The sequence below is a fragment of the Caballeronia sp. HLA56 genome (assembly GCF_054655155.1).
On record NZ_BAAHOB010000003.1, the window covers coordinates 455,389 to 684,971 of the forward strand.

Here is a 229,583-nt window from a genome sequence, read left to right on the forward strand (position 1 = left end):
TTGCTATGGAATGGTTTCGCAATCGGATTGAAGCCAAGATCGTGATTGACGACTGGCGACGGCATTACAACGAGGTTCGACCGCATTCGAGCTTGAACTACGACACGCCGCTGGCGTATCGCCAGCGCTTAGAAACCAATTCAACCCAAGCCGTTATTGCTAGAACGCAGTGGTCTTAGAAAAACGGGCAGGTCAGTACCGCTGCGATCGTTAAGCACGCTTGGTGCAAAGGTCCAAGCGTCGTTTAGTCTTTCTCCCAAGACCGCGGCTCTGTTTAATCGATATCAACGGCGCGCTCGAGCCGCCGGACCACTTGAGAAAGCTGTCTCCGATCATCTTTTCCCGCTTTACGTCGCACGTAGTCACCTCTCCAAGCTGACCAACGATTCCGCCGCACGCGCACGTCTGCCTAAGGCAAAACAAATACTTGCAAAGACAAATAACGGCGACTTGGTGCCAAAGCAGGACGAGCAACTACGTCTTATTACCAAAGGCGGTCTTGCGATCAATAGTGCGACGGCGGAAGCAGAGACTAAGAAACTGAATGGGAAGACCTTGACCCTGAGGGAATTGACGTTGGCCCGTGCTTATGAAGACGTGTCTTTAATCATCGGCGAACCAAGCGACGCGCAAGCTGAACTCGATTTTTTTGACTACTTGGTACACGATTCTGTAGCCGGCTTTGGAAACGATTTTTCAAAGCTTCAGAATTGGCGAATGATGTACTTCGGCGACGTTTCCTACATGCCCGAAAACGACTGGAGCATTGCCTCAGCGCGTGAGCGTTCGGATAACACTGAGGCAATTGCATAAATTGGTTCGAAGACAAGTAAAAGGAGCACGAAATGATTGATCTCATCCGTCTTGGCGACGACACCGATCACGGTGGCAAAGTCATTACCGCCTCGAAGACCATGCGCTTCGGCGGTAGCTATGTCGCGCGCAAAGGAGACGAGGTAAGTTGCCCTTTGCACGACATCAAGCCTAACCTCGTCATCGACGGTGACGATGGCACGACCGACGGCGGAGTTCCAGTCGCCCGGCACGGCTTTCGTGCTATGTGCGGCTGTCGCCTTATTTCTAGCTTGCGGTAGACGGATGCCCGTCGTTTTACCCCCGGCAGAGTCATCCGAGACCCGTCCCGAGCCGCCACGGATAATTATTTGGCTGGTGCTTCTTGCTGTTGTCATGGCGGGAGGCGCCGTCTATACCTTCGAGAACGAATCGACGCGCACAGCATGGTTCTGGATCCAGCTGTTAGGCATTCCTTTTCTGCTTTGGGCGCTTGCCTACGGATTGCGCTGGCTCTATCACGAACAGGAATGTGATCGGATCGACGCAGTGAACGAAACACTGCGCGCAGACCGAGAAAAAGCAGTGGAGTTTGCCCGCGATCCGCTCGCGGTGCTCGGCTATGCCTATCTAACTGGCGCCGGCACGTCGAACATGGCGAGGCTCATTGCGGAGCCTGCGAACACCGCCGAACTGCCGACAGGGGAAATCGCAGTCTCGGTTAGCAACTACAAGGAACTGCCGCTGGTCGGTGACGACGATGATCCATCACGCTATCGCGCCTGCTTCGGAGATCTGATCGCGGCGATGGTCGATGTAGTCCGGAAGATTCCCCATGACGCGCCATTTGCCGTTCGTCTGCAGTTGCCCAAGGAGGCGGATCGCGACACCTCGCTTGCGGCATGGCAAGCTTGTTGGACCGCCGCGAAACTTCGACCGACCACTGCCATTCTGATCGAACCCGAACAAGGCGTGATGGCGCTGGATGAATGGCTCGATGTCCGAGGTGGGCCAAAGTTGGAACGGTTCGTCCTTTTTGCTGCTGTACAGCTTCGTGAAGCGCCATTCGACGACAGCACCGAAGCTGCGGTCGCCTTGCTGCTGTCATGGGCGCCGCTCGCCTATCGTTATGAGCTTTGTCCGCTTGCAATACTGCACCGGCCGATCGAAGGTGAGTCGGAGGAGTGCAGGGCTGTACTGACAGCCCCTTTGCGGTTTGGGCACGCGACAGGCGATCAAATTAGTGATCTGTGGGAAGCTGCTCTGGAGTCTGACGAGAAATCAACCATTTCCCGAGACATTTCAAGCTTGGTGGCCGGCGTGTCAAAGACTGAGAAATTGTCCGGTATTCACGACGTTGACAAGACATTCGATCGCCTCGACGGCGCGACCGGATGGCTCACGCTCACGCTCGGTATCGAGCACGCGGCGGATACCAAGCGCCCACAACTAATGGCATGGAGAGAAGGCAGGTTTCGCGTTGCAGTCGCGCAGCCGGGAGGCCAGACATCGACACGCGACGGAATAGAAATTGCCTAAATCTCGTTATTGGATTTTTGTGGGAGCGCTGACCGCGCTCGCTTCACTTTACGCTTGGTCCCATGGCTCGGAACTCGATCCATCTGCTGCCCGAAGGGTGATTTTTGTGTGCATGATGGGCGCGATCGTACTCAGTGCACGGGGCGCGCTGTCAAGCACATGGCGCTTGACAGCGCGTTTTGCCCTGCAGCGCAAGCAGGAGCAATTCGAACGCGATCCGCTCGCCCGGCTGAGTGCGGCCGAGACGGTGCGCAAAGAGTCTGTGCCGATCAAACGGGAAGCACTGAAATTAGCGCTTCGCGACCGCCATGGCAGGTGCTGGCGGTACCGCGATCGCTGGATTCTTGTGAGTGGCGACGAGTCGATCGTCAAACGCCTTGCGCCAGGGCTTGCCAAGAACGGCTATGAGATCACCAGTGGTGCGGTTCTGATTTATGCGGCGCAGACAATTGATTTTATCGATGCCGACTGGCTCGACCAGATCCGTCGGTTCCGTCGCCGACGGCCCGTAGATGCGATCGTAGCCGTGATGTGCAATCGGCATTACAAGGACGCTCCATTTGATTCGGAAGAACTCGCACAGCGGCTCACGCGTCAGGCTCGGACGCTGGGCTGGGCGGCGCCTGTGTATCTTGTGAATGCAACGGATTTCGAGGACAAGCTCCCTGTCTCGGAGGAGGCCATTGGCATTCTTTGGTCCGATAGGCGTCTGAAAGCCGATGCGGTCGAACCCTTGCTCAGCGCGCTTGCTCATCGTCTTGCGGACAGTGGTGTAAGACGCCTCGCTCAAGATGCCCACGATCGGTATGCGGCGCAGGTATCGCAACACATCAGCGAGTTGCATGTCGGGCTGCTCAACCTCGTTTTACAAACCGCTAAGTCTCGCCTCTGGCGTCACCCGGTGCACGGGCTGCTCTTTGCTCCGCTCTTTAAGGAGCGGGAGCTAATCGCATTTCAGCGCGGCGAAACGCAAGACGGCGTGGTGCCGCGACAGCTCGAGCGGCGCCTCATTTGGCAGACCGTTGCAGAACATAGTGGAGCACCCTATGGACGTCGGGTGGGGTTCTACTGGCCCAACGCGCTCGCGGCCCTGGTAATGGTTGGAGCGATAGGCTGGTGCGCGGCGCTGACCGTCTCGTTCATCGGCAATCGCTCCGTCATGGCCGATGTACGGGCCGCGGTCGACACGGCCCTTGCCACGAAGCTAGGCACGCCGGCAGCAATACGCGCTCAACTCGCCCTACAACAACAAATCGACACACTGGAATATCGCCAGCAACATGGCGCACCGTGGTACATGCGTGCAGGCCTGATCACAACGATCGGATACTCGCTGCGCTCTGGCCGACCTATGCAAGCATCGCGGCGCGCAACCTGCGCGATCCGTCCGCCCATCAACTCGAAGCCACGCTCACGCAACTCGCTCAGTCTCGCGCCGACGCACTGCCCAGCACCGAGGAGCAACAGCGCGACTACGACGCGCTCAAGACGTATCTAATGCTGGCGCAGCCTCAACATGCAGACGCTGCCTACCTCGCCAAGCAGTTGCCGACCACGTGGCCCGCAATCGCCGGCATGAGCACGGGCGAATGGCTCGACACCTCGCAACGGCTCGCGTCGTTCTACGCGTCGCACTTGCGCGCGCATCCTGAATGGCGACTCCATGCATCGGATGATCTGACCCAAGCCGCGCGCAACATGCTCGTCAATCAGATCGGCCTGCAGAACTCCGACGACACGCTCTACCAATCCGTGCTGGAGCGGGCGAAGGGCAAATACGCCGATATGTCGCTCGTGACGCTGATCAACGGAGCGGACGCACGCGGCTTATTCAAGACGACGCAAACCGTACCGGGCATCTACACGCGCGCCGCATGGGACGGCATGATCGGCGAGGCATTCGACAAGGCCGCCAAGGAAGGGCGCGTGGCGGCCGACTGGGTGCTCGCCGACGAACGCGCCGCGCGCGTGCCGGGCGCGGCGCTCGAAGCGCATCAGGACATCGAGGAAGTGAGGCAGCGCCTGCGCGCGCGCTATTTCGCAAGCTATACCGCCGCGTGGCAGGCGATGCTGAACAGCCTGCAATGGCAGAATGCGACCAATCTAGGCAGCGCGATCACGCAGCTCACGCGCTTGACCGATGCGCAGACCTCGCCGCTGATTGCGCTGATGAAATCGGTTCAGTATCAGGCACAGGCGGGACGTCCCTCGCAAGCGCTCTCGGACACGCTAGTGCGCAAAGCACAGGACCTGATCGGCAACAAGACAGGCATCGCGAGTGCTCAGGAAGTCGATCCGCTGGACAAATCTTTCGGCCCGCTGCTCGCGTTGATGGGCGATGACGTGGTGACAGGCACGGCCAGCAAGTCGAACGGCAAGCCCACGAAAAGCGTCGCCGACTTCAGCGGCGTGAGCCTCGCGCACTTCCTGACGATGGCCACGACCATGCGCCTGAAGCTGCAGCAAATCGCCACCAGCACCGACGCCCAGGCCATGGCGCGTCAAATGGCGCAAGCGGTGTTTCAGGGCAAGCTCTCGGAACTCACGCAGGCACGCGACGATGCCGCGCTCACTGCCGCAAGCCTTGGCTCGCAATGGTCGGGCTTCGGCGACTGAGCGGGCGCGTACCGGGCGATTATCCGGTGTGCCGCGAGAGCTTCCGTCTGTTCTGCACACCAGTGATCAACCTGTTCGAAGTGGATGTGCTGCCGCTGCGACCTACGGACTGGCATGATCGCGAACATCGCGTTCAACCCGGCGCGGCGGGGCACGTCGAGCCGTATCACGTGCTCGCAGTGACCGCCGCAGATCCGGAGGACAGCGCACGTCACGCATATAGCGCCTTCACGAGCTTTCGCCATCGCGGCTGGACGCTGCAGTACGAGAAGCCAGAGCGCTATTTCCATACCGCGATGCGTTTGGGCGTGACGGGCCGGGAGCTTTGGCTGACGCTATCCGGGCAGTTGTGGGAGCGTCTCCACGCGGACGCTGCGCACGATGAGAACCGTCCGCAACCGGATCGCCATCTGACGGTGAGGGCACTGGCGAACAATGGACGCTTGCCGCGCATGGCGCTTTCCGAAGCGACGATCACTGAGACAGTGTCGGGCTTTACCGGTATCGCGTCGGTGCGCAACCTGAGCGCGCCGACGCTGCCGTTGTATCCGCCGCGCCATCACCCGGAGTACGACTGGCGCTTGCTCGGCCATTTCACGGCGGGCGGCGCGAATGAATTGAACATGATCGGGATGGTGGGCGCACCGGCATTTCGCGAGGCGCTGGAGCTTTACGACTGGTCGCCTGACGACAGTACTCAGCGGCGCATCGATGCTATCGAAGATGTGTGGTTGGCCGAGCATGAGTCGGTGGGCAGAGGACATATGCGACGCGAGGTTCGCGTGTACGTGCGCCTCGACGCTAGGGCATTCGACGGGCCGGGTAACGCAGCGCTGTTCGGTGATGTGCTAAGCCGGTTCGTGGGCCGCTATGCAAGTTTTCATCATGCGATGCGGTTGGTGCTGGACGTCGAGGGTAAGCAGACCGTGTATCCGGTGATGGAGTTCGAGGGGGCGCCATTCTGATTCGCGTGATGGAGCTTGCCCTGCTTGGCCCTGTTTTGAGCTGCCGGGCCGGCTCCTTTACGTTGTGCGTTTCGAAGGCGAAGCATGTCGACGCCAGGTGCGATGAAACTTCAATCTTATCGATAAACCCGTTCGACCGCATACGCTCATGAGACCCGCTCATCGATCGTCACGGGCGTTACCGCAGCGCGTCAATCACTACGGTCGTCGCCCGCGACGTCTGCCGGCGGCTTGCGCAATACCTGTGTTGTCTGGAATTGTGGCGTGGCGCTGCCGGTAGACGACGGCTTCGTCGCACACTGTCCGTACTCGCGTGAGAGACCGCTTCAAGCCGCTCTCCGCACTTCCTTTTCCGCCGCGAACCTGACCACCACAACCAGCCCATGCGGTTCCGCATCCCTTAACACAACCTCCGCGCCGATCCGCGCCGCCACCGTGGCGACGATCGACAAACCAAGACCCGAGCCTTCGGTATCCGTGCCGAGCACGCGATAGAACGGATCGAACACACGCTCCCTTTCTTCCGCCGCAATGCCGGCGCCGGAGTCCTCCACGCGAATGAACGCGCGGCCATCGATCACGCCGGCCGATAAATCCACGCGCCCATCTTCCGGCGTATAGCGGATGGCGTTATCGACGAGGTTCTTCAGCAAGATCGAAAGCTCGGCCTCGGGCACGTCGATCACCACGTCATCCTCCGTACTCGACACGCCGATGTCCAGACGCTTCGCCTCGGCAAGCGGCATTAAATCCTCGAGCACGTTGCGAAAAACTTCCTGTACACGCAGCCTGCTCGGCTTGCCCACGGTCTTGTCCTGCACGCGCGCAAGCGTGAGCAACTGATTGAGCAGCGCACGCGTGCGCGCGAGACCTCGCCGCAACGAGAACAATCGTTCGCGCGCGGCGGCGGGCATCTCCGAGGCGTCGAGGCGCTCGGCTTGCAGCGAAAGCGCCGTTAGCGGCGAGCGCAGTTCATGCGCGGCATCGGCGACGAAGCGGCGTTGCATCGCCAGCGAAATGTCCACGCGGATCAGCAGGCGATTGATCGCCACGACGAACGGCGTGATCTCGGAAGGAACCGTATCTTCCGTGAGCGCCGAGAGATCGTGCTCGGGACGCTGATCGAGATCGCCCGCCAAAAGCGCGAGCGGACGAAACATGCGGCGCACGAGCCAATGAAGCGTGATGAGCAAAACCACCGCGAGCGTGCCGAACGGAATGACGGTGGCAAGCGCACTGTTGCGCGCAATCTCGTCGCGCCCCATGGTCTTCTGTCCGACCACGACACGCACGCCGTCGTCTAGTGTCTTCACGATGATCCGCCAGCGCAGGCCAGCCACGTTCGCATACTGAAGGCCGTCCCGCAGGTCGGCGGAGAGCGCGAGCGGCGCGCGTTCATCGAGTGTCTGAATCACGATCTTCGATGCGAAGTCCACACCCGGCACATCGGCAAGCGTTTCGCGCCGCATGACGGCGAGACTGCGCGGCGTCACGAGCGCGGTGATCTGCTTGAGCTGCCCGTCCTGCAACTCGTTCGCCTCGTGAAAAGCCGTCTTGAACGCGATGAAGCCGCTGATGAGCGCAATCGCCACGATCAGCACCGACAGCCATGCTGACAAACGAAACTGGAGCGAACGGTTCATGTCTGCTTCGAGACCATCCAGCCCACGCCGCGCACATTCTTGATCGCCTGCGCGCCGAGCTTCTTGCGCAGCGAATGAATCAGGAATTCGACGGCGTTGCTTTCGACTTCCTCATTCCAGCCGTAGATGCGGTCTTCGAGTTCCGTGCGCGAGAGAATGGCGCCGGGGCGCAGCATGAGCGCCTGAAGCAACGCAAACTCGCGGCTCGACAGACGCGTGACGTTGCCCGCGGCCGTGACTTCGCGCGTGGCGGGATCGAGCGAGATGATGCCGTTCGACATGACGGGCGCCGCCTGACCGCTGCGCCGCCGCACCACGGCGCGCATCCGCGCGAGCAGTTCGGACATCTCGAAGGGCTTGAGGATGTAATCGTCCGCGCCTGCATCGAGGCCACGAATACGCTCATCCACCGCATCGCGCGCGGTGATGATAAGTAACGGAACCAGATTGCCGCCGGCCCGCACCGCGCGCAACACGTCGATGCCGTCCTTGCCCGGCAAGCCCAGATCGAGCAGGGCAACGTCGTAGCTGTGCGTTTCCAGGCTCGTCAACGCAAGCCGGCCGTCACGCACCCAGTCGACGGCGTAGCTGCCGTCCTTAAGGGTGTCTTGCACAGCTTCGCCGATCATGCGGTCGTCCTCGACCAGCAACACCCTCATGCCATTTCTCCGTGGGCTCACCTTCGCCCCCGCGCGCAAAACATCTGCGAAAAGGGCGGCAAAAGCGACTTTACACCGAGTGAGAAGGGGGATGGGGACATCGGCATGGAGGATGCGTCTTCTTGACTGAGTCTGAAGTCTCGAAGCGTAGACTTAGCTGGTGCTTAGGAATAAAAGACCAGGCGAATCGTTTGCTCGACGGGCCATGCCATCCGCGAAAACCCGCATCGCCGCCAATCCTAAGTTTGAGCTAAGTCTCGGCTGCAACGGTGTCGCTCTGCACGGAATCATCGCCCGCCCGTTCGCCCATAAGACAGACATGACCACCACCGCGCCCACGAAAAAAGCCCCGCGACGGCCGCCGTCCGCCGTTCTCGCCCGCCCGTTGGCGTGGGAACATTACGATCTCTCGCAATCGAATGTCATGTTCGAACGGCTCCCCGCGCCGGGCGAACTCGCGCTCTGGCTCGTGCCTACCGAATTCCGCTTCGTGTCCGCATCGAACGTCGGTCTTTGGCTCACGGTCGCCGAGCGCAAACGCGCGCGCATTCATCCAAACGCGGCGGTGGGACGGCGCTTCGGCGTCGGACGGGCGACGCTTCGGCTGCTGCTTTCCGGGGTGCTCGCGTGCCGGCAACACGAAGTGAAGCTGGAGGAAGGGCCCGAGGAACGCATCGTGGTGGCGAATCTGCGCGATGGCCAGTCGGTCGGCGTCGACATCGCTTATTGCGGTATCTGGATCGTCATTGCGATGGCGGCTGACAGAGTAGGGCTGAAGATAGCGCCGAATCTGTTCGCGCCGCGCGATACGAAAGATTTGTTCGCAGCCGCACGAGCGCGCGCGGAACGCGGTGAGGTGCGATCGCTGCAAGAGCGGGCCGCGCAGGAGACGAAATGGCATACGCTTCCGCTGCTCTTGCCGGGCGAAGCGCGTGGCGCTGTCGTGCTCGAAAGACCGTTCGAACGCGTGCGAGCGTTTGGCTGGGAGCGTCCGTTCGATGCAATCTGATCAACGGCGCTAAGCGTCCGCTAAGGAATCGATTGTTATTCTGCGGAGACTCACGGCTCTCACGGAATACTTCGACATGCAAATCAATACGGAAACGCAGGACCGACACGACCTCAAGGTGCCGGCCGTCACGCTCGGCTTCTGGCTCATCAAGATCGCGGCGACGACGCTCGGCGAGACCGGCGGCGATTGGGTCACGATGTCGCTGAATCTCGGCTATCTGGTGGGCTCCGCGATTTTCGCGATCCTGTTCATCGGCTTCGTCATGGCGCAGGTGCGGGCGAAGGGCTTCCATCCGTCGTTCTACTGGATCACCATCGTCGCGACCACGACGCTCGGAACCACGCTCGCCGACTTTGCCGATCGCTCCGTTGGGCTCGGTTATCCGGGCGGCGTCTCGTTGATCGTCGTGTGCCTGGTGCTGTGCATCTTTCTTTGGTATCGCGTGGAAGGAACGGTCGCGGTGTCGAGCGTGACCACACCGCGCGCCGAATGGTTCTACTGGATCACGATCCTGTTCTCGCAAACGCTGGGCACCGCCGTCGGCGACTGGCTCGCAGGCGACGATCGCGGCGGTCTCGGCCTCGGCTACGAAGTGAGCGCGCTGATTTTCGGCACGCTGCTGCTTGCCGTGTGCCTGATGTACTTCTTTACGCAGATTTCCCACACGCTGCTCTTCTGGCTCGCGTTCGTGCTGACGCGGCCGCTCGGCGCCACGCTGGGCGATTTCTTCGATAAACCCGTCGACCAGGGCGGACTCGCTTTCAGCCGCTTTACGGCTTCGGTCGTCCTCATCGTGGCGATGGTCGCGGCTGTGTGGATCACGGATCGAGTTGATAAGCGCAAGGCAGCGGCGTATCCGTGACCTGAGTCACGCAAAAAAGAATTTTGACGCGCTATCATCCGGGAAAACCCGTATTTGTCCGAGTGCCGGCGATCCCGGCCGACGACGAATCGGCATTGTCCCTTTGCATCGGCGCCGGCCAAAAGCCGTGTCCGATCTCCGACCGGATGTCGACCCATGATTGCGATCGTCTTTCGACGAGCGGCTGACCGCCTGCTCGTAGCAGATCCCGGCCTCGCGCGCTTCGTCACGGCGCTTCGTGCGACGCTCGCCACGTTGATTAGCGCCTTCATCTGCATCGAAGTGGCCGCGCGATTCGGGTCACCGCCGGTGGTCGCCGGACTAGCCGTGCTGTTCTGCATGATCGCCCCGCTGTTCTTGCGCGATCACACGCTGCGCGGCTGGTTAGTCTCCCTCTCTTCCCTCTATCTCGTCGCCGTGTCGAGTTTTGCCACGGCGGCCGCGCTCGATGCCGTGCCGTTCGTCGCCGATGCGGTGTTCGTCGCGCTGCTCTTCGCCGGCATGCTGGTGCAGGCTTGCGGACCTCGAGCGCTTGGCAGCGCGCTGATCGGCATCGTGGCTTTTTACTTTGGCGTGTATCTGCATCCATCGTCGAACGAGGCTGCTTTGATCCTCGCGCTGTCGATGGTGGCGCCGTGCGTGATCGTGTGCGTCGCTCGCGGAATCGTGCCGCAACGCCGGATCGCCGCGATACAACTGGCGATTCGCACCGTCGCCTTGCGCGCAAGAGACGTGCTCCGCGAAACGCACCGCGTGGGGCGCACGCACACGGCGTTGTCCTCGATGAACGAAGCGGCCATCGCCTTCGAAGACCGGCTCGCGCTTCTAGACCCGGACGAAGCCGGCGCGCTGCGCGAAGCGCTCGTGGAACTCGAAGTCGCCGCAGGCCAATATGTCTTCGATGCAACGAGCCGCCCCGCACGCGAAAGCGCCTTCCGCTCGGCGATTGCGAAGCTCGAAGGCATCGAGACGACGGATTCGAAGCGCAAGAACGCGCCGCCGCCGCGCAAGAGAATCGACATGAGCCAGCTACGCACGAGCCTTTCGTGGCTGCCCGCCTTGCGCACGGGCGCGGCAGCGCTGATGGCCATGCTCGCGGGTCACGTGCTCTCGTCGGAGCGCTGGTTCTGGGCCGTCATCACGGTGTTCGTCGTGTTCCTCGGTACGCGTTCGCGCGGCGACACGCTGTATCGCGCCATGCAGCGCATTGCCGGAACACTCGCGGGCGGACTGGTCAGCGCGCTTCTGGTGACGAGTCTGCACGATCAGCCCGCCGCGATTGCAGCCGCCATGCTGCTCTGCGTTTTCGGTTGGGCGTACTTCATCATGAGCGCATACGGGCCGGGCGTGTTCTTCATCACCGTGCTCGTGGGTCTGGTCTATGGCGGTCTCGGCCTTGCCGTGCAACCGCTCGTCGAACTGCGGATCGAAGAAGTGGCCATAGGATGCCTCGCCGCCTTGATCGCCGCGTTCACCGTCAAGCCGCTCGATACCACGAGCCATATCGAGGCGCGCTTCGTCGGCGTGGTCGATGCCTTGATCGAAGGCGTGAGCGCGGCTTCAGCCAATGCGGATGAAAACCAGGGACGTGCCGCCGCCGCGGTCAGAGCGCTGGATCGTCAATGGCACGACTTCCGCGTTGCATTGCGTCCGCAGCGCGTCTTTGTTTGGGAGCCGCGTTACGAGCAGATCGCCGGAGCCTTGCAGTGCTGCGTCCACAACGTGCGCGCCATGCTCAGCGAGCGCTCCGATACGCGACAGGATGCAGGCAGCGAACACAGCTTCGGCTCGGTGATGGCGCGGCTGGAAAGCGTACGCGCGCGTTATGCACGGCCGATACGTAACACGCTGCCTATCGATACCCGCACCAGCGATGCGCTCGTCTCGCTCGATGGCGCCGTCGCGATGCTTGCGTCACGCATTCGCGATGCGCAAGCCAGCCGCGATATCTCCGTCACGTGGCGCACGCTTGCTTCGTTACGGGCGCGAATCGGCTTCCATTGAGGCAGACGGCACGTGCGGTTAATTGTCGAGATAAGGCGCGAGGTCTCGCGTCGCATCCGCGAATTTGGCGCTCAGATAATCGAGCAGCGCACGCACGCGCGGCGCCATGTACTGACGCCGCTGAAACAACGCATGCACGGGCGTGTCGGGGCAACGCCATTCGGGCAGCAGAACCTCGAGCCTGCCAGCCTGCAGATCCGCGCCGATGTCCCATATGGACTTCATCGCCACACCGTGTCCTTCGAGCGCCCATTGCCGCGCGAGTGCGCCATCGTTCGTCTCGCGTGCATGCGTGAGCGGCGCGGTGAAATTCTCGCTGTGGGCGTCGCGCATGAAACGCCATTCGTTCGCCACGCCAGCAGCTGAACTCAGCAAAATGAAGCGATGCCGAGCGAGCGCCGCGACGTTCTCTGGCCTGCCATGCGCCTCGATATAAGCCGGTGACGCGCATAGCGTGCGACGGTTCGGAGCCATGCGCTTGGCGATCATCGTGCTGTCGGCGGGCACGCCGAAACGGATCGCGAGGTCGATATCGTCGAGTAGCAAATGCGACAGCGAGTCCGACAACACCAACGCAATGCTCACCTCGGGATGCATCTCGTTGAAGGCGTCGAGCCATTGCGTGAGGACATGGCGGCCGAAATCCGACGTGGCCGAGACGCGCAACTTGCCGCTCACCACGGCGCGTCCGGCGTGCAGCGCGGCGTGGGCGTCGTCGAGTGTTTGCAGCGCGTGCTGGCAGTGCGACAGGTATGTGCGGCCTTCGTCGGTCAGTCTCAGACTGCGCGTGGTGCGCTCGAAGAGTTGCACGCCGAGCGCGCTTTCGAGTCGCACGAGCCGCGCGCTGGCCGCAGCCGGCGATAGATCGAGCTTGCGCCCGGCCGCCGAAAGACTGCCGAGCGCCGCTGCTTCGACGAAGAGCCGGATATCACCCAGGTTATCCACGCGCTGCCGCTCCAGGTTTGGTAGGTGGGACGATCGCGCCGAGGTGCGCGTGGGTATCATACCCGCGCCCTTATTTGCTCACCACGCCGAGTTGCTGCAGGAAAGCGAGGTTGTCTTCGAGATGCCAATTGTCGGTAATCTTGCCGTCGCGGATACGGTAGATATCGGTCGCGATGAAATCCACCGGTTGTCCGTTGCCCTGCACGCCGTTGAACGTGCCGGTGAAATGCCCCTTGAAGTGCAGATGCGTGACGACGCGGTCGCCCGCGACGATCATCTGTTCGACCGAAGCGTGGACGTCCGGCACGGCTGCATGAAACGTTTTCGATGCAGCCAGCGGCCCGGCAATGCCTTGCGGGCGGCCGGGCGGCAGCGTGCGGTCCGTGAAGTCGTCGGCGAGCGCGGCGCGTGCCTGAGCTTCGTCGCCGGTAGTCCAGAACGTGTCGTAGGTGCGGGCCGCGTGAATCTGCCGCGCCGCCTGCTGCTTCGACAGAGTTTTGTCGACGATAAGCGTCTGCGGCTCGACGAGGCTGTCGGCGGCGGACGCCGGCAGCGCACTTGCAACAAGTGCTGCACCAAGGGCAGCGGACACGATACGTAAGAGCGACATGATGTTCTCCGTGAATGGCTGTTCGTATGAGGTTTAAGCGGCGCAACGCGGACTCGGTTATTGCTTGCAATGCGCCTTGCATGAAAGCCATTTTGCGTTCATCGATGTCGCTTGATAATGGGTCTGCCTCTTGAATGATTCTTCAGCGAAACCAAAAAGTGCCGCGCGTCTTCAAGCCGTCGCGGCCGGCGCATAGAGCGTGATGCCGAAGCGCGACGCGGCCTCGCGCATGCGGGCCTTGTCCGCGTCGGTCGGGTCGTGCGGGACGACCTGGCCGCTTTGCGCATCGGCACAAGCATCGACGAAGCGGTCGAAGCCTGCGGGCGTGCAGATCACGAGATAACGGGCTGTCTGCGCCCCGGAATTGATGAGCTGATGCTGCGAGCCACGCGGCAGCACCACGGTCGAGCCAGCCAGCAAGCGATGCCGCGTACCATCGACGATGGCATCCAGTTCGCCTTCCAGCATCAGCAGCGTCTCTTCCTCATTCTCGTGACGATGCATGGGCGTGGCGCGTCCGGCGGGCGAGAACATTTCCAGCATGCAGTAAGCATCGTCCGTATGATTGCCGGACACGAGCAGGCGAGCGCGGGAACCGCCGAAATCGTATTCGACCGGGTTATCGTTCAACATGAACATGCAAAATTCTCCATATAGTTCGTATGACGTACTAATTAGACATGAGCCGAAATCGCTCTCACCGCGCTACTCTAAGCGAATATCGGCCATGCATTGGAGGCAGCCGTGCCACGTCTTTCACGCTAATCTGTCGCGAATGACGCCATGAAGAATCTCAGCCAGTTCGTTAATTTTTCTGCTGTCGCGCGCCACGGCAGCTTTGCGCAAGCAGCACGTGAACTCGGGCTTGCGCCTTCATCCGTGGCGAAAAGCGTCGCACGCTTAGAAAAGGATCTCGGGGCGCGGCTTTTTCACCGGACCACGCGCGCTGTCACGCTCACCGAAGAAGGACGCGCGCTGTTTGCGAAAAGCGCGCGCTTGCTCGAAGAAATCGAAGCGCTCGATCTGGACTCTGTCAGCGACAACGACGAGCCCGCAGGCGTGCTGCGCATTGGCGCTCCGATAGGCTATGGCGTGCGTGTCGTGTTGCCGGTGCTCGCGCGTCTGCGCGAACGTTATCCGCTACTCGAATTCGATCTGCGTCTTTCCGACGGACGCGTGAGTCTCACCGACGAAGGACTCGATGCGTCGATCCGCTTCGGCGAGCTCGAAGACTCGTCGCTGATTGCGCAAAAGATCGACGAGCAGGCGCTCGTGTTGTGCGCGAGCCCGACGTACCTCTCGCGGCACGCAAGAATTCGCGCGGTGAGGGACCTCGAAGATCACACGTTGATTGCGTTTCGTCTGCCGACGAACGGGCGCGACCGGCCGCTCGAATTCATCGAGAACGGAGAAAAGGTATCGGTGGAACCGCAAGCGCCGTTTCGCATCAGTCACGGCGAGGCGCTGGCGGAGGCGGCGTTGCTCGGTATCGGCCTTGCGCAGATGCCCGAGTTCTTCGCGCGTCAGTATCTCGCGGCGGGCGCGCTCGTCGAAGTGCTGGCGAGTTGCCGCCCCGCGCCGCTTGCCGTGAATCTCGTGCTGCCGGGCTCGCGTGTGCGGCCCGCGCGGGTACGCGCGTTGGTCGAAGCATTCACGGCAAGTGCCTGACGCGCAAAGCCTCAATGGCCCGTTTCGCGCTTGCTCTGCTCGGCGACGGTGAGAATGGCTTCGGGCATGACCTCGAGGCGCGCCTTGGGAATGGGGTCGCCGCTTTCGTCGGAAAGACCGTAGCTGCCTTCCTCGATTTTTTGCAGCGCGCGCTGGATGTCGGCGATACGCAAGTCGTTCACGTTGCGCAGTGCCTGATTCGATATGTATTGCTCGCGTCGCTGTGCGTCGTCTTCGTATTCCTCGGCTTCGGCGCCTTGTTCTTCCTGTAGATTTCGCTCGCTCGCAATCGTGTCTTCTTCGTTGCCGAGCAATTCGCGCTGCAATGCTTCCAGACGTTCGCGCTGCTTTGCGATGAACTCGTCACTCAAGCCGTTTTCGTCGGTGGCCATGATGGTGCCTCGAGTAAGTGTTCATCAAACGTACGCTTCGGCAGTCGGCATTGTCAAGGCAACTTGTTCGTGGCCGTGCTCCTACAAAAGCAGGGCCGCTCAGGTCTCGCTCCACATGCGCAGCAGATTGTGATAGCAGCCGACCAGCGTTCGCTTTGCGGCTTCATCGCCTTGCGTGGCGTTCAGGCGTTGAATGGAGTTGTCGAGATCGAAGAGGAGGGCGCGTTGAGCGTCGTCGCGCACGAGGCTTTGCGCCCAGAAGAAGCTCGACACGCGTGCGCCGCGCGTCACGGGCCGTACTTGATGCAGGCTCGTCGCGGGATAAACGATCGCATGTCCCGCGGGCAATTTCACTTCCTGCACGCCATACGTGTCTTCTATGACGAGTTCGCCGCCATCGTAGTCTTCGGGACGGGACAGGAAGAGCGTGACGGAGACGTCGGTACGCACGCGTGCGCCATGACCCGGCACGATACGGATTGCGCCATCGACATGACTGCCGAAGTGCATGCCGCCTTCGTAGCGATTGAAGAGCGGTGGATACACGCGATTGGGCAGCACCGCGCTGATGAAGAGCGGATGCCGTTCGAGCGCGCCGACGATGGCGTCGCCCATTTCATGCGCAATGGGCGAGCCTTCCGCGATCTGCCGGTTATGTTTGACCGGCGCGCCCTGATAGCCAGCGGTTGCGCGGCCGTCGACCCATGAGTCCGTGGCGGCTTCAAGCCGTGCGCGCATGGCGGCGGCATCTTCGGGCGTGAGAACGCCGGGTATGGAGAGGATCATCGTTCTGACTTTTCAACTGCGCGCGCCGCGCCTTGATTCGGCGTGGCGCGCGCAGGCACATCAACGGAAGCGGTAATTCAACGTCGCGAGGAAGGTGCGGCCGTAGCCCGGCACCGCGCGTCCGCCATCCGACGGGATCAGCGCGTCGTAGTAACGCTTGTCCGTCAGATTCAGCACGTTGAACTGGATATCGTAACGCTTCTGATGATAGGCGGCCATCGCGTCCCAGCGCACGTATCCGCCCACCTGAACGAGATTGTTGTTCGCTGCATAGCGCGAGGACACATACGAAGGCCCGCCGCCGATCTGCCATGCCGGCGTGAAGTCGTAGGTCGTCCAGAAGTTGAGCATGTGATGCGGCGTGTTGGCGAGCGTGTTGCCGGTCGTGCCGTCGAGCGCCTTCTGCACGGTGCCGTCCATGTAGGTGTAGCCGCCGAACATCTGCCACTGCTTCGTGATGTGGCCCGCGACGCCCAACTGATAACCGCGCACGCGGACGTCGCCATCGAGCGTGTATTCGCCGGTCGAAACCTGCGTGCGAGCGTTGGTCTTCTCGATGTTGAAGAGCGACTGCGTCAGCGAAAGGCCGCCGTTCAGCAAGTCCCACTTCGAGCCGACCTCGTAAGAACGGTTCTTTTCAGGCGGCGTGTTCTGCTGATTGTTGGTGAGCGTCAGTGCTTCGAGCGACGGGTTGAACGACGTCCCGTACGACACGTAATACGATTGCCAGTCGGCCGGCTGCCACACCACGCCGGTACGCACGCTCGTGAAGAAGTTGGTCTGCGTGGCGTAACCGGGCGCGTTGATCGAATTGTTGATCGACGCTTCGTAGCGGTCCCAGCGCACACCGCCAATCCACTTCCAGTTCTCGCCGATGGACACCGTATCGTTCAAATAAAGACCAATGCCGTTCGCGCTCGATTCGGCCAGATTCGTCGCGACTTCACGATAATTCGCCGGGCGCGGCACGTATGCCGGATCGACGAGCGGCACGATGGCGAGCGTATTCGAAGGCAGGCCGGGCGTGGTCGCCGTGAAGCTCTGGTTGCTGTAGGTCTCGTGACTCAGATCGACGCCGACGAGCATGTCGTGCTTCAGGAAGCCGGTTGCGAACTTGCCCTGAAGATCGGTCGTGTTATAGACCGAGTGATCGTTGATGTTGCGGTCCTTGCCCTGCAGCCGCACGAATAGCGACGACAGCGGCAGTGCCGTGTAGTTGCCGTTCGCAAGCGCGGTCGAGGTTCCGAGCGGACCCGTCAGCACGGCCGCTGCGTTGGTCGCGCGCGCCTCGGTGCTGTAGTGGCTGAACTGCGTCTGGTTGCGCAGCGTGAACATGTCGTTGAAGCGATGTTCCACACGCGCGTTCACCGTCTGCACGTCCTGGATCGTGCGGTCGTCCGTGAAGCCGTAGAAGGTTTTCCTATCGACCGGCGCGGGATGGCCGTTCAGCGGCGGAATGCCATAGTCGGGCTGATCGTAGTTATGCTGGATCAGCGCGGACAAGGTCACCTGCGTAGGCGTACCGATGCCGAACTTCACTTCCGGGGCCACGCCGTAATCCTTGTTCTTCATCTGATCGCGGGTCGAACCGAGATCCTGTCCGAACGCGTTGATACGGAACGCGGAGGTATCCGTGAGCGGCTGGTTGATGTCGACCGTGCTGCGATAGCGGTCGTGCGTGCCCGCTTGCACGGAAACATCGGCGCGAGGCTTCAGGTTCGGCTGCTTGCTGACCTGATTGATGACGCCGCCCGTGGAACCGCGCCCGAAGTACAGCGACGACGGGCCATACAGCACGTCGATGGATTCGAGATTGAAGGTATCGCGATAGTACTGGCCGCGGTCGCGAAAGCCGTCGAGATAGATGTCGGTGCGCGCCGTGAAGCCGCGCAGGTTGATGTTGTTGCCGATCTGGCCGCCTTCGGCCGCGCCGAGGGTTACGCCCGGCACATTGCGCAAGGCGTCGGAAAACGAACTCACCGCTTGCGATTGCAGCACTGCTTTCGGCACGACCACGACGGCCTGCGGAATGTCGCGCAGCGCCGTCGGAACCTTGGCGCCGACGCTCGAGACTTCCGGCTGGAAGTCGGCTTGCTGATCGGCCTGTCCCGTGACCTTGACCGCCGGCAGCGCGGCGGTTTCCGGTGCGGATGCGTTGCTCACCGGGGCATCGGCCTGGGTCGTCTGCGTCACTTGCGGGGCGGTTTGCGCGTAAAGCGGCGCCGCAATCGGCGCAACGGTAAACGCGGCCAACGCCGCGGCAAGCGGTGTTTTCCTCAACATGTCGTTCCTCAAATTTTTTCGACCGCATGCGTGTCGCTGACGCATGCGCAATTGACTTGTTCTTGGCTCGGCATCCACGAATCAGAAATAAGCCCTTAATTCAGGTGAATGCGAATCACTATCATTACACAAAGGCCGAAATATTTGGAAAGAATTTCACAATTCCAGGGAACTTTTTCCGAAATGGTCAGGCGAATGTAAGGGTGCGTACAGTGCCTGTACTAGATGCGTAAGAAGCAAAACGCCCGCAACGCGCGGCGCTGCGGGCGTGAATGCGGGCCAATCAGCGACGGCATCCTTTTTCGAGAACGATGGTTTCGAACAACTCATAGTCCGCGGTGGGCGTCTGGTCCGCGCCCGGCGCGTGGTAGTAGTTCATCGTGATCGATGTCTTGCCGCCATGCTCGCCCGGATCGAAATCGAAAACGGCGATGCCGTAGCCCGTGCCCGTATCGCGTTGCGCGGACCAGATGGCGTCTTCCACCGCATCCGCTACGGGACGCACGAACGTGCCCGCCGTCGCGCCCGGAATGGGCCGGTTGCGTTTCGTGAAGACCTGCGCTTGCGGATTGCCCGTGCCCGCATCCGTGCCGTAGACGTCGAGCGGCGCGCTGGTGCCGCCGCCGCCGAGAATCAGATGGACCGTGCCGTGCGAAGTATCGATAGGATCGTTCGCGCGCTGCGCTGTCATCACCGGACGCGGTTGCAAGGTGTCGACGCGTTCGCCCGTCGTCGCATCGCGGCCTGCGTGATGATTGCAACCGCGCACGGGATGGCTGCGCTCGTAATCGTGATCGTGGCCGCACAGCACGAGGTTCACGCCGTATCGGTCGAACAAGGGCAGCCATGCTTCGCGAATGCCCTTGTCGGAGCCATTGCCCGTCTTCGACGAACTCAGCGCGTCCTGATGCATCTGCACGATGATCCAGTCGATGTCGTCGTCGCGCGACGCATCGCGCAGCGTCTTTTCGAGCCAGCGCGTCTGCTCCCCCTGACTGTAGCCGCGAATGTAGAACGACGTGCCCGGTTCAATGGCCGGATTGCCCGTGCTCGCGGCAGGCACGAGCGGAGCGGGACCGGCGACGAATGCGGCGGCATCCTGATACACGACGTCGTCGGCATCGAGCGAAACGAACAGCACCGAACTCACGCGGAAGCTATACCAGCGCCCCGGAAACTGCGTGCCGTTGTCGGGCAACGTGTAGCGCGTGAGATAGGAATCGAAGCCCTGGCGGCCGTTGTTGAACTCGACTTCGTGATTGCCCGGACAAGGCATCCACGGACGATTCGCGGCAGAGACCTGCGCGTTATTGCCGAAGTCGCGCCACACTTCAGGCTGATGAGCGGCGTTGAGATTCGCGTAGCAGAGATCGCCGTTGAGCAAGTGAAAGAGCGGGTCGAAACGTTCCACAGCTTGCACCGCGAAACGGCTTTGCGGCGACGACAACACCCAGCCCGTGTTCGGCGTCGCGAGGTCGCCATAACTCGTGAAGCGGAACTTGCGACGGCCGCGCGGCGCCGTGCGAAAGCTCGCGCTGAAAGGCTGGGCCGCGTTGCTGTCGTTATCGGCGGTGACTTCGTAGTGATACGTCGTGTCCGGATGAAGGTCGCCAAGACGCGCATGATACGTGCAGACAATCTCGCCGTTCAGACCATCGGTATAAGTGCGTTGTACGCCGTGAATCACGCTTGCATGACCTTCGTGCGTTCTGATGCGAACACGCGGATGCACGGCCTGCGCAAGCGATGCCCAGCTCACGACGACTTCGCGCGTCGGGTCTTGGCCCCAAGTCAGATGCACTTGTTCGGGCGTGCCATCCGGGCCGGGCGATGCCGCGTTCGCCGTCGCGCTCATGACATTGGCCGCGGTGGCTATGCCGGACGCACCGGCGAGCTTGAGAAAGCCTCTGCGCGATGCAATAGATGCGGAGTCTTGCGGGTTCTTCGTTACCATGGACGGGCCGTCTCCTCGTTTGATCAGGACGCGATGTGTCCGGAGACATTATTACTATCGGTATGACCCGGCTATGACAAACGGCCTGCACGACCGGCTTAGGTGAAAACAGGAGCGAAGAATGGCAAGCAACGAGTACGTGGTGTTCAAGGGAAAGGTAAGGCTTGGCGTTCCCTTTCTGGACGGTTACAAAGGCGACCCGCACTATGTGATCGTAAGCGACGACGAGAAGGGCAACGAGTTTCGCATCGTCACGAACGTGAAGTCGGATAGCTCGCTGACGGGTCCTGCGGGTTACCTCGTGTTGTATGTGCTGAATCAAAACTTCGACAACGCGATCACGGCAGACCTCGCGAAACTGAATGCGGGCGTCACCACATCGAGCTTTCCGAAACTCGACTACGTGCACGAAGAAGGCCTCGTCGATCTAAGCGCCATGCGTCCGATTCCGCTCGACACGGCAAGCGAGCACAACGACATCAACGCGCTCGTCAACGAGATGCTGCAGCTCGATATGTCAGCCGATCCGGTGAACTATGTTTATCCGACGCCGAGCTACAAGGATGAACGGCGCGGCTGGAAACCAACGAAGGACGTCACGGTTTATGGTTTCGGCTTTCTCTTTCAGCCGGGAGAAGACGGGCTTCACGAGACGCATATGAATCAGGGCAATCCAAAGCCCATGAAGGGTAGCCACGTGAAGGATCATTCGAATGAAAACGGTGTGTCGCAGGATGGTGCCGTGATCGTCGAAGTGGATGGCAAGTATCAGGCGCTCTTCGTGGCGTTTCAAACGCAACTCGTGCCGACAGATAATCGCGGCTTTCCGATTCCGGGCGAGTCGCATCCCATACTCGACTGAACTCAGCATGCGAATTCATCCTGCCATACCGATCATCCGCATCTTTGCCGTCGATCGGGCCAAGGAGTTCTATCTCGACTTCCTCGGCTTCACGCTCGAATGGGAGCATACGTTCGGCGAGAACTTTCCCCTCTACGCGCAGATCAGGCGCTCGGACCTCACGTTGCACTTGAGCGAGCATCATGGCGATGCAACACCCGGTTCGACCATCTTCGTGCCGATGGAAGATATCGATACGTTGCATCGCGAGCTGGAAGCGAAGGCGTATCGATATGCGAAGCCCGGCGTCGAAACGGTGGACTGGGGACGCGTGATGGAAGTCGCCGATCCGTTCGGCAATCGCATTCGGTTCTGCGAACTGGCGAAGAACTGACGGCAATCCCAGGCTACACGGCCAACGCCGCCACGATCACTTGCGGCAGTGCGAGCAAACGCTGCGGCGCGAGCAGCAGCTTTGCCTCGCGGATGCCTGCGCCCATCACGATGCGCTCGCGCTCCATCACGGACGCTTCCACGAGCACGGTCATCGACTCAGGCAAGCCAAACGCGGTGATGCCGCCGTACTCCATGCCCGACAACTCCGTGGCCGCTTCGCGCGACGCGAACGAAATACGTTGCGCGCCGAGTTCGCGTTTGACCGCACCGTTCACGTCGAGCCGGCGCGTCGCCAGCGTGACGATAGCGGCGAACTGTTCGCCTCCGTCCTTCTTGAAGCGCACGACGATGGTGTTCGCGCAGTCGTCGAGATCGATACCGAAGCGCGCGCTGCAGGCGGCGGTATCGGAGGCGTCGTCGGGCACGCGAAACACATCGGCGTTTGCGCCGTTCAGCGACGCGAGCACGGATGCGGGCAGGCGCGCGGCCGCTTCGTCGGCGGACATGATGTCGAGATTCAGAGCGTAATCGGCTTGTGGCGTGTTCATGAGCGTTCGATAAAGAGGCTTCAGGCAAAGGCCCGAAGTGCCGAAAAAAAGCCAAGCGTAACCGAATCCAGTGAGCCGCGCAGCGCTGCAACCATGCTGGAAGCATCGACCGGATATACTTGTCCCTCGTGGAATCGAATGCGAACAGGCAAGCAAGCCGCGTTCGCGCTCGAAAAGATATCTTTGTTCAGGGGCTGGAATGAGTCGATCGACGGTCACGTACCGGGGCTATGAGCTGGTTATCAAGAACGCGTCCAACGGTGTGGCGCAATGTTGGGCGTGGAAGGATCAGAAGGCCGCGTTCAAGGAAACCGGAGAGACGCTCGACGACGCCGAACGCACCGTGCGTGCGGCGATCGATGCGGAAATGGGACCGGCGACCGGCGCGGGAGATGCGGCAGTGGACGCCTACATCGCGGCGTTCAAGGCTATCTTGCCCGTCAGCGAAGGGCAGCGGAAGATGCTCGTCGCGCACTATCAGGCGCCCGCGCGCACCATCACCGCCATGCAGTTGGCCAAGGCCGCGGGCTATGCCAGCTATCGCGGCGCCAATGTGCAATACGGCAATCTGGGCAAGCTCATTTACGAGCAGCATCCTGTGGACCTGCCGCGCCGTCCGCGCGACAACTCGCTCATCTTTACGTATGCCATAGCCGATCCCGGCGCGGTGGCGGCTGGCAGCGTGCTCGAAGGCTATACCGAAGAGCACGAAGCCGAATGGAGCTGGCCAATGCGCGCGGCAGTCGCACAAGCGCTGGTCGCATTGGGCATCGTGAAGGCCTGAGGCACATGACCCAAGCATGATCAAACTCTGCCTGCTCGATTTCGACGGAACGTTGTGCGCCACGCATGACGCAATTCGCACCTGCATCGAATTGACCTTCGATCATTACGGTGTGGAGCGGCCCGATGCCGCGCGCGTCGAGCACGTGATCGAAGCGGGCGTGGTCATGTCCGAGGCCATGCGGCAGCTCATGGGCTCGCGTCTGAGCGTGGCTCAAGCGGATGAATGGGCGGCCACGTATCGCGCGTATTACGTCGAACGTGGACTGCAACATACGCAGCTTTTCGCCGATGTCGAACGCGTGCTCACGGAGTTGCAAACCTTGGGCGTTGCCCTGGTGATCACGAGCAACAAGGCGGAAGCGTCGGTGAAGAAGGCAATCGATCATTACGGGATCGCCCACTTCTTCGACATGCTCGTATGCGACCCGCCCGGCTTGCCGAAGAAGCCGGATGCGGCGTGTTACGAGCAACTTATCGCGCCTCGCTATCCGCATGTTCCCCGAGGTGAGATTGCCGTCGTCGGCGACACGCAAGCGGATCTGGGCCTTGCGCGCAACATCGGCGCCATTGCTTGCTGGGCCGCGTATGGCTACGGCGACAAGGCGCGTTGCACGGCGATGGAGCCGGATATCGTATTGCAGGGCTTCGGTGAACTGGTTGAGAAGCTGAAAGCTTAAGCGCGCGATGAACCTCGGGCGAAGCCGCGCGCATCGCCCAAGTTTGCCGATTTTCGATAACTCCCCGGTTTTTGAGCCGCTAGGATTGCCTTCGACGAGGCCTTCCAAGAGCGAGCCGCCCATGAGCTTTACCGAAACGATCGGCGTGCGCACCTACCGCTTCGCCGACCTTAAAACCCTGCTGGCAAAGGCAAGCCCTTTGCGCTCGGGCGACCAACTTGCGGGCGTGGCCGCAACGAGCGAGGAAGAACGTGTCGCCGCTAAACTAGCGCTGGCGAACGTGCCCTTGCAAAGGTTCCTCGAAGAACCGCTCATTCCCTACGAGCAGGACGAAGTCACGCGGCTGATCGTCGATGAACACTCGCGCGAGGCCTTCGCGGACATCGCGCATCTCACCGTCGGCGATTTCCGCAACTGGCTCTTGAGCCACACGACCGATACCGCCGCGCTCGAACGCATCACCTTTGGTCTCACGCCTGAAATGATCGCGGCCGTGTCGAAGCTGATGCGCAATCAGGACCTCATCGCGGTTGCACGCAAGCGGCCGGTCGTGACGCGCTTTCGCAATACCATTGGTTTGCCGGGGCGCATGTCGGTGCGTCTGCAACCGAATCATCCGACCGATGACGTGAAGGGCGTCGCGGCATCCATGCTCGATGGCCTGATGTACGGTTGCGGCGATGCCGTCATCGGCATCAATCCCGCCAGCGACAATCTTGCCGCGATCACGACCCTGCTCGTGATGATCGACGAATTTCGCGAGCGCTTCGGCGTACCGACGCAGTCCTGCGTGCTCACGCATGTGACCAACACGATCACGGCCATCGAGAAGGGCGCGCCTGTTGATCTCGTGTTTCAGTCGATTGCGGGCACCGAAAAGGCCAATACGAGCTTCGGCATTTCGCTCGCGTTGCTGCAAGAATCGTTCGAAGCCGCGCGCTCGCTCAAACGCGGCACCGTGGGCGACAATGTGATGTACTTCGAGACGGGACAAGGCAGCGCGCTGTCGGCGAACGCGCATCATGGCGTCGATCAACAGACCTGCGAAGTGCGCGCGTATGCCGTCGCGCGCAAGTTCGAACCGCTGCTCGTCAACACGGTGGTCGGGTTCATCGGTCCCGAGTATCTTTACGATGGCAAGCAGATCATGCGCGCCGGTCTCGAAGATCACTTTTGCGGCAAGCTGCTCGGCGTGCCGATGGGCTGCGACATTTGCTACACCAATCACGCCGAAGCGGACCAGGACGACATGGACAGCCTGCTCACGTTGCTCGGTGTCGCGGGCATCAACTTCATCATCGGCGTGCCAGGCGCGGACGATGTCATGCTCAACTATCAAAGCACCTCGTTTCACGACGCGCTCTATGCGCGCGAAGTGCTCGGCCTGCGCCGCGCGCCCGAGTTCGAAACCTGGCTCGAAACGATGCAGATAGCCAATGCGCGCGGCGCATTGATCGATTCGGCGACGCGTCAGCCCTTGCTCGAAGTATCGCGCGAATGGATGGGGGCCGCATGAGCGATACGCTCGTCAAGAACCCGTGGCAGTCGTTGCGGCAATTCACGAACGCGCGCATTGCGCTCGGCCGCGCGGGCAGTGGCATGCCGACCGAACCGTTGCTTGCGTTCAATCTCGCGCATGCGCAGGCGCGCGACGCCGTGCATCATCCCCTCGATGTCGACGCACTTCGCGCGCGTCTTGCCGATGCCGGCTTTGCGAACGTCGTCGATGTGCATAGCGCGGCGCCGGATCGCGCGCATTATCTGCGTCGCCCCGACCTTGGCCGCCGTCTCGCCGATGAAAGCCGCGCAATGCTCGACGCAACGTGTGCACGAGACCATGACGTGCTCTTCGTGATCGCGGACGGCTTGTCGGCGTTCGCCGCATCGAAGCAGGCCGTGCCTTTCTTGCAGGCGATTCTTTCGAAACTCGACGACTGGAACATCGGACCTGTCGTGATCGCCCGGCAAGGACGCGTCGCGCTCGCCGACGAGATCGGCGAAGTAATGCGCGCGCGTATCGTCGTGATGTTGATCGGCGAACGGCCGGGCCTGAGCTCGCCGGACAGTCTCGGCATCTACGTGACTTACGCGCCAGCGGTAGGCCGCAGCGACGCCGAGCGCAACTGCATATCCAACGTGCGTCCGGAAGGTTTGAACCACGACGCGGCCGCGTACAAGCTGCATTATCTGCTGACGCATGCGCGTCGTCTGGGCCTTACTGGCGTCGCGCTCAAGGACGACAGCGACGCAGCTATCGCCGCGAAAGAACCACTGACGTCGATTGCGTGCCACGCCTGAACGACATACTTCATTTTGGCGATCTATATTCGTCCCATGAGAAGCGAAGCGAGACCATCCAAGCCGAATGCTGACGCGCCGCGCGGTCCGTGCGTGCATCGGCTCGTCTCGCACGATGCGGACGAGCAGGCGGGCAATCTGCGCGGCTGGCGGCAGGTCTACGATCAGTTGAGCGCCGGACGCTTCGTCGGCACGCTTGCCGAGATCGACTTCGACGACGTGCAGTTGTTTCGCGAGACGACGAGCCAGACCTTGCGCCAAAGCTGCGAAGTGCCGGTCGATGCGTGCTGGTTCGGCATCCCGCTCTTGCGCGATGGCGCCGGGCGCATACAGTCGCGCGCCATCGATGAAAACGCGCTTGCGGTTCGCCCGGGCGGCGTCGAGTTCGAACTGTTGACGCCGTCCGGCTACGAAATTCTCGGCGTGGTTGCAACGCATGATGCGCTGCGCCGTCATGCCGAAGACGTCGAGCATATCGATCTCGAATGCGCCACGTCGCGCGGTGAGATCGTCGTCGTGGGTGCGGGAGAACGTGCGCGACTCGCGGCATCGCTCATGACCATGTTGCGAGGCGAAATCACACCGACCGAGTCGATGCGCTCGTCCTTGTTGTCGTGGCTCTTCGAGTGCGGCGCGCTGCAATGCTGCGAGCCGGTCGCGCTGCCCGTGGCCTCGCGTCGTCATGCGATCGCAACGCAAGCGCGTCACTATGTGCTCGAAAATCACGACCGCGCCGTGAACGTGCCCGAACTGTGCACGCATCTGCATGTGAGCCGCCGCACGCTTCAATACTGTTTTCAGGAAGCATTCGGCATGGCGCCGAATGTCTATTTGCGCGCCATACGCCTCAACGGTGCGCGACGTCAGCTACGACATGCCGGTGCCGCGCAAAAGACGCAAACCGTTCAGGACGCTGCCGCTGCATGGGGTTTCTGGCACCTCAGCCAGTTCGCGCTCGACTATCGCAAGCTTTTCGGCATGCGTCCTTCGGAAACGCTCAACACCGCAACCGCGCGAGCTCACGGCTTTGCCACGATCGACAGATAGCGCGCCGGCATCTTGACGCCATAGCATGCGTGCGGCGTGGCTGCATCGAAATACACGCTGTCGCCTTTTTCGAGCATGAGCGGTGCGTAGTCGCGCATCATGAATATCAACGAGCCATCGGTGACGTAGATGAACTCCTGTCCGTCATGCGCCGAGAGCACATGCTTGCCGGTATCGGCACTGGCTTCGATGAGCGTCGGCTCCATCGACTTCGTCACGAGGTCCGCGCCGAGCCATTCAAAGATACCGGTGGAGGTCGGATGCTTCACGCCATGACCCGCGCGGCTCACTGCCCGACAGCCTTGCGCAAAGGACTTTTCGTTGCCGCCGACCATGTCGGGCCAACGGATATCGAGCGCCTTCGCTAGCCGCGACAACACCGAATAGGTCGGCGATATACGGCCATTCTCGATACGCGAGATGGTCGAGATCGCCACCGACGACAACTCCGACAACGCCGCGAGCGTCATGCCCCGCGCGTGCCGATGATGCGCGATGGTCTCCCCGGGACTCGCTTCGCTTGTTTCTTCAACAGGCGCGGGTGCGGGCGCCGCCTCGGCTTCCGGCTTGCGCTTGGGCTTGCGCACGACCGCCGCCTTTGCCGCAGGGCTCGTTCTCTGCGCCGCCTTCCGCGGGCGATTTTCTGTTTGCATGGTGTCTCTTGTATTCGTTCGATATGCGGGGAGCCGCCACTTCGCCATCACGACATGGTGACATAAGCGCCCGGCGTTTGCATGTTTTTGCGTATATGAAAAAGTTTTTCTTGACCATCAAATTTTAGCTCAATACGATGGTTTTCATGGTTTTGCATATACGCAAAAACCGCCGACGTTACCCGATCAATCCATTCAGGAAGGGCTGACCACCATGTTCGACGATCCTCTCACCCACGCCATCGACGCACTCAAGTCATCCCGGCGAGGCTTTCTCAAGACGGCGGGCTACGGGGTCGTCGCGGGACTCGGCGCAAGCACGCTCGGTCGCGCGGCACTCGCCGCACCGACGCTCGCGCCGATCAAAACCGTGCGTCCCGGCTATCTGACCGCTGCGTGCCTCGGCGACATGCCGATTGCATCCGTGCGCGACGGCAAGCTCGTGGGAACGGACTTCGACATGCTGCAGTTGATCGCCGAGCGTCTGCAACTGAAGATCGACGTGCAGCAGATGACCTTTTCCGCTGTGATCGAAGCGGTAAAGTCGGGCCGCGTGGACTGGTTCGGCGGCAACTTCGCGTGGACGCCGATCCGCGCCAAGCTGTTGTTGCTCACCGATCCCGTTTTCTACACGGGCGCCTACGTCATCATGCGGCAAAACCAGACGCAGAAGAGTTCGCTCGCCATCGCGGACTTGAGCGGGCACACCATCGGCACGGCGACGGGTTATTCGGTCGTGCCCGACATGAAGAAGGTTCCGGGCATCGTCGAAGTGAAACTGTATGACGGTATCGACTCGTGCTTGCGCGATGTCGTCGCGGGGCGTCTCGACTTTGCCGTGCTCGACGCGCCGACCGTGGACTACATGATCCAGCAGAATCCGTCGTGGGGACTGAAACAGATTCCCATCGGTTTCGACGCAGCGTACCCCAGCCTCACGGGCAAGTTCGCGTCGATCTGGGGCGTGAGTCCGGACAAGAAGGATCTGTTCGACGGCATCAACGAAGGCGTGCGCTGGCTCTGGCGCACCAACCAGATCAAGCCGATTCTCGCGAAGTACGGGATCGATAATCCCGACTACTTGCAGCCGTTGCCGACCGACCCGCGCACCGGCGTGGACCGCGACGCGAAGGGCGCGCTGATTGGCCCGTTCGCGCACGATTCGCGGGACTTCAGCAAAGCCTTCGCCTGAAGGCCAGATCATCATGGGACACCGCGATATGTCTGCGACGCTAAGCGCCACTCCTTCGGTCGATACGCGCATGCTCGTGCGTATCGACGGCCTGCACAAGTCCTTCGGCACGCATCATGTGTTGAAGGGCATCGACCTCGATGTGATGCCGGGGCAAAAGGTGTCGCTGATCGGACCGAGCGGCTCGGGCAAGACCACGCTGTTGCGCTGCGTGAACTTTCTCGAGACGCCGAGCGCGGGGCATATCTTCATCGACGGCGCGGCTATCGGCGAGCGTCGTCACGGTAACGGCTGGCAAGCGATGTCGGGCCGCGAACTCGCCGCCATGCGCGCGAATATCGGCATGGTGTTCCAACGCTTCAACCTGTTTCCGCACCTGAGTGTGATCGACAACGTCCTGCTCGGACCGCGCAAGGTGCAGAAGCGCAGCGGCCGCGAGTTGATCGACGAAGCGCGTGCGTTGCTGACGAAAGTGGGCATGGACGAGAAGCGCAACGCGTTTCCCGATCAATTGTCGGGCGGCCAGCAACAACGCGTGGCCATTGCGCGCGCGCTCGCCATGAAGCCGCGGCTCATGCTTTTCGACGAAGCGACTTCCGCGCTCGATCCCGAGCTCGTGGGCGAAGTGCTCGGCGTCATGCGCAAGCTCGCGGACGAAGGCATGACGATGATCATCGTGACGCACGAGATGCGCTTCGCTGAAAGCGTGTCCGACAAGGTCGTGTTCATGGCCGATGGCAAGATCGTCGAGGAAGGACCGCCACGGCAGATCTTTCACGATGCAAAGGTCGAACGCACGCGCGCGTTCTTGCGCGCGGTGCTGGAGCACTGACATGGCGCTTCTCACCGCGTGGGCTCACAGCCTGCATTTTCTGCCGTATTTCGTGCGCGTGTTGTGCGTGAGCGCGGTGACCACCGTGGTGCTGACCGCGAGCGCGTTCTGCGTGGCCTTCTTGCTGGGCTTCGTGATCGCGCTCATGCGGTTGTCGCGCAGTGTCGTGTTGAAGGCGGTGGCGAACGTCTATCTCGAACTGTTCCGCAACGTGCCCTTGCTGACGCAGTTGTTCGTGCTGTACTTCGGGCTCGAACGGATCGGCGTCACGCTGCCCGCATTCGTGGCCGCAACGCTCGGCTTCGGTCTCAACGGCGCGGCGATTCTCTCCGAGGTGTTCCGTTCGTCGATCAACGGCGTCGACCGAGGCCAACGCGAGGCGGCGCTTGCCATCGGCATGACATGGCCAATGGCGCTCGCAACCGTCGTGCTGCCGCAATCGATGCGGCTCGCCTTGCCCGCGCTCGCCAACTTCGCCATCGGGCTATTGAAGGATACGTCGCTCGCTTCCGCCGTCGCGGTGCCGGAACTCGTGTTCCGCGCAAGGATGCTCGTGAGCGAGACATATCAGACCAACCTCATCTACTTCATCGTGGCGATCATCTATCTGCTGCTGAGTCTGGCGTTGTCGCGTCTTTCGACAGCGACCGAGCGCGGACTCGGCAAACCGAGGGCGGCGCTGTCATGAACTATTCCGAACTTTGGTCTTCCATGCACGACGAGCTGTTTCAGGCGGCATGGGCAACGCTGCGTCTGGCGCTTGGCGCCATCGCTATTGGCGTCGTGCTCGGGATGGTGCTCGCCATCGTCAGGATGGGCAGTCGTGGCATGGCCGCGCGTTTAGCACGTGTCTATATCGAAGTGTTTCGCGGCACGCCCGCGCTCGTGCAACTCTTTCTCGTGTACTTCGGCTTCGTTGCCATTGGCATTCGCTTCGATTCGTATCAGGCCGCCGTGCTTGGTCTCGGCATGAACGCCGCCGCGTATTTCGCGGAGATCTTTCGCGCGGGCATCGAAGCGGTGCCACGCGGACAAAGCGAAGCAGCCGCGAGCATCGGCATGACGAGCGGCGCGGCCATGCGCTGGGTCGTGCTGCCGCAAGCCATTCGGCTGGTGCTCGCGCCTTCGGGCAATGTCGCCATCTCGCTTCTGAAGGACACGTCGGTGGCCTCGCTCATCGCCGCGCCCGACCTCATGCTGCGCGCTCAGGACTTGAGCTCGCAGTATTTCATGCCGTTCGAAATCTACGTCACCGTAGGGGCGTTCTATTTCGTGCTGTGTTATCCGCTGTCGCAATTGATGCGTCATATCGAGCGACGTCAGCCTGCTCACGGCTGATACAGCGGTCTTTCCCAACCAGAGTCTCTCAAGACAGAACAGAAGGAGTAAGTGTATGCGCAAGGTCATCGAAACCGGCTTGCCCAACGGAAGCGCGCCGGTCGAATGGGCGACCGTCTCGAACGGCACGCTCTACACGGCGAGCATTCCCATTCGCGCGGACGGTTCGATCGAGGATGGCGACATCGCCACGCAAGCCGAACTGACGTTCGCGAATCTCAAGCAGATCGTCGAGTCGGCGGGCGCGACCATGGACGACGTCACGCAGGTGCAGGTCTTTCTCACGGACAAGAGCTATTTCGAAGGCATGAACGAGGTCTATCGCCGCTTTTTCACGAAGCCGTATCCGAACCGCGCGACCATCATCGCCGATCTCATGGTGCAAGGCGGCAAGATCGAAATCCTGGCTCATGCCGATGTGAGCAAGGTTGCCTGATGAAGCATGTGATCGTCATCGGTGCGGGCATCATCGGGACGACGACCGCGCTCGCGCTTGCGGGCGCGGGCTGCCGCGTCACCGTGATAGACAGCCGCCGTGAAGCAGGCCTGGAAACCAGCTTCGCCAACGGCGGCTTGCTCGCGGCCAACAGCGCGTTGCCGTGGTCTTCACCCGGCACGCCGATGCAATTGCTTAAATGGCTCGGCCGCGAAGATGCGCCGCTTCTGCTGCGGCCTCGCGCAATCCCCGGTCTCGGCATGTGGGGCGTGCGCTTTCTGGCCAACTGCCGCGCGGCCAAGTACCACAAGACGGCTGCGACGCTCACCGCGTTCGGTCAGCAAAGCCTCGCGGCCATGGAGCGTCTGCTCGGCCAGAAGCGCATAGACGCGGGCATCCAGCGTGGCGGCCTGCTTGAACTGATTCGCGGCAAGGACGCCGAGCGGCGCGCGGAATCGTTCGCGCGCATGCTCGAGCGCATGGGCGCAAAGGTCAGGCGACTCGATGCAGCGCAAAGCGTGGCGCTCGAACCATCGCTTGGAGGCATTGCACATAGCATTGGCACGGCGCTCCTGCTCGAATCCGATGCGTGGGGCGACGCGCATGCGTTCAGTGTCGCGACCGCCGCCGCAGCCGAACACGAAGGCGTGACGTTTCGGTGGGGAAGCGCGGTGAGCGGTATCGACCTGCAGCGCGGTTCTGTTGCCGGCGTTCGTCTTGCCGACGATTATCTGAGCGCGGATAGCGTCGTGATATGCGCGGGCGCGATGTCTCCGTCGCTCGTCGGCCCGCTCGGCGTGCGCCTGCCGATGGCGCCCGTCAAAGGCTATTCGCTTACGCTCCGTGCCGACGAACTGGGATTTCTGCCGCAACGGCCTATCGTCGACGATTACGAGCATATCGGCGTAACGCCGCTCAAGGACATGCTGCGCGTGGCGGGCACCGTCGAATTCGATGGCTTCGACAAGACGCTGCGGCCCGGTCGCGTGGAGAACCTGAAACGCGCGCTGACGCGGCTTTTTCCGCAGATCCGGATGCCTGCCGAAGTGCGGCCCTGGTGCGGGCTACGGCCCATGGCGGCAGATGGATTGCCGATCATTTCACCGACGGCGGTGCCGCGTCTTTTCGTTAACACGGGACACGGCGCGCTCGGCTGGACGCTTGCGTGCGGCTCGGCGGATCTCATCACGTCGATGATCACGAGCCGGAGCGATGCGCGCGGCACGCCGTTCAGTCTCACGCGCAGCTTCTGGTGAAACGAAGCGCGATAATCAAGTCAATGCAAGAGGGCAAGTCATGTCGGGTGAGGGAAGACGCGAAGTCATCGTGATCGGTGCGGGCGTGGTCGGCGTTGCGTGCGCGCTGTGGTTGCGAAGAACGGGTCTCGACGTGTTGCTCGTCGATAAGGGCGAGATAGCGGGCGGCGCTTCGTTCGGCAATGCGGCCACCATTGCGGACTACGCATGCACGCCCGTGCCGCAGCCGAAAATCTGGGGCGACATTCCCGGCTTGCTGTTCGGCGCGGACTCGCCGCTTTCCATTCGCTGGTCGCGCCTGGGAAGCTATGCGGGATGGCTCGCTGCGTTTCTCGGGCAATGCAACCGGCGCGCTTATGTCGCCAATAGCGAAGCGCTTGCGTCGTTGCTGCATGGTACGCACGAGGGATATGCGCCGCTTCTCGAAGACAATCCACACGCTGAGTCGTTCATTCGGCGCGATGGTTGTCTCTACTCTTATCGCACGCAAGGAGCGTTCGAGCGCGCCGCGGGCGATATCAAACTGCGTGGCTTGCTGGGCATTCGTCAAGAGGTGATAAGCGCGGCCGAACTCACGCAACTGGAACCCGTCATGCAGCAGCGCACGGTGGGCGGCGTGCTATTTCCTGCCGCGTGCCATCTCGTCGATCCGCAAGGCTTCGTGCAGGCGCTGGCCAAACCGCTGATCGACGAGAAGCGTTACGCACGCATGGAGGTCAGCGATATTTCGAGCAGCACCGCGGGCATCTGCCTGCGTTCCGCTGCCGGCGAAACGCTACACGCCGACAGAGTGGTGATTGCGGGCGGCGCATGGTCCGCGAAACTCGCGGCGCAAATGGGCGATTCCATCCAGCTTGGCGCGGAGCGCGGTTATCACGTCGAGTTCCTGCTGGATAAGCCGATGTTCACGCGGCCGACTTGCGTCGTTGAGTCGAGCTTCTATATGACGCCGTTGCGTGACCTGCGGCTGCGTGCTGCGGGGACTATCGAGTTGAGCGGGATCAAGTCACCGTTGAACCCTTCGCGCACGGCGTTCATCGAACGAAGCATCCGCCGCAACGTGGATATCAAAGCGCCCGTGTCCAGTAGCTGGCTCGGTATCCGGCCGACCATGCCGGACTACTTGCCGGTGATCGGACCATCTTCGGCGGACAAGCGCGTGATCTACGCGTTCGGGCATCAGCATCTCGGCATCACGCTGGCGGGAACCACGGGCGACATGGTCGCGCGATTGATTCACGGCAAGAGTCCCGGCGCAATCGAGCGCTTCTCCGCGGACCGTTTTAAATAATCGATACTGCCGCCGCGCGCGTCTTACTTCGCTCGACGTCTGCGCGTAGTCCCCCACGGCGGCGTCTCGAACGATTGCACCACCCAGTCGATGAACGCACGCGTTTTCGCGGCCGCATGCTTGGAAGACGCGCGCACCACGCTGAGTTGTTCGCCCGCGTCCACCTTCCAGCCGGGCAGCACTTGCACCAGCTCTCCGCTCTGCAATTCGCGGCAGACGAGCCAGTCCGTCCCATACATGATGCCGACGCCTGAGCGCGCCGCATGCAGCACGGCATCGATCTCATCGGTCGTCATTCTCGCGTTGATGCGAATGGCGCGGTGCATGTCGTCGCGTTTCAGATGCCATACCGGATGCGTGGAGAGCCGCGAAAAGCCGATGCATTCATGGCGCATCAGGTCTTCGGGCTTCGTGGGACGTCCGCGCGCGGCGAGATAATCCGGCGATGCGCACAGTAAGCGCCGCATGGTCGCAAGCGGCCGCGCGACAAGCCGGCTGTCTTCCAGTTTGCCGATACGCACGCCTACATCGAAACGTTCTTCGATCAGATCGACATAACGGTCCGTGTACGTGCATTCGACATCGAGCGAGGGATAGCGCGCAAGGAACTCCGGCATGCGCGGCGCAATCCACATGCGCCCGAACCCTGCGGGCAAGCTGATGCGCAAGAGTCCGCGCGGCGTCGCAGCTTGCGAGCGCGCTTCGTCTTCCGCATCGCGCATGATGTCCCACGCTTCGCGCACGCGATCGCGATAACGCGTGCCTGCTTCCGTCGCCGATACGCGGCGTGTGGACCGTTCGAGCAAACGAATGCCAAGACGCGTTTCCAGTTCCGCGATACGTCGGGAAATGACCGAGCCGTCGCGCCCCAACTGGCGGCCTGCCGCCGTAAAACTCCCGGTCGCGAGCACCGCGAGAAACGCCTGAACCTGATCCGTTTCGATGCCGTTCATTGATGCACCCCACGCACGAATGTTATGCCGTATGGGTCGATTATAGAGGCGCGTCTTCGCTAGCATGACCTCTGTGCTTAACGAAAAAGGAGCGCACCGTGAAAGCGTATCGACTGAAGGCAGGCAAGCCCTACGAATTGACGTTGACCGATAACGCACTCGAGCCCGTACCGGAAAGCGACGAAGTGCTCATCCGCATTCGCGCGGCGGGACTCAACTATCTCGATCTCATGGTGGCGAACGCGCGCTTCGGCAACGTGGACGCGAGCTTCGTGCCGGGTGCGGATGGCGCGGGCGAGATCGTCGAGGTCGGATCGCGCGTGAAAGGCTGGAAGGCGGGCGATCGCGTGATCGCCGGAATGATCGTGGATTGGGCCGCAGGACCGCTCACGGTAGCGAACGGCGAGCGTCTTCGCGGCGTCACCATGCCGGGCTCGCTCGCGGAATATGCGGTCGTGCCCGCTACCGCGCTCGTCGCCATTCCCGCTGCCATGCCGTTCGTGCAGGCCGCAAGTTTGCCGGTCGCCGCGACGACCGCATGGAACGCCATCGTCGCGGGCAATGTGCGGCCGGGGTCCACCGTGGCGTTGCTGGGTACGGGCGGTGTGAGTCTGTTTGCGCTGCCGCTTGCCAAGGCGGCGGGCGCGCGCGTGATCATCGCGTCTTCATCGGACGAGAAGCTCGCCCGCGCGCGCAAGCTGGGCGCGGACGTCACCATCAACTACCGGACCACGCCCGCGTGGGACGTCGCGTTGCTCGAAGCCACGGAAGGGCGTGGCGCGGATCTCGTCGTGGAAACCGTCGGCGTGGCGACTTTCGAGCGCTCGGTGAACGCGGCGGCAATCGGTGGAACGATCTTCGTCGTCGGGCTGTTAGGCGGCGAGGAAACGAAGATGCCCTTGCTCAAGGTCATGGTGAAGACCTTGCGCATTGTCGGTAATCAGACTGGCTCGACGGCCAATCTCGCCGATGCGGTCAAGGCGATCGCACAGTCCCGAATCGAACCGGTGATCGATCGCGTCTTTCCCTTCGATGCCGCGCAGGAAGCCTATGCCTATCTCGAATCGGGTGGCCATTTTGGAAAAGTGGTGATAGACGTCACTTGATGCCGGTTGTCGTACAACTAGTCAATCGTAATGCACCTTTTGGCGCTATGTAAGGAAAGCATTCTGTGTGCGAAGGACCGCATGAAACCGGCGGTTCGTAGGGTTTTCACGGACGCGAGGCAAGCAACTGGACTTGTATGATGACGTATCTTTACAGATTCGTCGTCAGGTCTCGCGTGCGCGCATTCCTACGCGCTTCGATAGCACCCAAAGGAGAAGACATGCGATTCCGCTACCGCTGGATAGTCGCCGCGCTGCTGTTCTTTGCCGGCATGCTCAACTATCTGGACCGCGCGGCGCTCTCCGTGGTCGCACCGCTCGTCAAGAGCGAACTGCATATCAACGACGCGCAACTCGGCGTGCTGTTCAGCAGTTTCTTCATCGGATACTGCGTGTTCTGCTTTATCGGCGGATGGGCGGCCGACAAGTTTGGTCCGCGCAAGGTGTTCGCCATTGCTGCCGCGTTCTGGTCACTGTTCTGCGGCGCCACGGCATTCGCGGGCAACTTCGCCACGCTGATGGTGGCGCGCGTCGCGTTCGGTGTCGCCGAAGGCCCAATGGGCACGACGACCAACAAGTCGATCTCGAACTGGTTCCCGCGCAGTGAAGCGGGCCGCGCCGTGGGTCTCACGAACGCCGGTCAGCCGTTGGGCGCCGCCATTGCCGCACCGATCGTCGGGCTGGTCGCTTTGCAGTTCGGCTGGCGCATCTCCTTCGTCGTGATCGCGGTGCTCGGCTTCGTGTGGATTGCGTTCTGGTTGCGGTGCTTTCGCGATCATCCGGAAGATCATCCTGCCGTGACGCGCGAGGAAGCCGCGCATATCGCGAGCGACAGGCTCGTGCCGCATCACGCGGAAGGTTCCGCTGAAGCAGGCTCGCAAGCGGGCGTGATGCACTATTTGCTGTCGTTGCCGGTGCTCGGCGTGGCTGCCGCGTTCTTCGCGTTCAACTACGTGCTGTACTTCTTCTTGTCATGGTTGCCGAGCTACTTCACGGACTATCAGCATCTCGACATCAAGCACATGAGCGTGATCGGCATCCTGCCGTGGCTCGGCGCGACGGCGGGCTTCGTGCTCGGCGGCATCATCTCCGACGCGCTCTACAAGAAGACCGGCAACGTGCTCTTCGCGCGCAAGACGGTCATCATTCTGGGACTTGGCGTGGCGGCAATCTGCGTGTTGCTGGTGTCGCGCGTGAGTTCGCTTGCGCCTGCCGTCGCGTTGATCGCGGTGGCGAGTCTCTTCGCTTTCATGACGCCGCAAGCGTGCTGGTCGCTGTTGCAGGACATCGTGCCGCGTGATCGCATTGGCGCAACGGGCGGCTTCGTACATTTGCTCGCGAATCTCGCGGGCATTCTCTCGCCGAGCATTACCGGCTTTCTGATTCAGTACGGCGCGGGTTACTCGTCGGCTTTCATTCTCGCAAGCGCGTTGTCGGCACTCGGCATGCTGATTTTATGGATCGCCGTGCGTGAAACGCAAGTCATGCGGCTGCGTGGCGCGCCAGTCTGAAGAAGTAACAACGAAGGTAGTAGCCAAGCTGACTGGTAAGCGTCGGGCATCGATCTTGCGCCCGATGCTCGAGGCAAAGGGTCCTGGCGAACGATGTTCGTCACGCGCACCTGCATCGCGGAGCACCGCTTTCGCCATGCCGCCAGTCACGGAGCATCGCCTTGCCTTCACCCAATTCTTCGATACTCGAACGGCTCGCTCGTTCGCCTCTTCCGGTCGTCGTGCTCGTTGCTATCGCTGGCGGCACGGATGCGCTCGTCATGCTTCACAGCAAGGAATGGCTGGCGGTCTATATGACCGGCAATTCCACCAAGCTGAGTCAGTCGCTTGTTCAAGGCGCGTTCGAAAAGACGATTCCGCTCATCTGCGTCATCGCGTGCTTTCTTGCGTTCACGACGCTTGCCGCGTGGCTTGGAACGCGCTTTCCCCGATGGCGCGCCGCCCTGTCCCTCACGCTCACCGCAATCCTTCTTGCTTGCGCCGTGCCGCTCACGGGCGAGCAGTTCTCGCCGCTCACGACGTGCCTCGTCGCGGCAGGCATGGGCGCGATCAATCAGGCGCTCGCCGATCAGCCGGGCGTCACGTTCATTACGGGTACGTTCATCAGCGTCGGCAGGCAACTCGCTAGCCGCAAGTTCGGCGCGGCTGCGCTCGGCATGCTGCGCTGGATATCGTGGATCGTCGGCGCAGCTGCGGGCACGGTGCTGAATATTCTGTTCGGCCCTGGTGCGCTGGCGGCCATTGCGCTTGCCGCACTCGTCTGCGCACTCACTGCGACCGTGTATGGCAGCACCATGCACGCGGAACGGCTCGCGCATTGATTGCTGTTCGATTCGTCCAGCAATCGTTCAACGATGGAGAAACTACTCATGTCTGGCAACGATACGACTCCCTATTCCGTCACCGGCCCCGGCACCGCCGATGGCCCGAAGCTGCCCGCATCCGGCGAATGGCAAGCGCCCGCAGAGATCGACGTGGGCAGCGTCAAGGACGGCAAGGTCGAGTTCCCGAACTGGAAGGGCGATGCGGACAAGCCATCGCCTCCGCCGCCAGCACCGACATCGCCGGACAAACGTGTTGGCTTTGCAATCGTCGGTCTAGGACGTTTGGCGCTCGAACAGATTTTGCCGGCGTTCGTGAACAGTAAGCACGCGCGGGTTGCAGGGCTGGTGTCGGGCAGTCCAGACAAGGCGCGGGCGGTGGCCGCGCAATACGGTGTGAACGAAGCGGCCGTACTTGGCTACGATGACATATCGCGTCTCGCCGACAATCCCGACATTCAAGCGGTATACGTCGTCACGCCTAACGGCTTGCATCTGCCGCACGTCATTGCAGCAGCGAAGGCCGGCAAGCATGTGCTATGCGAAAAGCCGATGGCCAACACCGCCGACGAGGCGCGCCAGATGATCGACGCCTGCGCGAAGGCGGGCGTCAAGCTCATGGTGGCTTACCGTTGCCAATTCGAAGTCTTCAACAGTGCGGCGATGAAGCTCGTGCAATCGGGCGAGCTGGGAAGGGCGCGCATCATCGAGGCGACCAATGCGCAGGTACAAGGTCCCGGCGGTCAATGGCGTTTGAGGTCGGCCCTGGCGGGCGGCGGCGCGTTGCCGGATATCGGCTTGTACTGTTTGAATGGCGTGCGTCATGTGCTCGGCGAGGAACCCGTCGAGGTCTATGCGCAGATCGTGAATCCCGCCGATGACGAACGCTATCGGGAAGTGGAGGAAACCATCGCGTTCACGTTACGCTTTCCCTCGGGCGCGATTGCGCAGTGCGCAAGCAGTTATGGCGCGCATGAATCGAAGGATATGCGTATCCGTATGGAAAGAGGCTGGATCGATATCGAGAACGCGTTTGCGTACAAGGGACAGCGCATGCGCATTGCGCGACGCAAGGACGATTTCGAAGTGGTCGAAGAGCAGCGGCTCGAATTCAAGGATCAGTTCATGCTTGAAATCGACCACTTTGCGCAGTGCGTGCGCGATGATCGCCAGCCCGACACACCGGGTGAAGAAGGTCTGCGCGATCAGGTGTTGATGGAGGCGATTTATCGGTCGGCGCGAGAAGGGCGGCCGATTGCGGTGGCCGAGAGCGCTTGAAGATTCAAAGCGCTCTCGCCGCACATCAAAGCGTAGGCGAGAGCGCCAGGTACGGCGTGATATTGCGCATGGCGCGCGCAACGTAGTCTTCTTTCTCGGCCACAGGGGCCACATAATGCAGCGCGCTTTCGGCTGCTTCCACGCCTTCGAATCGCGCAATAACCCAAGCTGCCAGATACTGCGAAGCAAGACAGCCGCCAGCGGTTGCCACATTGCCGTTGGCGAAAAACGGCTGATTCAACACATCGACGCCGGCTGCCTCGACCCACGGCTTCGTCGTCAGATCGGTACAAGCGGGAACACCCCCAAGCAACCCGAGCTTTGCCAGCACGAGCGTGCCCGAACACTGCGCGCCGAGTAACTGCCGCGCCGGATCGAACCGCATCTGCGCCATGAGCGCTGCATTGGCGACGACTTCGCGCGTCAGCAATCCGCTTCCGACGATGACCGCATCCGCGTCACTCGCCTCGCGCAGGGAAATGTGGCCTTCGATTACCACGCCGTTCATCGACTTCACGCGCGTTTCGGGTGTCGCAATCGACACGCGCCAGTGTGGCTTTTTGATGCGATTGAGAATGCCCAGCGCGATGAACGAATCGAGTTCGTTGAAGCCTTCGAACGTGAGAATGGCGATATGCATGATGGCGCACCGTTGAGCGATTGAATGATCGAATGAGCCGATGCTAAACCCGGAGTCCATTACAATCAAATAATTGTCATGGATACATCTTCGCATGGCCCAGCCCCGCTACAAGACGCTCGTCGATTCCTTGGCCGCCGATATCCGCGCGGGCCGTTTGCGCCCCGGCACGCGCCTGCCCACGCATCGCCAGCTTGCGGCCACGAAGGGCCTCGCGCTCGTCACGGCGTCGCGCGTCTATGCGGAACTGGAAGCCATGGGCCTCGTGCGCGGCGAAACCGGGCGCGGCACTTTCGTGCGGGAAATCTCCCTGCCGCCGGGCCTGGGTGTCGATCAGCACGTGTTGGGATCGGACATGATCGATCTCAACTTCAATTATCCGTCGCTGCCGGGTCAGGCCGAGTTGCTGCGCAACGCCTTGCGCCAGCTCGCCGCTTCGGGCGATCTCGAAAGTCTGCTTCGTTACCAGCCTCACGGTGGCCGTCCGCATGAACGGGCAATCGTGGCGCGACATTTGAAGGCGCGCGGGCTTGCGGTGAGCGCGAACGAAGTGTCCATCGTCAACGGCGCGCAAGCGGGGCTCGCGGCGACCGTCGTGGGCTTGCTTCGTCCCGGCGATGTCGTCGCGGCCGATGCATTGACGTATCCCGGCTTCAAGGTACTGGCCGAGGCGCACGGGCTCGAACTCGCGCCGATTCCAACGGCCGGCTCCGGGCCTGATCTGGATGCGCTGGACCACTTATGCAAAACGCGCCGCGTGCGGGCGGTCTACGCCATGCCCACGCTGCACAATCCGCTTGGCTGGGTGATGAGCGCGCATCGTCGCAAGCAACTCGTGGCGATTGCAAGAAAGCACGGGCTTTTGATCATCGAGGACGCCGCATACGCCTTCCTCGTCGACGATCCTCCCACACCGCTGGCCGCGCTCGCACCCGAGTCGACCGTCTATGTCTCCGGGCTTTCGAAGAGCGTCGCGACGGGCTTGCGCGTGGGTTTCGTGGTGGCATTCGCCGACGCCATGAAAGCGATCGAACGCGCTATAAGAGCGACCACTTGGAACACGCCGGGCGTGATGACGGCAATTGCTTGCGGATGGCTCACCGATGGCACCGTGCGCCGGCTCGAAGCGGAGAAGCGTCGCGACGCGAAGCATCGTCAGGCAATGGCCGCCGACATCCTCGCGGGCATGCGATGCGTCCGTCATCCTGCGTCGTATTTCGTGTGGCTGCCGCTCGCGGAAGAGGTTCGCGCCGATCAGGTTGCAGCGTCACTCATGCGCGAGGGCATTTCGGTGGCGACCGCTGAACCTTATTCGGTTTCGCCGCATGTGCCGCATGCCATTCGGCTGGCGCTGGGTTCCGTCGAGCGCGATGTGCTGCGCGATTCGCTCGAGACAGTGAGGCGGGTGATCGGCGAGTACGCGTATTGAAGATGCACCGGCGCGTCAGGGAAACTGCTTGACGTTGAGATCGAACGGCGGGGCATTGCGACTCTTGAGCAGATGCACGAACCTGTCCTGTGTCGCTCGCGCATGCGCGGGCAGATACTTCACGAGCGCCGCGCGGTCCTTGCGCTTGACGATATCGATGATCTTGTCGTGCTCACGCAAGTTCCTGTCGAACTGCAGGTCCTGCTCTTCGGGCGTCGATTCGGCTTCCATCTTGTAGAGATGCACCAAAAGCCGCCGGACATGGCGGTGCGTCGATTGCGCAAACTCATAGAAAAAGCCATTGCCCACGGCCTGATTCATTCGCATGTGGAACTTCTCGTTGAGCGCGGTGATGTTCAGAAACGCGCGCGCCTGAACTTGCGTGACGTATTGCGTCTGAATCGTCGTCAGGTCTTCCGCCAGTCCCGGTTCGAACCGCATCATCTGCGCGAGGATATTCTCGGCTAGCTGATGCGCGACGAGAATCTCGCCGATCTCCTCGAAGTCGAGCCGGCGCACGAAGGTCCCGCCGCGGTTGGGCACGATATTCACGAAGCCTTCCGCGACCAGCCTGTTGATGGCTTCGCGCGCAGGCGTGCGTCCGAGCATGAAGTCGTTCAGCAGCATGGGTTCGTCTATACGGCTGCCCGGCGAAATCGTCAGATCGATGATGCGCGAGCGAATGGCGTTCACGGCCGAATCGGTTTGGCTCATCGAGCTTTCGGCGGCGACGGGTTCGGCTGCATCGAGTATCGATTGCGATGGATCGTCGGATGACACGAGCGCGGCTTTCGCCGACGTCTTGCGCGACACGGTTCTGCCGGCGGTCTTCGCGGCGGCGGTTTTCAGCTTCGGCATAGTCTCTCGTTTTCCCGCCCTGGCGCAGGCGTTCAATTTCGTATATGCGAAGTATATAGGATGTCGGCTATTACGCCTTCGCCTTGCTCAATAACGCTCTTGCGCGCATGAACAACTATTTTTTTGAAAAGTATACGCGACGTATATTCACATGCTAAGGTTGGGTCGTTGCTCATCGACGAGCAATTCGAAGCACCCGGCTTCTTCACTGACGACCCAGGTTCCAAACACATTCTGGCGCTGACCCGGAAGGACCCTGGCACGCCTGCGAACAGGCCGTTCGTGCACGACACACCAATAAAGGAGAACGAGTTGAGCGACGCAATAGAAGGAATCGAAACGCTCGTCGGCCAGAAAGTACGGCGCGACATCAGCCGTCTGGTCGCCTTCGCGAAGGGCAATCTGGCGCGCGCCGCCGCGAGCATTGCGGGACAACGTGAGCCGCATATCGGCATCGTCTGCGGATTTTTCGTGCGTCATGCCGAGCCGCCTTCGCCCGAAACGGACGGGCTCAACGGCATGGCGCAACTGGCAGCGGGTTTTGTCGAAGCGGGCATGCGCGTGACTGTCATTACCGATGCGCCTTGCGCCAAGGCCGCATGGGCCGTGACGCGCGTGTTGCCGGGCAAGGTCGCGCTCGAAGTGGTCGATGTCGACGACACCGCCGTGCGCGATCTGCGCAAGCGCCTCGAAACGGCGGAGCATCCGATTACGCATCTGATCGCCATCGAACGTTGTTCGCTGGGCTCCGACGGGCGCGCGCATCGCGAGCATGGCTGGGATATCTCCGACGACACCGCCGCGCTCGACTACCTCTTCGCCGACGAAGGATGGCAGGCGCCGTGGAAGACCATCGGGATCGGCGACGGCGGCAACGAGATCGGCATGGGCGTGTTGCCGAAAGAGATCGTCGAAACAGACATCCCGAACGGGCCGCTCATCGCCGCGCGCACGCCGGCCGACTATCTGATCGTGTCTGGCGTCGCCAACTGGGGCGCGTATGGCTTGCTCGGCGCGGTCGCGGAGTTGAAGCCGGAGCTGGCACAGCCGCTTCTCGCGCATTTCAACGGCGCGTTCGAGAAGGAGGTGCTGGCGGCGGCCGTGGAGATCGGTCAGGCCATCGACGACAGCCGCGTGGATCGTCCCGGCAAGCTGCAGATGACCATCGACCGGTTGCCGCTGGAAGACCACGTTGCGATCATTGACGGCATTCAGGCGCTGGTCGCGCGTTCGTCTTCGCCGGGCGTGGCGCGCTAGGGGACACGGGCCATGAGACAGGATCTTTCGATCGTATTGCTGCATGCCACGCCGGTCGCGATGGAGCCTATCCATCGCGCGTTCGCAGCGGACTGGCCCGAAGCGCGCTTGAGCAATCTGCTTGACGACGGTCTCACGGCCGCGCGCGCAGCGGACGAGCAACTCACGCCGGCGCTGATGCAGCGCTTCGTGAATCTCGTGCGCTATGGCTACGAAGCGGGCGCGGACGCGATTTTCGCGACCTGTTCGGCGTTTGGTCCGGCCATAGAGAAAGCGGATCGCGAGTTGCCGGTGCCGGTCTGCAAGCCGAACGACGCGATGTTTCAGGACGCGCTTGCCTGCGGCAGCCGTCTCGCGATGATCGCGACCTTCGCCCCGGCTGTGCCGACGATGGAAGCCGAGTTCGCCGAGGAAGCCGCGCGCATCAATCCGCAAGCGACGCTCGATACGTTCGTGGCCGCCGAAGCCATGACGAAGCTGCGTGCGGGGGATGCATCGGCACACAACGCGCTCGTGGCCCAGGAAGCCGCGAAGCTGCATGGCTACGACGCGATCCTGCTCGCGCATTTCTCCACTTCGCGTGCGCAGGCGCTCGTGACAGAAGCGGTGCGCGTTCCCGTGTTCGCCGCTCCGCAAAGCGCGGTGCGGCGGCTCAAAAGCCGCCTTGGTCTCTGAGAGAAGGAGCTAACCGATGATCCACGAGACAAGGCCGCTTACGCTCATGAGCACGCTGGCCGTGAAAGGCGCGCTCACGGAAAGCGTGCTGCCCGCCTTCGAGAGGCACCACGGCTTTTCCGTGAACGCGACGTTCGATCCCACCAACGTGCTGCTCGAACGCATCGTGCGTGGCGAGCGTGCGAGCGTGATGGTCGCGGTGACCTCCGCCATCGACGATCTCATCGCGCAACGTGTTCTGAGCCCGCGCGGGGCGCGTGCAATCGTGCGTACCGGGATAGGCGTGGCGGTCGCGAGCGATGCGTCTGTGCCGCCGCTTCGCACCGTCGACGAGTTGAAGCGCTGTCTGCTAGCGGCCAAGTCCGTTGCGTATTCGCGCAGCGGCGCGAGCGGCGTCTACTTCGCGACCTTGCTCGGGCGGCTCGGAATCGCGCAGCAGATCGACACGAACGCGACCGTCATCCCCAAGGGATTCACGGGCGAATGCGTGACACGCGGCGATGCGGATGTGGCCATTCAACAACTCAGCGAACTTGCGATGGTGTCGGGCGTAAAGATCGCCGGTCCGCTGCCCGAGGAAGTGCAGTCGTACACGTGCTTCTCCATCGCCGCCTTCGCGGGTGCCGACGAAACGCCTGAAACCGAAGCCTTGCTCTTCGCACTCGATTCGCCCGCCGCACGCGATGCCTACGAGAAGTTCGGCCTCGAGTGTCTCGATTAATTCAGCAGCCACAGCCTTCCGCCGGCCATGAACTATCAATTCGATTTCAGCTTCCTGCAGCAGTACTGGGGCGATCTGCTCTACGGCATCTGGCTGACGATACGCATGACCATCGTCGCGACCGTGCCAGGGTTCGCCTTGGGCGTGGCGCTCGCCGTGGGCCGTCTGCATGGCGGCGCCGGTCTTTCGCGTGCCATTCGCGCGTATGTCGAGGTGATCCGCAACACGCCGCTCGTGCTGCAAGTGTTCTGGATTTTCTTCGGGCTCGCGGCGATCAAGTTGCACGTACCCGCGTTCGAGGCAGCCATTGCAGCGCTCGTGGTCAACGTCAGCGCCTACACGGCGGAGATCATGCGCGCGGGGCTGGAAGCGGTGCCGCAAGGCCAGATCGAAGCGGCGTCGTGTCTCGCGATGTCGCGGCGGCAAGTGTTGTGGCATGTCGAGATTCCGCAGGCGGTGGAGAAGATGTATCCCGCACTCGTGAGCCAGTTCATCCTGATGATGCTCGCCACTTCCATCATGTCGCAGATATCGGCGGAGGAACTCACGGGCATTGCCGATCTGATTCAGTCGATCACGTTTCGTGGTTTCGAGGCGTACATGGTGATCGCGCTCGCTTATCTGGCGCTCGCCAGCGCGTTGCGCTGGGCGTTGCTTGCGGCAGGCGCGTTCATGTTTCCGCGTCTGGGTCTTGCGGGTGCGCGCGGAGGACGTTCATGATCTTCAACCTCACGGACGCCCAGCTCGCCTACATGCTCAAGGGTACGCTCGCCACCGTCGAATTGTCGGTCGCGGGAGCGGTGGGTGGTGCGATCATCGGCTTGCCCGTGGCGCTCTTGCTCGTGTCGGGACGCGGCATTGCGTTGAGGCTCGGCCGCGCCTACGTCACCGTGATGCAGGGCATTCCGCTGCCTGTCGCGATGTTCGTCGTGTACTTCGGCATCGGGCTCTTCGGCTTCGACGTGTTGCCGGTCATTGCCGCATCCGTCGCGCTCGCCGTCAACGCCGGCGCCTATCTCGCCGAGATATGGAAAGGCGCGATTCTCGCCGTGCCCGCCACGCAATGGGAAGCGGGAGAGTCGCTCGCGCTCTCGTATCTGCAGCGCATGGTGCACGTGATCCTCCCGCAAGCGCTGCGCATTTCGGTGCCACCGACAGTTGGCTTCGTCGTCGCGCTCATCAAGAACACGTCGTATGCGGTCGTCATCGGCATGAGCGAGCTGACCTACACGTCGCGCATGGTCAACAACACCACGTTCGAGCCGTTCGTCATCTTCACGCTCGCGGCTGGCGTGTATTTCATTCTCTGTTATCCCGTGGCGCGCATGAGTGTCCGGCTGGAACGCATGGGCCGCTTCGGTGCGAGACTCGGCAAGGATTCGACGCAATGAACAACATCGTCACTTTCAAGGGCGTGCGCAAGGCTTACGGTTCGACCGAAGTGCTGAAGGGTATCGATCTCGATGTGCGCAAGGGCGAAGTCGTCGCGCTCATCGGCCGCTCGGGGTCCGGCAAGAGCACGGCGCTACGCTGCGTGAACGGCCTCGAACGCATCACTGGCGGAACGCTGGAAGTATGCGGGCGCAAGCTCGGCGATACGGAAGTGGACCTGCGCGCATTGCGGCTCGACGTGGGCATCGTGTTCCAGAGCTACAACCTGTTTCCGCATCTGACCGTCAAGCAGAACATCACGCTCGCGCCGCTCAAGGTGCGCCGTCTCGCGCGCGCCGCCGCTGACGAACTCGCGGCACACGTGCTCGATCAGGTGGGACTCGGCGCGCGTGCATCGGCGTATCCGCATGAACTCTCGGGCGGTCAGCAGCAACGCGTGGCGATTGCGCGTTCGCTCGCCATGCAACCTGCCGTGATGCTGTTCGACGAAGTGACATCCGCGCTCGATCCCGAACTCACCGGCGAAGTGCTGCGCGTGATGGAACGGCTTGCGCGCGATGGCATGACCATGCTGATCGTCACGCACGAGATGGCGTTTGCGCGTTCGGTCGCGCAGAAAGTGGTGTTTATGAACGACGGCGTGGTTTGGGAAGCGGGTAGCGGCGCGATGCTCGAAGCGCCCAGAACCGCCGAGCTTCAAATTTTCGTAGGCAACGGGCTGTAACTCTTTTACTCATCAATCTTTGAACCAGAGGCACGCGAAATGAACCTGAAGCGCGGCTGGACCCGATTCCTTGCAATGACCTTGACCTTATGCGCGCTTAGTAGCGCGGCCAGCGCCGACACGCTCGCCGACATCAAGTCGCGCGGCAGCATCAACGTGGGTATCGACTTCACACATCCTCCTTACGGCATGATCGACGCGAACGCCGTGCAGACCGGCACCGACCTCGATATCGCGCGCCTGATTGCGAACGACCTCGGCGTGAAGCTGAATATCGTCCCCGTGAACGGACCCAACCGCATTCCGTTCTTGCTGACGGGCAAGGCGGATATCGTCGTTGCGTCGTTCTCCGTCACCGATGAACGCAAGAAGGTGATCGGCTTCAGCCGCCCGTATGCCACCGAGCCGATCTTCGTCGTCGCGCCGGGCAAGAACACGCTGAAGGATGTCGAGAGTCTTGCCGGCAAGACGGTGGCTACGGCGCGCGGCACCACGGCCGATCTGGATCTCGTTGCGGCGATCAAGGACAAGGGCGTGAAGGACGTGAACATCGTCCGCTATCTGGACGAGGCCACCGAGCGTACGGCGGTGTCGTCGGGTCAGCAGAGCATCTTCGTGGCTGCGCTCGCCGATGCGCTTGCCGTCAAAGAGACGAGCCCCGCATCCAACTTCGAGTATCAGTTCCAAGTGGCCGAAGACCCGCTCGCCATCGGCCTCAAGCGAAACGATGCCGCCATGCAAGGCTGGCTCGATACGTGGGTTGCGAGCAATCTTCAGAACGGCAAGCTCAACGCGGTCTGGAAGAAGTATTTCGGAATCGACATTTCGCGCAGCGTTTATTGAACGGGCGGTGACATGAATTCATCGAATGCTTCCACCCTGCTCACGCCGGTACGGCTATTCGGCAATCTTGCGTTCGTAAGCGGACAGCTTCCGCGCGAGGCGGGCGAACTGAAGTATCGCGGCAAGGTAGGCGAAGAGATTGCGATGCCCGACGCCGAAGCCGCGGCCGCGCTTTGCGCGCATGCGTGTCTCGCGGCGCTGGAGCGCGCGCTCGGCTCGCGCGAGAAGATCGCGGCCGTGCTCAAGTTGACCGGCTTCGTTGCCTGCTCGCCGGACTTCACGGCGCAGGGCAAGGTGATCGACGCGGCCTCGCGCGTACTCATCGACGCGTTGGGCAGCGAAGTCGGCGGCCACGCACGCAGCGCGATCGGCGTGCAGCAGCTTCCGCATGGCGCGCCGGTGGAAGTCGAGCTGATCGTCGGACTGAAGTGATGCAGACATCGAACGGTACTTCGCTCAGGTTCTGCGCAAACCTCAAGTGGCTCTTCACGGAGCTGCCCTTTCTCGAACGCTTCGAGGCGGCCGCAAAGCAGGGCTTTAGCGCGGTCGAGTACGCGTCGCCTTATGAGTTCGAGCCTGCGATTCTCAAGGCGACGCTCGATGCCACGGGGCTTCGGCAAGTGCTGATCAACACGCCCGCCGCGCCGCCTGGAAGTATCGGCGGTAACGGGTTCGGATGCATTCCCGGCGAACGGGCGCGGTATCGCGATGGCGTGTTGCGTGCGCTGCATTACGCGTCGGCGCTGAAGTGCGGGCTCATTCACGTGATGGCTGGACTTGCGCCAGGCGGCGTGCCCGTTGAACAGGCGCGCGATACGTTGCGCGAAAATCTCGCATGGGCTGCGGATGCGGCGCGCGATAGCGGCGTCACGCTGCTGCTCGAATGCCTCAATCAGATCGACGTACCAGGCTACGCTCTGCGCAGCCTCGAAGAGACGCATGCGTTGATGAAGGAGATCGCGCAACCTAAGTTGCGCCTGCTTTTCGATGCCTATCATTGCCGCATGAGCGGCCTCGATGTCGTCGAGCAATTCGCCTTGTACGCGCCCGACGTCGCGCACATTCAATTTGCCGACGCACCCGGCCGCCACGAACCCGGCACCGGCGACATGCCGTGGAACGAGTTGATCGCGAGTATCCGGGCGCAGGGTTACGAAGGCTGGATTGGCTGCGAGTATCGGCCTCGTGAATCGACGGTCGCGGGGCTCGGGTGGCTCAATGCCTTCAAAGAAGCACCCTAGCGCTTGAATATCGCTTCCAAGTCCACTTCCTCCTCGACCACATCCAGATTGAGCGCGCTTTGAATGTGATCGAGGTGATGCAGCATCAACTCCGCTGCCTTGTCGCCGTCGCCCTTGGCGATGGCATCGACGATAGCGGTGTGTTCATCGGCGCGGCAACTCGACGTTATCGGCGCGTTATAGAGCAGGATGACGAGGCACGTCAGTGTCGATAGTTCGCGCACGCTGCGCGTGAACGACGAGTTACCCGCGAGCGTCGCCACGAGATTGTGAAATTCGCCCGAGAGCCGGATGACCGCGCGCTTGTCCGAACGCTCGCGCGCGTCCATTTCGAGCCGCAAGTGCTCGCGCATTTGCGCGAGCTTGTCAGGCGTGATGCTGCGCGTGAGCCGCGCAATGACCGCGGGTTCGATCACCCTGCGCGCTTCGAAAACATCGCGCGCCTGGTCCACCGAAGGCTTCGCGACGAACCAGCCTTTCTTCGGATACACCTCGACGATCTGTTCATAGGCAAGCCGGCTCAACGCGTCGCGCACACGTGCCCGGTTCACGCCGAAGATACTGGCCAGACGTTCTTCGGCGAGCTTCGTGCCGGGCACGAGTCGATGCTCCAGTAGTGCCACGTAGATCTGTTCGTAAATCTCTTCGCTGGTGTTGTCGCCGTCGCCTGTCTTGCGAGGCTTGAGTTTCTGCGTTTCGCCGACGGTTTTTAGCATGTGCCGCGTCTGATGGATTGGCGCATGTCGAAAGAGACATGCCGATGGTCAGGCTCGCTTCGCCCGACCGCTTACCGCACGAACGGATGTTCCTTGATCCAGTGGTTCGCAATGTCGATACGCCGCGTGACCCACACGTCCTCGTGCTTCATCACATGATCGAGGAAACGCTGGAGACCCGCCGCGCGCGCCGGATGACCGATGAGCCGCATATGCAGCCCGACCGACATCATCTTCGGTTGTGTCGCGCCTTCGCTATACAACATGTCGAAGCTGTCGCGCATGAATTCGAACCACTGATTGGCCGTGCCTACCGACCCGGCGAACTGACCGTCGTTCGTGGTCAGCGAGTAGGGTATCACCAAATGCGGCTGGCCCTGAACCACCTTCCAGAAGGGCAATTCATCGCCGTAGTAGTCGGAATCGTAGAGAAAGCCGCCTTCCTCGACGAGCAGCCTTCGCGTGTTTACCGAAGGCGAATAGCGGCAATACCAGCCGTACGGACGCTCGCCCGTCGTGCGCTCAAGCGACTCGATCGCGCGGCGAATATGCTCGCGTTCCTCTTCCTCGCTCAGGTCGTAATGCTTGATCCAGCGCCAGCCGTGACTGCACACGTCGAAGCCTGAATGGCGTATGGCTTCCGCTGCCTGCGGATTGCGTTCGAGCGCCAGCGCGCAGCCATACACGGTGAGCGGCAGGCCGCGCTCCCGAAAGAGCCGCATGAGGCGCCAGAACCCCACGCGGCTGCCGTATTCGAAGAGACCTTCGGCTGCAAGATCGCGGCCGCGCACGCCGGAGTTCAAGCCGTGCGATTCGGTGAACCAGGTCTCGGTGGCGGCTTCGCCATCGCCGATGGAAGGCTCCGAGCCTTCCTCGTAATTCATCACGAAGTTGATGGCGATACGCGCGTTGCCGGGCCATCGCGCGTTGGGTGGATGCGCGCCATAACCGACGAAATCGCGATCGAGATCCATGCTGCACTCCTGTGTCGTGTCGTGGTGTTTCCAAAGGATGAACGGGCTCAGAGCATCACGTCGCCGCCATTGGGCGAGAGCGTCTGACCGATGAAATACGCGCCGCCCGTTTCCGATGCGAGCAAGAGCGCGGTGGGCGCGATCTCGCCGGTTTCACCGAAGCGGCCGGCGGGAAGCTGCGCGAACTTCATCGCGCGCCATTCGTTTGTGAAGCTCGCGAGCATCGCGGTTTCGACGGGGCCCGGCGCAATGGCGTTGACGGTCACGCCGTGCGGCGCGCCTTCGTAGGACAGCGCGCGCGTGAAGCCGACCACGCCCGCCTTCGACGCGCAATAGTGGCTCATGTCGTACGTGCCCTTGTACGCGAGTTGCGAGGCGATGTTGATGACGCGGCCGTACTTCCGCGCGATCATGTCCGCGAAAAACTGCTTGGTGACGAGGAACGTGCCACGCAGATTCACGGCCATCATGCGGTCCCATTCGTCGATGGATAGATCGACGAACGGCGTCTCGCCGCTGATTCCCGCCGCATTCACGAGAATATCGACGGGGCCGAGATGCTCACGGCTCCATGCGTTCAGGCGCGCGACGGCATTGGCATCGGTGACGTCGCATTCGGTCACGGCGGCTTCTGCACCGCTGGCGGCGAGTTCGTCGGCGAGTGCTTGCGCGCCGGCTGCATCGCCGATATGCGAAATGCCGACCTTCGCGCCCTGAGCCGCGAACAGTTGCACGATGGCGCGGCCGATACCCGTGTTGCCGCCGGTCACGAACGCCGTGCGGCCCTTCAGCGAGAACGATTCCATGCTGATGCTCCTCCTTGATTCGATCATGCGGTTTCGGCCGATGTTTCGGCGAGCCATTGCGCGTAAGCGCGAATGCCCGCTTCGAGTTCGAGGCGCGGCCTGTAACCCAAGTCCGTGGCCGCCGCCGAAATGTCGAAGCGTTCCTGATTCTCGTCGAGCGGATCGGGACCGGGCGCGAGTTCGATATCCGCGCCGGGCATCACGCGGCGTACGATATCCGCCACTTCGCCGAGCGTCGCGCGCACGCCACCGGTGATGTTGTAGGTGCGGCGCGGCAGCGACGGCGCATCGAGCGCGGCGACGAGCGCGGCGGCGGCATCGTCGACATGAATGTACTGGCGATGAAAGTCGAGGCCGAACGGCACGCGCGTCGGCTGCTTCGCCATGGCGTCGGTAAGCATGCGGCGGATCATGCAGTCGGTCGTGCGATGCGGGCCGTACACCCACGACAGCCGCAGACTCACGCCATCCACGCCGTATTGCCGCGCGTAGGCGCTGACAAGTTGCTCGCCGCAGACCTTGCTCGCGCCGTAAAGACTGGCGGGCGCGAGCACGACGTCTTCGGGGACGGGACCAGGCGGCGTATCGCCATAAGCGCTCGTCGACGAGCAATACACGAAGCGGCGCGCGCCATGTATGCGCGCTATTTCCAGCATGTTGGCCGTGCCGCCGATGTTCACGTCGAACATGGCGGCGGGGTTATCGCGCGCGACCATCGGCCCGGAAAACGCACCGCAATGAATGACGCCCGACACGCCGCCGCGCGCCAGCGCATGCAGTCCGTGCACGTGGCGCAGATCGCATTCGGCGACGGTGACATCGTCTATGCGCAACCCGCCGCTGCGATCCATCGCGACGACTTCATCGCCACGCGCGTTTAAAAGCCGGACCACCGCGCGGCCCACGAGCCCCGCCGCGCCCGTTACGATGATTCTCTGCGGCACGCTCATTGTCTTTCTCCCGCGACATCGAGATGGTGAACCGTCTTTGCGACTTCCTCTATCGGCAACTCGGCCTTCAGGAGCTTGCGCGTGTACTCTTCGACCGGCCGCTCGAATACGGTTTCAGCCTCGCCAGTTTCGATGATCCTGCCGTTGCGCATGACCGCGACATAGTGCGCGAGCGAGCGCACGGAGTTCAGATCGTGCGTGATGAACAAGGCGGACAAGCCCATCTCTGCCTGCAGATTACGCACGAGGTCGATGATCTGCGCACGCACGCGAATATCGAGCGCGGTCGTGCATTCATCGAAGACGACGAAGTCCGGATTGGCCGCGAGCGCCCGCGCAATGCCGACGCGTTTCTGTTCGCCCGCCGTCAACTCATGCGGATATGCAGTCGCGCGCCGTCGCGACAGATTCACGAGATCGAGCAGATGCAGCACGCGCGCCTCGCGGTCGGCGCGCGTGAGCTTCTCGCCGAGCGCGAACGGCTCTGCAATCAGATCGCGGACCTGCCAGCGCGGATTGAGCGATACATAAGGCTCCTGGAAGACCATCTGCATGCGCCGTCGCACGGCCCGGAATGCGCGTTCCGACAGATCGAGCGTGTTCACGCCATCGAAGCGAATGACGCCGGAGTCCGCATCGAGCAGACGCAACAAGCATTGGCCGGTCGTCGTCTTGCCCGAGCCGCTCTCGCCGACGAGCGCGAGGGTCTCGCCCTTCGCGATGGCGAAGGACACATCGTCGATCGCGCGCACGACGGCATGATTGCGGTCCGAGACGAAGGTCTTCACCAGGTGTTCGACTTCGAGCAAAGGACGGCGCGCGGCGGCCTTGTCGGCGTCCGTGCGCAGATCGGGTTCGCGCGGCGCGGGGCGCGCTTTCGCGGCATCGAGCAACTCGCGGCTGTACGGTTCTTGCGGGCTGCGCAGAAAAGGTCCGACCGAAGCGAGCTCGATCAGCCGGCCGTCTTTCATGATCGCCACGCGGTCGCAATAGTTGGCGACGACGCCGAGATCGTGCGTGACCATCACGACGCCGAGGCCCAGATCACGGCCCTTCTGCGCGAGCAGATCGAGCACCTGCAACTGGATTGTCGCGTCGAGACCGAGCGTGGCGTCGTCGGCGAGCAAGACCTTGGGCTGGGCGATCAACGCCATCGCAATGACCACGCGCTGCGCCATGCCGCCCGATAGTTCGTGCGGATAAGCATGCGCGCGCGCTTCCGGATTCACGATCCCCACTTGCTTAAAGAGTTCGATCGCCTCGCGCCACGCCGCCTGACGTCCAATGCGTTTATGCACGCGCAACACGCGCACGATCTGCGCGCCGACCGTCTCCACCGGATCGAGCAGCATCTTTGCATTGGTGCCGATCAGCGCGACCTCGCCGCCGCGAAAGCGCCGCTTCTCGCGCGCGGGCATGTCGAGCACGGATTGCCCCGCGAGCGTGACCCGCCCGCCGTCGATGTGTCCGCCCTCCGGCAACAGGTCGATGATCGAGCGCGCCAGCACCGACTTGCCCGCGCCGGTTTCGCCGACGATGCCGAGAATCTCGCCCTGGCGCAGCGTGAAGCTCACTTCATCGAGAACGCGGCGGGCGGGAGTATCGCCGAACGAGACGGTGAGCCGTTCGACTTCCAGCAGCACGGGTCGCGAAGACGCGTTCATTGCTCACCTCGCGAGACGGGTTCCGCAATACGTTTGACGGCATCGCCGAGAATGGCGAAGGTCAGCACGGACACGATGATGGCAAGGCCCGGAAAGAGCGCCGCCCACCACACGCCGAGAATCATTTGCTGCGCGCCGTTGGCAACCATCAAGCCCCATTCGGGCGTCGGCATGCGCACGCCCGCGCCGACGAACGAAAGACCCGCGGTCAGAAGAATCGCCATGCCGATGCTGATCGAAACCTGCACGATGGCCGGCGTGATCGCGTTCGGCAGAATGTGGCGGAACATGATGCCCGCGTCCGTCGCGCCGCTGCAACGCGCCGCGCTGATGAACGGGCGGTCGCGCAACGAGAGCACTTCGGCGCGGATCAGGCGCGCGAACATCGGAATGAAAAGCACGGCGAGCACGATCGCCACGTTCCAGATTTCCTGGCCCATGACCGACACCAGCGCCATGCCGATAACGAACACCGGAAACGACTGAATGAAGTCGAACACGCGCATCACGAGTGTGCTCAACATATTCCGGTAGTAGCCGATGAAAAGACCAATCGGCACGCCGATCACGAAGGCAATCGCCACCGCCGTCACGCTGATCAGCAGGTTGATGCGCGTTGCGTAGATCACGCGCGAGAGAATGTCCATGCCCGATACATCGGTGCCGAACCAGTAGTGCCACGAAGGCGCCTTCAGAATGTTGGACGGGTCCGCTTCTATTGGCGAATGCGGTGCGATGAGCGGCGCGAATACGATCAGCACGATCTGCAACACGAGCAGCGCAAGCCCGAAGATCAGCGCTTTGTCGAGACGCTGGCGAAAAGCGGAGAGCGCGTTCATCGGTTTCATATTTCGATCCTCGGATCGGCGAGTCCGTAGAGCACGTCCACCGCCGTGTAGACGAGCAGAATGAAGGCCGCCGCGACGAGCACGAAACCCTGCAACGCGGGATAGTCGCTGTTCATGACGGCCTGCACCGCGTATTGCCCGAGGCCGCCCCACGCGAAGATGGTCTCCACGAGCACGGCCGCGCCAAGCAGGAAGCCAAACAGAAAACCGATCATGGTGATGATGGGCGGCAGGCTGTTGCGCAGCGCGCTTCGCACGAGCATGGGCTCGGAAAGCCCGGACGCGCGCGCATGGCGGATGAACTCGCTGCGATAGATGCCCTCGAAAGTCGAACGCGTGAGCTTCATCAGGCCGCCCATGTTGACGATGGTGAGCGTGAGCACCGGCAGCCACAGATGCGCGACCGCCGAGCGCCACGCTTCCCAGTCCCCGGCAATCACGCTGTCGATGGTGTAGAAGCCGGTGACGGTGGGCGGCGGCGTGACGAATGAATCGACGCGCCCGAATGGCGCGGGCGCAATGCCCGCCATATGAAAGAGCGCGTAGATGAGGAGGAGCCCGACCCAGAAGTCCGGTATCGCGCCGGCGGCAAGTCCGTAGACGCGGCTCGCGCGATCCACCAGTCCGCCCGGTCGCACTGCCGAGGTCACGGCGATTCCAACGCCGAGCACGACGGTGAGGATCATCGAATAGGTGATGAGTTCGAGCGTGGCGGGCACGCGTTGCAGCAGATCCACGGTGACGGGGTTCGAGGTGAACATCGAGGTGCCGAGGTCGCCGTGCATCAACGCGACGAGATAGCCGCCGAATTGCGACCACACCGTGCCGTTGAGATGCAGCTTCTCGCGCAACGATGCAATGGCGTCTGGCGTCGCCATGTTGCCGAGCATGAGCAACGCGGGGTCGCCCGGCAGGAGGCGGATCAGCAGGAAGGTCGCGAACATCACGCCGAACATCTGCGGGATGAGAATGCCGATCCGCGCGACGACGATGCGAAGCGGTCGCGGCGCCGAACGCCACGCGGTGAAGAGGGACATCGCGAACTCCTTCAGGATGATCGCGCCGCGAAGACGCCGCCGGCTTGCGCGGCGGCGTCACGGCGTAAGGACCTCAGTTCTTGGAAAAGTCGTACCAGGTATTGCCGTTGGTCGTGTTCCAGCTATAGCCCTTGATGTTGGCGCGCGTGGCAAGCTGATAACCCGGATTGATGAGGAACACCCACGGTGCTTCGCCCATCACGAGTTGCTGCACGCGCTCCATCGAAGTCTTGCGCTTGGCTTCGTCGGTCATCGAAAGACTGTCGTTGATGAGCTTGTCGACTTCCGCATTCTTGTAATGCGAATAGTTGATGAGCGACGCGCTGTTGAGCCAGAGATTCGTCACGTACGCGGCATCCGGCACGATAGCCATGTCGCGGAAGAAGTACATGGGAATGGTGCCCTTCGAATAACGCTCGACGAGCGTCGATGCAGGCAGCTTCTGCAATTCCACGTCCACGCCGATCTTCGAGAAAGCCGTCTTCAGGATGATCGCCAGTTCTTCCTCGGTCTGGTCGCCGGTGGGATAGCCCAACTGCGTTTTGAAGCCCTTCTCGTAGCCCGCTTCCTTCAGCAAAGCACGCGCTTTGTCGAGGTCCTCGGTGTAGTGGTAGTACTGATCCGTGTACGCGGGATAGATCTCCGATACCGGGCTCTTGGTGGGCCGCGCCGTGCCGTAGAACACGGACTTGAGGATCTGCTCGCGCGGCACCGCGTAGTTCAGCGCCTGACGCACCTTGTCGTTGTTGAAGGGCGCAACGGCGTTGTTCATTTCCACGCGCTGAATGTAGTTGCCGTAGACCTTCCACACTTTCACGCCGGGCATTTTTTCGAGCGTGGCCTGTTCGCGCGGCGCGAGCCATTCGGCCACATCGACGGCGCCCGCCTGCAACGCCGCGAGGCGGTTGGCCGACGTCGGCATCTCGCGGAACACGATACGCGTGAGCTTCGGCGCGCCGCGATAGTAGTTCTTGTTGCTCTCGTAGACCACTTCCTGGCCGGGCGAATACTTCGTGACCTGATACGGCGCGAACGATGCCGAATGGCTCGCGAGCCAGCGCGATCCCCACGGGTCGTCCGGCGTGATGTGCTTCTTGATCTCGACCGAATCGATGATGCCGAGATCGTTGTTCACCCACAGCCGTTCGATCAGCGGCGACGAACCCGGCAGCGTGACCTTCACCGTGTGGTCGTCTATTTTCTTGAAGGCCGTGTCGAAGTCGGTGATCTTCAGCACCTGCGTCATGTACCAGCGGAACGTCGCCTTCAGATTCCAGCCGCGCTGGAAGGTCCACATGACGTCGTCGGCGGTGAGCGTGTTGCCCGCATAGCTCTTGACGCCGGGGCGCAGATGGAAGGTGATCGAAGTCTTGTCGGGCGAAGTCTCCCAGCTTTCAGCGAGCGCACCCTTGAGCTTGCTGAAGTCCTCGACGGTCACGCCGTTTTCACCCGGCTTCATCTCATAGGTGAGCAAGCGTTCGAACACGTTGCGGCGCGCCTCGTGACTGGCTTCGGTCGGCGGATATTCCTGATCCAGCGACTCCGGCGTGCGCGGCCCGGCCACGACCAGAACCGAATTGTTGTTCTGCGCGAAGACGGGCATGGCAAGCGCGCCGATGCCGAGCGCGGCGGCCGCCGCGATAAGCCGCGCAAGCTGGATGGAACCCGCTCGCGTCAATGCGGACGCGGGCTTGGCGTCGTAGGTTTGCGACATGACACGCTCCTTGCGTGAAGATGAGACCGGTGGGATCGGATGGAACCGTTGATGCGAACTCGAAGCAGACGCGTCGCGCTTCATCGCGCCGCGCGGCTGGCAGGTTTGCCCGGAACGATGGTGGGCAGGCCGCGCGGCAAGAAGCGTCCGCGTCCCGGCGTGCCGAAGTAGCGCCTTCCGTCCCACACGACTTCGCCGCCCGCGATGGTGTAGGCCGGCCAGCAATCGAGCGAGCGGCCTTCGTATGGCGTGTAATCGACGGCGTGATGCAGCATGGCGTTGGTCAGGCGCACGGGGTCGTCGGGATGCTCGTCCCAAATCACGAGATCGGCATCCGAACCGATCGCGATGGTGCCTTTGCGCGGATGCAGCCCGTAGGTCTTCGCGGGGTTGGTCGCGGTGAGTTCGACGAAGCGGTTGATCGAGATGCGCCCGGTCATCACGCCTTCGGAATAGAGCAGCGGCAGTCTCGTTTCAATGCCCGGAATGCCATTCGGAATATACGGAAACGCGACTTCCTCGCCGCCCGGCTTCTTGCCCGTGGGACTTTCGAACGAGAAGGGTGCGTGGTCGGACGAGAACACGGTGAACGTGCCGTCCGCGAGCGCGCTCCAGATCGCTTCCTGACTATCGCTGTCGCGCGGCGGCGGACTGCACACACAGCGCGCGCCTTCGTAGCCGTCGTCCATGCCGAGGTCCTCGGCCGTGAGAAACAGATATTGCGGGCAGGTCTCGGACAGCACCTTGAGGCCGCGGCTTCGCGCCCATTGAATCTGCTCGACCGCGTCGCGCGCGGAGACATGCACGAGGAGCATTGGCACGTTGACGAGTTCGGCCAGGCTGATGGCGCGATGCGTGGCTTCGCGCTCCACGAGCATGGGACGCGAGGCGGCGTGATAGCGCGGCGCGGTGAGACCCGCGTCGAGCAGGCTTTCGGTGAGCCACGCAATGCACTCGCTGTTTTCCGCGTGGATCATCGCCATGGCGCCGTGCGCGCGGGCCAGCGCGAGCAGCCGCAGAATCTGGCCGTCGTCGAGCTTCATGTCGTCGTAGGTCATGTAGATCTTGAACGACGTGTAGCCCTCCGCGATGAGCTGCGGCAACTCATTCGCCATGACGTCCGGCGTCGGGTCCGAGACGATCAGATGAAAGCCGTAGTCGATGCTCGCCCGTCCTTCCGCGCGCCGGTGATAGTCGTCTACGGCCGCGCGCAGCGTTTGCCCTTTCTGCTGCGCCGCGAACGGGATGATCGTCGTGGTGCCGCCGCAGGCCGCCGAGCGCGTGCCGGACTCGAAGTCGTCGGTCATGCGGGCGGGCGGCGCGATGGGCTGATCCAGATGGCAATGCGCGTCGATGCCGCCGGGCGTGGTGATGCGGCCTTGCGCGTCCACTTCACGCTTGCCCGCGCCGAGCGACAAACCCATCTGCACGATGCGGCCGTCCTTCACACCGATGTCGGAGAGGAACGTATCGCTTGCGGTGGCGACTTGGGCGTTGCGAATCACGAGGTCGAATTCTGCGTCCATGCATGCTCCGGTGTAGCGGGCGTTGTTGACATGTTCAAGTAAACTACACCGAAAAATAGCGTGTCAAAAATACTTTTGTTGTCAACAACGTTGTTGACTAGATTTCCAGCCGATCAGCGGCAGCGCGCGCCGGGACGTTCAACGGTCCGGGCGCGCGTGGTTTTGTGAAGAAGGAAGGGTTTGAAGCGGAGGGCGTTGAGTCTTACCGGGTCAAAGCGGACTGAATGCCGCGAGTTCCCCGACGTAGCGCTTGGCCAGCGGCCGTGCGAATTCCCCGCGCTTGGCGGTATTGAGCTTCAACGTGACGAGCGCCTCGCACCACTTGAGCGCGGCCGTCACGCCGTCGATGACGGGCACGCCCAGCGTGTCCTGCAACTCCGCGCACAGATCGGCCATGCCCGCGCAGCCCAGCACGATCGCCTCGCTGCCGTCTTCGTCGAGTGCGCGCCGGCATTCTTCGAGGATCGTGGCGCGCGCGGCCGAACCGGGCGTTTCGAGTTCGAGCACGGCGAGTTCGGTCGCGCGCACGTTGCGGCAAAAGCGCTCCATGCCGTAGCGCTGCGCGAGATGCCAGGCAAGTCCGCGCGTGCGTCCGAGCGTCGTCACCACGGAAAAGCCCGGCGCAAGCACGCTCGCGGCATGCATCGCCGCTTCCGCGATGCCTATTACCGGTCCGCGCGCGAGTTCGCGTGCGGCGTAGAGGCCGGGGTCGCCGAAGCAGGCGATCACGTACGCGTCGCAGCCTTCTTGCTCGCCGCGCGCCACTTCCATGAGGAGGCCGGGCGTGGCGAGCGCATCGTCGTAATGGCCTTCGATCGAAGGCGGGCCCATTGTCGGACTGACCGCCACGACTTCCGTGCCGGGCGAAGCGACCGCGCGCGCGCAGCGGGCCATCGCGTCGGTCATGCCTTGCGTCGTGTTGGGATTGATGAGCTTGATGCGCATGACTTCCTTTCGTTCGATTCGTGGCCTGAACTCAAGCGCCGCCCAAAAGCCGGGTCAGCGCGAGCGCGACGGTCTTCGTCGCAATACGCATGTCTTCGAGCTTGACGTGCTCGTCCGCGCGATGTCCGTTCGCTTCCAGCAGCGTGCGCGGCCCCGCGCCATAGATCACGGTCGGCACGCCCGCTTCGCAATAAAGGCGCGCGTCGGTATAGAGCGGCACGCCTTCGGCCGGTATGTCGATGCCCATGATCGTGAGCGCCGCGTCCTGCAACGCGTGCGTGAGACGTTCCGCGCCCGGCAGCGTGCGCATGGGCGTCGCGGCCAGCACTTCGCGCGTGGCGATGGTGATGCCCGGCAGTTCGCGCGCCGCATCGCGCACGACGCTTTCCAGGCGTTCACGCGCGCGCGCCGGATCTTCCTCGGGCACGATGCGCCGGTCGAGCCGCAGCTTCACGCGGTCGGGCACGACATTGGTGTTGATGCCGCCTTCGATCAGCCCGACGACGAGCGTCGGATGCTCGATACCGGGCGTGGCCGAGCGAATCTCCTGCAACTCGCGCCGATGCGCATACAGCGCGTTCAGCACGACTGTCGCGGCTTCGAGCGCGTCGTGTCCGGTATCGGGCCGCGCCGCATGCGCCGACTTGCCGCTCACCGTGACTTCCAGATGCAGGCAGCCGTTGTGCGCAACCGTGATGGCGTAGCTGAAGCCCGCGCAGATGGCGTAATCCGGCTTGACGATGCCTTCGGCAAGCAACCATCCCGGCCCGAGCAGACCGCCGGTTTCCTCGTCGTAGGTGAGATGCAGCTCGATCGTGCCTTTGAGGTCAACGCCGCTTTCGACCAGCGCCTTCAACGCGAACGCATACGTGGCGAAATCCGACTTCGATACCGCCGCGCCGCGCCCGTACAACGCGCCCTCGCGAATCTGCGCGCCGTACGGGTCGCTCGACCACCCCTCGCCGGGCGGCACCACATCGCCATGCGCGTTGAGCGCGATGACAGGTCCAACGCCAAAGCGTTGCCGCACGACGAGATTCGTGACGCTCTGCATGCCCGCCGCCTCGACGAGCGTTTGCGGCACCGCGTGACGTTCGACTTCGAAGCCGAGCGCTTCGAGCAGCCCGGCGGTCATGTGCGCGTGCTGCGCGCAGTCGCCGGGCGGATTGTCGGAAGGCTTGCGCACGAGCGCCGCGAGAAATTCCACTTGCGCTTCGAAGCGCGTATCGATCGATTGTAAAAGCGCCTGCACGTTCGGTCTCCGCATCAGATGCGCGACGACGGCGCGTAAAAAGGCTCGCGCGGCGTCTCGCTTTCGCCGGTCAGATAGCCATCATAGAACGCCTTGACGTGCGGAAACACGGCGCGTCCCAATTCGCGGCGCGCGGTCTCTTCAGGGCTGCGCGGCTGCGAGAGCGTACGCGCGATGTCTTCGAGCACCGCATCGCGATCCATACGCGTGAAGCGGCCTTCGCGATACACCACTTCGCCACCGATCATCACGGCATCGACGGCATTGGTCTTGGCGCGCATCATCAACGCGTCGAGCATGGGAATGTCGTCGTCCTGATACGGCCACGTCGCGGTCTTGTAGTTCATCAGCACGAGATCGGCGAGACGCCCCTCTTCGAGCCTGCCGATACGCGCGCCGAACGGCGTCGTACGCGCGCCGTCCTCGCTTGCCATCTTGAGAATCTGCGGGCATGTCGGCACGTCGTCGTCCATGCCCGGCGTGCGGTGAACGTTGAGCGCAAGACGCATCTCCTGAAGCATGTCGCGATCTTCGTTGATGCCCGCTTCGTCGAGCCCCATGCCGACCGTCACGCCATGCCGCGCAAACGCGTTTAGCGGCGCGACGCCGCTGCGCAGCCGGAAGTTCGAACTGCAGTTATGGCAGATGCAGGTGCCCGTATGCGCGATGGTCTCGATGTCCGCCTCGGTGAGCCAGACACCGTGGCCGAGCGTGAGCGAAGGACCGAGCAGGCCCAGATCGTTCAGGTGACCGACTGCCGTCTTGCCCGAGCGACGCCGCGCATATTCCTTTTGATACGCGGTTTCGACCAGATGCATGTGCATGGGCACGCCGTGCCGTGCCGACTTCTCCTTGAGCGCGAGCAGCGTGTCGTCGCTGCACCAGTGAAGGTTGGCCGGCGCGAGCTGAATGGCCGTTAGCGCATGGCCTTCGTTCTCGCGCGTGAGGGTATCGAAGAGTTGCAGGTAATCCGCGAGCGGAATGCGAAAACGCCGCAGATGCGCCCGCAGCTTATCGCCGGTTTCGGACGGCAGGCGGTTGCAAAAGTCGTCGTCGGCTTCGTAGACGAGCAGGTTCTGATCGCGCACCGCGAAGCTGTACGACGCGCGCATGCCGAGATCGCGATAAGCATCGAGCACGCGCGACGCGGCCCGATGGATGGCATCGAGCGGACCGGGACGCCAGCCGTGAATATGCTGCACGGTCGTGATGCCCGAGGCGATCATCTCGAAGGCGGAGTAGAGCGTGTCCAGATACAAGTCGATATCGCGTGCCCCCATGCGGCTCGCGAACCAGAGTTCGAGCGCATGGTCCGGCGAGCCGAGTTGCACCGGCGTGAGACCGACATGATGGTGGCTGTTGACGAAGCCCGGCATCAGCACCGTGTCGGGCGAACCGAGGCGCAGCGCGTGCGGATACTTCTGCACCATCGCATCGCGCGGGCCGATCTCGACGATCACGCCATCGCGTTGATACAGCGCCGCGTCGCGCACCACCTCGGCCGCATGCCGGTCGGCCGCGCCTTTCACAATCCATCCTGCCACGATCAATGATTCGGACATCGCGTTCTCTGCTCTCTCGAAGTGAATGGGGAAAATTAGAACGACGGCGTGCCGTATAGATCGGTCCGCCGATGCGCGTAATAATTGAGCCGACGCCGCGTGCGCGCGATATCCGCGTGCACGAGCGTCGCGCTCACGATGCCTGCGCCGAGCATGCCGGACCTTCGCGCGAGCACCGCTCCATCGGCCGCGATCACACACGATTCGCCGAAGTTGTCGATACGCGCGTCATCGAGAAACTCGTCGCCGGCCTTGTTCGCGCACAGCACGGCGAGGCCGTTTTCGCGGGCATGCGTGCGCATTTCGCCGACGAAGAAGTCCATGTCGTCGCCGCCGCTGCCCGCCACCGGCACGATCACGAGGTCCGCGCCTTGTGCCCGCAGCGCGCGCCAGCACTCGGGAAAACGCCGGTCGTAGCAAACCAGCACGCCCACGCGCCAGACACCGACGTTCACCACATGCAGACCCGAGCCGGGCGTGAAATGCGCGGGCTCGTCATAGCCGGGCGGGGGATCGTCGCCGACGGGCAAGTGCAGCTTGCGGGCAACCGGGCCTGCATTTGCACGCAACGTTAAGCCTTTGGCATCGAAGCCAAGCACAGCGTTGTGATAGCAACCGCTCGCGGGATCGTGCTCGTAGAACGGCACGATGAGCGCGGCATCGCATTCCTTTGCGAGCGCGGCCCACTTATCTGCGAAAGCGCCTTGCGCGGGATTCGCCCATTCGCGATAACGTCCCGCAGGCGAGCCCGCGAAATACGGCACCGTCGCGAGTTCCGGCAGCGCGATGAGACGCGCGCCTTCGTTTGCGGCGCGGCGTACCGCATTGAAAGCGATGGCCGCGTTGTGCGCGAGATCGGTGGTGCAGGGCGGCGATTGAATCGCGGCTACGCGAAGCACGTCGTCGGTCACTTGATGCGCTCCTGCTCCGCGAACGCGCGGTCAACTTCGTCGCGCAACAGGTCGGTCAATCGATCGGCGAGCGCGTGAAAGGCCGGGCTGCGCGAATCGCGTGGACGCGGCATGTCGACGGGAATGATCGTCTTGATCCGCCCGGGCCGCGCCGTGAACACGACGATACGATCCGCGAGCGCAATGGCTTCGTCGATATGATGCGTGACGAAGACCATCGATACGCCCGCTTGCCGCCACACCTGAATCAGAAAGTCCTGCATGCGGGCGCGCGTTTGCACATCGAGTGCGGCGAAGGGTTCATCGAGCAGCAGGATTTCCGGCTTGAGCGCAAGCGCGCGCGCCACGGCCGCGCGCTGCCGCATGCCGCCCGACAACTGATCCGGCCGCTTGTCGATGGCTTCGGAAAGTCCCACGCGTTCTAGAATCTCCTGCGCGACCTGGCGGCGGCGATCCTTCGGCACATGCTGCATCTTCAAGCCGAACGTGACGTTCTCGCCAACCGTGAGCCATGGATAAAGCGACGCCTCCTGAAACACGAGCCCGCGATCCGTGCCCGGCGCATGCACTTCCGCGCCGCCGCACACAATGCGGCCTTCGGTCGCCTGTTCGAGTCCCGCCATGAGAAAGAGCAGCGTGCTCTTGCCGCATCCGCTCGGACCCAGAAAGACGACGAACTCGCCGCGCGCTACTTCGAGGTCGATGTCGCGTAACGCCACGAACGGTTCGCCGTCCGTCTCCCACGTCTTGCCGACGCCCGTGCAGGTCACGAGCGGCGGCTGGCCGCGGCGCTTCGGTGCAACGTCGGCAAAGGCTTGTTCGGTCATGTCATTTCCTCAGGCCGCTTTCCGGCACCCAAAACAGCACTTTGCGCTGCACGATGCGCAACAGGTAATCGAACGCGAAACCGAGCACGCCGATCAGCGTCATCGTGAAGAACGAAAGGCTCGCGTTGAAGGTATTGCGCGAGAGCATCACCACTTGTCCGAGCCCGCTGCCCACGCCGGTCGCCTCCGCAATCAGCACGACCATCCACGCGCCGAACAGGTTCATGCGCAGCACCATGAAAAGCGACGGCAGAATCGCGGGCAGGATCACATGGCGAAACGTCTGCGCGCGCGTGGCGCCCATTACGGCGGCCACGTTCAGCTGCGTGCGGCTCACGCTGTCTATTTGTCCGATGGTCGATACCGTCATCACGAAAAAGAGCGAGATGAAGACCATGAACACCGCTGGCCCATTGCCGATGCCGAACAGAAAGATCGCGACAGGCAGCCACGCAATGGGCGAGATCGGCGCAAGCAGCGTAATGGTGGGCAGCGTGAGATTGCCGAAGAGACGAAAGTAACGGATGGCCACACCCATCGCCACCGCGCAAACGAAGCCGAGCGTGAGACCGGCGAGCACGCGCAAGGTAGTCGCGACGATGGTCATCGCCAGCGCGCCGAACGCCGTGCCGCTCGACTGCTCGCCGATCACATCGCTCGACAAAAAGTACTGCGCCTGCGAGCCGAAGTTGCGCAAAAAGATATGCGGCGGCGGCAGCAAGAGTGGATCGGCCCAGTGCAGCGCCCAGGCCGCTTCCCACACGGCGATGAAGCACGCAAGCGAAGCGATGCCCCACAGAAGCGGCACGATGCGCGCAAGGAGCGGCGCGCGCCGCGCCCGCGCACGTCCATCGGCGGTCTTGTCGCTCGCGCGCTTCAAGCGGGAAGTGGCGTATCCCATGAGGCTGCTCATGCGGTCTTTCGCTGCAATTGCGCGTACAGGTCGCCGTTTTCCTTGATGACTTCGGTGAGCGGCCCCCAGTCGAACATGTCCTTGCCTGGCAGCTTCTTGATGTAGCGAAGCTCCTTCAGATTTTCCGCGCGGCCGAGGATGAACGCTTCGTTGCCACGCTGATCGATCATCGGCGGCTGCTTGGTGGCGGCGTCGAGCGTGGCGTCGTAGCTCGTCTTGAAGTATTTGCCGACGGTGTCCTTCACGGCGGTCGCGCGATCCTGTTCTTCCTGATGCTGCGCGACCATCATGGCCTTGATGAGCGACTTCACGGCATCGCGATTCTCGTGCAGCAACTTCTCGCGCACCGCGAGCACGCAGTCGGAATAGTTCGCGCCGTACACATCGACGCCATTGGAAAGCATGACCGAACCCGCGCGCGACTTCAGCGCCTGCGTGGCGTACGGCTCGATATGGCACATCGCATCGATATTGCCCGCGATGAACGCCTGCGCCAGTTCCGGCGACGTGCCGAAGTAGCGCACCTTGACGTCCTTGAAGCTCATGCCCGCTTTCTTCAGATAGTCGTAGGGCAGCATTTCGAGCGTATCGGCCTGGAACGTGCCGATGGTCTTGCCGCGCAACTGCTCCGCCGACGTGATGCCCGGCTGCGCGACGATCACGCAGCCCTGCACGCCCGATCCCGCGACGACCTTGATGGGCGCGCCCGCATCGTAGAGCGTCATGAAGTTGGTGTACGGCACGACGCTCACATCCACCACGCCCGCGCCGAAGAGCGCCGCGATGTCGGCATTGGTCGGCGTGGTCACGAAATCGAGCGTCACGCCTTGCGCCAGATTGCGCTCCTTCACGAGAAAGAACGGGCAATTACAGAGGCCCGTGCCGTGCGTCGCCTTGAGCGTGAGACCGCCGGCCGCGCTGGCGTTGGTGAGCCATGCGCCGCCGAGCATCGCGCCGCCCGCCATGCAGGCACTGCGCGCAAGAAAGTCGCGCCGCTCGTGGCTGACCGCGCTAAGACGCAGCGATGCCGCGTTTTTATCGATGAATTTCCTGAACATCGTGATATCCCCGTCAAATTGAACAAAGGCGTTTCATTGGAAAATCGGTCCGGACTTGAGCAAGCCGTCGAGCAGATCGAGGGCGAAGATGTCGCTCAAGCGCGGCGTGATACGCATGCGTCCAAGCGCTTCGAGTGCCGATGCCCGCGCGAGCACGCTGGCGCGTAACGGCCGAATGTCGACATCGGATGGCTGACGCGCCATGCCCGCGAGCAACTCGTCATGCGAAAACTCGGGCCATCGATGCGCACTCGCGCGCAACGCGGCGTGCGGATCGCGCTCGATGAGCGCTTGCGCTTCGAGCATGCCGGCGAGCACTTCGCGCACGATGTCCGGCTGTGCCACGAGAAAACTTTCACGCGCGACGAGCAGTGTGTCGGGATAGTCGCCGCCCCATGCTTCTATGCCGTCGCAGAGCACATCGAAGCCTTGCGCCACGAAGCGCGAGATATACGGTTCCACCAGCGTCAACGCGGCAATGCGGCCGGCGAGCAGATCGCCGGCGGCGGCGGTCAGCGAGCCGAAGTGCACACACTCGACCTCGCGCATGCCGACGCCGTAAATGCGCAAGGCGTCGTAGAGCAGGGCTTCCATGGGGTCGTCGGCGAAGGTGCCCACGCGCTGGCCGCGCAGTGCCTCGACGGTCAAACCGCCTTGCCCGACCAGCGCCATGCCGAGCTTGCCGCTGCCGCCGACGATGCGCAGCGGATCGGGCAACGCGTGATCGACTAACGCTTGCGTGAAGCCCGTGGTGCCGAGTTGCGCCGCACCGGTACGCAACAGCGCGGCCGTCGATTTGAATTCGGCCAGCTCTGGTGCTTCGGCGTGAAGTCCGCGCGCTTCGAGCAAGCCCGCGTCGATGGCGACGAAGAGCGGCAGATTGGAAAGCGCACCGCCGTGCGCCAGCAACAACTTTCGCATCGTGTTCCCAGTGGTCGGGTTCGTTCCGTGAGACGTCGCGCAGCGCTTAGAGGCATCGCCCGAGAGCTTTAGCGAAGACCGTGCCACTTTTGCATACGTAAGTTGACGTTAACCGCGACTGCCTTTGTTTACTAGCGATGCAGATTATTGACTACAAAATCAGCTACGTTTGTATACGAGACTTGCTGCGGTTCAATTGGACCATTTCGCACCATCGGCGTGTAACGCTGCACCTTCGCGATGCTTTTTGGCACCAACAATGCTGCTTTTTGCTTGGTTTGTTCGGCGCTTCACAGTGCTGATACATACAATCCCGATTTGAATCGTATGCAATCTAAGCGGATAATCGCGCCAGGAATACCGCAGGACTCAGGAAGACCTCATGCCCACAGACAAGAAACGAAGCGCATCGAATGAACTCGACGTCAAAGGGTCATTCGATGGCGTTCAACGCAATCCCATCTACGAACGGTTGATGAACGCCATCGCCGAACATCGCCTGCATCCGGGGACGAAGCTCGCGGAAGACCGGCTCGCCGCCATCTTCGGCGTGAGCCGCACGGTGGTGCGCGCGGTGCTGCAACAGCTTTCGCATGAACTGGTGGTGACTATCGTGCCGAACCGGGGCGCGTTTATCGCGAGCCCGACGGTGGAAGAAGCGCGCGAACTTTTCGAGGCGCGGCGGCAGATAGAACTGCCCGTGGTCGAGAAGGTTTGCCGGTCCGCGACGAAGAAGGACATTGCGTCATTGAGGGCGCATGTCGCGCGCGAGGAAGATGCACGCAAGCGCAATGACCGGCGCACCGCTGTACGGCTCTCGGGGGAGTTTCATGTGTTGCTGGCGCAGCTTGGCGGCAATCGCTTCATCGAGCGCACCATGCGCGGCCTGCAGATGCTCACGTGTCTGACCATCCTGCTCTACAACGCGCCGACCTCGGAGGCGTGTCCGCACGACGAGCACGCGCGCTTGATCGATGCGCTCGAAGCCGGCAACGTCAAGCTGGCGCAACAGCTCATGGTCGAGCATCTCGCGCACATCGAAGCTACTCTGCGGCTGCATACGGCGGAAGAAGAGGAGGACGATCTCGAAGCTATCCTGCTGCGTGGCGCGTAGCGTGCGATGTGTGCGATGCGTGCCGGGCGCGCGCTTTTGAACCGCGCGATACCGCACGCTCCACATTAATTTTCCGGCTTTAATGACTTCAGGGCGGCGCAGTATAGTGTGGCTGCAAGCGCCTCGCTTGCGGCGTCCTTCGAGACGCCCCACACGAATCATCACAGCAAAGGACGTCCGATGAGACTCCGCGTTGGCTACGATCTTGCCTATGAGTGTCCGCAGCCGACACCCATGATGCTGATGCTCAACACGCATTACTCGCATGCCAACGATGTGATCGTGGCGGACGTGCTTGCCACCAATCCGCCGGTGCCGATTACTCAGTATCGCGATGGTTTCGGTAATTTGTGCAGCCGGATCGTGGCGCCGCCGGGGCGTTTCGAACTGTCGACTTCCGCATTGCTCAATGTATCGGGCGAGTTCGAAACGCGTCCCGTGGATGGCCGGCAACACGCGGTGGAAGAACTGCCCGACGAGTGCCTCGTCTTTCTCCTCGGCAGCCGGTACTGCGAAACCGATCTGCTATCGGAAGCCGCCTGGCAACTCTTCGGCAATTCCGCGCCGGGCGTGGCCCGCGTGCAGGCAATCTGCGACTTCGCGCATCATCACATCACGTTCGGCTATCACCATGCGCGCCCGACCAAGACGGCCTGGGAGGCTTACCAGGAGCGCGTGGGCGTGTGCCGCGACTTCGCGCATCTCGCGGTGACGCTGTGCCGCGCGCTGAATATTCCGGCACGTTACTGCACCGGCTATATCAGCGATGTCGGCTTGCCGCCGCCTTATGCGCCGATGGATTTCGCGGCGTGGTTCGAGGCCTATGTCGGCGGCACGTGGCAGGTCTTCGACCCGCGCAATAACGCGCCGCGCGTTGGCCGCGTGCTGATGGCGTACGGCCGCGACGCCGCCGATGTCGCGCTCAGCAACACGTTCGGGCAGACCACGCTCGTCAATTTTCATGTGGTTTGCGAGCCCGAGCAGGGCTATTAGAGGCGCGCCGCACGAATAGTCTGCATGGTCGGGAATGCTCAATGCTCGAATAGATGTATTAGCCATTAAAAAAGCGAGCACCATCATGCGCAAGCACCTGCCCCGTCTCCTTGTTGCGGACGACGATGCCGCCATTCGTGCGGCCTGCGCTTCAGCACTATCGCTCGAAGGCTACGATGTCCATACGGCCCAAAACGGTTGCGCCGCGCTGGCCGAGATTCGCCGGTGGCGCCCCGAGATTGCCCTGATCGATGTCGAAATGCCGCTCATGAACGGGCGCGAGGTTGCGCGTCAGTTGCGCCAGGCCGACGAGCACAAACTGACGCTCCTGATCGCCGTGACCGCGTTGTCTTCGATGGCGGAACGCGCGGCATCGATACGCGCCGGTTTCAATTACCACTTCACGAAGCCGCTCAGGTTGAGCGCGCTACTCGAAACGCTGGCGCTTCACGCCAGTTCGCTAAAAAGCGCCCGCTGATTCGAGCGCCGTCGTCAAACCGAATGGCGCGCTAGGTTGATGGTGAAGATACACCCGACGCCCGGTAGGTTCGCCACGCTCAACACGCCGCCATACGTCTCGACGATCTTTTTGGAAATCGACAAGCCCAGGCCCAGACCGCTCTTGTCGGCGGACTGCTGCGTGAAAGGTTCGAACATGGTGAGCGTGGAGTCGGGCGGAAGTCCGCCGCAATGGTCTTTCACGTCCATTAGAATGCGGCCGGCCACGGCATAAGCGTTGAGCGACACTTCGCTTTGCGGGCGCGTGAACTTGAACGCGTTTTGCAGCAGATTGCCAAGTGCCGAATAAAGCGCATCGCGGTCGGCGCTGACGGCAAGCATGCTGTCGACGGGAGACACCGTGAATTTCACGCCTCGCACTTGCGCTGCTAGTTCAGCCGCGTGCGCTACCTCGGTAATGAAGTCGGCCAATGAAAACGTCGCCGCCGACGTCCCGCCGTCCGCCAATTCCTTGACGTCCGCAATGGAGCCGTCGATTAGCGTGCGCAGCGAAGCCAGGCCACGCTGAAGTACCGTTCCCGTGGCGCCCGTCAGGCTCAGACTTCCGGTTCTCGCGGCTTCGAAGGCCGTTGTCGCGATGGACAGCGCGTTTCTCAGTTCGTGGGCAAGTTCGCCCGCCCGTTCCTGAGAGGCGCGCTGTTGTTCCTGATTTGTGCTTTGCGCGCGTTGATAACTGAATTCGGTGACAGCCTTGGCAATGGCGTTATCGAGACAGCGGTTTAACGTTCGATATTCATTGATCTGGAATGGTACATCGCGCTCGTGCGCCAAATCGGTAATGGCCTGACAAAGATCGCCGTAATCGTGCACGACCTGAGCGATCGTATAACCGAGCAAATGCAGCGCGTGACCATGCTGTCCGGCCGTTGCGCCCATCTCCGATTCCGTCATGATGCCGCCGGCCGCACCCGATACCGCGCGACTCGCGAGCGGATCGCTGCCTTGCTCGATGCGCAGCGTCTTGATCAATTGGTCGAGAAACATCGGTACGCCGTTTTCGAGCTGCGCATCGGAGGCTGCGCGCGTCGGGCGGCTCGCAACCTTGGCTCGACACCGCTCCACCAGCTCTGAGCGATTATTGGAGAGGAAGTTGTGCATCATGGCCTATGTCCTTGGCGCCACGCGCGTGACCGGCCGGCCATGTGGAGGAAGCAGCTTTGCCAGTGAGAGTGCAAGTCAAAAGGAGCAATGCTCGAACAAAACCGAGCGATCCGAGCGGAACCGAGGAGCGCCTTGCGCGCTCGCGCTGCAATGCTACGCAGCCGGCTCCCGAGAAAAACTTATTTAATTCCGCGCGTCCAATGTTGCAAATCCGTGAGTGGATTCACCGTGCGCTTTGCGAGATCGATAACCGCAGCCGACTTTTCGTCGGCCGCAGATCGTTTTAGTGCTTTGCAATAAGGTTCATTATCACGCAGCTCGCACGTGAGCCGCGCACCACGTCTGTCGCATCCTTTAAATAAGCGGTAATCACCTGTTATTCAGCACACAGCGTATTTATTCACGGCTTGCACGTTCAAACCCGCTGAATAACGTTTAACGCGCGATGCGCAAACCTTTGCGGTGCATGGCAGCGCAGATCGATCGGCTATTTGCCGCACGGTTATCCGTAAAACTTTGGTACCGCATGAGCGTGCTCTGTCACAATGTCGGGGATGAGGAGGGAAGCCGTGAATAGACCACTTTTACCGGCGGATTCGCGAGAGGCATTGGCGCGCGACATGGGCGCCGTGGCTGGAATCGGCGCGGTGCCGTCGATACTCAAAATGATCTGCGACGAAACCGGAATGGGTTTCGCGGCCGTCGCGCGCGTCACCGACTCGACCTGGACGGCGTGCGCCGTTCAGGACAACATCAATTTCGGACTGGTGCCGGGCGGACAACTCGAACTGCGCACCACGCTCTGCTCGGAATCGCGGGCCTCGCGTGCGCCGATCATCGTCGATCGGTTCAGCAGCGACACCACGTATCGCGATCATCACACACCCGCCATTTACGGTCTCGAAAGCTATATTTCCGTGCCTATCGTTTTGCCGGACGGCGAGTATTTCGGCAACCTCTGCGCAGTCGATCCGCGTCCGGCGAAGGTATCCGAGCCGCGCGTCGTGCGCATGTTCGAGGTGTTCGCAAATCTCATCGGCATGCAGCTCGCCAGCGAAAAGCGGCAATGGTCCACTGAAGCGCAACTGTTCGACGAGCGCGAGACGGCGCATCTTCGGGAGCAGTTCATCGCGGTATTGGGTCACGATTTGCGCAATCCGTTGAGCGCCGTGAGCGCGAATGGCGAATTGTTGAGCCGGCGCAAGAGCGAGCCGGATCTCGTCGGTATCGGCAATCGGCTCAAGGCGACGGCGGCGCGCATGGCGCGGCTGATCGACGACGTGCTCGATCTCGCGCGCGGCCGTCTCGGCTCGGGCATGTCGGTTAGCATCGTCGCGGTGGATGACATCGCGCCTTACCTGCGCGCGGTCGTCGACGAGCTTTGCGTGGCGAACCCGTCGCGCGCGGTGAATCGCGCCATACAGGTTGATTCCGCGGTCAGTTGCGATCTCGTCCGCATTCAGCAGTTGCTTTCAAACCTGCTCGGCAACGCGATGACTCACGGCGGCGCCGATACGCCCGTCACGGTGGAGATTGCGGTAGAGCGCGATCACCTCACGCTGTCGGTGACCAATGGCGGCGAGCCTATCGCGCCGGAGACGCTCTCAAAAGTGTTCGAGCCTTATTGGCGTCCCGCGACGAGCGCGCCGGGCGGCGGGCTCGGACTCGGGCTCTATATCTGCAAGCAGATCGTCTCGGCGCACGGCGGAACGCTCGGAGTGGAATCGAGCGCCGAGATCGGCACGAGATTCACCGCGCGCATTCCGGTTCGCGCACGAGACGCCGGCTTCTAAACGGCTCAATGCGCCGCCGCAAGCTGGTTCGCGTCATCTCCCTGTTGCCAGCCGAGGCCAAGACTCTTTTGTAGCGACACGAAGTCTTTGAGCAATTCGCCCTGCGCCGCAACCACGTCCTGCTGCGCGGCGAACTGCGTGCGCTGCGCATCGAGCAGATCGATCAAGGTCGACACGCCGGCCTTGTAGCGCTGACGCACGAGGATGGCGGCGCGCTCCGACGACGCATTGACCTCTTCGAGCCGCACTAGATGCTCGCGCTGATAGCCGTAGCGCGCGAGCGCCGAATTGGCGTCCTTGAGCGCGGCCAGCACGGTCTTTTCATAACGCGCCTCGGCTTCGTCGCGCGAAGCCTTCGCGGTATCCACGCTCGCCGCCGTGCGGCCGAAGTCCAGCACGTTCCATTGCAGATACGGCACGCCGAGCCACGAGAAATTCTGCTTGCGCAGCAAATGTCCCGGGTCCGACGCCGTGAAGCCGATATCGCCGAGCAACGTCACCTTCGGAAAATAGTCCGCGACATGCTCGCCGATCTGCGCATTGCTCGATGCGAGGCGCCGTTCCGCCGCGCGGATGTCCGGACGCTGTTGCAGCATCGCCGATGGCTCGCCGATAGCCACCGAAGCTGGCAGGTCGGGCAAGGGCGCGGCCTCACCGAGTTGCGCGTCCAGCGCGCCGGGCGCGCGGCCCGTGAGCACGGCGAGTTGATCCAGCGAATCGGTGATCTGCACCTGCAACGGCACGAGCGTCGCGCGCGTGGTATCCACTTGCGTCGTGAGGCGCTCGACATCCACGTCGGCCGCCGTGCCGCGCGCGCGGCGCTGCTCGGTGAGCGTGAGCATTTGCTGCTGATATTCGGCGGTGCTGCGGCCGAGCGCGAGACGTCGTTGCTGGTCGCGCAAGCCGACGTAGGTGGACGCGACTTCCGCCGCGAGCGACACCTGCGTGTCGGCGAGATCCGCTTTGACGGCGTCGGCTTCGTCGGATGCCGCTTCGACCGCGCGACGCGTGCCGCCGAAGAGATCGAGTTCCCACGAGGCGTCGAAGCCGGCGGTGTAGAAGTCGAGCGGACCACGCCCGCTGGATGTCGCCGTGCCCTGATCCGAACCTCCCGCATTGGATGCAGCGAAGCTGCCGAGATCGGGCGAGCGCATACGCAACGCCGCCGCCGATGCCGACGCCTTCGGCATGCCGTTGGCCTCTTGCCCGCGCAATTGCGAGCGCGCTTGCCGCAGTTTCGCCTGCGCGATTTTCACATCGGGATTGCTGGAAAGCGCCGCATCGACAAGATCGTTCAGTTTCGGGTCGTTCAGCGCGAGCCACCACTTGGCGGGTGCATGCGAGACGTCGACGCCCTGCTGCGGCGTACGCACGAACGTCCCGCTTTTGAGCGATTCCGCCGCGATATCCGGCGCGCCACGGTAATCCGGACCCACCGTGCACGCGGAGCAAATGAGCGCAAGCAAGAACGGCATGGCGCGCCGGCGACGGAAGGAGTTGAGAGACATCGTTGAATCAGTCATGACATTAGTGGCCGGCGGATGGCGTTTCGCCAGCCTGATGACGCGGCGTTTTGAGCAGAAGGGCGAGCGGCACGCAGGCCAGCAACGCGATCGCGAGGATGAAGAAGGTTTCGGAGTAGGTCATGACGATGGCTTGCTGGCCGATCTGCACGGACAATTGCCCGAGCGCCTGCATCTTGGCGTGCGCCATGTCGCCGCCTTGCGCGAAAAATCCCGCCGCGTTGGCCGCGAGCCGGTCCTGGCCGAGCACCGAATTGGCCGTGAGCGTCTCGCGGATGGCCTCGCCGTGAAAGTCGTTGCGCCGGTCGATGACCGTCCCGATGATTGCGAGCCCGACCGATCCGCCGAGGTTGCGCGCCATGTTGTAGAGGCCCGCGGCATCGCCGGATTCCTCGCGCGAGACCGCGGCCATGGAGGCTTGATTGAGCGGCATCATTGCGAGCATCTGGCCGAAGCCGCGCAAAATTTGCGAGGCGTAGAAGTCGTGTCCGACGCTTTGCGCCGTCAGCGATATGTCGAGCAGACAGCTCGCCGCGAAGAACAACAAGCCGGTGATGACGAGCACGCGGAAGTCGAACTTGCCGAGCAGACGCGGCAACACGGGCATGATGAGAAACGCCGGCACGCCTGACACCAGCATGATCGAGCCGGATTGCAACGCGTTGTATCCCGCGACGATGCTCAGGAACTGCGGCAGCAGAAACGACACGCAGTAAAGCCCCGCGCCGACCGCGAAGACAATGAGAATCACGCTTGCATAGCGCGGATTGCGCAACAGAGACAGCCGCACGATAGGCCGCTTCGCGAAGACTTGCGACAGCGCGATCAGCAAAAAGCCGAATGCCGTGACGCACGTGAGCAAGACGATCTCGCTCGACTCGAACCACTGATTGCGCTGACCTTCTTCGAGCACGACGGTAAGCGAACTCAGCCCGATGGCGAGTCCCGCGATGCCGAGCCAGTCCGCCTTGAAGAAGGCGTCCCACTGCGGCTTTTCCTGCGGCAGACCGGTGATCAGCAACGCGATCAGCGCGACGCCCACGGGGATGTTGAGAAAGAAGCACCACGACCACGAGATGTTCTCCGCGAGCCAGCCGCCGAGCACGGGACCGAGCAGCGGCCCGAGCAGCACGATCAGCCCGAAGATGGTCATGCCCACGGGCATCTGCTCGCGCGGCAGCCGCGTGCGGATGATGGTCTGCGCCGTGGGGATCATCGCGCCGCCGGTGAAGCCTTGGCCGATGCGGCCAGCGATCATCATGGGCAACGAGTGCGAGAAGCCGCACATCACCGAGAACAAGGTGAAGAGCGTTGCATTGCTCAGGAGGAAGTTGCGCAGGCCGAAGACGCGGGTGAGCCACGCGGCGAGCGGAATCATCACGATTTCGGACATCAGATAGCCCGTCGAGATCCACGTGCCTTCGGTGCCCGTCGCACCGATTTCGCCCTGAATTTGCGGCAACGCCGAGTTGGTGATGGAGATGTCGAGCGTGGCCATCAGCGCGCCGAGCGCGCCTGCCGTGACGGCGATCCAGTCGCCGGCGCTCGCGCGCGCGGCACGGGCCTCAGTCATGACTGTTCTCTTCGGCGATATGGCGGCTGTCGTCGGTGGCGGAGCGCGTGTCGACATCGACGGTGACGGACAGACCCGGCAACAGCACCTTGCGCGTTTGCGGACCCGTATCCACGCGAATACGCACCGGCACGCGCTGCACGATCTTCGTGAAGTTGCCGGTGGCATTTTCCGGCGGCAAGAGCGCGAACTGCGCGCCAGTGCCCGGCGAGAAACTCTCGACCACGCCATGCAGATCGGCGCCCTTGATGGCGTCGACATGCAGCGTGGCCGGCTGGCCTACGCGCATGCGGCCCACTTGAGTTTCCTTGAAGTTCGCTTCGAGATAGAGCGCTTCGACCGGGACGATGGTCATGAGCCGCGTGCCCGGCTGCACATACTGACCGACGCGCACGCTGCGGTCGCCTACGCGCCCCGCGAGCGGGCTATAAAGCGTGGTGTCGTGCACGTCGAGGCTGGACTGATCCAGTTGCGCCTGTGCGGCTTCCATCTGTGCCTTCGCCTGCACGATTTGCGCTTCGGTCGCACCGATCTGCGTGCTGGCCGAACGCGCCGCCGCGAGATTCGCGGCGAGCGTGGCGCGCGCCTGATCGCGCGTGCTGACGAGATTGGCAAGACGTTCGGCGGTTTCCGCGCCGCTCGCGGCAAGTGGCTCGTAGCGGCGCACGTCGGCTTCGGCTTGCCGCAAACTCACGCGCGATACCTCCGCTTGCGCCTTCGCCTGTTCTGCGTTGGCCTGCTGCTGTTTGACTTCGGCCTCGGCACGGAGGATGTCGGCGGCGCGGGCGTCGAGCGTGGCCTTGGCCTGATCGAGTTGCGCCTGATACTGCCGCGTGTCCAACCGCGCGACCGGCGCGCCGGCGGCGACCGTCTGATTGTCCGCGACGAGCACTTCGGTGACGTAGCCGCTCACCTTCGGCGCGACGGTCACGCTGTCGGCCTTGAGATAGGCGTCGTCGGTGGTTTCGATAAAGCGGCCGACCGTCCACCAGCGCACGCCCCATGCGATGCCGACTACCACCGCGACGATACCGACGACGATAAGCACGCCCTTGCGCGAAGGCTTGCGCGTGGTGGTGTCGTTGATCTTGCCGCTATCGGCGGGCGCTTCTGCTGCCATGTTTCTCTCCAACGTTTAACGCGACCGCGAGATAATTACGCGTGTAAGGCACGCAATCGGGGCCGCTGATACTAGACGATATCGTCTAGTATGACGCAGACTAGACGGACGCGTCCAGTTTCATCATGGAGAGGATTGACAATGAAGAAGCCATCGTCGCCACGGGAAGAAGCCACGACAGCGAGCGATCGCGGCAGCAGCGCGCGTGCGCCATTGCAGGCGCGTGGCCGCGCGCGCATCGAGACGGTGCTCGATGCGGCGGCTGAACTGATCGTCGAAAAGGGGCTGACTGGCGTGACCATGCACGGCGTCGCGCGGCAGGCACGCACGCCGATCGGCTCGATGTATCACTTCTTTCCGGACCGCGACAGTCTCTTGAACGCGCTGTGGGACCGCCACATGGCGGCGACCGACGAGATCGAAGCCGAGCTAGTCGGACTCGATACGGATTACTGGCGCGGTATTTCGGCGGAAGCGGTGATCGACCGCTTCATGACGCCGTATATCACGTACCTTGAGCAGCATCCCGACTGCCTGATTCTCATGTCGATCATGCCGCACGACGACGATCACAAGAACAAGCGCAAGGCGGGCACGTTGCGCAAGGTCCTCGACGCGCGCATTCCTGGCGTGAAAGCGTCCGAGCGCGCGTTGTATGTGGACATGCTGCATGCGCTCGCGACGGGCGCGCTTGCCATCAAGCTGCGTCCCGCCATGGGCGATGTGCAGCTTGCCGGCCGTTATCTGCGTGAAGTGAGGCGCGCTTTGTCGGCGTATCTCGCGGCGGTGGAGGCGTCGATTGCGGGGTGAGGTCGTTCGTTATTCGTCGATGTTGTCTTCGCGGGAGTAGAAGGGCGCGACGAAGAGCTGAACGAAACGCCGGAAGCCTTGCGATTGAGGAGGGCGTCGTCGAGTGTGGCCGGCGGCCGATGGGATGGCTTACACGAGTTAGATTGAGGTTCGTGAACCGACACTAAGCACCTCGAAACGCAAATTTTCGCGCATCTTTAGCGCATTTTACGCACCTCAATCGCCCACTCCAGCACCCGAACAGTGAACTTCGATCAATAACTAAAGTTCAATAACCTCCGGCCGTTAGCGCGTGATATCGGTCCGGCTCATCGAGTGCCGGCGCGCCAACCATTGCACGAGGTTCACTTGATCCCGCTGAGTCGCGCGAAGCGAAGCGCTCCATGAAGCGCAATCCTTTCTTCCGGCTGCTCGCGCGCCTGCGGGTCGGGCACAAGCTGCTGCTCATCTATCTGCTCGACCTGAGCGCGGTGATCTACATCAGCGGCATCCTGATCCACGAGAAGTATCTCGCCATCGATTTCTCGAACAAGGAGATCGTCGGCAACGCCTATGTGCATGTGGTGAAAGACGCGCTCGTCGAAGTCGCATTCGCGGGCGCGGGGCAACGTCTGCCATCGGGTGCATGGCGCAAGTCCATCGACGATCTCGCGAACGCGGAAGCGCAATACGGCGAGCACATGAAGAGCGCCGAGCTCAACGGGACCTTGCGCGAAGCGCTCGACGCGCTCTCTCACGAAACGCCGCCGAAGCCCGCGACGACCAGCGCCGCGCTCGATGCCTGCCGCGAACTCATCACACGCATCGGCAATCAATCGAACCTTATTCTCGATCCCGACCTCGACAGCTACTACGCAATGTCGCAATCGATTCTGCGCTATCCGGCGCTGATCGATGCAGTCGATGGCATCGGCAAACATCTGCACGAAGGGCTCGATCCGGCACGCTCGCGCGAGGAAGTACGCACGCGCTATCTCGTGCTCGAAGGACAACTCGATGGCGTCATGCAAGGTCTGCGCTCCGACTTCGCTGAAGCAGGCGCCGCGAATCACGAACTCGATGCAACGCTCACGCCTTCGTTTGCACGCATGCGTACCTCGGTCGAAGCGTTTCGTCACGCGGCGCGCATCGTCGTGGATGGCAACGCCGCGCCCGATCCCGCTGTCGTATCCATCGTCGATACCGCGCAGCAAGCGCTCGTCGCAAGCGCAAGCACGAGCTGGCGCGTGACAGGCACGCAACTCGACGAGCTGCTGCATGTGCGTGTACATATGCTGTTCTCACGCATGTGGCTGCATCTGGGCACCGCGCTCTTTCTCTTATGCGGCATTCTGGCGATGGTGTATTGCGTCGCGCAGCAGATCTCGTCGCCCTTGCGCAAGCTCGCGCGCGTGATGGATATCGTGCGGCGAACGGGCGACCATTCGCAACGTGCAAGCTGGCATAGTCAGGACGAAATCGGTCAACTGGTGCGTGGCTTCAACGAGATGCTTGCGCAACTCGACCACGAACGCGACGTGCAGAAGGAACTCGCGGCCACGACGCGCGCATCCGCCGCGCAATACGCACTCGTCGAAGCCACGCCCGTGCCGATGGTCGTCACCGCCGTTCCCGGACACGAAGTGCTGCACGCGAATACGCCCGGCCTCTTCTGGCTCAACGGTTGCGCAACAGACCCGTGGGCCTTCGGTCTCGATTCATCGACGCGTGCACGCTTTTTCCAGCAACTGTCCGACCGCGAGGCTATCGACGAATTCGAGGTTCACTGGAAAGCCACGGCGCAACCCACGTGGGCGATGCTCTCCGCGCGCCGCCTCAATTTCCAGGGCCGCGACGCCATTCTCACGGCCTTTACGCCGATCAACCAGATCAAGCTGATGGAGCAACGTCTTGAGCTTTGGGGCAGGGTGTTCGAGGCATCGTCGGAGGCAATCGTCATTCTCGATGCCGACGCGCGGCTCGTCACCGCGAATCCCTCGTTCTATCGTGCAACCGGATATCGCAGCGATGACGTGGTCGGCAAGCCGCCCGCGTTTATCGCGGCACACGACGCAAGCGATGAGCGCGGCATCATCGCGCGGCTTGCGAATCGAATCGAACGCAGCGGTACGTGGAACGGCGAAGCGCAGGTGCGACGCAGGCAAGGCGGCGATTATCCAGCGTGGCTCATGGTCAGCACCGTGCGCGACAAGCATAGCAGCGTGTCGCACTATATCTGCACGTTGATCGACATCACGGACCGCAAGAAGAGTGAGGCGCGCATCCAGTTTCTGGCGGAGCATGACGTGCTCACGGAACTGCCGAATCGCGCGTTGTTCGGCACGCGTCTCGAAGTGGCGATCGCGCAAGCGCAACGCACGCGGCAACGCGTAGCGGTGCTGTTCATCGATCTCGACCGCTTCAAGAATATCAACGATTCGCTGGGTCATCATATCGGCGATGGTCTGCTGCGTTCGGTGTCGCGGCGTCTCCTCAAGGCCGTGCGCAGCAACGATACGGTCAGCCGTCTTGGCGGCGACGAGTTCACCGTCATTCTCAACGGAGTGACCAACGCAGCCGATGTGCTGCGTACCGTCGAAGAGCGTTTCTTCGCGCTCTTGCGTGAGCCGCATGAAGTGAGCGGCGTGACGTTGCAGGTATCGTGCAGCGTGGGCGTCGCGCTGTATCCGGAAGATGGCGCGGACATCGACACGCTCATGCAAAACGCCGACTCCGCAATGTATCAGGCCAAATCGGCGGGGCGCAATCTCGTGAAGTTCTTTTCGGCCGACATGGCAGAGCACGTGCGTTATCGGCTCTCGCTCGAAGCATGTCTGCGTACCGCGATAGAACGCAACGAATTGCGCATTGCGTGGCAGCCTTGTCTCGATGCGCGCACCGGAATGCTGACGAGCGTCGAAGGCCTGTTACGCTGGGATAGTCCGACGCTTGGCTCCGTCATGCCTTCGCAGTTCATTCCCGTGGCCGAAGAGACGCGGCTCATCATTCCGATGGGTGCGTGGGTCATCGACGAAGCATGTCGTCAGATTGCAACGTGGCGCGAGCGCGATGGTCTGGAAATAAGCGCTTCCGTGAACGTATCGGCGATTCAATTGCGCGATCCCGAACTCGTGGGCGTGCTCGCGCGCAGTCTCACGAAGTATCGCGTGTTGCCGCAGTTCCTCGAACTCGAGATCACCGAAACGGTGCTCATGGATAACGCCGAGAGCTACGTCGCGGCCATCCGCGCGATTCGTGCGCTCGGCGTGAAGCTCTCGCTCGATGACTTCGGCACCGGTTATTCGAGCCTCAGTTACCTCAATCGCTTTCCGCTTGACCGTCTCAAGATAGATCGAGCGTTCGTGCACGACATGCTCGATGCGCCAGCCGATCTCGCTATCGTGAAGGCGATCATCGATCTCGGGCACGAATTGGGCTTGCGTGTGGTTGCGGAAGGTGTGGAGAGCGAACATCAGGCGGATACGCTGCGCGGCATCGGTTGCGATGAACTGCAAGGCTTTCTCTTCTCGCAAGCATTGCCAGCGAACGAGTTGCTTGCATGGGCCAGCGCGCTGGACGCAACGCCTGTACTTTCGATGGAGCCCTGAAAGCGCGTCCGGGCGACTTGTCGTCGAGTTGGTAGACGGTTGCCATGATGATCGACCATCGGAAGCCGGCGTATTGCCGGCCTCACTGTCAGGCGGTGAGGAAGCTTCGCGAAAACTTCATCGCAACGCGATCCGCTATACACCTCCACCGCTTGATACAGCGATTCCAAAAAGCCGCGAACGTGCCATTCATTTACCGAACTCCAAGCCCTGCGAGCAACGCGCCATCGATCTTGTGATCCGAGCCGCTGATGAAAAGCGCGCGATCCGACACGAGGAACGCGACCAGTTCGGCCACTTCTTCGGGTTCGCCGATCCGCCCGAGCGGATGCGCTGCGCCGAATCGCGCGAAGGCTTCCTCGACGTTCGCGTCCGGTCCGTCGAAGGTTCGCGCGGCGAGTTCGAGAATCGGCGTGCGTACCGATGCGGGGCTCACCGACGTGACGCGAATCTTGTCGGGTGCGAAGTCGATTGCCATCGCTCGCGTCATTGCATGGATCGCGCCTTTAGATGCCACGTAGGCCGCAACGCCTGCCTGACAACTAAAGCCCTGAACGCTCGATATATTGACGATCGCGCCACCGCCGCGCTTGCGCATTTCGGGCACGCCGAAGTGCGCGGTCAAATGAATCGAGCCTACGTTCACGTTCATGCAGCGCGCAAACGTCTCGTGCGATGTCTCGACGAGATCGCCATAAGGATGAATGGCCGCCGAATTGACGATGATATCGAGCCCGCCAAATAGTTCGACCGTCTCGCGCATCGCCGCTTCGACTTGCGCCGGGTCCGACACATCCGCCTTGAGCACGGTCACTTTCAGCCCCGCATCCTCGGCGCGTCGACGCAAGGCGGCGTTCAACGTTTCATCGATGCCCAACGCCGCGACGTGCGCGCCTCCCGCAGCCATTCGCAAGACGACAGACGCACCTATTCCCGATGTTCCCGTGACGAGGGCGATTTTGTTGTCGAGATCATGGCTCATTGCGTGGACTCCGTCGTCGTTATCAAGGTCGCGCGTATCGCGCACCAAAGATCTTACGTTAGAGCGTGGTCCCATCGAGCGTCAAATTGTCGTTCGGGAGCGATTCGTGCATCCACGGCACGCGTAGCGAATAGATGGAAAGCACGTAGAGCATCGCATGCTCGTCGTACGAATAATCAAAATCAAACATACGAGGCGTCAATGGCTGCACAAAGCCCAAGGAGAAGAGACGAATGCGACTTCGTACGATGGGGAATGACACCCTCAGCACGATACATCTGAAGGAACGAGCGCAAAGCGGATCGAAGATTCGAGCGCTTGTCTTCGTCACGCTGACGTGTTGGCTCAATGCCGCATTCCCGGCGGCGCAGGAAAAAACGCAAACGCAAACGCACACACACGCGCATAAGCGCGCGCAGAAGCATGCGAGTCATAGCCAGGCAAACGTGAATGCGACAGCAAAAGCGGCAGCCGCGGAACCCGTGAATCTCGACCGCTCCGGCAAGGAACGCAAGGGCAAGGCTTCGTATTACGGCCGAAACTTCTACAAGAAGAAAATGGCCGACGGTACGCCGATGAATCCGCAGTCCAATTCGGCGGCAAGCAAGACGCTTCCGCTCGGTACGAAAGCGCGCGTGACGAATCTGGAGAACGGCAATAGCGACGTAGTCGAGATCAGGGATCGCGGTCCTTACGTGAAAGACCGGATCGTGGATGTATCGCCGAAAACCGCCGATAAGCTCGGCTTGAAGGAAAACGGCACCGCGCCCGTCGAAGTCAAACCCGTGGAAGTTCCACAGGCCGATGGTACGGTGAAGCCGGGCGCAGGCGCGACTTCCTCTAACTGAACCGGCGCGCGATTATCGGCGTAATGAAGATCGCGCGCGCGGCATCAAAAGTCCGCAGTCACCGACATCAGCAACGTACGCGGTTTTCCCATTGTCAGATAGGCGCCCGTCGTCGACGACCAGTACGATTTGTTCGTCACGTTTTCAACCGTGGCGCGCAGCGTCGTTACGTGCTTGAACACGGTCGTCGTATAGCGCGCGCCGAGATCGAAGCGGTCCCACGCGGGTATCGATAAATGGTTGGCCGCGTCCAGATACTGATTGCTCGTGTGGATCCACGCCGCGTTGAACGTCAGGCCGGGCACCCAAGGCAGATCGTATTCGCCGCCCAAATTGAAGAGATAACTCGGCACACCAATGGGCCGATAACCATCGGTTGCGCCGCCGTTCGTGTCGAGTTGCTTCGCGTTCAGCAACGTCGCGCCCGCGAGCACGCGCACGCCCTTGAGCGGTTCGCCATACACCGACATTTCGATTCCGCGATGCCGTTGCGTTCCGTTCGTGGCGAAGATGTTGTTCGTGCTGTCCGTGTACGCCGTGGGCTGCTCGATCTGGAACAGCGCGAGCTCCGCGCCAAACCGATTCGTGTCGTACTTCGTGCCCACTTCGTATTGCTTCGTGCGGTTCGGCGAGAGCGTCTGCCCGACATTGGCGGCACCGAACGGCGCCGTCTGTCCTGCCGCGAGCGACTCGGCGCGATTCGCGAAGAGAGAGATCGTGTTGGTCGGCTTCACGACGAGACCGAAGATCGGCGTGTTGATCGACTGATCATAGGTGTTCGAGATCGCGTCCGTGCCGACCGTATAGTTGTTCTGATGCAGTTGCTGATGACGCGCGCCGATGGTGAAGAGCACGCGGTCGTTGAGAAAGCCGAGCGTATCGGATACTGCGAAACTGCGCGTGAGGATGCGGTCCGCGAGACCCGGATCGGAGAAACTGCCCGCGACGAAGCTCGTCGCCGCCGGTTCCGGCACGACGCCGCCGCCATAGAGCGTCGTCGGGAAGGGCCCGCTGAAGGCGAATGCCTCGCGGTCTTCGACGCTCGTGATGGCAAAACCCGCCGAGACGAGATGCGAGACCGGACCCGTCACGAAGCGGCCGCGCACGCCGGCTTCGCCGGACAGCGCGTCGGTGGTGCGCAATACGTCGCCGCGCGTGCTCGTGGTGCCCGTGAGCGCGTTGAAGGTCGGTGACGAATACGTGCCGTCCTCGTGTGTGCGCCGGATGCCGCCACTGGCGTATGCGGTCCATCCAGGCAAGAAGTCGTATTCCGCGCGCGCGATGCCTACCGTGTCTTCCAGCGTGCTATGCGTCCACGGCTGCGCGAAGTTGTGCGTGGCGGACAGCGGCTCGGGCACCACGTCGCCCGTGACGGAAACCGTCGAGCGGCCCTGGTCGATGTTCTTGCGCTGGTAAAGGAAATCGCCATACAAACGCAGCTTGTCGCCGCGCCAGTCGAGCGAAACGGCGGTGGTCTGGTTATGGCGGAACTCGTCGTCGATGCTGGTTTCGCCGCCGTCTATCGAGCCATTCACGCGAACGCCGAATTGTCCTTCGCTGCCGAAGCGCCGGCCCACGTCGACGTGCGTGCCGATCTGACCGGACGCGCTGCCATCGACGGTGACGCGCGTGAGCGGTTTATCGTCGGCGCGCTTGAGTTCCAGATTGATGCCGCCGCCGATTGCCGAGCCAGTCGGCGACGCGCCGTTCAGAAACGCGTTGGCGCCTTTGAATACGTCGACGCGTTCCAATACATCAGGCGAGACGAGCTGACGCGGCGTGATGCCGTACAGGCCGTTGAGCGAGATGTCGTCGCCATTGAGCTGGAAGCCGCGAATCACGAATACTTCAGAGAAGTTGCCGAAGCCATATGCGGGACGAACGGCGGGATCGTGCGCCAGCAGATCGCCGATGGTGCGCGCTTGCGAATCCTCGATCGCTTTCGCCGTATAACTCGTCATGCTGAACGGAACATCGATGAGCTTCTGACTGCCCAGCACGCCGAACTGGGCGCCGCGCGCAACCTGTCCGCCCGCGTATGCGGGTTCGAAATCGCCGGGAAGCGTTTCGGCGACGCCGCGCACGTTCACGGCGGGCAGCGCGGTGTCTGCATTGGCCGGCGATGCCTGCGGCTCCGTTTGCGCTCGTGCGGTGATACTCAAAGAGGCGGGCAACACGGCGCAGACAAAAAGTCGAAGAACCGCCGCATAAACTTTGCGAACGCGCGGGCGCGACAGAGCAGTTGCTGACATAGCGAAGAAAATCCGAAGGAGAACCGCTGTTAGAGGTGCTATGCGTTGCCACGTGTGGTGCTGAGAAGATGCGATGCGGTCGTCGCGAGAGGACGGATGCATGCGTGCTGCGATTTTAGTGAAATGCGAACGATTCGCATATACGTTTTTTCAAGCGCGTCGAGCGGTGTTGCAGGTCGACAACCGAAAGCGTTTGCGTCGATCGATCGGCAGATAGACGGTGTTTCAATCAACAGAGGATTGGTTCAGTCGCTCCATGCGCCATGCGACGAGCGCCTCGGCATTGCATGCAAGCTTCGTCATGCGCAGGCCGCACGTCCATGCGAGACGCGAGAGAACGAAGGCATCCGCGTATGTCGTCAGACCGGCAAGGGGTACGCCGAGCGATGCATCCGGAAGCAAGCGTTCGTGCCATAGCAAGCCGGCATCGCTTCGCCATGCAACGACGCGCGCACCGTTCAAGCTTGCGCGATGCGCAAAAGCGCGGCTATCCGAGCAACGTTCATCGCATACGACGAGGAGACGCATGCGTGCCGCCTTCGTATCGCCGATGCTTTCGACGGCCCACGCATACGCCGCCGCCAGGGATACGCCAGTCAAGAATTCGCGGCGGGCGCGTCTCATCGAGCATCCTTCGACCAAGCGGCAGGCCAGATACCCTGCTTGCCGGGCGACAGAATGCCATTCGGATCGAGCGCGGTTTTCAGCGTGCTCGTGAGCCGCATCAACGCGTGGTCGTTGAAGTCGTATTGCGAAGCCGCAAGGTCCATATACGCGAGATGCGTGCGATATTGGCCATAGCCGGCCTGGCCCGCATCCTCGATCAGCGTGCGCACCAGCGTGCCCGCAGCGTTTGTTCGAGCGCTGTCGTCGCGGTCGAAAATGGCCGCGAAGATGTGATGCATGTGACGCCGTTCCGCCGTGAAGCCGCCATAGTAATCGAAGCCGAACTGTGCGGCGCGGTCACGCACCATCATGTATTGCTTGGTTGCATCGGCGCCGGTTGGCGGGCATATCGGCGAGAAGTCGACATGCGCGCCCGAACCGCCACGCCAGTTCAGCATGTTGAACGCATCGAGTCCGGGAATGCCGACCTGACTGCGATCGCCGCCGCCTGTCGGTTCATCGGATGCGTCGCGATAGGGCATGTCGAAGAGGCGTGCATCGGCAATCGATGCAAAGCGCCGATGGATGATGTCGCGCCGCACGTTGACCAGTTCGCGCGGTCCATAAAGACAGAAGCGCAGGTTCCAGCGGCCGATGTCGATGTCGCGCGCCATTGCGTCGATGGCCGCTTCGGGCATCGCACCGGGGCCGTCGTACCACCGCTTGCGTGTCGATACGCCCGCCGCCCAGCGCACCGCGCTTTCGATGACAGCGCTGCTCTGTATCGTGTCGTCCAGCTTCAATGGCCGCAGCGTTTCGACGATCCGTTCGAGGTCGGTATCGCGTTTGAAGGCATAGCGCGCGATCATGTAGCCCTCGGGCTCGGGCATGAGCCACACGCCGAGCTTGGTCACGATGCCGAGATTCGACTGCGCGAACATGGCGTCATAAGAAGGACCGAAACCGGGCTTGAACACTTGCCAGTCGCGGCTCGCGTTCATGGCGCCCATGCCGGTGCGCACGACATCGCCGTTTGCAAGCACCACTTCCATGCCGCATTGCATCGCGGCATGGTCGCCATACGGCGTCGTGCCGTAACCGCGCTCGAGCGTATTGCCGATGACGCTGCCCCAGCCCGCCGCTGGCGGATCGAGCCATAAACGCGTGCCACGCGCCTTCAATTCACGATACAGGTCGTAGTAACTCACGCCGGGTTCGACGAGCGCATAAGCCAGCTTTTCGTCGATCTCGAGTATGCGGTTCATGCGTTGCAGATCGAGCACGACGCTGCCCGCAAGCCTTGGCGCCGCGCCGCCGTAAGCGAAGTTGCGTCCCGTCGATACGCTCCACAGCGGCACTTTGAATCGGTTCGCCACTTGCAGGACCGCGCGGATCTGCTCCACGCTCGATGGCATGACGACCGCTGACGCTTGCCACATGCGGGCATCGCCGGGGGCGAAAGGATCGAGATAAGCAGGCTGCGCCTCATTCGACGAAAGCACGGCGGCGCGGCCAACTATGTCGATGAACGCAGTCAGCGCGCTTTCAAAGTCGCGCGGAGGCGGCGTCGCCACCGCGCGGGTCAATAGCCGCCGCTGCTGCCGCTGCTCGATGACGTGCCCGACGAGCTTGCACCGGCGCCGTCGGTCTGACAGCCAGCGAGGGATAGGGCAAGCACGGCAAGCAATAGCGAAAACGCACGAACGAGTTTCATGGGTCACTCCAGGTCGAATAGCTACGAGGCGGCCGCAAAACACGGCATCCTCCATCTAAACGAACCGGGCGCGCGGAATATTCCCTTGGTTCTGCTCTCGCTTATTCGAGTACGGTGTTAGGCGTCGCGCTGAACGACATGAAGCGGGCGATGGACCATTGACCGTCCGGTTGCCGCTGGAAAATGTCCATGCCGGCTTCTTCGGTCACGCTCTCTTTGTCACCCATGCGGGCGGTGAGCGTCCAGAACAATCGCACGATGGCGATATCGCCGGAAACGATGATCTCGCGAATGTCGGGGCTGTCGTATTGCAAGCTTAGTCCGGGCTTCGCGAACAGCATCGCGAGCTTCTTGCAGATCGTGTCGCGATTGCCATCGAGCGCTTCCGGGACGGTCGAGACCAGGTCGGGCGCGAAGATATCGCAGACGCCTTTGGCATCGCGCGCGTTGAAAGCCTTTGACCATGCTTGCAGCCTTTGCGCGATCGCGGCCTTGTCGGCGATTGCATCGGCGTGAGCGGGCGTCGCCACGACAATACTCGCGAGCATTGCACCGGTCGTCAGCACTCTCTTGATCATGAAAACGCTCCAAGTCGACAAGACCCGATGGCGATTCTAAGTGAGATGCATGGTGTTGAGCGGCATCCGCGGTGCTCTGCTTTCCTCCCTTACGTCCACGATTCGCGCTGTCCGGCGCTTTGCCAAGGCATCGAATTCGATCCCGGCGTGATCGAGTGCCGATCATGTTGAGCGAATTATCAATCCATACGATCGCACCTAAGATGCTCTTTCGTCACTAAACCCAAGGAGCATCGCCATGAACATCGAAACACGCGGCGCGAGGATTCACGTCAAGGAACAAGGAAGCAGCGAGCCGGCACTCGTGTTTCTCCACTACTGGGGCGGGTCGTCACGGACATGGGACGGCGTTATCGGCGCATTGTCGAACGCTCGACACACCATCGCGCTCGATCATCGTGGATGGGGCGAATCCAGCGCGACCGAGCAAGCCTACGCAATAGCCGATCTTGCAAACGACGCAGCAGACGTCGTCGAAGCACTGCACTTGCATCGCTACATCCTGATCGGCCATTCGATGGGCGGCAAGGTCGCGCAATTGCTCGCATCGCGCAGGCCTCGCGGATTGCAGGGCGTCGTGCTTATCGCGCCCTCGCCGCCCTCGCCGATGCAGCTTCCCGATGCCCAGCGAGCCGCGATGGCCGCAGCCTACGACTCGCGCGAATCGGTCGAATGGGTCATGGATAACGTGCTCACCGCAAGTCCGCTTGCGCCCGAGTTGCGCGAGCAAGTGATTGCCGACAGCTTGCGTGGCGCGCCGCAAGCCAAGGCGGCGTGGCCGAACGCCGCCATGCTCGAAGACATCACGAATGAAGTCGGGTCGATCAGTGTTCCCGTCACGGTGATCTCAGGCGAACTCGACCAGGTGGACCGCGTCGAGACCTTGCGGAAGGAACTGTTGCCTCGCATAGCGGACGCGCGCCTTCATGTCTTGCCCGGCGTCGGGCACTTATCGCCACTTGAAGCGCCAGCAGCGGTCGCTGCGCTTATCGAAAAGTTCATCGACGAACTGCAAGCGCGTTGAACGGAATCAGCGTGACGTGCGGTCCCAAGGCGGCTCGTCGCCGAACGCGGCGACCAAACTATCGAGCAGAAGCCGCACTTTCAGCGGCATATGTCGTGCGCTCGGATAAACCGCCTGAATCGCCAACTCCGGCGTCCGATAGTCCGGCAGCAGCGCGACGAGATTCCCCCGCGCGATGTGTTCGCCGAACACGAAGGTCGGCCCATACGCGATACCCGCGCCCGCAAGCGCCGCAGCCAACAGCATCTGCGTGTTGTTCGCGGCCATGCGGCATGGCCCGTCGATGACATGCGCGCGGCCTTTCGTATCGGCGAGCGTCCAGTCTCCCACCGACACCGCTTCGCTGAACGCGAGTCGCGGCGCTTGCCGCAAGTCGTTGGGGTTGCGCGGCGTGCCGTGTCGTTCGACATAGCCGGGCGACGCGCAGATGACCATTCGACACGGCGCGAGCCTGCGCGCGACGAGGCCGGAGTCGTTGAGGCGACCGATACGTATCGCCACGTCCACGCCGGCTTCGAGCAGATCGACATAGCGGTCGTTCAACGACACTTCTATCGTGACATGCGGATGCTGCTCAAGATATGCAGCGAGGACGTCGCCGAGATGCATCGCTCCGAACGTGACGGGCGCCGCGATTCGCAACACGCCACGCGGCGTGTCCTGTGCGTCGCTCGCCTCGCGATTGGCCTCTTCGTAGGCTTCGAGGATGCGTTTGCATCGCTCGTAATAGTGTTGGCCGACCTCGGTCAGACTCAGCTTGCGCGTCGTGCGATGCAGAAGCCGCGCGTTCAGTTCGGCTTCGATTGCGCTCACGTACTTGCCGGCCATCGCGGGCGATAACCCGAAACGTCGCGCGGCAGCGGCGAAACTGCCGCCATCGACGGTCGCGACGAATACTTCGATGCCGGTCAGGCGGTCCATGCGTTCCTCGGCTTTCGTGGCGGGATTGACCTGGTGCCGCGTGATCTTCTCACGCTTCGCTTACGTCTAACCTTACTCGACAACGAGACCTCGCGGGGTGTAGGGCTCATTCGCTTCGTCGGCACCGGAAAAGTCGGCGCAATGTTCCAGATAATGCGCGAGACGCCCGGCGATTGCCGTGCTGTCGTCCTCCGCCGCGAGTCTTTCCAGCGCATACGCACGCATCGATTCCGATAACCGGTAGCGCACGACGGGGCCGTCATATTCGACGATCAACAGCGATTTCGCGGCGAGTTCGCTAGCGGCGTCGATCACGGTTTCGAACGCAAGTCCGTCATCGCATGCGACAGCGCACAGGGCTTCGAACGAAAACGAGTCTTCGAAAACGGCCATCCTGCGCAGCAAGGTCTTCTCCTGCGCGGCGAGCAGCCCGTAGCTCCAGTCGAAATTCGCACGCAACGTCTGATGACGCGGCAGCGCGGTGCGGTATCCGCCAGCGAGCATGGACATACGGTCGTCCAGCCGCCGATGAATATCTTCGAGGCCGAGCGCGGCAAGACGCGCCGTCGCCAGTTCGATGGCAAGCGGATTGCCGTCGAGCCGCCGGCATATCGTCCCTATGCGGCCGATCTGCGCGCTGTCGTCGCCGAGATTGCGCTGCACGGCGCGGCCACGGCGGAGAAAGAGCCGCACGGAAGCATGTTCGAGCGTTTGCGCATCCGTCGATCCGGCGCGCGGCACGTCGAGCGGATCGACGCGATAGAGCGTCTCGGACATGATGCGCAATGGCTCGCGGCTCGTAACCAGAACGCGGATGCCGTCATTGGCGGCGGCGAGCGCATCGACTATTTGCGCGGCATGCGCGATCACATGCTCGGCATTGTCGATGAACACGAGTCCACGCTCGGGCAGCGACGAGAAGTGGAGCGGCTCGTGTTCCGGCAAACCGCATGCGCGCGCGATGGCTTCTTGCACCGAGCGCGGGTGGTCGAGTCGCGCGAGATCGGCGAAGAAGATCGGCTCTGCGCGCGCCGCTGTCCATTGACGCGCCGCTTCGAGCGCGAGCGCCGATTTGCCGATGCCGCCCGCGCCCACGAGCGTGAGCACTTGCGTCGCGGCGAGCATCGTGGAAATACGGGCAAGCGCGTCTTCTCGCCCGATGAGTTCCGGTCGAGCGAAACGCGCCTCGGCATGCGGACACGAAGGTCTGACAGTTCGCCTTGTCAGTCTGTACCCACGGCCCGGCACGGTCACGATAATGTCGCGATCGCTGCCCAGGTTTTTACGCAGGCTGGATAAGTGAACCTGGATATTGTTTTCTTCGACGACGGTGCGCGGCCAGACTGCGCTCATCAATTCGTCCTTGGTGACGAGGCGCCCTTCCGCTTTAGCCAGCACGACGAGAATATCGAATGCGCGCGAGCCCACGGACATGATCTCGCCTTGACGGTGCAAGGTACGCGCTTCGAGGTCGATCCGTATGCCGCCCAGATCGATAATGCCGCTGTGCGATCCGGGTAAGGGCAACTCGGCAATGGCGTTCATGGTGTCGTTCCGTTTGCGATGGATGTCCGATCACATAACCGATCCTATGCTTCCCAGCCTTTGCGCCCGATGAGAAAATCATTAAGCTTAGTTAACTCCGCGCCTTCATTTGTAATTCGTGAATGCCTTGCCATTTTCCGCGCGCACGTTAACTTAATTTAATAATGACCGGATTTATGCGCGGACCATGCGGGCGCATAATGCACGGCGGGAAGCCCTGTACTCGAAAATCAGAGTGCGCTTCGAGCCTGTTACGAGCCATAAAATGAAAATCCTGGTCATCGAAGACAACGAGCAAGTCGCCGGATTCTTGCGCAAGGGTTTGGCCGAAATGGGCCATGTCATCGATTGCGCGGACAATGGCCGCGACGGCATGTTTCTCGCGGCCGGCGAGACCTACGATTCGATCATCTTGGACCGCATGCTGCCGGGCGGTATCGACGGCCTCGGCATCATCTCGGCGTTGCGCGCGACCGGCAACAAGGTGCCTATCCTCATTCTGAGCGCGCTTGGCGAAGTGGATGAACGCATTCGCGGCCTCAAGGCCGGCGGTGACGATTACGTCGTCAAGCCCTTTGCGCTGGGCGAAGTCGCGGCGAGGCTCGACGCATTGACGCGACGCTCGCAAGAAAACCTCGTGGACACGGCGTTGAAGGTAGGCGATCTGAGCATCGACCTGCTTTCGCGCAAGGTCGTGCGCGCGGGCAAGGCTATCGTGCTCAAGCCGCGCGAATTCAAGCTGCTCGAATATCTCATGCGCCACGCGGAACAAGTCGTGACGCGCACCATGCTGCTGGAAAACATCTGGGAATATCACTTCGATCCGCAGACCAACGTGATCGATGTGCACGTGAGCAAGCTGCGTCAGAAGATCGATACCGGCTTCGACAAGTCGCTGCTCCTGACCGTCCGCAATGCCGGCTATATGCTGACCGCAGAAGCGTAGCGGGAGGGCGCGAGCATGCTGGAACTACGGAACTTCGAGCGGCGAACCCTGTGCGATGACGGCGAGTTCGTCCTGTCGCGGCTGTGGCGTCGCGAAGACGCGCAGACCTGGCTTGCCGTGGCGCTGCCTGTGGCGCACGTGGCGCAAGTCGTGGAGAGTCAGGCGCGGCTCACGCGTGCGTTCGAACTGCGCGCGCTACTCGACAGCCCGGTTCTCACGCGGCCGCATGCGCTGGTGGAGTTGCGTGGCGCGGCCACGCTTCTGCTCGAAGATCGCGGCGGTGTTTCGCTTGCATCGATATCTGCGGGAACACTCGGCGTGCATGAGAGCTTGCGCATCGCGGTGAATCTTGCAGCGGCGCTCAAGGTGCTGCATGCGCGCGGCATCATGCACAAGGACTTGCGACCGGCCAACATACTCGTCGATGTAGCGAGCGGCGAAGTGGCGCTCACGGGTTTCGGACGCGCATCGAGAGCAACGCGCGAACGTCCCGCAACGGAACTCGCGCCCGTGACCATGGACGCGCTCGCTTACCTTTCGCCCGAGCAAACGGGGCTCACGAATCGCGGTGTGGACTCGCGCTGTGACTTGTATTCGCTTGGCGTCGTGTTCTACGAGATGCTCGCGGGCAAGCTGCCGTATCGCGCCGCGTCGCCCGCCGAATGGCTGCATTGTCATATCGCGCGTCAGCCGATTCCGCTTGCCGAACAAGCGCCTCACGTGCCGCGACAGTTGGCCGCCATCGTCGCGCGGCTCCTCGCGAAAGCCGCCGAGGAACGCTATCAGACCGCGCTCGGGCTCGAACACGATTTGCGGCGCTGTCTCGATTCATGGCAACGCAGCGAGCGTATCGAAGCGTTCACGCCGGGCGAGCACGACGCGCCCGAACATTTGCTCATTCCCGAACGCCTTTACGGACGCGAAGTCGAAAGCGCGGCGCTCGCGAACGCATTTCAGCGCGTGGCGCAGCAAGGTCGCTCGGAATTCGTGCTGGTGTCGGGCTACTCGGGTATCGGCAAATCGGCGCTCGTTGGCGACCTGCAAAAGAGGCTCGTGGCCGGTAACGGGCGCTTCGCATCAGGCAAGTTTGATCAATACAAGCGCGACATTCCCTACGCCACCCTCGCGCAATCTTTTCAGCAATTGATCCGCCAACTGCTCGACGATAAAGCCTTCGACCTGCCGTCATGGCAGGCGCGTCTTGCCGATGCGCTTGGCGCGCATGCGCAACTCATCGTCGATCTCGTGCCGGAACTGGAACGTGTGATCGGTCCGCAACCCGCTGTGCCGGCGCTCGGGCCACGCGAGGCGCATGTGCGTCTACAAGCGGTGCTCGCGCGTTTCATCGGCACGTTCTGTGGTCCAGGCGAGACGCTCGTGCTCTTTCTCGACGATCTCCAATGGCTCGATTCCGGCACGAGCAGCTGGATCGAATATATGGCGGCGTCCGCGGATACGCGTCACGTGCTCTTCATCGGCGCGTATCGGGACAACGAAGTGGGCCCCACGCACACGCTCTCACGCGTGCTCGCGACGGTGCGCGAGACCAGCACGCCGCTGCATCTCATTCTGCTGGCGCCCCTTGCGCCCGGCGATGTATCGAATCTGCTGACCGACACGCTGCATGCCGACGCCGCTGAAGCAGAACCGCTCGCCAGCCTGCTATTCGACAAGACCGGTGGCAATCCTTTTTTCGTGGTGCAGTTCCTGCGCATTCTCGAAGAAGAACGGCTGTTGCATTTCGACCGCGATACACGCGTCTGGCGCTGGGACATCGACCGCATTCGTGCGGCGCGTTTTGCGGAAAGCGTCGTCGATCTAATGGTGGAGCGCATTGCGCGCGCGCCGCAAGCGACGCAAGACATGCTGAAGTGGTTCGCGTGTCTCGGCAACGCGGCAACGGATGCGACGCTCGCGCAAGTGTGTGCCGATGCCGTAGGCGACATCGACGCCGCGCTCGGCAATGCGGTCGAAGCAGGTCTCGTGTATAGGCGCGAGAACGGTTATGCATTCGTTCACGACCGCGTGCAGGAAGCAGCCTACGCGATGATTCCGCCGGGCGAGCGCGCGCTCGCGCACTTGCGAATCGCGCGAATGTTCGATGCGACCGAAGCGCATGACGCCGAGGCCGACATCTTCGAGATCGTCAACCAGTACGATCGCGCGGTCGCATTGGTCGATAACGCGGCGGAACGCGAGCGAATCGTCGAGCTCAATTTGCAGGCGGGCAAGCGCGCGAAGGCTTCGTCGGCGTTCGGTTCCGCCTTGACGTACTTCTCGACGGGAAGCGATCTTCTCGATACCGCTCGATGGCACGACGACTATGCGCGCAAGTTCGCGCTGGAAAGCAACCGCGCCGAGTGCGAGTTCCTGACAGGCGATACCCAAGCCGCGTGCAAGCGATTGACCGAACTCGCCGAGCGGGCAAGCACGCTGCCGGATCGCGCCATTGTCACGTTCCTGCGCGTCACGCTCTACACCGCGCTCGATCAGATGCAGCTTGCCGTGCAAACGTGTCTGGAGTATTTGCGGCACGTCGGTATCGAGTGGCAGCCGCATCCGGGACGCGTCGCCGCGCGCCTCGAATACGACGCGCTGCTTCGGCAGATCGGCTCGAAGCCGATCGAACGCCTGATCGACCTGCCCTTGCTCGAAGCGTCCGATCTCGCCGCCACGCTCGATGTGCTCACGGCCGTGCTGCCGCCCGCGTTCTTCAGCGACGAAGACCTCGTCTGCCTGGTGCTGTGCCGCATGGCGAATCTGAGCGTGGCGCACGGCAACAGCGATGCATCGTCGCTCGGCTATGCCTATCTCGGCATGGTGACGGGTCCTATCTTCGGCGACTATCAGGCTGGGTTCGGCTTTGGGCGCCTGGGACTTGCGCTCGTCGACGAACGCGCGCTAGACCGCTTCAAGGCGCGCGTCTACATGTGCTTCGCCTATCACGTCACGCCGTGGACGCGGCACATTCGCACGAATCTGCCCTTGTTGCGCCGCGCGTTCGATGCCGCGACGGAGAGCGGCGATCTGACCTATACGGGCTTCAGCAGTTGCACGTTGATCACGAGTCTGCTGGCTGCGGGCGAACCGCTTGCAGACGTGGAGCGCGAGGCACAAGAGCGGCTGTCGGTCGTGAAGAGCGCGAAGTTCGGGCTTATCGTCGATATCATTACTTCGCAGTTGCGGCTGATCGGTCACTTGCGTGGCGACAGCGTGCTTCTCGCGGGATTCGACGAAGCCGAGTTCGAGCGCCGCCTCGAAGCCGATGCCAGTCTCGCGATTGCCGCATGCTGGTACTGGATTCGCAAGCAGCAATGGCTCCATTTCGCCGATGACATAGCGGGCGCCGCCGCCGCGGGCGATAAAGCCAGGCCGCTCTTGTGGACCTCCGCCGGCCACTTCGAAATGGCCGAATACTATTTTCATGCGGCGCTGGTGCTTGCACGCATGCACGATCCGCGCAAACACGATGTGTCGTCAACACTTGCGGAGTATCACGGCAAGTTGCAGGTCTGGGCCTATCACGGTCCGGCGAATTTCGGCTGCCGGGCGGCGCTCGTGGAAGGCGAAGTCGCGCGCATCGAGAACCGGCCGTTCGACGCGATGCGTCATTACGAAGACGCTATCGCGCTCGCACGCGAACATCGCTTTGTGCAGATCGAAGCGCTGGCCCATGAAACGGCCGCGCGCTTTTACATCGAACGCGAATTCACGACTATCGCTCATGTCTATCTGGGCCATGCACGGCGCGCGTATCTGCGCTGGGGCGCGATGGCGAAGGTTCACGCGCTGGAGCGGCTTTATCCGGAACTCGTCGAAAGCCCTGAGGAAAGCCTGACGGCAAGGAATGTCGTGGCGGAACGCTTCGATGTGGAAACCGTCGTGCAGGCGTCGCAAGCAATCTCAGGCGAGATCGTGCTCGAACGGCTCTTGCGCACGCTCATGACCATCGTGCTCGAACATGCGGGCGCGCGTCGCGCGGTGCTCGTCTTGCCGCGCGAAGAGAAACTGTGGATCGAGGCGCAGGCCGTATCTGGCAGGGACGGTGTGCAGGTCCGCATGGAAAGCGCTCCGATGACGCCGCGTGAATTGCCGGTATCCATCGTGCACTTCGCCATGCGCATGCGGGAGCGCGTGCATATCGACGACGCCACGTTGCCCAATGAATTCTCCGCCGACGAGTATCTGCGTTCGAGCGGCGCGCGCTCGGTGCTCGTCGTGCCCATCATCAAGCAGGCCAAGCTCAAGGGCGTGCTGTATCTCGAGAACGATCTCGCGCCCGGCGTGTTCACGGCAGCGCGTATCACGGTGCTGACACTGCTTGCGTCGCAGGCGGCTATTTCGCTCGAGAACGCATCGCTCGAACAGAAGGAGGCCATGCTCGAAGAGAAGGAAGCGTTGCTTCACGAAGTGCATCATCGCGTGAAGAACAATCTGCAACTCATCAGCAGCCTGCTCAATCTGCAGGCTTCGCGTGTAGAAGACAAGGCGGTAGCCGAACTTTTCGCCGAAAGCCGCAACCGTGTGCGATCGATGGCGATGGTGCACGAAAACCTTTATCGTGCTGGCAATTTCGCTCGCATCATGATGGCGCCGCACGTGAGGAACCTGTGCAAGCATCTCGCGCAGGCTTACGACATGCGGCGCCTCGGCGTGGACATGGACGTGGTCGTCGACGATATCCAGCTCGACATGAATCGCGCGGTGTCGTGCGGGCTCATCATCAACGAGCTCGTGTCCAATGCGCTCAAACATGCGTTTCCGGAGGGACGCGGCGGACTGTTGCGTATAGAGCTTCGTATCACGGACAAGGACCGTTGCCGCCTCGTGATCGCCGACGATGGCGTGGGACTGTCGCCCGCGTTTTCGCTCGATCAGGCCGACACGCTCGGGCTGCAACTCGTGCATGATCTCGCGCATCAATTGCACGGCAATGTCGATGTGAACCGCGCAGGCGGCACGGTCTTCACCATAGCCTTCGAAGCCGAAGCAAGCTGACCTCAACGAACGATGGCACCTGCACGCATCCTGATTGTGGAAGACGACCGAGTGGTCGCCCGCGATATCGCCCAGCAAATGATCCGCAACGGTCATACGGTGGTCGGCTCGACCGCGCGCGGCGAAGATGCGCTCCTGCTGGCGAAGGAAGTGCGTCCCGATCTTGTGCTCATGGATGTGCGGCTCGAAGGCGAGCTCGACGGTATCGACGCGGCGCGGCTTCTGCGCGAGCAATTCAGGCTGCCAGTCGTGTTCCTGACCGCTTATGCCGACGAGGAAACCGTGCAGCGCGCCACCACGGCCGAGCCGTTCGGTTATGTGCTCAAGCCATTCGACGACACGCAATTGCGCACCGTGGTCGAAATGGCGCTCTACAAATACGCGGCCGAGCGGCGCATGCGCGAAAGCGACGAGCGCTATGCGGTGACGCTGTCGAGTATCGGCGATGGCGTGATCGCCACGGACCCGGAAGGGCGCATCGACTTCATGAACGCGGTGGCCGAACGGTTGACGGGCTGGCCACGCAATGAAGCACGCGGCCGCTTGCTGGGCGAGGTCTTTTGCGTCGTCGATGAAATCACGCGCGAGCCGGTGTCGTCGTTCTTGCGCGCGGATGAAGACATCGGCTTGCCGAGCCGCAATCTGCTGATCGCGCGTCACGGCCAGGAAGTGCCGGTGGAAGCGAGCGGTTCGCCTATCGTCGATGAACGCGGCGAAGGGCTCGGCATCGTGTTCGTGTTCCGCGATGTCACGCAACGGCGGCGCGCGGAAGAAGCGGAGATTTTGCGTGAGACCAATGCACGATTCGAAGCGGCGATGTGCGGATCGAATGTCGGCGTATGGGAAATCGACATGCCCGATGGCGATTTCCGCCACGGCAAGGCACGCTTCTCGAACATCTGGGAATGGCTCGGCTATGGCGGCAAGGAGCCATTGCTCGACTACGAGTCGTACATGAGCGTGGTGCATCCGCAGGAACGGGCCGCGACCGAAGCGGCCGTCGAGCGTTACCTCGAACATGCGGATGGCGTGTTCGAGATGGAGAACCGCCTCTTGCATAGCGATGGCAGCGATCGCAAGGTGCTGGTACGCGGCATGGCAAGGCGCGATGCGAGCGGTAAGCCCGTGCGCTTCGTCGGGAGTCTAGTGGACATCACCGAGCTCAAGCACGCCGAGAACGAACTACGCGCGAGCGAGGAACGCTTTCGCGGCACCTTCGAGAACGCGGCCGTGGGTATTGCGCATTGCGACCTCGAAGGCCGCTTTTTGCGCGTGAATCAGCGTGCTTGCGAGATCGTCGGATACGAACGCGATGCGTTGCTCGGCAAGCGCCTGCGCGATGTCACCGACGACGACTTCGTGACCGGAAGCCTGCAACGCTATTTCATGTTGACCGAGGGCGGCGTTTCGCATTACTCGGAAGAGAAACCGCTCGTGAGACGCGACGGTCAGCGCGTGTGGGTCAATTTATCGGTGGCGCTGCAATACGACTCTGCTGGGCACACGAGTCACACCATCGCCATCATTCAGGACATCTCGGCGCGCAAGGCACTGGAAGATGCGGTGCGCGTGGCGCGCGACGCCGCCGAAGCGGCCAACAAGGCGAAGGATCAGTTTCTCGCGAATATCAGCCACGAATTGCGCACACCGCTCAACGGCATTCTCGGCTATGCGCAAATCTTGCGACGCGATGAAACGTTGAGCCGCAGACAGTTGTCTAGTCTTGGCGTGATCGAACAGAGTGGCGAGCATCTGCTCATGCTCATCAACGATTTGCTGGACTTCGCGCGCATCGGTGCGGGCAAGCTCGAAATGCAGGTGCGCGATGTGCCACTCGGTCCGTTTCTCGATGTCATCGCGGAGATCGTCGGCGTGCGCGCCCAGCAAAAGGGCCTGCAACTCCACTATCATGCGGCGCCGAATCTGCCGCGCGCGATCAGCGTCGATGAAAAGCGCTTGCGTCAGGTGTTGCTCAATCTGCTCGTCAATGCAGTGAAGTTCACGGATCAGGGCGAAGTCAGTCTCGCGGTTTCGGAAATATGGCCCGGACGTCTGCGCTTCGAAGTGAAGGACACGGGAATAGGTATCAGCCCCGACCGGCTCGATGTGATCTTTCAGCCCTTCGAGCAGGCGGGCGAACTCACGCGTCGGAGCGGCGGCGCGGGACTCGGTCTTGCCATCAGTCGGCAACTCGTGCGCATGATGGGAAGCGATATTCACGTCGCGAGTTCGCTTGGCCGAGGCAGCGCGTTCTGGTTCGAACTCGACGCGCCCGGCGCCACGGCGCAACCCGTGCCCGCGATTCTGCCGGTGGGTGTCACGCGCTATGAAGGCCGCGAGCGTCACATACTCGTGCTCGACGATGTCGCGGCCAATCGCATCCTGCTCGTCGATACCTTGCAACGTAGCGGCTTTCGCGTATCGCAAGGAGAGAACGGCCGCGAGGGACTTGCGATGGCGAGCGAGGACCGGCCCGATCTGATCGTCGTCGATACGCTCATGCCGGTGATGGGTGGCATCGAGATGCTGGAGCGTCTGCGCGCGCTGGAAGCGTTGCGCGACGTGCCGGTGATCGCCGTATCGGCCGATGCATCGCGCGGCAATGCGCAGGCCAATCTCGCGGCGGGCGCCAATGTGTTCATCGAAAAGCCGCTGAATCTGCATGTGCTGCTCAAGGAGATCACCGGCCTTCTGGCGTTGCAATGGGCGCCGCGCACGGGAAGACATGCTCGGGCCGACGAAGCGCTCGTCGTGCCGCCGCCCGAGGAAATGGCGCTGCTGCATCGCTTTGCGCTGCTCGGTTCGATGCGCGACATCATTGAGCGGGCCGAGCATCTGACGGTACTCGACAAGCGCTATGAAATTTTCGCAACGCGTCTGCGATGTCTTGCCGCCGGGTACGAATCGCAAGCGCTGTTGTCCCTGATCGAAGAACATCTGGACCCAAGCTCGTGAGTACGCAAGACTTACCCGATACCGCCACGCCAGTCGTTCTCGTTGTCGACGATACCGCAACGAATCTCGGCCTCGTGGTCGATGCGCTCGAAGGAAACAACCTGCGCGTGACCGTTGCGCGCGATGGCCGCGAGGCGCTGGGCCGCGCCGAACTCGTGCAGCCCGATCTGATTCTGCTCGACGTGATGATGCCCGGTCTCGACGGTTTTGAGACCTGCCGTCAGCTCAAGGCCAACCCGAACACGCGCGACATTCCGGTCATCTTCATGACCTCGCTCACGCAGACCGAGGACAAGATCACGGGCTTCAGCGCTGGCGCCGTGGACTTCGTCACCAAGCCACTGCACATGGAGGAAGTCGCCGCGAGAGTGCATACGCATCTCAAGTTGCGGGCTTTGCAGAAGTTGCAGCGCGAGCAGAATGTGCGGCTCCAGGAAGAGGTCAACACGCGCAAGCAGGCGCAGGAAGCGCTGATCGAAGTCATCAACGGCGTGCGCAACGTGTCGAATGCCATCGCGCATGATTTGCGTACGCCGCTTGCCGAACTGCGTTCGCGTCTCGAAGTGCTGATGATCGGCTTGCGCAAGGAAGGGAATGAAGCCACGCTCGCGCAACTGGAGCCCGCGCTTGCGGATGTCGATCGCGTGATCGGCATCTTCAATGCGCTCTTGCGGCTCGCCGAAATCGATGCGGGCGTGCGTCGCTCGGGTTTCGAGTCCAGCGATTTGCTCGCCATTGTCTCGGATGCAGTCGAGTTCTATCAGCCCGTGGCGGAACTGCGTGGCGTGACGCTTTCCATGACGCAGGCGGACGAACTGTACGCTGTGGTCGATCCCTTGCTGCTGGCGCAGGCTATCGGCAATCTGATCGATAACGCTATCAAGTTCGCGCGTGAAAATGGCGAGGTTGAAGTGTCGCTCCTGGCGCGCGATGACGGCATAGAGTTATCCGTATCCGACGATGGCCCCGGTATTCCCGACGCGGAAAAGCACAAGGTCACCGAGCGGTTCTATCGCGGCGACGCGAGCCGTGGCACGCCCGGTGTAGGACTTGGGCTCGCGCTCGTCAAGGCGGTGGCGACGTTGCATCACGGCAAACTCGAATTCGCCGATAAGCATCCGGGATTAAGCGCGGTACTGACTATTCGGTCGGCTGACATGCTCGCTTCGTAGCGAGCATGTCACGTGCAGCATCAGCTTTGCAAGAACGCCAGCAGATCCGCATTCACGCGATCGGCTTCCGTCGTGCACATGCCGTGCGGCGCGCCAGCATAAACCTTTAGCGTCGCGTTCTTCACGATCTCCGCCGTACGTCGCCCCGACGCTTCCATCGGCACGATTTGATCGTCGTCGCCATGCAAAACGAGCGTGGGAATGTCGATTTTCTTCAGATCATCGGTGTAGTTCACTTCCGAGAATTGCTTGATGCACTCGTACTGGCCTTTGATCGAACCCATCATGCCCTGCCGCCAGAACTCGTCGATGTTGCCTTGTATGACCTTCGCGCCGTCACGGTTGTAGCCCAGAAACGGTACGGCCAGATCCTTGAAGAATTGCGAGCGATTCGAAGCCGTATTGTCGCGGATGCCGTCGAACACCGACATCGGCAAGCCGAGCGGATTACTCTCGGACTTGAGCATCATCGGCGGCACGGCTCCGATCAGCACGGCCTTCGAGACGCGCGCGCTGCCATGACGTCCGATGTAATGCGCAACCTCGCCGCCGCCCGTCGAATGGCCGACGAGCATGGCGTCCTTCAGATCGAGCGCGTCGAGCACGGCGGCGAGATCGTCCGCATACGTGTCCATGTCGTTGCCTTCCGAAGTCTGGTCGGAGCGGCCATGACCGCGACGGTCATGCGCAATGACGCGGTATCCCTTCTGCGCCAGAAACAGCATTTGCGGGTCCCATGCATCCGCGCAAAGCGGCCAGCCATGCGAGAAGACCACCGGCTTGCCGCTGCCCCAGTCCTTATAAAAAATATTCGTGCCGTCCTTGGTCTTTACGGTGCTCATGACGTGTCCTTTAGCGATGTTGGTCGAGCGCGTGCGCTAAGAATCATTCCTTGAGCGCGACGCGTGGACCGAATCTTAGCCGCGTGGAAGACGCCTGAACTTGAGAAAAGATTAATTGTTCTTAAGGCGGTTTAATCGCGGTGCATGCTCCTGCCAGCGAAAGGCGAAGTCCTGAAATTCATTTCCTGAAAATCCCACGCGCTAAAAATCGAAGTGCATTTTCTTAGCGAATATTCGTTAAGAACAATTAAGGGATTTTTCAAGGACTCGGCGAAGACGCGTGGCTATCATCCATCTCAATCCTTCCAGCCGCTCACCCGAGCACGGCATGTTCGTCCTGACTGCCGCATCTTTTCCAACGGAGCCTGCAAATGCCGCAAGAACTATTGACCCCGGATACCTGCGCGGTTGCGCTGATCGACTATCAGCCGCAGATGTTTTTTGGCACGACCTCGCATGAACGCACCACCATCCTGCATAACGTGCAGGCTATCGCCAAGGCGGCGAAGTTGTTCAAGGTGCCGACCATTCTCACTACCGTTGCCGCCAAAACCTTTAGCGGCGACATGGTGCCCGAAGTGCAAGACGTGTTTCCGGAGCAGCAGCCGGTCGACCGTACCTCGATGAACTCGTGGGAAGACGCGGGCTTTCGCCGAGCAATCGAAGCGACGGGCCGCAAGAAGATCGTGCTCGCGGGTCTTTGGACGGAAGTATGCGTGACGTTTCCGACCGTGCAGATGATCGCGGAAGGCTATCAAATCTACGTCCCGACCGATGCCTGTGGCGACATCACGCACGAAGCGCACGAACGCGCCGTGCAGCGAATCATCCAGGCCGGCGCGGTGCCGATGACGTCGCTTCAGTTCATGTTCGAACTGCAACGCGACTGGGGCCGCACCGAGACTTACGAAGGTTGCATGGACATTCTCAAGTCGCATAGCGCGTATGGCATCGGCGTGCGTTATGCGAAATCGATTCTCGGGGAACACGCAAGCGAAGCGGGTTGATTCAGCTCGCAGTCGTATCGAAAAGGCTGGCGCGAAGTTCATCGCGCCGGCTTCCAGCAAGCGCCGCGTCGCGGCACGCCTCACACGAGAACGCCCATGAATTCAAGCACGAGCTCAGGCACGGGTTCAGGCACGCCCGCGCGCGCCGATACCGTATTCTTCAACGGCAAGATTGCCACGCAGGACGACAAGCGTTCGTTCGCGGATGCACTCGCGGTTGCCGATGGCAAGGTAATCGACGCAGGATCGCGTGAAGTCGTGATGCGTCATGCGAACGACGCGACGCGCCTCATCGATCTCAACGGGCGCACCGTGATTCCCGGCCTCAACGATTCGCATCTGCATGTCATACGCGGCGGCCTCAACTTCAACATGGAGTTGCGTTGGGATGGCGTTCCGTCGCTTGCGGACGCGCTCGACATGCTGAGGAAGCAGGTTGCACGCACGCCCGCCCCGCAATGGGTGCGCGTGGTCGGCGGCTGGAACGAATTTCAGTTTGCGGAGCGCCGTGGTCCGACGCTCGAAGAGATCAACGCGATTGCACCGGACACGCCGGTGTTCATCCTGCATCTGTATGACAGCGCATTGCTCAACGCGGCGGCCTTGCGCGCGGTCGGCTATACGAAGGAAACAGCCGATCCGCCCGGCGGCGAAATTCAGCGCGACAAGCGCGGCAATCCGACCGGCATGCTGATTGCGCGGCCCAACGCGGGCCTTCTTTACGCGACGCTCGCCAAGGGTCCGAAGCTGCCGCGCGACGAGCAGCGCAATTCCACGCGCCACTTCATGCGGGAGTTGAATCGTCTTGGCGTGACGAGCGCGATCGATGCAGGCGGCGGATATCAGGCTTATCCCGACGATTACGCTGTCATCATGGACTTGGCGAAGCACAACGAATTGACCGTGCGTATCGCATACAACCTCTTCACGCAGAACGCAAAGAAGGAGATTGAAGACTTCGCAAAGTGGGTGAAGATGACGAAGCCCGGCGAAGGCGACGACTTCCTGCGCGTGAACGGCGCAGGCGAAATGCTGGTGTTCTCGGCGGCTGATTTCGAAGACTTTCTGGAACCGCGCCCCGACTTGCCCGACACGCTGGAAACCGAACTCGAAGCGGTAGTGCGTCTGCTCGTTGCAAACCGCTGGCCGTTCCGTCTGCATGCCACTTATAACGAATCGATCGAACGCTTCCTCAATGTGTTCGAACGTGTGAATGCCGACATTCCCTTCGATGGCTTGCGCTGGTTTTTCGATCATTGCGAGACCATCACGCAGAAAAATATCGACCGTGTAAAGGCGCTTGGCGGCGGTATCGCAATCCAGCATCGCATGGCGTATCAAGGCGAGTATTTCATCGCACGATACGGCGAGGAAGCCGTGAAGCGCACGCCGCCTATCCGCCACATGCTCGATGCCGGTCTGCCCGTGGGCGCGGGCACCGATGCCACGCGCGTGGCGAGCTTCAACCCGTTCGTCTCGCTTTATTGGATGGTGTCGGGCAAGACGGTCGGCGGCACGGCCATGTACGACGGCGCGAACAAACTCGACCGCATGGAAGCATTGCGCCGTTATACCGTTGGCAGCGCGTGGTTTTCAAGCGAGGACGATCGCAAGGGCGCGCTCGTCGCGGGGCAGTTCGCGGACTTCGCGGTGCTATCGGAAGACTTCTTCACCGTCGATGAAAGCCGCATCAAGTTTCTCGATTCGGTCATGACCGTGGTGGGCGGCAAGGTCGTCTATGCGAGCGACGATTTCACCCCATACGGTCCCCCGGACTTGCCGGTGAGTCCGTCATGGTCGCCGGTGGCGGAGTTCGGCGGTTATAGCCGTTACAAGCCGACCGCGGTTGCCTGCGTGGACGGTTGCGCGAATCTTTGCAACGTGCATGCGCATGCGCACGGTTTCGCGTGGCGCAAGAACATACCTGTCAGCGACTCGAACGGCTTCTGGGGCGCGCTGGGATGCAGTTGTTTCGCGTTTTGAACAAGGGCGAGTGACGCGATGCCGACCCTGACCGACGGCCTGCTCTTCGGCATCGCGATACTCGTCGTAGACTTCCTCGCGTGGCGCTTCATGGACCGAAGAAGCGAGCCCATGCGGCTTGCGTTTCGTGCGTCCATGTTCGCGTTATCGACGTGGGTGTTGTTCGCGCACGGCATGAATCCGCTCTTTGCGGCGCCCTGGCCCAACGAACCGCTGCGGCATCTTCTTGCGCAAGTGCTGGAGTTGATGTGGTGGCTGCAAGGCGCGCGGCTCGTCACGATCATGCTCGACCGCATCGTGCTGCCCGAGGCGTGGCACAAGGAGCGGCTCTTTCAGGACGTGCTCGGTGCGCTCGTCTATCTGGCTGCCGCGGTCGCGGCCGTCGCGTTCGTGTTGCAGTTGCCCGTGCGCGGGTTGCTGGCGACCTCGGGCGCGGTGGCCATTGTCATCGGCCTTGCAATTCAGAGCACGCTCAACGATGTGTTCTCGGGCATCGTGCTCAACGCCACGCAGCCGTTTCGTCTGGGCGACTGGATCACTATCGGCGATGCCGAAGGCAAGGTCGTCGAGAGCAACTGGCGCGCGACGAGCCTGCTCAACGGGCAGGGCAACATCGTCGTGATCCCGAACAGCGTCGCGGCGCGCACGAACATCGTTAATTCGAATCAGCCGTTCGATACGAACGGCATCAGCGTCGTGCTCTCGGTGGATCCATCGGTGCGTCCCGCTGTCGTGCTCGATGCGCTCGGCGATGCCGCAGCGAGTTGCATCGACGTTATCGGCCGTCCCGCGCCGGTCGTAAGTGTGCGGCGCGCGACCGAAGACGCCATCGAATACGAGATTCTTTGTTACGTCGATTCGCTCGACAAGAAAGTTTCGGTGCGCAGCGATCTCTTCGATCTGGCGCATCGGCATCTAGGTTCGCGTGCGGTCGTGTTGCGTCCGTTGTCGGCGCCACGGCAAACGACGCAAGCCATCGACGAGAAGCTCGTGTTGTTGCGCGACGTGACAATCTTTCATACGCTCGATGCGGACGAACTGAACGAGCTCTCCAAACGCCTCACACGTCATGTTTTCGAAGTGGGCGAAACGGTGTTTGCAGCGGGCAGCGACGAAGGTCAGGCGTTGCACATCATTGCGCGTGGCGTGGCAAGCGTGACGGTGCCGAAAGCATCGCACGATCTCGAAGTGCGAAGACTTGCACCCGGCGATTCCATCGGTCAATCCGGCATTCTCGCGGGCGTGCAAAGCGATGTGACCGTGCGTGCGACGACGCGCGTCGTCGTGTACCGGCTCGACAAGGAGGCGCTCACGCCCATCCTCGCGCGACGTCCCGAGGTCACGAGCGAGATGTGCAGGCTGCTTTCCGAGCATCGTGCGAGCGACCAGATGTTGCGCGCGGTGCCTGCCGGGCAGGCATCGGAACATAGCAGTCTTTTCGGATGGATTCGCGAGGGCGTGAAGCGTTTTCATCAATTGACCTTTTGAGGTCTTAAGGTTTTTTAAGCTTTATCCAAGGCCAATTATCAATCGGCTTGCTAGGCTTTCCCTTAAGGGAGAGACAGCGTTTCTTGTTTAGGAAAGGATGGAACAGAGAACATGGGCTACGTCATTTCACTCGGTGTGGGCTTCGCGGTCGGCCTGCTCTATTGGCTCTTGCGCGTGCAGTCACCCGCGCCGCCTTTGATCGCGCTAGCGGGACTGCTCGGCATGGTACTCGGCGAACACGCAATACCGGTCGTGAAGTCGCAGTTCTTCGCGCAAACCGAAAGCGTGAACGTCGTATCGAAGGACAAGGCTGGCACGTCGCGTGAAGGCGGCTGAGGTTTCACCGGAGAAGTCCCTTGAAAGAGCATGAAGAGACGGTGCTCGCGTTCATAGCGGGATACGTCGATACGCTGGGATTCGTCGCGTTGTTCGGTCTCTTCACGGCACATGTGACGGGCAACTTCGTGCTGATCGGCGCGGAGGTCGCGGGCGTGGGGCAAGGCGTGCTGCTCAAGCTGCTGGCGTTTCCGGCGTTCATCGTCGGCGTGGGATCGGCGAGCGTGGCGGCAAAGATCATGAAGGCACGTGGCGACGCCTACATCGCCGCAGCATTGCATCTGTGGCAAGCGTTGCTGTTGTTCGCGTTCTTCGGCACAGGACTGCTCGCGTTGCCTATCGATGACGCATCATCGGGCATGGTGCTGCTCTGCGGCGTGTTGGGCGCCACCGCAATGGGCGTGCAGAACGCGCGCCCGAAAGTCTTGCAGAAGCCCGGGCTGCCCAACACAGTGATGACCGGCAATGTCACGCAGATCGTGCTCGATCTGGTCGATCTCGCGCATCGCGGTTCGCATCATGCAGAAGGGCCGCAAGTGCTCACGCGTTTGCGCGCCACGCTCACGGCCATGCTTGCCTTTGCCATCGGCGCGGTGGGCGGCGCGCTCGCCTTCGTGCATCTCTCGTTCTACGGCCTGATCTTGCCCATCGCGCTGCTTCTGTTGCTCGCATGGCCGCCGCGCGTTGCCCGGGCGGCGTGACTTACGGTTCGCTCACTTCAAACATCAATGAGTATCGACATGATCAAGCTCGTTCGCTCAAGCGCCATCGCGGCGGCATTTCTCATCGGCATTGCGCCTCTCGCATCGTTCGCGGATGCCGGTCCGCATGACGCTACCGCCGCGTCCGCCATCAAGGGTCGAGTCGCGGTCGGTCCGCAATACGATACGACCCACGTCTACGTCGCATCCGCCGATGTCGATACCTTCGTGCAGAGCTTTCTCGCGACCTTCGGCGGCAAGGCATCGCAGAAGGCGGTTTTCACCGTGACGCCCACGCCGAGCAAGACGGCTTCGCAATACGTGCAGACGCCCGTGGGCATGCTGTCCGTGTTCGGCTTCGAAACGCCCGTGCCTTATCCGTTCGGCAACGAGCGCACGGGCTATCTCGTGACCGATATCGACGACGCCGTGAAGGCCGCGCGCGCGGCGGGCGCGGACGTGATCGTCGAACCGTTCGACGACCCCATCGGCAAGGACGCGATCATCCAGTGGCCGGGCGGCCTCGTCATGCAGCTCTATTGGCATACCAAGGCGCCGAACTACGCGCCGCTGCAAAGCGTGCCCGACAACCGCGTTTATGTCTCGCGTTACGAAGCGAATAACTTCGTGCGCCGCTGGCTGCGCTTTTCTCACGGCAAGGTGGTCTCGGACAATGCGCGTGCCGATGCGGGCGTGATCGGCAAACCGGGCGAGACGTTCCGGCAGATTCGCATCGACTCGAACTTTGGGCGCATGGTCGTCTTCGTAACCGATGGCAAGCTGCCGTTTCCGTTCGGCAAGGAAACGACCGGCTATGGTGTCGATGACCTCGCCGCGACCCTGCAACGTGCGCAAGCGGCAGGCGCGAAGGTGCTGGTCCCGGCTTATGCGAGCGCAAGCTACAAGACGGCGATGGTCGAGTTCCCGGGCGGATATATCGCCGAAATCCACGATGGCCGCTGACCGTTACAGACGCTGCCGTGCGCTGCGTTCGCTGCGTATGTTATTGATCGGCACGGGGATCGCGGCGGCGCTGCCCGTATCCGCGGCGGATACGGCGCTCGGCAGCGCAGGCGACGATACCAACGCCGGCTCCGCGCCGGGGGCATCGTGCGCGCGCCCGGCGATCAAGTTCAATCGCTGGCAGGAAGACTGGTCCGTGCTCGGTCTGCCTTGCGTGCCGAAACGCCCGCTCGACGCGCTCAAGTACATTCCGCTGTTCGGCAATCCGGATGCGTATGTGTCGCTCGGCGCGGTGCTGCGAGAACGCGTCGAGATGAACGACGCGCCGCTCTTCGGCTTAGGCTCCGGCCGCGACGATACCTACGTGCTGCAACGTCTCGAAGTCCACGCCGATGTGCATCTCGGCCCCTATGTGCAAGTGTTTACGCAACTGGAAGACGCGCGTCCGTATGGCAAGGACAACGTGACCTCCGTCGACAAGAATCCGCTCGATCTGCGTCAGGCGTTCATTGCGTTCACGCATCCGCTCGCGGGCGGGCTCGTCAAGTTTCGCGCGGGGCGGCAGGAGATGGCGTTCGACTTGCAGCGCTTCGTATCGGTGCGCGACGGCCCGAACGTGCGGCAGGCTTTCGACGGTTTCTGGGGCGACTACGAGACCGGTCCGTGGCGCTGGATCGCCTATGCAACGCAGCCGGTGCAGTATCGCTTCAACACGGATTTCGACGATGTCTCCAATCGTCATCTCACCTTCAGCGGCGCGCGCGTCGAACGTCAGGGCGTGGGGCCGGGTGATCTGTCCGCATATTACTCGCGCTATAACCGCAGCAATGCGCGCTTTCTCGATGCCAGCGGCGACGAGCATCGCGATGTCTTCGACATGCGATACGCGGGCAATGTCTCGCATATCGACTGGGACGTGGAAGGCATGTATCAAAGCGGTCATGTCGGCGAGAAGACGATCAGCGCATGGGCCGTGGGTTCGCTCGCCGGTTACACGTTGGCGGCGGCGCCCTGGACCCCGCGTCTGGGCATTCAGATCGATGCCGCCTCGGGCGATCGTCATCCGGGCGATGGGCGCGTCGGCACGTTCAATCCGCTCTTTCCGAACGGCTATTACTTCACGCTCGCGGGCTACACGGGATACACCAACCTGATTCATATCAAGCCGTCGCTCACGCTCAAGCCCAACAGCAAGCTCTCGCTGCTCGCGGGCGTCGGCTTGCAATGGCGTGAGACCACCGCGGACGCCGTCTATGGACAAGGCTCGGCGGTCGTGCCGGGAACAGCCGGGCGCGGCTCGCGCTGGACCGGCTTCTATACGCAAGTGCGCGCGGACTATAACGTCGCGGCGAATCTCGTGGCCTCGGTCGAGGCCGTGCATTTTCAAGTCGGCTCGTCCTTGCGCGATCTCGGCGCGAGCAATGCCGACTACGTGGGCGCCGAACTCAAGTTCGGCTGGTAAAGCATTCGATGGAGCCTGAGTCATGAGCGATTCCGATCTACCGAGGCCGTTCGGGCGTGCCGCGACGCCATCCGAACTCGAAGTGCCTTTTTCCTCGCTTGAATTTCGTCAGCATCAAATGTTTCCGCGTCTCTCGGATACCGAGATCGAAAGCGTGCGGCGTTTCGCGCGACCCATGTCGTTCAAAAAAGGCGACATGATCTTCGAAACGGGCAAGGTGGCGCTCGGTCTTTTCGTGTTGCTGAAGGGGCGCGTGCGCATCTCTTCGCGCGACAGCTTCGGGCGCTCCACGCTCGTCACCGAACACGACGACGGGCATTTCATGGCCGAGATGGCGCAACTCTCGGGCAAGCCCGCGCTGATCGACGGCGTCGCGCTCACCGACGCCGAAACGCTCGTCATCGAACCCGACAAGCTGCGCGCGCTGATCGTCGCCGACGCGCAACTCGGCGAGCACATCATGCGTGCGCTGATCCTGCGGCGGCTCGGATTGATCGAGCAGGGGCTCGGGCCGATCATCGTCGGCAATGGAGACGATGCGCGGCTGATCCGTCTGCAAGGCTTCCTGCGCCGCAACGCGCACCCGGCAACCGTGGTCGATGCCCGCACCGATCCCGAAGCGGTGACGCTGCTCTCCGGCATGACGACCGGTCCGGACGACTTCCCGCTCGTCTTCTGCCCGAACGGCTACGTGTTGCGCGCGCCGGACGAGGCGCAACTCGCGTCGTGCCTGGGACTCGTGCCGGCGTTCGAGCCTTCGCATATCTACGATGTCGCCATCGTCGGCGCGGGACCGGCCGGGCTCGCGGCGTCGGTGTATGCGGCCACCGAAGGGCTTTCGGTGGCCGTGTTCGATCAGCGCGCGCCGGGCGGTCAGGCGGGCGCGAGCGCGCGGATCGAAAACTATCTCGGCTTTCCCACCGGCATCTCGGGCCAGGCGTTGGCGGCCCGCGCGTTTCAGCAGGCGCTCAAGTTCGGCGCGCACCTCGCCATTCCGGGCAAGGTGACGTGCGTCACGCCCGAGAACGACGTCTTCGTCGTCACGCTCACCGATGGCCAGCGCGTGAGCGCACGCACGATCGTGGCGGCGAGCGGCGCGGCGTATCGCAAGCCGGACGTCGAGGACTTCGACCGCTTCGAAGGGCGCGGCACGTACTACTGGGCGTCGACCATCGAGGCGCGGCTCGTCAAGGGGCAGGACATCGTGTTGATCGGCGGCGGCAATTCGGCCGGTCAGGCGATCGTCTTTCTTGCCAACTTCGCGCGCAGCGTGCGGGTGCTCGTGCGCGGCGAAAGCCTGAGCGCGAGCATGTCGCGGTATCTGATCGACCGCATTGCTTCCCTGCCGAACGTGATGCTCTGCACGCGCTGCACGTTGAGCGGCCTCGAAGGCGACGAGGCGGGCCTCACGCACGTTCGCGTCCATCATGCGGACGAGGCGCGTGACGAGGCCATCGCGACGCGGCATCTGTTCCTCTTCATCGGCGCGGACCCGGAGACGCGCTGGCTCGCGGCGAGCGGCGTCGCGCTCGACAACCGCGGCTTCGTGATGACGGGATCGGGTCGCACGGAACACGGCACGCGGCTGCGCTTCGCGCTGGAGACGAGCGTGCCGGGCATCTTCGCGGTTGGCGACGTGCGCTCGGAATCGGCCAAGCGCGTGGCTTCCGCGGTCGGCGACGGCGCGGCGGTGGTCAGTCAGATTCATGCGTACCTGAGCTTGTCGGTCACCGCCGATTAATAACATTTAAGGACGATTAGCGCGTCTGCCGATTTATGCGTGGCTATGCTTCGTGAAAACCGGTGCGTGCAAGGGAACGCTCATGTCGAAGTGGAGAAGTCTCGGATGCCTCGTGCTTTGCGTCAGCGCCTTCATGACGACGGACGCGGCATTCGCCCGCGCGCCGATGGTCGGCACGCAAGGGCCGGGCTTTTATCGCCTGATGCTCGGGCGATTCGAAGTCACGGCGCTGTCCGACGGCACGCATCCGTTTCCCATCGATACGGTGGTGGAGGGTGTATCGAAGAAGGAAATCGCCGAGGACTTGCGGCGCGATTTCCTCGATGCGCCGGTTCAAGGCTCGATCAACGCGTTCCTCGTCAACACGGGCGCGAAGCTGATTCTGATCGACTCCGGCGCGGGCGTGTTGTACGGCGCGTGCTGCGGCCGGATGATGGCGAACCTGCGGGCGGCGGGGTATCGGCCGGAAGACGTAGATGAGATTCTGCTCACGCATCTGCATAAGGATCACGTGGGCGGCGTCATCGTCGATGGCGCGATGGCGTTTCCAAACGCCGTGCTGCGCGTGAACCGGACCGAGGCGGACTACTGGCTCGATGCCGCGAACAAGCCGAAGGCGCCTGCGTTCCTCTCGACTTTCTTCGATGCCGCGAGCGCATCCGTCGCGCCTTACGTGGCGGCGGGCCGTTTCGTGCCGTTCTCGGGCGATGTCGAACTCGAACCCGGCATTCGCGCCATCGCGACGCCGGGTCATACGCCGGGACACACGACGTATCGCATCGAAAGCGGCGGCAAGACGATGCTCGCGTGGGGCGACGTGATCCACGTGGCGAGCATTCAGTTGCGCAATCCGCAGGCGTCCGTCGAGTACGACACCGATGCACCGGCCGCGCGCCGTTCGCGTCGCGCCGCGCTCGATCTCGTGGCGCGCGAGGGCGATCTCGTGGCGGCGGCGCACATCGCGTTTCCGGGTTTGGGACATGTGAGAAAGGAGGGCGCCCGCTACGAGTGGGTGCCCGTCAACTACGAAGGCGATCCGGGCCATTGACGCGCCCGGCGCCTGACCACGCGGAGATGCGCGATGCCAGAAGCCCTCGTAGCAGAACGTAGAACCCTGCCGCCGCGCGCCGCAAGGGGGGCGGAGGTGATCGCGAATCTCACGCGCGGCGCGGTCTGGACGCATGTGATCGATGCGCTGCAAGGCGGCAACGACATGGCGCATCGTGCGGCGCTGGAAGCTTTGAAGCGCATGCGCGGACGCGAGACGCAGCCGTTTGCGGACCATGCGCGCATCGAGGTGCTGGAGCGGCTGTCGTCGAGAACCATCGCGATTCTCTGGCAGGACGCGACGCGTTGCCGCTATGCGGATCAGGTCTGGGTGCGTTGCCAGGCGCGCAAGATTGGCCGTTGCGCGCTCACGGGCGCGGGGATCGTGCGTGGCGATATCGTCTACAAGCCGCAACGGCGCAGCGCTTCGTTGGGCAATGCACGCGCCATGATCTTGGCTTCCGCGTTGCCCGACTAGGTTCGACGCCGCGCCGCATGTACAAAACGCATGTGCAAAATTATTGAACGATAAGCCCGGTTTTTTCCAAACATGGGAGAAGGCGGGTGCTCTATGCTTCGGGGGCACTTTCCGGGCGCCAGAATTTTGGGTGCGGCGCCGGGGCTACGTTCAAACCTTCATATGCTGGACCATTGCGCATGATTCGCATCGGACCGCTTCAGGTGGATCTCGAGCGTCGGCAATTGCTGCTCGATGACGAACCTGTTCGACTCGGAAGCCGTGCGTTAGATATTCTCGCCGTGCTCGTGGCCGCCGACGGCGCGCTCGTCTCGAAGAACGACCTGCTCGCGGCGGTATGGCCGGATACGCTCGTCGAAGAGAACAATCTGCAGGTGCACATGTCGGCGCTGCGCAAGGTGCTGGGCGCGAACCGCGTGCTGATCCAGACCGTCTCGGGACGCGGTTACCGGCTCGTCAGGACGAGGCAACCGGCCGATGCGCCCACGAGCGTCGCCAACGCCGGCGTTGCACACAACCTGCCTTCGAATACGTCTCCGCTCGTCGGACGCGATACCGCCATCGCCGATATCCTGCTCGCGCTCGAAGCGGCGCGGCATGTGACGCTGATCGGCGCGGGCGGGATCGGCAAGACGCGGCTCGCGATCGAAGCCGGACGGCGCTCGCTCGACCGCTTCCCCGACGGCGTGTACCTCGTTTCGCTTTCGCCCGCGCAAGATTTGCCAAGCGTGCTGGCGGCGTTCACCGGCACGCTCGGCATCAATCCGGCGGCGGGGTCGCGCTCGCTTGCCGTCATCGCGCAGGAATTGCGCGAGCGCCGCATGCTCGTCCTGCTCGATAACTGCGAACACGTTCTCACGCCTGCGGCGAGTCTCGCCGATGCGCTTTGCACGGTGAGCGATTCCATTCGCGTGCTGGCCACGAGCCGCGAACCGCTCAAGGTGGTGAGCGAGCATCTTTACTGGGTCGCGCCACTCAGCGTGCCCGCGCCAAGCGCTTCGGGCGTCGACATAAAGCGATGCAGCGCCGTGCAACTGTTTCTGGCTCGCGCGCGCGCCATCGACCTGCGCTTTTCGTGCGATGAACGCAGTATGGAACTCATCGGCACCGTTTGCCGGCGGCTGGACGGCATACCGCTCGCCATCGAACTGGCTGCATCGCGCGCCACGATACTCGGTGTCGAAACCCTTGCGGCGCATCTCGATGACCGCTTTCGCATGCTCACGGGCGGCAATCGCACGGCGCTGCCACGGCATCAGACCTTGCGCGCGACGCTCGACTGGAGCCACGCCTTACTCGATGACGCCGAACGCACGACCCTGCGCCGTCTCGGCATTTTCGTGGCGGACTTTTCGATGGAAGCGGCGGTCGCCATCGTCGGCGACGATGCATTGCGCGAGTTCGATGTGATCGCGGCGGTATCGGGACTCGTGGAGAAATCGCTCGTCGCACGGCAGACGGGGAATGGCCGCGCGGCGTATCGTCTGCTGGAATCGACGCGCGCCTACGCCTTGCAAAAACTCGATGACAACGGCGAGCGGCAACGCGTATCGCTCGGTCACGCCAATCATTTCGCGAGTCTTCTGAACGACGACGCGCAGCATGGCGGCGGACATCACTCCGAAGGCTGGCAGCGGCGCATGCGCGACATGCTCGGCGACCTGCGCGCCGCGCTGACATGGACGCTTTCGCCCAAAGGCGATGCCATTTTGGCGGAAACGCTGTGCGTGAAATTCGTCTCGCTGCTGTTCGAACTTTCGCTCGTCGAGGAGTGCTGCGTGTGGGCGCGGCGCTCGCTTGCCGCGCTGCAAACCGGACGCGAGGCGGAAGCTTTCTCGCATCGCTGCATGCGCGTGCGGATGCGTCTGCAGGCGGCGCTTGCTGCCGCGCTCGTCTATGTGCATGGTCCGGACAAGGAGACTCGCGCGTTGTGGTCGGAGGTGCTGGCGTTGTCGCTGGCGCTGGCGGATCGCGTCTTCGAGGCACGCGCGCTCTGGGGCATGTGGAACGCGAGCCAAAGCGCGGGCGAAGTGCGCAGCGCGTTGTCGTTCGCCCGGCGCTTCGCGGCACTCGCCGCCGATTCGCAGACCACCGACGCCGAGCCGGAATCGACCGATGTGCTGCTCGGCTACCGGCTGCTCGGCATTGCTTCCCACTATGCGGGCGAACAGGCGAAGGCGCGGGCATCGCTCGAACACTTTCTGCAGCATGCGGCGCGCTTGCAGACGCGTATGCCGCTTGGGAGATCGGTCGATCAGCGGATCGTCGGGGAGGCCACGCTTGCGCGCGTGCTATGGCTGCAAGGCGCGCGCGACGAGGCGCGGCGGTTGGCCGAAGCGTGCGTCGTGGATGCATGCGCCGCCGAGCAGGCTATCGTGACCGCTTATGTGCTGATCGAAGCGCGCATCCCGCTGGCGTTGCTCTCGCGCGAACGGGAGGCGGCGCGGCAGGCTATCGACATGCTGCTTGGGATTTCGATGCGCACGGGTTTGAACGTTGCGCAGGCGTGCGGCGCGGCATTCGACGCGTACCTGATTTCGCTCGATGACATCACGCCCGACGTCCTTCAAGCGTTCGACGCGGCGTTGAAGGAACTCGATACGCTCGGCTTCAACGCGCCGCGCTCCATGCTTGCCGCGCAATATGCGCGTGCGCTCGGGCAGGCGGGACGGCACGGCGAAGCCATCGACACGACCGTGCGCGCGCTCAAGCGTTGCAACGACAATGGCGACGCGTGGTATGCGAGCGAACTCTTGCGCACGCAGGGCGAACTTCTGCTGATGGGGCCGCCGGGCGAGGCCGTGTCGCTCGATGCGGAAGTCTGCTTTGCGTCCGCGCTGGAAACGGCGTCGATGCAGGGTAGCGATTCGTTCTATCTGACCGCGGCCACGAGCTACGCGCGTCACTTGCATGCGAGCGGCCGCAACGCGCAGGCGATGACGGTGCTGGAAACGGCGTGCGCGCGCTTTCCGCAATGGCGCGAGTGGGACGATTTTCGCGCGGCGTTGCGCCTTTTGAACACGCTCAAGACCGCGTGCGATTCAGCGGATTCGGCGGATTCCGCGGATTCAAGGGAAGCGCGGCGCTGAGTCATTTGCTTGCTCTGGCGCGCGAGTTGGACAAACTTGTGCGCGGCTCCGTGCCCTCTGAATACGCTAAGAACGCGTTCGATTCGGCGCATTCGATGGAAGGCGGCGTTGAGCCGGTCTCACGCGAGCGCCATGCGGCGATGCGTCCGCCGCACGCCTTTCAGAACCGCATCGCCATCACGCGGCCGCGATGCGTTGATGCGCGGCTTCATCGATCAGATTCGGGCGGTCGAGCTGATCGACCCACCATTGCAGCGCGCGTCCGACGCGATCGCTGCGCCACGCGAGATAGAAGTACGTGATATCTCGCATGCCGATGACTTCCTTGCTGATGAGCGTGCCGCGCCGGAGATGTTCATCGGCGAGACATTCGGGAATGGTGCCGGCCGCGATGCCTTGCAACTGCGCGTGCAGTTTGGCTTCGAGCGACGGCACGGTGAGCACTTCCTGATTCGGCCCGATGGCGATGGTGCGCGGCGCGAGTTCACGCGAGGTATCGCCGATGGCAACGGCGCGGTGCTGCGCGACGGTATCGGCGGAAAGCGGCGCTTTTGCCGACGCGAGCGGATGATTAGGCGCGACCACGAACACATGCTTGAGCGAGCCGATTGGCTTGGCGATGAGATCGGGAATGAGCGGCGGCTCGCCTGCCGCGCCGACGACGAGATCCGCGCGGCGCGTGAGCAGCGCGTCCCACGAACCGCCGAGCACTTCCTTGGAGAGCACGAGGCGCGTGTCGAGCTTGAGACTGTAGAAGGCGCTGACGGGCTTCCACAACATGTCGAACGGAATGATTTCGTCGATGCCGAGCCGCAGTTCCGTTTCCCAGCCGTGCTGCACGCGTTTGGCTTTGCGTTCGAGATCGGCGGCGGCTTCGAGCAAACGGCGGCCTTCATCGACGACGAGGCGTCCTGCCTGCGTGAGCGTCGCGCGCCGCCCGGTGCGGTCAAAGAGCGTCACACCGAGATCGAGTTCCAGCTTCTGAACAAGATACGTCAGCGACGAGGGGACTTTGTGAAGCGCTTCCGCCGCTTTTGCGAAGGTTCCGGTGCGGTCGATGGCGTCGAGGGCCTGGAGGACTTCGAAGGAGAGGTTCATGGGGAGCGTCGGTATCGAAAGGAAAATCCCCTTAAAACGTCTCCACCCAAGGCCGAACCTCGATCTCCCAAGACCACGCACTGCGATGCTGTCGCAGCAAATCCATATAAGTTTGCGCGATGGCATCCGGATCGAGCGTGCTGTCGGGCTTGTCCAAGGGATCAGGCCGATGCTCCGCCCGCACGCCGCCATCGACGACGATATGCGCGACATGAATGCCCTTCGGCGCCAGCTCGCGCGCCGCGCTCTGCGCAAGACCGCGTAGCGCGAACTTGCCCATCGCGAAAGGCGCGGAGAGCGCAAAGCCCTTGATGCCCGCTGTCGCGCCCGTCAGCAGAATGGCGCCTTTGCCCGCCGGCGTCATGCGCTTCGCCGCTGCCTGCACCGCGTAGAACGCGCCCAACGCCGTGACGCCGAGCGCTTTCCCGACCTCCGCCGGATCGAGTTCCGCGATGGGACCGCGCACTCGCCCGCTCGCGTTGTACACGACGATCTCCGGCGCGCCGATGCGCGCTTCGGTTTCCGCAAAGAGCCGCTCGACCTGAGCGGGATCGGCGGCATCGACGGTCAGGGCGATGGCGCCGGTTTCATCGACGAGCGGCTTCAGCTTGTCGATGTTGCGCGCGGCAATCACGACCGGCAGACCGGCGTCGCGCAAAAGCCGGGTGAGCGATCCGCTGATGCCGGAGCCCGCTCCGATGATCAACGCGTTGCGGTAGGGCATCTCGGTCATGGTTTCTTCGCCTAAGGGAGCATGGTTCGGTTCGGTTCGGCTCTGGCGTCGAGGCGCCAGAGCCATGACGAGCATCATAAATGTTGATCGCGAATCGCGCCCGCCCGCGCCGAGGCATCACGGCAAGTGATTGCCGCCTGTCACACCATAGACTTCTCCGGTCACGAAACTAGACTCTTGCGATGCAAGCAGCACGTAAATGGGCGCGAGTTCGGCGGGCTGGCCGGGCCGCTTCATCGGCACTTCGGAACCGAATACCTCGATCTTGTCCTGCGGCTGGCCGCCGCTCGATTGCAACGGCGTCCACACCGGGCCCGGCGCCACGGCATTCACGCGCACGCCCTTCGATGCGACCTGCTTGGCGAGCGCATGCGTGAACGCAGTGATCGCGGCCTTCGAAGGCGCATAATCGAGCAAGGACGGGCTCGGCTGATAGCTCTGGATGGACGTCGTATTGATGATGGTCCCGCCCGGCGGCATATGCGGGAGCGTCGCCTTGCACAGCCAAAACATCGCGAAGACGTTCGTGCGGAAAGTGGCTTCGAATTGCTCCGTCGTCAGTTCAGCGATGGTTTCCACCGACGTTTGCTTGCCCGCGACGTTGACGAGAATATCCAGTCCACCCAGTTCGGCAACCGTGCGGCTGACGAGATCGCCGCAGAAGGCTTCGCTGCCGATGTCGCCTGGCAGCGCCACGGCCTTCACGCCTGCGGCTTGCACGAGTTCAAGCACTTCGCGCGCGTCCGGCTCCTCGGACGGCAAATAATTGAGGACGAGGTCCGCGCCCTCACGCGCAAAGGCAATCGCCACGGCGCGGCCAATGCCGCTGTCGGCGCCCGTGATCAATGCGCGGCGGCCCTTGAGACGGCCGAACCCTTGATAGCTTTCCTCGCCGTGATCGGGACGCGGCTTCATGTCCCGAGCGAGGCCGGGCGCGGACTGCGGCTGGCGCTCGAAGTCGGGACCGGGGTACTGCTTGAGCGGGTCCTGCATCGTGTACTGGTTCTTCGTTGCGGTCATCGTTTCGTTCCTTACTTGCAAAAAGGGATGAGTGTTCGCGGCGTCATTTCAGGGCGCTGATTCTGGATTTAGCGTACGCGACGGTTACGGCTCGGCTCTGCAATGGCCATGCCTACCGACAGCGGTAGTCGCTCGCAGCCCGATCCACAGTCTTCCGATGCATGTGAAACGCACTGCGGCCGTGCGCTTGCGCACAGTCGTCGGAGAGAAAGTCCGTCCCGGCACGCCGCCTGCTTGTCGTAACTCAAATGCTGCAACGGAGAGAGCCATGAGATTCGCATTTCTTCAGAACGTGGACTTCGAACGCGTGTCCTTCGACATGGGTCGCCAGTTTTCCCAGTTTCTGAAGGGAAAAGGTCTGGTCGATGAGGACAGCGCTGCCCAAAGAAACATCGATTCCGCCGACGTATTCGGCGCGGTCGACGACAGCTTTTCCGAAGCGGTCAACTTTCGCTTCAATGTGCGTGGCGTGGAACACCGCGGGGCCGTCACGCACGACGCCTTGCGCGATCGTCACGGCGTGCCAGGTGTATCCGAGCCCGAACTCGCTCTGTTCATCAGGCATGCGCCGGCAATCGGCCGGGCGGCGATGATCAAGCAGGCGCGCAGCCGATCCGGCTTCGTCGTGCTGGAAAGTGGCGATCTATGACAAGACCTCGTTGGTCGGACTGGTATCGCGGCAATAAGCGTTGTTGAGGGTAATCACAATTGCCGGGGCTTCGACTTTAGGTAGCGCGTCGGCGCCGGTTCGTAGCCAATCATGGAGAAGACATGGAAGATCATAAGGAACAGGACCGCATTCGCCGCCGCGCCTATGAACTATGGGAGCGAGAAGGCAGCCCCGATGGACGTGCCGAAGAATTCTGGGAGCAGGCACGCACTCAACTGGAAGCCGAGGACCCAGATAGTTCCACGACCGAAGAACCTGCCACGGCCAGCGCCACGCAAGGCAAATAACGTCTCTTCGCAGGCAAGGCATCCGATGCGTCACGCGGCGCATCGGAGTTCGATTGACTAGAATACGGGCGCATCGCGTACTCTCAATCGAATCACACAGACTCCATGCTCGCAGCGCTAGCCACCTTGCTCGTCTTCCAGTGTCTGGGCGAAGGCGTCTCCTATTTGTTCAGCATTCCCGTTCCTGGACCTGTCGTCGGCATGCTCATGCTGCTCGGCTTTCTCGCGATACGTCCGCAGGCAGCCAACGCGCTCGAACCCACCGCGCTCGAAATACTCCGTCATCTTTCGCTACTGTTCGTGCCTGCAGGCGTCGGCATCATGGTGTCGGCGAAAGCGCTGAGTGGCGACCTCGTCGCGGTCGTCGTGGCCATCGCGGTTAGCACGACGCTGGCGATTGCGGTCACCGCGCTCGTCATGCGCGCGATGCTGCGCCGACAGCGCCGCCTCTCCAACGATACGAAAGGCGCCGCATGACCGCGATCCCACGCCTCGGAGGTATTTGGGTCTATCTGGCGGCCACGCCGCTGCTCGGGCTCACGATCACGCTGCTCGCTTACCTCATTGCGCAGCGCATCTACGCAGCCTTCAAATTCAATCCGCTGGCAAACCCGGTGTTGATCGCGGTGGCGATCGTCGTCGTCGTGCTAAAGACCAGCAACACGCCGTACGACACGTACTTCGATGGCGCGCAGTTCGTGCATTTTCTGCTCGGACCCGCGACCGTCGCGCTCGCGTTGCCGCTTTACCGGCAGCTCGCGAATCTGCGGCGGCTCGCGTTGCCGATCATCGTGAGCCTTGCGGCGGGCTCGTTGACGGCGATCGTCTCGGCGGTGTCGGTGGGCGCGCTCATGGGCGCATCGCGCCAGACGGTGGCATCGCTTGCGCCGAAGTCGGCTACGACGCCTATCGCCATGGCGGTTGCCAAACAGGTCGGCGGTGTGCCGTCGCTCACGGCGGTGCTGGTGATATCGACGGGCGTCTTCGGTGCGGTTGCCGCGCGGGGCATCCTCAACCTTCTCCGTGTGAACGAAGTCGAAGCGCGCGGGTTTGCGCTTGGCGTGGCGTCGCACGGCATCGGAACGGCGCGCGCGTTTCAGGTGAGCGAGGAGATGGGCGCGTTTGCCGGGCTTGGAATGGGGCTGAACGGTGTGTTCACGGCGTTCGTCGTGCCGGTGTTGTTGCCGATGCTGGCGCGGTTTGTTTGATGCGGTATCGACGGACTAAGGCCCGGTTCTGACCGCATGACCCGGCGCCGCAATCGCGCGCTGTGCGAAGTCTATGAACGCATGCACCTTTCGCGAATGACGCCGGTTAGGCAGGTAAGTCGCATAGACGAAAGCGTCGCCGCCTTCCGGCGTGACCTGCGCGTCGTCGAACAAGGCAGTCAACGATCCGTCGCGTACCGACGCCCCGATGAGCCATTGCGGCAGCAGAGCGATGCCCAGCCCGCCGAGCGCCGCGCCCGCGAGCATGTCGAGATTGTTCGTCAACAATTGACCGCCGACATCGACGGATTCGCTTCTGTCAGGGTAGCGGAATACCCACTTCTGCCGGTTGCCGGGCTTATACGCAAACCGCAGACAGTCGTGTGCAACGAGTTCCGAAGCTGCGTGTGGATGGCCTCGCCTCTGCAAGTACGCCGGACTTGCCACGACGCATCGCGCACTGTGGCCGAGCCGCTTCACGATGAGACGAGGGTCGGCGGTCGGCACGCCAACGCGCAAGGCCAGATCGATCTTCTCGCTGACCAGATCCATGTGACTGTCAGACACGACCAGTTCCAGATTCACGCGCGGATGCTGCCGTAGAAACGTCGCGATATGCGGGGCGATATGCAGCCGGCTATAAGTTGCCGATACGCTCACGCGCAGCGAGCCCATAGGATCGATACCGGTGTCGATGACGCTATCGTCGGCGCCCGCCAGATCGGCCAGCACCTGGCGCACTTGCTCGACGTAGGTCACACCGGCGTCGGTGAGCGTGACGCTGCGCGTCGTGCGTGTCAGAAGCGACGTGCCGAGCGACGCTTCGAGTCCGTCCATCAGTCGCATGACGGAAGACGTCGTCTTGCCGAGTTCATGCGCGGCTGCCGTGAAGCCGCCGGATTCCGCTACCGCCAGCAAGGTTCTCAATGCCAACAGCTTGTCCATGTGCTCTCTATGAGTTCGACGCCGCGACCTTCGAGCGTCGCTGACAGTGTACTCATCCAGAAAGAGGAGGGCAGACTCGGTGCATCGAATGATCGCGTTCAGAACTTGTGACGAATGCCGAGCGTCACCACGAGCTGACGCTTGCTGCTCGACGGTCCGTAGCCGAGCACGGTGGCGTGCGTGGCATCGCCCGCAGCTTGCTGGGCGAAGGCGAGCATGGCGATATCCGTGCGCTTCGAAAGAATGTAATCGACCGTGACGTTCAGCTCGTGCCACATCGGCGACTGGTCGGGATTGTCGTATTTTCCGCGCGTGAAAACGTAGGCGGTGCCGATCAGCAAGTCGGGCCGAATGTTGTAGTTGACGCTCACGTTGAAGTTTTTCAGATTCAGGTGACTCTGGTCGAGATAGCTGTAATCCACGTTCGTGAACATTGCGCCTAAGCGAAGCGGGCCTGCTACATAGAAGCCGCCGGTGCCGAGAATTCTTTGTTTGCTGGCATAGGCCTTCGAAGGCAACGCGCTGTGCGTGAATAGCAGGTACGTGGGCGAGTAATCGTTGTCGACGGCGCCCGTTTGGTTGGTGTTGCTGTAGGGCGAGTCGTACTCCGCATACGCAACGTTCCAGTTGAAGGAGCCGTGGTCGTATCGGAGGCCGAGGCTGAAGGCACGATTGTCCGCAAAGCCGCCGGATGAGTTGCTGAAGCCATACAAGGCAGTCGCTTTGATACCGTGGAAGTCCGGGCTCGCATACTTCAACGAATTCTGAATGCGAATATTGTTGAAGGTGTTGTCGCTATCGCCAATACTCCCGAGCCAGCTCCATGCCGTATTGGGTCCCAGATAGTCGACGACGGCATCGTACTGACGGCCAGCGGTAAGCGTACCCCACGCGTCGCTCGAAAGGCCGAAAAAAGCCTGTCTGCCGAACTCGCGGCCGTTGTTGCTCAATGCGCCGTTCAACGCATTGAAGCCGTTTTCGAGCGTGAATACCGCCTTCAGGCCCGAGCCGAGATCTTCGATCCCACGCAGTCCCCAGCGCGGGCTCTGATTTTGTCCGGTGATGGCCTGATACGTATGATGACCGGATTGATTCGGCGAATAAGCGACGCCCACCGATATCAACCCGTACAACGTAACGCTGCTTTGCGCATGCGCAATCGGGACTTGCAGGCCAGTCAAAAGTCCTGCCGCAACAGCGAGGTGCTTGAACTTCACGTGATACTCCATGATTTTGGCGCGACAAACGGGCTCGTCATGGTCGCGACGATCGATATCGGCAATACGAAATGGGTCGATGCGGTTGTCCCACCCGTCACGGTGAGACGGACGTGGGCGTCGGGCTAAAGGCCGGTCACTGCCTTTGCGCCGTTTGCGATGTCGGGAAGCTCAAAGCTGCACGGACGCGCGGCGGATCTCCCGTTCTCCGTCGCTCGTTCTCACGCCGAGCGCATAGAGTCCCGAGGTCTTGCCGTTGTAACGAATCTCGAACGGGAAATCGGAAGGTCGTGCAATCTCGCCGAGCCACTTGGCCAGCGCGCTTTCGTCTTCGCCGATCTCGATCCAGTCGAGACCTTCGCCGCGTACGCTTCCAGTTCCCGGTTCCACGGGCAGACTCGCGGTATGCGGAGCGTTACCGGGCTTGAAGTACAAATTTGGCTTGCCAATAGGCCACGCTGTCATCGCGCTGGGCGTTTGCAGCGCAAAGCCGCGATTGCCGTTCATCATCTGGCGCCCGGCATCCTTGCCGGTCGTGCTTTCATCGATCACTGTTCCGTGATGCCGGGCGAACGCTTTCAGTTCATCGAGCGAATCGGTCCGCAGGCACCAGCCGACGAAACAGTCGCCATTTCGTGTTTGTTGCTCGAAAAACCTTGGCAGAGGTTGATCGCGCTGGAGAACGGTGTGATCGACGATTCCTTCCACTTCGATATAGATATCCGGCGCGAGCGGTACGACTTTATGGCCGATGCCGTAGAGTGGAAAGAAGCCGCCGTCGTAGTTGCCGAAGCCGGTTTCACGGCTGAGCCGGAACGTGGCTTCATAGACGTTGAGCGCTGCAAGGCAGACATGGTCGAAGTGGATCATTGCGTCATTCCTGATGAAGTAATACGTACTCGTTATGTGACTGCTCAATCGGTCGAGGTCAGTCCGAAGTTCTCTTGCCGGTGCGCGTCGCCAGCGGTGCCGTCGTAACGTGGCAGCAAGAGGAAAGTGAAGGCGGCGCCAGCGGCCAGCGCGGCGCACAGCACGAGCGCCGGTTGATAGCTGCCGAGACGATCCGCGAGCCAGCCGATACCAAGCGGGCCCACACCGGCCGCGATGCACAGCGAGCCGTACTGCCATGCATAAGCGCGTGGAAACATGCGCAACCCGAAGTAGCGAGTGCACATATAAGCGACCAAATCGATCTCTCCGCCGAATGCCCAGCCGACCGTGAAGGCATAGAGCGGTGCAAAGGCGAGGCCGCCCAGTTTGAGCGACAGGACGCCGCCCATCCCGACGAGGCAGGAGAACGCCATGAGGCGCGGCGCATGCACGTGGTCGGAGAGCCAACCGACGATCAGGCGCACGCAGATCGTGCCCACGCCGATCAGGCTCATATACTTCGCCGCCGAGGTCGGTGTCGCACCGAGTTCACGAAGCATCGGCGCCATGTGCTGCGCGCTGCCTGCAACGAATAGCGTCGACAACGTGAAGGCCACGAACATGAGCCAAAAAGTCCGGCTTCGCTTGACCGCGGCAAACTCCTTCGCCAGCGCTTTCGGATCGGCGACTTCGGGATTGTTTGAAGCGTTCGAGATGTCTTGCTGATTGTCCCGAAGGATCAGGAGCGAGACGGGTGCACCAATAGCCGCGATCGCCGCGAGCATCAGATAACCGGCATGCCAGCCGGATCGGGCGATCGTCATGGCGATGATCGGCGGCAGAATGGCTCCGCACAGTCCCAGCCCGACTTGTGTCAGACCCAGCGCGAATCCGCGACTGCGGTCGAACCAGCCGCTGATTACCCGTGTGAACGTGAGGCCGCTCGTGCCGCCGCCGAAGAATCCGGCCAGGCCCACGAGCACGATATACGCGATGGGCGTGGAGATGAACGCCGCCATCCCTGCAAAGCACGCAGCCAGAGCGAGGGCGCTGCCTGCTGCGGTGCGGGCGGCGCCGAAACGCGAAAGCAGCCGTCCCCACATTTGCAGGCCAATGGCGAGTCCGAGCGTGAACGCCAGATAGCCCGCGCCGTATTGCGTCTTCGTCAGGCCGACCGCACTTTGCAGGTCTTTGGCAAACAGGCCGAGATTGTAGGAGCCCAGGCCGATTACGCCAATTCCAAGGCCGACGGTCGAGCCGATCAACTGCGCCCATCCGCGTCTGAATTCGCCTGGTGTGTTCGTTGAAACATTCATGGAAGCAATCGCCAATTATCGGTTGATCAATAGAAGTTCGGCACGACGCGTAAATGTGCGCAGCGTTGAGCGTTCAGCAAGGCAGACAGCTCAAGATGGAACAGAACTCACGATTCCACTTGAACCGGAGGACACCGGTGTATCTCCACTTGTTATGTAGCTTATTGATGCCAAAAAAATTGATAAACGGGGCTTCAAGGCAACGCAGCATTGCATTCGCTGCCATGCAGAGGGGTTGAAGCGGCGCGGAAGCAGGCGCGCCAATGCCGGCAGAATATGGACGTGAAGAAGAAAGACGGAGTCGCGGCGGCAACTCAAGCATCGCCCACTCATCCATTCTTTGCAAAACTGTTCCGAAAACGCACGGCAGCGTCGCCGACTATACGAAGGTCTATAGAAATCCACCTCGGTCGTGATCCGGCAATCCCCACGGATAGCTTTTTACGCAGCGCCATCCGGCCTATCCTCCTCTACACGACGACCGCTGCGGCAGGGCGGTTCACCCACATCGGAGGAAACAAGCCGGCCATGACCACCTCGCTTTCTCACGCGGCACCCATCGTTCAGATTGGCACGAGCGCGCCGGACTTCACCTTGCAGGCCACGCCGGATCAGAAAATCTCGCTCTCCGAATTGCGCGGCACGCCGGTCGTCATCGCGTTCTATCCGGCGGACTGGAGTCCAGTTTGCGGCGATGAACTCGGTCTCTTCAACGCCGCGCTATCGTCGATCCATCGGCTGCGTGCGCAGCTCGTCGGCATCTCCGTGGATAGCGCGTGGTCGCACGCGGCGTTCGCATCGCAACGCAAGCTGCACTTTCCGCTGCTCGCCGACTTCGAGCCGAAAGGCGAAGTGGCGCGACGCTACGGCGTGTATCGCGTGGCCGAAGGCGTCGCCGAGCGCGCGTTGTTCGTGCTCGATGCCAACGGCGTGGTGCGCTGGGCCTACGTTTCTCCGATCACCGTGAATCCGGGCGTCGATGGAATTCTCGACGCGCTCGAGCAATTGAACTCATCCACGAAACAGGACGCGCAATGAGCCATCTCTCTCCGCCGGTCGGCCCGCTCGATCACATTCAGGGCGACGCCGAAGCACCCGTGACGCTCGTCGAATACGGCGATTTCGAATGCCCCTATTGCGGCGCCGAGTACGGCGTAATCAAGGCCGTGCAGGCGGCCATGGGCGCGCAATTGCGGTTCGTCTTCCGGCATTTTCCGTTGACCGACATGCACGCACATGCGCTTCATGCGGCCGAGTTCGCGGAAGCCGCGGCGAGCATCGGCAAGTTCTGGGAAGCGCACGACGTGCTGTATGAGCATCAGGCGTCGCTTGGCGATCGCGCGCTCGCGCAATACGCGGCGCAACTCGGCGTGCCCGCGCACGCGCTTTCGAATGCGTTCGATGGCGCCTTCGACGCGCGCATCCAGCAAGACTTCGATGGCGGCTTGCGAAGCGGCGTGAATGGCACGCCGACGTTGTTCATCAACGGGCATCGCTATGACGGCGAGCGCGATGCGGCGAGCTTGCTCGAAGCGTTGCGGGCGGTGCTCGATCGCGTGCAATAACCCAAGCACGAGCGCCTCAAGTCTCCAGGGGGCGCTGCCTCGCGTGAGTTCTCGTCAGTCAGCGGCTTGCGTTCCAACCCGCTGCATTCGTACGCGGCGGCTAGTCCAACCGCCGCCGCAGCCCGTCGCCCGCTAGCGGCATGTCACGCAGCCTCTTCCCCGTGGCGTCGAAGAGCGCGTTGCCGAGCGCGCCCGCGGTCGGTCCCATCGACGCTTCCGCTGCACCGAGAAACGGCGCGCCCGGTCTATCGATCAGATGCACGTTGACCGCGCGGGGCACGGCGGAAAATCGCAGGATCGGGTAACTGCTCCAGTCGAAGCTGCGGATGCGCTTCGTATCGAACTGCAATTCCTCGTACAGCGTCCAGCTCGCCGACTGCAGCACGCCGCCCTCGATCTGATTGCGAATACCGTCGGGATTCACGATCTGCCCGGAATCCACCGCGACCTCGGCATGTTCCAGCACCACCTGACCGGTTTCGGGAACCACGTACACTTCGACCGCTATCGCCACATAAGCCATCAGATTCTTGTATTTGGCGAATGCGAAGCCGACGCCGTGATTGCGCTTGCGCGGCGCACGTGGCCAGCCGAACTTCTCCGCCGCAAGCGCGATGACATCGCGGGCGCGCGGGTCGTGCATATGCTTCAGCCGGAACGCGACGGGGTCCGCGTTCGCGGCGGCCGCCAGTTCGTCCATGAACATCTCGATGGTGAAAACGTTCATATGCGCGCCGAGCGAACGCATGGCTGACGTATGCAGCGGCATCGTCGGCGAGAAGTTGTTCATCACGTGAAGATTGGGGAACGTGTAGAGCGGAATGGCGTTGCGGTCGCCGCCGCCTTCAGGCTGCACCATCGGCGTCGAAGGCGCGGGCGCGAACGGATGTTCCAGCATCTGCGCCGGAATCAACCGGCCCGCGTTCACGATCCGTTCGTTATGCGAGCTGCTCCAAAGCGCATAATTCCAGTCGACGATATTCCCGCCAGCGTCGAGCGACGCGCTCACTTCAGTGACCATCGCGGGCGTGTAGTGGTCCCACGTGTGCTCCTGTTCGCGCATCCATTGCACGCGCACGGGCTGGCCTTCCAGTTCCCGTGCGATGAGCGCGGCGTGCGCGGCTACATCGTCCGCGCCGTTGTGACCGTAGCAGCCCGATCCTTCGACATGGATGCAACGTACCTTTTCCTTCGGCATGGACAGCATCTCGGCGAGGCCGTCGCGTAACGGATACACGCCTTGCGAATGCGTCCATACAGTCATCGCGCCGTGCTCGAACATAGCGACGGCGCAGGATGGTCCGATCGAGCCGTGCATCATGTAGCGGCGCGTGTAGCGAGCGTCGAGCGTCTTTGCCGGCGCGCCGGCCGCGCCGTGTGTATCGGCGATCTCGATATGCTGCGTCGAGATCGTCTTCAAATCGCGATGCACGGTGGCCGGATCAGGTAACGCACGCCCCGCGCTCCACTGGCTTCCCGCAGCGAGCGCGCGTTGCGCCTGCACCGCTTGCCATTCGCCTTTGGCCACCACGGCAAGCATGCTGCCGTTTCTGATGACCTTGATGACGCCCGGCATCTTCATGATGGCGGGCGTGTCGGTTTCCATGAGCCGCGCCTCGTACACGGGCGGCATCACCACGCGGGCGTGGACCATGCCGGGCATCGTCATGTCCTGAACATAGCTCACGCCGCCCGTGACCTTGCGCGGAATATCCACGCGCGGCAACGACGTGCCGATCATGTCGAAGCTCGCGGGATTCTTGAGCGGCGAGACCGCCGACGCCACGCGATGCAGATCGATCATGCCGACCGCTTCGCCGTACGTCATGCTTCGTCCGTCTGGCGCTTCGATGACCGCATCGTGCGTGCGGAGCACATTGCTGGCGACGCCGAAATGACGAGCGGCCGCATCGACGAGAAGCCCGCGCACTTGTGCCGATGCGTTCAGCAACGCGCTGCCGCTATCGGCAATGGTGTGACTGCCCGCGGTGAGGCCTTCGTCCGGCGAGGCGCCCGTATCGGCGGTGAGGAAGTCGATGAGCGCGGGCGCCATGTCCAGTTCCTCGGCGGCGATCTGCAGGAGCGCGGTTCGCACGCCCGTGCCTAGCTCGACCTTGCCGGTGTAGACGGTGACCTTGCCCGTACGGTCGATCTTGATCCACGAATCGAGATACGGATTGGTCTTGAGGCTGCCCGCCAAGGCCTGCGTCGCCCGGCCGATGTGCACTTCGGCGCCTTCGTCGGCGATCACTTCCTGAGCCATGGCGCTCACGCCGGGAAGCATGCTGAAGCTCACGACGAGCGCGCCGGACATGAGAAAGCGCCGCCGTTTCTCGTCGATCCTGTCTTCCGCGACGCTCATTGCGCGCCTCCGTTCGGTGCGCTCAGATGCGCGACTTCGCGGATCGCGGCGAGAATCCGCATGTGCGTGCCGCACCGGCAAAGGTTCGGCTCCATGTGTTCGAGCAGTTCGCTCTCGGTCGGATGCGGATTGCGGTCGATGAGCGCCTGCGCGCGCATGATCATGCCGGCGATGCAGTAGCCGCACTGCGCGGCCTGATGATCGATGAACGCTTTTTGCAGCGCGCCGGGATGCTGGATCGTGCCGAGACTCTCGATGGTCCGCACAGGCCGCTTGCCGATGGCCGCGACAGGAATCAGGCATGAGAACACGGCTTCGCCATCCACGATCACGGTGCAAGCGCCGCATTGCCCGAGGCCGCAGCCGAACTTCGCGCCATGCAGTTGCAGGTTCTCGCGCAGGGCATAGAGCAGCGGTGTCGAAGGATCGATGTCGAGCGCGTGCTGCGCGCCGTTGACGGTGAGGTTGATCATCGCGCGTGATTCTCCTTTCTGATGCTGGCCGCCATGGCGTCGATGCCGGTCCACGGATCGCGTTGCGAGTACGTCGCCCGAATGTAGGACGCGAGATCGGCGATCTGCCGGTCGTCGTAGATCTGGCCGAAGCCGGGCATGTAGTTCGTGCTGTCTTCGCCATGCCAGCCGTTGCCGCTCAACATCATCTGGATTGCGTTGCGCGGCGTCGCGGCATTGGCGGCGCTGCTGAACGCGAGCGTGGGGCGCTCGCCGATAGACTGCATCGGCGCGGCCGGGCCGTGGCATTGCGCGCACGATGCGGCGAAGAGCGTCGCGCCACGTTGTATCGCGGGCGATGTGTCTTCCGGCGCGACGCCATTGGCGATGGCGGGCCGTGCTTTCTGTATGGACATGAGATACGCGGCGATTGCCTGCACGTCTTCTTCGGGCACGGTTGCGAGATCGCGCGTGACGGGCAGCATGGGGCCGGCGGCCGCGCCGTGTTCGCTCGCGCGACCGGTACGCAGATACGTCACGAGTTGCTCGCGCGTCCACGGCTTCGGCGCTGCATACAGTGCGTTGAGCGCGGGCGCTTCCCAGCCGTCGACGATGCCGCCATCGAACGCATGTCCGGCCTTTTCTCCGCCGATCGGATTGAGCGGCGAATGACATGATGCACAGTGACCGAGGCCATCCACGAGCAGCTTGCCGCGATTCCATTCGGCATCTTTGGATGCATCCGGGTGCTCCGGGCCCGGCCGCAGAAAGAGCACGTTCCAGAAGGCGAGCAAGGGCCGGAAGTTCAACGGAAAGATGAGTCGATTGGCGGGCGCGCTCGCTTTCACGGGTTCGCGCGTCATCAGGTAGGCATAGGCTGCCGCGATATCGCTGTCAGGCATACGCGTGAAGTGGATATACGGAAACGCGGGATACAGCAGGTGCCCGTCGCGCGCGATTCCATGGCGCAACGCGCGCGTGAAGGCTTCGAGCGACCAGTCGCCGATGCCTGTCGCAACGTCCGGCGTGATGTTGGTCGCGTAGATCGTGCCGAAGGGCGTGGCGAGCGGCAGGCCGCCCGCGAACGGCTTGCCGCCCTTGGCCGTGTGACACACGATGCAGTCGCCCAACGCGACGACGCGCGCGCCGGCGAGCCGCGTGTTTGCGTCGAACGATGCCGGCGCGGGTGGCGTAACCGGTGCGATGGCCGGTTGCCACATCAGCCATGCGGCGATCATCAGCGCGGCGGCGACCACCACGCTTACGCCCGCCAGCAATCGGGACTTGCGAGTCATTCACGCACCTTTGGAAGTGGTCATGCAACTACCGGTCAAAGTATCGACCGCCCGCGAAAATGTCCTGAAGCGGCGCTGAAATCTTGTTAAGGCAAACGAGCTTTCATTAAGCGTGACGAGCCGCATGTCCCCGTCCGATGGCGAGATAGTGCGTGAGCGCGATCAACGGAAACGCCGTTGCCACCGTTGCCACCAGCGGCCAGCCGCCATGCTCGTAAAGCGGACTCGCCAGCGCCGATCCGACCGCGCCGCCCACGAAGATGCTCGTCATGTAAAGCGCGTTGAGACGATTGCGGCTCGCCGCGTGCAGCGCATAGATCTCGCGCTGGCCGAGCACCATGTTCATCTGCACGCCGAAGTCGAGCACGATGCCTGTCGCCACCAATCCGATCACGCCCCACGCCGGATGAATCAACGCCGGCGCGTATGCCAGCGCGCCCACCACCAGCGCGATGAGCGTCGCGCGCACCGTGTGGCCCGCATCCGCGAGCCGTCCCGCTACCGGTGCCGACGTCGCGCCTATCGCGCCGACCAGCGCGAAGATGCCGATCTGCGTTTGCGACAGTCCGAAGTGACGCGTCAACTCGACGGGAATCGCGGTCCAGAAAAGGCTGAACGAAGCGAACATCAGCGCCTGATAAAACGAACGATGCCGCAAGACGGGCATCGTGCGAATCAAGTGTCCAAGCGAGCCGATGAGTTCGAAATACGTGGCCTTGTGATCCGGCTGGCGACGCGGAATGGTCAACGCGAGCACGCTCGTGACGACCGCCATCAACACGGCCGCGCAGCCGAATACCGCGCGCCAGCCGAAGTGACCGGCGACCACGCTCGATATGGGGCGCGACAGCAAAATGCCGAGCAAGAGTCCGCTCATGATGGTGCCGACCACCTTGCCGCGCGACTCGTCGGGCGCGAGATGCGCGGCAAGCGGAATCAGAATCTGCACGGCAACCGAACTGAAGCCGACCAGGAGCGAGACGCCGAGAAACAAGCCCGCCTGATGCGTGAACGCCGCGGCGGCAAGGCTCGCGATCGACACCAGCGCGGTGATAATCATCAACTTGCGGTTTTCCAGCAGGTCGCCGAGCGGTACGAGAAAGAACAGGCCGATTGCGTAGCCGATCTGCGTGAGCGACACGATCATGCTCGCCGCGCCGCCCGACATATGGATGTCCGGTGCAATCAGCTCGGTAATCGGCTGCGCATAGTAGAGATTCGCGACGATAGCGCCGCAACAGAACGCGAACAACGCAATGAGCCCGCGTGTCAGCTTGACGGGGCTGCTACTGCCCGTCGTGGTGGATGCCTGGGTCGACATGACGACTCCTCGAATCAAAAAGAAGAAAGCGGCGCGCTCAATGCCCGACCTTCATCAGGCGGTTGCCGAGCGAAATTCCTAGATCGGTCATGCGCCGGCCGAGTTGCAATTGCTGATGCTCCCAGCGTCGCAAAGCGGTATCGATGGTCTCGCCGCCATCCGCCACCGCCGACAACGCCAGCGCCAGCGCATGTGCGTTGGCCGCCGCCTTGGCGGTGCTGCCCGCCGTATGCGGCCGTGGCACGGACGCCGCATCGCCCAGCAGCAGCGCACGGCCGAACACCATTTGCGGCGAGCGCAGATCGACGATCGGCTGCATGAACGGATCGTCCGTGGATTCGACGAGTGCGCGGAAAGTCGGGCCAAGCATGGTCCGCGCTTCGTCGCGCAACTGAACGATGTCGGCGTTCTTGGTCGAACCCGGCGGCAACGAAAACGCGCGCTTCTCGCCATGACGATCGACGAGCAGTTCACCGAGCCGTTCGGCGCCGTACTTGCGATACCAGACCCAGTTCCAGCGACGCTCGCCGGGCACGGTCGAATCGTCATCGCCGGGGATGAGGTATGAAAGCCCCGAATGCCCGTCGCCGTCCTGAAACGCGAAGCGGTCGCGCAGCATGTTCGCGGCGAAAATCGGCAGGTCGGGTTCCTCGACAAGTCCGCGCCACGCCACGTAACCCGCATAGACCGGCACGATCTCGGGCAAAAGCCGCCGCCTGAGTGTCGAGCGGATACCGTCGGCGCCAATCAGCAGATCGGCCTCGACGCTGCGGCCGCTTTCGAAGCGCGCGACGACGCGCTCGCCGTCCTGATCGAAATCGACGAAGGTCTCGCCCGCATGAAGCGCCTGCGCGGGCAAGGCGTTTTTCATCGCGCGATAGAGCAGGCTCCACGACGTCTGCATCTGCGGCATGTGGAACTGTTCGAGCACGCGGTCTTCGCGATCCAGATAGATGCGATCGCCCGAATTCACGCCCGGCGGATTCGGCACCGCGACGCCCGCAAATGCGAGCGCTTCCAGCACATCCGGCTGCAACACGACTCCGCCACCCCGGCTTTCGAGCTGGTTCGGCGAAGTTTCGAAAACATCGGCATGCCAGCCTGCCGCGCGCAGGGCGTTGGCCGTGAGCAAGCCGCCAAGCGATCCGCCGATGACGACGGCACGCGGTTTATCGAACGCGTTCATGCTGCTTTCCTTTGCGCCGCTAAACGCCGCGCGGTGATGAACCCTTCTGGAGCCGATGCACGCAGCTTATGCGTTGCGTCGCGATTGTTGAATATGGATAGAATGCAAGTTCGCGTTGCGTCGGGCGCAACGAAATGTGGATTGAGGGCGAACATGGACAAGCTCCTCGCGGTCAGGACGCTGCTGGAAGTCGCGGACGCTGGCGGCTTCTCGAAGGCAGCGCAACGTCTGGGCGTAGCCACGTCATCGGTCACGCGTCTCATGGATTCGCTCGAAGACTCGCTCGGCGCCGCGCTGCTCACGCGCACGCCGCGCAAAGTCAGCCTCACGGATGCCGGAATCGCGTATGTCGAGCAGGTTTCGAAAGTGCTCGACGACCTCGCCGAAGCCGACGAAAGCGTATTCGACAGCGGCGCGGCGCCCGTGGGCACGCTCAGGATCTCGGCGCCATCCACGTACAGCCGCCTGTGCCTCGCGCCGCATCTTGCGACGTTCCTCGCGGAGCATCCGCGCGTGTTTCTCGATGTCGTCATCGCCGATCACTTCACGGACCTCGCGCTCGATCGAATCGATGTTGCGATCCGCATCGGCCGCGCCGACCGCGACGCCAATCTCATCGTCAAAAAGCTCGCGGACAATCCGCGCCATGTCGTGGCAAGCCACGCGTATCTCGCCCGCAACGGCACGCCGCAGACACCGCAGGACCTCGACGCGCACGAGTGCCTGCGCTTCGCGTACGGCGGCGGCTATCGCACGCGCCAGGTCTGGACCTTCCGGCGCGATGGCGACGAACAGCGTGTCGATGTGCGCGGTCATCTGCTGTCGAATAATCTCGACATCCTTCTCGAAAGCGTCGTATCCGGACGAGGCATTGCGTTGCTGCCCGAATGGCAAGTCGCGCCCGACATTCGCACGGGCCGCGTGGTGCGTCTCTTCGAACAGTTCGACGCCAGTCCTCACTCGGGCGATGCCGTGGTCTACGCCGCGTATCTGTCCAATCGCCGGCAATCCAGCAAGGTGCGCGCGCTCGTGCAGTTTCTCGAAACGCGTCTGCGCGCTTCGGGCGAAGACCGAGGCTCTTGAACTGAGTGCAGTGTAGGAACGCCGCGCGGCTAAAGTCCTGCAAAAAACGTGAAATGTTCTGAGGCGGCGCGTGGGCGCGGGAAAGACGCTTGAACGACATGCTTCGCCGCGCATCGGATTAAGAAGTTTTAAGGACCGTCGCGCTTAGTTGGCGCTTAGTTGGCGCGTGGTTCGGGCGTGGTGCGTTGAGACTGCCTGGCATCTCGCGTATTCACCGTCGTTCACGGTTCTTGGCGCCAATCCGCATCGCAGCGCTTAAGGCTTTTTTAGAACCCGCCAAAGCCTTTAAAGATTCGTTTCGCTACCCTCTGACAAAGAACGCGGACTGCGAACGGTCCTCGACGTCATGCGAATGCAGCGCGTCGTGACGGACCGCTCGCCATGTCTCGACACACAGGAGCGGGCATGAAGCTGACGATTGCAGGCGTGGCGATTCCCGATACCGCGATGGCGCAGGCCGCCACGAATCTGATCAGCGCCACGCAATCCGTCCTGATGTTTCATCACGCGCTTCGCTCGTTCCTGTTCGGCGCACTGACCGGCCACCGCGAGAACAGGCCCTTCGATGCCGAACTGCTCTACCTCGGCGCGCTGTTTCACGATGTCGGACTGAACACGCGCTTCCAGCACTCGCCGAACCGTTTCGAAGTGGACAGCGCCGATGCCGCGCGCGACTTCATGCGTCAGCACGGCGTGGCCGAGCGTCAGATCGAAGAGGTGTGGCTCGGCATCGCGCTGCATACGACGCCCGGCATTCCGGAACATCTTTCGACGCTGGTCGCGCTCATCGCCGCCGGCGTGCAGATGGACGTGACGGGCGCGCGTTACGACCAGTTCAGCGAGCCTGAGCGCGATGAGATCGTGCAGGCGTATCCGCGGGAAACCGGCTTCAAGAAGAAGTTGATCGAAGCGTATGCGCGCGGCATGGAGCATCGGCCGGATACGACCTTCGGCACGGTGAACGCCGACGTGCTCGATCGCTGGGACCCGAATTACCGGCGACTGAATTTCTGCGGGCTGGTGTTGGGATCGGACTGGCCGAACTGAAATCGAAGGCTATTGCACATGGCCGAAGGAGAGATGAATTGAGCACCGAGGCATTCATCGACGGGACGCGCAAGGCGTCGTCTGGCTCCGGCATCGCCGTGCATTTCGATCAGCTCTGGTTCGATCAGCTCGTACTCGAAGCGCTGCTCGTGGATGGCGAGATCGTGCGGCATCGCGCGAGAACGCAAGACGGCGCGCGGTCCTGGCTCGTCGCGGCGCCTGCCGGTCCTTCTTCCGATGCCGTGTTGCGGCGTCTCAGGCAAGAGTTTGCGCCGGCCGGGAAGCTCGATTCCGCGTGGGCCGTGCGGCCGCTCGCGCTCTTGAGGCTCGAACGCGGACCGGTGCTCGTCTATGAAGACCAGGGTGGCGCGCCGATTCTTCCACGCGCCGACGGCACGATTGCACTCGGCCGCTTTCTGCGCATTGCCGTGGGCGCGGCGCAGTCGCTCGCGCTCGCGCACGAACGCGGCGTTCTGCACGGCGACATCAAGCCTTCGAACCTGCTGGAAGGCGCCGATGGCACGGTGCGCTTGCTCGGCTTTCGCGCTTCGACGAGCGAAGCTGCAGAGTCTATCGACCACGCCGATACCTTGAGCGGCACGCTGGCGTATATGTCGCCGGAGCAGGCGAGACGCGCGGAAGAACAGGCCGACGAGCGCAGCGATCTCTATTCTCTCGGCGTGACCCTGTACGAGCTATTGACCGGCCACTTGCCGTTCGAAGCGGCGGATGCGGTCGAATGGATCTTCAATCACGTCGCGCGGCAGCCCGCCGATCCGCGCCGCTACCGCGCGTCATTGCCCGATGTGCTGGGTTCAATCGTACTCAAGTTGCTTGCCAAGAGTCCTGCGGAACGCTATCAAAGTGCGTCGAGTCTCGAAGCCGATCTGCGGCACTGTCTTGCCGACTGGAACGAGATGCAGCATATCGTCCCGTTCGAACCGGCCGCGAAAGACAACGTCAAGAATCTCGCCTTTACGCATCGTCTGTTCGGACGTTTGCATGAATATCAGGCGCTGCGGGACGCCTTCGATCGCAACGCGCGGCAGGGCGCCGCCGAACTCATCCTCGTGTCCGGCTATTCGGGCGCGGGCAAGTCGGAACTCGTGCGCAGCGTGCATCGCGCGACCGCGCAGAGTGCCGCGCTCTTCGCTTCCGGCAAGCTCGAACAGTACGGTCAGAACGCGCCTTATGCGCCGTTGATGCAGGCCATCCGTTCGCTCTTTCAGCGCATTCTCGGTGAGAGCGACAGCGAACTCGACCGCTGGCGCGCGGTGCTGTGCGAGGCGGTCGGTTTGCAGGGAAAACTCATCGTGAACTTCATTCCCGAGCTGGAACTCGTGCTCGGCGAGCCGCCCGACGTAGCGGAGTTGCCGCCCGTGGAAGCGCAGTTGCGCTTTCAGGCGCTGATCTCGCGGCTTTTGTCCGTGTTCGCGACAGAAGCGCATCCGCTGATTCTCTTCTTCGACGACGTTCACTGGTTCGACGAGGCCACGCTGAACTTCATCGCTGCTTTCGTGGCGCATGCCGATATGCGTCATGTGCTCCTGATCTGCGCGTATCGCGATAACGAAGTGGATCGCTCGCCACGGTTCAAGGCGTTCCTCGATTCGTTGCCCGATGCCGGCGCGCGCGTGAGTTCGCTGGCTGTCGGGCCGCTCGATCCGGCGAATGTCGTGGCCTTGCTCGCCGACGCACTTCATTCCGATGCCGCGCATGTCTTTCCGCTCGCGGCGGTGGTGCACGAAAAAACCGGCGGCAACCCGTTCTTCATCAAGCAACTGCTGCTCGTGCTGGCGGAACATCGGATGATCGTCTACGACGGCGAGGCGCGTCGCTGGACGTGGGACCTGGAACGTATCGGCGAGTACGAATCGTCGGATAACGTCGTCGATCTGATGGTGACGCGGCTTTCGCGCCTGCCGCCAGCGGCGCAGGCGGTGCTCAGGCTGCTCGCGTTCATGGGACGACGGCTCGACCGTTCGACACTCATGCTGATCGATCCCGGCGATGGCGTCGAGTCGGCGCGGCGTCTGCAACCCGCGCTCGAAGCAGGGCTCGTCGTATCCGACCGCACGGGCTTTGCCTTCGCTCACGACCGCGTGCAAGAGGCGGCGTATGCGTTGACGCCCGAGCACGAGCGCGGTGTCGAACACGCCCGCATCGCGCGCATTTTGCTGCGAGACTTCAATGCGCGGACGCTGCAATCGGCGTTCGACGTGGCGCACCATATCGAACGCGCTCAGGCGGCGGGCGCGCTTCTCGAACTCGATGCAGACGAGACCGCCGTGTTTGCCACGGTCTGTTTGCAAGCGGCGCGTCAGGCGAAAGAAGCGATCGCTATCCGTTCCGCGCTGAATTATCTGGACGTCGTGCAGGCGCTGCTGCACGCGAACGGCGCGGCGCAGGCCCACGCCGCAACCTATGAAATGGGCGTGTTGCGCGTGCAGTGTCACATCCTGAACGCCGATTTCGACGCTGCCGGTAAAGAGATCGCCACGCTCTTGCGCGAGGACCTGTCTGTCGTCGCGCGCGCGTCGGTCTACAAGCTCAAGGTCGACATGCAGCAGCATCTGTCGGACTATGAAGCCGCCGTCGAAACCGCGCTCGAAGGCGTTCGGCTGTTCGGCACGGTTCTGCCGCGCTTTCCGCAAGCCGCCGATGTCGAAGCCGCGTATGGCAAGCTCAACGCGTCGCTTGCATCGCGAAGCATCGCCTCGCTCGCGAACCTGCCGACGTTGCGCGACGAGAAGATCGAGTCCGAGATGAACCTGCTCGCGAGCGTCTACGCGCCCGCATCGTTCGTCGACGAACGGCTCGGTTTTCTGCATCTGTGCCACATGGTGCAGATGACCATCGACCACGGCATCACGGCAGCATCGGCGCACTGTCTGTCGTGGTTCGGCGTTTATGTCGCCGAGTTCTTCGGGCGCTACGAGGAAGGCTTCGAGTTCTCGCGGCTGGCGCGCACGCTGGTCGAATCGCGCGGCTTCAACACGGTCGCCACGAGCACGCTGGTGGCGCTCGATACGGTCGCCGTCTGGACCCAGCCGCTGCCCTACGTGCTGGCCTGCGCGCGCGATGCGTTCGAATCCGCCAGGCCGAGCGGCGACCTCACGATGAGTTGTTACGCATGCAATCACATCGTCTCCGATCTGCTGACAATGGGCGCACCGCTCGAACAGGTCGATCGCGAAATCGACCTGGGTTTGTCGTTCGCGCGACGCGTGAGATTCCGGGATGTCGAGGACATCCTGGAACTGCAAAAGCGATACGTACACAGCCTGACGGGCGGGCCGGGACTGCCGGGCAATTTCGGCTCGGTGGTGGACGGACGCATGACCTTCGACGCCGATCTGCTCGACACGCAGATGACGACGCTGCGTTTCTGGATCTGGCTGCTAAAGGGCATGTCCTGCTACTTTCATGGCGATTACCGCAACGCGTCGTATTGCCTCGCTGAAGCCGGCGAGCTGACGTGGGCGACGCCCGCGCACGTGCATCAACTGGACTATCACTTCTATTCGGCGCTCAATCTCGCGCAAATGTACGAAGCGGACGAAGCCATTGCGCGCATCGAACCGCATCTCGCGAAGCTTACGGTCTGGGCGAAACTCAATCCGGCGACGTTTCTCGACAAGCTGTTGCTGGTCGAAGCCGAAATCGCTCGTCTGCTCGCCAAGCCGCTCGAAGCGCTGGCGCGTTATGAGGAAGCGGCAGCCGCAGCGTCCGAAAGCGGCTTCAGTCATATCGATGCACTCGCGCATCGGCTGGCGTGCGCGTGCTGCGAAGCGAACGGGCTCTTTACGGCCGCGCGGGAACATCGGCGGCGCGCGATCGACGGTTATGCGCGCTGGGGCGCGCATGCGCTCGTCGGCCGACTCGAACGCGATGCGGGTCCGGCACGCGCGACGGCCGTGCGTCAAGCGCTCCCCGAGGTTCCGGTGGCGTCCCGTCCATCGGTCGAAATCGAGGATGCGCAGCATCGCTTCGATTTGCTGTCGGCGCTGAAGTCGTCGCAGGCGCTCTCCGAGGAGATCGTGCTCGACAAGCTGATCCGCACGCTCGTCACGCTCGCCATCGTTCACGCCGGCGCGCGCAGCGGCATCCTGATTCTCATGCAAGGCAACGTGCCCGTGGCCGAAGCGCGCGGACAGGAGACGCCCGAGGGCGTACAGGTTCAGCTGGCCGGCGAAGCGCCCGTGCGCGAGGATTTGCCCGCTTCGGTCCTGTACACGGCGCTGCGCACGCGTAAGCCCGTGGTGGTGGAAGACGCGCAGCACGATCCGCGATTTTCCTTCGATGCAGCCTTGTCCAGCAGGCCGGTTCGTTCCGTATGCTGTCTGCCGCTCGTGAAGCAAGGGCATGCCGTCGGCGCGCTTTACCTGGAAAACGATCTGACGACGGGCGTGTTCACGGAGAGCCGCACGTCGGTGCTCGAATTGCTCGCGTCGCAGGCGGCCATATCGCTCGAAACGGCGCGTCTTTATGCCGAGTTGCTCGAAGAAAACAAGCGTCGCAAGGAAACGGAAGCGGCCCTGCGCATGAGCGAGGAAGCGCTCGCGCTCGGGCAGCGGATAGGCCGCTCGGGAAGCTATATCTGGAACACGCTGACGGGCGAACGCTATTGGTCGAAAGAACTCTACAACGTGTTTTGCTTGCCAATAGAAGCGAGCGGTCCCGCGACACGCGCGATCATGGAGCGCATTCATCCCGAGGACGTCGCGTTTTATCGGGAGATGGTCGAGCGTGCCGCGCACAAGCGCGTGCCCTTCCGGCAGAAGTTTCGCGTGGTCGCGCCGGACGGCGCCATCAAGCATCTCGAAGTGCTGGGCGAACCGTCCGGCGTGAGCAGCTTCGTCGGCGTGGTCACCGACCTGACCGAAAGGCACATGACCGAACTCGCCTTGCAGAACGCGAAGAGCGAACTGGCGAAGGCATCGCGCGCATCGACGATGGGCGAACTCGCCGCTTCGATCGCGCACGAGATCAATCAGCCGCTGGCTTCCATCGTGTCGAACGCGAGTGCGTCCGTGCGCTGGCTCAACCGGCCCGAGCCGGATCTGGCCGAGGCATCGAGCGGCCTGCGCGAGATCGTCAAGGACGGCAAGCGGGCGGGCGATATCATCCGCGCATTGCAGACGCTTGCGAAGGAAACCAAGCCTATTTTCGCGCCGGTCTATATCGATTACGTCGTGCGCGAAGTGTTCGAACTGGCGGCGGCGGAAATAGAACAACGCGGTGTCCTCGTGCGGCTCGATCTGGCTGCGCGTTGTTCGGTAACGGCTGATCGCGTGCAGCTGCAACAGGTGCTGTTCAATCTCGTCATGAACGCCGCCGATGCCATGAGCCATCTCGATGCGCGTCAGCGCCTGCTCGCCGTCACGTCCTGCATCGACGACAGGGGCACCGTGATCGTGTCCGTGCAGGACAACGGCGATGGCATTCGCGAAGACATTGCCGAGCGCATCTTCGACGCGTTCTTCACCACGAAGGACACCGGCATGGGCATGGGGCTCGCCATTTGCAGGTCGATCATCGAGGCGCATGGCGGGACGCTCACCGCGGGACCGGCGTATCCGCGTGGGACGGTGTTCGTCTTCACGCTGTCGGCGGTCGCTTGAAGTCGTTGCGTGAAGCTATCGTGCAAATCCACAAAAGCCGGGCGATAACCAAGCGTGCCGTGCCACGAATCGCGAATACTCCCTTCACGCATGACACACCGGCACGGGCCGGTCAATCAATCGAGAAGGAGTAGCGGACATGGCTTACATCACGACCAAGGACGGCACGGAAATCTATTACAAGGACTGGGGCACGGGCCCGGCGATCACGTTTTCTCACGGCTGGCCGCTCGATGCCGACGCGTGGGACGCGCAGATGATGTTCCTCGCCGAACGCGGTTATCGCGTGATCGCGCATGACCGTCGCGGCCACGGCCGTTCATCGCAACCGTGGAACGGCAACGAGATGAACACTTATGCCGACGATCTTGCCGAGCTGATCGAAGCGCTCGATCTGCAAGACATCATGATGGTCGGCCATTCGACCGGCGGCGGAGAAGTGGTGCGCTATATCGCGCGTCATGGCGCAAAGCGCGTGTCGAAGGTCGTGCTGGTTTCGGCCGTGCCGCCGATCATGCTCAAGACCGAAGCGAACCCGGGCGGCCTGCCGCTATCCGTGTTCGACGACATTCGCAAAGGCGTGCACGATAACCGCGCGCAGTTCTTCAAGGACCTCGCGATGCCGTTCTACGGCTTCAACAAGCCCGGCGCGAAAGTGTCGCAAGGCACGATCGATTCGTTCTGGCTGCTCGGCATGCTGGGTTCGATCAAAGGCATGTACGACTGCATCAAGGCGTTCTCGGAGACGGACTTCACCGAAGACCTGAAGCAGGTCACGGTGCCCGCGCTCGTGCTGCAAGGCGACGCCGATCAGATCGTTCCGCTCGACGATTCCGGCAAGCTCTCGTCGAAGCTCATGCCGAACGCGAAGCTGAAGATTTACGAAGGCGCGCCGCATGGCATGTGCACCACGCACGCGGATCGCGTCAACGCGGACCTGCTGGAGTTCATCCAGTCGTAAGCGGCGTGGCGGTCAGCGCAGGCTTGTGCAAGCGCCTGGAAAGCGGCCAGCGGGCAGGTCGCGCAGGAAGCGGAGCCGTCTCGTGGACCACGGGCGCCGCCGCTGTCAATGCCGCGCGCAGCCGCTTCTCGATCGCTGCGTCTGCCGTTCCCGCCGGCAGCTTCGCGATGGCATCGACGGCGAGCGCGGCGCGCATGCGGCACTCGTCGAACAGATGCGCGTCGCTTAGTGCGCCGACGAGATGCGACGCCAGTTCGATACCCACGCGGACATCGCCGTCCACGGACATCGCCCAGTCGAGCGCGACGCGCGCATCGTCCAGCGTGTGCTGGAAGGCGGCCGGATGGTCGTCGAGGCCGCAGGCTGTGGCCGCGATCTGTCGTGCAACATGACGCGCATTGCGGCGGATGATCTCGCGCAATTCGCCGTTGGCGCGCAGCTTTTCCAGCGCATAGGCGCGCGTCGATTCCGACAGACGATAGCGCGCGGTGGCGCGCTCGAATTCGACGCTCACGAGCGACTTCGCGACCAGTTCGGTGATGCCGCCGATGGCGTCCGCTGTCGTGTGCTCTTCGTCGCAGACTGCCGCGCACATCGACTCGAAAGAGAACCTGCCGCTAAAAAGCGCGAGCCGCCAGAACACGGATTGCGTGTCGCGGTCCAGCAGCGCGAAGCTCCAGTCGAAAGTGGCGCGCAAGGTTTGATGACGCGGCAGCGCGGTGCGGTAACCGCCCGCGAGAATCGCCATGCGGTCGTCCAGCCTGCGGCAGACGCCTTCCACGCCGAGCGCGGCGACGCGCGCGGCGGCCAGTTCGATGGCAAGCGGGAGGCCGTCCAGACGCCGGCAGATTTCACCGACGAGCCGGATCTCCGCGCTGTCGGTCGCCACGCTTTCCTGCAACGAATCGGCGCGCAGGATGAAGAGGCTCACGGCGGAGCATCGGAGAATATCGGCGTCCGCGGCATCGGCGGGAGGCACGTCGAGCGGCTCCACTCGGAAGATGCTCTCTGCCATCACGCGCAACGGCTCACGGCTCGTCACCAGCACGCGCAGCTTTTCGTTGCCGGCGACGAGTGCATCGACGATCTGCGCCACGGCGCCGACCACATGTTCGGCGTTATCGAGCAGCAGGAGTTTCGACTGGCCGGCGAGTGTCGCGGCCACGCGCGCTACATCGATATGCGTATCGGGCAAGGCAATGCCGCAACTCTCCGCGATGGCGCACAGCACGCCCTCGCGCGTCGTCAACGCGGCGAGTTCGACGAAGCACACCGGTTCTGGAAAGTCTTCGGCACTATGACGGGCCGCCTCGATAGCGAGCCGCGTCTTGCCGATGCCGCCCGCGCCCGTCACCGTCAACACGTGCGAGTTGCGCAGCATGGCGCGGATCGTGGCGATTTCCGTATCGCGTCCGAGCAACGCGGATTTTTGCGGCGGAAGACGGCGGCCGCAAGCGGGCTTGAGCCGCGCTTCATCGGATGGCGTGCTCGGCTTGCGTTGCAGGAGTTGATAGCCACGGCCGGGCACGGTGAGAATCAGGTCGCGGTCCGCGCCGAGCACCTTGCGCAACGCCGAGAGATGAACATGAATATTGTTCTCCTCGACGACGGTGTCGGGCCATACGGCGTTCATCACCTCGTCCTTCGAGACGAGACGGCCGCCAGCCGCCGCGACCACGGCGAGGATATCGAAAGCGCGCGAGCCGAGACGCACGAGTTCGCCGTTTCGCCATAAGGCGCGCATCTCCAGATCGATCTGAAATCCGCCTATTTGCATCGTGACGTTTCCAGGTTGGGGAAAGGGAGCGAAACGCGAGGGAGAAGCTAAGGTCGGCGCGGGATAAGAAAGTGACGTGCGCAGCCTCGGCACGATCAAGTTAGCGCAGCGCCGTTCATGCGTATTGCACGTAAGTGCGATGCTTTGTATGAAAGTCTATGGATGTGGCGACGCGAGGTATCGACTGAAGAAAGGCTGTGTCAATTACCCGCTTGCCTGCGCCAGTTTCCGGGCGGCGTGCCGACCAGTTGCGAGAACGTGCGGCTGAAGTGGCTTTGATCGGAGAAGCCGCATGCAATGGCGATCTCCGCAAGCGACCACGTCGATTTGCGAAGCAGCATGCGCGCATGTTCGATGCGTTGCTCCAGCACCCATTGATGCGGCGTGCGCTGCGTGGTCTCGCGAAACGCGCGGATGAAGTAGCTGCGCGACAAGTTGCATGCACTCGCGATGGCTTCGAGCGATACGTTGTCATCGGTTTTGGCGAGCAGCATCTCCTTGGCGCGCGCTTCCTGAATACTCGAAAGACGCGGCCCCGGCTTGAGCGCTTTCACGGTCGCGTCGCCGTATCGATCCACGAGATGCGTGCCGATGGTGACGCCGAGTTGTTCGAGGAAAAGCGCACTGGTCTCGGACGAACGATCCAGCGTCAGCGCGAGCACCTGCGCGAGCTGGCCGAAGATGGCGTCCTCGCGTCCGGGCGGCGCCGAGAAGCCGGAAATGGTCGTGCCGTTTCGCTCATAGCCCGTGCTCACGATGAACGACCGCGAAAATTCCATCAGCACGAAGTCGAACGCGCCATGCAGATCGGCGCGGTAGTCGTCCTCGAAATTGCGGATGTAGACCGAGTCCTTCCTGAACTCGTGCAGCGCCGAACGGCTACCCGTGATGATGCGCCGGCGATGTCCCGCCGCGAGCGAGACGCCGATGAGAAAGCCGCGATCGGACGCGGGCGTGACGACTTCGCTCGTCTTTTCCTCGCGCCTGCATTTGCGATAGAACGTGAAGTCGCCCGCGCGCAGTTCGAGGTCCTTGTGCAGCTGCGTCGAAAGACAGCCGAGCGAGTCTTTCTGACGCGGCGCCGTGGTGCTGGAAATATCTGTCTGGTTGAACATGGTCCGTCACCCTTGCTCGTCACGCTGCACTCACGCATGCGGCGTTTGCGTTGCCATAATCAAGCGATGGTCATAACCGGCGGAATCCGTGGATTATCTTAGAAATTGTCCGCGACAAATATTAATTTTCGTTCAGTCGCCGGGCGCCAATCTCATATCTTGAGCAATTGCGCCGCGTTGCCGCCGAGGATCAGGTTCTTCTGCTCGGGCGGCAGCTCGAGGCGGTCCAGAAACGTGACCGGCTGTTCATAACCCATATCGAAGCAGTAGTCGCTGCCGAGCACGAGCCTGTCTATTCCAATGTTCTTTATCAGGAAATCGAGCACCGGCCCGGAATGCGACACCGTGTCGTAATTGAAGCGGCGCAGGTAGCTGCTTGGCTTCTGCGCAAGCCTCCGCGTTTCGGGCCGCACGTTCCAGCCTGCATCGATACGGCCCATGAGGATAGGCAACGCGCCGCCCGCGTGCGGCAAGGTGACGTTGAGTCGCGGATGCCTGTCCATGACGCCACCGAGAATCAAATGCGATCCGGCAATGGCGGTATCGAATGGATTGCCGAGCAGATTGCTCAGGTAGAAGTCGGTGAGCCGCGCGCCGCCTACCGTCTGTTGCGGATGCAGGAACACCGGCAAATCGAGTTGTTCGATGCGCGCGAAGACCGGCTCGAACAACGGATCGTCGAGATCGCGGTTGTTGATGTTCGTGCCCATATAGACGCCGCGTACGCCCGGCAATTCGGACGCACGTTCGAGTTCGTCGATGGCGTCGTGCGCGTTCAGCATCGGCAGCGTCGCGAGGACGACGAAGCGCGTCGGATGCTGCACGTGCACCGCGGATGCTGCCGTGTTCCATGTCGTTGCCAGCTTCGCGTTGAAGGCGCGGTCGGCCCAATAGGCCATCGGCACGCTGAGCGAGAGCGCCTGTACGTCGACGCCGGACGCGTCCATATCGGCAAGCCGTTCGTCGATACGGATGAATTTGAGCGGCAGCGGACCGAGGCCGCCAGCAGGCGTCTGAAAGCTGAAGGTACTCGCATCGCAGGTGAACTTGCCGCCGAATTTATCGCCGTCGCTGCCGACGAGTTCGCAATAGCTTTCGGGGTAATAGTGCGCGTGAATGTCGATCGATTCGCCTTTGACTGTCGCATTGGCTCGGGCGGATGCGTTCGGAAGGCCCGAAGCGAAGCCGCCCGCGAGCGCGGCCATGGTTCCAAGCAGACGACGGCGCTTCGGCGAGATGCAGCAAGTGCAATCCATGAGTCATGTCTCCGTGATGGATTTCGATCGGCTTGTCTCAGCCGTTTTTGATCATGCCGAGCTCGCAGTCCACGAGCTGATTGCCATAGAGCGCACGTTCGCGAACGGCGCGCGCCGAGTGATCGGTGATCGAGAAGAAGACCACGCTCACGAAGGCGACGAGCATGGAAAAGAGCGCGGGATATTCGTACGGATAGATGGCGTGCGCGTGACCAAGCACCTGGACCCAGACGGTCGGGCTCAGGATGGTGAGCGTGACGGCCGAGATCAGACCGAGCGAACCGCCTATCACCGCGCCGCGCGTGGTGAGGCCGCGCCAGTAGATCGACAGCAACAGCACCGGAAAATTGGAGCTTGCCGCGATCGAGAACGTGAGACTCACGATAAACGCGATGTTCTGCTTCTCGAACGCAATGCCAAGCAAGATGGCCAGCACGCCGAGCACGAGCGTGGTGAGCCGCGACACGCGCATTTCCTCGCGATCCGTCGCGCGTCCGCGGCGCAGCACGTTCGCATACAGGTCGTGCGATACCGCCGAGGAACCGGCGAGCGTCAGGCCCGCGACCACGGCCAGGATCGTCGAGAACGCGACCGCGCACATGAAGCCGAGGAACACGTTGCCGCCCACCGCATGCGCCAGATGCAGGGCCACCATGTTCACGCCGCCGATCACGCCGCCGGATGCGCTGTGATAGAGCGGATCGGTCGCTACGAGCGCAATCGTGCCGAAGCCGATGACGATGATGAGCGCATAGCCGATTCCCACGATGCCCGTCGCGTACAGAATGCTCTTGCGCGCGGCGCGGGCGTCGCCGACCGTGAAGAAGCGCATCAGAATATGCGGCAGTCCGGCCGTGCCGAAGATCAGCGCGAGGCCGAGCGAAACGGCGGAGACGGGATCGGATACCAAACCGCCAGGGCTCATGATCGCGGCGTGTTTCGGATGCGCGAGGATCGCCTGTGCAAAGAGCGCGTTCATGCTGAAGCCGAAGCGGCTCAACACCATGAACGCCATGAAAGCCGCGCCCGCCAGCAGAAGCGCTGCCTTGATGATCTGAATCCATGTGGTGGCGAGCATGCCGCCGAAGAACACGTACACCACCATCAGCACGCCGACCAGCACGACCGCCGCCGTGTAGTCGAAGCCGAACAGCAATTCGACGAGTTTGCCCGCGCCGACCATCTGCGAGACGAGGTATAGCAGCACGATCACGATGGAGCTCGACGCGGCGAACGCACGAATCGGCCGTTGTTGCAGGCGATAGGACACCACGTCGGCGAGCGTATAACGGCCGAGGTTGCGCAACGGTTCGGCGATCAGAAAGAGGATGATCGGCCAGCTCGCGAGAAAGCCGATGGAATAGATGAGGCCGTCGTAGCCGCTCGTGAAGACCAGCGCGGAGATGCCTAGCAGCGACGCGGCCGACATGTAATCGCCCGCTATCGCCCAGCCATTCTGGAACGCGGTGATCTTGCCGCCCGCAGCGTAGTGATCGGACACGCTGTGGTTCTTCCTTGCCGCCCAGCGCGTGATGAACAATGTCGATGCGACGAAAACGAGGAACATGCCGATCGCTATCGGATTATGCGAGCGCGACGCCGACGCGACTTCGGCGGCATCGGCAGAGATCGAAGTGACAGCGCAGATCAACGCGCCGAGCGAAAGAGAGATACGTTTCATTGCCGTGCTCCTTGTCGGATTTCGTTCACGGCGCGGTCATGGAAAGTGTTGGCTCGCGCGACATACACCGCCACGATGCCGAACGTGAAGACGAACATGCCGAAGCCGACTTGAATGCCCCACGTCGCGGGATAACCGGCGACAATCGGCCGGCCGAGCAACGCGGGCGCGAATGCCAGCGTGAGGATGAAGGCGAAGTACACCGTGAGCATGAGGAGCGTGAGCATCCACGAGAAGGCGCGGCGTTTTTGCACGAGCGCCTGGAAGCGCGGGTCGTCGAGCAACGGGTTCGCCATGTGCGGCGGCGGTTCTTCGGCGATGACGTGCGCGTTCATCGCATAGGTTGGGGCGCTGTGGTCCACGTCGTCTCCTTTGTCATCAGAACCGCGCGGGAACGGCGGTCTCGCGCATGACGGCATCGGGCGTGCGGTAGCGCTCGGCCATCTCGCGATCGACTTCCGTCTTCAACTGCGCCTGCATGTATGCGCCGAGATGGCGCGCGTGCTGCACGATGGCCGCGCCCACTTGCGTGCGTTCGAGGCTGTAGCCGGCAAGCGCGTCTTGCACATCGCCATGCGTCTTCAGTGCCTTGACGAGCGTCATGGCGTCGCTGGCTGCCTTGGTCACGCCCATTCCGCAATGCGGACGCGCAACGAACGCGGCATCGCCCAGCAGCGCGATGCGGCCGATCGCCATGCGCGGCACTTCGAGATCGAAGATAGGCTGAAAGAGCGGTTGCGTCGCGCGCGTCACGACTTCGCCGAATTGCGGTGCGAGCAGCGTGAGCGCGGCGTCTTCCATGTCGGCGAGCACGTCGGCGCGAATGAGCGTCGGCGGAATGCCGCCGGTCCAGCGCTTGCCCGATGCATCGGTCAGCAGATCGGGAAGCTGGACATCTTCGCTCGTTGCGCGATACCACACGAAGTTGTAGCGGCGCTCGCCGGGCGTCGTGCTATTGCCCTGGCCGGCCACGGGATAGCCGAGAATTTGCTCGCGCGGTGGCAGGCAAAACGCGAACTTGTCGAAGAGCGCGTCGCGGGTTTCACGCGACAGCGAGGCTTCATCGACAAGACCGCGCCACGCAATATAACCGGCATATTGCAGCTTCACTTCGGGCATCAAGCGCTCGCGAATAGCCGATTTGAAGCCATCCGCCGCGATGACGAGATCGGCATGCAATACCGCCCCGTCGCCGAGCGTGACGGTTGCACGATCGCCGTCATCTTCCACCGATGCCACCGTTACTCCAGCGTGATAGTGCACGTCGGGAAGCGCAGCGCGCAGCACGTGATACATCTTGCCCCACGCGGTCAGCGTTTGCGGCAGATCGCGTTCGGACAGCACCGCGCCGTCCTGCGCGAAGGTCACGCGTGAACGCACCTTCACGCCGATGCCATCGTCGATTTGAATGCCGGCTGCGCCGAGTGCATCGAAAAGTTCGGGATGGGTTACGATGCCCGCGCCGCGTCCGGCGAGTTCATCCGGCACGCGCTCGAACACGTCTACATCCCAGCCGTTACGCACCAGCAGGTTCGCTGCGAAAAGCCCGCCGAGCGAACCGCCGACGATGATCGCTCTGGATCGTTTGGAACTCTGGACCATGCTCATTCTCCTTCGCTGACGGGGTTTTGCTTGCTCGACGGTCGTGCGTGCGTGAGGCGGCTCAGTTCTTCGGCGGGGAAGTTGAGTTCGATAGTCACGCCCGACGGATCTTCGATGAACACTTGATGCAAGCCGAGGCTTGGCACCGTGCGATCGCGCCACGCGATGCCTTCGCTCGTCAGCGTCTGCCACATCTCTTCGACGCCCGTCGCGAGAAACGCAATGTGATCGACCGTGCCCGTTCCGCTCGCGGGCAAGGCCTTGTCGCCGAGATATGCGGTGAGTCCTTCGGGATTGTTCGGATCCACGCCAATGATATGAACCGTGCCGAAGTCCACTTCGTCGCCGCCTTTGTAGAGCCACGCGCCGGGAAAGTCGAAGGGCGGACGATAGCCGCGCTTGAAGCCGAGGATGCGTTCATAGAAGTGGCACGACTGTTCGAGATCGGTCGTGCGGATCGAGTAGTGGGCAAGTTTCGTAACAGGCATCTTCGGCTCCTGACAAATTATTTATCGATCGATTAGTGATCGTTTGATAAATTGTAGGTGAAGCGGGGAGCGGGATAAAGCGGCGCATCGCCGGTGTTTACCCTGAAAAACCACGAGGCGGGAGTGATGCGATGGGAATAAGACGAACGGCCGGCGCGTTTGCCGGCCTGGAAGCGGACTCAGGCTTTGGCGCCCGGTTTGATGCGCGCGGGCTGCTTGGTTGCGTGTTTGAGCGCGGCGGGCACGCCGTTCAAGAAGGCGTCGACCTGACGCGCGATGTGATCTTCGACGTCGTCGGTGACAGGCAGACCGTAGATCCACTTGCGCACGCCGAGATAGAAAATGCTGGCGTGCAGGCTCCAGATCAGTTCGAGGTCGATCTCCCGCTGACGCGCGCTGGCGGGCGCGGGCAGTCCATAGGCAAGACGAATCTCCGCCATCACCGGAAGAAACACGCGCTCACGCAGACGCGTCAGATATTTCGAGTTGATGCCTTCGCGCGTCAGTCCCGCGAAGATGAAGATGCGAATCCACTCGCGCCGCAGGATCACCACCGAATACGCCGAATAGAAACGCACCATGCGTTCCTGAATGGGCAGGTCGCGGTCCTTGATGAGGTTCTCCCAGCTCGTGTCCCACTGATAGACCTCTTCATACACGCGGTCGATCAACGCTTCCTTGCTCGGAAAGTAGCGGTACAGAAGCGGCTGCGTGATGTCGAGTTGACGCGCGAGTTCACGCGTGCTGCCGGAGAATCCATGCGTGGCGAAATGATCGACGGCCTTGAGCACGATCTGCCGTTCGCGAACCTCCGGCGCCAAGCGGCGCGTGACGAGCTTTTCCTGTTCGACGTCTTCGATCTTCGGCGGGGTTTCGCTGTTCCGCGCTTTTCTCGGCATGGCTGGCTGGTACCTGTTGTGTTGGGACGCATCATACAAAGATTAGCCGGACCTGACTACGCGAGCACGTCTCAAAGCCGGTCATTTCATGCAGCGCATGCGCAAAAAGCGTGCGATTGTGCAATTGCCTGGTCCGCGTTCGCAGCAGACTCCATACCACGCGAATATCCGCACGAACAAGCGACGAGCGCCCCATGACCCTGCAAGCCGATGCCGGCAGCGCGGCCCTGCCTCGATGGCGGGAAGAGCTGAAGACATACTGGAACGACGACGGACCCCGCTTCAGGCATATCGCGAAAGTGGCGCTTGCCATGTCGCTTGCAATGGGCGTGTGCATGCGGCTCGAACTGCGCACGCCGGCCACCGCCATGGTCTCGTGCATCATCGTGATGATGCATCAGCAAAGCGGCATGGTGATCGCGCGTGGCTTCTATCGCGGGCTCGGCATGGTGTGCGGCAGCTTTGCGGGGCTCGTGCTCATCGCGCTGTTTCCGCAGCAGCCGTGGCTTTTTTTGATCGCGCTCGCGGTGTGGATCGGCGTGTGTGTGTTCGGCGCGTCCTACTACCGCAATTTTCAGTCGTATGGCTTCGTGCTGACAGGATACGGCACCGCCATCACGGCCATACCGGCGTGGTCCAATCCTTATGGCGTGTACGACAACGTCGTATTCACCGTGAGCGAGGTGGTGATCGGCGTGGTCTGCGCGAGCGTGGTCAGCGCGGTGATCTTTCCGCGCTCTGTCACGCCCGCGCTCTATGCGGCCAGCCGCAAGAACTTCACGGACTTGCTCAACGCCATGCACGCGATGCTCGACCGCACCGCGACGCTTACCGGTTTCGACACCTTCCTCTCGCTGATTCGCGAGCGTGTGGAAGTGGAAAGCCTGCGCAGCGGCGCCGTGTTCGAAGACCCGGCTATCCGTCTTCACAACCATGTCTATCTCGATCTCGACCGCGGTTTTCTCGATACCGTCGCGTGGATTCACGCGCTGCATCAACTGAAGGTACGGGTCGCCGCCGAAGCTGACCCGCGCGCGCTTGCGGCCGTCTACGATCTCATCGACGCGCTGCTCGCCGTCGTGCCGAACGAGGCAGACGCGCAACTCGTCACGCTCGAAGCGGTGGAAACGCTGATGCGCGATCTCGACGCCTTCGAGGATGCCTTGCCCACGCGCCTCGGCAAGCTGTTGCAGGCGCTCGCGGATCTGTCGGCGCATCAGCGTCAGTTCGTATCGACGACGGGCGCGGCACTGTTCTTTTCGATGGCCGATCTGCGCCTGATGTGTCGAAGCTATATCGACGCGCGCACCATCGGCCGCTTGCCGTGGTCGCAGTCGGTGCTGCAGGCAATCGGCCGCATCGGCAGGACGCGGGCCACGGCTAATCGCACGGCCGCGACCATCGCCGGTGCGCGCGCCGCCGTCGCCGTGCTCGCGGTCGGCGCGGCGTGGATCGCCTCGGGCTGGGTCGGAGGCGCAACCGCCATCGTCGCGGTGGCGATCACGAGCGCGTTGTTCGCGCTTGCACCGAACCCGACGGTCGCGAGCTGGCAAATTTTCGGCGGCTGTCTTGGAGGATGGCTTGCAGGCTTCGCGTTTAATTTCTTCGTGCTGCCGCGCATCGAGACGTTCGAGTTGCTGGCGGCGTCGATGGCGATCGTGGTGATGATCGGCAGCTATCTGAACACGTTCCCGAAGACGGCGATTCTCGGGCTCGGCTTCAGCTTGTACTTCTGCTTCATCGTCGGCATTACGAACCCGACGGTCTATAACCCGAGCGCTTATCTCGACACCGGCTTCGCGCTGCTAGGCGGAATCGCGGTGGCGGCGGTCGCGTTCTCGGTGCTCGTTCCGCGCGCGGGCGACTGGATCTCCGCGCGGTACATGAAGCAGATTCGCGGGTTGATCGTGCATGACGCGCGCAATGGCGACCTCGCCGACCTGCTCTATACATTCGAACTGAGCTTGCGCGATTTCATCTTGCAGATTGCATCCGCGCCGGTAGATGCCCGCGTGAATCGTGACCGTCTGATCGGCTGGGCGTTCGCGGCGCTCGAGATCGGCCGCTCGATGATTCAGATTCGTCTCGACACCGCGCAACTCGGCGCGACCTTGCCGGAAGGCTGGGCGGCGGAACAGGACGCATGGCTTGCGGCGCTGGCGAGCGTGTTCTCGAACACGACACCCGAAGCCGCGCAGAACGCGCTCATAGCGACGCGCCGGGCGCTCGACATGCTGCCGCTCGGAGACAACATCGCGACCGATACGACGACGCTCAAGCGGTATCGCATGCGCGCGTTGCTGCATTTCACCGAGCTGACCTTGCGCGATGACAGCCTCGCGTTATGGCAAACGAAGGAGACGCCGGCATGAACACGCGCCGCCTGTCGTGGTTCTTGTCGTCGAGCGGCTGCGCGCTGCTTCTTTCCGCCTGCATCACGAGCGGCGGCATCCACCCACACGAGTCGATGATCGACCCCGCCACGCTCGATGCCGGTGCCGCTCTGCGCGCGACCCAAGCCGATGCGAAATGGCCCGCCGACGCGTGGTGGCGTCAATGGAACGACCCGCAGTTGGATACGCTGGTGCAGGACGCGACCGCAGGCAATCCCGGGCTGCGCGCGGTGCAAGAGCGAATCGACGCGGCGCGTTTTCAGGCGCAGATCGCAGGCGCGGCCGAGCTGCCGCAAGTCAGCGCGAACGGCAGCTTCGAGCGCAGACGTTATGCCCGCTACACCACGCCCGCGCCGCCTGGCGGCACGACCGTGTGGAGCAACAACGTCGAGGCTGACCTTTCATACGATCTCGATCTGTGGGGCAAGAATCGCGCGATCCGCGAAGCCGCGCTCGACAACGTGCAAGCGGTGGCGGCCGACGCGCGCTTCGCCGAAGTCGAGCTGCAGACGGCCGTGGTGCGCAGCTATGTGCAGTGGTCGCTGCAATACGCATTGCTCGATGTCTATCGCGACGTGCAAAACGAACAGCAGCGCACGCTCGATATCGCCACGCGCCGCTGGCATGCGGGCGTCGGTAGCGGTCTCGAGGTCAGTCAGGCGCAGACGCAACTTGCCATGAGCACGACACGCGTGCAGGAAGCGCAGCAACAACTCGCGCTTTCGCGCATCGGCATTGCGGGGCTGGCGGGCAAGGGGCCGGGTTATGCCGATGCCTTGCGCCGTCCCGGCCTCGCGCTGAGCGTGCCGGTCGATCTGCCGGCGACGCTGCCGGCCGAGCTCGTCGGGCATCGCGCGGACGTGGTGGCCGGGCGCTGGCGCGTGTTGCAAGCGGACAAGGGCATCGACGCGGCGCATGCGGATTTCTATCCGGACATCAACTTGCTGGCGACGGCATCGCTGGGATCGGCGGCGACTTTCGGCGGCTTCTTCAACTTCGTCGATAGCAACGGCATGGGCCACGGCGTGGGCGCGGCGGTCTCGCTGCCGATCTTCGACGGCGGACGGCGGCGCGGCAACTACGGCGTCGCGGTGTCGTCGCGCGATGCCGCCGTCGACGCCTACAACCAGAGCGTGATCGGCGCGATGCAGGGCGTTGCCACGCAAGTCGTAACCTTGCGTTCGCTCGGCGAGCAGCAGGCGTCGATCGAGGACACGCTCGATTCGGCGCGCAAGTCGTTTCAGCTTGCCGACACGGGGTATCGCAGCGGCATCACCGAGTTTTTGAACGTGCTGGCCGCGCAGGATGCGCAGTTGCAGCAGGAACAAAGCCTCGCGACGATTCGGGCGAAACGTCTCGATGCCTGGGCGCTATTGATGAAGGAACTGGGCGGCGGCTTTGCATCGTCCATGGCCCGGGAAGCAACCCAAGGAGTCGCCGATGCCACGCGAGATTGACGTCTTCTCGCTTCTCATGCCCGGCTTGCTGCCGATACTTGCTGGCTGCGTGCTGCTGTTCGTCGTTCTCGATCTCGTGCTGGCGCGGCTCGGGTTTTATCGCTTTACGTGGCACGCGAGCCTCTTTCGCGTCGCGCTCTTCGCTGCGATGTTCAGCGGCGCTTCGCTGCTCTCATGGCGATGAAACCACCCAATGACATCAAGATGAAAACGCAATCCATCCTGCGCGCGGGGTTCACGCTCACGATACTGGTCGTGGCGATCGTGCTGGTTCGCATGCTGTGGCTCGACTACATGTACTCGCCGTGGACGCGCGACGGGCGCGTGCGCGCGCAGGTCGTGCAAGTCGCGACGGATGTTTCCGGCCTCGTCAGCGACGTACGCGTGAAGGACAACCAGCTCGTGCGCAAGGGCGACATTCTGTTCGTGCTCGATCCGGCTCGCTTCCATTACGCCGTGGCGCAGGCCGATGCCGATCTCGCGCGTGCGCAGGCGCAAATGGCGCAGGCGAAGGCGCGCATGGCCGCGAGCGAATCCGGTTTTGCGATGAAACGCGCTCAGGCGGCGCGCCGCGCCAATCTTGCGGGCGACGTGATATCGGACGAAAGCCGGCTGGATTCGGCATCGCTCGCCAGGCAATCGGCGTCGGATCATGCCGCCGATGTCGCCGCCTACAACGCGGCCGAGGCGGCCGTGAAGGCAGCGGTAGTGGCGCAGGAGACGGCCGCGCTGAACCTGACGCGCAGCGAGGTGCGCGCGCCGTCCGATGGTTTCATCACGAACCTGAACCTTTATCCGGGCGATTTCGCCACGGCCGGGACCGCGCGCATGGCGCTGATCGACTCGCACTCGTTCTGGGTCTACGGCTACTTCGAGGAAACGAAGCTGCCGCACGTGCAAGTTGGCGATCGGGCGACGATCAGACTGCTATCGGGCGGTGAAGACATTCAAGGTCACGTGGATAGTCTCGCAAGCGGGATCGCCGACCGTGACAATCCGACGAGCGGCGATTTGCTCGCCGACGTCAACCCGATTTTTATGTGGGTGCGGCTCGCGCAGCGAGTGCCGGTGCGGATTCATATCGATCGTGTTCCCGAGGGAATGAGGCTCGCGATGGGGATGACTTGCACGGTGACATTGCAGCCGCATGGGAGCGGTCGTGGGTGAGCGTCGCGGCGCCGCCTTTTGAACGATTAAGGAAAAATAAGTACCGTCGCGTGGATGGCCTCGCGCATCATCGCTTGGGAAGCACGCTTTTCCTGGAGCGCGTCACTTCGACCGCTCCTTCCAGCGCGCTTTCGGCGATGTAAAAGGCCGCGCGCCTTTGCATCTTCTTCTGTCCGCTCACGAAGGGAGATGTGATGAGCAGTCATCCGCGCAGCGATGCGAGCGCTGACGCCAGCAACAACACCGCGAGCGCCATGGTGTACGTGGTGGACGACGACGAATCGATGCGCCAAGCCGTCAGCAATCTCCTGCGTTCGGTGGGCCTCAAGGTCGAAACCTTCGGCTCCGCGCAGGAGTTTCTGGCGTTCGACATGCCGGATGTGCCGAGTTGCCTGATCCTCGACGTGCGTCTCAAGGGACAAAGCGGACTTGCGGTGCAGGAGCAGATTGCATCGAGCGAACTGAGTCTGCCGATCATCTTCATGACGGGGCATGGCGATATCGCGATGACGGTCAAGGCGATGAAGGCCGGCGCGCAGGACTTCCTGGCCAAGCCGTTCCGCGATCAGGACATGCTCGATGCAGTGGAACAGGCGCTGGCCAACGATGCGCAGCGTCGCGCGACGAACCGTTCGGTAGCGGATTTGCGGCATTGCTACGACACGTTGACGGCACGTGAGCGTGAGGTCATGGCATTCGTCGCCTCGGGCCTCATGAACAAGCAGATCGCGGCGGAGATGGGCCTGAGCGAGATCACCGTGAAAATCTATCGTGGGCAGGCCATGCGGAAGATGGGGGCGCGCTCCCTTGCTGATTTCGTGAGGAAGGCGGAGGCGTTGGGAGTCGCATTGCCGGTGAGGCGCGCGCGGGGTGGGGTTTGAGATGGTTGGCCTTGGGCGAGGGCGATTGGCACTGCGCAGCGTGCTTATTGAATCACGCGACGACGAACCGCTCACACCCTATACCCACGTATAACTCACCTGCCGCCTCCGTCTGAACAACCGCACCGCGTTAGACCTCGCGCTAGTCAACCCGCCCGCGCCGCATCGAACCCCGACTAAACCTCCGTATGATCTGAACCAACCATCGGTCATTCAAGCCACCCCAACGTACGACTGGCTGTACGAATTGCCGTGCGATACCGTGGAGTCCATGCAAAGTCGCTCAAACAACTTCACTGGATGACCGGTCATGACCATTTCGTCGATGTCGTATCCCGACCCCGTAATCGAGGTCGCGCAGAAGAGCCGGGCGAACGGAATCGGAATGGAACATGCATGGCGCACACCTCCCGACGACGCTGCCAGCAGCCGTCCGCGCGGCGGCATTCTCCTCTCGCGATGGACCTGCAACGACAAGTCGCCGGTGGAAGTCGCAAGTGTCGAGAGCGCGACGCATCATTGCATTGCACTGAGTCTCAAGTGCACGTCACTCACGTTTTCTCATGCAGGCAAGACGCTCGTGCGCGGACGCGTCGCCGCCGGAGCCGTGCAGATCACGGCGCCCGACGTGCGCTGCAGCGCAGTGTTCGAGTCGCCTGCCGACGTGCTGCATCTTTTCGTCGGGCAACAGGTCTTGAGCGAATGCTTCGAGGACATGTTCGGGCGGCCGCATGCAGGCGATATTCGTATCGACGATCCCAAGCTCGTGCGCGACCCCGCGCTGGAACGGCTCGGACAGGCGCTCGCGGTATCGCAATCGGAGGACGCGGCGGTGGGCAAGGTGTTCACCGATAGCGTCAGCTTCGCCATCGTGTCGCGCCTGGTTGCACGGCACTTCACGCTGGCCGACCGGCAAAAGCGCGAGGCCAGCGCCTTGCCCGCGTGGCGGCTCAATCGCGCGATCGAATTTATCGATGCCCATCTCGCCGATTCGATCGGCCTCGCGGATATCGCCGGCAGCACAGGGCTCACGCGCATGCATTTCGCCTCGCAGTTTCGCCGCGCGACGGGCATGCCGCCGCACGAGTTTCTCCTGCGCCGCCGCGTGGAATACGCGCAGCGCCTGCTGCGCGAGTCGAAGCAAAACATGCTCGATGTCGCCCTGAGTTGCGGCTTCCGCTCGCAGGCTCACTTCACGACCGTATTCAAGCGAATGGTCGGCGATACCCCGTACTGCTGGAAGACGAAGACGAACGTCGCCGGGTAATGCGTGTTGTTCGATAAAGGCCGCGTCGTTACGCGCGGAAGTCCGCCAAGGAACCACTGTCATGCGCTTTCTCGACGATCCAGTCTCCTCACGACGAGCCAGTTCTGCCGATACGTTCTTGAGCGGCCGCATCGCGCTTGGGGCGTGGACGCGCCGCTTGATTCTCGCGACCGGTCTATGGGCGCTCGTCGAGTTGCCGTTCGAGTTATGGATCAGTCTCTCGGCGCGCGATGCGCTTGCATGCATCGTCGGCAAACTCTTGTGGCTGGCGCTCGTCGGGTTCGTGCTGACCGGCAGCCGCGTCGCGCGCATCGTCTATGCGTTGCTCTGCACGATCGGTCTGATGGCAATGTCATTCGGGCTGCCGGTCGAGTTCCGCGTGTCGCCGCTGCTGTTTTTGCTGTCTTCGGTGGAATGCGTGCTGAAGGCGAGCGCCTTCGTGTGTCTCGTATCCGCGGATGCTCGTCCGTACGAGGACTGATTGCGCATGCGCGCAACGTGGCGGTTCCGTTAATCAACCAGGCGTGAGTGCGGCATGATCAAGATCGGTCGAATCGTATTGTCGCTGGAAATGCGCGAGGCGCGTCTGGATGGGCGACTGCTCGAGGTCGGCTCGCGCGCGTTCGACATCCTCGAATTGCTGATTCGCGCAAATGGCAAAACGGTCACGAAGGATGAGATTCTGCGCCACGTGTGGCCGAAATCGGTGGTCGGCGAGAACAACATCCATGTGCAGCTTTCGACGCTCAGGCGTGTCCTCGGCGCGGACGGTCAGGCTATCCATACCGTGTCCGGTCGAGGTTATCGGCTCGCGAATGCGGTCGACGTGTCCGCGCCTGCCGATTCAATGGATCCGAAAGCGACGCATCTCGACGCCCTGCCGCATCATCGCGCGGCTTTGATCGGACGCGAGAGCGCGCTTGCAGAGATCGTCGGTGCCTTGCAGGAAGCGCATCTCGTCACGTTGCTGGGCTCGGGCGGTATTGGCAAGACGCAGCTTGGCATCGCGGCGGCGCGTTCGATTGCGGCTAACGCAAAGATCGATGTGTGCTTCGTTTCGCTCGCGGCCGTGAACGATGCGCGCATGGTCGCGGACACCATCGCCGAAGCACTTGGCATCGACCGTTCCATGAGCGATGGTTCGATCAAAGCGCTCATCACGGTTCTTCAGAGCCGCAAGATACTGCTGTTGCTGGACAATTGCGAGCATGTAATCGAGGCAGCTGCGTCGCTCGCCCAACAGCTCGTGGAAGCATGCGCGGCGCTGCGAATTTTGGCGACGAGCCGTGAGCCACTGCGCACGCACGACGAAAAGTGCTACCGGGTCGCGCCGCTCGACATGCCCGATGTCGAGGCCACCTCGCAAGCGATTCTCGCCAGCGCCTCGGTGCGGATGTTTCTCGCGCAGATGAGCGCGTTGAATGTGTCGGTCGAACGGGACCGCGGCAGTCTCGACATGCTCGCGACGATCTGCCGCCGGCTCGACGGCATTCCGTTGGCACTCGAACTCGCCGCAGCGCGGGCGGCTGTGTTCGGCATACGCAGGCTGGCCGCGGAACTCGATGATCGGTTCCAGTCGCTGACGGGCGGGCGCAGGACTGCGCCGCCTCGGCAGCAGACCTTGGCCGCTTCGCTCGACTGGAGCTACAAACTGCTCGGCGCGGCCGAGCGCGTAGTGCTGCAACGGCTCGCCGTATTCCCCGACCGCTTTTCGCTGGATGAGGTTTGCACGGTCGCCGCGTGCGAATGGTTATCGCGAAACGAGGTCATGGAGGCGATCGTCGGCCTCGCCTCGAAGTGTCTTCTGATGACTTCGTTCGACAGCACGACTCGTGACTATTTCCTGCTGGAGACGACGCGCGACTATGCGTTGCTCAAGTCGGGCGAGTCCGACGATGCTGGCGTCTTGATGTCTGCACGCACTGAGCCGCGCATGCGAACGCTAGGTGCTGCGGCGCGCGGCGGCAGGCTCGTGTTGGTATCGGCCGCTTCCCGATGAATCTGCCGCGACGCGAGCCACGGGAGCATTGGCATACATGAGCTTTGTCTGCATCGTCGATGACGACGCCTCGGTAAGACGCGGCGTCGGCAATTTGCTCAAGGCCGTTGGCTACGCGACCGCGATGTTCTCGTCGGGCGAGGAGTTCCTTGCTTCGTCGGCCGTCGACGATGCCATGTGCGTTCTGCTCGATATCAAAATGCGAGGGATGCAGGGGCTTGATGTGCAACGTCGATTGAACGCCGAGCATCGGGACATTCCGGTGGTGTTCATGTCCGCGCACGGTGACGACGATACGGTTCAGCGAGCCATGCAGCGTGGCGCGGTGGGTTTTCTGCGCAAGCCTTTCGATGAAGAGGGGTTGCTGGTTTCGATCGAGCTTGCGATTGCTGCGGGAAGAAGGGGGGCGGCAGGGGCTTAAGCCTTTCGGTCGAAGGCGGGTCAGTTTCTTGAATCTGGCTCGCACGCGACTCTTGCATGCAGTCGACCGTATGCATTTGCGTGGTATTCAATCGACCAAATGCGATTTTGTTCAAACCTGATGGCGTCTGATGGCTTGGCGAAATTCGGGTTCCCTGGAGCTTCGTTTGGCCGGTGGCATTGCATGCAGTCGACCGCATACATTCGTCTGGTATTCGATCTACCCGCCTCGCGCTGCCCCAGTCTCCATCGCCACTCCATTCCACAGATGTACTGCGGCATAAGCGCGCCAAGGCCGCCAACGCTCAATATGCGCCCGTTGCTGCGCGGGCTTGAGCAGGGCCGGATTGCGCCGCGCGATGGCCTGCATCAACACGAGATCGGCATCGGGCCATGCGTCTGGATCGCGTAGGGCGCGCATCGCGACATAACCGACTGTCCACGGACCGATACCCGGCAGCGCCAGCAGATCGCGCTTCAACGCATCGGCATCAGCGTCCGGTTCGTCGAGTGGCAACGCGCCTGTTGACACCGCATTCGCAAACCGCTGCACGGCTTCGACACGTTTCGTGGGCATGCCGATCTTATCCAGGTCTGCGGCGGCAAGCTCGGCGGGCGTCGGGAACCGCCAGGCAGTGGCCTCATGCGAATGCCCATCGATCATTCGTCCCGCGCGCTGCACGATTCGTCCCATGATCGTCGAAGCGCCTTTCACGCTCACTTGCTGGCCCACGATGGTTCTGACCACCAACTCGAACCCGGACCAGGCGCCCGGCACGCGTAGTCCCGGCGAGGCATCGATTAGCGGCGCCAACAACGGGTCGCGCGACAACACGCTTGCAATCCGGCGGGGATCGGCATGCAGATCGAACATACGAGCAAGCGGTTCGGCAAGTTGATCGGCATGCCGCTGCGCATCGCCGTCGACGGTCACGACAAGGCGATGTTTGTGCTCATGTGGCCTGACTTCGACGGTGCCTTCATCGCCATGCCATTCGATCGCGCGTCGATAAACGCCGCCTTCCACCGACTCGACGCCCGCCGCCGTCCGGCCGCCTATGAAGGCGAGCAGGCGAGTCCAGTCGAAGGGCCGCTTGAAGGGCAACTCGATCGTCGTCGAATTGCCGTGAGATGTAGATTGCATTCTGAATGCTGAATGATGCATGCGATTGCCGCGCAATGGATGCCGATGTTACTCCATCGCCTGGCGCCTATGTCGTTCGACCAACGTCGTGCTTCGAGAAGGCGATGTCAGGGTCGCTGTGCAATGCGCATCGTGCTTTCGCTGAGCATGCGCCGGAACTCGGTATCGTAGGCGAGAGTTTGACGCGCGCTTGCGACGAGTTGCGAGCGCCGGTCCCACTGATCGGCGCGTAGTACGCAGCGCGACAGAACATCGGTGTAGACGCGACGCATGTTCGCGTTATCGTGATCGACGGTCAGGCGGGCAATGCTGACCTTCTCATCATGCGTGAGCTGCTGCGTGAGGCAATCGACCGTTGCGCGGTCCGTATCGGCTTGCGCGACGCTCACGTCCTGATCGTCGTAATAGAGCGTTAAGCCGCCAACGACGAGCGCCGCCCCAAGCGCCAGGCATGTACCTCTTATTGTGTTCAACATGTCCCCCGATGTCAGGCTCTTCGGCCATTGGCGCGAATCGTAGCGAAGCTTGCGAGGATTCGGCCGATCGAACTGTGCGCGGGGGAACGCAGCGTTCGATGCGCTTGAGTATGGCGTTTTCAGCCAGCGTCGCCGGTGTGCGTCCGCTTCCTGGCAACCGGCGCCTTCACCGTGGTCAGCGTGCGCTCGGCGAGAACGGCATCGCGTTTGCCGAGCAGGTGATGACGAAGAATGGTCGACATGCGCCTGCCATCGCGCGTTTCCAGCGCTTCGATCATCTCTTCATGCTCTCGTATCGCGCTATCCCACTTGGGCGTCTGGAAGTTCGATCGAAAGCGCATGGCCTGCAAGCGCCGGTTGATCGACACGTAGGTTTGCCGTAGCGCCGTGTTGCGCGCGGCTTCATTGATCTTGTCGTGAATAGCCTGATTCCGGCTGTAATAGCCCGACAAATCATTGCGCGCGCGGCATTCCAGCATGACCGCGTGAAGCGCCTTGATGTCCGCGATCTCCTGCGGCGTGATTCGCTCGCAAGCCAGTTCGCCGGAGAACGCCTCCAGTCCGCTCATCAGTTCGAACATCTCGCGGATTTCGAGTTCGCTCATCTGCGAGACCGATGCACCCCTGTTCGGCGATATCTCGATCAACCCTTCCGCGGCCAGCACCTTCAGCGCTTCACGCAAGGGCGTGCGCGAAATGCCGAGCGTCTCGCAAAGCTTGCGCTCGTTTAGCTTCACGCCCGGCGCAAGCAGGCCTTCCACGATGAATTCACGCAAGTGATCCACCACCGTGTCGTGCAAACGCATGCGCTCGACCTTCTGTAGGAGCGGCGAAAGACTGGCGTCGGGCAAGTCGCGATTTTGCATTCAATACCTCGAATTCGTTTGCGGCAATTTTAACCCTAGCTCGCCGGAAAAAACGTCCAGCGGGTTATCCCTAGGCCATTTGGCCTATTTAAGCCTTTCCGCGGCCGCATCGCTGCGCTACAGTATTTTGCATGCAAAATTCAATTTAAGAGGATGCGCATCCATGCTGAAACTCGATTACCACCCCGCTGGCCGTCACTTCCTGCAGATTCCGGGACCCAGCCCGGTGCCCGATCGCATTTTGCGTGCGATGAGTTATCCGACCATCGACCATCGCGGGCCGGAGTTCGGTGCACTCGGCCTGAAGGTGCTCGATGGCATCAAGAAAATCTTTAAGACGAGCCAGCCGGTGGTGATTTATCCGGCTTCCGGCACCGGTGCATGGGAAGCGGCGCTCGCCAATACGCTCAGCCCCGGCGACACGGTCCTCATGTACGAAACCGGCCACTTCGCGACCCTATGGCAAAAGATGGCGGTCAACCTTGGACTGAAGCCGGAGTTTCTGGGCTTGCCCGGCATCGAGGGCTGGCGCCGCGGCGTGCAGGCCGACATGATCGAAGCGCGCCTTGCCGAAGACAAGCAGCGCACGATCAAGGCGGTATGCGTCGTTCACAACGAGACGTCCACGGGCGTGACCTCGGACATCGCGGCGGTGCGGCGCGCCATCGACGCGACTGGCCACCCGGCGCTTCTGATGGTCGACACGATCTCCGGTCTCGCATCCGCCGACTATCGTCATGACGAATGGGGCGTGGACGTGACCGTGTCCGGCTCGCAGAAGGGCTTGATGCTGCCGCCGGGAATCAGCTTCAACGCGGTGTCGCAGAAGGCGATCGAGGCATCGAAAGAGGCGAAGCTGCCGCGTGCTTTCTGGGACTGGAAAGAGATCATCGAAATGAACAAGCAGGGCTACTGGCCCTACACGCCGAACACCAACTTGTTGTACGGCCTGTCCGAAGCGCTCGACATGATTCTCGGCGAAGGGCTCGACAACGTGTTCGCGCGCCATCAGCGGCTCGCGGCCGCCTGCCGTGCGGCAGTCACCGCGTGGGGGCTCGAAATCCAGTGCGCGGATTCGTCCGTGTATTCGCCGGTGCTGACCGGTGTGATGACGCCCGAAGGTGTCGATGCGGATGCGGTACGCAAGCTCATCTACGAGCACTTCGATATGTCGCTGGGCACGGGTCTCGGCAAGGTGAAGGGCCGCATGTTCCGCATCGGGCATCTGGGCGATTGCAACGATCTCACGTTGATGGCCGCGCTCACCGGCTGCGAGATGGGACTGAAGCTCGCGGGCATCAAACTCGAAGGGAGCGGCGTGGCCGCGGCGATGGACTATCTGACGAGCCACGTCGCGAAACCCGAACTCAAGGAGGCGGCATGAGCGCGGCCTTCGACGCCGACGCGCTCGCGCGGCTCTTCGTGGAAGCGCGTGCGCATCGCGCGAAGCTCGAAGCATTGCCGGAAGACGCGCGGCCATCGAACGCGGAAGAAGCCTACGCCGCGCAAAAGGCGACTTTGCATGCACTCGGCGCGAGCGTCGGCGGGTGGAAGGTCGGCGCGAAGACGCCCGATGGTCCGATCCAGGCGGCGTTGCTCCCGGCCGATGGCGTGCATGCCTCGGGCGCGCGGCTATCGATGTCGGCTTTCGGACGAGCAGGGCTCGAACTCGAAGTGGCTTTTGTATTCAATCGCGCATTCGAGGCAGGCAGCGGACCGTATAGCGATACCGACATCATCGACGCGATCGGTTCCGTGCATGCGGCGATCGAAGTGGTGGCGAGTCGCTTCGCTGCGTGGCCAGAGGTCGAGAAGCCGTGGCAACTCGCGGATCTGCAGAATCACGGCGCGCTACTCGTCGGCGCGGGCGTGCCTTACGACGAAGCGTTCCCGTTCGTCGCCCCGGCGATGAGCTTCGAATTCGACGGCAAGCCGCTCTTTGAAGGCCCACCGGCGAACCCGGCGGGCGATCCGCGTCGTCTGCTTGCGTGGACGGTCAATCACGCGGTCTCGCATGGCGTCGCGTTCGCCGCGGGCACGGTGATCACGGCGGGCTCTTACACCGGACTTGCCTTCCCGGATGGGGCGGGCCACGCCGTGGGCTGGATCGACGGCCTGCCTACCGTCGAATTGCATTTCGAATAATGCATGCGGTGTGCCGGCATAAAGCATTCAGCATGTAAAAGCCCATGCAGGCCTCCCGCACTAACCGATAGCGACGATGCTCAATACACCCACAGACCGACTCGTCAAGCCGATCCATCTGATGCCAGCGTCCGCGCGCGCCGATCGCGCAGCGGCGCCGACCCCTTTGCAGATGCGTCTGCAACGCGAGCTGAAGGGTGATGTGCTGTTCGATCGCGCGTCGCGCGGACGCTATGCAACCGACGCGTCGATCTATCAGATCATGCCGCAAGGTGTGGTCGTGCCGAGGGATCAGGAAGACTTGCGGCTTGCTTTGGAGATCGCGTGCGAGGCAAAGGCAAGCCTGCTCGCGCGCGGCGCCGGGACGAGTCAGTGCGGTCAGACGATAGGCGAGGCGCTCGTCATCGACACGAGCAAGTGGCTCAACAACATCGTGCACTTCGACAAGGACGCTCGAACGGTGACAGTCGAGCCGGGCGTCGTGCTCGATCACCTGAATGCATGGCTCAAGCCGCATGGCTTGTGGTTTCCTGTCGATGTCTCGACGAGCGCGCAATGCACGATCGGTGGCATGGCGGGCAATAACTCGTGCGGTTCGCGCTCCATGGCATACGGCATCATGGTGCATAACGTGCTCGCCATCGACGCGATTCTTGCTGACGGATACGAGGGCAGCTTCGGTAAGCTCTCGGCAATGAAGTTCGATGCACGCATGCGTGAGCTCGTAGAAGGCGTGCGCGACGTTGCATTGCGCGAACGCGATGAAATGCGTGAACGCATACCCAAGGTTCTGCGCCGCGTGGCTGGTTATAACCTCGATCTGTTCGATTGCCAAAGCCCGTTGCCCTTCAGCGAAGACGGCGAGCCGAATCTGGCGAACCTGCTGGTGGGATCGGAAGGCACGCTTGCCTTTAGCCGGCAACTTACGTTGAAGCTCGCGCCTTTGCCCGAGCACAAGACGCTTGGCGTGGTGAACTTTCCGAGCTTCTACGATGCAATGGAGATGACGCAACACATCGTCAAGCTCGGACCTGTTGCCGTGGAACTGGTCGATCGCACCATGATCGATCTAGCAATGTCGAATCAGGCGTTTCGCCCTGTCATCGAAAAGGCGCTGGTGGGTGAGCCGGAAGCAGTCTTGCTGGTCGAGTTCGCGGGCGCCGATCGCGCTGAACAAGTGACGAAACTTGCAAGCCTTGTCGATCTGATGAGCGATCTCGGCCTGCCCGATTCGGTCGTGCAGATGCCCGACGCCGGCCCGCAGAAAGCGCTGTGGGAAGTGCGTAAGGCCGGCCTCAACATCATGATGAGCATGAAGGGCGATGGCAAGCCCGTGTCCTTTATCGAAGACTGCGCGGTGCCGCTCGAACATCTGGCGCAATACACGAGCCGTCTTACCGATGTCTTCAGAAAGCATGGCACCGAAGGCACTTGGTATGCCCACGCGAGCGTCGGCACGTTGCATGTGCGTCCGATCCTCGATATGCGTCGCGATGGCGGATCAAAGATGCGAGCTATCGCCGAAGAAGCCGCTGCGATGGTGCGCGAATACAAAGGCGCATTCTCGGGCGAGCACGGCGATGGACTATGCCGTGGTGAATGGGTTGCGTGGCAATATGGGCCGCGCATCAACGAGGCGTTTCGCGAGATCAAGCAGCTCTTCGATCGGGACAATCGCCTGAGCCCGGACCGAATCGTGGCGCCCCCGAAAATGGACGATACGGTGAATTTCCGCTTTCCGCCGTCGTATCGTGAACGTGCATTCGATCCGCAACTCGACTGGTCGGCTTGGAACGTGACGCGTGATCCGTTGACAGGCCTGGAAGGTGCGCCGGGCTCTGGCAATGATCTTTCGAACGGATTGGCCAAGGCAGTCGAGATGTGCAACAACAATGGCCATTGCCGCAAGTTCGATGCGGGAACCATGTGCCCGAGCTATCGCATTACGAAAGACGAGCAACATGTCACGCGTGGACGTGCCAACACTTTGCGTCTCGCGCTCTCGGGACAATTGGGTGAAGAGGGTCTTGCGAGTCAGGACGTGAAGGACGTGCTCGATCTGTGCGTGTCGTGCAAGGGCTGCAAACGCGATTGTCCGACAGGCGTCGATATGGCGCGCATCAAGATCGAAGCGCGTGCTGCGCGCACCGCACGTCACGGTGTGAGCGTGCGTGAACGTCTTGTCGCTTATCTGCCGCGTTATGCGCCCTATGCGAGCCGCTGGCCGTTCATGAGCGGCGCTATCGAAGCGCGTATGCCGGTCTTGGCGCGCTGGCTAAAGACAAAACTCGGCCTGGCGCCGCAACGCGCATTTCCCCGTTTTGAAAAAGCCTTTCTGTCGGATGCGTCGACGACAATAGTTGCAAATGCAACTAAGGAGGTTTTGCTCTTCGTCGATACCTTCAACAACTACATGGAGCCGGCCAATGCGCGTGCCGCACAGCGCGTGCTCGAGGCGGCGGGCTACACGGTTCATCTCAATACGAAAGCGGGAGAACGGCCGTTGTGTTGCGGACGGACGTTTCTCTCCGCCGGGCTCGTCGACGAAGCCAAGACTGAAGCACGGCGCACGCTCGATACGCTTCTGCCATATGTCGAACGCGGCGTGGCAATTGTCGGCCTCGAGCCTTCGTGTCTTCTGTCGCTGCGCGACGAGTTCCTCGGCTACGGCTACGGCGATGCCGCGCGCAAGCTCGCGGGGGCATCCTTTCTCTTCGAGGAATTTTTGGTTCGCGAGCGCGTTGCGGGACGACTCGATATCGACCTCAAGCCGCTAGATCACAGTCGCGCGTTGCTGCATGGCCATTGCCATCAAAAGGCATTCGATGCCGTGCGTCCGGTCGAAACCGTGCTCAAGTGGATTCCCGGTCTGGAAGTGAAGACGATCGAATCGTCATGCTGCGGCATGGCGGGCAGCTTCGGTTACGAAGCGGAGCATTACGAAGCCTCGCAGGCGATGGCGGAACTGTCGCTGCTGCCGGCGGTACGCAAGGCAAGAGATGCACGCGATGCCGTGATCGTCGCGGATGGCACGAGCTGCCGTCATCAGATCGCGGATGGTGCACAGACCGAAGCGTTGCACGTGGCGCGGGTGCTTGCCAATGCGCTTGCATGAGGTCGCCTGAGCCCGCAAAACGACGTGCATATGAGTTGAACCATCGACAACATGACAACGGGCCATCGACGACCCGCGAAAGGAGACACGCAATGACAACGCCGCGCAAGCCACGCATCCGACGGTTCCATGACCGCACGGAATAACACGCTCATGGCGTATCCGTTCGCCATCGATCGAAGCAGTTCATAGACGTACCGAGATCAGATTTGCAGGCCACGTTCAAGGGCATCTGGCATCGTGCCACACGCCTCGGACACGCTCGCCACTACTCAAGGAGACGATGATGTTCCGTCGAGCCACCACACGCGTGCTGTTGCTGCTATGCGCGATGTATTTCATCACCTATATCGACCGTGTCAATGTAAGCACCGCGGCAAGCCAGTTCGGCGCCGAACTGGGCTTGTCGCACACGCAGGTAGGCTTCGTGTTTTCGGCATTCGCCTATCCGTATCTCGTGTTTCAGATCATCGGCGGATGGGTGGGCGACCGCTTCGGTCCGCGCCGCACGCTCACGCTCTGCGCGATCATCTGGGCGGGAGCGACAGTGCTCACCGGCTTGTCCGGCGGCTTTCTTTCGCTGATCGTCGCGCGCGTGCTGCTCGGCCTCGGCGAAGGCGCGACCTTTCCCACCGCAACGCGTGCCATGTCCAACTGGATGCCGGCCGATCAGCGCGGGTTTGCACAAGGTATTACGCATGCAGCATCACGCATTGGTAATGCAGTCGCGCCGCCGTTGATCGTGTGGCTCATGGTCGCGACCAGCTGGCGCGGCGCGTTCATCATCACGGGGATCATCAGCTTCATCTGGGCGCTCGTGTGGGTCTTCTACTTCCGCGATAATCCGCGCGATCATCCGCGTATCACCGAAGGGGAGTGTGCGACGCTTTCGAGCTATTCCGGCGTGAAACAGCGCTCGCCGGTGCCGTGGCGCATTCTGCTCGGCCGCATGGCACCCGTGACCGCCGTCTACTTTTGCTATGGCTGGGTGCTCTGGCTCTTCCTTGGCTGGATTCCGCAATACTTCCTGCACAGCTATCACATGCAACTCGGCAAGTCGGCGCTATTCGCGTCAGGCGTGTTCTTCGCGGGCGTGCTGGGCGACTGGCTCGGCGGCTCTCTCACGGACCGTATCCTTCGCAAGAGCGGCAACGTGCGCATGGCTCGTAACGTGATGGTCGGCGTCTGCATGCTGCTCACGCTTCTTTCGCTTGCGCCGATCATGCTTGTGTCCGACATCTCTATCACGCTTGCCGCGGTCTGCCTCTCGGCCGGCTTCTTCTTCAATGAGATGACGATCGGTCCAATGTGGTCCGTGCCAATGGACATCGCGCCGAAGCACTCGGGAACGGCATCCGGCATTATGAATTCAGGTTCGGCGCTCGCGGCGATCATCAGTCCGGTGGTGGGTGGCTGGCTGATCGACCGCACCGGCAACTGGAATCTGCCGTTCACCGTGTCGATGATTCTGATGGCGGCGGGCATCATCCTCTCGTTCACGATGCGTCCGGACCGAGCGCTCGAAGTCGACGAGGAGAAGCCGGACACAACACCGGCGCGAAAGTACGTTTGAGCGCGCCGGGCCGACCTTGTAAGTGAAACCTGGTGCCGTGCGCATTCACGGTGGCCGGGTTTCGCGTTTGCATGTTTCGAAGCGGCAGAAGGCGGGTGCCTACTGCTTGCATGCAATATGCAAAGCACCGTCGGGCGCTATCATGCATTTTGTCTACCAATCCGACCGATCACCGCATGACGTTCGCTCCTCCTCCCGCTGCCCGTCCGGGCGATACACTCGACGCCGTTGCCACGCCGTCGTTGCTTCTCGACCTGGATGCTTTCGACGTCAATCTCGCCGCCATGGCGGCGTTTGCGAAACAGAAGGGTGTCGCGCTCCGACCGCATGCGAAGGCGCATAAATCGAGCGTCATTGCCCGCAAGCAGATCGAGGCGGGTGCCGTTGGCGTATGCTGCCAGAAGCTCTCCGAGGCTTATCCCTTCGCGGCGGCGGGCGTTCGAAGCATTCATATCAGCAACGAATTCGTGGGCGCCGACAAACTGGCGATGGCAGTGGAACTCGCCGCGCATGTACGGCTTTCCGTTTGCGTCGACGCGTTGCCGCAAGTCGCAACGCTCGGCGATGCCGCCGCACGCGCGGGCGTCGAGATCGACGTGCTGCCGGAAGTCGATGCAGGCCAGCATCGGTGCGGCGTCACCAATGAAGATGCCCTTCTCGCGCTCATCGACGTGATTCATGCGCAAGCCGCGCTGTGCTTCACTGGCATTCAGGCATACCACGGCGGCGCTCAGCACATTGTGCAGTGGAGCGCCCGCAAGGAAGAAGCGCAGCGCGCCGCCGAGCGCACGGCAGCCTATGTTCATGCCATCGAAGCGCGCGGAATCGCATGCGGCATCGTGACCGGCGGAGGCACCGGTACAGTCGAGTTCGACGCGGCCAGCGGCGTCTATACCGAAGTGCAGCCCGGTTCCTACCTCTTCATCGACGGAGATTATGGGCGCCTCGATTGGGACGGCGCACTTCGCTGGCGGCATGCATTATTCATTTTGTCGACCATCATGAGCGCGACGCGGCCCGGCATGGCTGTCTGCGATGTCGGCCTGAAGGGGCTGGCGGTCGATTCCGGCTTACCGCGCAGCGTGCGTTGGTTGCATGCATCGGACGATGCACCCGCTTTGGCATACACATCGGCCAACGACGAGCACGGCATGCTGGAAGCCGGCACGACTGTGAACATAAGCGATGCTATCGGCGCGCGTCTGCTTCTGCCGCCCGGCCATTGCGATCCCACCGTGAACCTCTACGATCAATACGTGTGCTATCGCGGTGATCGCGTCGTCGACCTGTGGCCGGTGGATGCCCGCGGTCTTTCGCGCTAAGCCGGCGCGGACGGCGCGGCGGGATAGATGGCCGAGATCAACGCATCGACATCCGACACGATCAGCTTGATGACGAATTGCGCGACATCGTGCGAGCCTTCGCTTCTCATGCACGCGTCCTTCAGCGATTCCAACGTTGCACGCACGTGGTCGAGTTCGGCGTCATCCCGATGCACGTTGCCGAGCACTTGCGCGAGCTTGTCGAAGAGGGTCTGCAGCGCGGCAGCGCTTTCTTGCAGATGATCGCTTCGTGCCGCTTGCGGGTCACGCGAGACTGCCTTGGCGAGAAAGAGGGTGTCGCTGTGCAGTCGCCGCAGAAAGGGCGCGGCCTTGTCGATGGCATCCGCGCGGCGGCTTTGCAGGGGCACGATGATGTGCTCGCGCTCCGCTTCCTCGAGGGCATCGTCGAGCGCTTGCTGCGCCTGAGCGCTCTTCTTTTCGAGCTGCGCCGCTCGGGCTTCATGGTCGTCTGCGTCGTCGGAGAGATGCAAGGCGACTAACTGGCCAAGACACTTCAGCGTGTCGGCCACGCAGCGATGCGCGGTCGTAAGCGAGCGGTTCGGCAAGATAGCCGCGACGATGAACGCGGACGCCGCGCCGATGAGAATCTCCAGCACGCGATGCAGCGGCCGCTGAAACAAGGGCCCGCCGCCTGTCGGAATCAGCACGACAATGACAAGCGTGATGCATGCAAGCCGCAACGCGGGCCGCGCCGCAGCAAGCGCGGCGAGCGGCACGAGTTCGATCGCGAATACGGCGAGCGGCGCGGCGCCATACTGGATGGCGATGAGCCCGATCACCCCCGCCACCGCGCCGATGCAAGCGCCGACGATCTGATCGCGCGCGGCTCCCAGCGCCTGCGTGAGGCTGGGCTGAGTGACCACGACGAGCGTGGTGATGAGCGCCCAATAACCTTCGGGAAGCGCGATAAGTTTTGCGGCGCCGTAACTTATCGCGCAGCCCAGGAGCGTACGTGCAAGCCGGCGCCCCTCGGGGACGCTGAACATGCCGCGAGGTCCGCGACGGATGAAGGTCAACGCGTTCATGCGGTCCCTGGACGACGATATTTTGTATGCATTATGCCAATGGAGCGCGACTGGTCGATTGATCTCGAGAGACGATTCGAGGGCGTCAGCCGCCGCCCGCTGCGCTATTTTCGTGGACAGCCCGGTTCCGGCCTGCGCGCTTCGCACGGTAGAGCGCCGCATCCGCGTTGTTCAGCAACTTGAGCGCGTCATCGCTATGGCGCGGATGGGCCGTCGCGCAGCCAATGCTCACGGTAAGGAAGCCTCTCGGCGAACCGCTGTTCGGAATCTCGAGCGCTTCGACCATCATCCGCAGACGTTCAGCAAAGGTCACCGCGCCTTCCTCCGCTGCTGAAGGCAGCACGATCACGAATTCCTCACCGCCGTAGCGCGCGACGATATCGCCCGGTCGCTTGACTGAATGCTGTATGCAATCCGCCACGGCGACGAGCGCATCGTCGCCCATCGCATGACCGTAGGTGTCGTTGTAGAGCTTGAAGTGGTCGACATCGACGAACAATGCCGAAAGCGGCTGATCCGCGCGCCGCGCACGTCGCCATTCCTCGTCGAGACGGCGATCCAGCGCACGCCGGTTAGCGAGACCGGTGAGTGAATCGGTCCCTGCGAGCCTTTGCAACTTTTCCTGAGCGATGGCCCGCGAACGCAGCGAGATTGCAAGCAGCCACGAAAGAACGATGAAGCCAGCGCCGAACATGAGAGTCAGGCCGCCGATCATCGTGCTGCGTTCGCGCCAGCCTTGAAGTACATCATCTTCCGCAGGCGCGACCGCTGCGATGAGTTGCGTGCCCGGCACATGCGCAAAGGTATAGATGCGGCGCACGCCGTCTAGGGGCGAAGTCGAAATATAAGAGCCGTTGAGTTGATCCGTCATCGACGAAAAGGTAGGCGAGCGAACCACGGTGCTGGAGGCGCCAGCGGGCAAGGGAGGCTTGCGGGCAAGCATCAGGCCGTCTGGCTGCACGATGAAAACGGAGCCCGCTCGGCCGACATTGACGCGCGAGAGTAATGCCTTGAGATAGTCGATATTGAGCGCGATCACCGCCACGCCCGCAAACGAGCCATCCGGTGCGTTAATGCGGCGGCTTAGCGCGAGCGAATATGCGCCGTTGCGCAAGCGCGATTGATACGGCTTTGAAATATAGAGCCCGACGTCGGCTCTTGCTGCGTGCGCCGTGAAATAGTCGCGGTCTTTAAAGCGCAATTCGTTAGGAACGGATGCATCGCGCTCGACTACGATACGTCCTTGCCCGTCCATCACGAATGCGCCGCCTATGTAATTCGTTGCGGTTGCGCCATCGAATAGGACGAGCTTGCGCAAGTCGTCGGACAAGGCCATCACGGCCGGATTTTCCATTCCACTTACGATGGTGCGCAACGAAAGATCGATGGATTCGATGTTGCGTGAAATATCGGCAGTGAGCGTCGCGACAACATTGGCGGACGCCTCATGTGCGTTCTGCAACGCCTGCGCACGGCCTTGCCAAAGCGCGGCAAAGGAAAGCACCGCCATAGAAATAGCGATAGCCGTGCCGATCAGGCCGGCAAGCAATGGAAAGCGCGAGAAGGCATCTGCCACGCGCATCGTGGCGCTGCTATTGCGTCGGACTAGCCGACGCCGGACCACACGGCCCGTTTTGCGCACGACGTCGAATCTCGGGGACATTCATCTCTCCGCGTGAGACACGCTTCGCTCAGGCGACGCCATTAGCACGACGCTGCAAGCGTGAAACTTTCGAAAACCCCACAAAAACAGGGTTCAAATACGCGCTTGGAGAGCGGCGCGCTCGTCAACAGGATTGTAATCGGAAGAAGAAATTCGCTTAAGCTTTACCGCCGCGCTTAATGACGCGCTTGCGAATCTCTGAATCGAGTATGAGCCTGCCGCGAATTTTGCCCTTCATGCGTTTGACGTAGCGCGGCGCTTCCGTCATGTGTATCACCATCAGTTCGCGTACTTTTTCAGCGTCGCGCGCACGTGCTGCTTCGGTGATGGCCTTGTGAATCTTGACGTTTGCACGGCCGAAACGTTCGTGCTCCGCTTGCGGTGTATCGTTTCGAAATTCGATCAGTTGCCGGATCATCTCGTTGATCAGCTCGCAGCTAAACCGCAAGAACGGATTGGGATTGGCCGCAGCGAGAATGTCGTGGAAATTCACGTCTTCCTGACGTTGCCTGACAATATCCCGGCTCTCGTGCGCGCAAGCGGGTTCGTCGCAACTCGCTATATTTTCTTCGAGCGCGGCCAAATCCTCTTCCGTCAAATGCGGCACTGCCCCTGCAGCAAGTTCGGGTTCGAGTAACTGACGCACCGTATAGATGTCGTCGATGCTTACGTCCTTAAAGAACAAATAATTTTGCAAGAGCTGAAGGGTTCTATCTAGCGGCACTTCAACGATGGTGCCGCCGCCCGAAGGACCGGTCGTGACCTTGATAAGCCCTTGCACTTCCAGAGACTTGAGCGCTTCGCGAATCGTGCTCTTGCTAACGGAAAACAACTGCTGCAACTCGACTTCGCGCGGCAGCTTGTCGCCCGGCTTGAGATCTTTTTCCGTAATGAGCCGTTTGATTTCCTCAGCGACGAGGTCTGCGCGCTTGGGCTGCTTGATGGGCTTGGCAAGCGGCTGCCTTGAGACTTCCTGTTGAGTCGGGTCGACTCCGGCCGCCGCGCTGGCGCGCTTAGCACGGTCCATCACCATATCGATGCTCCTTTACACACCCCGGAATATTGCCTTATTGACACCCGAATTTATTGTACCTAGCATCGGATTCGTTCTATTTATCATGATAAATAGGATGAAGCTAAACCGACGCATGAACGTACCACAAAAAAAACGCAAGGTGGCCGCGCAGGTCTTCTTCTCAAGGAGCGTCAATTTTGAATCGCCGAAATATGTTGAAGCTGGCCGCGCTGTCGGCCGTTCCCGGATCGTTTGAGGCGCTCATGTCGCGCAGCGCGCTCGCTCAAGGTTCGCCGATTCAGTTTGCCTGCCCGGTGCCGATGTCCGGACCCTTTGCGGCAAACGGCAAATACGCCGATCTCGGCATGAAGCTCGCGATCGAACAGTATGGCAAGGTGCTCGGTCAGCCGCTCGCATATACCACGCTCGATACCGAAGGCAAGCCCGCGACCGCGGTGCGTCGCGTTCAGGAAATAGCCCAACAGAAAAACGCGCGCTATTTTGCAGGCGGCATTCTTTCGTCCGAAGCGCTTGCAATGGGTAAGGAAGTGGAGAAGGCCGGCGGCGTTTTCATCACTACGGCGGGCGCCGACGAGCTCACGGGGAAAGACTGCAATAGCGCGACGTTTCGGTGGTCGGTGCCGACCTTCGGCGCAATAGAGCAGACGGTTCGACCGCTCATTCAGACGTTCCCCAAGGCCAAGCGTTGGTACACCATCACGCCACAATACGTCTTTGGCGATGGTCTTTTATCCGCTGCTAAAGCCATCTTCAAGGAAAAGGGCATCGAGCATGTGGGCAACAGCTATCACTCGCTAAACGAAAAAGAATTCAGCGGATATCTGACCAACGCTGTCGCGGCCAAGCCGGACGTCCTGCTTATTCTGAACTTTGGCTCACAGTCGTCGGATACGTTGCGACAAGCCGTGAGCTTCGGCATGAAGAACAACTGCACGATTCTCATGGCCTGGGCGTCCGGTCTGGAGCAGTTCGAAGCGCTGGGTCCGGACATCTGCGAAGGGGTGTATTTCGGCGCGCAGTACTGGCACGCAATTGATTCCCCGCTCAATCAGGATCTCGTCAAGCGCGCCAATGCGGCCTTCAAGGCGAACCCGAACTACAGTCTTGCGGGATCGTATATCTGTACCAAGATTTTGCTGGACGGCATCGTGAAGGCAGGTACGGCAGACCCCAAGAAAGTCATCGCGACGCTGGAAGGAATGAAGTATTCAGGTCTGACGGGCCCTGAGGAAATCCGCGCAGGCGACCATCAGGTGCTCAAGAATTATTATTTGCTCAAGGGTAAGCCAAAGAGCAAGATGAAAGACAAGGACGACTACGCCGATATCGTCAGTTCAGGACAATCGTTCCTTCCGCTCGACAAGACGCAATGCAAGATGGCTTGACAATGCTTAGGCACAAGCTGGAAGCGAATGCGCCTGAAGCGCGTTCGCGCCGTTTCTCTTTTGAGCCAAGGCCATGAACGTTTATCTGTTGCAGGTCGTGAACGGCATCGGCGTGGGGATGCTGTATTTTCTGCTTGCGGTCGGCTTGTCGATCGTATTCGGGCTCCTGCGCTTCGTGAATTTCGCGCACGGCGCGTTCTACCTTCTTGGTGCGTATTTTTGCTATCAGGCGATGCAGTGGTCAATGAGCTTCTGGATGGCGCTCATCGTCGTGCCGGTTGTAGTAGGCGTGCTTGCGTGGATAGTAGAAAAGATCGTATTGCGGCACGTCTATGCGCAGCAGCACGAGTTTCATATTCTCGCGACAGTGGGCCTCGCACTCGTGCTGCAGGAGTGCGCAATCATCCTATGGGGACCGCTCGGCGACAACGTAGCGGTGCCGGATGTGCTGAATGGCGTCGTGATCTGGGGCAGCTTCGTCTATCCGAAATACCGCCTGTTCGTGATCGGATTCACGGCTGTGCTCGCGGCCATTCTCTGGTGGGTACTCGAAGGCACGCGGCTCGGTAGCGCCGTTCGCGCGGGCAGTGAATCCAGCGAGATGGTGTCCTTGCTCGGTATCAATGTGACGCGCGTCTTCAGTCTCGTGTTCGCGCTCGGCGCGGGCACGGCAGCGCTTGCAGGCGTCCTCGCCGCACCCATACGCGGCGTCGATCCATTCATGGGTATCGAAGCTTTGGGCGTGGCCTTCGTGGTTGTCGTGGTGGGCGGCATGGGTAATTTCCTTGGCGCGCTTGTTGGCGGCTTGTTGGTCGGTATTGTCCAAAGCGTGATGAGCACGTTATGGCCCGAAGGCGCGCGGCTCATGATCTATGTCGCGATGGCCGCTGTCCTATTGCTGCGTCCGAATGGATTGCTCGGGAGGGCAGTGTGATTTCCAAACAGGATTCGAACGCGCTGGACGTCGACGCGCCGCAAAGCTCGTCGCCCCGGCAAGCGCTTCATCGCTATCGCTTCTTGCTCCTTGCCTTATTGGTCGTTTGCATATTGCCCATGACGATACGTTCGGGTTCGCTTGCGACCGAAGTACTTGTCTACGCGCTTGCGGCCTTGGGGTGCAATCTGCTCCTGGGACACACAGGGTTGCTCTCTTTTGGACAAGGCATTTTCTTTGGACTAGGCAGCTATAGCGCGGGTCTCATCCTGACGAAATTCGGTCTACAGGCTCCCGTCGCCTTATTAGGGGCGGTGCTTGCCGGAGCGGTTGCCGCAGCCATCGTCGGATGGTTTTCCATCCGTCAGCGCGGTGCCTATTTCGTGATGTTGACGCTCGCATTCGGCCAGATGTTTTACTTTCTCGCCTACACGACGCCCGATCTAACTGGCGGTGACAACGGTCTTCTCGATATCCCCCGTCCCGCTTTGTCCATCTTCGGCAAGACGCTCTTTTCGATAACCTCACCCTGGCAGTATTACGCGTTCGTGGCGGTGCTTTTCTTGCTCGCATTCTGGCTGATGATGCGTGTCTCGCATTCGATATTCGGTCGCACATTGCTGGCTATTCGCGACAATGAAGCCCGAGCGGCCGCGGTCGGGTACGACGTCAGGCGCTTCAAGCTCGCGGCCTTTGTCATCTCCGGTGCGGTCACGGGTTTGGCGGGCGCGTTGCACGCCATGATGACCGGTATCGCGCCGCTGTCTAACATCGACTATCACACGAGCGAGATGATTCTCGTGATGACGGTGATTGGCGGTACGGGAAATCTGTTTTCATCGGTCCTCGGTGCGGCCTTCTATGTGCTGTTCGCTGATTGGTTGAGCACGCTTTGGCCGCGCTGGCTGCTCCTGCTTGGGCTCGTGTTGATCGCTGTAAGTCTTTTCATGCAGCGTGGCTTGTGGGGCCTTGGCGAACGCGTCTGGCGCGCCGTCAGGCGCAATCAGGGAGAGGCAACATGAGCACGGCCCTTCTCGAAGCGAGGAATGTCGTCAAGCGCTATGGGAAATTCGCCGCCTTGACCGAGGTGAACTTGCGTATAGCGAGCCATACGGTCCATTCGGTCATCGGTCCGAATGGCGCGGGCAAGACAACGCTGTTCCACGTGCTCACGGGCACCGTGCCCATCACGGCGGGCAATATCACGTTCGACGGACACGATGTCACACATGAGCCCGATCATCGGCGCGTGAAGCGTGGCATCGCGCGATCGTTCCAGGTAACGAGTCTCTTCGCCAATCTGACCGTGCGCGAGAATCTTCGCCTCGCGGCGCAAGGCGTGGACGCAAAGCGCGCGCTCAATGCGTGGACGCCGCCGCGTGGTGCGCTTGAGCATCGCGAGACAGTGGATGCCGTGCTTGAACGCCTTTCTTTGCAACGTTTCGCGTCGACGTTCGCAAGCGCGCTTTCGCATGGTCAGCAGCGGCGACTTGAAGTAGGCATGGCGCTCGCGGCTCGTCCCAAGGCAATTTTTCTCGATGAGCCGACTTCCGGGATGGGAATCGACGATCTCGACGACATGAAGCAACTGATCCGCAGTTTGCGCGACGACTATACCGTCGTTCTCATCGAGCACAACATGGATATCGTGATGGATATCTCCGACACGATCACGGTCATGCAGCAGGGGCGTGTCCTGGTTGAAGGCAAGCCTGCCGATATTCGCGGCGACGAGCGCGTGCGTACCGCATATCTCGGCAACATGATTACCGGAGGCCGTGCCTGATGCTCGAAGCACAGAATATCCACGGATACTATGGGAAAAGTCACGTCTTGCAAGGCGTGACGCTTAGTGTTCGGGACGGTGAGACTGTCACTTTGCTTGGCCGCAATGGCGCGGGAAAGTCGACGACGTTAAAGAGTATTGCCGGCGTCGTAACCCCGCAACAGGGCAGTGTGAAATTCAAAGGCATTGATGTAGCGAAAATGCAGCCGCACAAGATTGCCGCGCGCGGGATATGTTTTGTTCCGGAGCATCGCGGTATCTTCAAGCTGCTTTCAGTGGAAGAGAATCTTCGTCTTGGCGCCCGTAAGCAATCGCCTTGGCAGTTGACGGACATCTATCGCATCTTTCCTCGTCTGAAGGAACGCCGCACGAATGGCGGTGGTCAACTGTCGGGTGGTGAGCAGCAGATGCTGGCGATCGGCCGTGCGCTCATGAATCATCCGCGGCTTCTGATGCTCGATGAACCCGTGGAAGGCCTTGCCCCCGTGATCGTCGAAGAGATCGTGGCGCAACTCAAGCTGATTCGGGAAGCGGGCGTGGCAATCCTGCTGGTCGAACAGAATCTCGAGGTCTGTACTCAGCTTGCGGATCGACATTACATCATCGAGCAAGGCCATATCGTGTACGAAGCCAGCAACGACGTCTTCATTACCGACGACTCCGTTAAGGACCGCTATCTAGGAGTAGGCGTCGTTTGAGTGCATCGAAGGCTGACAATTTTCATCTGCAACTATCGAAGGAATTCCGATGCAAGTGCTCGATCTGCCAGCGCATGCTGGCTTGCGCGTCGACGGCGCGCGACTTTGGAACAGCCTGATGGAACTCGCGCGCATCGGCGCGACGCATAAAGGTGGCGTGTGTCGCCTGGCGCTAACCGAACTCGACAAGAAAGGGCGCGATCTCTTCGTCGCTTGGGCGAAGGGAGTTGGATGTACGGTGCGCATCGATGCAATCGGCAACATCTTCGCGCGTCGTGCGGGCTTGCGTGACGACCTGCCTCCTGTTATGACCGGCAGTCATATCGACACACAACCGACAGGCGGAAAGTTCGATGGCAACTATGGCGTACTCGCCGGCCTCGAAGTCCTGCGCACCTTGAACGACAACGATGTACGCACTGTCGCGCCGCTCGAAGTCGCGGTCTGGACCAATGAGGAAGGGTCGCGCTTCGTTCCAGTCATGATGGGTTCAGGCGTCTTTGCTGGCGCGTTCACGCTCGATTACGCGCTGATGCAAAAGGATCGCGAGGGCATCTCCGTGCGCGATGCGCTCGCGTCGATCGGTTATGAGGGTGAACACGTCGCGGCGCATCGCGTCGGTGCTTATTTCGAAGCGCATATCGAGCAAGGGCCAGTGCTCGAAGCGAATGACAAAGTGATTGGCGTGGTGCAGGGAGCGCTCGGTCAACGATGGTACGACGTGACCATTGAGGGGATGGAGGCGCATGCAGGACCTACGCCGATGGAACTGCGCCGTGACGCGTTGCTCGTGGCAGCCGATCTTATCCGCGAGGTCAATCGCATTGCGATCTCGCATGCTCCGCATGGACGCGGTACGGTCGGTTGGGTGGACGTGCATCCGAATTCGCGCAATGTGATCCCGGGCCGTGTGAAGCTAACCGTCGACTTCCGCGCTGCCGACGACGCCACGCTCGATGAGATGGATGCCGCCCTGCGTGACATGTGCGCCAAGTCGTCGTTGCCTGTGGCAGTAGACGAAGTGGTCTACTTTGCACCGCAACCGTTCGATGCATCGCTGGTCGATTCGGTGCGTGACAGCGCCAATGCACTAGCTTATACGTCGATGGATGCGGTAAGCGGCGCGGGTCACGATGCGGTGTACCTTGCGCGCGTCGCGCCCGCTGCCATGATCTTCGTGCCGTGCAAGGCTGGCATCAGCCACAATGAAATAGAGGATGCGCAGGCCGATCATCTCGAAGCAGGCTGTAACGTGCTGCTTCAAGTCATGCTGCGTGCCGCAAATGCACCGGCTAAAGACGGAGCGCAAGCATGAAAATTCTGATCGCCCGGATGAATCACGAGACCAATACTTTCTCGCCTGTGGCGACACCGCTCGAAGCATTCGGGCGCGACGGCCCTTGCTATAACGAAGCCGCATATCAGGAAAACGCGGGTATGCGCACCGCGATGTCTGCTTTCATCGACGCCGCCGAACGCGTAAAGGCGGAGATCGTCACGCCTATCTCCGCATCGGCGAATCCTAGCGGTTCGGTCGCCGCAGCAGCTTACGACGCGATATGCGCATCTATCGTCCAAGCCGCGCAAGGATGCGACGCAGTGATGCTCGACCTGCACGGCGCCATGGTTGCGGAAAATTCGCCGGACGGCGAAGGCGATTTGCTCGAACGTGTACGCAAGGCGGTGCCGCACGCGCCCATTGCGGTCTCGCTCGATCTGCACGCGAACGTCACGCAGAAGATCATCGACAATGCAAATGTGATCGTGAGCTTCAAGACCTATCCGCACGTGGATATGTATGAAAGCGGCGAGCACGCGGCCCGCCTGCTTTTCAATCTCATCGATGAAAAGGTGACCCCGGTCATCGCGTGGGCTCAACCGCCGCTCCTCACGCATACGTTGAGAAGCGCGACGGCAAGCGGTGCGATGAAGCGCGCCATCGAAGCGGCACGCGCAGCGGAGGGAGAGGAAGGAGTGCTCGCAGTCTCGGTGCTGTCGGGCTTTTCTCTCGCGGATATCGCGTCGCCTTGCATTAGCGTAGTCGTGGTTGCAAATGGCGACAACGACAAAGCGCAAAAAGTCGCGAACCAGATCGCGCAGCAGATCTGGAATGAACGCGAAGCCTTCGTTTATCGCAGCGCACCGCTTGCAGCATCTATCACGGAAGGCGTGAAGCTGGCGCAAGAAGCAGACAAGCCCGTCTTGCTGCTCGATCACGGCGACAACTGCATGTCGGGCGGCACGTGCGACACCACCGACGCATTCGAAGAAGCCCTTGTACAAGGGCTCGATGGCATCGTCGTCGGCCCGCTATGCGACCCGCAAGCAGTGGCAACGTTATTCGATGCTGGCATCGGCGCGACGGTCACAGTCGGCATAGGCAACAAGCTCCCGAGCGTCGCATCGCGCGGCAAGCCTCCGCTCGAGGTGACAGGCGTGGTGCGTGCCCTGACGAATGGCGAGTACATCATCAGCGGTCCGACTTATACCGGCCAGCGCGCTTATATGGGCCGCGCCGCCGTCATCGAGACACCGGCCGCGCGGATTCTTGTCACCGAACGCACGCATGAGCCTTGGGATCTCGGTGTATTCGAGAGCGTCGGTATCGATCCGCGCGGTGCGCGCTTTCTTATCCTCAAGTCGCGCATGTATTGCCGGCCGGTGTTCGTGCCGATTGCCGGTGGTCTGGTGGAGTGCGACAGCCGGGGCGTCACGAGCTCGGACTATGAGCTCTTCTCGTTCAGCAATCTCAAGCGGCCGGTTTTTCCATTGGATTCGAACGCGACGTTCGACGCTTGAGCGTTATTTCACGAGATTGAGCCGCTTGGTGACGATGGTTCCCGTCTTGCGATCGATGAGCCAGACGGCATCGACGCGACCATGCAGCGTGGATGTCCTACGCGTGATGTCGGTCGGCTCTTCATCCGTGGGGTCGTTATGTTCGACGCGGTCGATGAGATATGGCGGCTCTAGCGTGCAGATCAGCAGAATCGCAAAGTCGCCGTCGCCGTGCGTCTTATCGAAGTCGGCCAGGATTGCACCGCCGCGCACGTTCGTTCTTGCGCGGCCTTCAACGCCAAGCTGTATCACGTCGAAAGTCTGGACGAAGCCCTTGGCCTTGGCCTCGGGCGCCACGACCAGTTTGCGACCGCTCTGGCCCTTCACCGTCTCCTTGAGCAGGATGGCGTCCGGTTGCGTGGGCGCGGCAAGGGAGACGTTCACACTAAGCAGCTTCTTTTTCGTCTGATATCGGACGCCGTAAGACGCTGGAATAACGAATGCAAAAGTGGGATCGGCTTGCGCATTTGCCTGTGCTTGCGCCGCTGTCTGCGTCGCGGATGCGGATTGCGTGGACTTGCGCAAGCGTTGCAGCGGACGGTCCAGAAAGCCGCGCAGGCGGCTAGTAATGGAAGGCGGCTGGCTGGGCGACGGCTTGCCGCTAAGCGCGTCTCTGACGTGTTGAGGATCGTCGCCGGTGAAGTCGGCAGGGAGTGCGTCCGCCGACAAAATGCCCGCGCCGCTCGCAACGCCTGCATCGGCCGAAGCACTCCACGCGCAAGGTGCATGCAAAATAATGAATACACTTAGCAGCATGCCAGCCGCGCCGATAGCCGTCTTACTCTTTCTCTTCGATAAAAGCACTTCGCTTCCTCTGGCGCACGCGCTGAGTCTGATGAAGCGGCTATCTTAAAATAAAAGCCGCGCAGCTTCACATTCGCGCGGCCGCCGCATGCTCCCGCTCGCTCTTCGCCTTGCGGCTCAACATCAGCGTGATGACCGCCGACATGGCGAGCGTCGCGCCCACGACGTACAGGCCCGCGGCATAGCTACCGGTTGAATTCTTTAGCCAGCCGATGGCGAACGGTCCCACGAAGCCACCCAGGTTGCCGATGGAGTTGATCATCGCAATGCCTGCCGCCGCGCCTGCACCGGAAAGGAACATGCTCGGCATGGCCCAGAGCGGAGCCTTGGCGGCGCTGATGCCCACGTTGACCACGATGAGCGCGAGTACGATAAAGAGCGCCGTCCTCGCCTGACCTGCAAAGAAGAAGCCGACGCAAGCCAACGCACATGGAATGACCACGTGCCACGTGCGTTCCTGCGTGCGGTCCGAATGCCGGGCCCACAGGATCATCGCGATGACGGCGATCACGCTCGGAATGCCGTTGATGAGCCCCGTCTCCAGCGCGCTGAAACCGTACTGACGGATGATGAGCGGCGCCCACAATCCGAGCGTATAAAGACCCGCCGACGTGCCGAAATAAATGAGCGCTAGCGCCAGCACACGCGGATCGCGTAATGCATTCAAAGCGCCTTCCGTATGCCCCGCATTCGCTTGCTTCGCGTCGGCTTCGCTTTTCAGCCTTGCAATGAGCCATTCGCGCTCTTCGCTCGCGAGCCAATGTGCCTGGGCGGGCGTGTCGGTCAGATATTTGAGGACGACGAAGCCGAGCACGATAGCCGGAATCGCTTCGATGATGTAGAGCAACTGCCAGTCTGCGAGCCCGAAGATCGGCGGCATCTGCATGATCGCGCCAGACAACGGCGAGCCGATGGCGGTCGAGATCGGCGCGGCTGCCATGAACCATGCGGCGGCCACGGCGCGCTGCTTGGCCGGAAACCAGAGGCTGAGATAAAGAATCACGCCGGGGAAGAATCCGGCCTCCGCGACGCCGAGCAGGAAGCGCAGGACGTAGAAGCTCGTCGGACCTGCCACGAATGCGGATGCAACGGAGACGATGCCCCACGTGACCATCACGCGTGCAATCCAGATGCGCGCGCCGACTTTATGCAAAATTAGATTCGACGGAACTTCGAACAGAAAGTAGCCGATGAAAAACAATCCGCCGCCCAGTCCGAAGGCGGTGGGCGAGAGGCCGATGGCCTTGTTCATCGTCATGGCGGCAAAACCGACGTTGACGCGGTCGAGAAAGCTGATGAAGTAAAGCAGCATCACGAACGGAATGATGCGCAATGCCAGCTTGCGATTGACGCGGGCTTCCACGCCGGACTCGGATGGGGTATGCATGTGTCTCCTCCTTGGGAGGCGAGCGGTGCTCTAAGGAACGGTGCGGAAAGACTCAGGAGTTAGGCGCGAGCGTCCTGTTGCCGCGATGTGCGTTGCATCGCGGTCAAGCGCCCCGGCACGCTGCCGGGGTCCATTGCATACAAAATGCGGAATCAGGCCGCTGCGGCTTCCACGCGTTCGACAAACGCGCACACGGCAGCCGTCACTTGCGCTGTCGTCGCCTTGCCGCCGAGATCGCCGGTATGCAGCGATTCATCGGCTGTCACGGCTTCGACGGCATCCATCACACGCTTGGCGGCTTCCGTTTCGCCCAGATGTTCGAGCAACATGACGAGCGACCAGAAAGTGCCGATCGGGTTGGCAAGCCCCTTGCCCATGATGTCGAAAGCGGAACCGTGGATCGGCTCGAACATCGACGGATAACGGCGTTCTGGGTCGATGTTGCCCGTCGGCGCAATGCCGAGGCTGCCCGCGAGCGCGGCGGCCAGGTCGCTCAGGATGTCGGCATGCAGATTGGTCGCGACGATCGTATCGAGCGTGGCGGGACGGTTGACCATGCGCGCGGTGGCGGCATCGACCAGTTCCTTGTCCCACTTCACGTCCGGGAATTCTTTTGAAATCTGCAGCGCGATTTCGTCCCACATCACCATGGCATGGCGCTGCGCATTGCTCTTGGTGATGACCGTAAGCAGTTTGCGCGGACGCGACTGCGCGAGTTTGAATGCAAAACGCATAATGCGTTCGACACCGGCACGCGTGAGGATGGAGACGTCGGTTGCCGCCTCGATCGGATGACCCTGATGCACGCGGCCACCCACACCCGCATATTCGCCCTCGGAATTCTCGCGCACGATCACCCAATTGAGGTCCTCGGGCTTGCAACGCTTGAGCGGCCCGTCAATGCCGGGAAGAATGCGCGTCGGGCGCACGTTGGCGTATTGATCGAAGCCCTGGCAGATCTTCAGGCGCAGGCCCCACAGCGTGATGTGATCGGGCACGCCGGGGTCGCCTGCCGAACCGAAGAGAATTGCGTCCTTGTCGCGGATGGCATCGAGGCCATCGGCGGGCATCATCGAACCGTGCTGACGGTAATAGTCCGCGCCCCAGTCGAAGCTCTCGAATTCGAATGCAAAATTACGCGACGTCTTGGCAAGCGCTTCGAGCACTTGCTGGCCAGCGGGGATGACTTCCTTGCCGATGCCGTCGCCGGGGATGGTTGCGATGCGATAAGTTTTCATGTCTCCGTTCCTCGATGTGGGTGTGTGAGCTCACTCTACCCAACTTAAGGATAAGAAACCGGTGCTAAACTCAAAGCATCTTTAACTTTGATTCAAAAGTGAGGGCGCATGGCCGAGACCGTTCAGCCGGCCGATCTGAGCTTTTTCTCGACGCTCGCGACATCGGGCAGCCTGAGCGCAGCGGCGCGGGAACTGGGCCTCACGGCAGCGGCAGTAAGCAAGCGCCTGACACAAATGGAGGCGCGGGCAGGCGTGCCACTCGTCAATCGCACGACGCGCCGCATGATGCTCACGCCAGAGGGCGAGCTTTATCTGGAGCGTGCGCGGCGCATTCTCGACGAAATCGACGAACTTGCGGAGCTGCTTGGCAGCGCGAAGAAGAGTCCAAAGGGTCTGCTTCGCGTGAATGCGACGCTCGGCTTCGGGCGCAGTCATGTGGCGCCCGCCATTTCTCGATTCGTTGCGCGGCACCGCCAAGTGTCGGTGCAATTGCAGTTGTCGGTCGCGCCGCCGCCGCTCACGGACGACACATTCGACGTTTGCATTCGCTTTGGCGAGCCACCGGATACGCGTGTAGTCGCGCGGCGTCTCGCGTCGAATCGTCGGCTGCTATGCGCGGCGCCGGGCTATATCGCCACGCACGGTTTGCCTGCGACGCCGCACGATCTCACGCGGCATAACTGCATCGGCATCCGGCAGGGCGACGAAGCGTACGGCGTTTGGCGGCTGACGAGCGTGCGGGGTGCTGCGCAGAAGACGGAGGCGGTGCGCATCAAGGGCAATCTCACGACCAACGATGGCGAAATCGCCGTCAAATGGGCGCTCGAAGGACACGGCATTCTGATGCGAGCTGAATGGGACATTGCAGACTATCTGGCGGATGGCCGGCTCGTCGCCGTATTGCCCGATTACGAGACGCCCAATGCGGACATCTACGCCGTGTACTCCGGACGGCATCAGATGTCCGCGCGCATAAGGGCTTTCGTCGATTTCATTGCGCTCGATCTCAAGCATGCGCGCGGCACTTGAATTTCCGACTATCGTTAAATGCATGGCATTTTGTAGTCGGCATACCGCATGCAAAATTCCGTCGACCCAGTAAAGGCAATGAAAGCGGGCGGCCTGTGGGCGCTATACTGGTTGCCTGTCCATTGCATGACGACCCACGACCGGATAGCCGTCCTCAAGCGGCTCCAAGGTCACCCGCGGCGCGACTCCAGATAAATTGGCTGAACACGATTTAGACAAACTCAAGATCGACCGCAGTTCCGCTGCCGTCGTCCCGCGACGCAGGCGTCCGTGGCTTCGCTATGTGCTCGTCGCAGCGATCATTCTCGTACTCGTGGGCATCGGCTTGCGTTTTGCCGGGCCGCAAACGGTAGAGACCGCTACGGTCACGTCGGTTTATCCATCGCAAAGCTATACGCTTCTCAACGCGACCGGCTACGTCGTGCCGCAACGCAAGGCGGCGGTCGCATCGAAGGGACAGGGCCGCGTGGAATGGCTTGGTGTACTCGAAGGTACGCCTGTAAAGGAAGGCCAGGTGATTGCGCGGCTCGAACGCGATGATGTGTCCGCTTCGCTTGCACAAGCCGAGGCGCAAGTTAAAGTTGCTCAAGCCAACCTCGAGTTGCAACGCGCCGAGTTGAGGGACGCAGAGATCAGTCTCAAGCGCTCCGATATCCTCGCTCCCCAAGGCGCGATTCCCGCGTCTCAGCACGACAGCGACCGCGCCCGCTTCGACAAAGCCAAGGCAGCCGTGAATAGCGACGCAGCCACGATCGTGTCGGCACAAGCCAATGCGCTCGCGGCGCGCGTAGCCGTCGACCAGACCATCATTCGTGCGCCTTTCGATGGCGTCGTGCTCGAAAAGCATGCGAACGTGGGCGATAACATCACGCCGTTCTCGTCGGCATCGGACAGCAAGGGTGCGGTCGTGACGATTGCGGACATGAAGACGCTCGAAGTCGAGGCGGATGTCGCGGAGTCGAACATTGGCAAGATCATGGTCGATCAACCATGCGAAATGCAGCTCGACGCGCTGCCCGATGTTCGCTTCTCGGGACGTGTATCGCGCATCGTGCCAACGGTCGATCGTTCGAAGGCCACGGTCCTCGTGAAAGTGCGCTTCGTCGAACACGATCCACGCGTGCTGCCCGACATGAGCGCGAAGGTCGCGTTCCTTTCGAAGCCCGTACCGCCCGAACAGAAGAAGGCGCTGGTGGCCGTTCAGCCCGCAGCAGTGGTCACGCGCGATGGCAAGCAGGTCGTGTTCATCGTCGAGAACGACAAGGCGCTTCAGAGGCCCGTGACAACGGGCGAACATATCGGCGACCTGCTCGCGGTGCAAGGCGTCAAGCCAGGCGATACGCTGGTACTCGCGCCAAACGACAAGATCAAAGACGGCACCAGCGTTACGCTGGCGAAGAAGTAACGTGAGCACTGCACCTCTGGTCCAGATCAGTCACGTCGTGAAGTCATACCGGCGCGGCGTGCAGACGGTGCCCGTGCTGACCGACATCTCGTTGTCCATCGCCGAAGGGGACTTCGTCGCGTTGATGGGACCGTCCGGCTCGGGCAAGAGCACGTTGCTCAATCTGATCGCGGGCATCGACCGGCCGGACAGCGGCGAGCTTCTTGTCGGCGGGCTCGATATCACGCGTTTGCCGGAGTCCGCGCTTGCCGACTGGCGCGCGGCTCACGTTGGCTTCATCTTCCAGTTCTATAACCTGATGCCGGTGCTCACCGCATTCGAGAACGTCGAATTGCCGCTGATGCTCACGCGCCTCTCGCGCGCCGAACGGCGTGAACGTGTCGCGATGGTGCTGGACATGGTCAACATGAGCGAGCGCACGACTCACTATCCGTCGGAGCTATCCGGCGGCCAGCAGCAGCGCGTGGCGATTGCACGCGCCTTGATTACCGACCCGAAGCTGATCGTCGCCGATGAACCCACGGGCGATCTCGACCGCACCTCTGCGGCCGAAGTCCTAACGATGCTGCAACGCCTGAATGAACGCGTTGGCAAGACCATCATCATGGTCACGCACGACGCGCATGCCGCCAATGCCGCGAAGGCGCTGGTGCATCTTGAGAAGGGCGAGTTGATCGACGGCGCGGTGCGCTGAATCATGTTCGTCTTCAAGCTCATTCTGCGCAATGCCACGCGTCACAAGCTCCGCACGGCGCTGACCGTGCTGGGCCTCACGATTGCGGTGCTTGCATACGGCCTGCTGCATACGGTCGTGGATGCGTGGTACGCGGGCGCGGCTGCGGCATCCAACGCGCGCCTGGTCACTCGCAATGCGATCTCGCTGGTGTTTCCGCTGCCTCTTGCATACGAGAATCGCATTCGCGGCGTGGATGGTGTGACGCTGGTTGCACGCTCGAACTGGTTCGGCGGCATCTATCGCGACCCCAAGAATTTTTTCGCGCAATTCGCGGTATCGGACAACTATCTGGATCTCTATCCCGAGTACATCGTCACGCCGCAAGCGCGCTCCGATTACCAGCGCGATCGCAAGGGCGTGCTCATCGGGCGACAGCTTGCGACGCAATACGGCTTCAAAGTGGGCGACGTCATTCCTCTCAAGGGGACGATCTATCCAGGAACGTGGGACTTCGTGGTGCGCGGCATCATGGAAGGGCGCGACGAATCGACCATCACGCGGCAACTCATCTTTCACTGGGAGTATCTCAACGAGACGATTCGCAAGACCACCAAGCGTCAAGTGGATCAGGTCGGCGTGTATGTCGTGGGCATCGGAAATCCGGATCAGGCGGCCACCGTATCGCGCAATGTCGATAACGTCTTCAAGAACTCGCTTGCGGAGACGCTTACCGAAACCGAGCAAGCGTTTCAGCTGGGCTTCGTCGCGATGTCTAATCAGATCATTGCGGCCATACGTGTCGTCTCTTACGTGGTGATTCTCATCATCATGGCCGTGATGGCCAATGCAATGGCCATGAGCGCACGCGAACGCACCGTCGAATACGCCACGCTCAAGGCGCTTGGATTCGGACCCACGTTTCTTAGCGTGCTCGTCTTCGGCGAGTCGCTGGCGATATGCACGATGGGCGGTGCAATCGGTATACTCGCGACACCGCCGGTCGCCGATTTCTTCAAGAATGCGACAGGCGGCGTGTTTCCGGTCTTTCGCGTCTCGCACGAAACGATGATGCTGCAAGCTGCCTGCGCGTTCGTCATCGCGCTGGCGGCGGCGATCGTACCGGCGGTGCAGGCGAGCCGCGTGAGGATCGTCGAAGGCTTGCGAGCGATCGGATAAGGCGAGCATATGGCCATTCCCGTTTCATACATCGCGCGCAACCTATGGGCTCGCCGTCTCACGACGATGTTGACCGCAGGCGGTCTCGCGCTCGTCGTCTTCGTGTTCTCGACCGTGCTCATGCTCGATGCGGGACTCAAGAAAACGCTCGTGTCCACGGGCGAACGCGATAACGTCGTGGTCATTCGCAAAGGCGCGGAAACGGAGATTCAAAGCTCGATCGACCGCAGTCAGGCGAACGTGATGGAGATGCATCCGTCTGTCGCGATGAATGGCGAGGGTGAGCCCTTCGCATCCAAAGAGACCGTGGTGCTCATCTCGCTCTATAAGCTCGGTTCGAATACGCCAGCGAATGTGGTGATACGCGGCGTATCGCCGACTGGCGTCGAACTGCGGCCGCAAGTGAAGCTTACGGCGGGGCGCATGTTCAGTCACGGGTCATCGGAGATCATCGTCGGCAGCAGTATCGCCAAGGGCTTTGCGGGCACGCGCATTGGCGATCATCTGCGCTTCGCTCAGCGCGATTGGACCGTGGTGGGCCACTTCGATGCAGGCGGCAGCGGCTTCGATTCGGAGATTTGGGGCGATGTCGATCAACTCATGCAGTCGTTTCGCCGCACGAGTTATTCGTCGATGGTCGTGAGGCTTGCCCGCAGCGATGCCTTCGACCGCTTTCGCGCGGATATCGACGTCGATCCTCGTCTTGCCGATGAAGCCAAGCGCGAGCAAGTGTTCTACGGCGATCAGTCGAAGGCGCTATCCACGTTCATCAATATTCTCGGCATCACGCTTTCGATTATCTTTTCGATAGCAGCGATGATCGGCGCGATGATCACCATGTATGCCTCGGTCGCGAACCGGGTCGCGGAGATTGGAACGCTTCGCGCGTTAGGTTTCAAGCGCTTCGATGTGTTGATTGCGTTTCTGCTCGAAGCGCTGCTTTTGGGACTCGCCGGTGGACTCGTCGGCCTCGGCTGCGCGGCACTCATGCAGTTCGCTTCGTTTTCGACGACCAATTTCCAGACGTTCGCGGACCTGTCGTTCCGGTTCGTGCTCACGCCATCGGTCGTTATTCAAACGGTTTTATTCTCGATGATCATGGGGTTCGTCGGTGGCTTTCTGCCTGCCGTACGTGCTGCGAGGCTGAGTATCGTAGATGCGTTGCGAGCCCGATAATCGCGAGACTGCTCAACCGCGATACACCGCACCTTTCGATCCATTGACCGCGAACACATCGCCTTCGGGCGCCGCGCGAACATGTGCGCTTCGCGCAACGAGCGGCACGCGACGCGGAACGCCGGGCGCAAGATGGAACCAGTCGATGCTCGCGTAATAGTCCGGATCGACCACGTGCACCCATCGTGCAAGCTGTGTCGTTGCAATGTCGAGGAACCAGCCTTTGTCATCCTGACCGATGGTCGCGTTCAATCCGACATCACGTCGCTCGCCGATGGAAGGATCGGGAAAATGGAAAGCTTCTGACAATACCGCGCCGGTACCCTGATCGCGCAGAAGCACATGCGTGACATCGTGCGCGCGAGGACCGAAGCGATATGCATAGGCGATGTCGAAGAACGCGCCCAGCAGCGAAGCCGATTTGATACGCTGCACGCTGCGCGGAAATAGCACGACATCGCTCGCACCGCCTGCGACCTTCACCGCGCCATCGCGCAAGCACGACAGTTCGACGCGTGCGCGTATCTCGCGAGCCGTCTCGTTGACGAGATGCACATCGAGGCCGTCGAGGCCTTCATCGGTAATCAGCGCCTGAATAGGCTGAAGCACGCGCGCAAGCCCATGCAGCGCGCTTTTGGGCTTGTGACGCGCATCGATCACACCCCAGCCCGCGCCCGGACGCAGATCCAGCAGATTCCATACGATGCCGCCCGCGCAGGTCGAACCTTCGCGACGCCATTCGGAAAACACAGCGCCGATCACATCGGCGACGACGGCGCGAGACAGTTCGAGATAGCGCTCGGGGTCTTCATAACGCAGACGCGCCACGTCGACGCGATACAGTTCGCGCAGATAGTGCTCGCGCACATCGTCGAAGTCCCATGCGGAACCGGGATCGCGCGGCACGCTTGTCTTCCAGCGTGGCTCATGCGCGCGCGCCGCATTCGGTACAGAACGCAGCGTGACATCGTCGGGGACATTCGCGAACGCAAGGCATTCGGAAGCGAAACGTACTTGCGCACGACGCGCGTCGTCGAAGGGGCGCTGATATGCGCCGACGCCGTAGTAATGCGTGATGCCGCCGCGCGTGCCGAAGGGCATCGAGACGCTGTCGCCGGGCGCGGCGCTCGGTGAGTTCACGACATACGCCACATCGGCGCGATGCTTGGCGATGACTTCCGGAAGCAGTTGCGTGAAAAGGCCTTGTTGATAGGCATCGAATGGCAGACCCAGCATGGCCGCTTGCTGATGCACTTCGCTGCCGCCGCATAGCACTGCAAGCGATGCAAAACGCCGCGTGCGCGCAAGAAACTGTTCTGCTTCGAGTTGCACGCTTCGGTTGAATGCCTCGTCCGAGGGATAGTCGAAGTTGGCAAACGCAAAGTCTTGCCAGATCAGAATGCCGAATTCGTCCGCGAGTTCGTAAAAGGTATCGGATTCATAAAGCGTGATGCCGCTCACGCGAATGATGTTGAGCCCCGCATCGCGGCACAGGGTGAAGATGGCCGCGAGCTTGTCGCGCGATGCGTCGAGCGCGACGATATCGGCGGAAGTCCAGCATGCGCCGCGCGCGAACACCGGCACGCCGTTGACGATCAACTGAAAGCCCGTCTTGTCCGCACCGCGATCCACTTCGATATGTCGAAAACCGATCTGCCCAAGCGCGATACGACCAAGCGTTTCGCTCGTCAAGGTCACGGCATAAAGCGATGGCGCGCCATGCGTATGCGGCCACCAGAGCCGCGCTTGCGGCACGCGCACTTGTCCCGTGAGCGTATGCGCGTCACGCCATTGCAGCGGCGCCGTGGCCTCGCCATCGCCACATTCGACGTGCATTTCCTCCGGCTCTTGCGGATGATAGAAATGTACAGTGACGTCGAGCAGACCATCGGCACGATCGATTGAAGGCGCAAGCTCGATACGCTCGATGCCATTGCGCGCTTCGCCGATCAGTTCCACTGCGCGCCACGGACCGACTGGCTGAATCGGCGGGCACCATCCGGGCATGTGTCCAAGCAAGGTCGTGCGTACGTTGCGCAGCGTCGCTGGCTGCGCGAGCTTCGGACGCCAGCGCGCACGGCCGCGTTTTGCGGCAAGTGCAGGCTGAATGGAACGAAAGCACAGATAAAGCGTCGCGTCGCCTTGCAGATTCAGATCGACATCGTGCGCGACGAACATAGAATCGGAGTCGAGCAGCTTGTCGTTATCGAGCCACACTTCGGCAATTGTCGCGAGGCCATTGAAGCGCACGCGCCGCTTGCCTTCACCCTGCAAGCGCACGCGATACCAGTGATCCGACATCGCGTAGGGCTGCGCGAGCGCATCTTCGCCAACGCCGTTTGCACGTTGCGCCGATGCAATCGTGCCGGGCACGGGCGCATCGATCCAATGCGCGCTTTCATCGAGCGATGCAGGCGTCGCACAAGCGCCCGCAGCCGTGCTCGTGCACGTCCACCCTTCGGAGAGGCGTTGCGGCAGGCAAGCGTTGGACATATCGGACATGGAATGCATGTTCCTTCCTTCTATGGGCGAAGATGAACATGATGAACGAAGCACGGGCCACGCGAGCAGCGTGGCCCCGGTGCTTCAAAGAAAACGCGCGGCGAGCGGTTCGATGACCTTCTCGTAAGATGCTTCGAGCGAATCGAGGCAGTCGGTACACGGGTCGAGCCGTGAACGCATGCGCGCCCGCGCAAGGCGGAACTGCATGACCATCGCTTCGTTCGCCATGGATTGCGCGCTCGTCTGGATTGCGTCAGGCACTTCGACGCCGTGCGCATTGAGCCACACCAGATACTTCGACAGCAACTCGAAGTTCGAACCGAGCTGGCGCATCACGTTGAACGTGTAGAGATGGTAGTAAGACACATCCCGTTCGAGCAATGCACGTAGATGCTCGGGAAACTCCGCGCGCCACTGCGAGACGGGGTTCGATGTCGGACGATCGAGCAAGCGCAGCTTGAGCAGATCGACCGAACGTTGCACCAGCGCCTGACCTTCGAGCGGCGCACGCGCGCGCTTGACGAACTCCACGTACGGAAAGAGCGCATGCACGTCGCTTGCAAGGTCTGGCATCAGGCGAAACACGCCGTCATAGTCCTCGCCCGATAACGCGAAATAGCCCGCGTTATGGAAGTACGTGATGCGCTTTGCCGCTGCATCGATGGAGTCGACTGCAATGGTCGTCTTCGAATGCGACTGCTTGTACGCGGTTGCACGCGTGTCGGGCAGATAGAACGCATCCACTTCGGCGACCACTACGTGACCGCGTTTGGTCTGCTCGCGCACGTGAGCTTCGAGCGTGTCGAAAATCGCAAGCTCCTGGGCCTGCAAGCCGTAGAGCCGCGAGATGTCGTCGAGCGAGAACTTGGGGAACGTGAACTGATCGCCTTCGAACGCCTGCGTCACGGTGAAGCTCAATGCGGCGTGCGGATCGCAGCCGTAGTGGTGCAAGAGCTCGATCCACAGATCGACGTAACAGTTGGTCTCCAGCCAGACGCGCTCGCCGCGATGCAACGCATGGCGGCTCGCTTCGTCTTGAGCGGCAGACTGTTCGTTGGACGCGCCAGTCACGGCGTGCTCGGGCGAGCGTGCGTTCATGCGTCTTTGCCCAGTGTGCCGAGGCCATCGGCGACGAGCGGCGCCGCATTGCCCCACAGCAGTTCACGCACTGCGGCAGGCCACGCGTTCACGTCGAGACCGTGATGACGGAAGAGCGCAAGCGTCGTACGTTCCATGCCGAAGCCCACGCATGCGGTATGCGCCACTTCGCCATTGCCCTGACGGATGTTCCACAACTCGCCGAAGTGGTCCATGTGATAGTTGAACGACAAACATGCGGTCGGACGGTCGGGCGTTGCAACCGGCACGAGCAGTTCGAACTTGAGTTCTTGCGCACGCTGGCTGTCGGCCACGATCTTGCCGCCGCGTCCGAAGAACGGGTCGTTAGCCAGATCGATTTCGAACGGCAGTTGCAGCAGATTCACGAGCAGCGAGCCACGCTCGATCCACTTCTGACGGAACGCCATTACTTGCTCGGGGCTGCCCACGCGAATGTACTCGCGCATGCGGAACATCTGCATGCGGCCCGGATCGATGGACGGTTCGTGACGGAAGCAATACGAGAACGCATCGAAGATCGCGCCGTCTTCGGCGAGGTTGCCGCGCTTGGCAACGAGCGGATAGATCGGATAACAGGCCGCGGGCGTGAGCACGAGACGCGTCGGCTTTTGCTGATCCATCCAGTCATCGGAACGCTCTTCTTCTTCGCCGATATGCACGATCTTGTCGAGCGCTTCGAGCAGACGATGATGTCCGCGATCATTGCCCTGGAACGAGTGAATCGTGCCGGCAAGGTTCGGGAAGCTCTTCAGGTACTCACTGTCTTCGAAGTCGCGGCGGCGCATGGCCGGCGGAAAGCGCAACGATTCCGCGTGCTGGTCGGCGCCGAGCAACGTGATCGCGTTGTTGAGACGGTCCACCACATCCTCGAACACCGCGCTGCGGCCATAGAGGCCGTCTTCGCCCGTATCGATGAGAATGCCGGCGGCCATCAGCCGGTCGCGCAAGGTCAAATCCGATTTATCGTAGGGCACTTGACTGGTCTCGTTATGTGCTTGTTCTTCGGCCTGCATGAGCGCGGCCTGTTCGTTCGGCATGTTCATAATCGTTATAGGGTCCCGGTTGCGGAACGCTGCGCGAGCAGCAGATTCGCGGTGTTCAGTTCGATGCGGTCATTGCTGATCATGAGCGGCGCCGAGTGCAGATCGCGCAAGTGCCGCCCCACGCTGAAGGGCGTATCGTTCTTGTAACCCGCCATGCCGCAGATCATCAGCGTCTCTTGCACGACGTGCACGGCCGATTGCGAAATGGCGAGCTTCAGCATGTTCAGATCGGAGGCAATGCCGATGGACGCGGTCAACGGTGCGTCGCTGTCGTCGGTCTGCAATGCCTGCCTTGCGAGCCGTTCCGCTTGCGCAGCCTCGACCGAGGCGAGCGATTCGCGCAGACGCGCCTGCATCATGCGCACGAGGGTGACGGCTTGCGAAAGACGCGCGGCCGAAGGCGGCAATGCGCCCGGCTTGCCACGCGCCTGATTACGGAAGAACTGATGCGCGCGATTCACGGCATCCGACGCAATACCGATCCACACCGCGGACCACAAGGTATGCGAAACCGGCAGCATGCTTTCATCGGCGATCTTCGAGAAAGGCGAGGGCAGAATCTGTTCGGCCTTGCCGCTTGCAGTGAGACGATGCCCCTGACTGCACGTGCCACGCATGCCGAGCGTGTCCCACGTACCACGCGATTCGAGCGTGCACGTCGAACGAGGCGCGACGATCAGCACCTGATCGGACGGCGGCGCGTCGGGATGACGGCGTGCGGTTACGAGAATGCAATCGGCATACGTGCCATACGAAATCGTCGGCGCGAGCTTTTCGATGTTGAAGGCGTCATCGGCAAGATCGACCGCACATGCGCTCGTGCGCATGTTGCCGCCGATATTTTCTTCCGATGTCGCCGATGCCAACAGCAGTTGCTCGTTCACCATGCGCGTGAGAAACGCGCGCTGCCAGGGCACATTCGCGCCGTGATCGACGATGCAGACGACCTGACTCTGATGCATGGCGTAGATCATCGCGGCGGATGCGCAGCCTTGCGCGAGCGTTTCGCACAAGCGGGCCACGCCCGTGAGCGAGAGCCCGTCGCCGCCGAAGCTTGCCGGCACCATTGCAGAGAAGAGACGCTCCGTACGCATTGCGGCCACGGCTTCAGCGGGGAAGCGTGCATCCTTGTCGACCGCTGCCGCATGCTTGCCGGCGATGGCCGAGACGCGACGCGCGGCTTCGAGCAGCTCGCTTTCGCTGCGCGGCGCGATCACGCCGTCGCCTTCAACGTGTCCTGCTGCTTCGAGTTCTTGCGTGGCGGCGTTCATGCGTCCGCCTGCGAACCTTGCAGCTCCTTGACGGCGGCCGCGAGCGAATCGACGCTCGAGAACAGACGTCGCGTAAGCATTTGATCCGGAATTTCGATGCCGAACTCGTCTTCGATCGCGAGCATGACGTGCACGGTTGCAAGCGAGGAGAGGCCGGCTGCGTACAGGTCGTCGCTGTCGGAGAGAGTGTCGATCGACACGTCGAGGCGTGCGGACTCGGCAAGGATGCGGCGCAATTCAGTTTTCATTTTCTCTGGTTTCCCTTGAACCATGGCCAACGGTGCAAACGGACTGAAGCGGGTATCAAACGAATATTCGATTTTTTGGACCGTGCTCAGTCCCGTTGCTAACGGGCGGTGGTGCACTCGGTGAATCGCTGGTCAAACGACTCAAGAGCACTCGCAACACCGTCGAATCTTGTTTGATCGTATTTAACGAATTACGGGGGGTGATCGTCCGTGCGATGGCGCACGGTGAGGCCCGGAAGACAACGCGTTGCGTGTGCGATATCGACCACGCTTGATGTCACGCAAATCGTTCAGACTGATACTTGTCGCGGCGTTACGACGGTATTCGTACTGCATAGCCTCGCCTTGCAAGTTTCATGCGCATGATGCAAGGTATTTGAAACCTTAAAACGACGGGAAACGTAATTGGATCTACTCTGCCTGCTGCTTGTCTTCGTCGCCTTGTTCATCGTGTGGCGCAAACGCCGCCTCGTGATCTTCCTCGTGGCCGGAACCGTGTTCTGGCTCTTCGGTAGCTGGCTTGCAGGGCCGATGATAAGCCTCGCGCAGATCGGCTATGGGTCGAAGCAGGCGCCCCGGCTCGCGGACCGTACGGCGATCATCGTGCTGGGCGGTGGGACCGAATACGATCGCAACAAACATCTCGTTCCACTGGCCGATTCCATCTATCGCGTCGACCTTGCTGCCGCCCTGTACAAAACCTGTGTCGAAACGGACAAGCAGTGTCAGGTCATCATGAGCGGCGGAAATCCGCAGCATCACGAACAAACCGAAGCGCAACTATACGGCGGTCTGCTCGTGGATCGTGGCGTGAAGCCTGCGGATCTCATCCTCGAAGATCAGAGTCTCGACACTTACGAGAACGCGCGCAATACGTACAAAATCCTACGCTCGCGTCAATACGACACGACCATCCTCATCACGTCCTCACTGCATATGCGCCGCGCGTTGCTCGCATTCGATGCTTTCGACCTACACCCGCAGCCTGCGGTTGCATTCGTGCGCAATCCAAAGTCATGGCTCGTGCCGCACCCGGAAGGATGGATCGATTCCGACAGCGGATTGCACGAGATGCTCGGCACGTTGAAGTTTCACGTGTGGCGCTGGCTAGGCTTGTATTGATTGCTCAGGTCAATGCGTCTTGTAGATAAGGCGCCGTGCGGCTTGCGGCCAGCGTCGCCACACTCGCAGGCACGCCGGCCGCGACTATCTTGCCGCCATCTTCTCCCGCGCCCGGACCGATATCGATGACCCAGTCGCTCTGGGCCGCGACGCGCATGTCGTGTTCGACGACCACGACCGTATTGCCTGCGTCGACGAGTCCTTGAAGTTGCGCCATTAGACGATCGACATCGGCGGGATGTAGTCCGGTTGTGGGCTCGTCGAGGATATAGAGCGTGTCGCCGCGATGCGCGCGCTGCAGTTCGGTTGCCAGCTTGATGCGCTGCGCTTCGCCGCCCGAGAGTTCGGTGGCAGGCTGACCGAGCCGCAGATAACCGAGGCCGATATCGCGCAGCACGGCAAGCGCGCGCATCACATTGGGCTCATCCGCGAAGAAGAGACAGGCGTCATCGACGCTCATCGCCAGCACCTCGGCGATGTTTTTGCCATTCCACGTGACTTCGAGTGTCTCGGCGTTATAACGCGAACCGTGACACGTCGAACATGACGTGTACACGCTCGGCAAAAATAACAGTTCGACGCTCACGAAGCCTTCGCCTTCGCAAGTCGGGCAACGCCCCTGCGCGACGTTGAAGGAAAATCGGCCGGCACTGTAATGGCGTTTGCGCGCGAGCGGCGTATCGGCGTAGTGCTTGCGCACGTGATCGAAAAGTCCCGTGTAAGTCGCAAGATTCGAACGTGGGGTGCGGCCAATCGGCTTCTGATCGACGCGCACTAGGCGCCGTATGGTGTCCATGCCTTCGACGATGGAGCCTTCCGCAGGCGCTTCGACGACCGTGAAGAGCGGATCGGCTTCGTCTTCGTCGGGCTCATCGAGCGCTCTTCCCAGATGCTGCGCCACGAGTTCGGGCAATGCCTGACTGACGAGACTCGACTTGCCCGAGCCCGATATACCCGTCACCGCCGTGAAGCAACCGAGCGGAAACGCAGCGTCGATCTCATGCAGATTGTTTCGCGTGATGCCCGCGAGCTTCAGCCAGCCGCGCGGCGTGCGTGGCGCGCGGTCGGTGTTCGAATGGGACGCGAACAGATGCAGACGCGTTTGTGACGCCTCCACCGATGCGAGACCCGCGGGCGGGCCGCTATAAAGCACATGTCCACCGGCTTCGCCCGCAGCGGGACCGACATCGACGAGCCAGTCTGCGCGACGCATCGTCTCCATGTCATGCTCGATCACGAAAAGCGAGTTGCCGGCAGCCTTGAGCCGTTGCAGCGCGGCAAAGAGCGCTTCGTTGTCAGCGGGATGCAAACCGGCGGAGGGTTCATCGAGCACATACACCACGCCAAAGAGTTGCGAGGCTAGTTGCGTGGCTAGCCGCAAGCGCTGCAATTCGCCTGACGACAAGGTGGGCGTCGCGCGATCCAAAGCAAGATAGCCGAGGCCGAGATCGATCAACGTGGCAAGACGTTCTTCGAGATCGGCTGCTATGCGCTCGGCGGCGGCGCGCTTCTCATTGGACAAGTTGGGCGTGCGCCGTACATCGGGCGATGCTTTATGCGCCGATCCACCCGCCGCGACACGCTTCGCAATTGCCGCCTGCCGCACGTCCCTGGCAAGCACGTCTTGCTCGCGTGCTTCTTCATGATCGGGCCATTCGCCGCGCGCAATGGGCGCGAGCATCTGCGCAAGCCGCGTAAGCGGCAGACGCGAGAACTCCGCGATATCCAGTCCCGTGAAGGTCACCGATAACGCTTCCTGCTTCAGTCGCTTGCCGTGACACGACGAACAGTCGCTCCCGACCATATAGCGCGACACGCGCTTCTTCATGAGCGCGCTTTGCGTGTGGGCGAAGGTATGAAGCACATAACGGCGCGCGCCCGTAAAGGTGCCTTGATAACTCGGCTCCGCGCGACGCTTGAGTGCGGCACGTGTCTCGGCGGGTGTGAGGCCCGCATAGACCGGCACGGTGGGCGTATCGTCGGTGAAGAGAATCCAGTCGCGGTCTTTCTTCGGCAGATCGCGCCAGGGCGTGTCGACGTCGTAGCCCAGCGTGACGAGTATGTCGCGCAGATTCTGACCGTGCCACGCTGGCGGCCATGCGGCGATGGCGCGTTCGCGGATGGTGAGTGAGTCGTCGGGGACCATCGACTTCTCGGTCACTTCGTAGACGCGGCCGAGACCATGGCAGACGGGGCACGCGCCCTGAACCGTGTTGGGAGAAAAGTCTTCCGCGTAGAGCATGGGCTGCTTCGGCGGATAGCTACCCGTGCGTGAATACAGCATGCGAACGAGACTGGAAAGCGTGGTCACGCTTCCCACCGACGAACGTGCGTTGGGCGTGCCACGCTGCTGCTGCAAGGCGACGGCGGGCGGCAATCCTTCGATGGAATCGACTTCCGGTACGCCGACCTGCTCGATCAGGCGCCGCGCGTAGGGCGCAACGGATTCAAAATACCGCCGCTGCGCTTCTGCATACAAAGTTCCGAATGCAAGTGACGACTTTCCCGATCCGGACACGCCTGTGAACACGACCAGCGCATCGCGCGGGACGTCTACATCGACATTTTTGAGGTTATGCTCCCGCGCGCCGCGAACGCGCACGAAACCTGCTGGAGAGACAGTTGGCGTTTCGGCTTTATTGCGCCGAGGCGGCTTGGCTGGGCTTTTGACTTTGGGCGCATCCATCTTATGGCTTTTGGCTTTTTGCAGGCGAATACGTCTGGCGAGCAGGTCTCATGCCAAGCCGCTCGCCGATTGTATTCGGCATTCAAAAGCCTGCACGGTGAATACACACTCGACTGACTCTACGCAAAAAGGAACGACATGAAGACGAATGGATTGGCAGCACTTATCGCCCTCACTGCGGGTTTGATGCTGGGCGCGTCGGGCGCGGCGATGGCGCAAGGTGGCAACGGTAATGGCGGCGCTGGCGGCGGCAACGCGCACGGCGCAGCGACGGCCGCGCCGACGGCAGGCGGTGACAATACTTCGGCTGCCACTGGTACGAGCAAGGGTTTTCACTTCAAGCACAAGAAGAAAGCGAAGCCCGTGACCGCACCAGCGCAATAATCAAGCAAACGTTTATTGCATACAAACGATTGAATGCAATCGCGGCGGGTCAGGCCGCCGCGACTTCCGCGTCGATATCATCAGTGCCCAGGCGCGAGAAGATATCGCATACGGCGCGCATTTCGGCTTCGTCGCGAATGCTGACGAATACTCGGGTTATACCGTATGCAGCGGATTCATCGTTATCGAAGCCAGGTAGGATGTCGTCGCTGCCGGTCGATGCAATCCCATACCCGCCGTCGGTGGCGGCTAGATCGGCATAGCCTGCAAATTCGGCGGTGATCCACTGGGTCGGTGAACTGGTGCTCAGTTCCATGCTGGCGGTGAAATCGGCGAACCCGGACATGCTCGCGACGCGAACGCGGTCGCTCGTGATGCCCTCTGCCTTGAGGTCTTCCAGTGCTTCGTCCAACTTGCGGGAGCCAAAAAAAGCTCCGGTCACTTCACGCATCATTGTTTGTCTCCTTGCTGCCCACGTGGTGCCGCGCTCCACGAAGGCGTTCGCACGAACGCAACTTGGAGGCTCTAAGCACACCGGTTTGCCGCGTAATCGGAGAGTGAGAGGCGCGACGCGGTAAGCCGGTGAACCGCTTCAGGGAGGCTCGCGAGTGCGCGAGGTGATGGCGAATCCAACGGATGCGGACGAGGATTCGCGAGCCTTCGATCGGAAGTCGACCTCTTGAAAGCGAGGCGCGCGCCTTGAATGCTTACATGCCTTGCAAAACATGACACACGCGCTTTGACTTCAAGCGGTACTTCAACTTTACGCTCGGCGAAATGGTTGATCAACAGTTTGTTACATTTTTAGTTGCCTGAACCATAACGGTTTTTTGTGTTTTGAATTGAGAGCTTAAGGCATTTTGTATTCGATCAGGCATCAGTCGTCGTACAAGCAAGTCTGCGCCCCTATAATGGCTCGTCTACCTTTTTCAATCGCCCTATGTCACCAGCTCTCGCAGCCGGCGGTCTTCGCCGCTCTCGCAATCTGACCGAGGAAGTTGTCGCCGAACTTTCGGAACGGATTCGCAGCGGCGCGCTTCAGCCTGGCGACAAGCTTCCGACCGAATCGGAGATCATGGCGCAACTGGGCGTTAGCCGTACGGTCGTACGAGAATCGATATCGCGCCTTCAAGCGGGGCGCCTCGTTCAAACGCGTCATGGCATTGGCACTTTTGTACTCGAAGCGACCGATCACGATCGCTTCCAGATCGAAGCTGCGGGCGATCTCACCGTGCGCGACGTCATGGCCATCCTCGAACTACGCATCAGTCTCGAAGCCGAGGCCGCAGGTCTCGCGGCAATGCGGCGAAGCGAAGAGAATCTGAAGCACATGCGTCATGCTCTGGACGAGTTCGAGCGGCACATTGCAGAAGGCACGGGCAACGCGGTTGCCGCAGACGTCGCATTTCACCTCGAGCTTGCCAAGGCTACGGGCAACCGTTATTTCCACAGCATCCTTAGCCAGTTGGGCAACACGATCATTCCACGCACGCGTGTAAATTCCGCTGCGCTTGCGCATAACGATCCCGGCAGTTACCTCGATCGCGTGAACCGCGAACACGAGGATATCTACGACGCCATCGAGCGGCGTGATCCGGAAGCTGCCCGCGCAGCCATGCGCATGCATTTGTCGAACAGCCGCGAACGCTTGCGGCGGTCACAAGAAACAGCGGTTAAGCCTGCGGAGGCTTGAGCCGCATTCGTCCTTCGGGCGAATGGTTTGTTTAAGCAGTCAGCCCCTAAGGGTTCGCTCGCTCGAGACGAACAACGTCGATTTGACCGCAATAAAAGATGCATTGGACCGACTGCGATCATCTGCCCAAACGCGCGGCACGGTCACTTAATCGCCGTTCGGGCTTGCGCGATGGCATCATGGCGCAGACGGCCTGTCGGTTGATCGCTCGGCTTCACGGCAGAGACGAGCGGGTAACGAAATCTGCAATTGCATCATTGACCGCCTGAGTGGCATCCCTATGCGGTGAATGTCCGCAAGCCGCTAGCTTGACGAGATGAGTGTGATTCACGGACGCCTTGATCTTGTCGATCTGAAGCATCGACGCGTATTCATCGTCGTGGCCTTGTATTGCGAGCAATGGCCGTTTGATCGAGCGAATTTCGTCTGTAATGTCCCAACGCAGAAATTCCGGATTGAGCCATGCGTCGTTCCAGCCATAAAAGGCGGAATCTGCGTCCTCATGGTAGCCAGCGAGTTTCGCTCGCAACGCACCGTGCTCATAGGCGCTTCGCACTTCCTTTATGGCTTTGACTGTGATCGCTTCCACGAACACATGTGGTGCAAGCACGATCAGTCCGGCAAGCGCTTCGGGAAAAGTGCTTGCGTAAAGCAGTGCGATTGTCCCGCCATCGCTATGGCCTACGAGCCACATGCGAGAACGTTCGAACGCATTTACCTTGAGCGCATCTAGAAGCGCAGGCAATATCTTCGTCGCCTGACGATGCATGAAGGTCACAGGCCACTTTTCATGCGGAGGGCGCGGCGTCGACCGTCCATAGCCAGGACGCGAATAGACGAGACCACGGCAGTTCAATCGGTCGCATAGCCGCTGCGGCCAGTCTTTCCACAATGCAACTGAACCCAGCCCCTCATGCAGAAATACCGCGATTGGAGCATCGATGCGCGAAGGATTGATCCACTTATATTCGATGCGCAACGGATAGGGTCCGCAGTTCAGTTCGACGAAGGCTTCGTTCATGCGTTTGGTAGCAGGATTGATCTGCGTGGAAGATTAACAGACGATCCACGCATCAATGCGATGACACGTAGCCCGAACCCGGTCCGGGATCTGGCAGCGCGAAACTGTCTTTGAGACGCTGGGCTTCATCGACGGGACTGCGCCCAAATAAACGCTTGAATTCGCGGCTGAATTGCGAAGCACTTTCGTAGCCCACTTGCGCCGATGCGACGGCTGCCGTGACATCGTTCCGCACCATGAGCAGCCGCGCCTGATGCAGCCGGGTTGACTTCAAATATTGCATTGGTGACGTGTTGGTCACGGTCTTAAAATGCAAATGGAACGCGGGCACGCTCATGTTGGCTTCGCTTGCAAGCAGCGCAACATCGAGCGGCTCATCGAAACTTTGATGGATCTTGCGCAATGCTCGCGCGACTTTCCCGAACTGACCTTGCCGTGTCAAAGCCGCGCGCACCGAAGGACCTTGTTCGCCCGTCAACACTCGAAAATAAATCTCGCGCACGAGAGCCGGCCCAAGAACCGGACCTTCGAGCGGGTCACTCATGGTTTCGAGAAAGCGCAGAACCGTCGCGCCGAGTTGTTTGTCCAGCGGCGTTGAGATCATGCCGTGAGGTTCGGACGTTACGGTTGCGCCGTGTTCATCGAGTTGCATGATCAACTCTGCTGCAACGTTGAGATCGAGCCGGAAATAGATGGCAAGCAAAGGTTTTTGCGCACTGGCATCCGTCTCCATGGAAAAGGGTACGGGCACCGACACGGCCAGGTAATGCTGCTCATCGTATAGATAAACTTGCTCGCCGAAATAGCCACGCTTGCGGCCCTGACAGACGATAACGATGCCCGGGTCATAAAGTACCGGCGTGCGACGCAGTGGTCTGTTCGAACGCAGAAAACGCACGTCTGGCAATGCTGTAAGGTTATAGCCTTCCAAAGGTGCAAGCCGCATCAGCAGCTCGATCATGCGGCGTCTAGTTTCGGTGGCTAGCGTTCGGCGGGTGATCACGGTGGCTCCGCAAGATGTGGCGACAGCCCTTAATTTGCCAGCTTTGCAGCCGTGAATCCATACGCCAATAGCTTTAGGCAAACATGCGAGAAGAACCGGCGTATCAAGAACGATGCGCGCTCTCTAATATTGGACAGGTGTTGCGGCATGGTGCGCGCGACGAGTCGGATAGGAGAGTTCACATGGAAAACACAAACGGCAAGACGTTTATCATCACCGGCGTGAGTTCGGGTTTTGGACGCGCTTTCGCGCAAAGCGCGCTCGATGCAGGACATACGGTTATCGGCACGGTTCGCAATGGTGACGCCCTCAAGGAATTCGAGGATATCAAACCCCGATCGGCACATGGAGTCGTGCTCGACGTGACGGCGTTTGACCGCATAGGCCCTGTTGTCGAGGAAGTAATGCGCACATACGGCCCGATCGATGTGCTCGTCAATAACGCTGGCTATGGCCACGAAGGCACACTTGAAGAATCGCCGCTGGAGGAAATGCGCCGGCAGTTCGATGTCAACGTATTCGGTGCGGTCGCCATGATCAAAGCCGTATTGCCTTCCATGCGGGAGCGCCGTGCCGGCCACATCATCAACATCACGTCCATGGGCGGCTTCATCACGATGCCGGGCATTGCATACTATTGCGGCAGCAAATTCGCGCTGGAAGGCATTTCAGAGACGTTGGCCAAAGAGGTCAAGGACTTCAACGTAAGAGTAACGGCCGTTGCGCCCGGATCGTTTCGTACCGATTGGGCTGGCCGCTCGATGATCAGAACGGAGCGCAGCATCGCAGACTATGACGCGCTGTTCGACCCGATCCGCGCGGCGCGTGAGGCCAAGAGCGGCAAGCAATTGGGCGATCCAGCCAAGGCCGGCCAAGCCTTGCTAAGCCTCATCGAAGCCCATGATGCACCTGCGCATCTTCTTCTTGGGAGCGATGCAATCTCTCTTGTCAAAACGAAGCTAGTGGCGCTCAACGAAGAAATCGACAAGTGGGAGCATTTGTCGCGCTCGACCGATTTTTCTTGAGCGTGTGTTAGCGTCGTCCAAGGAAAATCTCAAGAGAAATAAATAGCGAGGCGAATTATTTTCTCTTGGACGGCGCTGAACTTTCTCGGCGAAAGTGATTCGTAAGGATTCGCTGCACTGCAACGCGGGTGCAATCCATCGAATGCTCGTCATGAGAACGCCATGAATCGACCGAAACGCATGCTTCTGGAAAACATTGCCTGGGCTCGCGAAACCGCGCAGGCGGACACGCAATTTTTCCCACGCCTTGCAGAGGGGCAAAGCCCCAAGGTGTTGTGGATCGGGTGTTCTGATAGTCGCGTGCCTGCCGAAACGATCACGAACGCTAACCCCGGCGATCTTTTCGTTCATCGCAACATCGCGAACTTGTTCTCGCCGTCGGACGACAACACCATGAGCGTCCTTGAATATGCGGTGCGAGTGCTGAAGGTCGATCATGTGATCGTATGCGGGCATTATGGATGCGGCGGTGTGCGAGCATCGTTGTTGCCGCTCTCGAATGAAATACCGCACGTCAACCGCCGTATTGCCCCGGTGTGCGCTTTAGGCGAGCGGCATCGACGTGAACTCGACGACTTGGAAGAGTTCGATGCGCGCGCTGATCGCCTTGCGAAACTCAATGTGCTCGAACAAGTGCGGCTTCTGCGTCAGACGCGGATCGTAATCGATCGCGATGAGCCTCCGCTCGTGCACGGCTGGATTTTCGGCCTGCACGACGGGCTTATCAAAGTGCTTGCTTCCGGCTATGACGCGCCCCGTATGGTGCCGTTGTACGCGGAACTCGTCGAAGCCGCCGGACGCTGATTCGATCGTCGCTCATTTCATGCTGCGTGAATTCGTTAAACGTAGCAGGCACCCACATGGCTAAATCCTTATGAACCTTAGCAATCGTCTAAGCCAGTTCCCGCGCGACCTGTTTGCCGGCACAGTCGTATTTCTCGTAGCGATGCCTCTGTGTCTTGGCATTGCCAATGCATCGGGCGTGGAGCCTTTTGCGGGGCTTTTGTCCGGAATCATAGGCGGCATTGTCGTGGCATTGCTTAGCGGCTCGCAATTGAGCGTAAGCGGACCGGCAGCGGGGCTTATCGTCATCGTGGTCGATGGCATCGCGGGACTAGGCAGTTTTTCTGCATTTCTACTAGCGGTGCTTTTGTCGGGCGCAATTCAATTCGGCTTTGGCTTGCTTAAGGCGGGACGTTTTGCAGCGTATGTGCCGTCGTCGGTGATCAAGGGCATGCTTGCGGCCATTGGCCTATTGCTCGTCATCAAGCAGATACCCCTGGCCGCGGGCTTCGCCAATGCAGGCGCACCAGCCGCGAGCGGACCGGGCTTGCTCGATACGCCTTTCGGTCCGGTATCTTTCGCTGCTTGTGCCGTAGCCGTGATGTCCCTTGCCATGCTCGCTGGCTGGGAAACGCGCGCCATGCGACGTTTTGCCGTGGTGCGCGCCGTGCCCGCGCCGCTTGCCGTGGTGACGTTCGGTATTGGCGTAACGCTTTTACTCGACATGTTCGCGCCGGGCTTGGCGCCGCCCGCGCAACATCGCGTGGCATTGCCTTCGCTTGAAACGTTCGCAGCATTCACGAATGCGCTTGAATTGCCCAACTTCTCGCAATTCGTCAACCCGGATGTCTGGCGTCTCGCATTCACGCTTGCCATCGTCGCGAGCCTTGAAACTTTGTTGAGCCTGGAGGCGGTCGAGCAACTCGATCCCAAGAGACGTAGTGCACATCCCGATCGCGAATTGAAAGCGCAAGGCATTGGCAACATGATGGCGGGCGCTATCGGCGCATTGCCAATTACATCGGTCATCGTGCGTAGCTCGGCAAACGTTCACGCGGGCGCGCAAAGTCGCTGGTCTTCATTCGTACATGGTGTCTTGCTGCTTGCAAGCGTCTTTGCGTTGACGAGCGTGATCAACCTCATCCCGCTTGCATGTCTGGCTGCGATATTGATTTTCACCGGGCTCAAGCTTGCCAAGCCGTCGCTGTTTGTCACCATCGCCCGACAAGGCTTCGAGCGATTTGCACCCTTCGTCGTGACAATTGCTGGCGTGTTGCTGACCGATCTGCTCATGGGTATTGTGCTTGGCATCGCATGTAGTCTCGTGCTTGCCGTGCGCGCTAATCTCAAGCGGCCGATCACGATGACGCAGCACGACGATCATTACCTGCTCTCGTTTCGAAAGGACGTGTCGTTTCTCGGCAAGGTCACGCTAAAGCATCTTCTGCGCACCATTCCTGACAACGCGACTGTCATTCTCGATGCTTCGCGTGCGGACCATATCGACCCGGACGTACGCGAGATCATCGATGACTTCGTGAGCGAAGCACCCGCCAGAGGCATGCATGTCGAGTGCAGGCAAATGCCGCTTGCAGAAGCGCGGCTTGCCATGCCGCGCATGCGTTCACGCTGGCAGCAGTGGAGAAGGCGCCCGGCTTGAGCTTCTAATCACGCTTGCTAGCTCGTTACGATGGACAGCGAGAATCCGTCCCATCCCTTGCTGCCCACCGTTTGCACGGCGGTGGAGGAGAGCCGTGGATCGGTTGCGAGCATGTCGAAATAGGCGCGCAATCCGATCACATCGGGCTCGGTGCTGTCAGCATCGGCGATACGGCCACGACGGATGATGTTGTCGCCAACGATCGCCGTGCCCGGCTTGCTAAGGCTCAACGCGAGACGCAGATATTCGGGATAGCTTTTCTTGTCGGCATCGATGAATATGAAGTCGAAAGGGCGCATGCCTTTTCGCACGAACCCTTCAAGCGATGCGGCCGCCGCGCCGACCACGACTGTTGCAACCGAAGCAAGTCCCGCGCGTTCGAGATTCTTGCGCGCCACCTCGGCGTAGTCGGGATTGGCCTCAAGCGAAAGCAGCGTGCCGTCAGGCGGCAGGGCGCGTGCGAGCCATATGGTGCTGTAGCCGCCTAGCGTGCCTATTTCAAGGATATGGCGTGCGCCACGCAGGCGTGCGAGCAGGTTCAGCAGCTTGCCCTGATTCGGTGCGACATTGATGGGAGGCAGTCCCGACGCATTGCTCGCCGCGAGCGCTGCTTCGAGTACCTCGTCGTGTGCCTGGGTTTGCTGGCACAGGTAGGCGTCCATCGCATCCCATTGCTGCTGGTCCATCCGAAATCCTCGTCTTGAGCGAACTGCCACGATACTCCGCCCGCCGACATGCATGCAAAAAACCACGCGGTGGCATTCAAAATTTTAAACACGATGCGTCGTGCCGGTCTCTTTCCGCGCCGTTTCACGCCGCAATGTATGGCCGACCTCGTCCACCGTCAGCCGAATGGCGTCGATCAGCGCTCGGGCAGCTGGCGAGGGAGTGCTACCGGCGCGCAAGGTCAGACCGATATCGCGTTTTGTATTTTGCATCGCTATGTCGAGCACCATGAGCTGGCCCGACTCGCATTCATAATGCAATTGCTGCGCTGAGACCGCTGCGAGCATATCGGTGTTCATCAGCAAACCGCGAATGACCGCGAGGTCGGCGGTTTCGACGGTCGGCATGGGCGGCTTCATTTTCCATCGCTTGAACTGCGCCTCGAACATGCCACGCGCGGGGGCGTGGCTGCGCGGCAAAATCCATTGTGCCGAGACGAGTTCCTTAAGAGTGAGTCCGTCGATTTCGGCAAGCGGATGACCACGCCGCCCGATCACGACCATGTCCTCCGACATGAAACGTTCGTTGGTCAAACCGCTCGATGCATCGTTCTGCCGAAGCGCGCCGAGCACGAAATCGATATCGCCCGCCCGCAGGCCGGCAACGAGCGTCTCATAGGCGCTTTCGTCGGTGATGATGCGCACGCCCGGATATTGCGCGGCCACTCTCGCTATCGCGCCCGGCAGGATCAACGTACGCCCGAGCGGCAGCGAACCGACCGTGACGAAGCCCTGAATCGTCCCGCGCAATGCGGCGATATCGTCGGGAATATGGCGCAGTTCGTTAAGCGCGCGACGCACGTGCAAGACAAAAGTTTCGCCTTCGCTCGTGAGCAGCAAGCCGCGCGGGCTGCGATAAAAAAGCTGCATGCCCGCGCCCGTTTCCATGATGCGAATGGCGCTAGACACCGCGGGCTGACTAAGTCCGAGCGTCTGCGCCGCGCTCGGCATATGTCGATGACGCGCCAGCGCGGAAAACAACTGGAGGCGCCGCGTGTTCAGCAGAAACGCCGGCAGGCCGTCGCCGCTGCTGGCGCGGCGCCGTGACTGGCGCGCTGCACACCACTGTGCAAGGGTTTCCAGCTCCGTGAAGATGCGTTCGCAACGCAGAATAACGGCGCGGCCGGCCGGCGTAGGAAGCATGCCCGATGACCGGCGTTCGAGTAGCGTCTCGCCAACGGCGGCTTCGAGTTCCTGTAGCGAGCGCGTTACTGCCGACTGAGCGCGGAACAAAGCGACGGCGGCGCGCGTGGCGCTGCCCGTCTGCGCAACGAGCCGGAAAGCGCGCAGATAGGCGAGATTGAGCAGTTCGCGATGGTCCATTCGAGCCGCAATGAGGGTAGAAGCCTATCAGTTTAATTTATCGCCCCGACGTGGTGCATGCAGAATGCAATTTCCTCACTGTTTGCTAATTCTTGACGACGATGATGACGACATGCACCAACCAACAAACGTATCGACAGGAGCTAGCGCCATGTACCAACATATTCTCGTCGCCGTGGGTCCTGGCTTCAGCGAAGCCGCGTTGTCCGTCGCGATCGCGCGTTCACGTGAAAGCAATGCCCGGCTGACCATGCTGCATGTCATCGACAGCGCTCCGTGGTGGACGGCATCGCAAGCAGATGTGATTTGCTGCGATACGGTCGATCTCGTCAACCAGCTTGCGCTCGTCGTCTATCGCAGTAGCACCAAGATGCTGGAGGAGGCAGGGGTCGAAGCTCACTGGGAGACGCGCAGAACGCCTGCCGATGGTCACAACGTCGGACGTATCATCGCAGAGGCTGCAGACGAGCTCGACGCGGATCTCATCGTGCTCGGTGGCGGCAAGCGCAGTCTCTTTGGCATCGGCGTGCGACGCGTAAGCCATGTGGTGTGCCGTCATACCGACCGTGAAGTGCTGATTGCGTCGGAGCGCGCGAATGAGCGGGCTTGCACTGAAACTCTGTCACGCACGGTGTGGGAAGCAAGTCACGCGTAATCGGTCTCACACGTCGAGAATCCGGTAGCGTTGCAGGGCTTCGATCTGCGTTTGAAGGCTCCGTGCGCGATGTTCACAGCAAAGCATTTCGGCGTTCGTGGCATCGCCATTTCGCAACGCGGTGATGACATCGCGCAGGACGCTGGTGCTTGCGTCGTCGAGCTTGATGAGCTTTAGCGTGAGTTCGCGCACGCGGCGCACTTGATCGGCACATTCACCGACTATTTGCGCCAGCCTCGGGTTGTCGCTCATTTCGACGAGGTGCGCATAGAAAAGCTCGCATGCCGCCGCCCACGCATCGCGATCGTCTTTAGCAAAAGCGCGCTCCATATCCGCGCAAGATTTTTCGAGTGGTTTGATATCACGCGCGCTTGGTCTGCGCGAAGCGACTGCTGCCACCGCAGTTGCTTCGAGACTTGTCTGCACCTGGAAAACTTCTTCGAGATCCGCCATCGACACATTGCGCACGCGCACACCGTGACGTGGAATGATCTGTACGAGATGTTCGTTTTGCAGTCTGATGAGCGCCTCGCGAACGGGTGTGCGGCTTACGCCGAACATCTGCACCAGTTCTTGCTCGAGCAATTGCGTACCCGGGCGCAGCTCGTTGCGCAGGATCATCTCGCGAATTCTCTGATAGACCGTAGCGGTCGATTTTTCTCGCGGCTTGCTGATCGCTTCGGCGGTCCGGGCTTCAGCCATGATGGGCATTCCAGATGCGTTATCGCCCGGGCATGGACGAAAATCCGCCTAGGAAGACGGACGGAATGCCTTGCATTATAAGAGAAGAAGCGTCTTGTATCGCTCAACGTATACGTTATGCCGCAGCGAAAAGGCGGATGATTTGCTTAACATCAGACTAAAAAAAGCCGCCCTAGGCGGGCGGCTGAATGGGCCTGCTCGCTTCCGTCTTGGCCTGAAATTATCTGTCCCAGACTTCGTCCGGCAAAGGCAGGCCCCCGAGGTCGTCCGCGCTCAAGGGTCGGTCCACAGTGACTCCTTCGCTTTCAAGCATGAGCATTACCTGCCGGGTGTGTTGCGCGCTATGCCATGCAGTGCGTTCAAGCACTTCGTGCATTGAGCGGCGGCCGTAGTAAGTCGGCACGTCATAGGCAAGCGTGCGATCGGTTTCCTGTTCCCACCACTTTAGTAGTTCGACGCGCACGCTTTCTCCCCAACGCGCGATGTCTTCTGCGGTCCAATTGTCAGGCGGCACATCGTCAAAGCCCTCGAAGCGCAATTCAATCTGATGTGCGGCTTGCACACCCATTTCGGCGACGCGAAAGACGTGAAACGTCAAACCAGCCGGCGTGCGGTTGCGATTACGAAACGGCTGTCGAAAATGCTCAAGACCGAACTGCCTCGCATAACGCGCGTTCGACTCGAGTACGTGCGCGAGCTTTGCGACGAGCTGTTCGGGAGGCAACGGCGGCGCTGCCGTGGTCTTGAGATCGAGAAAACGGATGACGTCGTTGATGGATTGGCAAAACGTGTATCTCTGCCCGAGCGCGACCACCGGAACGCTGCGTGCACCAAGCGCCAAGAGCGCCGCGCGGCCTTCCGGATCGTTATGCACGTCAATCGATTCGTATTCGATGCCTTGACGCGTGAGAAATTCCTTGGTCCGCAGACACGACGAACATCCCGGTTGCCAGAACACGCGGATACGCGTGGCTTGAGCGACTTCGGCTTCCATTTTCATGCTCCTAAGGTCAAGGCCTTCAACGACGTCCTGGAGCTAATTCTGTTTGATGCGGTGAGTGTCGCAAAGCAACGCTTCGTCATGCCGCCATCGCGATATGCGATGACGAGTCAATTTTCAGTACACTGCGATTGCCGCTCTTAACGATCATCAACGGCCTGAACAAGCCCTATGCATTCGATCGATCCGCTTTCGCTGAGACTCTTCGTCGCGGTTGCCGAGGCGGGCACCATTGCCGCCGCGGCTGAACGTGAACACATTGCGGCTGCCGCGGTAAGTCGACGTATCAGCGAGATTGAAGCCATGTTCGGTGTGCCTTTATTGCATCGCACGAATAAAGGCGTAGTGCCGACCGAAGCGGGGGAACGGCTCGTCGCTTTGGCGCTTAGCGTGCTGCATCATTTCGACGATATTGCCCTGCAAATGCGCGACTTCACCAATGGCCTTAGCGGTATGGTGCGCATCGCGGCGAACAACTCGTCCATCGTGCAATTCCTGCCTCAAGATATTCAGTCTTTCGCGGCCAGTCATCCCAATGTTCGCTTGCAAGTGGACGAAAAGCCCAGCACGCAAGTCGTGCGCGCGATCGCCGATAACGCGGCCGACATAGGCGTCTTTACAGCCGTGCCGCATGGTCGTGCTATTCAGACGCTTCCCTATCGTACCGACAATCTCGTGCTCGTCACGCCGCCGGGTCACGCGCATTCGCTAAGAAACTCGATAGCTTTCGCCGAAGCACTAGACTTCGAATTCGTCGTCTTGCCGGCCGATACCGCTATAAGCCAATGTCTTACGCGAGCCGCAAACGAAGATGGCCGCGCCGTCAACGTGCGCATTCAGGTGACAGGCTACGATGCCCAATGTCTGATGATCGGTGCAGGCCTTGGTCTTGGTGTCATGCCCGATGCAGTCGCACGCCAACATGCAAGGTCTTCGGGGCTCTGCGTCGTCGCTTTAACGGATAAATGGGCCGCGCGTGAACTCCTGATAGGAATGCGCTCGCTCGATGCCCTGCCCGAAGCCTGCAGAAAACTCGTCGCGCATCTGGCAGCCGTATAACGTCATTGCCGGTGCTAACATCGGCTAAGGAGATGCAAACCATGAGCGCCACGCGCGTAAAGATCGTGCAGGACGAGCCACCGGTCGCAACTGCTAACGGAACGAAACCCGTCAAGCGCAACACGACCGAGCTTGCATATGCCGAATTACGCCGCAGAATCATCGAAAGCGAATTGACGCCTGGTTCCTACATGCTCGAACAGGAACTCGGTTTGATGCTGGGCTTCAGCCGCACGCCGATTCGCGAAGCCGCAATTCGTCTGCAGGGCGAGGGACTCGTGCAGATCGTGCCTAGGCATGGCATTCGTATCGTGCCAACTTCCATCTCCGACATCAGGAACATCTACCAGGTCCTCATCAGCCTGGAATCGACGGCTGCCAGCCTTATTGCGTCGAACAAGGGCGTGGACATCACACCCCTTGTCACCGCGTGCGAGGCGATGAGCGCGGCATACGAACGCGGCGACATGTTGGCTTGGGCTGCCGCCGACGAAGTCTTTCACGAAACGCTTGTCGCGCTTAGCGGGAATGCCCGATTGCAAAGCGTGGTCATGAATTGTCGCGATCAAGTGCATCGCGTGCGACGCTTTACGCAAATGGTCAAACCGCATCCGCAACCCGTGAAATCCGTGCAAGAGCATTACGGCATCATCGACGCGATTCAATGCGGCGATGCGGCAAAGGCAAGCGCGCTATATCGTGCACATCGAGAGCGCGGCTGGCGCGACCAAACTAGCGTACTGCAACAATTCGGCATTCAACAGGCCTGAAGCAGCGCCTTCCTAAGGCACGCGACAAGAGTCGAGCCAGCTCGAACACGGGTATGTCCGCCCCCGGCATTTCTGGACTTTAAAGAATTTAATGCATACATTAACTTGCACGGTTAAGGCAGACGTGCGTGCTCGATTTCGCGCGCGGCTGAATAGTCCGCTTAGTCAAGAAGCTTAAAAACATAGTGCGGCGGCATGCGACAAGCACGATGCGAGACCGCCCAACATGGATGGAGACGCCTACATGTCTGGAATACGGAAAATTGCCCGTAGTGTTCTTTCAATGTCTCTCGCTGCCGCGTCCATTTGCGCGACGCATGTGCAGGCCGCGCCGCTTACCGTGACGCATTGGGGTGACGGCATGTATGGCGTGCCTTTTGCGGTCGCCATGGAAAAAGGCTTCTTCAAGGAAGCCAACGTGGACGTAACGGGCTTCATTACATCGGAAGGCGGCGGCACCACCGTGCGCAATGCGATGGCTTCCGAAATTCCTTATGGCGAGGTCGCCCTGCCGGCCGCTATTTCCGCAGTCAAACAAGGTGTCGACCTGACAATTGTGCATGGCGGCGTGCAGAGTCTCGCCGACCTTGTCTGGGTGGAACTAAAGAACGGCACCATCACCAACATCAAACAAATGAAGGGCAAGACTATCGGCTATAGCAGCCCGAAGTCGACTACGGATACGGTCGTGACGATTGCGTTAGACCGTGCAGGTCTCGCGGGCCAAGTGCAGCGCAAGCCGGTCGGTAGTTCTAGCGGTATGCTGACTTCGCTGCAACAAGGCGCTGTCGATGTCGCTTACATGACGGAGCCTTCCTATAGCGGGAAAAAAGATCAGTTGCGCATAGCTTTTCGCTCTTCCGATATCGTGCCTAACGAGACACAGACCGTGGGCATCGTGCGCACCGACTATCTCAAGTCGCATCCCGAGGTGATACGCGGAATTATCAATGCACGTCGCAAGGCGGTGCAGTACATTGCCGCGCACCGCGAAGAATCGGCGCAGATTCTGGCGAAGCAATACAAGATGGACCCCGCTGTCGCGACGTCGGCGGTCAATAACGTGCTCGAGTCCGATCCGAAATACTGGAGCGAAGGAAGCTTCGATCGCAAAGGCATGGAAGAAGTGCTCAAGGGCCTGATACTCGTCAAGGCCATTCCGGAAAGCCCGTTCGATTGGTCGAAGATCGTCGACGAGTCTCTGCTTCCCGCCGATCTGCAAACGAAAAAGTGAGGCACGCGATGAGCGTATTGTCACGTCGCACGCGAATTTCCGTTGTTTCCACAGACGCTGCGACACAGGCGGGGGATCGTGTGCAAGCGCGCGTGACCGATGTCACGCGCATTTATCCCGGCATTGCAGGCAAGCCTCCTTTTCATGCGCTCGGCCCCGTAAGTTTGGAATTGCGCGCGGGTGAATTCTTTTCGGTTGTCGGCCCTTCCGGTTGCGGTAAGTCCACTTTGCTGGATGTGCTCGCAGGCCTTAATCCCGCAAGCGGCGGCACTGTCGAATTCGAAGGGCATGCAGTGGGACGCGAGGTTCCGGATGGCGTGGCCGTCGTGTTTCAGGAAGACGCGAGCTTTCCATGGCTCAACGTTTTTGACAACGCAGCCTTTGCCGCGCGTCGCGCAGGCGTGGCAGAGAACGAAGTAAAGGCGCGCGTCGATCATGCATTGTCTTTCATGGGTCTCAAGTCTTTCGCGCGTGTTTATCCCGCGCAACTCTCGGGCGGAATGCGGCAACGCGTTTGCATCGCGCGCGCCATGGTCGTGCGTCCGCGTCTCATGTTGCTCGACGAACCATTCGGCGCATTAGATCAGCAGACACGTCTCCTCATGGGCGATGAAATGCTCAAGCTTTGGCGCGATACGGGCGCGACCATCATGCTCATTACGCATTCGATCGACGAAGCGGTGCTGCTGTCCGATCGCATTGGTGTGATGTCGGCGTGTCCGGGACGCTTCATATCGACCATTGAAACCTGCTGGCCGCGTCTTCGCGACAGCAAGATCGCACTCGATGCGCGCTTCGGCGAACTGACCGCGCAAGTGTGGGGGCTGTTGCGCGAAGAGGCCATGAAAGCGCTAGGGAGCCAGTCATGAGCGTTGCCGCACGCTGGCGCGTGGGAATAGTCATCGGCTTCATTTTGTTGCTGGAGATAGCGACTCGTTTTGCATGGATCAATCCTGTCTCGTTCATTCCGCCTTCGCGTATGGCGGTGAGTGCCTGGGACATTCTCGCGTCAGGGCAATACACCGTGGATATCGTGCAGACGCTTAGCAGCGCATTGCTGGCGGTTGCGCTTGCGGTGGTAGTGGGCTTTATCGGCGGCGTGTTGCTGTTCAGATTGCCGCGCGCAAGGCGTGTGCTGGACCCCTTGCTGCTTTCCTACTATGCGGTGCCCGTCTTCGTGCTGTATCCGATCTTGATCGTGATCTTCGGCTTGAACCGCTGGCCTCTGGTTGGCATCGGGTTTCTCTTTGCGGTCGTCGCCATGGCCGTAAATACTTTGAATGGTCTTGAACGTGTGCCTCGTGTGCTGTTGCGCACGGCGCGCGTATGCCGCTTAAATACGCTGGACGAGGTGCGCCTCATCACCTTGCCCGCGAGTCTTCCGTTCGTATTTACAGGCATCAAGCTCACCGTGGTCTACGCGTTCATCGCGGTGGTAGCGGGTGAATTCGTGTTGTCCGGGTCGGGCTTCGGTTATCAAATCGCATTCGCCTACAACGCGTTCGACAATTCGACGATGTACGGCCTCATGCTCCTGATGCTGATCTTCGTTGCCACGCTCAACGCCCTTTTACGCACAGCGGAAACGCGTCTCTATCGGCGCATCAGAAGGGAGGCCGCATGAGCACTGTCGTCGTCACGCATACGGCAAGGCCGCGACACACGCGGCGATGGATGGACGCGCTCGTGCTCGTCGTGGTGCTGGTCGGGCTTTGGCAAGGCGCAAGCGGGTGGCTTGGCCCCGATGTGCTGACCACGCCGCTGCATACCGTCCAACGTGCAATGCATATAGTCAGCGACCCGGATTTTCCGGAAAGCCTCTATGTCACATCGCTTGCCTTTGCTTCAGCGTTCGCCATCTCTGCCGTAGCAGGCGTTTTTCTCGGTCTGCTTCTTGGCGTGCGACGCTTGGCCGGTGAGGTGATGGAGCCGCTAATGATGGGCTTTTATTCCATTCCCAAGGTCACGCTTTATCCGGTCGTGCTGCTCGCTTGCGGTCTCGGGTTATGGGCCAAGATCGTATTCGGTGTGATACACGGGATCGTTCCGATTACGCTCTTCACCATGAACGCGGTAAAGAATATGCCGCCTATATACGCACGCGCGGCCCGCACTTACCGCATGAACCCGATGGATTTCGCGCGTCATGTGTTGCTGCCCGCATGCGTGCCTGAAGTCGTAGCGGGACTGCGCATCGGCTTTTCGCTTACCTTGCTTGGCACGCTTATCGGCGAGATGTTCGCGTCGCAAAGCGGTATCGGCCGCATGTTGATGATCGCCATGAACCGCAACGAAACGAGCACGATCATGGCGCTTGCGCTCATGCTTTTCGTGTTCGCCACACTGGTGAATCTCATGTTCCTTAAATGGCAGCGTCATCTCACGCATAGCGATTGATCATGCATACGCTCTTCGACAAGTTGTGGGACAGCCATACCATTTCCCATCTCGCAGGAGGCGCCGATCTGCTGCACGTGGATCGTCATCTGATGCACGAGCTCACCGGCGTGGAAGCGGTCCGCGTGCTTGAAAAGCGCGGCCTTGGCGTGGATAGTCCCGCGCTTACCTTTGCCACCGTCGATCATGTGATTTCGACGGCCCCAGGACGCCGCGCAGGCGATGCCGACTGGAGCACCGAGATGGTCGAATCGATGCGCACGCAGATGACGCATCACGCGATTCCCATCTTTGACATAGGCCAGGCAGGCCTTCAGGGCATCGTGCATGTGATAGGACCGGAGCTCGGCCTTTCTTTGCCAGGAACGTCCATCGTTTGCGCGGATAGTCATACATGCACGCATGGTGCAATGGGCGCGCTTGCCTTCGGTATCGGTTCGACGGAGGTCGTGCATGTGCTTGCGACGCAAACCATTCGACAGAAGCGCCCAAAGACGATGCGTGTGCGCTTCAATGGCAAGCTGCGCGAAGGCGTGACCGCGAAGGACATGATTCTGTATCTCATCGGAAAGATCGGCGCGGCTGGCGGCACGGGCTATGCCGTCGAATACGCGGGCGATGCGGTCGAAGCATTGAGCATGGAAGGCCGCCTCACACTGTGCAATCTAAGCATCGAGCTGGGGTCCAAGTTTGGCCTCGTCGCGCCCGATGAAACCACGTTCGCTTATCTGCGCGACAAGCCTTATGCACCGCAAGGCGAGCAGTTCGACCAGGCTGTCGCCGACTGGAAGATGCTTGCAAGCGATTCGGAGGCACAGTTCGATCGCGAGATCGGTATCGATGCGTCGTCCATCGGCGTACAGGTCACGTGGGGCACGAGTCCCGAACACGTGATTGCGCTGGACGATGTCATACCCGACCCCGCATCGCTCGATGATGAATCGCGCCGTCATGCCGCCGAAAATGCGATCGACTACATGGGCGTGCATGCCGGACAGCATCTGGATGAACTAAGCGTGGACCGCGTATTCATAGGCTCGTGTACGAATAGCCGCATCGAAGACTTGCGTGCGGCAGCACATGTGGTCGATGGTCAGCATGTCGCCAGCAACGTGAAGGCTTGGGTCGTGCCGGGATCGCTCACGGTGGCGCGTCAAGCCGAGCAGGAAGGGCTCGATGCGATCTTCCGTGCCGCTGGCTTCGAATGGCGCGAGCCGGGCTGTTCGATGTGCGTGGGCGCAAATGGCGACGTGGTTGGGCGTGGCGAACGTTGCGTATCGACCTCGAATCGCAATTTCATTGGCAGGCAAGGTCCCGGTGCGCGTACGCATCTGGCTAGCCCTGCAGTTGCCGCAGCTAGCGCCATTGCGGGGCATATCGCCGCGCCACGTGTGCGTCAAACGGAAGGGGCGTCGCGATGAAAGCGGTGACGATCATCTCCGGAGCAGCGGCTCCGCTCATGCGAGATAACGTCGATACGGATCTCATCATCCGCATCGAAAGAATTTCGCAACTCGTGCGCGGACAGTTGGGACCTTATCTGCTCGAGACCTTGCGTTATCGCGGCGACGGTCCGCAAAGTGGTGAACGTGAGGACTTCGTTCTCAATCAGCCCGCATTCAGAAGTGCATGCACAGTCCTCGGTGGTAGCAACTTCGGTTGTGGCAGCTCGCGCGAAATGGCGGTGTGGGCGCTTGAGGAAGCGGGCATTCGATGCGTCATCGCTTCATCGTTCGGCGACATCTTCTATAACAACTGTCTTCAGAACGGACTGCTTCCTGTGCGACTCGACGCCGCCGAGATCGAGCGCATAGCGGTTGCTGCTAGCGATGGAACGCCCATCGAGGTCGATCTCGGTGCGCTCGAAATTCGCGCCCATGGGTTGGAAACGATTCACTTCGAATTCGATCCGGCACAGCAGCGAGCGCTTCTGGAAGGACTCGACGAGATCGATCAGACGCGCCTTCTTAAAGACGATATTGCGCGCTTTCTTTTGAGGGATCGAAAAGCGCGCAGTTGGGCTTACTTCGCTTGACACATCGACATCATTCAACTTGCCGGAGAATCATCTTGACCCGTTCAGCCCGTTTTCGCGAATTATTTAAAGAGGGCCCATTCGTCTGCATGGGCGCGCACGATGCGTTGACCGCGATGCTGGCGGAACAGGCCGGCGCCAAGTCGCTATACGTTAGCGGTTTCGTTGCATCCGGCGTGATTGCAGGGCAGGCGGATATCGGCGTACTCTCGCAGACGGAAATGTTCGAGCATATCCGCCGCATTTGTCGCGTGACGACAGTGCCCATATTCGCGGATGCCGATACGGGCTACGGCGGCATCCTCGACGTGCAGCGCACGATCCGTCTATGGGAAGAAGCGGGCGCATCGGTGCTGCATCTCGAAGATCAAGCATTGCCCAAGAAATGTGGACACTATGCGGGCAAGCAGCTCGTATCGAAAGACGAGATGGTGCTCAAGTTGCGCGCAATGATCGAGGCGCGCACCGATCCGGACTTCTTCATCGTGGCCCGTACGGATGCGATTGCAGTAACCGGAATCGACGATGCGATCGCGCGGCTCGAAGCTTACGCGGAAGCGGGCGCGGATGGCCTCTATGCCGATGCGCCCGAAAGCCTCGAACACATGCGCGAGCTCACGCGTCGTCTCAAGCCGCTAGGCAAGCCGATTCTTTTCAATCAGGCGCGAACGGGAAAGAGTCCGTTCGTCTCGATGAAAGAGGCCTACGAAATAGGCTTCGATTACACCCTCGCCCCAATCGAGTCGATGCTTGCCATGCATAAAGCTGTCAAGGAAGTCATGATCGACTTCATGCGCGAAGGCACGACAGATGCCATTGCGGACCGGCTCACGACCTTCGAGGAATACAACCGCTTTGTCGGGCTCGACAAAGCGATGGAAGTCGAGAAGCACTTTGCGACCTCGTAACGATTAAAGACATCGCTAGTTGAGCAGCGTCCACAAGGCGAGGGTCAGCACGAGTCCGACGACCGACACGATGGTCTGCAAGACCGACCAAACGGCTACGGTGCGCTTGAGCGTTAAGCCGAAATATTCGCGGACCATCCAGAAGCCCGCGTCGTTGACGTGACAAAAGAACACGGACCCGGCGCCGATGGCAAGCGCCATCAACGAGTTGTGCGTGGCAGACAAGCCGCTGACCACGGGCGCCACGATACCGGCTGTCGTCGTCGTGGCGACTGTTGCCGATCCGGTGGCTTGCCTGAGCGCCACTGCGATCAGCCACGCAAGCAAGACCAGCGGCAGATGCGCGCCCACGGCGATCTTGCCGATGGTCGTGCTGATGCCTGCGGCGACGAGTGTCTGCTTGAGTCCACCGCCTGCGCCGATGGTGAGCAGAAGCGCCGCGATTGGCGGCAGGCTCTTGCGCAAGATGCCGCCTACGCGATCGCGCGCCATGCCGCGCGACCAACCGAGCATCACGATGGCGAAGAGTACCGTTAGAGCAAGCGCAATCAACGGTTCGCCTACGAAGTCGAGCGTGTCGTAAAGCAGCGTGTCCTTGGTAAGCGCGAGCTTGGCGATCGTGCGGCCGAGCATCATCACGACGGGTAGGAGTATCGTGATAAGCGAGATTGCGAAGCCCGGTGTCGCTGCGCCATCCGCATGCTCGGTAAAGAGTTTGCCCATCTCTTCTGGCTCTTCGACATGCATGCGCTTCGAAAGCCAGATGCCGTAGAGCGGACCCGCCAGAATCACGGCCGGCAGCGCAACGATCAAACCGAGCCCGAGCGTCAGTCCAAGATCTGCATGCAATGCGCTCACGGCAATGAGCGGCCCTGGATGCGGCGGTAATAATGCATGCAAAGTCGTCATGCCGGCGAGCGCTGGGATCGCGATGCGCAGGATCGGCTGCTTGGAGCGCCGTGCCATCACGAAGATGATCGGCACCATCATTACAAGGCCCACTTCGAAGAAGAGCGGCAGGCCCACGATGATCGCGACGAGCGCCATCATCCACGGCAGACTGCGGGGCGTGGAAAGATCGAGCAGGGTCGTCACCAACCGATCCGCTGCCCCCGACTCGGCCATCAGCGCACCGAGCATGGCGCCGAGCGCGATGATGATGCCGACATCGCCGAGCAACGCTCCCGCACCCTTGCTAAAGGCCTGCGCAATGGCTTCCAACGGTTGATGCGCAGCGAAACCGGCAACGAATGTACCCACTAGGATAGACAGGAACGGCGCGAGCTTGAGAACGCCGATTGAGAGGATGATGACCGCAAGGCCGAGCGCGCAGGCGATCAGAAGCTGAGTATCGTGGGCTGACCACGAAGCAAGAGTTGTCGTTGGGTTCACAGTGACTTTGTGCTGGCGCGCGGCGGCGGCATGCCGGAGCGCTTACGGTTTGCTTTCGTCCGCTCTTGAGCAGACGCGAGGCCTCGTCGTAATAGCATTTTTTTTCGCGATGGTCAAAATATGGCGTCGTCACGTTTTGCATTCGGTGTCTTGCATGATGCATGCAATCGACAAAATGCAGTGTCACAGTGTCATTTAACGCGCTTTGGCCATACTGCGAACAGTCTTACGCGGTAGAACCAAGCGCAGGGAGCTGTGGCCTTGCTAGACTAGCTTTGAGAATTGAAGCCAACGGAGAAGTCTCGTGACCCAGCCCTTAGTAAAGGCTTTCGTATTCGACGTTTTCGGTACCGTGGTGGACTGGCGCGGCGGCATAGCGCGGGAAGCTGCGTCGTTTCTAAACGCTCTCGGTCAAGCGAACGCATCGCCGGAAGCGTTTGCCGATGCATGGCGCAGTCGCTATGCGCCCGCAATGCAGAAAGTCCGCAGTGGCGAAAGACCGTTCGTAAGGCTGGATGTCTTGCATCGAGAAAATCTGGACGACGTGTTGCCCGAATTCGGCATCAACAAAGATGCCGTTCCAACGCATGTGCTCGATGAGTTGAATCTCGCGTGGCATCGTCTGGACCCTTGGCCCGATTCCGTAAAAGGACTTGCGCGCCTCAAGACGCGCTACATCATTGCGCCGTTATCGAACGGCAATATCAAGTTAATGGTGGACATGGCGAAACACGGTGGTCTGCCATGGGATGCGATTCTCGGCGCGGAAACAGCGCAGGCTTATAAGCCAACGCCGCAGGCTTATCTGCGTGCGGTCGATGCGCTCATGCTCAAGCCTGAAGAGGTGTGCATGGCGGCGGCCCATAATAGCGATCTCGTCGCGGCAAGAGCGTGCGGCCTGAAGACTGCGTTTATCGCTCGGCCTTATGAGCACGGTGCGGGACAAACCACAGACCTCAAAGCAGAAAGCGATTGGGACTTCATCGTGAACGACTTGAACGAACTGGCTGATGCAGCCGGCGCTTGAATGGCGACTCAAGGCGATGACGAGGGAACGTCATCGCCTTTCGAACAAAGCGCAGGACGTTATTCAACGCCTTCGACAATGCGGAAATCACGCTCCACTGAATCGCCTAACGTAACGAGCGCGTCCTGATAGGTCTTGCTGTCGTAAGCGGCTTTAGCAGCATCGAGTGAGTCGAACTCGATGATTACCGTGCGTTCCTTAACGCCATCGCCCTGAATGAACGACGCCACGCCGCGCGCGAGAGGGCGTCCGCCGCCTTCCTTGATCGCAACCGTCGCCTGCTTCGCGTACTCCGCGGCCTGATCAGCGTTGATGATCTTGCGGTATGCGCTGACCCAATATCCCTTTGCCATCTCTATCTCCGTTTTGTTACCTGAGTGATTGAGCGCCGGACTTCGTCACGTGCGACTCGTCCGGTTCGAAGGCAGCATAGCAAACTCTCGCTTGAGGCATGCGAGCGCTAAGAGCAGCCTTTAATCGGCTGCGTATTTGCGGTCCAGCTCGTCATACAGCGGCTTGTTCACGAGCCGCTGACGTTCCGAAAAAGGTGCAACTACGCCTGGATCTTCATCGAGACGGCCTTGTGTCTTTAGTGCCGACAACGCCGTCTGCATACCACGCACGGCGCCTTGCAGCGCGGCGTTGGCATAAAGGACGAGGCTAAAGCCAAGGCGCTCGAGGTCCTCTCGCGCTGTTACCGGCGTCTTTCCGCCGATGACGAGATTGATGAGTTGCGGCGCTTCGACGAGTTCGGTTAGCGAGGCAATTTGCTCTGGCGTCTCGATGGCCTCGATGAAAAGAATGTCGGCCCCGGCTTCGACAAATGCGCGCGCCCGCTCTATGGCGCGGTCGAAGCCTTCCACCGCGCAGGCATCCGTGCGTGCAATGATCTGGAAATTCGCGTCCTCGCGTGCGTCGACCGCGGCGTGGATCTTGCCGACCATTTCGCTGGTCGAGACCACGTTCTTACCCGCGAAATGGCCGCATTTCTTAGGCATCACCTGATCTTCGAGTTGAATGGCGTCCGCGCCAGCGCGCTCGAGCGTGCGTACGGTGTGGCGCACATTGAGTGCATTGCCGAAGCCGGTATCCGCATCGACGATGAGCGGAACATCGACGGCATCGCGAATACGAGAGGTATGTTCCGCGACTTCCGCGAGGCTGATGAAACCAAGATCGGGCAGTCCTAGCGACATATTCGTAACGCCTGCGCCGGTTATATAAATTGCTTCGAAGCCGAGGTCGACGGCCACGCGTGCGCTCATCGCGTTGAAAGCGCCCGGTAACAGCAGTGCGCGGCGCGCGTTGACCAGTTCGCGAAAGGCGGCGCGGCGGCGAGAAGATGACGTGGTCATGGCTTGATTCCGTAAGTAAGAGATTTTTGCGTTTCGTTCATGTTAAAGCGTGCAGCGGTTTGGCGCTTGGCGTCAAGCGCGTCGTCGCTTAACCGGGGACACGCGCATCGGGAATGGCGCGGCCTAGGCGCTGCGCATTCTTATAGACTGCCTGCATGAATAGAACCGCGTTGCGCGATGGCGGCGCAAAGCGCGAATAAACGAAGCTTGCCGTCAAATGTATGTGTTCGCGTAGCGGGCGTATGGTGAGAGCTGTGCCTGCCGTGGCGAAATCATCGACGATGGTCACGCCTAGCCCGCCTTCGACGAGCGCTAGTGCCTGATCGGCGCGCATCACGTCGATTGTCGACTTGAGTTCGACGCCCGCTTGCTGGCACGTCTGTGCGATCACGGTTCCAAACGGAATGTCTCGCTTGAACAGCACCACGGGTTCGCTTACCAGATCGGCAAGCGACACGACCGATGCCGCTTCAAGTCTGTGCCCCCTTGGCAAGGCGCAAACCATGCTGCCGTACATGAACGAAACGTTTTCCAGATGTTCGTGCGTGACCGGCATTGCGGCAACGGCGACCTCTGCTTCCTTGCTCAAGATTTCCATCGGCATGTCCGCCATTAGTGTGGTCTGCCAGCCTACGGTCAGTGCAGGCAGCTTGGCCTTGATATCGACGAGCGCGGGAGCCACGACGCTCATTGCGAGCGATGCACTGCAAGTGACGCGCAACAGGCTCGACGGCCCTAGCGAAAGCGCGCGCGCGAATTCATCCACGCGCACGGCAGCCTGATAAACCTGCTCGATTTCCCTGAATAACGCATGTGCCTCGGCCGTGGGAACGAGGCGGCTCTTGGAGCGCTCGAACAGGCGCAGGTCCAGTGTCGTCTCGATGTGAGACACGAGCTTGCTCACTGCAGGCTGCGATACGTAGAGCAACTTGGCTGCCGCGTTGATGGAGCCTGTGAGCATGACCGCGCGAAAGACTTCCATATGGCGGAGTTTGAAGCGCATCGGTTCGCCGTACAGCTTAACTAAAAGTTATAGCTTAAAGGAAATTCAGCATACGACAAAGCCAGCGTTTGTCCTTAGTATCGGTTCGAGTGATTTCTATCGCAAAGGGACCATGAACAAACTGGATTTGCAGGACCGTGTATGTGTCATCACCGGCGGCTCTGGTGGTATCGGATATGCGATTGCTGAGCGCTTCGTTGCGTCGGGTGCGAAGGTCGTGCTTTGGGATATCGACAGCGAGGCTGCCTTTTCCAAGGCCGAGCAGGCTCACGCGGCGTTCGCTTCTCATGTAGATGTGACGAATGCCGCCAGTGTAGCCAACGCGGCGCAGGAAGCCCACAAGCGCTTCGCATCGATCGATGTGTTGATCAACGCTGCGGGTATCAATGGAGATATCGGTCCAGTAGAGACATATTCGATCGACGCATGGCGGCGCGTACTCGACATCAATCTCACGGGCGTTTTTATTTGTTGCCGCGAAGTGCTTCCTTACCTGCGTCGCGCGCGGCATGGACGTATCGTGAGCCTGTCGTCGGTCGGGGGCAAGGAGGGCAACCCGAACCAGGGTGCTTATGGCGCGTCGAAGGCAGGCGTGATCGCATTGACGAAGTCGCTTGGCAAGGAGCTCGCGGATACCGAGATTCGCGTCAACT

General features: G+C 61.5%; 208 protein-coding genes (2 of these 208 only partly in view). 115 read left to right on the forward strand and 93 right to left on the reverse strand.

Annotated features, from left to right (window positions below; all coding sequences use genetic code 11):
- The 4 genes from ACYQ47_RS14015 to ACYQ47_RS14030 all read left to right on the forward strand — a co-directional run.
- Positions 1–179 (forward strand): IS3 family transposase gene (locus ACYQ47_RS14015; protein ID WP_459904298.1); it begins 942 nt to the left of the window's first position. Within the gene, positions 1–179 belong to an annotated coding region that runs on past the window's edge; the region does not span the whole gene.
- Positions 157–813: a hypothetical protein gene (locus ACYQ47_RS14020; protein WP_459905714.1), complete on the forward strand. Its 657-nt coding sequence runs from the start codon at positions 157–159 to the stop codon at positions 811–813. Before ACYQ47_RS14015 ends, ACYQ47_RS14020 begins: the two co-directional genes overlap by 23 nt.
- 32 nt (positions 814–845) lie before the next feature.
- Positions 846–1,094 carry a PAAR domain-containing protein gene (locus tag ACYQ47_RS14025; protein WP_250527146.1) on the forward strand — a complete coding sequence of 83 codons (249 nt, stop codon included), beginning with the start codon at positions 846–848 and terminating at the stop codon, positions 1,092–1,094.
- Positions 1,095–1,098: 4 nt separating this feature from the next.
- Positions 1,099–2,331, forward strand: coding sequence for a hypothetical protein (locus ACYQ47_RS14030; RefSeq protein WP_459905715.1), 1,233 nt, complete (start codon positions 1,099–1,101; stop codon positions 2,329–2,331).
- A gap of 289 nt (positions 2,332–2,620) precedes the next feature.
- Here ACYQ47_RS14030 and ACYQ47_RS14035 read toward each other — a convergent pair whose 3' ends face one another.
- Positions 2,621–3,175 (reverse strand): hypothetical protein, encoded by a 555-nt coding sequence (locus ACYQ47_RS14035; protein ID WP_459905716.1) that lies wholly within the window; start codon positions 3,173–3,175, stop codon positions 2,621–2,623.
- A 446-nt stretch (positions 3,176–3,621) separates the two neighbouring features.
- Here ACYQ47_RS14035 and ACYQ47_RS14040 point away from each other — a divergent pair, with 446 nt between their 5' ends.
- Entirely contained in the window at positions 3,622–4,947 is a 1,326-nt protein-coding gene (locus tag ACYQ47_RS14040; protein WP_459905717.1) for an ImcF-related family protein, read from the forward strand.
- Positions 4,926–5,912: a type VI secretion system baseplate subunit TssF gene (locus ACYQ47_RS14045; protein WP_459905718.1), complete on the forward strand. Its 987-nt coding sequence runs from the start codon at positions 4,926–4,928 to the stop codon at positions 5,910–5,912. The genes ACYQ47_RS14040 and ACYQ47_RS14045 overlap by 22 nt, the downstream gene beginning before the upstream one ends.
- A 326-nt stretch (positions 5,913–6,238) precedes the next feature.
- On the opposite strand, the gene ACYQ47_RS14050 is transcribed toward ACYQ47_RS14045, so the two are convergent.
- Positions 6,239–7,555, reverse strand: coding sequence for an ATP-binding protein (locus tag ACYQ47_RS14050; protein ID WP_459905719.1), 1,317 nt, complete (start codon positions 7,553–7,555; stop codon positions 6,239–6,241).
- Complete coding sequence (locus ACYQ47_RS14055) at positions 7,552–8,214, reverse strand: response regulator (RefSeq protein ID WP_459905720.1); 663 nt, start codon at positions 8,212–8,214, stop codon at positions 7,552–7,554. Before ACYQ47_RS14055 ends, ACYQ47_RS14050 begins: the two co-directional genes overlap by 4 nt.
- A 424-nt stretch (positions 8,215–8,638) precedes the next feature.
- Here ACYQ47_RS14055 and ACYQ47_RS14060 point away from each other — a divergent pair, with 424 nt between their 5' ends.
- The 3 genes from ACYQ47_RS14060 to ACYQ47_RS14070 all read left to right on the forward strand — a co-directional run bounded on the left by ACYQ47_RS14060 (position 8,639) and on the right by ACYQ47_RS14070 (position 12,092).
- Positions 8,639–9,223, forward strand: coding sequence for a 4'-phosphopantetheinyl transferase family protein (locus ACYQ47_RS14060; protein WP_459905721.1), 585 nt, complete (start codon positions 8,639–8,641; stop codon positions 9,221–9,223).
- Between the two features lie 76 nt (positions 9,224–9,299).
- Positions 9,300–10,088: a COG4705 family protein gene (locus ACYQ47_RS14065; protein ID WP_459905722.1), complete on the forward strand. Its 789-nt coding sequence runs from the start codon at positions 9,300–9,302 to the stop codon at positions 10,086–10,088.
- Positions 10,089–10,244: 156 nt separating this feature from the next.
- Entirely contained in the window at positions 10,245–12,092 is a 1,848-nt protein-coding gene (locus ACYQ47_RS14070; protein WP_459905723.1) for an FUSC family protein, read from the forward strand.
- 18 nt (positions 12,093–12,110) lie between these two features.
- Here the strand turns inward: ACYQ47_RS14070 and ACYQ47_RS14075 are convergent, their stop codons facing one another.
- The 3 genes from ACYQ47_RS14075 to ACYQ47_RS14085 form a co-directional block, all read right to left on the reverse strand.
- Positions 12,111–13,037 carry a LysR family transcriptional regulator gene (locus ACYQ47_RS14075; protein ID WP_244831127.1) on the reverse strand — a complete coding sequence of 309 codons (927 nt, stop codon included), beginning with the start codon at positions 13,035–13,037 and terminating at the stop codon, positions 12,111–12,113.
- A 70-nt stretch (positions 13,038–13,107) separates the two neighbouring features.
- Entirely contained in the window at positions 13,108–13,647 is a 540-nt protein-coding gene (locus ACYQ47_RS14080) for an ester cyclase (RefSeq protein WP_459905724.1), read from the reverse strand.
- A gap of 171 nt (positions 13,648–13,818) precedes the next feature.
- A complete protein-coding gene (locus ACYQ47_RS14085) occupies positions 13,819–14,286 on the reverse strand; it encodes a cupin domain-containing protein (protein ID WP_459905725.1) in 468 nt (155 codons plus the stop codon).
- 144 nt (positions 14,287–14,430) lie between these two features.
- On the opposite strand from ACYQ47_RS14085, the gene ACYQ47_RS14090 reads away from it, so the two are divergent.
- Positions 14,431–15,315 carry a LysR family transcriptional regulator gene (locus ACYQ47_RS14090; RefSeq protein ID WP_459905726.1) on the forward strand — a complete coding sequence of 295 codons (885 nt, stop codon included), beginning with the start codon at positions 14,431–14,433 and terminating at the stop codon, positions 15,313–15,315.
- An 11-nt stretch (positions 15,316–15,326) separates the two neighbouring features.
- Here ACYQ47_RS14090 and ACYQ47_RS14095 read toward each other — a convergent pair whose 3' ends face one another.
- The 4 genes from ACYQ47_RS14095 to ACYQ47_RS14110 form a co-directional block, all read right to left on the reverse strand.
- The gene (locus ACYQ47_RS14095) at positions 15,327–15,707 is read right to left on the reverse strand and encodes a TraR/DksA family transcriptional regulator (RefSeq protein WP_250493875.1); all 381 of its coding nucleotides are present in this window, start codon (positions 15,705–15,707) and stop codon (positions 15,327–15,329) included.
- A gap of 99 nt (positions 15,708–15,806) precedes the next feature.
- On the reverse strand, positions 15,807–16,493 hold the full coding sequence (locus ACYQ47_RS14100; RefSeq protein WP_244831132.1) for a Fe2+-dependent dioxygenase: 687 nt from the start codon (positions 16,491–16,493) through the stop codon (positions 15,807–15,809).
- 60 nt (positions 16,494–16,553) lie between these two features.
- Positions 16,554–18,776, reverse strand: coding sequence for a TonB-dependent receptor (locus tag ACYQ47_RS14105; RefSeq protein ID WP_459905728.1), 2,223 nt, complete (start codon positions 18,774–18,776; stop codon positions 16,554–16,556).
- 283 nt (positions 18,777–19,059) lie between these two features.
- A complete protein-coding gene (locus tag ACYQ47_RS14110) occupies positions 19,060–20,730 on the reverse strand; it encodes a purple acid phosphatase family protein (protein ID WP_459905729.1) in 1,671 nt (556 codons plus the stop codon).
- Positions 20,731–20,851: 121 nt separating this feature from the next.
- Between ACYQ47_RS14110 and ACYQ47_RS14115 the strand changes: the two genes are divergently transcribed.
- Positions 20,852–21,592: a DUF2278 family protein gene (locus ACYQ47_RS14115; protein WP_250493880.1), complete on the forward strand. Its 741-nt coding sequence runs from the start codon at positions 20,852–20,854 to the stop codon at positions 21,590–21,592.
- Between the two features lie 7 nt (positions 21,593–21,599).
- Positions 21,600–21,965, forward strand: coding sequence for a glyoxalase superfamily protein (locus ACYQ47_RS14120; RefSeq protein ID WP_250493881.1), 366 nt, complete (start codon positions 21,600–21,602; stop codon positions 21,963–21,965).
- A 13-nt stretch (positions 21,966–21,978) separates the two neighbouring features.
- On the opposite strand, the gene ACYQ47_RS14125 is transcribed toward ACYQ47_RS14120, so the two are convergent.
- Positions 21,979–22,515, reverse strand: a complete 537-nt coding sequence (locus ACYQ47_RS14125; RefSeq protein ID WP_459905730.1) for a YbaK/EbsC family protein — start codon at positions 22,513–22,515, stop codon at positions 21,979–21,981.
- A gap of 199 nt (positions 22,516–22,714) precedes the next feature.
- Between ACYQ47_RS14125 and ACYQ47_RS14130 the strand changes: the two genes are divergently transcribed.
- The 5 genes from ACYQ47_RS14130 (at position 22,715) to ACYQ47_RS14150 (ending at position 27,323) form a co-directional block, all read left to right on the forward strand.
- Positions 22,715–23,299 carry a hypothetical protein gene (locus tag ACYQ47_RS14130; protein ID WP_244831137.1) on the forward strand — a complete coding sequence of 195 codons (585 nt, stop codon included), beginning with the start codon at positions 22,715–22,717 and terminating at the stop codon, positions 23,297–23,299.
- 16 nt (positions 23,300–23,315) lie between these two features.
- Complete coding sequence (locus tag ACYQ47_RS14135) at positions 23,316–23,978, forward strand: HAD family hydrolase (protein WP_309964631.1); 663 nt, start codon at positions 23,316–23,318, stop codon at positions 23,976–23,978.
- A 121-nt stretch (positions 23,979–24,099) separates the two neighbouring features.
- A complete protein-coding gene (locus ACYQ47_RS14140) occupies positions 24,100–25,494 on the forward strand; it encodes an ethanolamine ammonia-lyase subunit EutB (RefSeq protein ID WP_459905731.1) in 1,395 nt (464 codons plus the stop codon).
- Positions 25,491–26,276, forward strand: coding sequence for an ethanolamine ammonia-lyase subunit EutC (gene eutC / locus ACYQ47_RS14145; protein ID WP_250493888.1), 786 nt, complete (start codon positions 25,491–25,493; stop codon positions 26,274–26,276). Before ACYQ47_RS14140 ends, eutC begins: the two co-directional genes overlap by 4 nt.
- A 36-nt stretch (positions 26,277–26,312) precedes the next feature.
- The gene (locus tag ACYQ47_RS14150; protein WP_310391158.1) at positions 26,313–27,323 is read left to right on the forward strand and encodes a helix-turn-helix domain-containing protein; all 1,011 of its coding nucleotides are present in this window, start codon (positions 26,313–26,315) and stop codon (positions 27,321–27,323) included.
- On the opposite strand, the gene ACYQ47_RS14155 is transcribed toward ACYQ47_RS14150, so the two are convergent.
- On the reverse strand, positions 27,296–27,910 hold the full coding sequence (locus ACYQ47_RS14155; RefSeq protein WP_244831142.1) for a helix-turn-helix domain-containing protein: 615 nt from the start codon (positions 27,908–27,910) through the stop codon (positions 27,296–27,298). The genes ACYQ47_RS14150 and ACYQ47_RS14155 overlap by 28 nt on opposite strands.
- A gap of 280 nt (positions 27,911–28,190) precedes the next feature.
- Between ACYQ47_RS14155 and ACYQ47_RS14160 the strand changes: the two genes are divergently transcribed.
- The 7 genes from ACYQ47_RS14160 to ACYQ47_RS14190 are packed head-to-tail and all read left to right on the forward strand — an operon-like array spanning position 28,191 to position 34,321.
- Positions 28,191–29,168 (forward strand): ABC transporter substrate-binding protein, encoded by a 978-nt coding sequence (locus tag ACYQ47_RS14160; protein WP_244831143.1) that lies wholly within the window; start codon positions 28,191–28,193, stop codon positions 29,166–29,168.
- A gap of 13 nt (positions 29,169–29,181) precedes the next feature.
- The gene (locus ACYQ47_RS14165; RefSeq protein WP_459905732.1) at positions 29,182–30,000 is read left to right on the forward strand and encodes an amino acid ABC transporter ATP-binding protein; all 819 of its coding nucleotides are present in this window, start codon (positions 29,182–29,184) and stop codon (positions 29,998–30,000) included.
- A 1-nt stretch (position 30,001) separates the two neighbouring features.
- Positions 30,002–30,688 (forward strand): amino acid ABC transporter permease, encoded by a 687-nt coding sequence (locus tag ACYQ47_RS14170; RefSeq protein WP_244831144.1) that lies wholly within the window; start codon positions 30,002–30,004, stop codon positions 30,686–30,688.
- Entirely contained in the window at positions 30,685–31,338 is a 654-nt protein-coding gene (locus ACYQ47_RS14175; RefSeq protein ID WP_309964645.1) for an amino acid ABC transporter permease, read from the forward strand. The genes ACYQ47_RS14170 and ACYQ47_RS14175 overlap by 4 nt, the downstream gene beginning before the upstream one ends.
- Positions 31,339–31,393: 55 nt before the next feature.
- Entirely contained in the window at positions 31,394–31,774 is a 381-nt protein-coding gene (locus tag ACYQ47_RS14180; protein WP_244831146.1) for a RidA family protein, read from the forward strand.
- Positions 31,774–33,030 (forward strand): FAD-dependent oxidoreductase, encoded by a 1,257-nt coding sequence (locus ACYQ47_RS14185; RefSeq protein WP_310391164.1) that lies wholly within the window; start codon positions 31,774–31,776, stop codon positions 33,028–33,030. Before ACYQ47_RS14180 ends, ACYQ47_RS14185 begins: the two co-directional genes overlap by 1 nt.
- Positions 33,031–33,070: 40 nt before the next feature.
- Positions 33,071–34,321 carry an NAD(P)/FAD-dependent oxidoreductase gene (locus ACYQ47_RS14190; protein ID WP_250511722.1) on the forward strand — a complete coding sequence of 417 codons (1,251 nt, stop codon included), beginning with the start codon at positions 33,071–33,073 and terminating at the stop codon, positions 34,319–34,321.
- A gap of 23 nt (positions 34,322–34,344) precedes the next feature.
- On the opposite strand, the gene ACYQ47_RS14195 is transcribed toward ACYQ47_RS14190, so the two are convergent.
- Positions 34,345–35,274 carry a LysR family transcriptional regulator gene (locus ACYQ47_RS14195; protein WP_250511720.1) on the reverse strand — a complete coding sequence of 310 codons (930 nt, stop codon included), beginning with the start codon at positions 35,272–35,274 and terminating at the stop codon, positions 34,345–34,347.
- 98 nt (positions 35,275–35,372) lie between these two features.
- Between ACYQ47_RS14195 and ACYQ47_RS14200 the strand changes: the two genes are divergently transcribed.
- From ACYQ47_RS14200 to ACYQ47_RS14215, 4 genes are all read left to right on the forward strand, one after another.
- Positions 35,373–36,380 carry a zinc-dependent alcohol dehydrogenase family protein gene (locus tag ACYQ47_RS14200; RefSeq protein ID WP_459905733.1) on the forward strand — a complete coding sequence of 336 codons (1,008 nt, stop codon included), beginning with the start codon at positions 35,373–35,375 and terminating at the stop codon, positions 36,378–36,380.
- A gap of 221 nt (positions 36,381–36,601) precedes the next feature.
- Positions 36,602–37,891: an MFS transporter gene (locus ACYQ47_RS14205; RefSeq protein WP_250511717.1), complete on the forward strand. Its 1,290-nt coding sequence runs from the start codon at positions 36,602–36,604 to the stop codon at positions 37,889–37,891.
- A 161-nt stretch (positions 37,892–38,052) separates the two neighbouring features.
- Positions 38,053–38,712 carry a DUF1275 family protein gene (locus ACYQ47_RS14210; RefSeq protein ID WP_459905734.1) on the forward strand — a complete coding sequence of 220 codons (660 nt, stop codon included), beginning with the start codon at positions 38,053–38,055 and terminating at the stop codon, positions 38,710–38,712.
- A gap of 48 nt (positions 38,713–38,760) precedes the next feature.
- Positions 38,761–39,990: a Gfo/Idh/MocA family protein gene (locus tag ACYQ47_RS14215; RefSeq protein WP_459905735.1), complete on the forward strand. Its 1,230-nt coding sequence runs from the start codon at positions 38,761–38,763 to the stop codon at positions 39,988–39,990.
- A gap of 25 nt (positions 39,991–40,015) precedes the next feature.
- Here ACYQ47_RS14215 and ACYQ47_RS14220 read toward each other — a convergent pair whose 3' ends face one another.
- The gene (locus tag ACYQ47_RS14220) at positions 40,016–40,630 is read right to left on the reverse strand and encodes a DJ-1/PfpI family protein (protein WP_244831154.1); all 615 of its coding nucleotides are present in this window, start codon (positions 40,628–40,630) and stop codon (positions 40,016–40,018) included.
- A 94-nt stretch (positions 40,631–40,724) separates the two neighbouring features.
- Between ACYQ47_RS14220 and ACYQ47_RS14225 the strand changes: the two genes are divergently transcribed.
- Positions 40,725–42,059 carry an aminotransferase-like domain-containing protein gene (locus ACYQ47_RS14225; RefSeq protein ID WP_459905737.1) on the forward strand — a complete coding sequence of 445 codons (1,335 nt, stop codon included), beginning with the start codon at positions 40,725–40,727 and terminating at the stop codon, positions 42,057–42,059.
- A 15-nt stretch (positions 42,060–42,074) separates the two neighbouring features.
- Here ACYQ47_RS14225 and ACYQ47_RS14230 read toward each other — a convergent pair whose 3' ends face one another.
- Positions 42,075–42,917, reverse strand: coding sequence for a GntR family transcriptional regulator (locus ACYQ47_RS14230; protein ID WP_244831156.1), 843 nt, complete (start codon positions 42,915–42,917; stop codon positions 42,075–42,077).
- Positions 42,918–43,229: 312 nt separating this feature from the next.
- Between ACYQ47_RS14230 and ACYQ47_RS14235 the strand changes: the two genes are divergently transcribed.
- The 9 genes from ACYQ47_RS14235 (at position 43,230) to ACYQ47_RS14275 (ending at position 49,770) form a co-directional block, all read left to right on the forward strand.
- Positions 43,230–44,174, forward strand: coding sequence for a glutamate cyclase domain-containing protein (locus tag ACYQ47_RS14235; protein WP_250511713.1), 945 nt, complete (start codon positions 43,230–43,232; stop codon positions 44,172–44,174).
- A gap of 12 nt (positions 44,175–44,186) precedes the next feature.
- A complete protein-coding gene (locus ACYQ47_RS14240) occupies positions 44,187–44,849 on the forward strand; it encodes an aspartate/glutamate racemase family protein (RefSeq protein WP_459905740.1) in 663 nt (220 codons plus the stop codon).
- A 16-nt stretch (positions 44,850–44,865) separates the two neighbouring features.
- Entirely contained in the window at positions 44,866–45,570 is a 705-nt protein-coding gene (locus ACYQ47_RS14245) for a substrate-binding domain-containing protein (protein WP_250493902.1), read from the forward strand.
- Positions 45,571–45,597: 27 nt separating this feature from the next.
- Positions 45,598–46,290: an amino acid ABC transporter permease gene (locus ACYQ47_RS14250; protein ID WP_244831160.1), complete on the forward strand. Its 693-nt coding sequence runs from the start codon at positions 45,598–45,600 to the stop codon at positions 46,288–46,290.
- Positions 46,287–46,961, forward strand: a complete 675-nt coding sequence (locus ACYQ47_RS14255) for an amino acid ABC transporter permease (protein ID WP_244831161.1) — start codon at positions 46,287–46,289, stop codon at positions 46,959–46,961. Before ACYQ47_RS14250 ends, ACYQ47_RS14255 begins: the two co-directional genes overlap by 4 nt.
- The gene (locus ACYQ47_RS14260; RefSeq protein ID WP_459905742.1) at positions 46,958–47,686 is read left to right on the forward strand and encodes an amino acid ABC transporter ATP-binding protein; all 729 of its coding nucleotides are present in this window, start codon (positions 46,958–46,960) and stop codon (positions 47,684–47,686) included. Before ACYQ47_RS14255 ends, ACYQ47_RS14260 begins: the two co-directional genes overlap by 4 nt.
- A 75-nt stretch (positions 47,687–47,761) precedes the next feature.
- Entirely contained in the window at positions 47,762–48,529 is a 768-nt protein-coding gene (locus ACYQ47_RS14265) for a transporter substrate-binding domain-containing protein (protein ID WP_250527169.1), read from the forward strand.
- A 12-nt stretch (positions 48,530–48,541) separates the two neighbouring features.
- A complete protein-coding gene (locus tag ACYQ47_RS14270) occupies positions 48,542–48,961 on the forward strand; it encodes a RidA family protein (protein ID WP_244831164.1) in 420 nt (139 codons plus the stop codon).
- Positions 48,961–49,770 (forward strand): hydroxypyruvate isomerase family protein, encoded by an 810-nt coding sequence (locus ACYQ47_RS14275; RefSeq protein WP_459905743.1) that lies wholly within the window; start codon positions 48,961–48,963, stop codon positions 49,768–49,770. Before ACYQ47_RS14270 ends, ACYQ47_RS14275 begins: the two co-directional genes overlap by 1 nt.
- Here the strand turns inward: ACYQ47_RS14275 and ACYQ47_RS14280 are convergent.
- The 17 genes from ACYQ47_RS14280 to ACYQ47_RS14360 all read right to left on the reverse strand — a co-directional run bounded on the left by ACYQ47_RS14280 (position 49,767) and on the right by ACYQ47_RS14360 (position 68,394).
- Entirely contained in the window at positions 49,767–50,486 is a 720-nt protein-coding gene (locus ACYQ47_RS14280) for a GntR family transcriptional regulator (protein ID WP_244831166.1), read from the reverse strand. The two genes, ACYQ47_RS14275 and ACYQ47_RS14280, sit on opposite strands and share 4 nt — an antisense overlap.
- A gap of 71 nt (positions 50,487–50,557) precedes the next feature.
- A complete protein-coding gene (locus tag ACYQ47_RS14285) occupies positions 50,558–51,460 on the reverse strand; it encodes a polysaccharide deacetylase family protein (protein ID WP_459905746.1) in 903 nt (300 codons plus the stop codon).
- A gap of 47 nt (positions 51,461–51,507) precedes the next feature.
- Positions 51,508–52,266: an SDR family NAD(P)-dependent oxidoreductase gene (locus ACYQ47_RS14290; protein ID WP_244831168.1), complete on the reverse strand. Its 759-nt coding sequence runs from the start codon at positions 52,264–52,266 to the stop codon at positions 51,508–51,510.
- Between the two features lie 23 nt (positions 52,267–52,289).
- A complete protein-coding gene (locus tag ACYQ47_RS14295) occupies positions 52,290–53,216 on the reverse strand; it encodes an NAD-dependent epimerase/dehydratase family protein (protein WP_459905747.1) in 927 nt (308 codons plus the stop codon).
- Positions 53,213–54,880, reverse strand: a complete 1,668-nt coding sequence (locus tag ACYQ47_RS14300) for an ATP-binding cassette domain-containing protein (protein WP_459905748.1) — start codon at positions 54,878–54,880, stop codon at positions 53,213–53,215. The genes ACYQ47_RS14295 and ACYQ47_RS14300 overlap by 4 nt, the downstream gene beginning before the upstream one ends.
- Positions 54,877–55,728, reverse strand: coding sequence for an ABC transporter permease (locus ACYQ47_RS14305; RefSeq protein WP_250511705.1), 852 nt, complete (start codon positions 55,726–55,728; stop codon positions 54,877–54,879). Before ACYQ47_RS14305 ends, ACYQ47_RS14300 begins: the two co-directional genes overlap by 4 nt.
- Positions 55,725–56,765, reverse strand: coding sequence for an ABC transporter permease (locus tag ACYQ47_RS14310; protein WP_244831172.1), 1,041 nt, complete (start codon positions 56,763–56,765; stop codon positions 55,725–55,727). Before ACYQ47_RS14310 ends, ACYQ47_RS14305 begins: the two co-directional genes overlap by 4 nt.
- Before the next feature lie 73 nt (positions 56,766–56,838).
- Positions 56,839–58,479 (reverse strand): ABC transporter substrate-binding protein, encoded by a 1,641-nt coding sequence (locus ACYQ47_RS14315; protein ID WP_250467864.1) that lies wholly within the window; start codon positions 58,477–58,479, stop codon positions 56,839–56,841.
- 80 nt (positions 58,480–58,559) lie between these two features.
- Positions 58,560–60,005, reverse strand: coding sequence for a dihydropyrimidinase (gene hydA, locus ACYQ47_RS14320; RefSeq protein ID WP_459905749.1), 1,446 nt, complete (start codon positions 60,003–60,005; stop codon positions 58,560–58,562).
- A 210-nt stretch (positions 60,006–60,215) separates the two neighbouring features.
- The gene (locus ACYQ47_RS14325; protein WP_244831175.1) at positions 60,216–60,950 is read right to left on the reverse strand and encodes an aspartate/glutamate racemase family protein; all 735 of its coding nucleotides are present in this window, start codon (positions 60,948–60,950) and stop codon (positions 60,216–60,218) included.
- A gap of 31 nt (positions 60,951–60,981) precedes the next feature.
- Positions 60,982–62,217: an ArgE/DapE family deacylase gene (locus ACYQ47_RS14330; RefSeq protein ID WP_459905751.1), complete on the reverse strand. Its 1,236-nt coding sequence runs from the start codon at positions 62,215–62,217 to the stop codon at positions 60,982–60,984.
- Positions 62,217–63,764 carry an amidohydrolase family protein gene (locus ACYQ47_RS14335; protein WP_244831177.1) on the reverse strand — a complete coding sequence of 516 codons (1,548 nt, stop codon included), beginning with the start codon at positions 63,762–63,764 and terminating at the stop codon, positions 62,217–62,219. The genes ACYQ47_RS14330 and ACYQ47_RS14335 overlap by 1 nt, the downstream gene beginning before the upstream one ends.
- Positions 63,765–63,799: 35 nt before the next feature.
- Positions 63,800–64,675: a carbon-nitrogen hydrolase family protein gene (locus ACYQ47_RS14340; RefSeq protein ID WP_459905752.1), complete on the reverse strand. Its 876-nt coding sequence runs from the start codon at positions 64,673–64,675 to the stop codon at positions 63,800–63,802.
- On the reverse strand, positions 64,672–65,502 hold the full coding sequence (locus ACYQ47_RS14345) for an ABC transporter ATP-binding protein (protein WP_244831179.1): 831 nt from the start codon (positions 65,500–65,502) through the stop codon (positions 64,672–64,674). The genes ACYQ47_RS14340 and ACYQ47_RS14345 overlap by 4 nt, the downstream gene beginning before the upstream one ends.
- 1 nt (position 65,503) lies before the next feature.
- On the reverse strand, positions 65,504–66,415 hold the full coding sequence (locus tag ACYQ47_RS14350; protein ID WP_250467868.1) for an ABC transporter permease: 912 nt from the start codon (positions 66,413–66,415) through the stop codon (positions 65,504–65,506).
- Positions 66,412–67,473: an ABC transporter substrate-binding protein gene (locus ACYQ47_RS14355; RefSeq protein ID WP_250511699.1), complete on the reverse strand. Its 1,062-nt coding sequence runs from the start codon at positions 67,471–67,473 to the stop codon at positions 66,412–66,414. The genes ACYQ47_RS14350 and ACYQ47_RS14355 overlap by 4 nt, the downstream gene beginning before the upstream one ends.
- Positions 67,474–67,506: 33 nt before the next feature.
- A complete protein-coding gene (locus tag ACYQ47_RS14360; RefSeq protein WP_459905755.1) occupies positions 67,507–68,394 on the reverse strand; it encodes an ABC transporter substrate-binding protein in 888 nt (295 codons plus the stop codon).
- Between the two features lie 382 nt (positions 68,395–68,776).
- Between ACYQ47_RS14360 and ACYQ47_RS14365 the strand changes: the two genes are divergently transcribed.
- The 3 genes from ACYQ47_RS14365 (at position 68,777) to ACYQ47_RS14375 (ending at position 70,979) form a co-directional block, all read left to right on the forward strand.
- Positions 68,777–69,508, forward strand: coding sequence for a GntR family transcriptional regulator (locus ACYQ47_RS14365; protein ID WP_459905756.1), 732 nt, complete (start codon positions 68,777–68,779; stop codon positions 69,506–69,508).
- Positions 69,509–69,688: 180 nt separating this feature from the next.
- Positions 69,689–70,501 (forward strand): transglutaminase-like domain-containing protein, encoded by an 813-nt coding sequence (locus ACYQ47_RS14370; protein ID WP_459905757.1) that lies wholly within the window; start codon positions 69,689–69,691, stop codon positions 70,499–70,501.
- Between the two features lie 85 nt (positions 70,502–70,586).
- Positions 70,587–70,979 carry a response regulator gene (locus tag ACYQ47_RS14375; protein WP_459905759.1) on the forward strand — a complete coding sequence of 131 codons (393 nt, stop codon included), beginning with the start codon at positions 70,587–70,589 and terminating at the stop codon, positions 70,977–70,979.
- A 14-nt stretch (positions 70,980–70,993) separates the two neighbouring features.
- On the opposite strand, the gene ACYQ47_RS14380 is transcribed toward ACYQ47_RS14375, so the two are convergent.
- Positions 70,994–72,121 (reverse strand): sensor histidine kinase, encoded by a 1,128-nt coding sequence (locus ACYQ47_RS14380; RefSeq protein WP_459905761.1) that lies wholly within the window; start codon positions 72,119–72,121, stop codon positions 70,994–70,996.
- A gap of 569 nt (positions 72,122–72,690) precedes the next feature.
- Here ACYQ47_RS14380 and ACYQ47_RS14385 point away from each other — a divergent pair.
- Positions 72,691–73,914, forward strand: a complete 1,224-nt coding sequence (locus tag ACYQ47_RS14385; RefSeq protein ID WP_309847486.1) for a GAF domain-containing sensor histidine kinase — start codon at positions 72,691–72,693, stop codon at positions 73,912–73,914.
- 5 nt (positions 73,915–73,919) lie between these two features.
- Here the strand turns inward: ACYQ47_RS14385 and ACYQ47_RS14390 are convergent, their stop codons facing one another.
- From ACYQ47_RS14390 to ACYQ47_RS14400, 3 genes are read right to left on the reverse strand one after another with little or no spacing between them, the layout of a single operon-like run.
- A complete protein-coding gene (locus ACYQ47_RS14390; RefSeq protein ID WP_459905763.1) occupies positions 73,920–75,422 on the reverse strand; it encodes an efflux transporter outer membrane subunit in 1,503 nt (500 codons plus the stop codon).
- A 19-nt stretch (positions 75,423–75,441) separates the two neighbouring features.
- Entirely contained in the window at positions 75,442–77,010 is a 1,569-nt protein-coding gene (locus ACYQ47_RS14395; protein WP_250493920.1) for an MDR family MFS transporter, read from the reverse strand.
- Positions 77,003–78,130 (reverse strand): HlyD family secretion protein, encoded by a 1,128-nt coding sequence (locus tag ACYQ47_RS14400; RefSeq protein ID WP_244831190.1) that lies wholly within the window; start codon positions 78,128–78,130, stop codon positions 77,003–77,005. Before ACYQ47_RS14400 ends, ACYQ47_RS14395 begins: the two co-directional genes overlap by 8 nt.
- A gap of 141 nt (positions 78,131–78,271) precedes the next feature.
- On the opposite strand from ACYQ47_RS14400, the gene ACYQ47_RS14405 reads away from it, so the two are divergent.
- Both ACYQ47_RS14405 and ACYQ47_RS14410 read left to right on the forward strand, forming a co-directional pair.
- Positions 78,272–78,940 (forward strand): TetR/AcrR family transcriptional regulator, encoded by a 669-nt coding sequence (locus tag ACYQ47_RS14405; RefSeq protein ID WP_244831191.1) that lies wholly within the window; start codon positions 78,272–78,274, stop codon positions 78,938–78,940.
- A gap of 383 nt (positions 78,941–79,323) precedes the next feature.
- Complete coding sequence (locus tag ACYQ47_RS14410; RefSeq protein ID WP_459905764.1) at positions 79,324–82,527, forward strand: bifunctional diguanylate cyclase/phosphodiesterase; 3,204 nt, start codon at positions 79,324–79,326, stop codon at positions 82,525–82,527.
- Positions 82,528–82,720: 193 nt separating this feature from the next.
- Here the strand turns inward: ACYQ47_RS14410 and ACYQ47_RS14415 are convergent, their stop codons facing one another.
- Entirely contained in the window at positions 82,721–83,509 is a 789-nt protein-coding gene (locus tag ACYQ47_RS14415) for an SDR family NAD(P)-dependent oxidoreductase (protein ID WP_250467879.1), read from the reverse strand.
- Positions 83,510–83,567: 58 nt separating this feature from the next.
- A complete protein-coding gene (locus tag ACYQ47_RS14420) occupies positions 83,568–83,699 on the reverse strand; it encodes a hypothetical protein (protein WP_459905766.1) in 132 nt (43 codons plus the stop codon).
- A gap of 43 nt (positions 83,700–83,742) precedes the next feature.
- On the opposite strand from ACYQ47_RS14420, the gene ACYQ47_RS14425 reads away from it, so the two are divergent.
- Positions 83,743–84,357, forward strand: coding sequence for a septal ring lytic transglycosylase RlpA family protein (locus ACYQ47_RS14425; RefSeq protein ID WP_459905768.1), 615 nt, complete (start codon positions 83,743–83,745; stop codon positions 84,355–84,357).
- A gap of 44 nt (positions 84,358–84,401) precedes the next feature.
- Here the strand turns inward: ACYQ47_RS14425 and ACYQ47_RS14430 are convergent, their stop codons facing one another.
- The 5 genes from ACYQ47_RS14430 to ACYQ47_RS14450 form a co-directional block, all read right to left on the reverse strand.
- The gene (locus ACYQ47_RS14430) at positions 84,402–86,609 is read right to left on the reverse strand and encodes a TonB-dependent receptor (RefSeq protein WP_250467881.1); all 2,208 of its coding nucleotides are present in this window, start codon (positions 86,607–86,609) and stop codon (positions 84,402–84,404) included.
- Positions 86,610–86,834: 225 nt separating this feature from the next.
- The gene (locus ACYQ47_RS14435; RefSeq protein ID WP_459905769.1) at positions 86,835–87,233 is read right to left on the reverse strand and encodes a hypothetical protein; all 399 of its coding nucleotides are present in this window, start codon (positions 87,231–87,233) and stop codon (positions 86,835–86,837) included.
- Positions 87,230–88,789 (reverse strand): FAD-binding oxidoreductase, encoded by a 1,560-nt coding sequence (locus ACYQ47_RS14440; RefSeq protein WP_459905770.1) that lies wholly within the window; start codon positions 88,787–88,789, stop codon positions 87,230–87,232. The genes ACYQ47_RS14435 and ACYQ47_RS14440 overlap by 4 nt, the downstream gene beginning before the upstream one ends.
- A gap of 8 nt (positions 88,790–88,797) precedes the next feature.
- On the reverse strand, positions 88,798–88,929 hold the full coding sequence (locus ACYQ47_RS14445) for a hypothetical protein (protein ID WP_255784980.1): 132 nt from the start codon (positions 88,927–88,929) through the stop codon (positions 88,798–88,800).
- Between the two features lie 101 nt (positions 88,930–89,030).
- Positions 89,031–89,507: a YybH family protein gene (locus ACYQ47_RS14450; protein WP_459905771.1), complete on the reverse strand. Its 477-nt coding sequence runs from the start codon at positions 89,505–89,507 to the stop codon at positions 89,031–89,033.
- Positions 89,508–89,745: 238 nt separating this feature from the next.
- Here ACYQ47_RS14450 and ACYQ47_RS14455 point away from each other — a divergent pair, with 238 nt between their 5' ends.
- Positions 89,746–90,531, forward strand: coding sequence for an alpha/beta fold hydrolase (locus tag ACYQ47_RS14455; protein WP_459905773.1), 786 nt, complete (start codon positions 89,746–89,748; stop codon positions 90,529–90,531).
- Positions 90,532–90,537: 6 nt separating this feature from the next.
- On the opposite strand, the gene ACYQ47_RS14460 is transcribed toward ACYQ47_RS14455, so the two are convergent.
- Together ACYQ47_RS14460 and ACYQ47_RS14465 are read right to left on the reverse strand one after the other, a co-directional pair.
- Positions 90,538–91,452, reverse strand: a complete 915-nt coding sequence (locus ACYQ47_RS14460; protein WP_459905774.1) for a LysR family transcriptional regulator — start codon at positions 91,450–91,452, stop codon at positions 90,538–90,540.
- 72 nt (positions 91,453–91,524) lie between these two features.
- Positions 91,525–92,997, reverse strand: coding sequence for a winged helix-turn-helix domain-containing protein (locus ACYQ47_RS14465; protein ID WP_459905775.1), 1,473 nt, complete (start codon positions 92,995–92,997; stop codon positions 91,525–91,527).
- 265 nt (positions 92,998–93,262) lie between these two features.
- On the opposite strand from ACYQ47_RS14465, the gene ACYQ47_RS14470 reads away from it, so the two are divergent.
- Genes ACYQ47_RS14470 through ACYQ47_RS14485 form a run of 4 tightly spaced genes read left to right on the forward strand, consistent with a single transcriptional unit; the run spans position 93,263 to position 103,068 of the window.
- On the forward strand, positions 93,263–93,943 hold the full coding sequence (locus ACYQ47_RS14470) for a response regulator transcription factor (protein WP_244831202.1): 681 nt from the start codon (positions 93,263–93,265) through the stop codon (positions 93,941–93,943).
- A gap of 15 nt (positions 93,944–93,958) precedes the next feature.
- Positions 93,959–98,941, forward strand: coding sequence for an AAA family ATPase (locus ACYQ47_RS14475; protein WP_459905776.1), 4,983 nt, complete (start codon positions 93,959–93,961; stop codon positions 98,939–98,941).
- A 12-nt stretch (positions 98,942–98,953) separates the two neighbouring features.
- Entirely contained in the window at positions 98,954–101,896 is a 2,943-nt protein-coding gene (locus ACYQ47_RS14480) for a hybrid sensor histidine kinase/response regulator (RefSeq protein ID WP_459905777.1), read from the forward strand.
- Positions 101,893–103,068, forward strand: coding sequence for a hybrid sensor histidine kinase/response regulator (locus tag ACYQ47_RS14485; RefSeq protein WP_244831205.1), 1,176 nt, complete (start codon positions 101,893–101,895; stop codon positions 103,066–103,068). Before ACYQ47_RS14480 ends, ACYQ47_RS14485 begins: the two co-directional genes overlap by 4 nt.
- Positions 103,069–103,088: 20 nt before the next feature.
- On the opposite strand, the gene ACYQ47_RS14490 is transcribed toward ACYQ47_RS14485, so the two are convergent.
- Positions 103,089–103,910 carry an alpha/beta fold hydrolase gene (locus ACYQ47_RS14490; protein ID WP_459905778.1) on the reverse strand — a complete coding sequence of 274 codons (822 nt, stop codon included), beginning with the start codon at positions 103,908–103,910 and terminating at the stop codon, positions 103,089–103,091.
- A 371-nt stretch (positions 103,911–104,281) separates the two neighbouring features.
- Between ACYQ47_RS14490 and ACYQ47_RS14495 the strand changes: the two genes are divergently transcribed.
- The 11 genes from ACYQ47_RS14495 (at position 104,282) to ACYQ47_RS14545 (ending at position 118,205) form a co-directional block, all read left to right on the forward strand.
- Entirely contained in the window at positions 104,282–104,917 is a 636-nt protein-coding gene (locus tag ACYQ47_RS14495; protein ID WP_309964722.1) for a hydrolase, read from the forward strand.
- A gap of 96 nt (positions 104,918–105,013) precedes the next feature.
- A complete protein-coding gene (locus ACYQ47_RS14500; protein ID WP_459905779.1) occupies positions 105,014–106,900 on the forward strand; it encodes an amidohydrolase in 1,887 nt (628 codons plus the stop codon).
- Between the two features lie 18 nt (positions 106,901–106,918).
- Entirely contained in the window at positions 106,919–108,388 is a 1,470-nt protein-coding gene (locus ACYQ47_RS14505; protein ID WP_250511680.1) for a mechanosensitive ion channel family protein, read from the forward strand.
- A gap of 111 nt (positions 108,389–108,499) precedes the next feature.
- Entirely contained in the window at positions 108,500–108,724 is a 225-nt protein-coding gene (locus tag ACYQ47_RS14510) for a DUF1427 family protein (protein WP_244831210.1), read from the forward strand.
- Positions 108,725–108,744: 20 nt separating this feature from the next.
- Positions 108,745–109,425 carry a YoaK family protein gene (locus ACYQ47_RS14515; protein WP_250467892.1) on the forward strand — a complete coding sequence of 227 codons (681 nt, stop codon included), beginning with the start codon at positions 108,745–108,747 and terminating at the stop codon, positions 109,423–109,425.
- Positions 109,426–109,452: 27 nt separating this feature from the next.
- Positions 109,453–110,388 carry a VOC family protein gene (locus ACYQ47_RS14520; protein ID WP_370652272.1) on the forward strand — a complete coding sequence of 312 codons (936 nt, stop codon included), beginning with the start codon at positions 109,453–109,455 and terminating at the stop codon, positions 110,386–110,388.
- 37 nt (positions 110,389–110,425) lie between these two features.
- On the forward strand, positions 110,426–111,850 hold the full coding sequence (locus ACYQ47_RS14525; protein WP_459905926.1) for an alginate export family protein: 1,425 nt from the start codon (positions 110,426–110,428) through the stop codon (positions 111,848–111,850).
- A 22-nt stretch (positions 111,851–111,872) separates the two neighbouring features.
- Complete coding sequence (locus tag ACYQ47_RS14530; protein ID WP_244831214.1) at positions 111,873–113,591, forward strand: FAD-dependent oxidoreductase; 1,719 nt, start codon at positions 111,873–111,875, stop codon at positions 113,589–113,591.
- 133 nt (positions 113,592–113,724) lie between these two features.
- Positions 113,725–114,639 (forward strand): MBL fold metallo-hydrolase, encoded by a 915-nt coding sequence (locus ACYQ47_RS14535; RefSeq protein WP_250494057.1) that lies wholly within the window; start codon positions 113,725–113,727, stop codon positions 114,637–114,639.
- Positions 114,640–114,672: 33 nt separating this feature from the next.
- Positions 114,673–115,116: a DUF3331 domain-containing protein gene (locus tag ACYQ47_RS14540; protein WP_244831215.1), complete on the forward strand. Its 444-nt coding sequence runs from the start codon at positions 114,673–114,675 to the stop codon at positions 115,114–115,116.
- A 179-nt stretch (positions 115,117–115,295) separates the two neighbouring features.
- A complete protein-coding gene (locus tag ACYQ47_RS14545; RefSeq protein ID WP_459905781.1) occupies positions 115,296–118,205 on the forward strand; it encodes an ATP-binding protein in 2,910 nt (969 codons plus the stop codon).
- A gap of 177 nt (positions 118,206–118,382) precedes the next feature.
- On the opposite strand, the gene ACYQ47_RS14550 is transcribed toward ACYQ47_RS14545, so the two are convergent.
- From ACYQ47_RS14550 to ACYQ47_RS14560, 3 genes are all read right to left on the reverse strand, one after another.
- Positions 118,383–119,303 (reverse strand): LysR family transcriptional regulator, encoded by a 921-nt coding sequence (locus ACYQ47_RS14550; protein ID WP_459905782.1) that lies wholly within the window; start codon positions 119,301–119,303, stop codon positions 118,383–118,385.
- A 31-nt stretch (positions 119,304–119,334) separates the two neighbouring features.
- Entirely contained in the window at positions 119,335–120,036 is a 702-nt protein-coding gene (locus tag ACYQ47_RS14555) for an SDR family NAD(P)-dependent oxidoreductase (protein ID WP_459905783.1), read from the reverse strand.
- A 117-nt stretch (positions 120,037–120,153) separates the two neighbouring features.
- Positions 120,154–121,056, reverse strand: a complete 903-nt coding sequence (locus ACYQ47_RS14560) for an SDR family oxidoreductase (protein WP_459905784.1) — start codon at positions 121,054–121,056, stop codon at positions 120,154–120,156.
- A 307-nt stretch (positions 121,057–121,363) separates the two neighbouring features.
- Here ACYQ47_RS14560 and ACYQ47_RS14565 point away from each other — a divergent pair, with 307 nt between their 5' ends.
- The 4 genes from ACYQ47_RS14565 to ACYQ47_RS14580 all read left to right on the forward strand — a co-directional run bounded on the left by ACYQ47_RS14565 (position 121,364) and on the right by ACYQ47_RS14580 (position 123,221).
- Positions 121,364–121,705 carry a hypothetical protein gene (locus ACYQ47_RS14565; protein WP_310391254.1) on the forward strand — a complete coding sequence of 114 codons (342 nt, stop codon included), beginning with the start codon at positions 121,364–121,366 and terminating at the stop codon, positions 121,703–121,705.
- Between the two features lie 122 nt (positions 121,706–121,827).
- The gene (locus tag ACYQ47_RS14570; RefSeq protein ID WP_459905785.1) at positions 121,828–122,013 is read left to right on the forward strand and encodes a DUF2934 domain-containing protein; all 186 of its coding nucleotides are present in this window, start codon (positions 121,828–121,830) and stop codon (positions 122,011–122,013) included.
- Between the two features lie 105 nt (positions 122,014–122,118).
- Complete coding sequence (locus ACYQ47_RS14575; RefSeq protein WP_250467901.1) at positions 122,119–122,490, forward strand: CidA/LrgA family protein; 372 nt, start codon at positions 122,119–122,121, stop codon at positions 122,488–122,490.
- Positions 122,487–123,221: an LrgB family protein gene (locus tag ACYQ47_RS14580; protein WP_244831223.1), complete on the forward strand. Its 735-nt coding sequence runs from the start codon at positions 122,487–122,489 to the stop codon at positions 123,219–123,221. Before ACYQ47_RS14575 ends, ACYQ47_RS14580 begins: the two co-directional genes overlap by 4 nt.
- A 15-nt stretch (positions 123,222–123,236) precedes the next feature.
- On the opposite strand, the gene ACYQ47_RS14585 is transcribed toward ACYQ47_RS14580, so the two are convergent.
- The 4 genes from ACYQ47_RS14585 to ACYQ47_RS14600 form a co-directional block, all read right to left on the reverse strand.
- Entirely contained in the window at positions 123,237–124,166 is a 930-nt protein-coding gene (locus tag ACYQ47_RS14585) for a LysR family transcriptional regulator (protein ID WP_309847554.1), read from the reverse strand.
- Positions 124,167–124,264: 98 nt separating this feature from the next.
- Positions 124,265–125,383, reverse strand: coding sequence for a porin (locus ACYQ47_RS14590; RefSeq protein WP_459905787.1), 1,119 nt, complete (start codon positions 125,381–125,383; stop codon positions 124,265–124,267).
- A gap of 171 nt (positions 125,384–125,554) precedes the next feature.
- Complete coding sequence (locus ACYQ47_RS14595) at positions 125,555–126,253, reverse strand: VOC family protein (RefSeq protein WP_459905788.1); 699 nt, start codon at positions 126,251–126,253, stop codon at positions 125,555–125,557.
- 44 nt (positions 126,254–126,297) lie between these two features.
- Positions 126,298–127,569 carry an MFS transporter gene (locus ACYQ47_RS14600; RefSeq protein WP_459905789.1) on the reverse strand — a complete coding sequence of 424 codons (1,272 nt, stop codon included), beginning with the start codon at positions 127,567–127,569 and terminating at the stop codon, positions 126,298–126,300.
- A gap of 528 nt (positions 127,570–128,097) precedes the next feature.
- Between ACYQ47_RS14600 and ACYQ47_RS14605 the strand changes: the two genes are divergently transcribed.
- Complete coding sequence (locus tag ACYQ47_RS14605; RefSeq protein ID WP_459905790.1) at positions 128,098–128,607, forward strand: redoxin domain-containing protein; 510 nt, start codon at positions 128,098–128,100, stop codon at positions 128,605–128,607.
- Positions 128,604–129,134: a DsbA family protein gene (locus tag ACYQ47_RS14610; protein ID WP_244831229.1), complete on the forward strand. Its 531-nt coding sequence runs from the start codon at positions 128,604–128,606 to the stop codon at positions 129,132–129,134. Before ACYQ47_RS14605 ends, ACYQ47_RS14610 begins: the two co-directional genes overlap by 4 nt.
- A gap of 100 nt (positions 129,135–129,234) precedes the next feature.
- Here the strand turns inward: ACYQ47_RS14610 and ACYQ47_RS14615 are convergent, their stop codons facing one another.
- From ACYQ47_RS14615 to ACYQ47_RS14640, 6 genes are all read right to left on the reverse strand, one after another.
- The gene (locus ACYQ47_RS14615) at positions 129,235–131,496 is read right to left on the reverse strand and encodes a xanthine dehydrogenase family protein molybdopterin-binding subunit (protein WP_459905791.1); all 2,262 of its coding nucleotides are present in this window, start codon (positions 131,494–131,496) and stop codon (positions 129,235–129,237) included.
- A complete protein-coding gene (locus tag ACYQ47_RS14620) occupies positions 131,493–131,969 on the reverse strand; it encodes a (2Fe-2S)-binding protein (protein WP_244831231.1) in 477 nt (158 codons plus the stop codon). Before ACYQ47_RS14620 ends, ACYQ47_RS14615 begins: the two co-directional genes overlap by 4 nt.
- Positions 131,966–133,186 (reverse strand): c-type cytochrome, encoded by a 1,221-nt coding sequence (locus ACYQ47_RS14625; RefSeq protein WP_459905927.1) that lies wholly within the window; start codon positions 133,184–133,186, stop codon positions 131,966–131,968. Before ACYQ47_RS14625 ends, ACYQ47_RS14620 begins: the two co-directional genes overlap by 4 nt.
- Positions 133,187–133,349: 163 nt before the next feature.
- A complete protein-coding gene (locus ACYQ47_RS14630) occupies positions 133,350–134,564 on the reverse strand; it encodes an MFS transporter (protein WP_250527207.1) in 1,215 nt (404 codons plus the stop codon).
- A 37-nt stretch (positions 134,565–134,601) separates the two neighbouring features.
- On the reverse strand, positions 134,602–135,750 hold the full coding sequence (locus ACYQ47_RS14635) for an FAD binding domain-containing protein (RefSeq protein WP_244831234.1): 1,149 nt from the start codon (positions 135,748–135,750) through the stop codon (positions 134,602–134,604).
- Positions 135,747–135,905 (reverse strand): hypothetical protein, encoded by a 159-nt coding sequence (locus tag ACYQ47_RS14640; protein WP_250467912.1) that lies wholly within the window; start codon positions 135,903–135,905, stop codon positions 135,747–135,749. The genes ACYQ47_RS14635 and ACYQ47_RS14640 overlap by 4 nt, the downstream gene beginning before the upstream one ends.
- Between ACYQ47_RS14640 and ACYQ47_RS14645 the strand changes: the two genes are divergently transcribed.
- The 4 genes from ACYQ47_RS14645 (at position 135,904) to ACYQ47_RS14660 (ending at position 144,465) form a co-directional block, all read left to right on the forward strand.
- Positions 135,904–136,833 (forward strand): LysR family transcriptional regulator, encoded by a 930-nt coding sequence (locus tag ACYQ47_RS14645; RefSeq protein WP_250467913.1) that lies wholly within the window; start codon positions 135,904–135,906, stop codon positions 136,831–136,833. The genes ACYQ47_RS14640 and ACYQ47_RS14645 overlap by 2 nt on opposite strands.
- 405 nt (positions 136,834–137,238) lie before the next feature.
- On the forward strand, positions 137,239–137,880 hold the full coding sequence (locus ACYQ47_RS14650) for an HD domain-containing protein (RefSeq protein WP_244831936.1): 642 nt from the start codon (positions 137,239–137,241) through the stop codon (positions 137,878–137,880).
- 38 nt (positions 137,881–137,918) lie between these two features.
- Complete coding sequence (locus ACYQ47_RS14655) at positions 137,919–143,504, forward strand: AAA family ATPase (protein ID WP_459905792.1); 5,586 nt, start codon at positions 137,919–137,921, stop codon at positions 143,502–143,504.
- Between the two features lie 139 nt (positions 143,505–143,643).
- Positions 143,644–144,465, forward strand: coding sequence for an alpha/beta fold hydrolase (locus tag ACYQ47_RS14660; RefSeq protein ID WP_244831237.1), 822 nt, complete (start codon positions 143,644–143,646; stop codon positions 144,463–144,465).
- Here ACYQ47_RS14660 and ACYQ47_RS14665 read toward each other — a convergent pair.
- The 8 genes from ACYQ47_RS14665 to ACYQ47_RS14700 form a co-directional block, all read right to left on the reverse strand.
- A complete protein-coding gene (locus ACYQ47_RS14665) occupies positions 144,452–146,242 on the reverse strand; it encodes an ATP-binding protein (protein ID WP_459905793.1) in 1,791 nt (596 codons plus the stop codon). The genes ACYQ47_RS14660 and ACYQ47_RS14665 overlap by 14 nt on opposite strands.
- Positions 146,243–146,442: 200 nt before the next feature.
- Entirely contained in the window at positions 146,443–147,357 is a 915-nt protein-coding gene (locus ACYQ47_RS14670; protein WP_459905794.1) for a helix-turn-helix transcriptional regulator, read from the reverse strand.
- A 152-nt stretch (positions 147,358–147,509) separates the two neighbouring features.
- Positions 147,510–148,613, reverse strand: a complete 1,104-nt coding sequence (locus ACYQ47_RS14675; protein ID WP_459905795.1) for an amidohydrolase family protein — start codon at positions 148,611–148,613, stop codon at positions 147,510–147,512.
- Positions 148,614–148,650: 37 nt separating this feature from the next.
- Entirely contained in the window at positions 148,651–150,294 is a 1,644-nt protein-coding gene (actP, locus tag ACYQ47_RS14680; RefSeq protein WP_459905796.1) for a cation/acetate symporter ActP, read from the reverse strand.
- Positions 150,291–150,656 carry a DUF485 domain-containing protein gene (locus ACYQ47_RS14685; protein ID WP_459905797.1) on the reverse strand — a complete coding sequence of 122 codons (366 nt, stop codon included), beginning with the start codon at positions 150,654–150,656 and terminating at the stop codon, positions 150,291–150,293. Before ACYQ47_RS14685 ends, actP begins: the two co-directional genes overlap by 4 nt.
- Before the next feature lie 16 nt (positions 150,657–150,672).
- Complete coding sequence (locus tag ACYQ47_RS14690; protein WP_459905798.1) at positions 150,673–151,902, reverse strand: FAD binding domain-containing protein; 1,230 nt, start codon at positions 151,900–151,902, stop codon at positions 150,673–150,675.
- A complete protein-coding gene (locus tag ACYQ47_RS14695) occupies positions 151,899–152,384 on the reverse strand; it encodes a VOC family protein (protein WP_244831244.1) in 486 nt (161 codons plus the stop codon). Before ACYQ47_RS14695 ends, ACYQ47_RS14690 begins: the two co-directional genes overlap by 4 nt.
- A gap of 179 nt (positions 152,385–152,563) precedes the next feature.
- Positions 152,564–153,283: a TetR/AcrR family transcriptional regulator gene (locus ACYQ47_RS14700; RefSeq protein WP_250467922.1), complete on the reverse strand. Its 720-nt coding sequence runs from the start codon at positions 153,281–153,283 to the stop codon at positions 152,564–152,566.
- Between the two features lie 194 nt (positions 153,284–153,477).
- Here ACYQ47_RS14700 and ACYQ47_RS14705 point away from each other — a divergent pair, with 194 nt between their 5' ends.
- The 9 genes from ACYQ47_RS14705 to ACYQ47_RS14745 all read left to right on the forward strand — a co-directional run bounded on the left by ACYQ47_RS14705 (position 153,478) and on the right by ACYQ47_RS14745 (position 162,868).
- Complete coding sequence (locus ACYQ47_RS14705; RefSeq protein ID WP_459905799.1) at positions 153,478–155,655, forward strand: FUSC family protein; 2,178 nt, start codon at positions 153,478–153,480, stop codon at positions 155,653–155,655.
- The gene (locus ACYQ47_RS14710) at positions 155,652–157,133 is read left to right on the forward strand and encodes an efflux transporter outer membrane subunit (RefSeq protein WP_459905800.1); all 1,482 of its coding nucleotides are present in this window, start codon (positions 155,652–155,654) and stop codon (positions 157,131–157,133) included. The genes ACYQ47_RS14705 and ACYQ47_RS14710 overlap by 4 nt, the downstream gene beginning before the upstream one ends.
- On the forward strand, positions 157,117–157,317 hold the full coding sequence (locus tag ACYQ47_RS14715; protein ID WP_244831248.1) for a DUF1656 domain-containing protein: 201 nt from the start codon (positions 157,117–157,119) through the stop codon (positions 157,315–157,317). Before ACYQ47_RS14710 ends, ACYQ47_RS14715 begins: the two co-directional genes overlap by 17 nt.
- Before the next feature lie 20 nt (positions 157,318–157,337).
- Positions 157,338–158,300: an HlyD family efflux transporter periplasmic adaptor subunit gene (locus tag ACYQ47_RS14720; RefSeq protein WP_459905801.1), complete on the forward strand. Its 963-nt coding sequence runs from the start codon at positions 157,338–157,340 to the stop codon at positions 158,298–158,300.
- Between the two features lie 194 nt (positions 158,301–158,494).
- Positions 158,495–159,181: a response regulator transcription factor gene (locus ACYQ47_RS14725; protein WP_244831250.1), complete on the forward strand. Its 687-nt coding sequence runs from the start codon at positions 158,495–158,497 to the stop codon at positions 159,179–159,181.
- 310 nt (positions 159,182–159,491) lie between these two features.
- On the forward strand, positions 159,492–160,448 hold the full coding sequence (locus tag ACYQ47_RS14730) for an AraC family transcriptional regulator (protein ID WP_309847612.1): 957 nt from the start codon (positions 159,492–159,494) through the stop codon (positions 160,446–160,448).
- Positions 160,449–160,509: 61 nt separating this feature from the next.
- Positions 160,510–160,929 (forward strand): hypothetical protein, encoded by a 420-nt coding sequence (locus ACYQ47_RS14735; protein ID WP_250493972.1) that lies wholly within the window; start codon positions 160,510–160,512, stop codon positions 160,927–160,929.
- 54 nt (positions 160,930–160,983) lie between these two features.
- On the forward strand, positions 160,984–162,447 hold the full coding sequence (locus ACYQ47_RS14740; protein WP_459905803.1) for an ATP-binding protein: 1,464 nt from the start codon (positions 160,984–160,986) through the stop codon (positions 162,445–162,447).
- A gap of 37 nt (positions 162,448–162,484) precedes the next feature.
- Positions 162,485–162,868: a response regulator transcription factor gene (locus ACYQ47_RS14745; RefSeq protein ID WP_250493974.1), complete on the forward strand. Its 384-nt coding sequence runs from the start codon at positions 162,485–162,487 to the stop codon at positions 162,866–162,868.
- A 219-nt stretch (positions 162,869–163,087) separates the two neighbouring features.
- Here ACYQ47_RS14745 and ACYQ47_RS14750 read toward each other — a convergent pair whose 3' ends face one another.
- The 3 genes from ACYQ47_RS14750 to ACYQ47_RS14760 all read right to left on the reverse strand — a co-directional run bounded on the left by ACYQ47_RS14750 (position 163,088) and on the right by ACYQ47_RS14760 (position 165,353).
- Positions 163,088–164,011, reverse strand: a complete 924-nt coding sequence (locus tag ACYQ47_RS14750; RefSeq protein WP_459905804.1) for a DNA-3-methyladenine glycosylase family protein — start codon at positions 164,009–164,011, stop codon at positions 163,088–163,090.
- Positions 164,012–164,118: 107 nt separating this feature from the next.
- Positions 164,119–164,487, reverse strand: coding sequence for a hypothetical protein (locus tag ACYQ47_RS14755; RefSeq protein WP_459905805.1), 369 nt, complete (start codon positions 164,485–164,487; stop codon positions 164,119–164,121).
- A gap of 119 nt (positions 164,488–164,606) precedes the next feature.
- Entirely contained in the window at positions 164,607–165,353 is a 747-nt protein-coding gene (locus ACYQ47_RS14760) for a GntR family transcriptional regulator (RefSeq protein WP_244831257.1), read from the reverse strand.
- A 163-nt stretch (positions 165,354–165,516) separates the two neighbouring features.
- On the opposite strand from ACYQ47_RS14760, the gene ACYQ47_RS14765 reads away from it, so the two are divergent.
- From ACYQ47_RS14765 to ACYQ47_RS14785, 5 genes are all read left to right on the forward strand, one after another.
- Positions 165,517–166,737, forward strand: coding sequence for a pyridoxal-phosphate-dependent aminotransferase family protein (locus tag ACYQ47_RS14765; RefSeq protein WP_459905806.1), 1,221 nt, complete (start codon positions 165,517–165,519; stop codon positions 166,735–166,737).
- Positions 166,734–167,498 carry a 2-keto-4-pentenoate hydratase gene (locus ACYQ47_RS14770; RefSeq protein ID WP_459905807.1) on the forward strand — a complete coding sequence of 255 codons (765 nt, stop codon included), beginning with the start codon at positions 166,734–166,736 and terminating at the stop codon, positions 167,496–167,498. The genes ACYQ47_RS14765 and ACYQ47_RS14770 overlap by 4 nt, the downstream gene beginning before the upstream one ends.
- Before the next feature lie 76 nt (positions 167,499–167,574).
- The gene (locus ACYQ47_RS14775; RefSeq protein WP_459905808.1) at positions 167,575–170,613 is read left to right on the forward strand and encodes an FAD-binding and (Fe-S)-binding domain-containing protein; all 3,039 of its coding nucleotides are present in this window, start codon (positions 167,575–167,577) and stop codon (positions 170,611–170,613) included.
- A 283-nt stretch (positions 170,614–170,896) separates the two neighbouring features.
- Positions 170,897–172,186 (forward strand): MFS transporter, encoded by a 1,290-nt coding sequence (locus ACYQ47_RS14780; RefSeq protein ID WP_250493979.1) that lies wholly within the window; start codon positions 170,897–170,899, stop codon positions 172,184–172,186.
- A 176-nt stretch (positions 172,187–172,362) separates the two neighbouring features.
- A complete protein-coding gene (locus tag ACYQ47_RS14785; protein WP_459905809.1) occupies positions 172,363–173,508 on the forward strand; it encodes a DSD1 family PLP-dependent enzyme in 1,146 nt (381 codons plus the stop codon).
- Here ACYQ47_RS14785 and ACYQ47_RS14790 read toward each other — a convergent pair.
- The 3 genes from ACYQ47_RS14790 to ACYQ47_RS14800 form a co-directional block, all read right to left on the reverse strand.
- On the reverse strand, positions 173,505–174,515 hold the full coding sequence (locus ACYQ47_RS14790) for an FUSC family protein (protein WP_459905810.1): 1,011 nt from the start codon (positions 174,513–174,515) through the stop codon (positions 173,505–173,507). The two genes, ACYQ47_RS14785 and ACYQ47_RS14790, sit on opposite strands and share 4 nt — an antisense overlap.
- Positions 174,516–174,639: 124 nt before the next feature.
- Positions 174,640–176,217 carry a sensor domain-containing diguanylate cyclase gene (locus ACYQ47_RS14795; RefSeq protein WP_309964789.1) on the reverse strand — a complete coding sequence of 526 codons (1,578 nt, stop codon included), beginning with the start codon at positions 176,215–176,217 and terminating at the stop codon, positions 174,640–174,642.
- Between the two features lie 157 nt (positions 176,218–176,374).
- Complete coding sequence (locus ACYQ47_RS14800; protein WP_250467937.1) at positions 176,375–177,250, reverse strand: FadR/GntR family transcriptional regulator; 876 nt, start codon at positions 177,248–177,250, stop codon at positions 176,375–176,377.
- A gap of 179 nt (positions 177,251–177,429) precedes the next feature.
- On the opposite strand from ACYQ47_RS14800, the gene ACYQ47_RS14805 reads away from it, so the two are divergent.
- From ACYQ47_RS14805 to ACYQ47_RS14835, 7 genes are all read left to right on the forward strand, one after another.
- Entirely contained in the window at positions 177,430–178,638 is a 1,209-nt protein-coding gene (locus ACYQ47_RS14805) for an ABC transporter substrate-binding protein (protein ID WP_250493982.1), read from the forward strand.
- A gap of 73 nt (positions 178,639–178,711) precedes the next feature.
- Complete coding sequence (locus ACYQ47_RS14810) at positions 178,712–179,572, forward strand: branched-chain amino acid ABC transporter permease (RefSeq protein WP_244831266.1); 861 nt, start codon at positions 178,712–178,714, stop codon at positions 179,570–179,572.
- Between the two features lie 23 nt (positions 179,573–179,595).
- Positions 179,596–180,594: a branched-chain amino acid ABC transporter permease gene (locus ACYQ47_RS14815; RefSeq protein WP_250510613.1), complete on the forward strand. Its 999-nt coding sequence runs from the start codon at positions 179,596–179,598 to the stop codon at positions 180,592–180,594.
- Positions 180,591–181,358, forward strand: a complete 768-nt coding sequence (locus ACYQ47_RS14820) for an ABC transporter ATP-binding protein (RefSeq protein ID WP_250527228.1) — start codon at positions 180,591–180,593, stop codon at positions 181,356–181,358. Before ACYQ47_RS14815 ends, ACYQ47_RS14820 begins: the two co-directional genes overlap by 4 nt.
- On the forward strand, positions 181,358–182,056 hold the full coding sequence (locus ACYQ47_RS14825) for an ABC transporter ATP-binding protein (protein WP_459905812.1): 699 nt from the start codon (positions 181,358–181,360) through the stop codon (positions 182,054–182,056). The genes ACYQ47_RS14820 and ACYQ47_RS14825 overlap by 1 nt, the downstream gene beginning before the upstream one ends.
- A 49-nt stretch (positions 182,057–182,105) precedes the next feature.
- Positions 182,106–183,371 (forward strand): Zn-dependent hydrolase, encoded by a 1,266-nt coding sequence (locus ACYQ47_RS14830; protein ID WP_459905813.1) that lies wholly within the window; start codon positions 182,106–182,108, stop codon positions 183,369–183,371.
- Positions 183,368–184,855 (forward strand): M81 family metallopeptidase, encoded by a 1,488-nt coding sequence (locus tag ACYQ47_RS14835; RefSeq protein WP_459905814.1) that lies wholly within the window; start codon positions 183,368–183,370, stop codon positions 184,853–184,855. The genes ACYQ47_RS14830 and ACYQ47_RS14835 overlap by 4 nt, the downstream gene beginning before the upstream one ends.
- A 3-nt stretch (positions 184,856–184,858) precedes the next feature.
- Here the strand turns inward: ACYQ47_RS14835 and ACYQ47_RS14840 are convergent, their stop codons facing one another.
- The 3 genes from ACYQ47_RS14840 to ACYQ47_RS14850 all read right to left on the reverse strand — a co-directional run bounded on the left by ACYQ47_RS14840 (position 184,859) and on the right by ACYQ47_RS14850 (position 188,323).
- A complete protein-coding gene (locus ACYQ47_RS14840; RefSeq protein ID WP_250510526.1) occupies positions 184,859–185,650 on the reverse strand; it encodes a hypothetical protein in 792 nt (263 codons plus the stop codon).
- A gap of 115 nt (positions 185,651–185,765) precedes the next feature.
- Positions 185,766–187,085, reverse strand: coding sequence for an MFS transporter (locus ACYQ47_RS14845; protein WP_459905815.1), 1,320 nt, complete (start codon positions 187,083–187,085; stop codon positions 185,766–185,768).
- A gap of 152 nt (positions 187,086–187,237) precedes the next feature.
- The gene (locus ACYQ47_RS14850) at positions 187,238–188,323 is read right to left on the reverse strand and encodes a tartrate dehydrogenase (protein WP_244831272.1); all 1,086 of its coding nucleotides are present in this window, start codon (positions 188,321–188,323) and stop codon (positions 187,238–187,240) included.
- Positions 188,324–188,431: 108 nt separating this feature from the next.
- Between ACYQ47_RS14850 and ACYQ47_RS14855 the strand changes: the two genes are divergently transcribed.
- From ACYQ47_RS14855 to ACYQ47_RS14875, 5 genes are all read left to right on the forward strand, one after another.
- Entirely contained in the window at positions 188,432–189,352 is a 921-nt protein-coding gene (locus tag ACYQ47_RS14855; RefSeq protein ID WP_309847654.1) for a LysR family transcriptional regulator, read from the forward strand.
- A 196-nt stretch (positions 189,353–189,548) separates the two neighbouring features.
- A complete protein-coding gene (locus tag ACYQ47_RS14860) occupies positions 189,549–190,757 on the forward strand; it encodes an efflux RND transporter periplasmic adaptor subunit (protein WP_309847657.1) in 1,209 nt (402 codons plus the stop codon).
- A gap of 1 nt (position 190,758) precedes the next feature.
- A complete protein-coding gene (locus ACYQ47_RS14865; RefSeq protein ID WP_244831275.1) occupies positions 190,759–191,451 on the forward strand; it encodes an ABC transporter ATP-binding protein in 693 nt (230 codons plus the stop codon).
- A 3-nt stretch (positions 191,452–191,454) separates the two neighbouring features.
- Positions 191,455–192,609 (forward strand): ABC transporter permease, encoded by a 1,155-nt coding sequence (locus ACYQ47_RS14870; RefSeq protein ID WP_244831276.1) that lies wholly within the window; start codon positions 191,455–191,457, stop codon positions 192,607–192,609.
- A gap of 9 nt (positions 192,610–192,618) precedes the next feature.
- Positions 192,619–193,785, forward strand: coding sequence for an ABC transporter permease (locus ACYQ47_RS14875; RefSeq protein ID WP_250493990.1), 1,167 nt, complete (start codon positions 192,619–192,621; stop codon positions 193,783–193,785).
- Positions 193,786–193,797: 12 nt separating this feature from the next.
- Here the strand turns inward: ACYQ47_RS14875 and ACYQ47_RS14880 are convergent, their stop codons facing one another.
- The 5 genes from ACYQ47_RS14880 to ACYQ47_RS14900 form a co-directional block, all read right to left on the reverse strand.
- Positions 193,798–196,296, reverse strand: coding sequence for a glycosyl hydrolase 2 galactose-binding domain-containing protein (locus tag ACYQ47_RS14880; RefSeq protein ID WP_459905816.1), 2,499 nt, complete (start codon positions 196,294–196,296; stop codon positions 193,798–193,800).
- 75 nt (positions 196,297–196,371) lie between these two features.
- On the reverse strand, positions 196,372–197,385 hold the full coding sequence (locus ACYQ47_RS14885; RefSeq protein ID WP_250467948.1) for a DUF1839 family protein: 1,014 nt from the start codon (positions 197,383–197,385) through the stop codon (positions 196,372–196,374).
- Positions 197,382–198,449: an amino acid--[acyl-carrier-protein] ligase gene (locus ACYQ47_RS14890; protein ID WP_370652278.1), complete on the reverse strand. Its 1,068-nt coding sequence runs from the start codon at positions 198,447–198,449 to the stop codon at positions 197,382–197,384. The genes ACYQ47_RS14885 and ACYQ47_RS14890 overlap by 4 nt, the downstream gene beginning before the upstream one ends.
- A 5-nt stretch (positions 198,450–198,454) precedes the next feature.
- Positions 198,455–199,720 carry an acyl-CoA dehydrogenase family protein gene (locus tag ACYQ47_RS14895; RefSeq protein ID WP_250493992.1) on the reverse strand — a complete coding sequence of 422 codons (1,266 nt, stop codon included), beginning with the start codon at positions 199,718–199,720 and terminating at the stop codon, positions 198,455–198,457.
- The gene (locus ACYQ47_RS14900) at positions 199,717–199,968 is read right to left on the reverse strand and encodes an acyl carrier protein (protein ID WP_244831941.1); all 252 of its coding nucleotides are present in this window, start codon (positions 199,966–199,968) and stop codon (positions 199,717–199,719) included. The genes ACYQ47_RS14895 and ACYQ47_RS14900 overlap by 4 nt, the downstream gene beginning before the upstream one ends.
- 405 nt (positions 199,969–200,373) lie before the next feature.
- On the opposite strand from ACYQ47_RS14900, the gene ACYQ47_RS14905 reads away from it, so the two are divergent.
- On the forward strand, positions 200,374–201,090 hold the full coding sequence (locus ACYQ47_RS14905; protein ID WP_244831281.1) for a YdcF family protein: 717 nt from the start codon (positions 200,374–200,376) through the stop codon (positions 201,088–201,090).
- 4 nt (positions 201,091–201,094) lie between these two features.
- Here the strand turns inward: ACYQ47_RS14905 and ACYQ47_RS14910 are convergent, their stop codons facing one another.
- On the reverse strand, positions 201,095–203,776 hold the full coding sequence (locus tag ACYQ47_RS14910; RefSeq protein WP_459905817.1) for an excinuclease ABC subunit UvrA: 2,682 nt from the start codon (positions 203,774–203,776) through the stop codon (positions 201,095–201,097).
- 138 nt (positions 203,777–203,914) lie between these two features.
- Here ACYQ47_RS14910 and ACYQ47_RS14915 point away from each other — a divergent pair, with 138 nt between their 5' ends.
- Positions 203,915–204,160: a hypothetical protein gene (locus tag ACYQ47_RS14915; RefSeq protein ID WP_250510533.1), complete on the forward strand. Its 246-nt coding sequence runs from the start codon at positions 203,915–203,917 to the stop codon at positions 204,158–204,160.
- Positions 204,161–204,209: 49 nt separating this feature from the next.
- Here ACYQ47_RS14915 and ACYQ47_RS14920 read toward each other — a convergent pair whose 3' ends face one another.
- Complete coding sequence (locus ACYQ47_RS14920; protein ID WP_250527237.1) at positions 204,210–204,614, reverse strand: hypothetical protein; 405 nt, start codon at positions 204,612–204,614, stop codon at positions 204,210–204,212.
- Positions 204,615–205,100: 486 nt separating this feature from the next.
- Here ACYQ47_RS14920 and ACYQ47_RS14925 point away from each other — a divergent pair, with 486 nt between their 5' ends.
- On the forward strand, positions 205,101–205,853 hold the full coding sequence (locus ACYQ47_RS14925; RefSeq protein WP_244831285.1) for a FadR/GntR family transcriptional regulator: 753 nt from the start codon (positions 205,101–205,103) through the stop codon (positions 205,851–205,853).
- Between the two features lie 214 nt (positions 205,854–206,067).
- Here ACYQ47_RS14925 and ACYQ47_RS14930 read toward each other — a convergent pair whose 3' ends face one another.
- Both ACYQ47_RS14930 and ACYQ47_RS14935 read right to left on the reverse strand, forming a co-directional pair.
- Positions 206,068–206,874, reverse strand: a complete 807-nt coding sequence (locus ACYQ47_RS14930; protein ID WP_459905818.1) for an alpha/beta fold hydrolase — start codon at positions 206,872–206,874, stop codon at positions 206,068–206,070.
- 52 nt (positions 206,875–206,926) lie between these two features.
- Positions 206,927–207,835, reverse strand: coding sequence for an AraC family transcriptional regulator (locus ACYQ47_RS14935; protein WP_244831287.1), 909 nt, complete (start codon positions 207,833–207,835; stop codon positions 206,927–206,929).
- A gap of 224 nt (positions 207,836–208,059) precedes the next feature.
- On the opposite strand from ACYQ47_RS14935, the gene ACYQ47_RS14940 reads away from it, so the two are divergent.
- The 3 genes from ACYQ47_RS14940 (at position 208,060) to ACYQ47_RS14950 (ending at position 211,345) form a co-directional block, all read left to right on the forward strand.
- Positions 208,060–208,902, forward strand: coding sequence for an oxidoreductase (locus tag ACYQ47_RS14940; RefSeq protein ID WP_459905819.1), 843 nt, complete (start codon positions 208,060–208,062; stop codon positions 208,900–208,902).
- Between the two features lie 162 nt (positions 208,903–209,064).
- Entirely contained in the window at positions 209,065–209,706 is a 642-nt protein-coding gene (locus ACYQ47_RS14945; protein WP_459905820.1) for a carbonic anhydrase, read from the forward strand.
- Positions 209,707–209,776: 70 nt separating this feature from the next.
- The gene (locus ACYQ47_RS14950; protein ID WP_459905821.1) at positions 209,777–211,345 is read left to right on the forward strand and encodes a SulP family inorganic anion transporter; all 1,569 of its coding nucleotides are present in this window, start codon (positions 209,777–209,779) and stop codon (positions 211,343–211,345) included.
- Positions 211,346–211,362: 17 nt separating this feature from the next.
- On the opposite strand, the gene ACYQ47_RS14955 is transcribed toward ACYQ47_RS14950, so the two are convergent.
- Together ACYQ47_RS14955 and ACYQ47_RS14960 are read right to left on the reverse strand one after the other, a co-directional pair.
- Positions 211,363–212,031, reverse strand: a complete 669-nt coding sequence (locus tag ACYQ47_RS14955) for an O-methyltransferase (RefSeq protein ID WP_459905822.1) — start codon at positions 212,029–212,031, stop codon at positions 211,363–211,365.
- A gap of 84 nt (positions 212,032–212,115) precedes the next feature.
- Positions 212,116–213,393 (reverse strand): LysR family transcriptional regulator, encoded by a 1,278-nt coding sequence (locus ACYQ47_RS14960; protein WP_459905823.1) that lies wholly within the window; start codon positions 213,391–213,393, stop codon positions 212,116–212,118.
- A 151-nt stretch (positions 213,394–213,544) separates the two neighbouring features.
- Here ACYQ47_RS14960 and ACYQ47_RS14965 point away from each other — a divergent pair, with 151 nt between their 5' ends.
- Positions 213,545–214,048, forward strand: coding sequence for a universal stress protein (locus tag ACYQ47_RS14965; protein WP_459905824.1), 504 nt, complete (start codon positions 213,545–213,547; stop codon positions 214,046–214,048).
- 6 nt (positions 214,049–214,054) lie between these two features.
- Here the strand turns inward: ACYQ47_RS14965 and ACYQ47_RS14970 are convergent, their stop codons facing one another.
- Positions 214,055–214,750 carry a GntR family transcriptional regulator gene (locus ACYQ47_RS14970; RefSeq protein ID WP_459905825.1) on the reverse strand — a complete coding sequence of 232 codons (696 nt, stop codon included), beginning with the start codon at positions 214,748–214,750 and terminating at the stop codon, positions 214,055–214,057.
- A 220-nt stretch (positions 214,751–214,970) separates the two neighbouring features.
- Positions 214,971–215,744 carry a glutaredoxin domain-containing protein gene (locus ACYQ47_RS14975; RefSeq protein WP_459905826.1) on the reverse strand — a complete coding sequence of 258 codons (774 nt, stop codon included), beginning with the start codon at positions 215,742–215,744 and terminating at the stop codon, positions 214,971–214,973.
- Positions 215,745–215,921: 177 nt separating this feature from the next.
- On the opposite strand from ACYQ47_RS14975, the gene ACYQ47_RS14980 reads away from it, so the two are divergent.
- The 9 genes from ACYQ47_RS14980 (at position 215,922) to ACYQ47_RS15020 (ending at position 224,153) form a co-directional block, all read left to right on the forward strand.
- Positions 215,922–216,809, forward strand: a complete 888-nt coding sequence (locus ACYQ47_RS14980) for a LysR family transcriptional regulator (RefSeq protein ID WP_459905827.1) — start codon at positions 215,922–215,924, stop codon at positions 216,807–216,809.
- A gap of 41 nt (positions 216,810–216,850) precedes the next feature.
- A complete protein-coding gene (locus ACYQ47_RS14985) occupies positions 216,851–217,579 on the forward strand; it encodes a GntR family transcriptional regulator (protein ID WP_459905828.1) in 729 nt (242 codons plus the stop codon).
- 283 nt (positions 217,580–217,862) lie between these two features.
- Positions 217,863–218,813, forward strand: a complete 951-nt coding sequence (locus ACYQ47_RS14990; RefSeq protein ID WP_459905829.1) for an ABC transporter substrate-binding protein — start codon at positions 217,863–217,865, stop codon at positions 218,811–218,813.
- 92 nt (positions 218,814–218,905) lie between these two features.
- The gene (locus ACYQ47_RS14995; RefSeq protein ID WP_244831298.1) at positions 218,906–219,682 is read left to right on the forward strand and encodes an ABC transporter ATP-binding protein; all 777 of its coding nucleotides are present in this window, start codon (positions 218,906–218,908) and stop codon (positions 219,680–219,682) included.
- Positions 219,679–220,437, forward strand: coding sequence for an ABC transporter permease (locus ACYQ47_RS15000; protein WP_250467965.1), 759 nt, complete (start codon positions 219,679–219,681; stop codon positions 220,435–220,437). Before ACYQ47_RS14995 ends, ACYQ47_RS15000 begins: the two co-directional genes overlap by 4 nt.
- Positions 220,434–221,210, forward strand: a complete 777-nt coding sequence (locus ACYQ47_RS15005; protein WP_250510542.1) for an ABC transporter permease — start codon at positions 220,434–220,436, stop codon at positions 221,208–221,210. The genes ACYQ47_RS15000 and ACYQ47_RS15005 overlap by 4 nt, the downstream gene beginning before the upstream one ends.
- Before the next feature lie 2 nt (positions 221,211–221,212).
- Positions 221,213–222,631 carry a 3-isopropylmalate dehydratase large subunit gene (leuC, locus tag ACYQ47_RS15010; RefSeq protein ID WP_459905830.1) on the forward strand — a complete coding sequence of 473 codons (1,419 nt, stop codon included), beginning with the start codon at positions 221,213–221,215 and terminating at the stop codon, positions 222,629–222,631.
- A complete protein-coding gene (gene leuD / locus ACYQ47_RS15015) occupies positions 222,628–223,245 on the forward strand; it encodes a 3-isopropylmalate dehydratase small subunit (protein WP_310391371.1) in 618 nt (205 codons plus the stop codon). Before leuC ends, leuD begins: the two co-directional genes overlap by 4 nt.
- Before the next feature lie 35 nt (positions 223,246–223,280).
- Positions 223,281–224,153 carry an isocitrate lyase/PEP mutase family protein gene (locus tag ACYQ47_RS15020; protein WP_244831303.1) on the forward strand — a complete coding sequence of 291 codons (873 nt, stop codon included), beginning with the start codon at positions 223,281–223,283 and terminating at the stop codon, positions 224,151–224,153.
- A gap of 15 nt (positions 224,154–224,168) precedes the next feature.
- On the opposite strand, the gene ACYQ47_RS15025 is transcribed toward ACYQ47_RS15020, so the two are convergent.
- Positions 224,169–225,545: a GntT/GntP/DsdX family permease gene (locus ACYQ47_RS15025; RefSeq protein ID WP_459905832.1), complete on the reverse strand. Its 1,377-nt coding sequence runs from the start codon at positions 225,543–225,545 to the stop codon at positions 224,169–224,171.
- Positions 225,546–225,849: 304 nt separating this feature from the next.
- Between ACYQ47_RS15025 and ACYQ47_RS15030 the strand changes: the two genes are divergently transcribed.
- Positions 225,850–226,572 carry a haloacid dehalogenase type II gene (locus ACYQ47_RS15030; protein WP_459905833.1) on the forward strand — a complete coding sequence of 241 codons (723 nt, stop codon included), beginning with the start codon at positions 225,850–225,852 and terminating at the stop codon, positions 226,570–226,572.
- Positions 226,573–226,631: 59 nt separating this feature from the next.
- Here ACYQ47_RS15030 and ACYQ47_RS15035 read toward each other — a convergent pair whose 3' ends face one another.
- From ACYQ47_RS15035 to ACYQ47_RS15045, 3 genes are all read right to left on the reverse strand, one after another.
- Entirely contained in the window at positions 226,632–226,925 is a 294-nt protein-coding gene (locus ACYQ47_RS15035) for a DUF1330 domain-containing protein (RefSeq protein WP_244831306.1), read from the reverse strand.
- 120 nt (positions 226,926–227,045) lie between these two features.
- Positions 227,046–227,927 (reverse strand): isocitrate lyase/PEP mutase family protein, encoded by an 882-nt coding sequence (locus tag ACYQ47_RS15040; protein ID WP_244831307.1) that lies wholly within the window; start codon positions 227,925–227,927, stop codon positions 227,046–227,048.
- 88 nt (positions 227,928–228,015) lie between these two features.
- Positions 228,016–228,930 carry a LysR family transcriptional regulator gene (locus tag ACYQ47_RS15045; protein WP_250510547.1) on the reverse strand — a complete coding sequence of 305 codons (915 nt, stop codon included), beginning with the start codon at positions 228,928–228,930 and terminating at the stop codon, positions 228,016–228,018.
- Between the two features lie 112 nt (positions 228,931–229,042).
- On the opposite strand from ACYQ47_RS15045, the gene ACYQ47_RS15050 reads away from it, so the two are divergent.
- Positions 229,043–229,583: the 5' portion of an SDR family oxidoreductase gene (locus ACYQ47_RS15050; protein ID WP_459905834.1), read on the forward strand. The gene runs 203 nt beyond the window's last position; only the first 541 of its 744 coding nucleotides appear in the window; it begins with the start codon at positions 229,043–229,045; its stop codon lies off the right edge, out of view.

Excerpts from the sequence above, each read along its gene's own strand:
- ACYQ47_RS14025 (WP_250527146.1), top strand. The coding sequence starts at position 846 with ATGATTGATCTCATCCGTCTTGGCGACGACACCGATCACGGTGGCAAA.
- ACYQ47_RS14030 (WP_459905715.1), top strand. The coding sequence starts at position 1,099 with ATGCCCGTCGTTTTACCCCCGGCAGAGTCATCCGAGACCCGTCCCGAG.
- ACYQ47_RS14035 (WP_459905716.1), bottom strand. The coding sequence starts at position 3,175 with ATGCAACTCGCTGATGTGTTGCGATACCTGCGCCGCATACCGATCGTG.
- ACYQ47_RS14045 (WP_459905718.1), top strand. The coding sequence starts at position 4,926 with ATGGTCGGGCTTCGGCGACTGAGCGGGCGCGTACCGGGCGATTATCCG.
- ACYQ47_RS14050 (WP_459905719.1), bottom strand. The coding sequence starts at position 7,555 with ATGAACCGTTCGCTCCAGTTTCGTTTGTCAGCATGGCTGTCGGTGCTG.
- ACYQ47_RS14055 (WP_459905720.1), bottom strand. The coding sequence starts at position 8,214 with ATGAGGGTGTTGCTGGTCGAGGACGACCGCATGATCGGCGAAGCTGTG.
- ACYQ47_RS14060 (WP_459905721.1), top strand. The coding sequence starts at position 8,639 with ATGTTCGAACGGCTCCCCGCGCCGGGCGAACTCGCGCTCTGGCTCGTG.
- ACYQ47_RS14065 (WP_459905722.1), top strand. The coding sequence starts at position 9,300 with ATGCAAATCAATACGGAAACGCAGGACCGACACGACCTCAAGGTGCCG.
- ACYQ47_RS14070 (WP_459905723.1), top strand. The coding sequence starts at position 10,245 with ATGATTGCGATCGTCTTTCGACGAGCGGCTGACCGCCTGCTCGTAGCA.
- ACYQ47_RS14080 (WP_459905724.1), bottom strand. The coding sequence starts at position 13,647 with ATGTCGCTCTTACGTATCGTGTCCGCTGCCCTTGGTGCAGCACTTGTT.
- ACYQ47_RS14085 (WP_459905725.1), bottom strand. The coding sequence starts at position 14,286 with ATGTTCATGTTGAACGATAACCCGGTCGAATACGATTTCGGCGGTTCC.
- ACYQ47_RS14090 (WP_459905726.1), top strand. The coding sequence starts at position 14,431 with ATGAAGAATCTCAGCCAGTTCGTTAATTTTTCTGCTGTCGCGCGCCAC.
- ACYQ47_RS14095 (WP_250493875.1), bottom strand. The coding sequence starts at position 15,707 with ATGGCCACCGACGAAAACGGCTTGAGTGACGAGTTCATCGCAAAGCAG.
- ACYQ47_RS14100 (WP_244831132.1), bottom strand. The coding sequence starts at position 16,493 with ATGATCCTCTCCATACCCGGCGTTCTCACGCCCGAAGATGCCGCCGCC.
- ACYQ47_RS14105 (WP_459905728.1), bottom strand. The coding sequence starts at position 18,776 with ATGTTGAGGAAAACACCGCTTGCCGCGGCGTTGGCCGCGTTTACCGTT.
- ACYQ47_RS14110 (WP_459905729.1), bottom strand. The coding sequence starts at position 20,730 with ATGGTAACGAAGAACCCGCAAGACTCCGCATCTATTGCATCGCGCAGA.
- ACYQ47_RS14115 (WP_250493880.1), top strand. The coding sequence starts at position 20,852 with ATGGCAAGCAACGAGTACGTGGTGTTCAAGGGAAAGGTAAGGCTTGGC.
- ACYQ47_RS14120 (WP_250493881.1), top strand. The coding sequence starts at position 21,600 with ATGCGAATTCATCCTGCCATACCGATCATCCGCATCTTTGCCGTCGAT.
- ACYQ47_RS14125 (WP_459905730.1), bottom strand. The coding sequence starts at position 22,515 with ATGAACACGCCACAAGCCGATTACGCTCTGAATCTCGACATCATGTCC.
- ACYQ47_RS14130 (WP_244831137.1), top strand. The coding sequence starts at position 22,715 with ATGAGTCGATCGACGGTCACGTACCGGGGCTATGAGCTGGTTATCAAG.
- ACYQ47_RS14135 (WP_309964631.1), top strand. The coding sequence starts at position 23,316 with ATGATCAAACTCTGCCTGCTCGATTTCGACGGAACGTTGTGCGCCACG.
- ACYQ47_RS14140 (WP_459905731.1), top strand. The coding sequence starts at position 24,100 with ATGAGCTTTACCGAAACGATCGGCGTGCGCACCTACCGCTTCGCCGAC.
- eutC (WP_250493888.1), top strand. The coding sequence starts at position 25,491 with ATGAGCGATACGCTCGTCAAGAACCCGTGGCAGTCGTTGCGGCAATTC.
- ACYQ47_RS14150 (WP_310391158.1), top strand. The coding sequence starts at position 26,313 with ATGAGAAGCGAAGCGAGACCATCCAAGCCGAATGCTGACGCGCCGCGC.
- ACYQ47_RS14160 (WP_244831143.1), top strand. The coding sequence starts at position 28,191 with ATGTTCGACGATCCTCTCACCCACGCCATCGACGCACTCAAGTCATCC.
- ACYQ47_RS14165 (WP_459905732.1), top strand. The coding sequence starts at position 29,182 with ATGGGACACCGCGATATGTCTGCGACGCTAAGCGCCACTCCTTCGGTC.
- ACYQ47_RS14170 (WP_244831144.1), top strand. The coding sequence starts at position 30,002 with ATGGCGCTTCTCACCGCGTGGGCTCACAGCCTGCATTTTCTGCCGTAT.
- ACYQ47_RS14175 (WP_309964645.1), top strand. The coding sequence starts at position 30,685 with ATGAACTATTCCGAACTTTGGTCTTCCATGCACGACGAGCTGTTTCAG.
- ACYQ47_RS14180 (WP_244831146.1), top strand. The coding sequence starts at position 31,394 with ATGCGCAAGGTCATCGAAACCGGCTTGCCCAACGGAAGCGCGCCGGTC.
- ACYQ47_RS14185 (WP_310391164.1), top strand. The coding sequence starts at position 31,774 with ATGAAGCATGTGATCGTCATCGGTGCGGGCATCATCGGGACGACGACC.
- ACYQ47_RS14190 (WP_250511722.1), top strand. The coding sequence starts at position 33,071 with ATGTCGGGTGAGGGAAGACGCGAAGTCATCGTGATCGGTGCGGGCGTG.
- ACYQ47_RS14195 (WP_250511720.1), bottom strand. The coding sequence starts at position 35,274 with ATGAACGGCATCGAAACGGATCAGGTTCAGGCGTTTCTCGCGGTGCTC.
- ACYQ47_RS14205 (WP_250511717.1), top strand. The coding sequence starts at position 36,602 with ATGCGATTCCGCTACCGCTGGATAGTCGCCGCGCTGCTGTTCTTTGCC.
- ACYQ47_RS14215 (WP_459905735.1), top strand. The coding sequence starts at position 38,761 with ATGTCTGGCAACGATACGACTCCCTATTCCGTCACCGGCCCCGGCACC.
- ACYQ47_RS14220 (WP_244831154.1), bottom strand. The coding sequence starts at position 40,630 with ATGCATATCGCCATTCTCACGTTCGAAGGCTTCAACGAACTCGATTCG.
- ACYQ47_RS14225 (WP_459905737.1), top strand. The coding sequence starts at position 40,725 with ATGGCCCAGCCCCGCTACAAGACGCTCGTCGATTCCTTGGCCGCCGAT.
- ACYQ47_RS14230 (WP_244831156.1), bottom strand. The coding sequence starts at position 42,917 with ATGCCGAAGCTGAAAACCGCCGCCGCGAAGACCGCCGGCAGAACCGTG.
- ACYQ47_RS14240 (WP_459905740.1), top strand. The coding sequence starts at position 44,187 with ATGAGACAGGATCTTTCGATCGTATTGCTGCATGCCACGCCGGTCGCG.
- ACYQ47_RS14245 (WP_250493902.1), top strand. The coding sequence starts at position 44,866 with ATGATCCACGAGACAAGGCCGCTTACGCTCATGAGCACGCTGGCCGTG.
- ACYQ47_RS14250 (WP_244831160.1), top strand. The coding sequence starts at position 45,598 with ATGAACTATCAATTCGATTTCAGCTTCCTGCAGCAGTACTGGGGCGAT.
- ACYQ47_RS14255 (WP_244831161.1), top strand. The coding sequence starts at position 46,287 with ATGATCTTCAACCTCACGGACGCCCAGCTCGCCTACATGCTCAAGGGT.
- ACYQ47_RS14260 (WP_459905742.1), top strand. The coding sequence starts at position 46,958 with ATGAACAACATCGTCACTTTCAAGGGCGTGCGCAAGGCTTACGGTTCG.
- ACYQ47_RS14265 (WP_250527169.1), top strand. The coding sequence starts at position 47,762 with ATGACCTTGACCTTATGCGCGCTTAGTAGCGCGGCCAGCGCCGACACG.
- ACYQ47_RS14270 (WP_244831164.1), top strand. The coding sequence starts at position 48,542 with ATGAATTCATCGAATGCTTCCACCCTGCTCACGCCGGTACGGCTATTC.
- ACYQ47_RS14275 (WP_459905743.1), top strand. The coding sequence starts at position 48,961 with ATGCAGACATCGAACGGTACTTCGCTCAGGTTCTGCGCAAACCTCAAG.
- ACYQ47_RS14280 (WP_244831166.1), bottom strand. The coding sequence starts at position 50,486 with ATGCTAAAAACCGTCGGCGAAACGCAGAAACTCAAGCCTCGCAAGACA.
- ACYQ47_RS14285 (WP_459905746.1), bottom strand. The coding sequence starts at position 51,460 with ATGGATCTCGATCGCGATTTCGTCGGTTATGGCGCGCATCCACCCAAC.
- ACYQ47_RS14290 (WP_244831168.1), bottom strand. The coding sequence starts at position 52,266 with ATGGAATCGTTCTCGCTGAAGGGCCGCACGGCGTTCGTGACCGGCGGC.
- ACYQ47_RS14295 (WP_459905747.1), bottom strand. The coding sequence starts at position 53,216 with ATGAGCGTGCCGCAGAGAATCATCGTAACGGGCGCGGCGGGGCTCGTG.
- ACYQ47_RS14300 (WP_459905748.1), bottom strand. The coding sequence starts at position 54,880 with ATGAACGCGTCTTCGCGACCCGTGCTGCTGGAAGTCGAACGGCTCACC.
- ACYQ47_RS14305 (WP_250511705.1), bottom strand. The coding sequence starts at position 55,728 with ATGAAACCGATGAACGCGCTCTCCGCTTTTCGCCAGCGTCTCGACAAA.
- ACYQ47_RS14310 (WP_244831172.1), bottom strand. The coding sequence starts at position 56,765 with ATGTCCCTCTTCACCGCGTGGCGTTCGGCGCCGCGACCGCTTCGCATC.
- ACYQ47_RS14315 (WP_250467864.1), bottom strand. The coding sequence starts at position 58,479 with ATGTCGCAAACCTACGACGCCAAGCCCGCGTCCGCATTGACGCGAGCG.
- hydA (WP_459905749.1), bottom strand. The coding sequence starts at position 60,005 with ATGGACGCAGAATTCGACCTCGTGATTCGCAACGCCCAAGTCGCCACC.
- ACYQ47_RS14325 (WP_244831175.1), bottom strand. The coding sequence starts at position 60,950 with ATGCGCATCAAGCTCATCAATCCCAACACGACGCAAGGCATGACCGAC.
- ACYQ47_RS14330 (WP_459905751.1), bottom strand. The coding sequence starts at position 62,217 with ATGCGGAGACCGAACGTGCAGGCGCTTTTACAATCGATCGATACGCGC.
- ACYQ47_RS14335 (WP_244831177.1), bottom strand. The coding sequence starts at position 63,764 with ATGTCCGAATCATTGATCGTGGCAGGATGGATTGTGAAAGGCGCGGCC.
- ACYQ47_RS14345 (WP_244831179.1), bottom strand. The coding sequence starts at position 65,502 with ATGACCGAACAAGCCTTTGCCGACGTTGCACCGAAGCGCCGCGGCCAG.
- ACYQ47_RS14350 (WP_250467868.1), bottom strand. The coding sequence starts at position 66,415 with ATGAGCAGCCTCATGGGATACGCCACTTCCCGCTTGAAGCGCGCGAGC.
- ACYQ47_RS14355 (WP_250511699.1), bottom strand. The coding sequence starts at position 67,473 with ATGTTCAGGAAATTCATCGATAAAAACGCGGCATCGCTGCGTCTTAGC.
- ACYQ47_RS14360 (WP_459905755.1), bottom strand. The coding sequence starts at position 68,394 with ATGCGAAAGTTGTTGCTGGCGCACGGCGGTGCGCTTTCCAATCTGCCG.
- ACYQ47_RS14365 (WP_459905756.1), top strand. The coding sequence starts at position 68,777 with ATGCCCACAGACAAGAAACGAAGCGCATCGAATGAACTCGACGTCAAA.
- ACYQ47_RS14370 (WP_459905757.1), top strand. The coding sequence starts at position 69,689 with ATGAGACTCCGCGTTGGCTACGATCTTGCCTATGAGTGTCCGCAGCCG.
- ACYQ47_RS14375 (WP_459905759.1), top strand. The coding sequence starts at position 70,587 with ATGCGCAAGCACCTGCCCCGTCTCCTTGTTGCGGACGACGATGCCGCC.
- ACYQ47_RS14380 (WP_459905761.1), bottom strand. The coding sequence starts at position 72,121 with ATGATGCACAACTTCCTCTCCAATAATCGCTCAGAGCTGGTGGAGCGG.
- ACYQ47_RS14390 (WP_459905763.1), bottom strand. The coding sequence starts at position 75,422 with ATGTCTCTCAACTCCTTCCGTCGCCGGCGCGCCATGCCGTTCTTGCTT.
- ACYQ47_RS14395 (WP_250493920.1), bottom strand. The coding sequence starts at position 77,010 with ATGACTGAGGCCCGTGCCGCGCGCGCGAGCGCCGGCGACTGGATCGCC.
- ACYQ47_RS14400 (WP_244831190.1), bottom strand. The coding sequence starts at position 78,130 with ATGGCAGCAGAAGCGCCCGCCGATAGCGGCAAGATCAACGACACCACC.
- ACYQ47_RS14405 (WP_244831191.1), top strand. The coding sequence starts at position 78,272 with ATGAAGAAGCCATCGTCGCCACGGGAAGAAGCCACGACAGCGAGCGAT.
- ACYQ47_RS14410 (WP_459905764.1), top strand. The coding sequence starts at position 79,324 with ATGAAGCGCAATCCTTTCTTCCGGCTGCTCGCGCGCCTGCGGGTCGGG.
- ACYQ47_RS14415 (WP_250467879.1), bottom strand. The coding sequence starts at position 83,509 with ATGAGCCATGATCTCGACAACAAAATCGCCCTCGTCACGGGAACATCG.
- ACYQ47_RS14420 (WP_459905766.1), bottom strand. The coding sequence starts at position 83,699 with ATGTTTGATTTTGATTATTCGTACGACGAGCATGCGATGCTCTACGTG.
- ACYQ47_RS14425 (WP_459905768.1), top strand. The coding sequence starts at position 83,743 with ATGCGACTTCGTACGATGGGGAATGACACCCTCAGCACGATACATCTG.
- ACYQ47_RS14430 (WP_250467881.1), bottom strand. The coding sequence starts at position 86,609 with ATGTCAGCAACTGCTCTGTCGCGCCCGCGCGTTCGCAAAGTTTATGCG.
- ACYQ47_RS14435 (WP_459905769.1), bottom strand. The coding sequence starts at position 87,233 with ATGAGACGCGCCCGCCGCGAATTCTTGACTGGCGTATCCCTGGCGGCG.
- ACYQ47_RS14445 (WP_255784980.1), bottom strand. The coding sequence starts at position 88,929 with ATGAAACTCGTTCGTGCGTTTTCGCTATTGCTTGCCGTGCTTGCCCTA.
- ACYQ47_RS14450 (WP_459905771.1), bottom strand. The coding sequence starts at position 89,507 with ATGATCAAGAGAGTGCTGACGACCGGTGCAATGCTCGCGAGTATTGTC.
- ACYQ47_RS14455 (WP_459905773.1), top strand. The coding sequence starts at position 89,746 with ATGAACATCGAAACACGCGGCGCGAGGATTCACGTCAAGGAACAAGGA.
- ACYQ47_RS14460 (WP_459905774.1), bottom strand. The coding sequence starts at position 91,452 with ATGGACCGCCTGACCGGCATCGAAGTATTCGTCGCGACCGTCGATGGC.
- ACYQ47_RS14465 (WP_459905775.1), bottom strand. The coding sequence starts at position 92,997 with ATGAACGCCATTGCCGAGTTGCCCTTACCCGGATCGCACAGCGGCATT.
- ACYQ47_RS14470 (WP_244831202.1), top strand. The coding sequence starts at position 93,263 with ATGAAAATCCTGGTCATCGAAGACAACGAGCAAGTCGCCGGATTCTTG.
- ACYQ47_RS14475 (WP_459905776.1), top strand. The coding sequence starts at position 93,959 with ATGCTGGAACTACGGAACTTCGAGCGGCGAACCCTGTGCGATGACGGC.
- ACYQ47_RS14480 (WP_459905777.1), top strand. The coding sequence starts at position 98,954 with ATGGCACCTGCACGCATCCTGATTGTGGAAGACGACCGAGTGGTCGCC.
- ACYQ47_RS14490 (WP_459905778.1), bottom strand. The coding sequence starts at position 103,910 with ATGAGCACCGTAAAGACCAAGGACGGCACGAATATTTTTTATAAGGAC.
- ACYQ47_RS14495 (WP_309964722.1), top strand. The coding sequence starts at position 104,282 with ATGCCGCAAGAACTATTGACCCCGGATACCTGCGCGGTTGCGCTGATC.
- ACYQ47_RS14500 (WP_459905779.1), top strand. The coding sequence starts at position 105,014 with ATGAATTCAAGCACGAGCTCAGGCACGGGTTCAGGCACGCCCGCGCGC.
- ACYQ47_RS14505 (WP_250511680.1), top strand. The coding sequence starts at position 106,919 with ATGCCGACCCTGACCGACGGCCTGCTCTTCGGCATCGCGATACTCGTC.
- ACYQ47_RS14510 (WP_244831210.1), top strand. The coding sequence starts at position 108,500 with ATGGGCTACGTCATTTCACTCGGTGTGGGCTTCGCGGTCGGCCTGCTC.
- ACYQ47_RS14520 (WP_370652272.1), top strand. The coding sequence starts at position 109,453 with ATGAGTATCGACATGATCAAGCTCGTTCGCTCAAGCGCCATCGCGGCG.
- ACYQ47_RS14525 (WP_459905926.1), top strand. The coding sequence starts at position 110,426 with ATGTTATTGATCGGCACGGGGATCGCGGCGGCGCTGCCCGTATCCGCG.
- ACYQ47_RS14530 (WP_244831214.1), top strand. The coding sequence starts at position 111,873 with ATGAGCGATTCCGATCTACCGAGGCCGTTCGGGCGTGCCGCGACGCCA.
- ACYQ47_RS14535 (WP_250494057.1), top strand. The coding sequence starts at position 113,725 with ATGACGACGGACGCGGCATTCGCCCGCGCGCCGATGGTCGGCACGCAA.
- ACYQ47_RS14540 (WP_244831215.1), top strand. The coding sequence starts at position 114,673 with ATGCCAGAAGCCCTCGTAGCAGAACGTAGAACCCTGCCGCCGCGCGCC.
- ACYQ47_RS14545 (WP_459905781.1), top strand. The coding sequence starts at position 115,296 with ATGATTCGCATCGGACCGCTTCAGGTGGATCTCGAGCGTCGGCAATTG.
- ACYQ47_RS14550 (WP_459905782.1), bottom strand. The coding sequence starts at position 119,303 with ATGAACCTCTCCTTCGAAGTCCTCCAGGCCCTCGACGCCATCGACCGC.
- ACYQ47_RS14555 (WP_459905783.1), bottom strand. The coding sequence starts at position 120,036 with ATGACCGAGATGCCCTACCGCAACGCGTTGATCATCGGAGCGGGCTCC.
- ACYQ47_RS14560 (WP_459905784.1), bottom strand. The coding sequence starts at position 121,056 with ATGACCGCAACGAAGAACCAGTACACGATGCAGGACCCGCTCAAGCAG.
- ACYQ47_RS14570 (WP_459905785.1), top strand. The coding sequence starts at position 121,828 with ATGGAAGATCATAAGGAACAGGACCGCATTCGCCGCCGCGCCTATGAA.
- ACYQ47_RS14575 (WP_250467901.1), top strand. The coding sequence starts at position 122,119 with ATGCTCGCAGCGCTAGCCACCTTGCTCGTCTTCCAGTGTCTGGGCGAA.
- ACYQ47_RS14580 (WP_244831223.1), top strand. The coding sequence starts at position 122,487 with ATGACCGCGATCCCACGCCTCGGAGGTATTTGGGTCTATCTGGCGGCC.
- ACYQ47_RS14585 (WP_309847554.1), bottom strand. The coding sequence starts at position 124,166 with ATGGACAAGCTGTTGGCATTGAGAACCTTGCTGGCGGTAGCGGAATCC.
- ACYQ47_RS14595 (WP_459905788.1), bottom strand. The coding sequence starts at position 126,253 with ATGATCCACTTCGACCATGTCTGCCTTGCAGCGCTCAACGTCTATGAA.
- ACYQ47_RS14600 (WP_459905789.1), bottom strand. The coding sequence starts at position 127,569 with ATGAATGTTTCAACGAACACACCAGGCGAATTCAGACGCGGATGGGCG.
- ACYQ47_RS14605 (WP_459905790.1), top strand. The coding sequence starts at position 128,098 with ATGACCACCTCGCTTTCTCACGCGGCACCCATCGTTCAGATTGGCACG.
- ACYQ47_RS14610 (WP_244831229.1), top strand. The coding sequence starts at position 128,604 with ATGAGCCATCTCTCTCCGCCGGTCGGCCCGCTCGATCACATTCAGGGC.
- ACYQ47_RS14615 (WP_459905791.1), bottom strand. The coding sequence starts at position 131,496 with ATGAGCGTCGCGGAAGACAGGATCGACGAGAAACGGCGGCGCTTTCTC.
- ACYQ47_RS14620 (WP_244831231.1), bottom strand. The coding sequence starts at position 131,969 with ATGATCAACCTCACCGTCAACGGCGCGCAGCACGCGCTCGACATCGAT.
- ACYQ47_RS14625 (WP_459905927.1), bottom strand. The coding sequence starts at position 133,186 with ATGATCGCCGCATGGCTGATGTGGCAACCGGCCATCGCACCGGTTACG.
- ACYQ47_RS14630 (WP_250527207.1), bottom strand. The coding sequence starts at position 134,564 with ATGTCGACCCAGGCATCCACCACGACGGGCAGTAGCAGCCCCGTCAAG.
- ACYQ47_RS14635 (WP_244831234.1), bottom strand. The coding sequence starts at position 135,750 with ATGAACGCGTTCGATAAACCGCGTGCCGTCGTCATCGGCGGATCGCTT.
- ACYQ47_RS14645 (WP_250467913.1), top strand. The coding sequence starts at position 135,904 with ATGGACAAGCTCCTCGCGGTCAGGACGCTGCTGGAAGTCGCGGACGCT.
- ACYQ47_RS14640 (WP_250467912.1), bottom strand. The coding sequence starts at position 135,905 with ATGTTCGCCCTCAATCCACATTTCGTTGCGCCCGACGCAACGCGAACT.
- ACYQ47_RS14650 (WP_244831936.1), top strand. The coding sequence starts at position 137,239 with ATGAAGCTGACGATTGCAGGCGTGGCGATTCCCGATACCGCGATGGCG.
- ACYQ47_RS14660 (WP_244831237.1), top strand. The coding sequence starts at position 143,644 with ATGGCTTACATCACGACCAAGGACGGCACGGAAATCTATTACAAGGAC.
- ACYQ47_RS14665 (WP_459905793.1), bottom strand. The coding sequence starts at position 146,242 with ATGCAAATAGGCGGATTTCAGATCGATCTGGAGATGCGCGCCTTATGG.
- ACYQ47_RS14670 (WP_459905794.1), bottom strand. The coding sequence starts at position 147,357 with ATGTTCAACCAGACAGATATTTCCAGCACCACGGCGCCGCGTCAGAAA.
- ACYQ47_RS14675 (WP_459905795.1), bottom strand. The coding sequence starts at position 148,613 with ATGGATTGCACTTGCTGCATCTCGCCGAAGCGCCGTCGTCTGCTTGGA.
- actP (WP_459905796.1), bottom strand. The coding sequence starts at position 150,294 with ATGAAACGTATCTCTCTTTCGCTCGGCGCGTTGATCTGCGCTGTCACT.
- ACYQ47_RS14690 (WP_459905798.1), bottom strand. The coding sequence starts at position 151,902 with ATGAGCATGGTCCAGAGTTCCAAACGATCCAGAGCGATCATCGTCGGC.
- ACYQ47_RS14695 (WP_244831244.1), bottom strand. The coding sequence starts at position 152,384 with ATGCCTGTTACGAAACTTGCCCACTACTCGATCCGCACGACCGATCTC.
- ACYQ47_RS14700 (WP_250467922.1), bottom strand. The coding sequence starts at position 153,283 with ATGCCGAGAAAAGCGCGGAACAGCGAAACCCCGCCGAAGATCGAAGAC.
- ACYQ47_RS14705 (WP_459905799.1), top strand. The coding sequence starts at position 153,478 with ATGACCCTGCAAGCCGATGCCGGCAGCGCGGCCCTGCCTCGATGGCGG.
- ACYQ47_RS14710 (WP_459905800.1), top strand. The coding sequence starts at position 155,652 with ATGAACACGCGCCGCCTGTCGTGGTTCTTGTCGTCGAGCGGCTGCGCG.
- ACYQ47_RS14715 (WP_244831248.1), top strand. The coding sequence starts at position 157,117 with ATGCCACGCGAGATTGACGTCTTCTCGCTTCTCATGCCCGGCTTGCTG.
- ACYQ47_RS14720 (WP_459905801.1), top strand. The coding sequence starts at position 157,338 with ATGAAAACGCAATCCATCCTGCGCGCGGGGTTCACGCTCACGATACTG.
- ACYQ47_RS14725 (WP_244831250.1), top strand. The coding sequence starts at position 158,495 with ATGAGCAGTCATCCGCGCAGCGATGCGAGCGCTGACGCCAGCAACAAC.
- ACYQ47_RS14730 (WP_309847612.1), top strand. The coding sequence starts at position 159,492 with ATGACCATTTCGTCGATGTCGTATCCCGACCCCGTAATCGAGGTCGCG.
- ACYQ47_RS14735 (WP_250493972.1), top strand. The coding sequence starts at position 160,510 with ATGCGCTTTCTCGACGATCCAGTCTCCTCACGACGAGCCAGTTCTGCC.
- ACYQ47_RS14740 (WP_459905803.1), top strand. The coding sequence starts at position 160,984 with ATGATCAAGATCGGTCGAATCGTATTGTCGCTGGAAATGCGCGAGGCG.
- ACYQ47_RS14745 (WP_250493974.1), top strand. The coding sequence starts at position 162,485 with ATGAGCTTTGTCTGCATCGTCGATGACGACGCCTCGGTAAGACGCGGC.
- ACYQ47_RS14750 (WP_459905804.1), bottom strand. The coding sequence starts at position 164,011 with ATGCAATCTACATCTCACGGCAATTCGACGACGATCGAGTTGCCCTTC.
- ACYQ47_RS14755 (WP_459905805.1), bottom strand. The coding sequence starts at position 164,487 with ATGTTGAACACAATAAGAGGTACATGCCTGGCGCTTGGGGCGGCGCTC.
- ACYQ47_RS14760 (WP_244831257.1), bottom strand. The coding sequence starts at position 165,353 with ATGCAAAATCGCGACTTGCCCGACGCCAGTCTTTCGCCGCTCCTACAG.
- ACYQ47_RS14765 (WP_459905806.1), top strand. The coding sequence starts at position 165,517 with ATGCTGAAACTCGATTACCACCCCGCTGGCCGTCACTTCCTGCAGATT.
- ACYQ47_RS14770 (WP_459905807.1), top strand. The coding sequence starts at position 166,734 with ATGAGCGCGGCCTTCGACGCCGACGCGCTCGCGCGGCTCTTCGTGGAA.
- ACYQ47_RS14775 (WP_459905808.1), top strand. The coding sequence starts at position 167,575 with ATGCTCAATACACCCACAGACCGACTCGTCAAGCCGATCCATCTGATG.
- ACYQ47_RS14780 (WP_250493979.1), top strand. The coding sequence starts at position 170,897 with ATGATGTTCCGTCGAGCCACCACACGCGTGCTGTTGCTGCTATGCGCG.
- ACYQ47_RS14785 (WP_459905809.1), top strand. The coding sequence starts at position 172,363 with ATGACGTTCGCTCCTCCTCCCGCTGCCCGTCCGGGCGATACACTCGAC.
- ACYQ47_RS14790 (WP_459905810.1), bottom strand. The coding sequence starts at position 174,515 with ATGTTCAGCGTCCCCGAGGGGCGCCGGCTTGCACGTACGCTCCTGGGC.
- ACYQ47_RS14795 (WP_309964789.1), bottom strand. The coding sequence starts at position 176,217 with ATGTCCCCGAGATTCGACGTCGTGCGCAAAACGGGCCGTGTGGTCCGG.
- ACYQ47_RS14800 (WP_250467937.1), bottom strand. The coding sequence starts at position 177,250 with ATGGTGATGGACCGTGCTAAGCGCGCCAGCGCGGCGGCCGGAGTCGAC.
- ACYQ47_RS14810 (WP_244831266.1), top strand. The coding sequence starts at position 178,712 with ATGAACGTTTATCTGTTGCAGGTCGTGAACGGCATCGGCGTGGGGATG.
- ACYQ47_RS14820 (WP_250527228.1), top strand. The coding sequence starts at position 180,591 with ATGAGCACGGCCCTTCTCGAAGCGAGGAATGTCGTCAAGCGCTATGGG.
- ACYQ47_RS14825 (WP_459905812.1), top strand. The coding sequence starts at position 181,358 with ATGCTCGAAGCACAGAATATCCACGGATACTATGGGAAAAGTCACGTC.
- ACYQ47_RS14830 (WP_459905813.1), top strand. The coding sequence starts at position 182,106 with ATGCAAGTGCTCGATCTGCCAGCGCATGCTGGCTTGCGCGTCGACGGC.
- ACYQ47_RS14835 (WP_459905814.1), top strand. The coding sequence starts at position 183,368 with ATGAAAATTCTGATCGCCCGGATGAATCACGAGACCAATACTTTCTCG.
- ACYQ47_RS14840 (WP_250510526.1), bottom strand. The coding sequence starts at position 185,650 with ATGCTGCTAAGTGTATTCATTATTTTGCATGCACCTTGCGCGTGGAGT.
- ACYQ47_RS14845 (WP_459905815.1), bottom strand. The coding sequence starts at position 187,085 with ATGCATACCCCATCCGAGTCCGGCGTGGAAGCCCGCGTCAATCGCAAG.
- ACYQ47_RS14850 (WP_244831272.1), bottom strand. The coding sequence starts at position 188,323 with ATGAAAACTTATCGCATCGCAACCATCCCCGGCGACGGCATCGGCAAG.
- ACYQ47_RS14855 (WP_309847654.1), top strand. The coding sequence starts at position 188,432 with ATGGCCGAGACCGTTCAGCCGGCCGATCTGAGCTTTTTCTCGACGCTC.
- ACYQ47_RS14870 (WP_244831276.1), top strand. The coding sequence starts at position 191,455 with ATGTTCGTCTTCAAGCTCATTCTGCGCAATGCCACGCGTCACAAGCTC.
- ACYQ47_RS14875 (WP_250493990.1), top strand. The coding sequence starts at position 192,619 with ATGGCCATTCCCGTTTCATACATCGCGCGCAACCTATGGGCTCGCCGT.
- ACYQ47_RS14880 (WP_459905816.1), bottom strand. The coding sequence starts at position 196,296 with ATGCATTCCATGTCCGATATGTCCAACGCTTGCCTGCCGCAACGCCTC.
- ACYQ47_RS14885 (WP_250467948.1), bottom strand. The coding sequence starts at position 197,385 with ATGAACGCACGCTCGCCCGAGCACGCCGTGACTGGCGCGTCCAACGAA.
- ACYQ47_RS14890 (WP_370652278.1), bottom strand. The coding sequence starts at position 198,449 with ATGAACATGCCGAACGAACAGGCCGCGCTCATGCAGGCCGAAGAACAA.
- ACYQ47_RS14895 (WP_250493992.1), bottom strand. The coding sequence starts at position 199,720 with ATGAACGCCGCCACGCAAGAACTCGAAGCAGCAGGACACGTTGAAGGC.
- ACYQ47_RS14900 (WP_244831941.1), bottom strand. The coding sequence starts at position 199,968 with ATGAAAACTGAATTGCGCCGCATCCTTGCCGAGTCCGCACGCCTCGAC.
- ACYQ47_RS14910 (WP_459905817.1), bottom strand. The coding sequence starts at position 203,776 with ATGGATGCGCCCAAAGTCAAAAGCCCAGCCAAGCCGCCTCGGCGCAAT.
- ACYQ47_RS14915 (WP_250510533.1), top strand. The coding sequence starts at position 203,915 with ATGAAGACGAATGGATTGGCAGCACTTATCGCCCTCACTGCGGGTTTG.
- ACYQ47_RS14920 (WP_250527237.1), bottom strand. The coding sequence starts at position 204,614 with ATGATGCGTGAAGTGACCGGAGCTTTTTTTGGCTCCCGCAAGTTGGAC.
- ACYQ47_RS14925 (WP_244831285.1), top strand. The coding sequence starts at position 205,101 with ATGTCACCAGCTCTCGCAGCCGGCGGTCTTCGCCGCTCTCGCAATCTG.
- ACYQ47_RS14930 (WP_459905818.1), bottom strand. The coding sequence starts at position 206,874 with ATGAACGAAGCCTTCGTCGAACTGAACTGCGGACCCTATCCGTTGCGC.
- ACYQ47_RS14935 (WP_244831287.1), bottom strand. The coding sequence starts at position 207,835 with ATGATCGAGCTGCTGATGCGGCTTGCACCTTTGGAAGGCTATAACCTT.
- ACYQ47_RS14940 (WP_459905819.1), top strand. The coding sequence starts at position 208,060 with ATGGAAAACACAAACGGCAAGACGTTTATCATCACCGGCGTGAGTTCG.
- ACYQ47_RS14945 (WP_459905820.1), top strand. The coding sequence starts at position 209,065 with ATGAATCGACCGAAACGCATGCTTCTGGAAAACATTGCCTGGGCTCGC.
- ACYQ47_RS14950 (WP_459905821.1), top strand. The coding sequence starts at position 209,777 with ATGAACCTTAGCAATCGTCTAAGCCAGTTCCCGCGCGACCTGTTTGCC.
- ACYQ47_RS14955 (WP_459905822.1), bottom strand. The coding sequence starts at position 212,031 with ATGGACCAGCAGCAATGGGATGCGATGGACGCCTACCTGTGCCAGCAA.
- ACYQ47_RS14960 (WP_459905823.1), bottom strand. The coding sequence starts at position 213,393 with ATGGACCATCGCGAACTGCTCAATCTCGCCTATCTGCGCGCTTTCCGG.
- ACYQ47_RS14965 (WP_459905824.1), top strand. The coding sequence starts at position 213,545 with ATGTACCAACATATTCTCGTCGCCGTGGGTCCTGGCTTCAGCGAAGCC.
- ACYQ47_RS14970 (WP_459905825.1), bottom strand. The coding sequence starts at position 214,750 with ATGGCTGAAGCCCGGACCGCCGAAGCGATCAGCAAGCCGCGAGAAAAA.
- ACYQ47_RS14975 (WP_459905826.1), bottom strand. The coding sequence starts at position 215,744 with ATGGAAGCCGAAGTCGCTCAAGCCACGCGTATCCGCGTGTTCTGGCAA.
- ACYQ47_RS14980 (WP_459905827.1), top strand. The coding sequence starts at position 215,922 with ATGCATTCGATCGATCCGCTTTCGCTGAGACTCTTCGTCGCGGTTGCC.
- ACYQ47_RS14985 (WP_459905828.1), top strand. The coding sequence starts at position 216,851 with ATGAGCGCCACGCGCGTAAAGATCGTGCAGGACGAGCCACCGGTCGCA.
- ACYQ47_RS14990 (WP_459905829.1), top strand. The coding sequence starts at position 217,863 with ATGTCTCTCGCTGCCGCGTCCATTTGCGCGACGCATGTGCAGGCCGCG.
- ACYQ47_RS15000 (WP_250467965.1), top strand. The coding sequence starts at position 219,679 with ATGAGCGTTGCCGCACGCTGGCGCGTGGGAATAGTCATCGGCTTCATT.
- ACYQ47_RS15005 (WP_250510542.1), top strand. The coding sequence starts at position 220,434 with ATGAGCACTGTCGTCGTCACGCATACGGCAAGGCCGCGACACACGCGG.
- leuC (WP_459905830.1), top strand. The coding sequence starts at position 221,213 with ATGCATACGCTCTTCGACAAGTTGTGGGACAGCCATACCATTTCCCAT.
- leuD (WP_310391371.1), top strand. The coding sequence starts at position 222,628 with ATGAAAGCGGTGACGATCATCTCCGGAGCAGCGGCTCCGCTCATGCGA.
- ACYQ47_RS15035 (WP_244831306.1), bottom strand. The coding sequence starts at position 226,925 with ATGGCAAAGGGATATTGGGTCAGCGCATACCGCAAGATCATCAACGCT.
- ACYQ47_RS15040 (WP_244831307.1), bottom strand. The coding sequence starts at position 227,927 with ATGACCACGTCATCTTCTCGCCGCCGCGCCGCCTTTCGCGAACTGGTC.
- ACYQ47_RS15045 (WP_250510547.1), bottom strand. The coding sequence starts at position 228,930 with ATGCGCTTCAAACTCCGCCATATGGAAGTCTTTCGCGCGGTCATGCTC.